204 protein-coding genes, 2 tRNA genes, 1 pseudogene and 2 riboswitches (1 of these 209 only partly in view) are annotated in these 202,043 nt (G+C 69.9%); of the genes and pseudogenes, 127 read left to right on the plus strand and 80 right to left on the minus strand.

Going from position 1 to position 202,043, the window contains the following annotated elements; translation table 11 throughout:
* The 11 genes from ABZX22_RS15815 to ABZX22_RS15865 form a co-directional block, all read left to right on the plus strand.
* Positions 1 to 330 carry the final stretch of a hypothetical protein gene (locus tag ABZX22_RS15815; protein WP_354909078.1) on the plus strand. It extends 3,729 nt beyond the left edge of the window, so 330 of the gene's 4,059 nt are visible here — the last part of the coding sequence; the start codon falls outside the window, past its left edge; the stop codon is at positions 328 to 330.
* 292 nt (positions 331 to 622) lie between these two features.
* Positions 623 to 889: a hypothetical protein gene (locus ABZX22_RS15820; protein WP_354909080.1), complete on the plus strand. Its 267-nt coding sequence runs from the start codon at positions 623 to 625 to the stop codon at positions 887 to 889.
* Positions 890 to 892: 3 nt separating this feature from the next.
* Complete coding sequence (locus tag ABZX22_RS15825; protein ID WP_354909083.1) at positions 893 to 1,324, plus strand: hypothetical protein; 432 nt, start codon at positions 893 to 895, stop codon at positions 1,322 to 1,324.
* A gap of 80 nt (positions 1,325 to 1,404) precedes the next feature.
* Positions 1,405 to 3,273 carry a hypothetical protein gene (locus ABZX22_RS15830; RefSeq protein ID WP_354909086.1) on the plus strand — a complete coding sequence of 623 codons (1,869 nt, stop codon included), beginning with the start codon at positions 1,405 to 1,407 and terminating at the stop codon, positions 3,271 to 3,273.
* Positions 3,274 to 3,319: 46 nt separating this feature from the next.
* The gene (locus ABZX22_RS15835; protein ID WP_354909088.1) at positions 3,320 to 5,155 is read left to right on the plus strand and encodes a hypothetical protein; all 1,836 of its coding nucleotides are present in this window, start codon (positions 3,320 to 3,322) and stop codon (positions 5,153 to 5,155) included.
* Positions 5,155 to 5,565, plus strand: coding sequence for a hypothetical protein (locus tag ABZX22_RS15840; protein ID WP_354909091.1), 411 nt, complete (start codon positions 5,155 to 5,157; stop codon positions 5,563 to 5,565). Before ABZX22_RS15835 ends, ABZX22_RS15840 begins: the two co-directional genes overlap by 1 nt.
* A 106-nt stretch (positions 5,566 to 5,671) precedes the next feature.
* Positions 5,672 to 5,992 (plus strand): hypothetical protein, encoded by a 321-nt coding sequence (locus ABZX22_RS15845; protein ID WP_354909094.1) that lies wholly within the window; start codon positions 5,672 to 5,674, stop codon positions 5,990 to 5,992.
* Positions 5,993 to 6,633: 641 nt separating this feature from the next.
* Positions 6,634 to 6,771 (plus strand): hypothetical protein, encoded by a 138-nt coding sequence (locus ABZX22_RS15850; protein WP_354909097.1) that lies wholly within the window; start codon positions 6,634 to 6,636, stop codon positions 6,769 to 6,771.
* Complete coding sequence (locus ABZX22_RS15855; protein WP_354909099.1) at positions 6,752 to 7,492, plus strand: CHAP domain-containing protein; 741 nt, start codon at positions 6,752 to 6,754, stop codon at positions 7,490 to 7,492. The genes ABZX22_RS15850 and ABZX22_RS15855 overlap by 20 nt, the downstream gene beginning before the upstream one ends.
* Positions 7,493 to 7,649: 157 nt before the next feature.
* Positions 7,650 to 8,033: a hypothetical protein gene (locus ABZX22_RS15860; protein WP_354909101.1), complete on the plus strand. Its 384-nt coding sequence runs from the start codon at positions 7,650 to 7,652 to the stop codon at positions 8,031 to 8,033.
* Between the two features lie 10 nt (positions 8,034 to 8,043).
* Entirely contained in the window at positions 8,044 to 8,238 is a 195-nt protein-coding gene (locus ABZX22_RS15865; protein ID WP_354909102.1) for a hypothetical protein, read from the plus strand.
* A gap of 171 nt (positions 8,239 to 8,409) precedes the next feature.
* Here ABZX22_RS15865 and ABZX22_RS15870 read toward each other — a convergent pair whose 3' ends face one another.
* Complete coding sequence (locus tag ABZX22_RS15870) at positions 8,410 to 8,688, minus strand: hypothetical protein (RefSeq protein WP_354909104.1); 279 nt, start codon at positions 8,686 to 8,688, stop codon at positions 8,410 to 8,412.
* Between the two features lie 149 nt (positions 8,689 to 8,837).
* On the opposite strand from ABZX22_RS15870, the gene ABZX22_RS15875 reads away from it, so the two are divergent.
* Positions 8,838 to 9,113: a hypothetical protein gene (locus tag ABZX22_RS15875; RefSeq protein ID WP_354909106.1), complete on the plus strand. Its 276-nt coding sequence runs from the start codon at positions 8,838 to 8,840 to the stop codon at positions 9,111 to 9,113.
* Between the two features lie 53 nt (positions 9,114 to 9,166).
* Here the strand turns inward: ABZX22_RS15875 and ABZX22_RS15880 are convergent, their stop codons facing one another.
* The 4 genes from ABZX22_RS15880 to ABZX22_RS15895 all read right to left on the minus strand — a co-directional run bounded on the left by ABZX22_RS15880 (position 9,167) and on the right by ABZX22_RS15895 (position 13,325).
* On the minus strand, positions 9,167 to 9,991 hold the full coding sequence (locus tag ABZX22_RS15880) for an aminoglycoside phosphotransferase family protein (RefSeq protein ID WP_354909108.1): 825 nt from the start codon (positions 9,989 to 9,991) through the stop codon (positions 9,167 to 9,169).
* Between the two features lie 85 nt (positions 9,992 to 10,076).
* A complete protein-coding gene (locus ABZX22_RS15885; protein ID WP_354909110.1) occupies positions 10,077 to 11,417 on the minus strand; it encodes a hypothetical protein in 1,341 nt (446 codons plus the stop codon).
* Positions 11,418 to 11,426: 9 nt separating this feature from the next.
* Entirely contained in the window at positions 11,427 to 12,203 is a 777-nt protein-coding gene (locus ABZX22_RS15890) for a hypothetical protein (protein ID WP_354909113.1), read from the minus strand.
* Between the two features lie 78 nt (positions 12,204 to 12,281).
* Positions 12,282 to 13,325: an NAD-dependent epimerase/dehydratase family protein gene (locus ABZX22_RS15895; RefSeq protein WP_354909116.1), complete on the minus strand. Its 1,044-nt coding sequence runs from the start codon at positions 13,323 to 13,325 to the stop codon at positions 12,282 to 12,284.
* A 222-nt stretch (positions 13,326 to 13,547) separates the two neighbouring features.
* On the opposite strand from ABZX22_RS15895, the gene ABZX22_RS15900 reads away from it, so the two are divergent.
* Positions 13,548 to 14,936, plus strand: coding sequence for a hypothetical protein (locus tag ABZX22_RS15900; protein ID WP_354909119.1), 1,389 nt, complete (start codon positions 13,548 to 13,550; stop codon positions 14,934 to 14,936).
* An 81-nt stretch (positions 14,937 to 15,017) separates the two neighbouring features.
* Here ABZX22_RS15900 and ABZX22_RS15905 read toward each other — a convergent pair whose 3' ends face one another.
* The 11 genes from ABZX22_RS15905 to ABZX22_RS15955 all read right to left on the minus strand — a co-directional run bounded on the left by ABZX22_RS15905 (position 15,018) and on the right by ABZX22_RS15955 (position 23,096).
* On the minus strand, positions 15,018 to 15,182 hold the full coding sequence (locus tag ABZX22_RS15905) for a hypothetical protein (RefSeq protein WP_354909120.1): 165 nt from the start codon (positions 15,180 to 15,182) through the stop codon (positions 15,018 to 15,020).
* Positions 15,183 to 15,516: 334 nt separating this feature from the next.
* The gene (locus ABZX22_RS15910; protein ID WP_354909121.1) at positions 15,517 to 15,750 is read right to left on the minus strand and encodes a hypothetical protein; all 234 of its coding nucleotides are present in this window, start codon (positions 15,748 to 15,750) and stop codon (positions 15,517 to 15,519) included.
* Positions 15,751 to 15,766: 16 nt separating this feature from the next.
* Entirely contained in the window at positions 15,767 to 16,018 is a 252-nt protein-coding gene (locus tag ABZX22_RS15915; RefSeq protein ID WP_354909515.1) for a WhiB family transcriptional regulator, read from the minus strand.
* The gene (locus tag ABZX22_RS15920) at positions 16,015 to 16,566 is read right to left on the minus strand and encodes a hypothetical protein (protein ID WP_354909123.1); all 552 of its coding nucleotides are present in this window, start codon (positions 16,564 to 16,566) and stop codon (positions 16,015 to 16,017) included. The genes ABZX22_RS15915 and ABZX22_RS15920 overlap by 4 nt, the downstream gene beginning before the upstream one ends.
* Before the next feature lie 147 nt (positions 16,567 to 16,713).
* On the minus strand, positions 16,714 to 18,897 hold the full coding sequence (locus ABZX22_RS15925; protein WP_354909124.1) for a hypothetical protein: 2,184 nt from the start codon (positions 18,895 to 18,897) through the stop codon (positions 16,714 to 16,716).
* A 31-nt stretch (positions 18,898 to 18,928) separates the two neighbouring features.
* Positions 18,929 to 19,315 carry a hypothetical protein gene (locus tag ABZX22_RS15930; RefSeq protein ID WP_354909127.1) on the minus strand — a complete coding sequence of 129 codons (387 nt, stop codon included), beginning with the start codon at positions 19,313 to 19,315 and terminating at the stop codon, positions 18,929 to 18,931.
* 569 nt (positions 19,316 to 19,884) lie between these two features.
* Positions 19,885 to 20,157: a hypothetical protein gene (locus ABZX22_RS15935; protein ID WP_354909129.1), complete on the minus strand. Its 273-nt coding sequence runs from the start codon at positions 20,155 to 20,157 to the stop codon at positions 19,885 to 19,887.
* Complete coding sequence (locus tag ABZX22_RS15940; protein WP_354909130.1) at positions 20,154 to 20,345, minus strand: hypothetical protein; 192 nt, start codon at positions 20,343 to 20,345, stop codon at positions 20,154 to 20,156. Before ABZX22_RS15940 ends, ABZX22_RS15935 begins: the two co-directional genes overlap by 4 nt.
* Positions 20,342 to 21,883: a hypothetical protein gene (locus tag ABZX22_RS15945; RefSeq protein ID WP_354909131.1), complete on the minus strand. Its 1,542-nt coding sequence runs from the start codon at positions 21,881 to 21,883 to the stop codon at positions 20,342 to 20,344. Before ABZX22_RS15945 ends, ABZX22_RS15940 begins: the two co-directional genes overlap by 4 nt.
* A gap of 140 nt (positions 21,884 to 22,023) precedes the next feature.
* Positions 22,024 to 22,254 carry a hypothetical protein gene (locus ABZX22_RS15950; RefSeq protein ID WP_354909134.1) on the minus strand — a complete coding sequence of 77 codons (231 nt, stop codon included), beginning with the start codon at positions 22,252 to 22,254 and terminating at the stop codon, positions 22,024 to 22,026.
* Positions 22,255 to 22,496: 242 nt separating this feature from the next.
* On the minus strand, positions 22,497 to 23,096 hold the full coding sequence (locus ABZX22_RS15955) for a hypothetical protein (RefSeq protein WP_354909136.1): 600 nt from the start codon (positions 23,094 to 23,096) through the stop codon (positions 22,497 to 22,499).
* A 439-nt stretch (positions 23,097 to 23,535) separates the two neighbouring features.
* Here ABZX22_RS15955 and ABZX22_RS15960 point away from each other — a divergent pair, with 439 nt between their 5' ends.
* The 3 genes from ABZX22_RS15960 to ABZX22_RS15970 all read left to right on the plus strand — a co-directional run bounded on the left by ABZX22_RS15960 (position 23,536) and on the right by ABZX22_RS15970 (position 24,667).
* A complete protein-coding gene (locus ABZX22_RS15960; protein WP_354909138.1) occupies positions 23,536 to 24,015 on the plus strand; it encodes a GntR family transcriptional regulator in 480 nt (159 codons plus the stop codon).
* A 167-nt stretch (positions 24,016 to 24,182) separates the two neighbouring features.
* Complete coding sequence (locus ABZX22_RS15965) at positions 24,183 to 24,401, plus strand: type II toxin-antitoxin system HicA family toxin (protein ID WP_354909140.1); 219 nt, start codon at positions 24,183 to 24,185, stop codon at positions 24,399 to 24,401.
* Positions 24,398 to 24,667: a type II toxin-antitoxin system HicB family antitoxin gene (locus ABZX22_RS15970; RefSeq protein ID WP_354909143.1), complete on the plus strand. Its 270-nt coding sequence runs from the start codon at positions 24,398 to 24,400 to the stop codon at positions 24,665 to 24,667. The genes ABZX22_RS15965 and ABZX22_RS15970 overlap by 4 nt, the downstream gene beginning before the upstream one ends.
* 70 nt (positions 24,668 to 24,737) lie before the next feature.
* Here the strand turns inward: ABZX22_RS15970 and ABZX22_RS15975 are convergent, their stop codons facing one another.
* Positions 24,738 to 25,436 carry a thermonuclease family protein gene (locus tag ABZX22_RS15975; RefSeq protein WP_354909145.1) on the minus strand — a complete coding sequence of 233 codons (699 nt, stop codon included), beginning with the start codon at positions 25,434 to 25,436 and terminating at the stop codon, positions 24,738 to 24,740.
* A 254-nt stretch (positions 25,437 to 25,690) separates the two neighbouring features.
* Between ABZX22_RS15975 and ABZX22_RS15980 the strand changes: the two genes are divergently transcribed.
* From ABZX22_RS15980 to ABZX22_RS15990, 3 genes are all read left to right on the plus strand, one after another.
* Complete coding sequence (locus ABZX22_RS15980; RefSeq protein WP_354909517.1) at positions 25,691 to 26,356, plus strand: site-specific integrase; 666 nt, start codon at positions 25,691 to 25,693, stop codon at positions 26,354 to 26,356.
* A 197-nt stretch (positions 26,357 to 26,553) separates the two neighbouring features.
* Positions 26,554 to 26,796: a GntR family transcriptional regulator gene (locus ABZX22_RS15985; RefSeq protein WP_354909147.1), complete on the plus strand. Its 243-nt coding sequence runs from the start codon at positions 26,554 to 26,556 to the stop codon at positions 26,794 to 26,796.
* 466 nt (positions 26,797 to 27,262) lie between these two features.
* Positions 27,263 to 27,817 carry a hypothetical protein gene (locus ABZX22_RS15990; protein WP_354909150.1) on the plus strand — a complete coding sequence of 185 codons (555 nt, stop codon included), beginning with the start codon at positions 27,263 to 27,265 and terminating at the stop codon, positions 27,815 to 27,817.
* Between the two features lie 256 nt (positions 27,818 to 28,073).
* On the opposite strand, the gene ABZX22_RS15995 is transcribed toward ABZX22_RS15990, so the two are convergent.
* From ABZX22_RS15995 to ABZX22_RS16005, 3 genes are all read right to left on the minus strand, one after another.
* A complete protein-coding gene (locus ABZX22_RS15995; protein ID WP_354909152.1) occupies positions 28,074 to 29,105 on the minus strand; it encodes a hypothetical protein in 1,032 nt (343 codons plus the stop codon).
* Between the two features lie 174 nt (positions 29,106 to 29,279).
* Positions 29,280 to 29,741, minus strand: coding sequence for a DUF1801 domain-containing protein (locus ABZX22_RS16000; RefSeq protein ID WP_354909154.1), 462 nt, complete (start codon positions 29,739 to 29,741; stop codon positions 29,280 to 29,282).
* Positions 29,742 to 29,986: 245 nt separating this feature from the next.
* A complete protein-coding gene (locus tag ABZX22_RS16005; RefSeq protein ID WP_354909156.1) occupies positions 29,987 to 30,442 on the minus strand; it encodes a carboxymuconolactone decarboxylase family protein in 456 nt (151 codons plus the stop codon).
* A 178-nt stretch (positions 30,443 to 30,620) separates the two neighbouring features.
* Here ABZX22_RS16005 and ABZX22_RS16010 point away from each other — a divergent pair, with 178 nt between their 5' ends.
* Complete coding sequence (locus ABZX22_RS16010) at positions 30,621 to 33,107, plus strand: tetratricopeptide repeat protein (RefSeq protein WP_354909159.1); 2,487 nt, start codon at positions 30,621 to 30,623, stop codon at positions 33,105 to 33,107.
* Here the strand turns inward: ABZX22_RS16010 and ABZX22_RS16015 are convergent.
* On the minus strand, positions 33,101 to 33,655 hold the full coding sequence (locus ABZX22_RS16015; protein WP_354909161.1) for a hypothetical protein: 555 nt from the start codon (positions 33,653 to 33,655) through the stop codon (positions 33,101 to 33,103). The genes ABZX22_RS16010 and ABZX22_RS16015 overlap by 7 nt on opposite strands.
* A 258-nt stretch (positions 33,656 to 33,913) precedes the next feature.
* Between ABZX22_RS16015 and ABZX22_RS16020 the strand changes: the two genes are divergently transcribed.
* Both ABZX22_RS16020 and ABZX22_RS16025 read left to right on the plus strand, forming a co-directional pair.
* A complete protein-coding gene (locus tag ABZX22_RS16020) occupies positions 33,914 to 35,173 on the plus strand; it encodes a sensor histidine kinase (RefSeq protein ID WP_354909164.1) in 1,260 nt (419 codons plus the stop codon).
* Positions 35,158 to 35,805 carry a response regulator transcription factor gene (locus ABZX22_RS16025; RefSeq protein WP_354909165.1) on the plus strand — a complete coding sequence of 216 codons (648 nt, stop codon included), beginning with the start codon at positions 35,158 to 35,160 and terminating at the stop codon, positions 35,803 to 35,805. Before ABZX22_RS16020 ends, ABZX22_RS16025 begins: the two co-directional genes overlap by 16 nt.
* Positions 35,806 to 36,210: 405 nt before the next feature.
* Here ABZX22_RS16025 and ABZX22_RS16030 read toward each other — a convergent pair whose 3' ends face one another.
* Entirely contained in the window at positions 36,211 to 36,870 is a 660-nt protein-coding gene (locus tag ABZX22_RS16030) for a response regulator transcription factor (RefSeq protein ID WP_354909166.1), read from the minus strand.
* A gap of 152 nt (positions 36,871 to 37,022) precedes the next feature.
* On the minus strand, positions 37,023 to 38,474 hold the full coding sequence (locus ABZX22_RS16035) for a sensor histidine kinase (RefSeq protein WP_354909169.1): 1,452 nt from the start codon (positions 38,472 to 38,474) through the stop codon (positions 37,023 to 37,025).
* A 134-nt stretch (positions 38,475 to 38,608) separates the two neighbouring features.
* Between ABZX22_RS16035 and ABZX22_RS16040 the strand changes: the two genes are divergently transcribed.
* Genes ABZX22_RS16040 through ABZX22_RS16050 form a run of 3 tightly spaced genes read left to right on the plus strand, consistent with a single transcriptional unit; the run spans position 38,609 to position 41,813 of the window.
* Positions 38,609 to 39,529, plus strand: coding sequence for an ATP-binding cassette domain-containing protein (locus tag ABZX22_RS16040; protein WP_354909171.1), 921 nt, complete (start codon positions 38,609 to 38,611; stop codon positions 39,527 to 39,529).
* Complete coding sequence (locus ABZX22_RS16045) at positions 39,526 to 41,040, plus strand: ABC transporter permease subunit (protein ID WP_354909174.1); 1,515 nt, start codon at positions 39,526 to 39,528, stop codon at positions 41,038 to 41,040. The genes ABZX22_RS16040 and ABZX22_RS16045 overlap by 4 nt, the downstream gene beginning before the upstream one ends.
* Positions 41,037 to 41,813, plus strand: a complete 777-nt coding sequence (locus ABZX22_RS16050; protein WP_354909175.1) for an ABC transporter permease — start codon at positions 41,037 to 41,039, stop codon at positions 41,811 to 41,813. Before ABZX22_RS16045 ends, ABZX22_RS16050 begins: the two co-directional genes overlap by 4 nt.
* 125 nt (positions 41,814 to 41,938) lie before the next feature.
* On the opposite strand, the gene ABZX22_RS16055 is transcribed toward ABZX22_RS16050, so the two are convergent.
* From ABZX22_RS16055 to ABZX22_RS16070, 4 genes are all read right to left on the minus strand, one after another.
* Positions 41,939 to 42,562, minus strand: coding sequence for a protein-L-isoaspartate(D-aspartate) O-methyltransferase (locus ABZX22_RS16055; protein WP_354909177.1), 624 nt, complete (start codon positions 42,560 to 42,562; stop codon positions 41,939 to 41,941).
* The gene (locus ABZX22_RS16060) at positions 42,559 to 43,002 is read right to left on the minus strand and encodes a YbhB/YbcL family Raf kinase inhibitor-like protein (protein WP_354909179.1); all 444 of its coding nucleotides are present in this window, start codon (positions 43,000 to 43,002) and stop codon (positions 42,559 to 42,561) included. The genes ABZX22_RS16055 and ABZX22_RS16060 overlap by 4 nt, the downstream gene beginning before the upstream one ends.
* 415 nt (positions 43,003 to 43,417) lie before the next feature.
* Positions 43,418 to 44,068, minus strand: coding sequence for an HAD family phosphatase (locus ABZX22_RS16065; RefSeq protein WP_354909181.1), 651 nt, complete (start codon positions 44,066 to 44,068; stop codon positions 43,418 to 43,420).
* Positions 44,058 to 44,804 (minus strand): metallophosphoesterase, encoded by a 747-nt coding sequence (locus ABZX22_RS16070; protein ID WP_354909519.1) that lies wholly within the window; start codon positions 44,802 to 44,804, stop codon positions 44,058 to 44,060. The genes ABZX22_RS16065 and ABZX22_RS16070 overlap by 11 nt, the downstream gene beginning before the upstream one ends.
* Positions 44,805 to 44,923: 119 nt before the next feature.
* On the opposite strand from ABZX22_RS16070, the gene ABZX22_RS16075 reads away from it, so the two are divergent.
* Positions 44,924 to 46,327 (plus strand): PLP-dependent aminotransferase family protein, encoded by a 1,404-nt coding sequence (locus ABZX22_RS16075; protein WP_354909184.1) that lies wholly within the window; start codon positions 44,924 to 44,926, stop codon positions 46,325 to 46,327.
* Between the two features lie 62 nt (positions 46,328 to 46,389).
* On the opposite strand, the gene ABZX22_RS16080 is transcribed toward ABZX22_RS16075, so the two are convergent.
* The 6 genes from ABZX22_RS16080 to ABZX22_RS16105 form a co-directional block, all read right to left on the minus strand.
* Positions 46,390 to 46,830, minus strand: coding sequence for a CBS domain-containing protein (locus ABZX22_RS16080; protein ID WP_354909186.1), 441 nt, complete (start codon positions 46,828 to 46,830; stop codon positions 46,390 to 46,392).
* 51 nt (positions 46,831 to 46,881) lie between these two features.
* A complete protein-coding gene (locus tag ABZX22_RS16085) occupies positions 46,882 to 48,162 on the minus strand; it encodes an ArsB/NhaD family transporter (protein WP_354909188.1) in 1,281 nt (426 codons plus the stop codon).
* Between the two features lie 311 nt (positions 48,163 to 48,473).
* On the minus strand, positions 48,474 to 49,940 hold the full coding sequence (locus ABZX22_RS16090; RefSeq protein ID WP_354909190.1) for an alpha/beta hydrolase: 1,467 nt from the start codon (positions 49,938 to 49,940) through the stop codon (positions 48,474 to 48,476).
* Positions 49,941 to 50,192: 252 nt separating this feature from the next.
* The gene (locus tag ABZX22_RS16095) at positions 50,193 to 50,603 is read right to left on the minus strand and encodes a hypothetical protein (RefSeq protein WP_354909193.1); all 411 of its coding nucleotides are present in this window, start codon (positions 50,601 to 50,603) and stop codon (positions 50,193 to 50,195) included.
* A 289-nt stretch (positions 50,604 to 50,892) separates the two neighbouring features.
* Positions 50,893 to 52,284 (minus strand): MDR family MFS transporter, encoded by a 1,392-nt coding sequence (locus tag ABZX22_RS16100; protein WP_354909194.1) that lies wholly within the window; start codon positions 52,282 to 52,284, stop codon positions 50,893 to 50,895.
* Between the two features lie 372 nt (positions 52,285 to 52,656).
* Positions 52,657 to 53,643 (minus strand): polysaccharide deacetylase family protein, encoded by a 987-nt coding sequence (locus ABZX22_RS16105; protein WP_354909196.1) that lies wholly within the window; start codon positions 53,641 to 53,643, stop codon positions 52,657 to 52,659.
* A 199-nt stretch (positions 53,644 to 53,842) separates the two neighbouring features.
* On the opposite strand from ABZX22_RS16105, the gene ABZX22_RS16110 reads away from it, so the two are divergent.
* Positions 53,843 to 54,535: a CAP domain-containing protein gene (locus ABZX22_RS16110; RefSeq protein WP_354909199.1), complete on the plus strand. Its 693-nt coding sequence runs from the start codon at positions 53,843 to 53,845 to the stop codon at positions 54,533 to 54,535.
* Between the two features lie 648 nt (positions 54,536 to 55,183).
* Here ABZX22_RS16110 and ABZX22_RS16115 read toward each other — a convergent pair.
* Together ABZX22_RS16115 and ABZX22_RS16120 are read right to left on the minus strand one after the other, a co-directional pair.
* A complete protein-coding gene (locus ABZX22_RS16115; RefSeq protein ID WP_354909200.1) occupies positions 55,184 to 55,954 on the minus strand; it encodes a very short patch repair endonuclease in 771 nt (256 codons plus the stop codon).
* Positions 55,951 to 57,228, minus strand: a complete 1,278-nt coding sequence (locus ABZX22_RS16120) for a DNA cytosine methyltransferase (protein ID WP_354909202.1) — start codon at positions 57,226 to 57,228, stop codon at positions 55,951 to 55,953. The genes ABZX22_RS16115 and ABZX22_RS16120 overlap by 4 nt, the downstream gene beginning before the upstream one ends.
* A gap of 224 nt (positions 57,229 to 57,452) precedes the next feature.
* Here ABZX22_RS16120 and ABZX22_RS16125 point away from each other — a divergent pair, with 224 nt between their 5' ends.
* The 4 genes from ABZX22_RS16125 (at position 57,453) to ABZX22_RS16140 (ending at position 60,375) form a co-directional block, all read left to right on the plus strand.
* A complete protein-coding gene (locus tag ABZX22_RS16125) occupies positions 57,453 to 58,307 on the plus strand; it encodes a hypothetical protein (RefSeq protein WP_354909205.1) in 855 nt (284 codons plus the stop codon).
* A gap of 110 nt (positions 58,308 to 58,417) precedes the next feature.
* Entirely contained in the window at positions 58,418 to 58,591 is a 174-nt protein-coding gene (locus tag ABZX22_RS16130; protein ID WP_354909206.1) for a transposase, read from the plus strand.
* Positions 58,592 to 58,994: 403 nt separating this feature from the next.
* The gene (locus tag ABZX22_RS16135) at positions 58,995 to 59,594 is read left to right on the plus strand and encodes a hypothetical protein (RefSeq protein ID WP_354909209.1); all 600 of its coding nucleotides are present in this window, start codon (positions 58,995 to 58,997) and stop codon (positions 59,592 to 59,594) included.
* 217 nt (positions 59,595 to 59,811) lie between these two features.
* A complete protein-coding gene (locus ABZX22_RS16140; RefSeq protein WP_354909212.1) occupies positions 59,812 to 60,375 on the plus strand; it encodes an NUDIX hydrolase in 564 nt (187 codons plus the stop codon).
* Here ABZX22_RS16140 and ABZX22_RS16145 read toward each other — a convergent pair.
* A complete protein-coding gene (locus ABZX22_RS16145; RefSeq protein WP_354909215.1) occupies positions 60,353 to 61,576 on the minus strand; it encodes a helix-turn-helix transcriptional regulator in 1,224 nt (407 codons plus the stop codon). The two genes, ABZX22_RS16140 and ABZX22_RS16145, sit on opposite strands and share 23 nt — an antisense overlap.
* A 122-nt stretch (positions 61,577 to 61,698) precedes the next feature.
* Between ABZX22_RS16145 and ABZX22_RS16150 the strand changes: the two genes are divergently transcribed.
* The 9 genes and pseudogenes from ABZX22_RS16150 to ABZX22_RS16190 all read left to right on the plus strand — a co-directional run.
* Entirely contained in the window at positions 61,699 to 62,103 is a 405-nt protein-coding gene (locus ABZX22_RS16150) for a hypothetical protein (protein ID WP_354909217.1), read from the plus strand.
* Entirely contained in the window at positions 62,100 to 62,432 is a 333-nt protein-coding gene (locus tag ABZX22_RS16155; RefSeq protein ID WP_354909220.1) for a hypothetical protein, read from the plus strand. The genes ABZX22_RS16150 and ABZX22_RS16155 overlap by 4 nt, the downstream gene beginning before the upstream one ends.
* 362 nt (positions 62,433 to 62,794) lie before the next feature.
* Positions 62,795 to 63,511 (plus strand): GntR family transcriptional regulator, encoded by a 717-nt coding sequence (locus ABZX22_RS16160; RefSeq protein WP_354909223.1) that lies wholly within the window; start codon positions 62,795 to 62,797, stop codon positions 63,509 to 63,511.
* A 115-nt stretch (positions 63,512 to 63,626) separates the two neighbouring features.
* Complete coding sequence (locus tag ABZX22_RS16165) at positions 63,627 to 64,055, plus strand: plasmid replication, integration and excision activator (protein WP_354909224.1); 429 nt, start codon at positions 63,627 to 63,629, stop codon at positions 64,053 to 64,055.
* The gene (locus ABZX22_RS16170) at positions 64,055 to 64,318 is read left to right on the plus strand and encodes a hypothetical protein (protein ID WP_354909226.1); all 264 of its coding nucleotides are present in this window, start codon (positions 64,055 to 64,057) and stop codon (positions 64,316 to 64,318) included. Before ABZX22_RS16165 ends, ABZX22_RS16170 begins: the two co-directional genes overlap by 1 nt.
* Positions 64,315 to 64,632, plus strand: coding sequence for a hypothetical protein (locus tag ABZX22_RS16175; protein ID WP_354909227.1), 318 nt, complete (start codon positions 64,315 to 64,317; stop codon positions 64,630 to 64,632). Before ABZX22_RS16170 ends, ABZX22_RS16175 begins: the two co-directional genes overlap by 4 nt.
* 86 nt (positions 64,633 to 64,718) lie before the next feature.
* Positions 64,719 to 66,134, plus strand: coding sequence for an FtsK/SpoIIIE domain-containing protein (locus ABZX22_RS16180; RefSeq protein WP_354909228.1), 1,416 nt, complete (start codon positions 64,719 to 64,721; stop codon positions 66,132 to 66,134).
* A gap of 183 nt (positions 66,135 to 66,317) precedes the next feature.
* Positions 66,318 to 67,880, plus strand: coding sequence for a replication initiator (locus tag ABZX22_RS16185; protein WP_354909522.1), 1,563 nt, complete (start codon positions 66,318 to 66,320; stop codon positions 67,878 to 67,880).
* 142 nt (positions 67,881 to 68,022) lie between these two features.
* Positions 68,023 to 69,102, plus strand: a pseudogene (locus ABZX22_RS16190) (recombinase family protein); the annotation flags it as partial.
* Positions 69,103 to 69,679: 577 nt separating this feature from the next.
* Here ABZX22_RS16190 and ABZX22_RS16195 read toward each other — a convergent pair.
* Positions 69,680 to 69,765, minus strand: a tRNA-Leu gene (locus ABZX22_RS16195).
* A gap of 108 nt (positions 69,766 to 69,873) precedes the next feature.
* Between ABZX22_RS16195 and ABZX22_RS16200 the strand changes: the two genes are divergently transcribed.
* From ABZX22_RS16200 to ABZX22_RS16210, 3 genes are all read left to right on the plus strand, one after another.
* Positions 69,874 to 71,151 (plus strand): M20/M25/M40 family metallo-hydrolase, encoded by a 1,278-nt coding sequence (locus tag ABZX22_RS16200; protein WP_354909229.1) that lies wholly within the window; start codon positions 69,874 to 69,876, stop codon positions 71,149 to 71,151.
* A 187-nt stretch (positions 71,152 to 71,338) separates the two neighbouring features.
* The gene (locus ABZX22_RS16205) at positions 71,339 to 71,902 is read left to right on the plus strand and encodes a hypothetical protein (protein WP_354909231.1); all 564 of its coding nucleotides are present in this window, start codon (positions 71,339 to 71,341) and stop codon (positions 71,900 to 71,902) included.
* 182 nt (positions 71,903 to 72,084) lie between these two features.
* On the plus strand, positions 72,085 to 74,070 hold the full coding sequence (locus ABZX22_RS16210; protein ID WP_354909232.1) for a chaplin family protein: 1,986 nt from the start codon (positions 72,085 to 72,087) through the stop codon (positions 74,068 to 74,070).
* A gap of 192 nt (positions 74,071 to 74,262) precedes the next feature.
* On the opposite strand, the gene ABZX22_RS16215 is transcribed toward ABZX22_RS16210, so the two are convergent.
* Positions 74,263 to 74,448: a DUF5703 family protein gene (locus tag ABZX22_RS16215; protein ID WP_354909235.1), complete on the minus strand. Its 186-nt coding sequence runs from the start codon at positions 74,446 to 74,448 to the stop codon at positions 74,263 to 74,265.
* A gap of 177 nt (positions 74,449 to 74,625) precedes the next feature.
* Between ABZX22_RS16215 and topA the strand changes: the two genes are divergently transcribed.
* The 6 genes from topA to ABZX22_RS16245 all read left to right on the plus strand — a co-directional run bounded on the left by topA (position 74,626) and on the right by ABZX22_RS16245 (position 83,441).
* Positions 74,626 to 77,289, plus strand: coding sequence for a type I DNA topoisomerase (topA, locus tag ABZX22_RS16220; RefSeq protein ID WP_354909237.1), 2,664 nt, complete (start codon positions 74,626 to 74,628; stop codon positions 77,287 to 77,289).
* 318 nt (positions 77,290 to 77,607) lie between these two features.
* Positions 77,608 to 79,491, plus strand: coding sequence for a dTMP kinase (gene tmk, locus ABZX22_RS16225; RefSeq protein WP_354909239.1), 1,884 nt, complete (start codon positions 77,608 to 77,610; stop codon positions 79,489 to 79,491).
* Between the two features lie 10 nt (positions 79,492 to 79,501).
* A complete protein-coding gene (locus tag ABZX22_RS16230) occupies positions 79,502 to 80,677 on the plus strand; it encodes a DNA polymerase III subunit delta' (protein WP_354909241.1) in 1,176 nt (391 codons plus the stop codon).
* 235 nt (positions 80,678 to 80,912) lie between these two features.
* Positions 80,913 to 81,737: a regulatory iron-sulfur-containing complex subunit RicT gene (ricT, locus tag ABZX22_RS16235; protein ID WP_354909524.1), complete on the plus strand. Its 825-nt coding sequence runs from the start codon at positions 80,913 to 80,915 to the stop codon at positions 81,735 to 81,737.
* A gap of 103 nt (positions 81,738 to 81,840) precedes the next feature.
* A complete protein-coding gene (locus ABZX22_RS16240) occupies positions 81,841 to 83,307 on the plus strand; it encodes an alpha/beta hydrolase (RefSeq protein WP_354909243.1) in 1,467 nt (488 codons plus the stop codon).
* 57 nt (positions 83,308 to 83,364) lie between these two features.
* Positions 83,365 to 83,441 (plus strand) — tRNA-Thr (locus ABZX22_RS16245).
* 372 nt (positions 83,442 to 83,813) lie between these two features.
* On the opposite strand, the gene ABZX22_RS16250 is transcribed toward ABZX22_RS16245, so the two are convergent.
* A complete protein-coding gene (locus tag ABZX22_RS16250) occupies positions 83,814 to 84,413 on the minus strand; it encodes a dihydrofolate reductase family protein (protein ID WP_354909245.1) in 600 nt (199 codons plus the stop codon).
* The gene (locus ABZX22_RS16255) at positions 84,410 to 85,285 is read right to left on the minus strand and encodes a metalloregulator ArsR/SmtB family transcription factor (protein ID WP_354909247.1); all 876 of its coding nucleotides are present in this window, start codon (positions 85,283 to 85,285) and stop codon (positions 84,410 to 84,412) included. Before ABZX22_RS16255 ends, ABZX22_RS16250 begins: the two co-directional genes overlap by 4 nt.
* Before the next feature lie 565 nt (positions 85,286 to 85,850).
* Between ABZX22_RS16255 and ABZX22_RS16260 the strand changes: the two genes are divergently transcribed.
* Complete coding sequence (locus ABZX22_RS16260; protein WP_354909249.1) at positions 85,851 to 87,032, plus strand: hypothetical protein; 1,182 nt, start codon at positions 85,851 to 85,853, stop codon at positions 87,030 to 87,032.
* A gap of 402 nt (positions 87,033 to 87,434) precedes the next feature.
* Here ABZX22_RS16260 and ABZX22_RS16265 read toward each other — a convergent pair whose 3' ends face one another.
* Positions 87,435 to 87,620, minus strand: coding sequence for a hypothetical protein (locus tag ABZX22_RS16265; protein ID WP_354909252.1), 186 nt, complete (start codon positions 87,618 to 87,620; stop codon positions 87,435 to 87,437).
* A 6-nt stretch (positions 87,621 to 87,626) separates the two neighbouring features.
* Between ABZX22_RS16265 and ABZX22_RS16270 the strand changes: the two genes are divergently transcribed.
* The 3 genes from ABZX22_RS16270 to ABZX22_RS16280 all read left to right on the plus strand — a co-directional run bounded on the left by ABZX22_RS16270 (position 87,627) and on the right by ABZX22_RS16280 (position 90,461).
* Positions 87,627 to 88,028 carry a hypothetical protein gene (locus ABZX22_RS16270; RefSeq protein WP_354909254.1) on the plus strand — a complete coding sequence of 134 codons (402 nt, stop codon included), beginning with the start codon at positions 87,627 to 87,629 and terminating at the stop codon, positions 88,026 to 88,028.
* Positions 88,029 to 88,280: 252 nt separating this feature from the next.
* Entirely contained in the window at positions 88,281 to 88,862 is a 582-nt protein-coding gene (locus ABZX22_RS16275) for an SMI1/KNR4 family protein (RefSeq protein ID WP_354909255.1), read from the plus strand.
* Positions 88,863 to 89,474: 612 nt separating this feature from the next.
* The gene (locus ABZX22_RS16280; protein WP_354909257.1) at positions 89,475 to 90,461 is read left to right on the plus strand and encodes a phosphotransferase; all 987 of its coding nucleotides are present in this window, start codon (positions 89,475 to 89,477) and stop codon (positions 90,459 to 90,461) included.
* Between the two features lie 128 nt (positions 90,462 to 90,589).
* On the opposite strand, the gene ABZX22_RS16285 is transcribed toward ABZX22_RS16280, so the two are convergent.
* On the minus strand, positions 90,590 to 91,435 hold the full coding sequence (locus tag ABZX22_RS16285) for an NAD(P)-dependent oxidoreductase (protein WP_354909260.1): 846 nt from the start codon (positions 91,433 to 91,435) through the stop codon (positions 90,590 to 90,592).
* Positions 91,436 to 91,593: 158 nt separating this feature from the next.
* On the opposite strand from ABZX22_RS16285, the gene ABZX22_RS16290 reads away from it, so the two are divergent.
* The gene (locus tag ABZX22_RS16290) at positions 91,594 to 92,415 is read left to right on the plus strand and encodes a helix-turn-helix transcriptional regulator (RefSeq protein WP_354909262.1); all 822 of its coding nucleotides are present in this window, start codon (positions 91,594 to 91,596) and stop codon (positions 92,413 to 92,415) included.
* A gap of 18 nt (positions 92,416 to 92,433) precedes the next feature.
* Here the strand turns inward: ABZX22_RS16290 and ABZX22_RS16295 are convergent, their stop codons facing one another.
* Both ABZX22_RS16295 and ABZX22_RS16300 read right to left on the minus strand, forming a co-directional pair.
* Complete coding sequence (locus ABZX22_RS16295) at positions 92,434 to 93,105, minus strand: class I SAM-dependent methyltransferase (protein ID WP_354909264.1); 672 nt, start codon at positions 93,103 to 93,105, stop codon at positions 92,434 to 92,436.
* Positions 93,106 to 93,146: 41 nt separating this feature from the next.
* Positions 93,147 to 93,383, minus strand: a complete 237-nt coding sequence (locus tag ABZX22_RS16300) for a hypothetical protein (RefSeq protein ID WP_354909267.1) — start codon at positions 93,381 to 93,383, stop codon at positions 93,147 to 93,149.
* Positions 93,384 to 93,813: 430 nt separating this feature from the next.
* Here ABZX22_RS16300 and ABZX22_RS16305 point away from each other — a divergent pair, with 430 nt between their 5' ends.
* The 3 genes from ABZX22_RS16305 to ABZX22_RS16315 all read left to right on the plus strand — a co-directional run bounded on the left by ABZX22_RS16305 (position 93,814) and on the right by ABZX22_RS16315 (position 96,350).
* Positions 93,814 to 94,791: an NAD(P)/FAD-dependent oxidoreductase gene (locus tag ABZX22_RS16305; protein WP_354909270.1), complete on the plus strand. Its 978-nt coding sequence runs from the start codon at positions 93,814 to 93,816 to the stop codon at positions 94,789 to 94,791.
* Positions 94,792 to 95,001: 210 nt separating this feature from the next.
* Positions 95,002 to 95,838 carry a lytic polysaccharide monooxygenase gene (locus tag ABZX22_RS16310; protein ID WP_354909273.1) on the plus strand — a complete coding sequence of 279 codons (837 nt, stop codon included), beginning with the start codon at positions 95,002 to 95,004 and terminating at the stop codon, positions 95,836 to 95,838.
* Positions 95,823 to 96,350 (plus strand): DUF305 domain-containing protein, encoded by a 528-nt coding sequence (locus ABZX22_RS16315; RefSeq protein ID WP_354909276.1) that lies wholly within the window; start codon positions 95,823 to 95,825, stop codon positions 96,348 to 96,350. Before ABZX22_RS16310 ends, ABZX22_RS16315 begins: the two co-directional genes overlap by 16 nt.
* A gap of 24 nt (positions 96,351 to 96,374) precedes the next feature.
* Here the strand turns inward: ABZX22_RS16315 and ABZX22_RS16320 are convergent, their stop codons facing one another.
* A complete protein-coding gene (locus ABZX22_RS16320) occupies positions 96,375 to 97,475 on the minus strand; it encodes an alpha/beta hydrolase (protein WP_354909279.1) in 1,101 nt (366 codons plus the stop codon).
* Positions 97,476 to 97,513: 38 nt separating this feature from the next.
* Between ABZX22_RS16320 and ABZX22_RS16325 the strand changes: the two genes are divergently transcribed.
* Genes ABZX22_RS16325 through ABZX22_RS16350 form a run of 6 tightly spaced genes read left to right on the plus strand, consistent with a single transcriptional unit; the run spans position 97,514 to position 105,294 of the window.
* The gene (locus ABZX22_RS16325; RefSeq protein ID WP_354909282.1) at positions 97,514 to 98,191 is read left to right on the plus strand and encodes an FCD domain-containing protein; all 678 of its coding nucleotides are present in this window, start codon (positions 97,514 to 97,516) and stop codon (positions 98,189 to 98,191) included.
* Positions 98,192 to 98,206: 15 nt separating this feature from the next.
* On the plus strand, positions 98,207 to 99,436 hold the full coding sequence (locus ABZX22_RS16330; RefSeq protein WP_354909283.1) for an ABC transporter substrate-binding protein: 1,230 nt from the start codon (positions 98,207 to 98,209) through the stop codon (positions 99,434 to 99,436).
* Entirely contained in the window at positions 99,433 to 100,278 is an 846-nt protein-coding gene (locus tag ABZX22_RS16335) for a sugar ABC transporter permease (protein WP_354909286.1), read from the plus strand. Before ABZX22_RS16330 ends, ABZX22_RS16335 begins: the two co-directional genes overlap by 4 nt.
* Complete coding sequence (locus tag ABZX22_RS16340) at positions 100,275 to 101,087, plus strand: carbohydrate ABC transporter permease (RefSeq protein WP_354909288.1); 813 nt, start codon at positions 100,275 to 100,277, stop codon at positions 101,085 to 101,087. The genes ABZX22_RS16335 and ABZX22_RS16340 overlap by 4 nt, the downstream gene beginning before the upstream one ends.
* Positions 101,084 to 104,077, plus strand: a complete 2,994-nt coding sequence (locus ABZX22_RS16345) for a glycoside hydrolase family 38 C-terminal domain-containing protein (protein WP_354909291.1) — start codon at positions 101,084 to 101,086, stop codon at positions 104,075 to 104,077. Before ABZX22_RS16340 ends, ABZX22_RS16345 begins: the two co-directional genes overlap by 4 nt.
* A complete protein-coding gene (locus ABZX22_RS16350) occupies positions 104,074 to 105,294 on the plus strand; it encodes an enolase C-terminal domain-like protein (RefSeq protein ID WP_354909294.1) in 1,221 nt (406 codons plus the stop codon). Before ABZX22_RS16345 ends, ABZX22_RS16350 begins: the two co-directional genes overlap by 4 nt.
* Positions 105,295 to 105,331: 37 nt before the next feature.
* Here ABZX22_RS16350 and ABZX22_RS16355 read toward each other — a convergent pair whose 3' ends face one another.
* Positions 105,332 to 106,126 carry an alpha/beta hydrolase gene (locus tag ABZX22_RS16355; RefSeq protein ID WP_354909296.1) on the minus strand — a complete coding sequence of 265 codons (795 nt, stop codon included), beginning with the start codon at positions 106,124 to 106,126 and terminating at the stop codon, positions 105,332 to 105,334.
* A 56-nt stretch (positions 106,127 to 106,182) separates the two neighbouring features.
* Between ABZX22_RS16355 and ABZX22_RS16360 the strand changes: the two genes are divergently transcribed.
* Positions 106,183 to 106,632 carry a helix-turn-helix domain-containing protein gene (locus ABZX22_RS16360; RefSeq protein ID WP_354909298.1) on the plus strand — a complete coding sequence of 150 codons (450 nt, stop codon included), beginning with the start codon at positions 106,183 to 106,185 and terminating at the stop codon, positions 106,630 to 106,632.
* A 30-nt stretch (positions 106,633 to 106,662) separates the two neighbouring features.
* On the opposite strand, the gene ABZX22_RS16365 is transcribed toward ABZX22_RS16360, so the two are convergent.
* The 4 genes from ABZX22_RS16365 to ABZX22_RS16380 form a co-directional block, all read right to left on the minus strand.
* Complete coding sequence (locus tag ABZX22_RS16365; RefSeq protein ID WP_354909301.1) at positions 106,663 to 107,427, minus strand: SDR family oxidoreductase; 765 nt, start codon at positions 107,425 to 107,427, stop codon at positions 106,663 to 106,665.
* 4 nt (positions 107,428 to 107,431) lie between these two features.
* Positions 107,432 to 107,908: a hypothetical protein gene (locus tag ABZX22_RS16370; protein WP_354909303.1), complete on the minus strand. Its 477-nt coding sequence runs from the start codon at positions 107,906 to 107,908 to the stop codon at positions 107,432 to 107,434.
* Positions 107,905 to 109,008 (minus strand): DUF4185 domain-containing protein, encoded by a 1,104-nt coding sequence (locus ABZX22_RS16375; protein ID WP_354909306.1) that lies wholly within the window; start codon positions 109,006 to 109,008, stop codon positions 107,905 to 107,907. The genes ABZX22_RS16370 and ABZX22_RS16375 overlap by 4 nt, the downstream gene beginning before the upstream one ends.
* 141 nt (positions 109,009 to 109,149) lie before the next feature.
* Complete coding sequence (locus ABZX22_RS16380; RefSeq protein ID WP_354909308.1) at positions 109,150 to 109,800, minus strand: NAD(P)-binding domain-containing protein; 651 nt, start codon at positions 109,798 to 109,800, stop codon at positions 109,150 to 109,152.
* 139 nt (positions 109,801 to 109,939) lie between these two features.
* On the opposite strand from ABZX22_RS16380, the gene ABZX22_RS16385 reads away from it, so the two are divergent.
* From ABZX22_RS16385 to ABZX22_RS16395, 3 genes are all read left to right on the plus strand, one after another.
* Complete coding sequence (locus tag ABZX22_RS16385; RefSeq protein ID WP_354909310.1) at positions 109,940 to 110,341, plus strand: helix-turn-helix domain-containing protein; 402 nt, start codon at positions 109,940 to 109,942, stop codon at positions 110,339 to 110,341.
* A gap of 690 nt (positions 110,342 to 111,031) precedes the next feature.
* A complete protein-coding gene (locus ABZX22_RS16390; RefSeq protein WP_354909312.1) occupies positions 111,032 to 111,244 on the plus strand; it encodes a hypothetical protein in 213 nt (70 codons plus the stop codon).
* Positions 111,237 to 111,683 (plus strand): type II toxin-antitoxin system VapC family toxin, encoded by a 447-nt coding sequence (locus ABZX22_RS16395; RefSeq protein WP_354909315.1) that lies wholly within the window; start codon positions 111,237 to 111,239, stop codon positions 111,681 to 111,683. The genes ABZX22_RS16390 and ABZX22_RS16395 overlap by 8 nt, the downstream gene beginning before the upstream one ends.
* A gap of 390 nt (positions 111,684 to 112,073) precedes the next feature.
* Here the strand turns inward: ABZX22_RS16395 and ABZX22_RS16400 are convergent, their stop codons facing one another.
* The gene (locus ABZX22_RS16400) at positions 112,074 to 112,697 is read right to left on the minus strand and encodes a response regulator transcription factor (RefSeq protein ID WP_354909526.1); all 624 of its coding nucleotides are present in this window, start codon (positions 112,695 to 112,697) and stop codon (positions 112,074 to 112,076) included.
* Complete coding sequence (locus tag ABZX22_RS16405) at positions 112,636 to 113,955, minus strand: histidine kinase (protein WP_354909316.1); 1,320 nt, start codon at positions 113,953 to 113,955, stop codon at positions 112,636 to 112,638. Before ABZX22_RS16405 ends, ABZX22_RS16400 begins: the two co-directional genes overlap by 62 nt.
* A gap of 158 nt (positions 113,956 to 114,113) precedes the next feature.
* Here ABZX22_RS16405 and ABZX22_RS16410 point away from each other — a divergent pair, with 158 nt between their 5' ends.
* The 6 genes from ABZX22_RS16410 to ABZX22_RS16435 all read left to right on the plus strand — a co-directional run bounded on the left by ABZX22_RS16410 (position 114,114) and on the right by ABZX22_RS16435 (position 121,895).
* Positions 114,114 to 115,139, plus strand: a complete 1,026-nt coding sequence (locus tag ABZX22_RS16410; protein ID WP_354909318.1) for a hypothetical protein — start codon at positions 114,114 to 114,116, stop codon at positions 115,137 to 115,139.
* A gap of 285 nt (positions 115,140 to 115,424) precedes the next feature.
* On the plus strand, positions 115,425 to 117,035 hold the full coding sequence (locus tag ABZX22_RS16415) for an ATP-binding cassette domain-containing protein (protein WP_354909321.1): 1,611 nt from the start codon (positions 115,425 to 115,427) through the stop codon (positions 117,033 to 117,035).
* A gap of 74 nt (positions 117,036 to 117,109) precedes the next feature.
* A complete protein-coding gene (locus tag ABZX22_RS16420) occupies positions 117,110 to 117,907 on the plus strand; it encodes a hypothetical protein (RefSeq protein WP_354909323.1) in 798 nt (265 codons plus the stop codon).
* A gap of 401 nt (positions 117,908 to 118,308) precedes the next feature.
* On the plus strand, positions 118,309 to 119,994 hold the full coding sequence (locus ABZX22_RS16425; RefSeq protein WP_354909326.1) for a sigma-70 family RNA polymerase sigma factor: 1,686 nt from the start codon (positions 118,309 to 118,311) through the stop codon (positions 119,992 to 119,994).
* A gap of 5 nt (positions 119,995 to 119,999) precedes the next feature.
* The gene (locus ABZX22_RS16430; RefSeq protein WP_354909328.1) at positions 120,000 to 120,641 is read left to right on the plus strand and encodes a hypothetical protein; all 642 of its coding nucleotides are present in this window, start codon (positions 120,000 to 120,002) and stop codon (positions 120,639 to 120,641) included.
* An 87-nt stretch (positions 120,642 to 120,728) separates the two neighbouring features.
* Complete coding sequence (locus ABZX22_RS16435) at positions 120,729 to 121,895, plus strand: C40 family peptidase (protein WP_354909330.1); 1,167 nt, start codon at positions 120,729 to 120,731, stop codon at positions 121,893 to 121,895.
* 287 nt (positions 121,896 to 122,182) lie between these two features.
* On the opposite strand, the gene ABZX22_RS16440 is transcribed toward ABZX22_RS16435, so the two are convergent.
* Positions 122,183 to 122,680, minus strand: coding sequence for an inorganic diphosphatase (locus tag ABZX22_RS16440; protein WP_354909332.1), 498 nt, complete (start codon positions 122,678 to 122,680; stop codon positions 122,183 to 122,185).
* An 83-nt stretch (positions 122,681 to 122,763) separates the two neighbouring features.
* On the opposite strand from ABZX22_RS16440, the gene dacB reads away from it, so the two are divergent.
* The 11 genes from dacB to ABZX22_RS16495 all read left to right on the plus strand — a co-directional run bounded on the left by dacB (position 122,764) and on the right by ABZX22_RS16495 (position 132,692).
* On the plus strand, positions 122,764 to 124,152 hold the full coding sequence (gene dacB / locus ABZX22_RS16445) for a D-alanyl-D-alanine carboxypeptidase/D-alanyl-D-alanine-endopeptidase (protein ID WP_354909335.1): 1,389 nt from the start codon (positions 122,764 to 122,766) through the stop codon (positions 124,150 to 124,152).
* 100 nt (positions 124,153 to 124,252) lie between these two features.
* On the plus strand, positions 124,253 to 125,359 hold the full coding sequence (locus tag ABZX22_RS16450) for a zinc-dependent metalloprotease (RefSeq protein WP_354909338.1): 1,107 nt from the start codon (positions 124,253 to 124,255) through the stop codon (positions 125,357 to 125,359).
* A gap of 187 nt (positions 125,360 to 125,546) precedes the next feature.
* The gene (tilS, locus tag ABZX22_RS16455; protein ID WP_354909340.1) at positions 125,547 to 126,545 is read left to right on the plus strand and encodes a tRNA lysidine(34) synthetase TilS; all 999 of its coding nucleotides are present in this window, start codon (positions 125,547 to 125,549) and stop codon (positions 126,543 to 126,545) included.
* Between the two features lie 10 nt (positions 126,546 to 126,555).
* Positions 126,556 to 127,110 carry a hypoxanthine phosphoribosyltransferase gene (gene hpt / locus ABZX22_RS16460; RefSeq protein ID WP_354909343.1) on the plus strand — a complete coding sequence of 185 codons (555 nt, stop codon included), beginning with the start codon at positions 126,556 to 126,558 and terminating at the stop codon, positions 127,108 to 127,110.
* Between the two features lie 232 nt (positions 127,111 to 127,342).
* On the plus strand, positions 127,343 to 129,334 hold the full coding sequence (gene ftsH, locus ABZX22_RS16465) for an ATP-dependent zinc metalloprotease FtsH (protein WP_354909345.1): 1,992 nt from the start codon (positions 127,343 to 127,345) through the stop codon (positions 129,332 to 129,334).
* Complete coding sequence (gene folE / locus ABZX22_RS16470) at positions 129,331 to 129,906, plus strand: GTP cyclohydrolase I FolE (protein WP_354909347.1); 576 nt, start codon at positions 129,331 to 129,333, stop codon at positions 129,904 to 129,906. Before ftsH ends, folE begins: the two co-directional genes overlap by 4 nt.
* Positions 129,907 to 130,090: 184 nt before the next feature.
* The gene (gene folP, locus ABZX22_RS16475; RefSeq protein ID WP_354909349.1) at positions 130,091 to 130,933 is read left to right on the plus strand and encodes a dihydropteroate synthase; all 843 of its coding nucleotides are present in this window, start codon (positions 130,091 to 130,093) and stop codon (positions 130,931 to 130,933) included.
* Complete coding sequence (locus ABZX22_RS16480; RefSeq protein ID WP_354909351.1) at positions 130,930 to 131,379, plus strand: nuclear transport factor 2 family protein; 450 nt, start codon at positions 130,930 to 130,932, stop codon at positions 131,377 to 131,379. The genes folP and ABZX22_RS16480 overlap by 4 nt, the downstream gene beginning before the upstream one ends.
* Positions 131,369 to 131,734 carry a dihydroneopterin aldolase gene (gene folB, locus ABZX22_RS16485; RefSeq protein ID WP_354909352.1) on the plus strand — a complete coding sequence of 122 codons (366 nt, stop codon included), beginning with the start codon at positions 131,369 to 131,371 and terminating at the stop codon, positions 131,732 to 131,734. Before ABZX22_RS16480 ends, folB begins: the two co-directional genes overlap by 11 nt.
* The gene (folK, locus tag ABZX22_RS16490) at positions 131,731 to 132,234 is read left to right on the plus strand and encodes a 2-amino-4-hydroxy-6-hydroxymethyldihydropteridine diphosphokinase (protein WP_354909355.1); all 504 of its coding nucleotides are present in this window, start codon (positions 131,731 to 131,733) and stop codon (positions 132,232 to 132,234) included. The genes folB and folK overlap by 4 nt, the downstream gene beginning before the upstream one ends.
* Entirely contained in the window at positions 132,231 to 132,692 is a 462-nt protein-coding gene (locus ABZX22_RS16495; RefSeq protein WP_354909357.1) for a DUF3180 domain-containing protein, read from the plus strand. Before folK ends, ABZX22_RS16495 begins: the two co-directional genes overlap by 4 nt.
* Before the next feature lie 138 nt (positions 132,693 to 132,830).
* On the opposite strand, the gene ABZX22_RS16500 is transcribed toward ABZX22_RS16495, so the two are convergent.
* Positions 132,831 to 133,913 (minus strand): acyltransferase, encoded by a 1,083-nt coding sequence (locus ABZX22_RS16500; RefSeq protein ID WP_354909360.1) that lies wholly within the window; start codon positions 133,911 to 133,913, stop codon positions 132,831 to 132,833.
* Entirely contained in the window at positions 133,910 to 135,055 is a 1,146-nt protein-coding gene (locus ABZX22_RS16505) for an NADH-quinone oxidoreductase subunit D (protein WP_354909362.1), read from the minus strand. The genes ABZX22_RS16500 and ABZX22_RS16505 overlap by 4 nt, the downstream gene beginning before the upstream one ends.
* 91 nt (positions 135,056 to 135,146) lie before the next feature.
* Here ABZX22_RS16505 and ABZX22_RS16510 point away from each other — a divergent pair, with 91 nt between their 5' ends.
* A complete protein-coding gene (locus ABZX22_RS16510) occupies positions 135,147 to 135,659 on the plus strand; it encodes a DoxX family protein (protein WP_354909365.1) in 513 nt (170 codons plus the stop codon).
* Here the strand turns inward: ABZX22_RS16510 and ABZX22_RS16515 are convergent.
* The gene (locus ABZX22_RS16515) at positions 135,656 to 136,912 is read right to left on the minus strand and encodes an aminotransferase class V-fold PLP-dependent enzyme (RefSeq protein ID WP_354909367.1); all 1,257 of its coding nucleotides are present in this window, start codon (positions 136,910 to 136,912) and stop codon (positions 135,656 to 135,658) included. The genes ABZX22_RS16510 and ABZX22_RS16515 overlap by 4 nt on opposite strands.
* A 47-nt stretch (positions 136,913 to 136,959) precedes the next feature.
* A riboswitch (SAM riboswitch) is annotated at positions 136,960 to 137,075 on the minus strand.
* Positions 137,076 to 137,190: 115 nt separating this feature from the next.
* Here ABZX22_RS16515 and ABZX22_RS16520 point away from each other — a divergent pair.
* Both ABZX22_RS16520 and ABZX22_RS16525 read left to right on the plus strand, forming a co-directional pair.
* Positions 137,191 to 137,910 (plus strand): TerC family protein, encoded by a 720-nt coding sequence (locus tag ABZX22_RS16520; protein WP_354909370.1) that lies wholly within the window; start codon positions 137,191 to 137,193, stop codon positions 137,908 to 137,910.
* A complete protein-coding gene (locus tag ABZX22_RS16525; RefSeq protein WP_354909372.1) occupies positions 137,910 to 139,100 on the plus strand; it encodes a cytochrome P450 in 1,191 nt (396 codons plus the stop codon). The genes ABZX22_RS16520 and ABZX22_RS16525 overlap by 1 nt, the downstream gene beginning before the upstream one ends.
* Before the next feature lie 62 nt (positions 139,101 to 139,162).
* Here ABZX22_RS16525 and ABZX22_RS16530 read toward each other — a convergent pair whose 3' ends face one another.
* From ABZX22_RS16530 to ABZX22_RS16540, 3 genes are read right to left on the minus strand one after another with little or no spacing between them, the layout of a single operon-like run.
* On the minus strand, positions 139,163 to 140,326 hold the full coding sequence (locus ABZX22_RS16530) for a cation:proton antiporter (RefSeq protein WP_354909529.1): 1,164 nt from the start codon (positions 140,324 to 140,326) through the stop codon (positions 139,163 to 139,165).
* Between the two features lie 58 nt (positions 140,327 to 140,384).
* Positions 140,385 to 140,867 carry a cation:proton antiporter regulatory subunit gene (locus ABZX22_RS16535; protein WP_354909374.1) on the minus strand — a complete coding sequence of 161 codons (483 nt, stop codon included), beginning with the start codon at positions 140,865 to 140,867 and terminating at the stop codon, positions 140,385 to 140,387.
* A 4-nt stretch (positions 140,868 to 140,871) separates the two neighbouring features.
* A complete protein-coding gene (locus ABZX22_RS16540) occupies positions 140,872 to 141,834 on the minus strand; it encodes an SAM-dependent methyltransferase (protein ID WP_354909376.1) in 963 nt (320 codons plus the stop codon).
* 192 nt (positions 141,835 to 142,026) lie between these two features.
* On the opposite strand from ABZX22_RS16540, the gene ABZX22_RS16545 reads away from it, so the two are divergent.
* The 6 genes from ABZX22_RS16545 to ABZX22_RS16570 all read left to right on the plus strand — a co-directional run bounded on the left by ABZX22_RS16545 (position 142,027) and on the right by ABZX22_RS16570 (position 148,038).
* Positions 142,027 to 142,257, plus strand: a complete 231-nt coding sequence (locus tag ABZX22_RS16545) for a chaplin (protein WP_354909378.1) — start codon at positions 142,027 to 142,029, stop codon at positions 142,255 to 142,257.
* Positions 142,258 to 142,519: 262 nt separating this feature from the next.
* On the plus strand, positions 142,520 to 143,410 hold the full coding sequence (locus tag ABZX22_RS16550) for a DUF2520 domain-containing protein (protein WP_354909380.1): 891 nt from the start codon (positions 142,520 to 142,522) through the stop codon (positions 143,408 to 143,410).
* Positions 143,411 to 143,458: 48 nt separating this feature from the next.
* Positions 143,459 to 144,280, plus strand: coding sequence for a pantoate--beta-alanine ligase (gene panC, locus ABZX22_RS16555; RefSeq protein WP_354909383.1), 822 nt, complete (start codon positions 143,459 to 143,461; stop codon positions 144,278 to 144,280).
* 9 nt (positions 144,281 to 144,289) lie between these two features.
* Complete coding sequence (gene panD, locus ABZX22_RS16560; RefSeq protein WP_354909386.1) at positions 144,290 to 144,700, plus strand: aspartate 1-decarboxylase; 411 nt, start codon at positions 144,290 to 144,292, stop codon at positions 144,698 to 144,700.
* Positions 144,701 to 144,774: 74 nt separating this feature from the next.
* Positions 144,775 to 147,255, plus strand: a complete 2,481-nt coding sequence (locus ABZX22_RS16565; protein ID WP_354909389.1) for an L-aspartate oxidase — start codon at positions 144,775 to 144,777, stop codon at positions 147,253 to 147,255.
* The gene (locus ABZX22_RS16570; RefSeq protein ID WP_354909390.1) at positions 147,256 to 148,038 is read left to right on the plus strand and encodes a type III pantothenate kinase; all 783 of its coding nucleotides are present in this window, start codon (positions 147,256 to 147,258) and stop codon (positions 148,036 to 148,038) included.
* Positions 148,039 to 148,080: 42 nt separating this feature from the next.
* On the opposite strand, the gene ABZX22_RS16575 is transcribed toward ABZX22_RS16570, so the two are convergent.
* A complete protein-coding gene (locus ABZX22_RS16575; RefSeq protein ID WP_354909393.1) occupies positions 148,081 to 148,569 on the minus strand; it encodes a hypothetical protein in 489 nt (162 codons plus the stop codon).
* 143 nt (positions 148,570 to 148,712) lie between these two features.
* Here ABZX22_RS16575 and lysX point away from each other — a divergent pair, with 143 nt between their 5' ends.
* Positions 148,713 to 150,194, plus strand: a complete 1,482-nt coding sequence (gene lysX / locus ABZX22_RS16580; RefSeq protein WP_354909395.1) for a bifunctional lysylphosphatidylglycerol synthetase/lysine--tRNA ligase LysX — start codon at positions 148,713 to 148,715, stop codon at positions 150,192 to 150,194.
* 105 nt (positions 150,195 to 150,299) lie between these two features.
* Here the strand turns inward: lysX and ABZX22_RS16585 are convergent, their stop codons facing one another.
* Entirely contained in the window at positions 150,300 to 151,229 is a 930-nt protein-coding gene (locus ABZX22_RS16585; protein WP_354909397.1) for an NADP-dependent oxidoreductase, read from the minus strand.
* 78 nt (positions 151,230 to 151,307) lie between these two features.
* On the opposite strand from ABZX22_RS16585, the gene ABZX22_RS16590 reads away from it, so the two are divergent.
* The gene (locus tag ABZX22_RS16590; protein WP_354909399.1) at positions 151,308 to 151,724 is read left to right on the plus strand and encodes a helix-turn-helix domain-containing protein; all 417 of its coding nucleotides are present in this window, start codon (positions 151,308 to 151,310) and stop codon (positions 151,722 to 151,724) included.
* Between the two features lie 225 nt (positions 151,725 to 151,949).
* Entirely contained in the window at positions 151,950 to 152,165 is a 216-nt protein-coding gene (locus tag ABZX22_RS16595) for a LuxR C-terminal-related transcriptional regulator (protein ID WP_354909400.1), read from the plus strand.
* On the opposite strand, the gene ABZX22_RS16600 is transcribed toward ABZX22_RS16595, so the two are convergent.
* Complete coding sequence (locus tag ABZX22_RS16600; RefSeq protein WP_354909402.1) at positions 152,162 to 153,205, minus strand: NlpC/P60 family protein; 1,044 nt, start codon at positions 153,203 to 153,205, stop codon at positions 152,162 to 152,164. The two genes, ABZX22_RS16595 and ABZX22_RS16600, sit on opposite strands and share 4 nt — an antisense overlap.
* A 5-nt stretch (positions 153,206 to 153,210) precedes the next feature.
* Positions 153,211 to 153,361: riboswitch (cyclic di-AMP (ydaO/yuaA leader) on the minus strand.
* Between the two features lie 276 nt (positions 153,362 to 153,637).
* On the opposite strand from ABZX22_RS16600, the gene ABZX22_RS16605 reads away from it, so the two are divergent.
* From ABZX22_RS16605 to ABZX22_RS16630, 6 genes are all read left to right on the plus strand, one after another.
* Positions 153,638 to 154,207: an amino-acid N-acetyltransferase gene (locus tag ABZX22_RS16605; RefSeq protein WP_354909405.1), complete on the plus strand. Its 570-nt coding sequence runs from the start codon at positions 153,638 to 153,640 to the stop codon at positions 154,205 to 154,207.
* Between the two features lie 86 nt (positions 154,208 to 154,293).
* The gene (locus ABZX22_RS16610) at positions 154,294 to 155,769 is read left to right on the plus strand and encodes an RDD family protein (RefSeq protein WP_354909407.1); all 1,476 of its coding nucleotides are present in this window, start codon (positions 154,294 to 154,296) and stop codon (positions 155,767 to 155,769) included.
* Between the two features lie 97 nt (positions 155,770 to 155,866).
* Positions 155,867 to 156,364: an RDD family protein gene (locus ABZX22_RS16615; protein ID WP_354909408.1), complete on the plus strand. Its 498-nt coding sequence runs from the start codon at positions 155,867 to 155,869 to the stop codon at positions 156,362 to 156,364.
* Between the two features lie 386 nt (positions 156,365 to 156,750).
* Complete coding sequence (locus ABZX22_RS16620; RefSeq protein WP_354909410.1) at positions 156,751 to 157,083, plus strand: Lsr2 family protein; 333 nt, start codon at positions 156,751 to 156,753, stop codon at positions 157,081 to 157,083.
* Between the two features lie 300 nt (positions 157,084 to 157,383).
* Positions 157,384 to 159,885 carry an ATP-dependent Clp protease ATP-binding subunit gene (locus tag ABZX22_RS16625; RefSeq protein ID WP_354909412.1) on the plus strand — a complete coding sequence of 834 codons (2,502 nt, stop codon included), beginning with the start codon at positions 157,384 to 157,386 and terminating at the stop codon, positions 159,883 to 159,885.
* A gap of 1,101 nt (positions 159,886 to 160,986) precedes the next feature.
* Positions 160,987 to 161,916 carry a TIM barrel protein gene (locus ABZX22_RS16630; protein WP_354909415.1) on the plus strand — a complete coding sequence of 310 codons (930 nt, stop codon included), beginning with the start codon at positions 160,987 to 160,989 and terminating at the stop codon, positions 161,914 to 161,916.
* A gap of 267 nt (positions 161,917 to 162,183) precedes the next feature.
* On the opposite strand, the gene ABZX22_RS16635 is transcribed toward ABZX22_RS16630, so the two are convergent.
* A complete protein-coding gene (locus ABZX22_RS16635; protein ID WP_354909417.1) occupies positions 162,184 to 163,050 on the minus strand; it encodes an A/G-specific adenine glycosylase in 867 nt (288 codons plus the stop codon).
* A 68-nt stretch (positions 163,051 to 163,118) separates the two neighbouring features.
* On the opposite strand from ABZX22_RS16635, the gene ABZX22_RS16640 reads away from it, so the two are divergent.
* A complete protein-coding gene (locus ABZX22_RS16640; protein WP_354909419.1) occupies positions 163,119 to 163,802 on the plus strand; it encodes a hypothetical protein in 684 nt (227 codons plus the stop codon).
* Between the two features lie 6 nt (positions 163,803 to 163,808).
* Here ABZX22_RS16640 and disA read toward each other — a convergent pair whose 3' ends face one another.
* From disA to ABZX22_RS16665, 5 genes are all read right to left on the minus strand, one after another.
* A complete protein-coding gene (disA, locus tag ABZX22_RS16645; protein ID WP_354909421.1) occupies positions 163,809 to 164,894 on the minus strand; it encodes a DNA integrity scanning diadenylate cyclase DisA in 1,086 nt (361 codons plus the stop codon).
* A gap of 425 nt (positions 164,895 to 165,319) precedes the next feature.
* Complete coding sequence (gene radA / locus ABZX22_RS16650) at positions 165,320 to 166,735, minus strand: DNA repair protein RadA (protein WP_354909422.1); 1,416 nt, start codon at positions 166,733 to 166,735, stop codon at positions 165,320 to 165,322.
* Positions 166,736 to 166,879: 144 nt separating this feature from the next.
* Complete coding sequence (gene trxA / locus ABZX22_RS16655) at positions 166,880 to 167,185, minus strand: thioredoxin (protein WP_354909424.1); 306 nt, start codon at positions 167,183 to 167,185, stop codon at positions 166,880 to 166,882.
* Entirely contained in the window at positions 167,182 to 167,556 is a 375-nt protein-coding gene (locus ABZX22_RS16660) for a MerR family transcriptional regulator (protein WP_354909427.1), read from the minus strand. Before ABZX22_RS16660 ends, trxA begins: the two co-directional genes overlap by 4 nt.
* 85 nt (positions 167,557 to 167,641) lie before the next feature.
* Positions 167,642 to 168,340, minus strand: coding sequence for a class I SAM-dependent methyltransferase (locus tag ABZX22_RS16665; RefSeq protein ID WP_354909430.1), 699 nt, complete (start codon positions 168,338 to 168,340; stop codon positions 167,642 to 167,644).
* A 36-nt stretch (positions 168,341 to 168,376) separates the two neighbouring features.
* On the opposite strand from ABZX22_RS16665, the gene ABZX22_RS16670 reads away from it, so the two are divergent.
* From ABZX22_RS16670 to ABZX22_RS16700, 7 genes are all read left to right on the plus strand, one after another.
* Positions 168,377 to 169,186 (plus strand): sugar phosphate isomerase/epimerase, encoded by an 810-nt coding sequence (locus ABZX22_RS16670; protein WP_354909433.1) that lies wholly within the window; start codon positions 168,377 to 168,379, stop codon positions 169,184 to 169,186.
* A 25-nt stretch (positions 169,187 to 169,211) separates the two neighbouring features.
* Complete coding sequence (locus tag ABZX22_RS16675; RefSeq protein WP_354909435.1) at positions 169,212 to 170,123, plus strand: class I SAM-dependent methyltransferase; 912 nt, start codon at positions 169,212 to 169,214, stop codon at positions 170,121 to 170,123.
* Entirely contained in the window at positions 170,120 to 170,701 is a 582-nt protein-coding gene (locus ABZX22_RS16680) for a TetR family transcriptional regulator (RefSeq protein WP_354909437.1), read from the plus strand. The genes ABZX22_RS16675 and ABZX22_RS16680 overlap by 4 nt, the downstream gene beginning before the upstream one ends.
* Positions 170,702 to 170,793: 92 nt before the next feature.
* Positions 170,794 to 172,887, plus strand: a complete 2,094-nt coding sequence (locus ABZX22_RS16685; protein ID WP_354909439.1) for a (Fe-S)-binding protein — start codon at positions 170,794 to 170,796, stop codon at positions 172,885 to 172,887.
* A 140-nt stretch (positions 172,888 to 173,027) separates the two neighbouring features.
* A complete protein-coding gene (locus ABZX22_RS16690; RefSeq protein ID WP_354909441.1) occupies positions 173,028 to 173,858 on the plus strand; it encodes a hypothetical protein in 831 nt (276 codons plus the stop codon).
* Positions 173,855 to 174,916, plus strand: coding sequence for a glycosyltransferase (locus tag ABZX22_RS16695; protein ID WP_354909444.1), 1,062 nt, complete (start codon positions 173,855 to 173,857; stop codon positions 174,914 to 174,916). The genes ABZX22_RS16690 and ABZX22_RS16695 overlap by 4 nt, the downstream gene beginning before the upstream one ends.
* A 17-nt stretch (positions 174,917 to 174,933) precedes the next feature.
* Positions 174,934 to 175,215, plus strand: coding sequence for a metal-sensitive transcriptional regulator (locus ABZX22_RS16700; protein ID WP_183653791.1), 282 nt, complete (start codon positions 174,934 to 174,936; stop codon positions 175,213 to 175,215).
* An 86-nt stretch (positions 175,216 to 175,301) separates the two neighbouring features.
* Here ABZX22_RS16700 and ABZX22_RS16705 read toward each other — a convergent pair whose 3' ends face one another.
* Complete coding sequence (locus tag ABZX22_RS16705) at positions 175,302 to 175,463, minus strand: hypothetical protein (protein WP_354909446.1); 162 nt, start codon at positions 175,461 to 175,463, stop codon at positions 175,302 to 175,304.
* 195 nt (positions 175,464 to 175,658) lie between these two features.
* Complete coding sequence (locus ABZX22_RS16710; protein ID WP_354909449.1) at positions 175,659 to 177,677, minus strand: hypothetical protein; 2,019 nt, start codon at positions 177,675 to 177,677, stop codon at positions 175,659 to 175,661.
* Between the two features lie 45 nt (positions 177,678 to 177,722).
* Between ABZX22_RS16710 and ABZX22_RS16715 the strand changes: the two genes are divergently transcribed.
* Entirely contained in the window at positions 177,723 to 178,613 is an 891-nt protein-coding gene (locus ABZX22_RS16715) for a hypothetical protein (protein WP_354909451.1), read from the plus strand.
* Here ABZX22_RS16715 and ABZX22_RS16720 read toward each other — a convergent pair.
* The gene (locus tag ABZX22_RS16720; protein ID WP_354909453.1) at positions 178,585 to 179,106 is read right to left on the minus strand and encodes a gamma carbonic anhydrase family protein; all 522 of its coding nucleotides are present in this window, start codon (positions 179,104 to 179,106) and stop codon (positions 178,585 to 178,587) included. The genes ABZX22_RS16715 and ABZX22_RS16720 overlap by 29 nt on opposite strands.
* A gap of 211 nt (positions 179,107 to 179,317) precedes the next feature.
* Here ABZX22_RS16720 and ABZX22_RS16725 point away from each other — a divergent pair, with 211 nt between their 5' ends.
* Positions 179,318 to 180,334, plus strand: a complete 1,017-nt coding sequence (locus ABZX22_RS16725; RefSeq protein WP_354909455.1) for a hypothetical protein — start codon at positions 179,318 to 179,320, stop codon at positions 180,332 to 180,334.
* Positions 180,335 to 180,553: 219 nt separating this feature from the next.
* Here ABZX22_RS16725 and ABZX22_RS16730 read toward each other — a convergent pair whose 3' ends face one another.
* The 4 genes from ABZX22_RS16730 to ABZX22_RS16745 all read right to left on the minus strand — a co-directional run bounded on the left by ABZX22_RS16730 (position 180,554) and on the right by ABZX22_RS16745 (position 183,212).
* The gene (locus ABZX22_RS16730; RefSeq protein ID WP_354909456.1) at positions 180,554 to 180,769 is read right to left on the minus strand and encodes a hypothetical protein; all 216 of its coding nucleotides are present in this window, start codon (positions 180,767 to 180,769) and stop codon (positions 180,554 to 180,556) included.
* 117 nt (positions 180,770 to 180,886) lie between these two features.
* On the minus strand, positions 180,887 to 181,639 hold the full coding sequence (locus ABZX22_RS16735) for a GntR family transcriptional regulator (RefSeq protein WP_354909459.1): 753 nt from the start codon (positions 181,637 to 181,639) through the stop codon (positions 180,887 to 180,889).
* Between the two features lie 173 nt (positions 181,640 to 181,812).
* Entirely contained in the window at positions 181,813 to 182,331 is a 519-nt protein-coding gene (locus tag ABZX22_RS16740) for a VanZ family protein (RefSeq protein WP_354909461.1), read from the minus strand.
* Positions 182,332 to 182,453: 122 nt separating this feature from the next.
* Positions 182,454 to 183,212: an IclR family transcriptional regulator gene (locus ABZX22_RS16745; RefSeq protein WP_354909464.1), complete on the minus strand. Its 759-nt coding sequence runs from the start codon at positions 183,210 to 183,212 to the stop codon at positions 182,454 to 182,456.
* Between the two features lie 45 nt (positions 183,213 to 183,257).
* Here ABZX22_RS16745 and ABZX22_RS16750 point away from each other — a divergent pair, with 45 nt between their 5' ends.
* The 10 genes from ABZX22_RS16750 (at position 183,258) to ABZX22_RS16795 (ending at position 191,928) form a co-directional block, all read left to right on the plus strand.
* The gene (locus ABZX22_RS16750) at positions 183,258 to 184,664 is read left to right on the plus strand and encodes an aldehyde dehydrogenase family protein (RefSeq protein ID WP_354909465.1); all 1,407 of its coding nucleotides are present in this window, start codon (positions 183,258 to 183,260) and stop codon (positions 184,662 to 184,664) included.
* Positions 184,661 to 185,455, plus strand: a complete 795-nt coding sequence (locus ABZX22_RS16755; protein ID WP_354909468.1) for a fumarylacetoacetate hydrolase family protein — start codon at positions 184,661 to 184,663, stop codon at positions 185,453 to 185,455. The genes ABZX22_RS16750 and ABZX22_RS16755 overlap by 4 nt, the downstream gene beginning before the upstream one ends.
* Positions 185,452 to 186,423 carry an acetaldehyde dehydrogenase (acetylating) gene (locus tag ABZX22_RS16760; RefSeq protein ID WP_354909470.1) on the plus strand — a complete coding sequence of 324 codons (972 nt, stop codon included), beginning with the start codon at positions 185,452 to 185,454 and terminating at the stop codon, positions 186,421 to 186,423. Before ABZX22_RS16755 ends, ABZX22_RS16760 begins: the two co-directional genes overlap by 4 nt.
* Positions 186,420 to 187,424, plus strand: a complete 1,005-nt coding sequence (gene dmpG / locus ABZX22_RS16765) for a 4-hydroxy-2-oxovalerate aldolase (RefSeq protein ID WP_354909472.1) — start codon at positions 186,420 to 186,422, stop codon at positions 187,422 to 187,424. Before ABZX22_RS16760 ends, dmpG begins: the two co-directional genes overlap by 4 nt.
* Positions 187,421 to 188,131: a fumarylacetoacetate hydrolase family protein gene (locus ABZX22_RS16770; protein ID WP_354909475.1), complete on the plus strand. Its 711-nt coding sequence runs from the start codon at positions 187,421 to 187,423 to the stop codon at positions 188,129 to 188,131. Before dmpG ends, ABZX22_RS16770 begins: the two co-directional genes overlap by 4 nt.
* Entirely contained in the window at positions 188,131 to 188,541 is a 411-nt protein-coding gene (locus tag ABZX22_RS16775; RefSeq protein ID WP_354909478.1) for a RidA family protein, read from the plus strand. Before ABZX22_RS16770 ends, ABZX22_RS16775 begins: the two co-directional genes overlap by 1 nt.
* Positions 188,538 to 189,050: a 3-hydroxyanthranilate 3,4-dioxygenase gene (locus ABZX22_RS16780; RefSeq protein WP_354909480.1), complete on the plus strand. Its 513-nt coding sequence runs from the start codon at positions 188,538 to 188,540 to the stop codon at positions 189,048 to 189,050. Before ABZX22_RS16775 ends, ABZX22_RS16780 begins: the two co-directional genes overlap by 4 nt.
* A 4-nt stretch (positions 189,051 to 189,054) precedes the next feature.
* The gene (locus ABZX22_RS16785; RefSeq protein ID WP_354909482.1) at positions 189,055 to 190,023 is read left to right on the plus strand and encodes an amidohydrolase family protein; all 969 of its coding nucleotides are present in this window, start codon (positions 189,055 to 189,057) and stop codon (positions 190,021 to 190,023) included.
* The gene (locus ABZX22_RS16790; RefSeq protein ID WP_354909484.1) at positions 190,020 to 191,198 is read left to right on the plus strand and encodes an aminotransferase class V-fold PLP-dependent enzyme; all 1,179 of its coding nucleotides are present in this window, start codon (positions 190,020 to 190,022) and stop codon (positions 191,196 to 191,198) included. The genes ABZX22_RS16785 and ABZX22_RS16790 overlap by 4 nt, the downstream gene beginning before the upstream one ends.
* Positions 191,199 to 191,358: 160 nt before the next feature.
* On the plus strand, positions 191,359 to 191,928 hold the full coding sequence (locus tag ABZX22_RS16795; protein WP_354909486.1) for a LysE family translocator: 570 nt from the start codon (positions 191,359 to 191,361) through the stop codon (positions 191,926 to 191,928).
* Here ABZX22_RS16795 and ABZX22_RS16800 read toward each other — a convergent pair.
* Complete coding sequence (locus tag ABZX22_RS16800; protein WP_354909489.1) at positions 191,890 to 192,282, minus strand: MmcQ/YjbR family DNA-binding protein; 393 nt, start codon at positions 192,280 to 192,282, stop codon at positions 191,890 to 191,892. The two genes, ABZX22_RS16795 and ABZX22_RS16800, sit on opposite strands and share 39 nt — an antisense overlap.
* A complete protein-coding gene (locus ABZX22_RS16805; protein WP_354909492.1) occupies positions 192,279 to 193,328 on the minus strand; it encodes a DUF2293 domain-containing protein in 1,050 nt (349 codons plus the stop codon). Before ABZX22_RS16805 ends, ABZX22_RS16800 begins: the two co-directional genes overlap by 4 nt.
* 153 nt (positions 193,329 to 193,481) lie before the next feature.
* On the opposite strand from ABZX22_RS16805, the gene ABZX22_RS16810 reads away from it, so the two are divergent.
* Complete coding sequence (locus tag ABZX22_RS16810; protein ID WP_354909495.1) at positions 193,482 to 194,300, plus strand: FKBP-type peptidyl-prolyl cis-trans isomerase; 819 nt, start codon at positions 193,482 to 193,484, stop codon at positions 194,298 to 194,300.
* Positions 194,301 to 194,349: 49 nt separating this feature from the next.
* On the opposite strand, the gene ABZX22_RS16815 is transcribed toward ABZX22_RS16810, so the two are convergent.
* On the minus strand, positions 194,350 to 195,264 hold the full coding sequence (locus ABZX22_RS16815) for a M23 family metallopeptidase (protein WP_354909497.1): 915 nt from the start codon (positions 195,262 to 195,264) through the stop codon (positions 194,350 to 194,352).
* An 80-nt stretch (positions 195,265 to 195,344) separates the two neighbouring features.
* Here ABZX22_RS16815 and ABZX22_RS16820 point away from each other — a divergent pair, with 80 nt between their 5' ends.
* Positions 195,345 to 198,038 (plus strand): BTAD domain-containing putative transcriptional regulator, encoded by a 2,694-nt coding sequence (locus ABZX22_RS16820; protein ID WP_354909499.1) that lies wholly within the window; start codon positions 195,345 to 195,347, stop codon positions 198,036 to 198,038.
* Here ABZX22_RS16820 and ABZX22_RS16825 read toward each other — a convergent pair.
* Positions 198,007 to 199,329, minus strand: a complete 1,323-nt coding sequence (locus ABZX22_RS16825; protein WP_354909502.1) for an NERD domain-containing protein — start codon at positions 199,327 to 199,329, stop codon at positions 198,007 to 198,009. The genes ABZX22_RS16820 and ABZX22_RS16825 overlap by 32 nt on opposite strands.
* A 60-nt stretch (positions 199,330 to 199,389) precedes the next feature.
* Between ABZX22_RS16825 and ABZX22_RS16830 the strand changes: the two genes are divergently transcribed.
* Positions 199,390 to 199,980: a DJ-1/PfpI family protein gene (locus tag ABZX22_RS16830; RefSeq protein WP_354909505.1), complete on the plus strand. Its 591-nt coding sequence runs from the start codon at positions 199,390 to 199,392 to the stop codon at positions 199,978 to 199,980.
* Positions 199,977 to 200,420, plus strand: a complete 444-nt coding sequence (locus ABZX22_RS16835) for a MarR family transcriptional regulator (protein ID WP_354909508.1) — start codon at positions 199,977 to 199,979, stop codon at positions 200,418 to 200,420. The genes ABZX22_RS16830 and ABZX22_RS16835 overlap by 4 nt, the downstream gene beginning before the upstream one ends.
* Here ABZX22_RS16835 and ABZX22_RS16840 read toward each other — a convergent pair.
* The gene (locus tag ABZX22_RS16840) at positions 200,417 to 201,835 is read right to left on the minus strand and encodes an MDR family MFS transporter (protein ID WP_354909511.1); all 1,419 of its coding nucleotides are present in this window, start codon (positions 201,833 to 201,835) and stop codon (positions 200,417 to 200,419) included. The two genes, ABZX22_RS16835 and ABZX22_RS16840, sit on opposite strands and share 4 nt — an antisense overlap.
* Positions 201,836 to 201,891: 56 nt before the next feature.
* Here ABZX22_RS16840 and ABZX22_RS16845 point away from each other — a divergent pair.
* Positions 201,892 to 202,043, plus strand: a 152-nt coding sequence (locus ABZX22_RS16845) for a PadR family transcriptional regulator (protein ID WP_354909530.1), incomplete at its 3' end; no start/stop codon positions are given.

Below are 202,043 nucleotides of genomic sequence, written 5' to 3' on the forward strand. Positions count from 1 at the left end.
GGCGACAAGATGGGGCCCACTGATGCGGAGATCCGGGCACGCATGGCAGCGCAGGGCGCGCTGGTGCCAGGCGGGTCGCTCAGGGAGGCGTACGGCGGCAGCGTGCCGGTCAACTCCTCCCGCGTGTCGCGTCCTCAGCAGATGCCGGCCTCTCAGAGGGCGTACGCGCCTACGGGCGGCTCGATCGCTGGCGACACGGGCTCGGCGGGTGCTGCTGCTGGCAGGACGGGTCTTGTGACGATCCAGGGTGACCTGGTGGTCCGCGAGCAGGCCGATGCGGATCTGATCGGTGCCGCGCTCTACTCGCGTCTGGGCTCGAAGGGCCCGTGACATCGATCTCTACGAAGGGCGGGTTTCGTATGTCCACGATCCAGCCGTACACGCCGGCTGATCTGGCTCGGCTGCGGTCGATCGCGGCCCGCCCTCAGGGGTGGTCGCACCGGGTGAAGCCGCGGCGGACAGAGTCGCGTGACGGTCGCGGGCGGCCGGTCCGGGTCACGCTCGACGAGCTCGGCAACAAGATCCGGGAGCGGTGGGAGGGCCAGGACGTGAAGATCCTGGCCGTTCCCACGGTGCTTGGCCGGATTGAGAACGGTCGTCTGATCAACATAGGAGAACTGCGATGAGTGCACGACTGGAGGCGATCCAGGCTCGGCGAGCGGCCGAGTTCCTGGACGTATGCGCCGAACTCGAAGACCGGCTGGAGGCCGCCAAGCAGAAGGTTCACCAGGCGCGCGAGGCTGGCGATGAAGCGGCCCTGAAGGCGGCGAAGGCGGATCTGCGGCCTGTCGCCGAGGAGATGCACGAGTTCAGGCGGTGGGCGCGCACCATGGGCAGGCCGCGTGAGGGCATGCCCGGCCGTGACGCTGTGATCAGGGCGGGGGTCTGACCGATGGCATGGACGGCATCCGGCTGGTACGTGGACACGCTTCGACTGGAGTTCGCGGAAGACATCGCGTTCGACTTGGAGCTGCTCACCCACAAGCTGGCCCTGTACACGAACTCGTTGACGCCCGACTTCTCGGCGGCGACGCCGGCCTACTCGGCGACGAACGAGGTGTCAGGCACCGCCTACACCGCCGGCGGGAAGGTGGTGACCGGGACGACACTGGGGGCGGCGTCTGGGTTCGTCACCTGGGACGGCAGTGATGTGTCGTGGGACAGCTCGACGATCACTGGCGTGCGCGGCGGCATCATCTACGCCGATTCGCTGGCTGGTAACAACCTGATTGTCGGGATCAACTTCGGGGCCGATTACGCGACGAATGACGGCACCCTGCTCGTTGCCTGGAGTTCTTCCGGCATCGCCCGCATCTCCGCCTGACCTGACCTCGCTCCTGCAGCCGCCTCCGGGCGGCTTTTTCATGCCCGCTCACCTGGCCTGATCGAGAGAAGGGGGCGGGTATGGCGATCGCGATCCACGACTCCCGGCCGCTGGTCACAGCAAACGGCAACGCCACCACAGCGGCGTTCTCGCCGCCTGCGGATTCGCTGCTGGTGGCGCAGGTGATGGCCTTCTCATCCAGCGCCGCCCCCGCCGTGTCCGGCGGTGGTCTGACGTGGACGCGTCGGGTCCAGTCGACTAACGGCAGCGGCCTCTACGTCGAGATCTGGACGGCGCCGTGTGCTGCCGGCGCCACCAACATCACCGTCACGTGCACGATCAATGAGCCGAATTTCCCATTCGCGGCGTTGAAGATCGACGTCGTCACCGGGGCGAGCTTGACCGCCCCGGCCGGGAACAGCCATACCGGCACGTCCACCACGAACAACGCGAACGTCAACACCTACACCAGTTCCCAGGCGGGATCGCGCGGATTCATCGCCGCGTCTGAAGGGTCCGGCGTCGGGGCACCGACGAGCACCGATGATGAGGTGGCCTGGTTCAACGGCGCCACTGGCTTCGCCGGTCTGCACGCGCGCAAGGCCGCCAACACCGCGACCTCGGGCACGGTCGTACAGTTCAACCTGGACGCCTCAGGCACGGCCGCCGCCGACTGGCGGTGGGCCGCCTTGGAGATCAAGCCCGGCTCGATCGATGCGACGGTCAGCGCGACAACTGTGACCGGCGCGGGCAGCATTCCTGCGCCTGGCCTGCACACGGGCGCGACGGCCAGGCCCAGTGTGGTGACGGGGGCGGGCACCATACCGGCGCCCGACATGCACGCTGGTGCGACAGCCAGACCAGCCACCGTGACTGGCGCCGCGAACATTCCCAGCCCAAATGTGGTGGCCGGCTCGGCTGAGCTGATTGAGCCTGCCACGGTGACGGGCTCGGGGGACGTGCCGGATCCGTCGATCACGGCGGTTCAGAACGCCGCCGCTTCGCCTTCTGTCGTCACAGGCGCTGGGGATATCCCGTCTCCTACGGTCACGGCGACGTTCCAGGCGACCATCACCCCTCAGCCGGTGGACGGTTCCGGTGTGGTGCCGTCGCCGCTGGTGCAGGTGCCGATCCTCCCCGGCAACCTGGTCACGGAGGATGGACAGGTCGAGTGGAACTCGACGGTCCTGTGGGGGCCTGGCACCTCCTACAAGGTCAAGGAGATCACCGGCTGGGAGGCGATGCCTCAAGCCGATGACTTGAGCGTGGAGGAGCCGTCCCGGAATGGGGCGTTCGCGGGGCGGACGCTGCTGCAACGCCGGATCGTCACCGTGAAGCTGCAGGTGGATGCGATCTCGGATCCGACGCAGGTGTCTGGCCTGCTGCGGCAGCTCCGGTATGACACGAGGACGCTGCGGGACAACACGCTGTGGAGTTTCGTCGTCCGGGGCTACACGGAGACGCTGCTGGCGTACGGCAAGGTCATCGATCGGACAGGCGTTATGGACCGGGATTGGTCGGTCGGCGCCCCCGAACCCGTCATCACGATCATGTGCCCGGACAGCCGCCGGTACGGCCTTGAGCAGCACTCGGCGGTGGTGCCAGCCAACGCGTCCAGCGCGACAACGCTGGTCAACGATGGCCAGCTCGACACCAACCCTGTTTTGAGGTTCCAGGGCCCGGCAACCAACCCGATGCTCATCAACGAGACGTTGGACCGGATCCTCGCCTTCGATATCACGCTCGGCTCTGGGGACCTCCTCGTGGTGGATACGCAGCTCGGCACGGTCCGCATCGGCAGCACCGACCACGAGTCCGACCTGTCCGACACGATCAGCGTGCCGGTCAAGGAGTTCTTCCTCGACGTCGGCGAATCCGACATCTCGTATGAGACCGACTCGGGCGGCACTGCTGGCGTTGAGATCCTGTGGCGCGACGCCCACGAATAAGCCTCTGACCTGCCCGCCTCTTCTCTGATCTGATCGGGGGTGGGCTGTGGCAACCCTGCGTTCGGTCTCCTCAGGCCAGTCCGCCAATGCCACCTACACGGTCAGCAAGCCTCCCGGCACTCAGCCCGGCGACTTGCTGCTCGCCTTCCAGACCGCAGCAGATGTCGCCGACACGCAGATGCTGCCGCCGCTAGGTGGCACAACTTGGCAGCTGCTCGGCGCCCGGAATGCGTTGGAGTGGTCGGGCAGCAAGGTTTGGTGGAAGATCGCCGGACCGAGCGAGCCGGCCGCCTACACGTTCAGGCAAGGCGTTGGAGTTCTGCTTGAGGGCGGTATCGGCGCGGTCGTCGCCATCTCCGACCACAACGGCAACACGCCCCTGATCTCGTCGCTCGCAAACGGGGATGACACCTCGGTCGGCTGCCCGAGCCTGTCACCGTCCGCCGCTCCCGGTGTGACGCTGCGGTGGGCCGCGGCACTGTCGTCTATCTCGTCGTCGTGGTCGCCGCCTGCCTCGCACACCGAGCAGGTGGACCGTAAGAGCGGCGCTGTCCTCGCCGGCCTGGCGACGCGTGCCCGGCCTGAGGTGACGTCGACCGGGTCGGCGACGTACACGCTGGTGTCGCCGTTCCCTCCGATCTACTCGCACGGTTTCACGGTCGATGTGGGCGGTGTGGGAGGCCCTCCTCCCGAGCCGCCGCCGGCGATCCCGCCGTCCGCGGACATCCACTACAAGTACGTGTTCAGCGACCTGTTGACGGACGCCTACCGGACGACGCTCGACCTGGATCAGGTGTCGTACTCCCGCATGATCGGCGAGCCTGGCTCCTTCTCGGCGACTGTGGATGTCGTCAACGATGCGATCGCTGACGCTGTCGCCAAGGTCGTGCCCAGGTGGGTGGACGACCCATCCGAGCCGGACAGCCTGTCCACAGGGCCAGGCCGGACGTGTGTGCATGTCTATCGCAACGGCATCATCTGGGGGACATACGTCATCTGGCGTGCCACCATCTCGTCGGATGGGCGCGGCGCCCTCAAGGTGCAGCTGACCGGAGCGTCGCTGGAGTCCTATCTGAACGCGGTGGAGATCCGCTCCACCCTCACCTTCGAGGACACCGACCAGCTCGAGATCGCCCGCGGCCTCATCACCGAGATGCAGGACCTCACCTCCGCCGACATCGGCCTGACCACGCAGGCCGGCACGTCGGGCGTGAACCGTGACCGGACCTACTTGGCCGGCGAAACCGCCACGTTCGGGCAGCGCCTCAAGGAGTTGGCCGACACCGACAACGGGTTCGAGTGGCTGATCGAAACGTCCGACCCTGGAACAGGCACTCGGGTGCGTCTGCTGCGCCTCGGCTACCCGAAGCTCGGCACCCAGACCGACCACGTCTTCTCGCAGCCTGGCAACGTGCTGTCGTGGAGCCAGGAGATCGACGGGCTACGCGGCGCCACCTCCTACCGGGCCCGCGGCGAGAGCGTCTCCACGGACGCCTCCACCACCTCGACGCCTCTCATGTCGACGCCGGCCAACGCTGCCGCACACCTGACCGCGGGATGGCCCCGCATCGACAAGACGATCGACTACAGCTCGGTCAAGGAGACGGCGACGCTCAACGCCTACGCGCAGCGCTGGGCCGCCGAACGGCCGGGAGCTGTCCGCATCCACCAAGTGTCGGTCCGTTTGGACGACACCAAGTGGACGCCGGCCAACCTGGGCGACTACGCCCGCGTGGTCCTCGTCAACGACTGGTGGCCCATCAGGGGCGGCGGGGCGAGCTTCAACCGCAGGTGGCGTGTGATCGGCGTCAGCGTTCGTGCCACCAGCCGCAACAGCCAAGAGGTCGCGACGTTGACCTTCGAGGAAGAAGTGGAGATCTGATGCCCCTTCCACAGCCGGAAGGACTGGAAGACCGCATCCGCGCCCTAGAGCAGGCCGTCCGAGACCTGCAGTCCTCCATCACCAACCGGTCCGGTCTCACCACCGCCTCGGCCGGATGGGTGATCCCCAACCAGGGCACCCCGTCCCCTCCCGGTGATGGCGGCCACCTCACCGCGCTCGGGGATGAGCCGTACTGGACAGAGTCCTCAGGCTCCTCTTACTCGTTGAGGACTCCGCCGTTCCCGAAGGGTGTCGCGGTCAGCAACCCGGTGCTGGTTCTCGGCGACGCGCCCGCCAGCTACAACTCGACGTTCGCTGACACGCAGTCAGCCGCGATCAACGAAGTGCATAACCGACTGATCGACCTGCTGGGCTCGCTGCGCGGTGCCCCCTTGATCAACTCCTTCTGAATCAGACCTGGCCGCCCGTGTGGGCATGGATGCGCGCCCTGAGGGAGCGCGGGCGGCCACCCCAACCACTACCGAGGCGTACGGCCACCAACCAGGAGGGGGACGTGTGCCTGACGAGCCCACACCGTGGGAACTGCACCGGTCCATGGAAGCGCTGCGGAGATCCCTAGAGTCGGGGTTCGCTTCGCTGAACGCCCGCCTGGACCGGGTGGTGCCGACTGATCTGTTCCACGCCTACCAGCAGTCGGTGCAAAGGCAGTTCGACGACCACGAGAGCGAACTGGCGGCATTGAAGGCCGAGCGGGACGCCGAGAAGACGCAGCGTGCCAGCGACCGCAAGCTGATCGTCACGGCGGTCTTCACAGCGTTCGTGTCGCCGCTGGTCATCCTCCTGATCCAACTGTGGTTGACCAGCAAGGGGACGTGAGTCGCGATGGGCCGCCATGAATACGACGGGCTCGACCAGGACGGCACCGTTGAGAAGCCGGCGCGGCATCGTTCATGGTGGCTGCCGCTGGTGGCTGCACTCGCTTTCGCCGGTTTGATGGCCGCGGGGATGGCCGCGATCAGCGATGTTCGCGCCCAGTTGCGGAAGGCCGAGTCGGACGGGCGGGTGCTGGCCGATCAGGTGCGCCAGTTGGGCGGGGTGCCGCAGGTGACGCCGTCTGCCGGCCCGCGCGGGGAGCGCGGACCGGCGGGGGAGACGGTGGTGGGGCCTCCCGGCTCGCCTGGGCCGACCGGACCTCCTGGACGGCCGGGCAGGGATGGCAAGAACGGTGACGACGGTAAGGACGGCGCTGTAGGTCCTGCTGGCGTAGCGGGAAGCCCTGGACCCAAGGGTGAGCCAGGAGAAACCGTCACAGGCCCTCCCGGACCCAAGGGTGAGCCCGGCAAGGACGGCGAGGACGGGAAAGACGGCGCCCCTGGACCACAGGGCGAGCCCGGACCGACTGGGCCGGCAGGGCCGCCGCCAAGCGGCTGGACATTCACCCTCGCTGGCATCACCTACGACTGCACCCCTGTCGAGCCCTCATCCACTACCTACACGTGCAAACCCGGAGGTTGACCGTGACCGAGCCGCTTCCGCCGCAGCCGTACGGCGACGCCGCCCTCACCGAGGACGACGGACCGCAGCGCATCTCTCAGGATCCTGCCGCGGTGTACGTGAGCGAGATCGAGGAGGACGATGATGACCTCGACTCGTGACCGGATGATCGCCGCCTGCCGTAAGCACCTCGGCTACACCGAGCGGCCTGACGGTTGGACTCGCTTCGGGCAGTGGTACGCCGACCGACACGGCGCCCCAGCTTTCGCCCGCGCCCCGTGGTGCGCGATGAGCCTGTCGTACGTGGCCGCCACGCTGGACCTCGGCGCGGTGGTGGGGGAGTTCGCCTACACCCCGTACTGGGCGGAGTGGTTCCGCAAGTCGGGCCGATGGCATCAGACGCCGAAGGCCGGCGACATCGTCTTCTTCGACTGGGCGGGCAGCCGCAACATCCCCGCCATCGACCACGTCGGCATCGTCGAGTCCGTCATGGCTGACGGGCGGGTGGTGACGATCGAGTTCAACACCGCCAACGCGTGCATGCGCCGCGTCCGCTCCCGCTCCACGATCGCAGGGTTCGGGCGTCCCGCCTACCCGGACGTGCCCGCAAAGCCTGCGAAGCCGAAGCCCAAGCCGAACCCCACGGAGGTCCTTGTGAAGCATCTGCCCGCGCTGAAGCAGGGAGACAAGGGCTGGCACGTCAAGACGCTGACCGGCCTGCTGTGGGCTCGTGACTACGCGATCGACACCGAGGTAATCGACGAGACCGTGTTCACCGAGGCCCACACGAACGGCGTCAAGGGCGTCCAGGATGCCGCTGGCCTGAAGGTGACCGGGGTGGTGGACGAGAAGACGTGGGCAGCCCTGCTGCGCGTCCTGTGACCGCTATGGACGAGCCTGAGTTCGACGAGGAGCGTCCCGGCCGGATTCCCGGCCTGCTTGACGAGACCAACTGACCGCCCGCCCGGGCGGGCACCTTGGCGGATCGCCAGATGCGGTCCGCCTTTCGCATTTCCCCATCCCGAGGAGTTACCTCATCATGCGCATCCCCAAGAGCGCGATCCTGTCCACTGCCCTGCTCGTCGGCCTCGCGGTTGGCGGCGCTGCCACTGCTTCGGCTGCCGCGCCGGCCAAGCCCAAGGCCTACGGCGTGTGTGTCAGCACCAAGACCGGCGCCATGCGGCTGCTGGAGCCCAACAGGCTGCGCAAGAGCCAGCACGGGGCTTGCCGTACCGGCGAGCGCAAGGTCTACCTGCCGACGAAGGACGCCATCCCTGCGATCCCGGCCCCTCCCGTGACCGTCGTCTATAAGCGCGGCGCTGCGGTCGAGACGTGCACCAAGACCACGGACGCGGTGCTGACGTACTCCTGCGTGACCGTCCCCGCTCCGAGCCCGTCCCCGACTCCCACCGCTACGTCCTAAGGAGGACGCCATGCTCAAGGTAGGCAGCTACTCCAAGGCCATCGTCGCCGCCGTCTCGGCTGGCACCGGCACTCTCGTCACCGCCATGAGCGACGATGTGATCGTGACCGGTGAGTGGGTGACCGTCGCCCTGGCCGTGATCGGCGCGCTCGGCATCACCTATGCCGTGCCGAACGCCGAGAAGTCCGAGCCGCGCCGGATGTAGCCTGATCGACGACGTCCCATGGGAGCCGTCGCCTGGAACTGAAATCGCCCGCTCTTCCCTTTTCGGGAAGGGCGGGCGTTTTCGTCATGTCTGGGTTACCGTGTGCTTGCAGCACCCGTCGCGAGGATCAGCAGCCCCGCTCTCTTCGGAGAGCGGGGCTGTCTTGCGTTGTTAGACGCGCTTCCACCGCCACTGGCCGTTCGGGTACTCCGAGCACTTGTAGCGCCGGCTGGTGGCTCGGGCGTATCCGTACCGGTTGTGCGCCGCCAGCGGGCAGTAGGCGCCCGGCGTGACGCAACGCCACACGTTGCCGGATCGGCCGTACGTGCAGGCGTGAGCCGCGCTCGCTGAGGAGACGCCAACGGCGGCCGAGGCGGGGAGAGAAGCCGCTACGGGGGCGACCAGAGCCGACCCGATGAGGGCGGCGGAGACGAGCAGACGCTTGAGCAAAGCGAGCTCCGGGGGTCGTTGGAACGAGACACCTGTGAGACGGCTGGAGACCGATTGTGGTTGGCGTTGAGCGGCGTTCTGTTGGGGCTCCTGGTGTCGCCCAGGCGGCTTAGGATCGGTCGCGAACTACCGCACCACGGGGGGACGCTATGGCCGATCTGGACCTACCTGAAGACGTGATCGAGGCGCGGCGGGCCCTCGACGCCGCCCACGCCCGCGTCGAGGAGCTCGCCGCCGCGCTGCCGTCCTCGGTCGACGTCGTCGAGGGCCGGGCGGTATGGGACGAGCAGGCGGTGGCAGATCTGGCCGAGGCTCGCGCCGAGCGGCTGCGGATGCTGGGCGTCCTCCGCGACCTGCCATGGTGGGGCACCGTCCCGTCGAAGCTGGACGCCGAGAGGCAACTCCGGGTCGCCGCACGCGCCTGAGACAACGGTTCGCACGTCCCGGAAGCAACGTTTAGTGCGAACCGACCCGAGTGTCAGCTGAGCAGGTGCAGCACTCTTTCGGCCTGGCGTTCCAAAGTGCCCGCCGGGTTGTGGGGTGTGGCGGGTCCATCTGGCCCGAGCATGAGGAACCACCCCAGCGCGAACAGTCGGCGAAACTCCCGTACGCGCTCAGTTTCCTGCGGAGTCAGGTCGATATAGGACAGCAGCAGTTCGGCGTCCAGGGTGCCGTCGATGCGGGAGATGTGCTCGGCTACCTCGCCGAGCTCGAAGGCGCGATCGCTGCGGCCGGAGTCCTCCCAGTCGATGAGCCGTACCTTGCGCTCGTCCCGATCCCACATGTAGTTGGCGTGGTTTCCGTCTGCCAGGCCGAGGACAGGCGGCAGCGGGTTCGTGGTGAGTTTGTCAGGGGCGGAGGAGGCCAGCCATGCTGCACCCGCTTGGAACGCCTGCCGCACTAGCGGGTCCTCGCCGAGGTCGGGTTGCTTGTCAGCCCAGGCGCGGACCTTGTCCACGGCTATGGCTGGCCGCCACGCGGCCGGCTCGATCGTCTCGACCACGCGCGCCGGGACCTCCTGGTGCAACCGGTTGAGAGCCTCGGCCATCGCGCGGATCTGTTCCTCTGCGGCGTGCTCGCCGCGCAGGACGCGGCCGGGCAACCTGGTCATCACGATCGTGGGGGGACAGGCGTCGAGCTCTGCTCGGACGAGCGTGGGCGCAAGGCCGGGCACGTGTTCGGCGAGGAGTGCCAGAGCCGCCCGTTCCCGATGGGGCTCGCCCCGCTCCCAGGACGTGTATCGCTTGGTCACGATGTCGTCGCCGAGTTGGACGTTGTGCGTGCTGAATCGGTCGTCCGTCACGTGTGTCTTCGCCCTCCTGCCCTTGCCCTGGAGGACAGATCCTCCAAGGCGCTCCCTCCCGCAGGGGGGAGGAAGGCCAAGGAGACTACCGCAGCTCAGGCTGTCGCGGATGCCCTATGGCTCTCCCCGAGTCGTCTCGCCGCATCGCGGTCAGGCTGAGATCGGCCAGGCGTGGGACAGGAGCCACGTGAAGTTCTTCCGTGGGGTGGAGCAGACCTCGCTCGCATGCCTCGGCGACCCATGCCCTACAGGTGGAGCGCGGATACGCCGTGTTGATGCCGATTTCGCCCTTGGGAAGGGTGCCGTTGTAGGGCGTGGGGATGCCCTGCCTGTTCCAGTAGCTCCAGACGGACAGGGCCTTGGCCTCCTCGATGCAGAGGTAGAGCTGAGGGTATCGGTCCATGATCCGCATCTGACGGAAGACGAGGTGACCCAGCAGCCCCGGGGCCGTGGCCGTGAGCTCGTCGAAGCCCATGTTGCTGAGGGCGGCGGAAGAAGCGTCCAGCGACGGGTCGAGAGCGATGCAGGCGAAGAGATGGGACAGACGGCGTTGCGTGTAGCGGGCTACATCCGACGCCAGCTCCGGCTCGATCTGGCCGATGATGTGCAGCAGCTGACCGTGGCGAGGCGCGAAGCGGCCGAGATCGAACAGCTGGCCCATCCCTTGCACAGCGGAGAATGCCAGCCGCTTGTAGAGGCGGTTGTTCATCTCCCCGGCCACGGCGTATGCCTTGGTTTCTGCGGTGACGGAGTGAAGCAGCAGGTACTCAGACAGCACCTCGAAGTAGAGGTAGCCGAGGAAAGGCATGACAGGCACGGTGGCCGCGAGCTGGTCGATGAACTCAGTGTCGGGGGCATGTCTGCCGGCCGCTGCGGCGAGAAGGGCGTCGAGGACGGGGGCAGCTGCGCGCACCTGGTCTTCGACGGCTCGTCGCATGTGGGCGTCCTCTGCGGGAGTCAGGAAATGACGGTGCGCGAGATAGGCCTCCAGGTGGATGGGCCCGGCGCGCAGGTAGTCGACGCCCTTGGGAGGGATCGGCGCGTCGGGAGTGATCTCGAAGACGAGCGTGCGCGTGTGCTTCTTGGTCTCCAGCAGGTACGTGCCGAGGTTGTGGGGTCGCAGGCCCGCAGGCTCGGGGGTCAGCAGGGCGCAGTACAGCGCCGCCATGAGGCAACCCGTGGATGCGTAGAGCTGGCCGCTGCGGCGGATGGCGTCCAGGGCGACGGTCGTGTGCATGAGGTGCACAGGCTGTCCGCTGGTCAGCGCCTGGGTGATGGAGTTGTCGCGCAAGAGCCAGCCGTTGGGTGTTCCGTGTTCGAGGTAGGAACGCCAGTCGGCTTCGCTTTCGGTGAGTCCGCTGGGCGCAGGATGCCGGGCAGCGGCGGTGTAGTCGGTGTGAGCGTAGTCCCACTCGGCGTGAAGCATTGTCGTCCTCTACTGTCCGCAGGTGAGAGTGTCTCGGGCATGGGCGAGCGCATCGTCGTGGGTGGCGCCGTCGAGCCGGGCCTGCTCGCTGGCGAGCATGACGTCGAAAGCGACGGCGTGGAGCCATGAGGGGATGGAGATACGCAGGTGCGATGGGTCGGGCCACCATCGCTGAAGCGGCAGCCGGTACCGGTCCAGGCAGTCGGCAGTCTTGAGCAGGTCGACCAGCAGCGGGGCCCGCCGGTAGGCGTCCTGGTCGGACGGGGTGAACTCGGCGTACGGCGTGTCGTGCAGGGCGATCGCAGCGGCCATCCGCGTCACTGCAACCGGCGGCAGAGGGATGCCGAATGCGGTCTGCACCCTCAGGTGGTTGCGCGCGACCCAGCGCGCGGCCCGCCGCCCGTGCCCGGGGTCGGCCCGGTCGTTGCGCCGCCGGCAGTCGTGGATGGCGGCAGCCGTGCACAGTGCGCTGGTGTCCTGCTCGTCAAGTTGGTGCTCGGCGGCCAGCAGCGCCGCCAGCAAGCTGACGCGAGCGTTGTGCCCGATGCCGTGGATCGAGTTGGCCTGGTGCTCATCGGTGAACCAGCCGACCTCGGGGACCAGCATGGAGGGCAGGCACGGCACGTGGGCCGGGACGGCTGCCACGGGTGGGCGGTTGCTGGCAATCCAGGCGAGGGTGGCCTGGTCCATGACCTGGCGGGCTGGCAGGCATCTCCGCTCGGCGAGATCCCTGAGCGGTGCGGCGGGTGAGGTCACGATGCCCTCCGATATCTCGGTGATCTTCATGACGTGGTCGGCCAGCGGCGCTGCGGAGATGCAGCGCCGCTGAACCGCGTACCGGGGTTAAGGGGACGGTCGTGGCTGTTAGGCGGCGGCGGACGCCTCGGCCCTCATCCACTCGGGGATCACGTGCGGGTTGGCCTGCAACCAGCTGACGTACCGGTCGACGCCCTCGTTCACGGCGATGCGGGGCCGCCAGCCGAGCAGGTCTCGGCTGCGGGTGGTCGCGGCGTAGCCGCCCATCGGGTCGCCGTCAGGGCGCGGGGTGTTGACCAGGCAGGCCGCGGGATAGTGGGCGGCGATGCGCTCGGCGATCTGCCGGACCGACGTCGCTATCCCAGTGCCGACGTTGATGGTTTCACCGGCCGCGGCCTGGGCGACCAGCGCCAGGACGGTGGCTCCGGCAATGTCGTCCACGTGCACCATGTCCCGCACCTGGTACCCGCCGCCGTGCAACTGCATCGGCAGCCCAAGGTGGGCGCGCATGGCCAGGCAGGCGACCATCCAGGAGTGCGAGCCGGGCTTGGGAACCTGCGGGTCGCCGTAGACGGAGAAGTAGCGCAGCACGGTGTACTCGCTGCCGCTGCCCGCGAGCAGGAGCCGGACCTGGTGCTCGCCCCATAGCTTGCTGTTGGCGTACACGGAGATGGGCTGGGTGGGCTGGTCCTCGGAGAACTCGACGGGCCCGCCGGCCTGGTCCGGGCCGTCCCCGTAGACCGATGCTGAGGAGATGAACACCAGCCGCCTCACCGAGGATGCAGCCGCGACCTCCTGCAGCACGGTCTGCGTGCCGGCGACGTTGGCCGCGAACGCGGCCTCCGGCCTTCTGGTACAGGCGGCCACATCGGCGTAGGCGGCGGCGTGGATGACGTAGTCGGCTCCCGCGACCAGGGAGCGGACCGTGGCGGCTTCGCGGACGTCGCCCAGGACGACCTCCGCCCCTTCGAGGCCGAACACGCCGCGGACCGGATGCGGGTAGGCGTCCAGGCGGTCGAGCACCACCGGATCGGCGCCGAGAGCGGTAAGCAGCCGCACGATACGGCTGCCGACGAGCCCTCCACCACCAGTGACGAGCACACGAGCGCCAGCAAGGCAGTTCAGACGATGATCTGACAGGAGATCGTCCACAGCGTGAACCCTTCGAGCGGGGGGACAGGAAGTGGCGGCCGATTGTGCGGCCTCACACCGCAACTGTCCGCTTTCACGCGATCCTGCCGCCAGTGGCGATTGACGCCCTGATCAGGGGCACCTACGGTCCGGGAGGAGGGCACAGCTTGCCCTTGCCGGGCGAGCCCCGGCGGCGGGAGGCTGACACACAGAACGCTGCGGTACGTGCTCGAAGGAGATCGAGTGAGACCTCACGAAACGCACCCTGGCGAGATCCGCGCCCGCGCGGCCGTCGAATTCGGCGAGACAGCGCCCGCGCAGGTCTACAACGACATCGCCCAGCAGATCCACCTCTGCTGCGGCCATAGTCTGCTCAAGAGCCACCGCCTGGCGCGCGGGTGGAACCCCCAAGAGGCCGTTGATCAGCTGATCGAGGTGGCCGAAGCGGAGGGGCTACCCGTACGCGGAGTAGAGGTGCGGTCTCTGCGGCGGTGGGAGAGCGGCGGCCATGCGGATGCCGACTACCAGGACCGGCTGGCGCGGCTGTACGAGACAGGCCCGGTTCAGCTGGGCTTTGCCACCGACTACACGCCAACCTCAGGGGGTGATCGTACGAACCGCCGTGACGCTCTGCGCGGTGCCGCGCGATTGGGCGCCGCAGCGTTGCTCGCTCCGGGGCTGCTGGCCACCACCGCCGAACAGGAAGCGCGGGAGCTGACCCGCCGCAGCGAGGAAACCGACCTCGGGCAAAGCAGCCTCGCGCACCTGCAACGAGTCATCACCGACTACGGCCGGCACTACGCCCGCTACAGCGCTGACGAGTTGTGGGAGGCCTCGCTCGGTGATCGCCGTCACGTCGCTGACCTGCTCCAGCACCGCACGACGCTGAAGCAGCGGCGCGAACTGTACGTCTCCGCTGCCTGGCTGTCGCTGGTGCTGGCGTGGGCGGCAGGCGATCGCGGCCAGGTGCGGGCTGCGCTGGCATACGCCGCGGATGCCCGTCACCACGCGGAAGAGGCTGACCATCCTGAGGCGGTCGCGTGGGCGTGGGACGTCGAGGCCACGACGTGGCTGTACGACGACCAGCCGGACGAGGCGCTCCGTGCCGCGCAGCAGGGAGCCGCGGTGGCGCCGGCCGGGACTGCGGCGCAGACCCGCTTAACGGGGCAGGTAGCTCGGGCACACGCCCGCTTGGGCCACGCGGGTCCGGCGTCGGAGATGTTGAAGGTGCTGCGCGGCCACGCGGAGCGGCACGAGGCGCACGCGACGGGCCTGTTCAGCGCGGACGCGGTGCGAGCGTGGTCGGTGGCCGCGACGTCCTGCCTGTGGCTGGGCGACTCCGGGCAGGCCCACGCTTTCGCGTCGCAGGCGATGGACGTGTACGAGCAGGACCCGAGCATCTCTCCGACCAGGCGGGCGATCACCGCGCTCGACCTCGGCATCGCCTGCGCACGGCTGGGCGATCCGGATCAGGCCGTCGCTCATGGCCTGGACGCGATCGCCACGCCGCGCCACGCTGCGGCGATCGTGTCGCGCAGCGCGAGCCTCCAAGCGACGCTGGAGCGTAGCTACCCTGGCGCCGCGGTGGTCTCTCGCTTCCAACAGGGCCTGGCTGAGTTGCCCACGTCGTAACGCTGTCTACAGCCGCGGACGTTCGCACGCGCCTGAGATGCAAGGAGCATCCTCACCCCCCACGGATGAGGGTGCTGCCTTTCATGCGGGGCCTCGGCGACGCCACTCCTCGAACACCGCGAGTGCCCGCTCTCGTACGGCGTCCGGCCGGGGCTCGTCTACCAGCAGCATGGCCAGCCGCTCCTCGGCGGTGAGGTCGGCCCAATCCTCGGGGCTCAATCCGTGGGGGATGTCGTGAGCGTCCATGCCGCCAGCATCAGCGTTGCGAGGGCGAGCGGTCCCGCGAACGGCGTCTTGCCCTGGCTTGTCCAAGGTCTACCACTTCGACCAGGTCCGAGAGCTCTACGTGCTGCGCGACGGCCTTGGGCGACCAGCAGTAGGCGACGAGATAGCGCCGGCCGCGGACCCAGTGGGAGACGCGTAGGCACTCCCGGCCGCTGAGGATGATGTGCTCTACCTCGTAGCCGCCGGGAGCGCGCCAGAGCACCATGCGCCGAGCCTACGCCGAAACGGACACGGCGGCGTATCCTGGACATGGAGATGCCCCGGCCTCGACCTCATGACCGGGGCATCGTGGTGTCTACTGCAGGCAGTCCGGGAACACCTCCAGCCGCTCGCATGCGGCACGCTGGCGACTGTCGACGGCCACCAGAACGGCGCGGGCCGTGCTGAATGGAGCCACGGTCAGAGTCGTGTCCCCGCGCTCGATGACGAGGCCCCGCGGCCCTGCGGGCGCTGAGTCCGCGGCGGCGATGCCGCAGCCCGTGGCGGCGAGAGTGAGCGCCGCGGCGGCGGCCAGATGGCGTACGTGCATGGTTCCTCCTTGGGGGTTACGCGGCTCTGTGCCGCTTGATGCGTCGGCGGTCTCTCTCCGAGGTGCCGCCCCAGATGCCGAACAGCTCGTTGTGCTCGATCGCGTAGTCGAGGCACTCGGTGCGGACAGAACAGCGCCGGCATATCTGCTTGGCCGGCCTCGCTGGCTGGCCCTTCTCGGGGAAGAACACCTCTGGGTCGGTCTGGGAGCACAGGCCGCCGGCCATCCATGTTTCGGCGGCGGCCAGAGTCTCGAGGTCGTCCATCATGTCGACGAACACGGCACCTCCCCCGTCAGCCATCGGCCGTCGTGGGGCATGACCCGGCCGGCGGCGACGAGCGCATACACCGCGGCGTAGGTTTCGCCCAGCTGGACAGGGCAGGCGGCGAGCTTGGCGATGATGACCGCGAGACGTCGCGGCAGCGGGCCGAGGACCTCCAACGCGGTGGTGCAGTCGGTGATCTCAGCCCGCCAGACAGGTCGTCGGGCGTCCTCCGATTCGGCGTGGAACAGCCACCGGCGCAGTGTGGCGCGGCGGGCGGCGACGCGCGTCACGAGCTGCTCGACGCGGCGGCCTCGGTCGTGCACGGCGACCGACAGCTCGACGAGGTCCTCGGCGAGGTCGCGGTCGAGGCGGTACGGCGTCCACCCCTCACCTCGCAGCGGACGGACGCCGAGCGCGAGGGTCGCGCCGAGCAGGGACCGGATGCTGTTGGGGTCCAACCCTGTCGCTCGGGCTCGGCCGCACATCATCGCGGCGTCGGCGCCGAGGTCGGTCGTGTCCGCCAGCACCTCGGCTCGGGCAGTCCAGCTCACGTGTGCACACCTCCATTCGGTGACGGATTGTGACGGCGGTCGGCGACGGGTAGAAACGTGTCAATGTCCCAGCCGATCCCCGTATATGGCCCCCCGGGGGAGGGGCTGTGGGACATTTCCGGAGAGGGGCTGCTGGGACAATTACGATCACTCTTCGTGTTCGTTGGCGGTATCGATCGCGTCGTCTTCCGCCTGCTCCTCGGCCTGCTCGATGAGCTCCTCGGTGGTCAGCGTCGAGGCCCCGTCTGTGGTGAGCGCGGCGGCCGGCGTGGGCGCGATCAGATGCCAGCTCGCGCCGCGGCCCTTGCCGCGCAGCTCGACGATCCCCTCGAACCGCAGCCGATCCAGGCACCGCCACGCGCCGCTCTTCGACAAGCCGCGCTCGTGCCCGAGCTCCTGCTCCATCGCCCGCTCAATGTCGCGGGTCGAGGCGCCCTCGGGGCGGGCGACCATGCGCAGGATGACCGTGCGCAGCTCGGGGTCAATGACGGTCTGCTCGGCGGCCTGGCGGCGCCGCTCGATGGCGACCGCGCGCCGCTCTCCCGCTGTCAGGCTGGTGTCGAGGCTGCCGGTCTGGGCGAGGGTCGTACGGGCGCGGTCGCGGGCCTCGGCGGCCCGGCCGGCAGCGACGTCTTCGGGCATGCTGCTCTCCAGGGGTGTCGGCGCTGCGCTGCGCTGGGCTGGCTTGGGGGCCTTGGCCAGGCGAGAGGTGGGCGGCTCGATCGACAGCAGTTCGGTCACCACGTCGGCGCCCATCTGCTCGACGATGTAGGCCATCAGGCCCGGCTCGAGCTCGGCAGGTCGGCGGCGGGCGGCCAGGTGGTCGATGTCGGTGAGCTTGTCGAGCTTCCAGCCGCGGCCGCTTGACCACTGGCCGCCGATGTCGGCGACCAGGACCACGCCCGCGTGGCCCTCGCCGTACTCGGCCATGTTCGGCAGGCTGAGGCCGTACTCGCCGGCGGCGTGCTGCATCTCGGACTTGCGATTGACGCGGCCGAGCACGACCTGGTCAACCATGGTGCGTGAGTTGCCGCCGCCGGTGTAGGCGGCGGTGCCGCGGGTGCCGGCCATGATGACGGGCACGCCCTCAGAGCGGCCCTTGCTCATGACGTAGGCGAACTCGGCGCGGGTGGCGAGGCCGATGGGGTCGTTCTTGGCGAGCAGTTCGTCCATCTCGTCGAGGATGATCGGCACGAGCGGCACTTCGCGGGTGGGCTCGATGGTGGCTTCCTCGGCGTCGTCGAGCGATCCGCGGTAGTCGATGACGTGGCGGGCGAACTGGAGGAGACGCAGGGCCTTGATCCGCTCGTTGGGGCCGCACGCCGACGCGCCCAGGGCGCGCCGCCAGCGGCGCAGCTCCTTGGCTTTGGAGACGTTGATCCCGATGGGCCACGCGTTGTCGGCAGCGCTGGCCCGCTCGTAGACGCAGTTGAGGATGACGGTCTTACCCGAGCCGGGCAGCGCCACGATGACGATGCGCTTGGCGCCGTCCTCGTCCCACAGGACGATCTGCAGCGGGCGGCCGGTCTCGGGGTCCATGCCGATGATGAACGGCTCGCGCACGTCGGCCAGCTGTGGGAGGACGATCTCGGGGGTGGGGTCGAGCAGCGGGTGAGGGAGCGGCTGCGCCCACGGGTCCTTGTACCGGATGCTGATCAGCAGCCGCCCGGCGATACCGCCTGGACGGGCCTTCACGCGGGAGGTCTTGAGCATCTCCCGCTCGGCGATGCGCTCCTCCAGGTCGCGGGAGGCCAGCGCGGAGGCGCGGCGGCCGGTGCCGACGGTGTCGAGCTCGAACTGCTCGCCGAGCCGTGTCTCACGCCAAGAGACGAGGTGTGATCCGGCCAGGCCGTACAGGGGGGCGCGGCGGTGCCAGTCCTCGCGTGCCTGCTGCCAGGCGATGGCGGCCACGATGGCCGGGTCCTTGCGGTAGGCCCAGTAGATGAGCCCGGCCGTGACGGCGCCGAGCCACGTCATCGCCCCGGGGATGCCCTCGACGCTCGCGGTGACGCCCCAGGTGGCGGCGGCGGTCATCCAGCTGCCGCCGGCCAGCGTGGCCAGCGCCGCGCGGGCGGGCCCGCGCTGGCCGGGCAGGCTCATCTCGCGTGCGTACATGCCGATCGCGGCCACCGCGGTCAGCGGCAGCCCGACCAGGGCGGGCGCGTCCACCTGGTGTGCGGCCTCGGCCAGGCCGTACGCGCCAGCCATGAGCGCGAGCGGGCCGCGGCGCAGGTGGTCGCGCTGTACCCAGCCGACCGCGCGCCCGAGCAGCCCGCGGCGCGACCGTTCGACCGCTGGCGGGCTGGTGACGTCGTCGGTGTCGAGATCCACGAGGAACCCTTTCGTGCAGCGTGCGAGCGTGTCAGGCGGTCTCGCCGGTGAACCAGCGGCCGTCGAACGGCAGGGTGACGCCGTTGGCGCGCAGCTCCAGCACCTCGCTGTAGACGGTCAAGAACTCCTTGAGCGCCTCGGCGAGCCGCTCGGACACCTCGGAGACGTGCTCCGAACTGGTCGTCAGCCCCTGGACGGCGGCAGGGTCCAAGCCGACGTCGTTGACGCAGTTCTCGCGTGCCTGCTCCAGCGCGTCGGCGTAGGCGAGGACGCCGGCGGTCTCGCCCTGCATGAACGTGATGAGTGCCGTGTCGTCCTCGGGGGCGAAGTTGGCGACGCGGTCGGCGAGCACGCGCCAGTCCTCGGGCGCGGCGACGCCGGATGCGGCCTGCTGGGCGGTCTCGGTGAGTGCGGTCATGGTGGTGCCTCCGGAAGGAGCTGTGCGAGGTGAATGTGCTGGCTGTGCAGGGGCGCTGGATGCCGGGGATTCCTGCTTAGGCCGGGGGGTCGGCGTGGTCTGAGGGACGGGGGCCGATGGTGTGGAGGGCTGGCCGAACAGGAGGCGGGCACGGGCCATGCCGCGCCGTACGGCGTTGCGCTCGTCAGCCTGGCCGCGGGTGGCCCGCCACCGGTCGAGGACCGTCTCAGCTGGGCGGCGGGTCTGCCGCTCAGCCCACCGGGCTTCCCACCTGCCTCGCCTGACCTCATGCTTGGCCGACATCCGCTGCTCAGCGGCCTTGCTGGCGCGGCGGATGGCCCGCCAGCCGCGGGAAGCCCCGCGGCCAGCGAGCTCGGCGCTGGCACCCTTCAGATCAGACGACTTGACGGGCGCGGCGCCCGTGCTGTTGTAGAAGCCGACGAGCCAGGACCGGGGGCCTCTCGGCCCGCCCGGTTTGCCGCCGCTGACCGTCTTCCGGCTGCCGTGTTTCTTCGTGACTACCACGAGGCCAGCACCAGCAGCAGCAACGATGACCAGCTCAAGCCCTGTCATGTCTCAAGCTCGTCATCGGTTGGCTGCGGCTCCTCGTCGGCGTCGGGGTCGTCGGGGATGCCGTTCGCGTCCGCGTACGCATCACAGGCGGCCAGGATCGCAGTGCCGGCCGTGCAGGTGCCGATGATGATGCCGATGCACGCGGCGGTGGGCAGGTCCGTGATGATGCCCAGAAAGAGGACGCCAGTGACCATCGCGAGGACGCCAATCCAGGTGGGTCGGAACGCCCACCAGCGCATGAGGAAGGGCTTGAAATTCGGGAGTCTCATGAGAAGAACGCCTCCCAAAGGGTGCCCAGGCTGACGTCGCTCCACGACCGGGCGCCGGCGGCGAGGGCTCCTGTCATGAGTCCGAAACCGCCGAGGATGAGCAGCTCGAACCACTTGGTGATCTTCGACCAGACGCCGAACCCGATCATCCCGAGGAGGACGAGCCAGATGCCCATGAGCCAGTTCATTCCGCACCTCCGTCGGTCGCTTCTGACCCGTTGGCGGAGACCGCGGTCGCGACCACATCGGGCGGAGGAGTCGGTGTGCCTCTCTCGTCGAAGATCCAGCCCTGCGCGGTGAGGAGCCGGCGCCCTTCCTGCATGCAGCTGAGGGCCCATGTTTCGGAGAATCCGGACCAGTCGGCGAGCTCTCGCTTGGACGGAGGGTTGAGCTTCCTGACGCGACCGGTGTAGTACCGGACTGTTCGGCGTCGGTCCTGCTCGTTGGGCCTTTCACGGTCGGCGACCGGTCGCGAATCGGTCGCGACCGACTCCTGTTCGGCGACCGGATCCGCGTCCGAATCGGCGACCATGAGCGGGGGCAGCAGGCCCTCGCTGAGCGGTCGCGGCTGCGGTCGCGACCACAGCTCGAACGGCACCAGATGCCCGACCGGTCGCGCGTCGCCCGGGTCGATCACGAGGCGGGTCCGCGGGGCGGGGATCACGAGCGCTCGGGTGGTCGCGGGAGTGGTCGCGTCCTGGTCGTCGGAGTGGTCGCCGGCCGCGACCAGTTCGCGACCACGCAGCTTGAGTTCGGCCCACTCGGCGAGGTTCGCGCTGATCTCGTCGGCGCCTTCCGGCATGCCGCCCGCGGGCGTGTTCGCGGGGTGGTCCAGCGTCTGCCAGACGGGCCGCGGCTGGACCTTGGTGAGGGTGGTGGCGCCTGCCCAGGTGGCAGCCTGGTCGAGCAGGCGCATCTGTAGCGCCTCGTCGCCGATCAGGTCGGTGTACTCCATGAGCGCGTCCATGGCCTTGTCGAACGCGGCCTGTGCGCGGTTGAGCTTCCTACCCTCGACGCCCGCCTCCTGGAGTACGCGCAGGCGCTTGGCGGCCTTGGAGACGCGGGTGATTCGCCGGTGGGCGTCCACCTCGGCGGCGGTGCGGTCGCGAGCTTCGGCCAGGCCGAGCCGGACCATGACTCGATCCGGGGTGAACCGCCAGGCGATGCGGCCTGTGCCGCGGATGCGGTGCCGTTCGATGGCCATGCCGCGCTCCCACAGCCACGCGGCGACGAGGGGAGCGGCCAGCCGGAACACGGCCTCGGCCAGGCTGCGGGCGTCCATGCTGGACAAGACAGCGGTGAGCACGGTGAGCGCCCACACGGCGATGCCGTCGATCCCGGCGGAGAAGTTCTCGCGCATGTTGCGGCGGGCGCGCACGGCGGAGGTGACGATCGCCACCTCGATGAAGGCGAACAGCAGCAGCCTGAGCGGCCCGTCCAAGCCGAGGACGTCGCCGGAGAAGCGCCACATGCCCTGCGCGGACACGCCCGTGGCGATGGAGGCGGCCACGATCGTCAGGACGTCCTCGACGGATCGGGCGGCCAGGTAGGGGAGGGCAGCGCGGCCAGCCTTGCCGATGAGACGCAGGCTGGCGCGCCCGAAGAGCCAGGTGGCGACGACGGCGCACAGCGCGCCGACGATCCACCACACCCACACGGGCGGCAGGATCGGCGCGATGCGCGCGGTGAGCCACGCCCACCAGTCGGAGGGCGTGGAACTGGACAAATGATCAACGGGGGTACCGTTGACCTGCATGGCAGCACTAATGTGCCTCATGGGCTGCAGACCTTCGGTTCGAGTCGGGCGGTCTGTGGTCAAGTCCTCCGGGTCAGGTGTTGGCGCACCTGACCCGGGGGCATTGGGGGTTATTCAGTTGTGGGGTCGCCCTCGATCGGGCGCTTCAACCTTTTCGAGATTGCCTGCTGGGACACCTTGAGCAGTTTGGCGATCCGCTCTTGGGACCAGTTGCGCCGCATCAACTCGTGGATGAGGCGGCGCTGCTCTCGTTGGGCTTCGATTCCGTCTTGGACTCGCGGGACGGTGGCGATGAGCCGCTCGATGAGCACCTGTTCGCTCACCTCTCTTTCGTCGGCCATCACTCCTCAGGTATACGCCTCATCGGTCGCTGACACAACCGGGGTTGTGAAATTGGTTGCGGGTTTCCCTCGTCCGGCCCCGGGAAACCCGGGGCTCATGTCCCGGCGCGGATGTGCCGGGCTTGACTGGCGGCCCCGCCCGATGCCCCCTCCAGCGCAAAGAGCGGGACCGCCTACCCCGGCCCTTGCCCGCCGGGGCTTCCGGTTCTTGCACGCCGGTGATACATGCAAGAGCCGGACGTCTAAGGGCTGACCCTGAGGTCTACGAACGCCACCACGAGCTGCTTGGCCAGTGCAGAACCCAGCACTTGGAACTGCTCTAGCTGGACCAGGGCGTCACGAGCGATAAGCTCCGCTGACTGGTCAGGGCGCGGCTGGTACACGTCTGCATGGACGGCGTACGGCTCGACGCCGGCGACCGTGCATGAGACTGCTTCCTCGCGCAGGTGCGGACAGTGGGCGAGCGATATCGGGATGCACGTCTGGCATGTGGGCGCGATGTGCGAGTAGTACTCGCCGAGCGCGTTCGTGAACAGGTACCGCTCCGGCGTAGGGAACAGCCACCAGATGCGGCCGTTCTCCGGGTCGACCGCGGAGTGCTTGCACACCTGGCAGAGGCTCTGCAGCATGCAGCGCCGTTGGCGTGCGGTGTGCACCGTCCGGTACTCGGGCCGGCCGGTGCTGACCATGCCCTGCCGCGTCCACAGCACCCCGTACATCCAGTCCTGGGGGACCGGGTCCTTGTAGGAGAGGCGCAGTCCGCGGTGCTCGTCACTCCACTGGAATTCGAGCGGGTGACGGACGTGCTCGTCAGCCCGGACGTTGATGTATGGGATAGGCACTCGCGGGCTCATCGCTTGTCCTGCACCTCGTGCGGATCTTTGGTGGGGTGAGGCCCCGGCTTCCGCACCGGGATACGCGGCAACGCGGGCGTGTCGGCGGGCTTCTTCTCGGAACCTGTGGGGCTTTCCGAGGCGCTCATGCCGCCGCCTGGCTGTAGCTCGCTGAGCAACGCAGGATGACGGCTCGGATCTCGAGCTCAGCGATGGTGGTAGCGGTCGCTGTCTCGCCGGTCCCGCGGTGGGTGAGCTCGTATGTCCCGTGCTCTCCGCGTGTGACGGAGCACTCCGGGACCTCGGGGAGGGTCATGCCATGAAAGGTACTCCTGGACAAGCTATCTGGTCTATAGGTAGATATATCTTGGCTAGGAAATCATGAGATCTCGACAAGTGAGCCGTAGTGGTCGAATAGGGCACCAGATGGCTCATCTACCGTGCCCACGTGCTCAATCGTGAGGGGCCCGTGCCGCTCTACCAGCAGGTCGCAACCGAGATCAGACGCCGCATCGACAGCGGCGCGATCCCGCCTGGCCATTCCGTCCCCAGCGAGCAGGAGATCGAGGACGAGTTCAACGTCTCTCGCATCACCGCAACAAAAGCACTGCGTCTGCTTAGGGAGCAGGGGCTCGTCTATTTGGTGCCAGGACGTGGCACGTTCGTGGGCCCGGAAGATGCACCGCGGGTGTCGAGAGCGGCCAAGCCGTACGAGAAGATCGCCGCCGAGATCGCTGATCGGATCAGGGCGGGGGAGCTGCGTCCAGATCTCCCGATCCCGAGTGAGACGACGCTCAGGCAGCAATACGAGGTAGCCAAGGGGACCGTACGTCGAGCAGTGGCGCTACTGCGAGAGCAGGGCTGGGTGTTCACGGTCGAGAAGCGCGGAAGCTACGTCTCATCTCCGGAGAACTGGCCGACGAGCTGAGCGTAGGGGAGAGGTAGAGGTCCTCCCCGCCGACAAGGTGGAGATCCGCGGTCCCGCGTCCTGACGCGAACGCGAGTACTTCTCATTCCTCGACGACTGATCAAGGCGGCGCCCTAGCCTTCGCGGTGGGTGTGGTCACACGTCGATCGAGGTAAAGGAGTCCCCGTATGGGGAAGGACGACGCCCTTCCACGTGCTCTCAACCAACGCAACGCAAAGAAGTTGTTGGAAGAGCATGGGTGGGTGGAGACCCTCGGGGGAAAACATTCGGTGAAGATGGAGAAGCAAGGATGCAGGCCGATCACGCTGCCGATGCACAGTGGTAAGGACTATTCACCCTCGCTGAGAGATGCCATACTCCGGCAGGCAGGACTGAAGGGACGGTGAAGCGCTACATGGCCCCTGACATGGACGAACGCACCGGGACCTACACGGTTAAGGTTCACACCGAAGAAGATGGCACGGTGTGGGCTGAGGTCGATGAACTGCCGGGTTGCTTCGCCTCGGGCGAGAGCATCGAGGAGCTGTGGACGAATCTTGCGGAGGCGATCGGCCTGTACCTGTCGTCGGATGAGGTGTCCGTCAAGGTCGAGATGAGGGAGTCTGATCCCATCACCGTCCACACCAAGGAAAAGCTCTTCGCTGTCTGCTGAGCATCCACCGGGAACGTCTACGGCCCCGTCTCCCTCTGGGAGGCGGGGCCGTTTCGTGTCTAGGGCTGGCCTATCGCTCGCAGACGACGCCGTCACCGTCGCGGTCCTCGTACCAGTAGTACTCGGGATCAACGCCTCTGCGGTACGGCCCGTAGCCGGCGGCGTTGGCGGCGGCACACGTCCGGAACTGCGGATCGTTCCCGCTCGATGGCGGGTCGCTCTTCGTCGGGGTGGGGGTCGGGGTGGGCTGCGGGGTCGGTGTGGTGCCGCCCTTGTCGCACTTGCCGGACCAGATGCGGAGCTGCTCCTGCTGAGCCTTCGCCTGCTCGGCGCGCATCACCTTGATGTAGGCGTCGTTCGGCTTGTACAGGACTGCCTTGGCGTAGCCGTAGCGGACGAGGTTGCGGTTGACGTGCACGCCCGAACTGTTGAACGCGTAGAACAGGTGCCGGCCGTACCGGTCCTTCGGGTCCTTGTCCGCTAGCAGGTAGACCGACTTCCCGACCGGGAGCAACTGCGCGGTGCGGGCTGTGGCGGTCTTGAACCAGCATTCTCCCCGCTCGGGGGTGTCAACCTCGAGGAGCCGGACGCGGTACGTCTTGCCTCCGCGGACGATGTCGATCGTGTCGCCGTCCACGATTTTCGTGACCTTCGCTGCGAGCGTGCCCTTCGGCAGGCCCGGAGGAGCCGCAGCGGCCGGCAGTGCGACGGCAGGGACCAAAGCCGCCGCGGCGGTGACGGTGGCGGCGGCACGTAAACGCATGCGCATGCTGATTCTCCTGAAACGGATGATGTCGACGGGAGTAAGACGAACCAATGAGGCGTGCGGTGCACAGCCATACCGAATTCGTTGCCTTAGGGCAGATGTCGCACTTTCACTTGACGCAGCCCTTGCGCATCGCTCTTTCGGATTTGATACCGCTTTCGCAAGTCCGCCCGTTCATTGGCGCGCGGTGTTAGCGTGAGCGGCAAATGAGTACCGCTTCTATAGAAGAAGCGGTACTCAGGGCTGAAAGGATCTTCATGCCGTCTCCGCCGACCAATGCGGGCCAGACATTCGCTCCCGAACCGCTCACACACGAAGAAACTCAGATACTCATCTCAACCGTCTCGACACGTTCGATTTCAGGCATACGGCTACGAGCACTCATAGCTGTGATGTACGGGACAGGAAGCCGCTTAAACGAGACACTCAAGCTTGAACCGCGCGACGTCGACCTTCAAGCAGGTTCCATACGAATACGCTTTGGGAAGCGCAAACCACGTAAGGACCTCAGTAAGGCGCCCAATCCTTATAGGGTGCGCGTCGTCGGGGTGGATCCCGCCAATCTGGCACATCTGGCCCGATGGATGGACAAGCGCGCCAGTCTGGGTCTGACCGCCAGACATCCTCTCTTCGCCACCTACTCAGAGGGAAACGTGGGCAAACCGCTCGATCCGCGCTACGTCCGCGCCGCGCTGAAGCGCGCAGCCGAGAGGGCCGGGATCGACAAGCGCGTCCACCCGCACGGCCTCCGCCACTCTCTGGCCTTCGACCTCGCCGAGACGGGCGTCGCTCCGCACGTCATCAAGGACCAGCTGGGGCATGAGTCTCTCGCCACCACCGACCGCTACGTCAGCCATCTCAATCCGCGCCAGGTCATCCAGGCCATACAGAACAGGCGTCCACCCGAAGAGCCCGGCCGCTAGGCCTGCGCGCCATCCGCGGCCGGGCTCGGCTCGCGTGCGACGGCGCGGGCCCGACAGATCCGGCAAGGGAAATGTATCCGCGCCGTCGCTTGTGTCCCTTCTACCCCAACTTCGTATGGGTACACATGGGTGCGCCTGGGTGCGCCTGGGCGGTTCCCGGCGTGCTGGGCACCGCCTGGGGTCACTACCGTTTTTCCATGATCAAATGGGATCTCGAGCGACCTCGCTGGCTACAGCTGATGGAGATTCTGCGCGGGCGTATCCAGGACGGCACCTATCGCGGCAAGATTCCCAGCTTTAAGCAACTCGTGCAAGAGTTCGAGCTTGGAATCAACACGGTGAAGCATGCGGTTGACGCGCTAGCCGAGCAGGGGTACGTCCGGAAAGTGGAGTCGCTCGGGACCTTTGTACGCCCGCCGCAGGACTGGCCCGAGCGGTAGCCGCTCCAGGGCCGATAGAGTCGCCGCGAGCGGAGTCTCCAGAGGTAGATCATTTGTAACCATCTGATTTGGCTATTTCTCGCTTCGCAGCGCAGCTCTGCTAGCTGGGTTTCCGCAGGTGGACCACAGCGCTAGCGACACCACGACTACGGATCAGAAGGTTAGGGGTTCGAGTCCTCTCGGCCGCGCTTCACGAAGAAGGTCCCTGAGCAGGCATTACGCCTCCAGGGGCCTTCTCGTTTTCCCGGCTCACCCGGTCTCTTCTCCCCCCTTGGGAGCCGCCCGCGCTTCCAAGGGCTCCCAACCGGGGCCGATCATGCGATCGTGTCCCGTTCCGCCGACGTGCCACCGGCCGGGCGAGTTCCCGCGTAAGGGGGAGTGGGATCACCCTCGGGTGGGAGGGGCGGGGGCATCCCGATCGCGAGCCTGGTGGTGTTACGAACAGCTGAGATCAAAGGGATTCTCGATGACCATCACACGACTGGCCCGCCGGAGCCGTGTCGCCCTCGCCGGGCTCGCCGCCGGGCTCGCCGTACTCACAGTGACCGCGCCGGCCGCACAGGCCGACCCCGGACCGAAGCCCGCCGCGCTGCCGGACTTCCTCCTGTCCGGGACCGGTGAGGGCACTCTCGACATCCTCGGGGCCGGGTGGAAGGGGCACAAGGTCCGGTTCGCCATCGAAGCCAAGGGCTTCGCCACGGAGTCCCAGGGCACCTTCCGGGTCCAGCACTGGTACCCCGACGGGAAGGTCTTCGCGGACTTCCAGGGGAAGATCGACTGCCTCAACGTCGGCGGAGACGTCGCGGTGGTGACCGGAGTCATCGAGAAGGTCAGCGCGTCCCCTGCGGAGATCGAGATCCCGACCGGCAAGCGGGTCGGGTTCACCGTCGACGACGAAGGCAAGCGGGACCGGCTCGGCTGGAGCTGGGCCGTCCTCGGGTTCGAGCAGGAAGTGCCGATCTGCATGGGCACGGCGCCGATCCTGCCCCTGAGCAAGGGCGGCTACACCGTTCGCGACTGAGCGCATGGCAGAGGCCTTCGCCTCAGCTGACGGCAAGTTTCGCTTCAGTGGGACGATCGGATCCAATCTTGCTAACGCTGGTGCTGACAACGACGCCGGACGCGGGTGAACGGGCACGGAAGGCGACCATGTCGAATCCGCTTCTGAGCTGGGTGGAGCACTCCGGTGTACGGCACTGGACGATCATGTGGAATCGCGTAATGAAGTGCTCCCGGCGTAGATCCCACTCCGGACCGGGGGATCTGTCGTTGTACTCCTACCGCGTCGGTGTGAAGGACGAGACGATCAACCAGATGCCTGCGACCGCGATCACAGTGGCGACGGCGAGTTCTTTCACCCGGCCGGCGGCCACATCTTTCGACTGTCCGCGCATCATGCTTCGCGCCAGGCGGACGGTCGTGACCCAGGAGGTCCGCCCGGCGGGGCTCCAAGTGGCCGACGCGACGAGGACAGCCGAGACAAGCAGCGGCCACCGTACCGAATCGGCGAAAGACATCTCGTAGTCGCCGCTGTACTGGCTGGCGTACGTCGCGACGTCGAGCAGCGGGAAGAGGAGAAGGGCGACCGCGGCCGCGGTGCTTACCCACCGTCCCCATCGGATGGAAGTGGCGACTCTCGTGGCCGCCGCCAATGCGACGAGTGCCACCGGTAATCCGATCGCGTCGGCCTTACCGGACCACCAGGCGGGGCCGTCCCAGATGGACTCCGGGGTCTTCAGATAGACGACGCCAACCAAGAACGTGTCGTATGTGATCGTCCAGCGGTGGAACATCGCCGCCCATGCCGCCGCGCCGACGGCGCCCGCCCACAGGATGACCCCGTACGGCCTCCGAGGCAGGGGTGACCGGGCCACCAGGAGCAGTGCCCCTGCGGCCACCGGATAACAGGCGATCAAAGGCCAGGGCGGCATGACCGCGCGTTCCTGCCCGGTGCATGGGTCGGGACCCGGTAGAGAAAACGCCGTGACCAGCCCGAACGCGAGCACTGTGCTGACTGCGGCGACGGCGGTGAGCGCGGACCGACGTGACCCGCGCAGGAGAAGGCCGACCACGGCGACCGGCAGCAGGAGAACGCCCCAGAACAGCAGCTCTCCTGGCACGTACTCCAGCGCGTATGGGCCTTCACCCGAAGAGGAAGCGGAACCCATCCCGGAACAGAACCAGCCGACGCTCTGCCTGCCGACCCCGAAGGCCGTCAGGACCACCGGTCCAGCCGCGGCCAGAACCGCACCGAAGCGCAGCGCTGCCGAAACGGGAGATGACGCATCTGCCGCGGGTTCCTGCATCACGGCGCCCTCTCCCGGAAATGATCAATCCGAGTCAGGGTAGCGGATGACCGTCGACTGAGCGGGTCCGCTTTCTGGCGGCGGTGTCATGCGGGCTGGGTGGTCGCGATTCGCCGGCCAGACTCCCATCAGCCGCGTTGTACGGCGTGGCGCTCCGGTTTCAGCTCACCGCTCGCTTCACGAGCTCGCCGCTCGCTTCACGAGCTCGCCGATCATCGCCTCGTCGGCGGCGGTGAGCTCCTTCAGGGCGTAGGAGGTCGCCCACATGGCGCCTTCGTCGAGGTTCGCCTGGTCGCTGAAGCCGAACGTCGCGTACCTCGCGTTGAACTTCTGGGCGCTCTGGAAGAAGCAGACGACCTTGCCGTCCCTGGCGTACGAGGGCATGCCGTACCAGAGCTTCGGCGCGAGGCTCGGCGCGCTTTCCTTGACGATCGCGTGGATCCGCTCGGCCAGGACCCGGTCGGCGTCCAGCATCTCGGCGATCTTCGCGAGCACGGCGGCTTCGTCCTCGGCGGCCTTGTCGGCGCGCGATCCGCGGCGCGCGGCCGCCTTCAGCTCCTTGGCGTGCTCCTTCATCGCGGCGCGTTCATCCTCGGTGAATCCGACGAACGTCTTGTCGGCCTGCTTCGTGTCCTTCATTGGGAGCTTCCTTCCGGTATGCGGCTTTGATGGTCAAGGGTGTCATGGACGCCGCTGCGGCGGCTTCTCCGAAACTGACGTTCGACGCGACGTGTTTCCGGCGGGCGAGCGCGCTCCGGCTTTCCAGGGAGGGCGAGCGCGCTCTGGCTTTCCGGCCGGCGCTCCGGCCTTCCGGTGGGCGAGCGCGCTCCGGCCTTCCGGCGGGCGAGCGCGCTCCGGCCTTCCGGCGGGCGGGCGCGGGACCGTCAGCCCCAGGCGCCGGCCAGCTGGCGGGTCGTGGCGTTGAGCCGGTTGAACAGGTTGGTGACGCCGATCATCAGGATGATCGCGGCCAGCTGCTTCTCGTCGAAGTAGGTGGCGGCCGCGTCCCAGATCTCGTCGTTCACCGCGTCGGGACGGTCGGCCAGCCGCGTCGCGGCCTCGGCCAGCGCGAGCGCCGCCCGCTCCTCGTCGGTGAAGTACGGGGTCTCCCGCCAGGCGACGACCGTGGCCAGCTTCTCGTCGCTCACTCCGGCCTTGCGGCTCGTCTTGACGCCGCCGTCGACGCAGGCGCTGCAGCCGTTGATCTGGCTGACCCGCAGGTGCACCAGCTCCAGGATCTGCCCGTCCACCCCGCCGGAGTGCACGCTCTTGAAGAGCTCCTGGATGGGCTGCATCGCACCGGACAGGACGACGGCGGGGTTCTGCATACGGGACTGCATGTCGGTGTTCTCCTCTTCAGGTTCGGCGCCCGTCCTTGCGGGGCGTGGGTCCATCACAGCCCAGCTGGTTTGCCAGGACGAGGGAGATGGGACACGCTGGGACAGCTGAAACGGCCTTGATCAGCGCAGATCCGGCCCGGAAAGTCAGTGCCGGAGCGGGACAGAGAGGCGGAGAACCGTGGGTGTGCAGCAGCGGACGACGACGGCCGATCCCCAGGATGAGCTGGCCGCCCGGCTGCGGATGCTCCAGGAGCTGTCCGGGCTCGGCGTGCGGGCCCTCGCGCGGGACACGGGTCTCAGCTCGTCCTCGCTGTCGCGCTACCTCAGTGGCCAGACGGCACCGCCCTGGCCCGCGGTGATCGCGCTCTGCCGCCTCGTCAAGCGTGACCCCCGCCCGCTGCGTCCGCTGTGGGAACGCGCCTCGAGCCCGCTGCCGGCGCCCCCGAAGAGCAGCCGCCAGGTGCAGCCGCCGTCCCCGCCCGCCGGGGCCCCGCGCCCGCCACGCAACGATCTGCCGCGCGACGTGCCCGACTTCACCGGACGCCAGGCCCAGCTCGCCGCCGTGCTCGCCGCGGTGGACAGCGGCCGGGTGGTCGCCGTCGACGGCATGGCGGGCGTCGGCAAGACCTGCCTGGCGGTGCACGCCGCCCACCTGCTGGCCGCCGATTACCCGGACGCCCAGCTCTATCTGGACCTGCACGGCTTCACCGAGGGACGTCAGCCCCTCGATCACGACGCCGCGCTGCGGACCCTGCTCGCCGCGCTCGACGTCCCCTCCGAGAAGATCCCGCAGGAGGGCGGCATCGAACCGCTGGCCGCCTGCTGGCGGTCGGAACTGGCGAGCCGGCGGGCCGTCGTGGTCCTCGACAACGCCGCCGACGCCGACCAGGTCCGCCCGCTGCTGCCCGGCGCCGGCGCCTCCGTCGCCCTGATCACCAGCCGTAATCGGCTGCTGGGCCTGGACGAGGTGCCCCCGGTCTCGCTGGACGTGCTGACCCCCGAGGAGAGCGCGGAGCTGCTGGCCCGCGCCAGCGGTGACCCCAGCGGCTCGGACGGCCGGCTGTCCCGCGAACCGGAGTCCGCGGCCGAGGTGCTGCGGCTGTGCGGCCACCTGCCGCTGGCCTTGCGGCTGGCCGCGGCCAGGCTGCGGCACCGGCCGGGCTGGACCGTGGGCATCCTCGTCGAGCGGATGCGGGAGGGCGCGGACGAGTTCGACACCGCGTTCGCGATGTCGGTGCGGCAGCTGGACCGGGGCCAGCGCCGCCTGTTCCGCCTGCTGGGCCTGCTGCTCGGGTCCTCCTTCGACGAGTACGTGGCGGCGGCGCTGGCGGACGTGCCGTTGCGCAGCGCCCGGGCGATGTTGGAGGACCTGCTCGACGCGCACCTCGTCCAGCAGCCGGCGGCCGGCCGGTACCGGCTGCACGACCTGGTGCACCAGCACGCGCGCCGGGCCGTTGAGGAGCAGGACTCAGCGGAGGAGCGGGAGCAGGCGCTCGGCCGGGTGCTCGACTACTACGTGCACGCGGCAGCGGCCGCCGACGCCGCGATGCCGCTGCTTTCGGGCAGCCGGGCGGCCTCCGCTGGCCGGCCTCCCGCCGAGCTGCCGCGGTTCACCGACAAGAAGGCGGCCCTCTTCTGGTTCGTCACGGAGTACTCGAACCTGATGGCCGCCTTCGAGGTGGCGGTCGCCACCGGAGCCGACGCCCATGCGTGCGAGCTGCCGCGCTTCATGCGCACCTTCTTCGCACGGCGCTGCGGCACCACGCACCTCAATGTCCTGTTCGAGCGGTCGCTGGTGGCCGCGCAGCGTCTGGGCGATCCGCTGCAGCTGGCCGAGGCGCACAGCGACCTGGGCTTCGCCCGGTACAACGCGGGCCGGATGGCGGAGGCCGAGGCCGCGTACGAGGCGGCGGCACCGCTGGTGTCCCGGACGGGGGACGCCCGGTTCGAGGCCGAGCTGGCCATGCGCCGTGCCTATCTGCGGTGGGACGAGGGGTACGTCGAGGAGCCGCTCGAACTCTTCCGGCTGGCGGGAAGGCTGTACACGGCGGCCGACTGCCCGATGGGCGCGGCCCACGCGACCGCGTGCGAGTCCTGGGCGATGCTGCAGCTGGGACACCGCGAGGAGGCGGCGCGGCTGGCCCGGCAGGCGCTGGACATCCCGCACACCGACCCCGCGTCGGCATCCCCGCTGACGGCCCGGATCACCCTCGGCGTGGCGGTCGCCCCCGAGGAACCCGGCGAAGCGGTGAGGCACCTGCGGGAGGCGCTGACGCTGGCCCGCGAGGACGGGCACAAGCACAACGAGGCCTGGTGCCTCAACTGCCTGGGCGTCGCGCTGCGGCAGATGGGCCGGTACGAGGAGGCGCTGGCCAGCCATCGGGAGGCGTTCGCGCTGCTGGACGAACTCTTCGAGGAACACTGGAAGATCCGCTTCCTCAACGGCTACGCCGAGACCTGCCGGCTGGCGGGCCTGCCCGAGGAGGCCCTGCGGCTGCACCGGCAGGCGCTGGAGCTGGCCCCGAGACTGGGCAACCGGTACGCGGAGGCGCTGGCCCACGAGGGGATCGCGGTCGTGCTCGACGGGACGGATCCGGCCGCGGCCGCCGAGCATCGCGCGGCGGGGCAGGCCGTCCTGAAGGAGCTCAACCCCGGGGCCTACTGATCACGCCACCGGTCGGGACGCCGCGGATCCGCCGGGCCGCGATTGACGCACCGTTCGGCCGACCGGGTGCTGGAGACGGGGCAGGGAGCGTGCGGGAACCGAGGGGGGCAGCGTGTCTTGGGGAAGGCGGCGCACAGCCGGGATCCGTTGACGACGAATGCGGCCGCGGCGACGGGGAGGGCGCAGACGGCCTGCGTCATGACGAACCACGCCGGGAGCATTCCGGGGATCATGTCGATGGCGATGATCGCGATCGGCATGATGACCGTGATGACGCGCATACGGAGATAGGCCCATCGTGCTCCCCGCGCGGCGAGGACGGTCAGCCAGTAGGCCACCGCGGCGCTCGCGAGCACTCCGGCTGACCGGCCCCACATGAACGAGGTCACCGCGTGTCCGGTGGTCGCGAGTACGGCGACCGTGACGAGGACCGCGGCGCTGAGCGCGCCGTAGGCCGCGACGAGGATCCTCGCCGTGGCGAAGGCCCGTCGGGCCTGCGGACGGTCGGGGCGGGCCGTCTCGGCCGTGGTGCGGTTGGTGGTTTCCATATCGCTTTCTCCCCTTGCGTCGGCTCGCGTGGTGCCGACCTTGCGTCGGCTGGCGTGGTGCCGACGTTAGGGAGCGCGACAGGAGGGGCGGTATGCGCCTGGACGTACGGGTTGGTGGGTCCAGCCCCACTTCAGCGCCGATCCGGGGGGTGTCAGACTCCGTGCGGTGCACTGTGCAGACACCAGCCCGCTGCGGGTACCGCGGATGCCGCGGTCCTGGTGCTGGTGAGTCGGGGTGCCGGAGTGAGAAGGGGAATCATGCGACAGCTGGTGTCGTGGGTGGTGAGTGCCTGTGTGGGGTTCGGGCGAGCATGCGTCGTGGCGGCCGTCGCCATGCTGGTCCCGGCCGTGTGGGCCGCTGCCGTGGCGGTGTGGATCTGGTGGTGGGACGGAGACCCGTGGTCGGGGACAGTGCCGTTCCTGTGGGCGTGTATCGGCACGCTCGCCCTGTCCCGCCCGGTCTGCCGGATGTTCCGCTCCCTCGTCGCAAAGTGGACGGGCACTGTCATCCCCGGCGGATACCGGCAGCCCGGGGCCGTGACACAGATGTCGACCGGGTACTGGTGGAACGGGTACTCCTACGAGCGCACCAGCCGGGACGCCCGCATGGACCAGCAATGGCGGACCAGGTGGCGCGATCCCGCCACCTGGCGTGACCTGCGGTTCACGGCGATCGCACCGGTCACCGTGGGCCTGATCTGCGCGATCCCGCCGGCCGGACTCGCGGCGGCGATCCTCGGGCTGTCCCAGCCGGCGTTCTTCGCGCGCCTGATCGGGGTGCTCGGACTGGCCGTGGCGATCGGCGGCGCCTCGTACGCCTGGCGGTCCGCCGAGCCGGTAGCCGTCCGCTTCCTGGGCCCGTCGCCCGCGATGACGATGGCCGAGCGGGTGGATGAGCTGACGGCCCAGCGCGCGGACACCACGGTCGCGCAGGCCGCCGAGATCCGCCGGATCGAGCGGGACCTGCACGACGGAGCGCAGGCCCGCCTGGTCGCGCTCGGTATGTCCCTGGCGACCGCGGAGAAGCTGATGGAGACCGATCCCGACCAGGCCAAGGCGCTGCTGCGACAAGCGCGAGCCGGCGCGACCACGTCCCTCACCGAGCTGCGCGAACTGGTCAGGGGCATCAGCCCGCCGGTGCTGAACGAGCGGGGGCTCGTCGACGCCGTCCGCGCTCTCGCCCTGGACAGCCCGCTCGAGGCGACCGTCAGCGCCGACGTCCGGCTACGCCTGGACCCGCCGATCGAGTCCGCCCTGTACTTCGGCGTGGCCGAACTGCTGACCAACGCGGCCAAGCATGCCCGCGCGACCCGGGCGCGGATCTCCGTCGTCCGCGACGACACCGGCATCGCCGTCGAGGTCGAGGACGACGGCAGGGGCGGGGTGAGCGTGCGAGCCGACGGCGGGCTCGCGGGACTGCGCCGCAGGCTGTCGGTCTTCGACGGCACCGTGGAGATCACCAGTCCGGCGGGCGGTCCGACCCGTGTGAGGATGGTGGTCCCATGCGAATCGTTGTAGCCGAAGACCTCTACCTCCTGCGCGACGGGATCATCCGCCTCCTCGAGGCGTACGGACACCAGGTGGTGGCGACCGCGACCACCGGACCTGAGACGCTCGACGCGTTGCTGACGTGGCGGCCGGACGTTGCCGTCGTCGACGTTCGCATGCCGCCGACCCAGTCGGACGAGGGCCTGCGGGCGGCTCTCGCCGCCCGCCGCGAAGTGCCCGGACTGCCGGTCCTGATCCTTTCCCAGCACGTCGAACAGCTGTATGCCCGCGAACTCCTGGCCGACGGCTCCGGCGGCGTCGGCTATTTCCTCAAGGACAGCGTGTTCGACGCCGACCAGTTCATCGACGCCCTGGAGCGCGTCGCCGGCGGAGGGACCGCCATGGACCCGGCCGTCATCACCAAGCTGCTGTCCAGCGGGTCCTCGGACCGGCGACTCGGAGGGCTCACCGAACGCGAACACGCCGTGCTCGGCCTGATGGCCGAGGGGTTGTCCAATCAGGCCATCGGCCAGCGGCTCTTCCTCAGCGAAAGCGCCATCAGCAAGTACACCACCTCCATGTTCGGCAAACTCGGCATCACCGACGACGACACCAACAACCGCCGGGTCCTCGCCGTCCTCGCCTACCTGAACAACCCCTGACACGGCCGGGCGTGCGGCGGGCTGCCTTCGAGGCGCGTCAAACTGCTTCCTTCGCGCCGGGTGACCTCCCCTCGTGGGCGCGGCCGGCGTTCGAATGGGGGCGGATCTGGCGTACCACCGGCGCCACCGCCCGGGTCGGCGCCTTCACCCACGCCGCCGTCAACGACAGAGGCCCGCTGGCCGGCCGGCCAGGCTGACCACGCTCATCGTCTCGAGATCGGTCAGCTCCAGGCCGTCCGGTGACGGGCCAGGTGAGAGGTCCGATTCACGCCGGCGGACGGCCCGGCATGCCGGGGATGATCCTGGCGTGAGCACGGCGAAGACGTCAGAGGTCCGTTCTCCTGGGATCCGCGCGCCGGATGAGCGGGGTCAGGGCCGGCGGCCGGATGGGCCAGGTCGGCCGGGTCAGGGGCGGCGGCCGGGGACGACCAGGCCGGTCTCGTAGGCGGCCACCACGGCCTGGGTCCTGTCACGCAGGCCGAGCTTGTTCAGCACGCGGCTGACGTGCGTCTTGACCGTCTCCTCCGTCACGGTCAGCCGGCCGGCGATCTCCGGGTTGGACAGTCCTTCCGCGATGAGCCGGAGAACCTGCGTCTCGCGAGGGGTCAGCGCGGAGAGCGCGGCGGTCTCGGTCCGGCGGTGCAGCTGGGCGAACTCGCTGATCAGGCGGCGGGTCACGGTGGGGGCGAGCAGGGCCTCGCCGCCGGCGACGACACGCACGGCGTCGAAGAGCCGTTCGGCGGTGACGTCCTTGAGCAGGAACCCGCTGGCGCCGGCACGCAGCGCGTCGTAGACGTACTCGTCCAGGTCGAAGGTCGTCAGGATGAGGACACGCGGCCCGCCGTCGCCGGCCAGCCGCCTGGTGGCGTCGATGCCGTTCGTGCCCGGCATGCGCACGTCCATCAGGACGACGTCGGGGGAGAGCTCGCGGCAGAGCCGTACGGCCTCGGCGCCGTCGCCGGCGGTGCCGACCACGGTGAAGTCGGGTTGGGTGCCGAGCAGCTCGGCGAATCCGGTGCGCACCACCGGATGGTCGTCGGCCACGACGATCCGCACCGTGTTCATGGGCCGGTCGTCCCCTTTCCCGGCATGCTTCGTGCCACGCTCATTGACTGGTCGCCGATCTTCTCCGTCGGCCTTGCTCGCTGCTTGGTGCCGCGCTCACTAGCCGGCCACCGATCTTTTCCGTCCGCACGGCTCGCTGCTCGGTGGCGCGCTCACCGGCCGACCACCGTTCTGCCCGGCAGGCGGGCCTCGACGAGGAAGCCGCCGCCCGGGGCGGGGCCGGTGGACAGTTCGCCGCCGACGGCCGCCGCGCGCTCGCGCATGCCGGACAGCCCGTGGCCGGCGGCCGGCGCGTCCGGTGACGGGCCTGGCCCGTTGTCGCGGACGCGCACGAGCACGCCCTGGCCGGTGTAGCGCAGCTCCACGTCGACGGCGGCGCCCGCCGCGTGTCGCCTGGCGTTGGTGAGGGCCTCCTGGATGATGCGGTAGGCGGCGAGTTCGACGCCGGGATCGAGCTCGACCGGGTCCCCGCGCAGGATGAGGCGGGTGGCCGTCCCTGACGCCTGCCGCGACTCGTCGACCAGCTCGTTGAGCTCGGACAGGCGCAGGCCCGGCTGGGGGTGCCAGTCCGCCGAGGTGGTCTCGGCGTCCTCGCGCAGCACGCCCAGCAGCCGCCGCATCTCGGTCAGCGCGGCTCTGGCGGTGTCGCCGATCGCCGAGAGCCGTTCGGCACCCGCGGCCGGCATGCCGGGGGTGGCCAGCCGCGCGGTCTCCGCCTGCACGGCGACCAGGGAGATGTGGTGGGCGACGACGTCGTGCAGCTCGCGTGCGATCCGCGCGCGCTCGCCGCGCGCCGTGTGCTCCAGCAGGGTGTCGGCGATGGCCTGCCGGGCGGCGCCGCTCTCACGCGCGTCGCCGCGCGCCCGCCAGGCGACGCCGGCCAGGGCCGCCGCCGGGGCCAGACAGGCCAGCAGCAGGACGAGCAGGTACGGGTAGCCGCCGGCGGACATGCCCGCAGCGTCGTGCAGCCCGAACCCGCCGGACACAAGCCCGCCAGACACGAGCCCGTCTGTCCCGAGCCCGCCCGTCCCGCCTGACGTGAGTCCGCCTGTCCCGAGCCCGTCCGTCCCGAGCCCGCCCGTCCCGCCTGACGTGAGTCCGCCTGTCCCGAGCCCGTCCGTCCCGAGCCCGCCTGGCCCGCCTGGCGCGAGTCCGCCCGTCCCGAGTGCGCCCGCCTCAAGCGCGCCCCGCGCGGGTGCGACGTCGCTGACCGCGCCGGTGCCGAGCAGGGCCAGCAGCGGGAACGGCGCGGCCAGCACGAGCGCGAGCCACCGCCGCCCGTCGCCGCGCCCGAGCCGGAAGCCCGCGACCAGCTGCGCGCACGCCCCCGCCACGGTCAGGGTCTCGAAGGCCGTCAGCGACAGCACCGCCGTGCCGGAGACGACGACGGCGGCCACGGCCGGCTGCGCCCGCAGCAGCGTCAGCGGCAGCGTGGTGGCCAGGCCGAGCAGGATGAACACCGGTAACCCGGCCGGCCGGTCGGCGGTCAGGCCGCGGGCACGCAGGATCGACTCGGCCACCCCGACGAGCGTCAGCAGCGCGCCGGCCACGATGAACGCGTGCGGAAACTCCGTGACCCTGCGATGCACCCATGCCCGAACCACACAGGTCATTGTCGCCGCAGGCCGGGTCGATGGCATCCCTCGTGTGAGGGACCCGCTGTCGCTCGGCCCAGCGACGGGGAAGATCGCTCGGCGGCGTGACGACTCGCACCGCCGCCGCTGCCTAATCTCCCAGCATGCGAGCAACGATCGAGGTCGCCGGGCTGCGCAAGCGGTTCGGCCGGACCATGGCGCTGGACGGGATGTCCTTCACCGTACGGCCGGGCCAGGTCACCGGGTTCGTCGGCCCGAACGGCGCGGGGAAGTCCACCACGATGCGGGTGGTCCTCGGCCTGGACGCGGCCGACGAGGGTCACGCGCTGGTCGGCGGCCGGCCGTACCGGAGCCTGCGGCACCCGCTGCGCCACGTGGGCGCGCTGCTGGACGCCGGGGCGCTGCAGCCCAGCCGGACCGCGCGCAACCATCTGCTGTGGCTGGCCCACTCGCAGGGCATGGGCGCGCGTCGGGTCGACGAGGTGCTGGAGCTGGTCGGGCTGGCGTCGGCGGCGCGGCGCAGGGCGGGCGGGTTCTCGCTGGGCATGCGCCAGCGGCTGGGGATCGCCGCGGCGCTGCTGGGCGACCCGCCGGTGCTCATGCTCGACGAGCCGGTCAACGGCCTCGACCCGGAGGGCATCGTGTGGATCCGCGGCCTGCTGCGGTCGCTGGCCGCCGAGGGGCGCGCCGTACTGGTCTCCAGCCATCTGATGAGCGAGCTGGAGGACACCGCCGACCATCTCGTGGTGGTGGGCCGCGGCAGGGTCGTGGCCGACACCGGTACGGCCGAGCTGATCGCGGCCGCCTCCCGTGACCGGGTCACGCTGCGCACCTCGGCACTTTCCGAAGCGATGCGGACGCTGGCCAGGGAGGGCGGCGCCGCGGTGGCCGCCACCGGCCGCGACACGCTCACCGTCTCCGGGCTGGCCGCCGAGCGGGTCGTGGCGCTGCTCGGCCGGGACGGCGTGCCGTTCTCCGAGGTGGCGGCGCACCGAGCGACGCTGGAGGAGGCCTACATGGAGCTGACCAGGGACACCGTGGAGTTCAGGGGGGCGGCGCGATGAGCGTGCTGCGCGCGGAATGGACCAAGTTCCGCACCGTCCGCGGCTGGGTGGTCGGCCTGGTGGTGGCGGCGCTGGTCACCGCGCTGCTGGGGCTGCTGGCGGCGTCGGGCAGCCACACGTCGTGCAGCGCGGGCCCGGTCGAGGTGCCCTGCCCCGAGCCGCCGCTGGGGCCCGAGGGCCAGGCGGTGAACGACAGGTTCTTCTTCGTGCACCGGTCGCTCGCGGGCGACGGCAGCATCACCGCCCGCGTGACCTCGTTGAGCGGCAGGATCCGCCTGCCGGACGTCACGCCGGGGGTCAGGAAGGAGGCCGCCGGACTGACGCCGTGGGCGAAGGCCGGGGTCATCGTCAAGGAGAGCACGCGCCAGGGCTCCACCTACGCGGCGGTGATGGTCACGGCCGAGCACGGCGTCCGGATGCAGCACGACTTCGTGCACGACGTCGCAGGACGTCCTGTCGGCGTCTCGAAGGAGTCGCCGCGCTGGCTGCGGCTCACCAGGACCGGCGACTCCCTCACCGGCTACGAGTCGGCCGACGGACGGCGGTGGACCACGGTCGGCACGGTCACCCTGACCGGGCTGCCGGACACGGTGCGCGTCGGGATCTTCGCCACCTCCCCCGGCGCGGTCACGACGACGCGGGGCGACTTCGGCGGCAGCATCACAGCGGCGCGCTTCTCCGAGGCCACCGCCGTCTTCGACCAGGTCGGCGTGGACGGTACGGCGGGCGGCGCGTGGAGCCACGACGACATCGGCGTCACCGTGGGGCCCGACGGCAAGCCGCACCATCCGGGCAGGGTCGAGCGGTCCGGCGGCACGGTCAGCGTGACCGGCGTCGGCGACATCGGCCCGAGCGACGAGGGCAGGACCATCGAGAGCACCCTGTCCGGCGTGCTGGCCGGGCTGATCGGGGTGGTCGTGGTGGCGGTGCTGTTCGTCACCGGCGAGTACCGCAGGGGGCTGATCCGCACCACGCTGATCGCCGTCCCGCGGCGCGGCGGGGTGCTGGCGGCGAAGGCCGTGGTGATCGCCGTGGCGACGTTCGCGGCCGGGCTGGCCGCCGCCACGGCGACGGTCCTGATCGGCACGCGCGTCCTGCGCGGCAACGGCAACTACGTCCTTCCGGTGCCCGTGCTCACCGAGGTGCGCGTCGTCGCGGGCATCGCGGCGCTGCTCGCCGTCGTCGCCGTCTTCGCGCTCGCCCTGGGCGCGCTGTTCCGGCGCAGCGCCGCGGCGGTCACCGTCGCCCTCGCGGCGATCGTCCTTCCGCACATCCTCGCGACGTCCTCCGTCCTGCCCCTGGGCGCGACGCAGTGGCTGATGCGACTCACTCCGGCCGCCGGCTTCGCGATCCAGCAGAGCCTTCCCGAGTACGCGCACGTGGTCGGCAACATCTCGCCGCAGGCCGGCTACTACCCGCTGCCACCCTGGGCCGGTCTCGCCGTGTCCTGTGGCTACGCCGCGCTCGCGCTCAGCCTGGCCGCAGTCCGGCTGCGCCGGAGGGACGCATGAGGCAGGCACTGCACGCCGAATGGACCAAGCTGCGCACCCTGGCGGGTCCCGCCTGGCTGGTGCTCGCCCTCGTCGCGCTGACCCCGGCGCTGAGCGCGGCGGCGGCGGCCACCGTGTCCTGCCAGGCGACGGGATGCACCGACGACGTCACCAAGCTCAGCCTCATCGGGGTCCAGGCGGGCCAGGCGGTCGTCGCCATCCTGACCGTCCTGACGATCACCGGCGAGTACGGCACCGGCCTGATCCGCGTCACGCTGGCGGCGATGCCGCGCCGGGTCACCGTCTTGGCCGCCAAGGCGGTCGTCCTCACCGGCGTGACGCTGGCCGCCGGTGCCGTCGCCGTCCTGGGCTCCCTGACGGCCGGCCGGCTCATCCTGCCGGGCAACGGCTTCACCCCGGCGAACGGCTTCCCGCCCCTGTCGCTCGCCGACGGCCCGACGTTGCGCGCGGCGGCCGGCTCGGTGCTCTACCTGGCCCTGATCGCCCTGCTCAGCCTGGGCGTCGCGACCGCCGTACGGGACTCGGCGACGGCCATGGGGGTGCTGTTCGGCCTGCTGTACGTGCTGGCGGCCGTCCCCTTCCTGATCAACGACCCGGACTGGCAGCGGCTGCTGTGGCGGATCTCGCCGATGAACGCGGGGCTCGCCGTCCAGGCCACCGTCCACCTCGACAGCCTGCCTCTCAGTCCGTGGGCCGGCCTCGGCGTCCTCGCCGCGTGGGCCGCCGCGGCGCTGCTGACCGGCGGCCTGCTCCTGCGCGGGCGCGACGCGTGAGTGACACGACGGCCCGGCGGGAAGGGGCAACCGGTCGGCTCCTGGCGGGGCCGGCGGCAGGAAGGGGCTCCTGGCGGGGTCGGCGGCGGGGATGGGCTCCTGGCCGGGCCGGCGGCGGGAAGGGACTACCGGTCGGTCCCCGGCTGGACCAGCGGCACGAAGCAGGCGGGCAGCAGCAGGCGTTGCTGTCTCAGGCGGCCGTGCCGCTTGACGAACAGGGTGACCATGTCGGCCTCCCGCGTGCGGATCGGCATGACCAGCCTGCCCCCCTCGGCGACCTGCGCGGCCAGGGCGGCAGGCACCTGGCGCGCCGTCGCGGAGACGACGACGGCGTCGAAGGGCGCGTGCTCCGCCAGGCCCAGACTGCCGTCGCCCACCACGATCTCGGCGTTGCGCACACCCGCCGACCCGAGATTGGCCCTGGCGTGCGCCGCCAGGTCCGCATGACGCTCGACGGAGTACACCTGCCGGGCCAGCCGCGCCAGCAGGGCCGTCTGGTAGCCGTATCCCGTCCCGATCTCCAGGACCCTGTCGGTCTCCGACAGCCGCAGGGCCTCGACCATCCGGGCGATCAGCGTCGGCTGCGAGGTCGGCTGGTCGTGCCCGATCGGGATCGGCTCGTCCCGCTCGGCCCGCGCGGCGAACTCCGGCGGCACGAACCCCTTGCGCGGGGTGGCGCGCACGGCCTCCAGCAGGCGCGGGTCGCGCACCCCTGCCTCCTGGACGGCCCGCACCAGGGTCCTGGTCACCGAGCGTAGGTCCCGACCAGGGTTCCGGCCGCCAGCGTGGTGGCATTGATCCGCCGCTTGAGCTCCTCGAAGTCAAACCCGTCCGCCAGGTTCGTCGGGGCCGACAGGGCGTAGACGCGGAAGAAGTAGCGGTGCCGGCTGCCGCCCGAAGGCGGGTGCGGCCCGCCGTACCCCGGCTCGCCGAAGTCGTTGCGTCCCACGGCGTACTGCTTCAGGTCGGCGCCGGCGTCCAGCCCGGTGGTTCCCGGTGGAATGCCGGCGACCAGCCAGTGGATGAAGGTGCCGCTCGGGGCGTCGGGGTCGTCGCACACCAGCGCCAGCTCGGCCGTGTCGTCCGGCACGCCCGACCACTGGAGCTGGGGGGAGACGTCGCCGGCCGCGCGGGAGTGGTTGCGCGGGATCTCCCCGTGATCCTTGAACGCGGTGCTTTGTATTGTCATCCCAGTCATGCCCACCTGCTGCCCAGGCCGCCCGAAGGCTATCCCGGGCATCCGGCTCCACCCGTCCGTCCTGGCCCGGCGGCCCCGTCCTGGTCGGCGAACCGCGCCTTCCTCTGGGCCCGCGCCTGCGCCCGTGCCTTCCTGGGCCTGTGCCCCCGTCTTCCGCTGGGCCCGCGCCTGCGCGCCCGCGATCGGCGTCCGCATCTTCCTCCGGGCCCGCGCCCGCCCCTTCGCCCGCGGATTCGCCTTCGTCGTGTGTCTCTCTCGGGCTGTGGCAGGACCGGGCCGAGCCCGGCCGCCTCCAGGGAACCGGGCCCGGCCTTCGCGGGCCGTCGCCTCCGGGAGCCGGGTCGGGCCTTCGTGAGCGGTCGCCTCCGGGAGCCGGGTCGGGCCAGGCCGCCCTTCTTGGCAGGTGTCAGAGATGGTCGAGGAGTTCGGGCAGGCGGGAGACCAGCCCGGTCGCCCCGGCGTCGACGAGCCGTTGCGCGGGGGTCAGCGCCGTGTATCCGAGCACGTCCATGCCTGCCGTACGGGCGGCCAGGACCCCGTTGGGGCTGTCCTCGACCACCAGGCAGTCGTCAGGGGCGACGCCGAGCGTCGCCGCCGCGTGCAGGAAGACGTCGGGCGCCGGCTTGCCCACGCCGCCGACGTCCTGGGCGCTGAAGACGGCCTCGGCGGGAAGCAGGTCGCGCAGCCCCGCCCGATCGAGGGTGAGGTCGATCCAGGCGTGGTCCGACGAGGAGGCCAGGCAGTACGGGACGCCGCGCCGGCGCAGTTCCGCGAGCACCTCGGCCGCGCCCGGCACGGCGGCCACGCCCTCCTGGAAGGCGACGAAGACGCGCTCGTGGCAGCGGGCGGTGAAGTCCTCCGGCAGGACTCCTCCGTAGCGGTCGGCGATCACCTGGTGGACGTTGCGCCCGGCGTTGCCCAGGAAGTGGTGCAGGGACTCGTCCACGGTCATCGGGTACCCCAGCTCGGTGAGGTAGGCGGACATCACCCGATGTGCCGTGGGCTCGCTGTCGACCAGCACGCCGTCGTTGTCGAAGATCACCAACTTAGCCGACATTGCGGTAATGGGTGGTCAGTCGCCCCTCGTCGTCGAGGATGTGGAAGGCGAGCGCGGGCGGCTGGTCGAGGTGGACGTGGTCATCGGGACGGGCCCGCCGCTCCCATGGCAGCCGGAGGGTGGACACCACACCCGGTGCCACCAGCAGGGGCCGACCGGCGAAGGTGGTCGCCGCCGCCGTGTGCGCGTGCCCTGAGAGGAAGGCCATGATGTTGTCGTGGCGGTCCGCGAGCGCCGCCAGCCGTTCGGCGCCGAACTGGCGGAGGCCGTCGATGAAGGGGTCGTGCAGCAGGGCCGGCGGGTGGTGGAAGCCGACCAGCACCGGCACCGTCCTCGGTGTGTCGGCGAGCAGGCGCTCCAGCCATGAGAGGGTCTCGTCCTCCAGGAAGCCCTCGTCCTTGCCCGGCACCGAGGAGTCGCAGAGCGCGACGACGGCGTCGCCGACACGGAGCGACTGGTTGATCGGCGCGGTCGACGCGGGCCGCTGGAGCAGGTGCTCGCGGAACGCGGCGCGGTCGTCGTGGTTGCCCGGGCACACCAGGACCGGGTGCCGCGAGGCGAACAGCCGCCGGGCGCGCTCGTACTCGGCGGGCAGGCCGTGGTCGGCGATGTCCCCGGTGATCAGGACGGCGTCCAGGTCGTAGGGAAGGTCTTCGAGGTAGCTCATGACGGCCGCGGCGCGTTCGAGGCTGCGCTCGCCGTCGTCGATGTGCGTGTCGCTGAGGTGCGCGATCACTGTCAAGGCGGGCATCCCTTCGAGGCGGTGTCGTCGCCCGGCACGCTGGTGCCCGCCGCGTCCCGGGCTGTCAGCTCAGAGCCTAGGAAGCAACCGGACTACAGATAAGATCCAGTCCTGTGCCACTTTCTTGGACCAGTTCGGGGATCGACCTGTATCTCCGCGTCGAGACCGGCACCGGACGGCGCGCCGGCCTGGAGTCCGCCCTGCGCTCGGCCATCCGGGAGGGACGGCTGCCCGCGGGCACCCGCATGCCGTCCACCCGGGGGCTGGCCCGTGAACTCGGCCTCTCGCGCGGCACCGTCACCGCCGCCTACGACCAGCTGGTCGAGGAGGGCTTCCTGGTCACCCGCCCCGGGTCCGCCACCACGGTGGCCGAGCTGCCGGCGCGCGCCCCGGCCGCCCCGCGGCCCGCGTCCGCGCCGCCGCCTCCCCGCCACGACCTGCGTCCCGGCCTGCCCGACATCAGCGCCTTCCCCACCCGCGCCTGGCTCGCCTCCACCCGCCGGGTCCTCACCGGCGGCCCGCCTGAGATCTTCGCGTCCGGCGACCCGCAGGGCGACATCGCGCTACGGCGCGCGCTCGCCGACTACCTCGGCCGCACGCGTGGCGTCATCGCCTCCCCCGACCACATCGTCATCACCTCCGGCTACTACCAGAGCGTGACCCTGCTCGGCGCCGTGCTGGCCGCGCGCCACGCCACGACCGCGGCCGTCGAGGACCCCGGCCACAACCACTTCAGGAACGTGGTCCGGCGCGCCGGGCTGGCCACCGTCCCTCTGCCGGTCGACGCGCACGGCGCCCGCGCCGACGCGCTGGTGCCGGACACCGCTGCGGTGTTCCTCACCCCGGCCCACCACTACCCGACCGGCGTCCCGCTGCACTCCAGCCGCCGCCAGGCGCTCTACGCGTGGGCCCGCGACACCGGCGGCCTCCTGATCGAGGACGACTACGACGGAGAGTTCCGCTACGACCGCCAGCCCGTCGGCGCGCTCCAGGGGCTGGCCCCCGACCACACCGTCTACTGCGGCACCGCCTCCAAGACCCTCGCCCCCGCGCTCCGGCTGGCCTGGATGGTGCTGCCGCCCCACCTCCTCCAGGAGGTCGTGCTGGCCAAGCGGGAAGCCGACCAGTACACCGAGACCCTCAACCAGCTCGTCCTCGCCGACCTGATCGCCACCTACGCCTACGACCGCCACATCCGCGCCGCCCGCCTGCGCTACGCCCGCCGCCGCGCGCTCCTGCTCGACCGCGTCGCCGCGATCCCGGGCCTCACCGCCCACGGCGTACCGGCGGGGCTCCACACCCTCGTCACCCTCCCTGACCACGGCCCCACTGAGCGGGAAGTCCTGGACCACTGCGCCGCCCACGGCCTCGCGCTCCGCGGACTCACCGAACTCCACCACGACCCCGCCGGCTCCCCGGCCGGCCTGCTGATCGGCTTCGCGGCGTCGTCCGAACGCGCCTACCCGGCCGCCCTCGAAGCCCTGTCCACGGCCCTGACCTCCGTGCTTCTCCCGTAGCCCGCACACCGCAGGAGGCGGCATCGCGGCGAGGGGCCGGTACTCCCGCGTTGTCTCGGCTGCTAGGCCAGCGTGTGGTCGAGCAGGGCCTGCAGGGTGACGGCACCCAGCAGCCTGCCGTCGTCCACCACCGCGACCAGGGGGCTGCGGGTGCGGGCCATCAGCGCGGCCATCTCCAGCACCGTCGCCTTCCCTTCGGCGATCGGCAGCTCACGCTGCCGTTCGGGTAGGCACGCGCGGACCGTCCGGTCGCCCAGCCGGCGCAGGAACAGGTCGGCATGCGCCTCGTCCACCACGCGAGCCAGCGCCGGGTCGTCCTGGCAGTAGCGCGGTACGGCCAGCAGCAGCACCTGCGTGCCGGGCAGGATGGTGAACGGGCGGCCGCTCTCGTCGAGGACGATCAACCCCGGCAGGTCGCGGTCGGCCAGCAGGCGGGCGGCCTCGATGGCGGGGGTGTCGAGGGTGACCGTGGGGAAGTCGCCGGCAAGGTCGCGCGCTCGCATGCCGTCAGCGTAACGCGCAGCAGGGCCGTGGATCAGGACCGGCCAGGACGGTCACATGAGGTAGCGCAACCACAGGTACGGCGTGGCGAGAACGATCGACACGACCGTGACCACCAGGCCGTAGCGCGTGAACTGCCAGAAACTGATCGGGGTGCCGTTGCGGGCGGCGATGCCCACCACCACGACGTTGGCCGCGGCGCCCACCGCGGTCGCGTTGCCGCCCAGGTCGGCGCCGAGCGCCAGCGCCCACCACAGGACCTGACCGCCCTCGCCGCCGTTGGCGTTGACGAGTTGCTCGACGATCGGGCTCATCGTGGCCACGTAGGGGATGTTGTCCACGATGGCCGACAGCGCCGCCGAGGCCCACAGCAGCACCATCGTCGCCGGCCCGAGCTGTCCCTGGGTGGCCTCGACGGCCAGCCGCGAGATCTGCGCGACGACCCCGGTGTGCACCAGCGCGCCGACCATGACGAACAGCCCGGCGAAGAACACCAGCGTGGGCCACTCGACCTCGTCCAGCGCCTCCGACGTGGTCACCTTGGTGGCGGCCACCAGGACACCCGCGCCGAGAACGGCCACCACCGACGGCTCGTACAGGTGCAGCACGAAGACCACCATCACCACGGCCAGGACGGCGAGCGACTGCCAGAGCAGCCGCCGGTCCCTGATCGCCGCACGCTCGTTCAGGCTCATGATCTCGGCGGCGCGTTCCGGGTCGTAGGAGAAGGACTCGCGGAACAGCAACCGGCACACCCCGACGAACACCACCAGCAGCACCACGATGAACGGCGCCAGGTGGACGAGGAAGTCGTTGAAGGTCAGCCCGCCTCTGCTGGCGATGATGATGTTCGGCGGATCGCCCACCAGCGTCGCCGTACCCCCGATGTTGGACGCCATCGCCTCGACGATCAGGAACGGCGCCACCGGCAGCGCCAGCCGTTCACAGACCAGGAGCGTCACCGGCGCGATCAGCAGCACCGTCGTGACGTTGTCGAGCAGCGCCGAGGCGCCCGCCGTGATCAGGATGAGCAGGACCATGAGCCGGAACGGCCGGCCGCGTGCCCTCTTGGCCGCCCAGATGGCCAGGTACTCGAAGGCCCCAGTCTGCTTCAGCACCCCGACGATGACCATCATGCCGAGCAGCAGGAAGATGACGTTCCAGTCGATCCCGGTCGACTCGGAGAAGAACGCGGCCTCGGCGTCGGTGGCGTGGACCAGCAGCATGATCCCCGCTCCGCCGAGCGCGGCCGCGACGCGGTGGATCTTCTCGGTGGCGATCAGCGCGTAGGCGCCCAGGAAGACCGCCACCGCCAGCCAGGCGGTCACCGCCATGCGCGGCTCGCCCGGCCCGCCGGCGCCGGGCAGGCGGCCGGGAACGTGACAGTGAGATCATCAGCGCGCATGTGTCAGCCCTTCAGCCGCATGACCTGAAAATGCCGACCAGACTTCCCGGCGCACCCGTAGGAAACGTATCAAGACCCGTCAGGATCCCGCACCCCCGCCCGTTACCCGTCAGGCTGCACCCCCGCCCGTAGCCCGTCATGAACCCGCGCCCCGCCCGTACGCCACTCTTCGGCCCGGGAGCGCGGGCGGGCGTCGCGGCATGTTCGCGGGCGGGCCCGCACCCACGATCGGGGAGATTCCTAGCAGTCCTTGTCGCGGTCCGGCAGCACCCCGGTGGTCAGGAACCCGGTCACGGCCTGGTCGCCGCAGGCGTTGCCGTTGGCGAGGTAGACGCCGTGGCCGCCGGAGTCGACGCTGACCATGCGGGCGCGCTGCCCGAGCGCCTGGCGCATCTTCAGCGCACCGCTGTACGGCGTCGACGGGTCACGCAGGTTCTGGATGAGCAGCACGTTGGCCGGTCCGCGCGAGCTGACCCGCACGGGCCGCTCGGCGGGCTTGACGGGCCAGTACGCGCACGGCCCCATGTTGACCGGCATGCCCGCGGTCAGCGGGTGGGCGGCCCGGTCGCGCGACACCTGACGCTCGTGCTGGGCCACCGAGTCCGGCCACTCGACGTCGTTGCACATGGTCGCGCCGGCGTGGGCGGCGGTGTTCTGCAGGGCCTCGGGGGACGGCGTGTTCGGCGGGGGCAGCTCGTCCGGGGTGGTCAGAGCGGCGCGCATGAGTCCGGCCAGCATGGGGAAGTTCGCGTCGGAGTAGAGCGCGTTGAGCATGATCTCCCGCAGCAGGTTGCCGTTCAGCTGCCCGGGGTTGGCGCCTGGCCACGCCAAGGGGCTGCGGTCCAGCTTCGCCGCGAGGTCGAGGAAGGTGCGGCGAACCGCGGCGGCGTCAGTGCCGAGGCCGTAGTCGCCGTCATGGGCCGCGGCCCAGGAGGCGAAGTCGGGGAAGCGGTCCTCCACGCCGACGGCGTAGTTGGCCAGCCACTGCCGCGCCACCCGGCGCGGATCGGGATCGTCGTTGCTGTCCAGGACGACCCGGTCAGTGCGGTCGGGGAACATGGTGGCGTACACGGCGCCCACGTAGGTGCCGTAGGAGACGCCCCAGGCGGAGATCTTCCTCTCGCCCAGCGCCGTACGGATCCTGTCGATGTCCCTGGCCTCGTTGCGGGTGCTGATGTGCCGGACGAGCGGCCCGCCGTTGCGGGCGCAGGCCTCGGCGATCCTGCGTGACCAGGCGACGTTCTCCGCGATGCCGCCGTCGGCGTCGGGGTACGGCTTGAGCCTGGTGAGCGAGAGATCGCTGGACTCGAGCCCGCACGAGACCGGCGAGCTCCTGCCCACGCCGCGAGGATCGAACCCGACGATGTCGAAGCGGTCGAGCACCTCCTGGGGCAGCCGCTTGACCAGCACGCTCGGCCGGTTCAGGCCTGGGCTGCCCGGCCCGCCCGGGATGATCAACAGGGCGCCATGGCGCAGACCGGGCTTGGCGGTCCTGATCCGCGACACCGCCAGCGAGATCGTCGGCCCGCCGGGCGCCTGGTAGTCCATCGGAACCTGGAGGGTGGCGCACTCCTGCCGCGCGTCGACCCCGCGCTCGGCCGGACAGGGCGCCCACGAGGTGGCGGCCGCCTGCGCGGGCGTCACCAGGCCCGCGGCAAGCACGGCGGCGGATGCTCCGACAGCGGCCAGTCTCGCAAGATTTCGCATGGTGGGTCCTCTTCAGTGATCGTTCGGCCTGTGTCGTCGACTCTGCCGAACCGCCGATCTCCGTCCCAGAGACGGCGTCACCGATCACCCATGACCTCGTCATGAAACGGACAGGAGGCTTCGAACCGACCACGGGAGCTCCGGGCGATCAGCGCGCGGGCCGCGCGGATCCGCCTGCCCATGCCGGCACGACGCCCATGACCAGGCCGGTTCGACGCGCTGCGGCTCACACCGCGTTCGACGAGCTGCGGCTCACACCGCGTTCGACGAGAACAGAGCCTCGATGGGCGCCGTCGTCACCAGCCCCTGCACGGCCTGAGCGAGCTCCGCATCGAGCGTGACGAACGCGTCGGCCTGGAGCTGGGTCAGGGCTATGTACTCGGCGGCGTACGTGTCGGACCACCCGAGCCGGTCGGCGACCTTCCACGCCGTGCTCTGCAGGACGCGGTCGCCGAGCAGCCGGATCCGTAGCCCTCGTACGTGGTCGAGCTGCCGAGCGGCGTCCTTCTTGGTCGTCTCGCCGCAGCGGACCGCCTGGTAGAGGAGCGACAGCAGCTGTGAGCGAAGCAGCGTCGGAGCCAGGATCTGGTGCTCATCGGGAATCACGGCCTCGTCGCGGGCCAGTCGAAGGGCCACGTCCGGCCCGATCACGTACCTGGTCAACGTGACCATCTCCTTCGCGACATGGGGACGAGCAAGGAACCTGGTACGGCAGGCACCGTCCTGCGCGGCCTGGAGGTGCCGTCCCCGCACGAACGCCCCACGCCATGATCGGCGATGGGGCGTTCATCGAGGCGGAGCCTGTCCCGTTCGGGATCAGCTCGGTCAGCTCGGTCAAGGCGATGCCGGGCGATCTCGCCTTGCTCCGGCACCACGATCGACAAGCTTCGGGGGAAGGGCCGCTGGTGGTCCGCCCGCCTGGGCGTTCCGCTCCACCGCCGGCACGCCGGCGTCAGTGACCGGCTCCGACGAGTTCGCCGGAGTTGTTCGCCCGGGCCGGCAGGAGCAGGGCGGTGACGACCACGGCCACGGACAGCACCGCGCCGATGATGAAGGCCAGCCGCATGCCGTCGAGGGTCGCCAGAGCCTCCGGGGCTCCCGCGGACCTCAGGGCATCGGCTCGCGCGCTCATCACGGTGATCACGAGCGCGGTGCCGAAGGCCGCGGCGACCTGCTGCAGCGTGCTCAGGATCGAGCTGCCGTGGGAGTAGAGGTGCGGGGGAACCGCGCCGAGCCCGAGCGTGAACACCGGGGTGAAGGTCGCGGCCAGACACACCATCAGCAGCGCGTGCAGACCGAGCAGCTGCCAGTACGGCATGGTCATCGTGACCTGGGTGAAGCCGGCGAGCGCGACCATGATCCCGATCGCGCCGGGGATGACCAGGACCCGGCCGCCGAACCGGTCGAACAGGCGGCCGACGGTCGGACCGAGCAGCCCCATCGCGAGGCCGCCCGGCATCACCAGGAGTCCGGTCTGCAGGGCGCTGAGTCCGCGGATGTTCTGCAGGTACAGCGGCAGCAGGATCATCGAGCCGAGCATCGACATGAACGCCACCGACATCATGATCAGTGCGACCGTGTAGGTGCGGTGGCGCAGGGTACGCAGGTCCAGCAGCGGCACACCGCGCTTCTGCAACTTCAGCTGGCGGACGACGAAGACGGCGATGAGGAGCAGGCCGAAGGCCACGATCGCGGCGGCGAGGCGGACGTCACCGCCCTCGAACCGGCTGAGCCCGTAGACCAGGCTGCCGAAGCCCGCGGCCGCGGTCACCACGCTCAACCAGTCGACGGTGCTGAACCGGGGCTCTCCGACGTTCTGGAGCTGCCTCAGCCCGCCCCAAGCGATCACTGCGGCGATGGGGAGCACCACGGCGAACAGCAGCCGCCAGGACCCGAACTGGAGGATCACCCCCGAGACCGCCGGCCCCATCGCGGGCGCGACCGAGATGGCCAGGGTGACGTTGCCCATCACCCGGCCCCGGTCCGCCTCGGGCACCACCTGCATCAGCGTGGTCATCAGCAGCGGCATCATCACGGCCGTCCCGGACGCCTGGACGATGCGGGCGCCCAGCAGCACCTCGAACGTCGGCGCGACCGCGGCCAACGCCGTGCCGAGCAGGAACAGACCCATCGCCGTGGTGTACGCGCGACGGGTGGACACTCGCTGCAGGAACCACCCGGTGACCGGGATGACCGCGGCCATGGTCAGCATGAAGGCGGTCGAGAGCCACTGCGCGGTCTGCTCGGTGATGTGCAACGCGCCCATCAGCTTCGGGATCGCGTTGATCATGATCGTCTCGTTGAGGATGACCACGAAGGTGGCGAGCACCAGCAGCCGGATCACGGGCGGAGTGCGGCCCGCAACGGCGGGCGCGGATGTGGCGGGTGAGTCGAGCTGTGGGCTGGACACGGATACCTCGATCGGGGTCGTCGGACATGATGGTCATGGCTGGGGCCCAGCCTCGGGTCGCACTAGCAGTCGTGGTCATACAAAGACTGACCGACACCACCGACAAAACTCATCGACCGCGCTCCACCTTGCGGCAAGTGACGCGAAATGTCACCCGGTTTTCACCTGTGGTCACCCTCGCGTCAGTGAACCTCTCAGGCTGGCCTTCCCCTGGTCAGGCGGCTGTCCCGGGGGTCTGGCCGGTGAGATACCGCAGTCGCTTCGCGCGGGCCGCTCCCACGTGATCGTTGCTTGGAAACGGGGCGTTCATGAGCGGGTTCTCCCTGCGGCGTCCCGATCGCTGCCCGAAGCGGCTTCGCTCGTTTCCCGCACTTCTGGGGCAGAAGGCCCGCGACGGGACCAGGCCTCCTGGATCACCCGGTAGTCGATGACGGTGATGTTCTGCTGGCGGAAGAGATCGCGGGTGGCGGGCGAGGTGAGGAATTCGTGATCGGTTCGGCGTACGCGCCACCCAGGGTCGATCGCCCGGGTCGGTGGGGTACCGAGGCTCGGATGCACCGCCCATTCACTGAGCCCGGCCGGCAGCTCGCACAACAGGCGTGTGTAACGAGCCGTCTTGTCCTCCAGGGGAAGGGAGAAGCTGTCGAGGAAGGGGTTGTCGATGACCGGCAGACCCTGTTCGCGCATCCTGCGCCGCCCCGATTCCAGCCATACCCGAACGGCCAGGCCGTACTCGGCGGCCAGCATCACGGTCATGTCGAGAATGTCGTCACGCCCTCCGTCGGCCAGGCAGTGGAAGTCCAGATGTGTTGGCGCGAGCCCGGCGTCCAGGACGGTGTCGATCTGTGCCCGGAACTCGCGTTCGACCTCGTCGAGACGGGCACGGGCGAGCAGCGCGGCACGCCCGTCGGGTGTGGCGACGAACAGCCGGCCCTGATCGTCGACGAGCGAGCGCGCCATCTCCGGTGCGGTCAACGGTCCCCACCGGTAGGTGGCTGCATCACAGACTAGGGTGAGGTGGATGCCGAAGGGGATCTCCGGTCGCCGGCGGAGCCGGACCATGGCATGCCGCGCGGCCGGGCAGGGGACCATCAGGCTGCAGGAACTGGCGACCCCCTTGTCGATCGAGTCGATCACCGCGACGTTGATGGCCTCGTTCATGCCCAGGTCGTCGCAGTTGACGATGAGCACGCGAGCATCAGGGGGGAAGCCCAGCAGTTCGCTGGAGAGGATCGGCTCCGTGGGATGCCCATGCATGGGCAAAGAATGGCTGTTCGAGATCACCTGGTGCACGCGGATTTCGCGCCTTTGCCAGAAAGGCGTTGACGGGGAGTTCGCCAAGCTGGGATCTCGCACTGCTGCCCGGCAAGGATCGACTGCGATGGGGAAAGGCGCATGTCACCGACCGGCTAGTGTGACCGGCCGATCACGCTCGGCTACCGTCCGCGTCTGAAGGATCACGTAGCGCGACACGTTCGATCGGAGTCCTCTCATGTCCCTCCCCCCGCGGGCACTGCCGGCCGCCGTGGCACTGACACTCCCTCTCGCCCTCGGCGTCACCCCCGCGAGCGCGACACCGCCGCTCTCGGCGTCGACGCAGAGCCAGGCCCACGGCCCGCAACCGCTGCCGCGGGACGCCGTCGCCTCTCTCCACGGGAGCGGCCCCGCTGAATCGGCGAAGGTCCGCTCTTCCTCACGGCAGACCGCGGATGACGCCTACCAGCAGGACTGCCTCAAGGCGCACAACACCTATCGCGCGCGGCACGGGGTACCCGCGATGTGGACTGAGCCGGAGGGCCTGGAAGCGGCCAAGAAATCCGCTGCCTACTACGCCGACAAAGGAGCCATCGACCACAGCTCACCTTTCAAGAACGGCCGCGGGGAGGCGCTGTCCTTCTTCTCGACCGCCAACTCCGGCACGGTGACCTCGTGCGCTGACACCGTGAAGGGCTGGTACGACGGGATCAGGCACTACGACTTCAACAAGCCCGGGTACTCCTTCGACACCGGCTGGTTCACGCAGGTGGTGTGGAAGTCCTCAACCCAGCTGGGCTGCGCGCATGCCACCAGGCAGGCATCCGGCCGGTTCGACACGTACGTCGTGTGCCTCTACAACCCGCCCGGCAACCTCCTCGGGAACGACGGGGCCCACTTCAGGGACAACGTCCCTCGGCCTGTCAGGTAACCCGTCCGGTCCACGAACGGCCCGCCGCTCGCCGCCTGCCGACCGCCTGGGGCCGCTGCGTACGAACGAGAGCACCCCCGTCCATCGGCGAGAGGACGGGGGCGCTGCACTTTCCAGCGCTGATCAGGCCGCGAGGTCGTAGTCCGGCCGTGCTCAAGCGCCGGCTCGCCGAGAGCGACCGGAGCTCAACCAGCACCGCAGCATCGGAAGCCGGCGCGGGACTTGAACTTTCGGGATCAAGGGGGCGGGGACACTCGGCAATCAAACGTGAGGCCGCCGACTGGTTCGCGGCCCTGGTCGCGAGTACGTGATCGTCGTGCTCGGCCCCACAAGTATCAGCGGAGTGTCACGGCTCGTTCCGGAGGCGGAAATGAAGAGGCCCTGAGCCTGTGACTCGCACATTCTCAGGGCCTTCGTGGTGTCCGAGGGGGGACTTGAACCGTTCGCCTACCTTGTTAACCAGGCCAGCTGCTGGATCCCTCTGGACGAGACGGATTGGACGACTTCGAAGGAGCCGATCCGGTGACACCTCTACATTGACTGTCACTGCTCTCGCCTAGAGCCAGGTGACACTCAGTAGCTGCCGCTGGGCGCGTACGGGGGCCTGCCCCACGAGGTGTTGGACAGCACCGCCTTGTGACCGAAGGCCTAGCGGTTCCGCACGGCCTCTTCGATTCGTGAGGCAGCTTCGACCGGGTCCTCGTGCTCCCAGACTCTGATGACGAGCCAGCCGGCCGCTTCGAGCTTGGAGTCTGTGTCGCGGTCACGGGTTCTGTTCTTTTCGATCTTTTCGTTCCAAAACTGGTCATTGCGGCGAGCCGGCCGATAATGCTCTGAGCAGCCGTGCCAATAGCAGCCGTCTGAGAACACCGCCACTTTTACCTTAGGGAATACGACGTCCGCTCGTCTCCGCAGTCCCTCGATCGGGGGCGCGTCCACGCGGTAGCGGAGACCGAGCGCGTGGATCGCCGACCTGAGGGCGAGTTCGGGCTTGGTGTTGCGGCTGCGGTTGGCCTTCATCACCTTCCGGGAAGCCGGAGTACTGGCCCATGAGTCCTCCGCCGGCTCCGGAATGATCAATCGCTCTTGCTCGAACGCAAGGCGCCATGCGGCCGCGAGATTACGGATACGAGTTGTTTCAGTGACCTCGCCAAGATAGGCATTCCCGGTCTTGCCTTTGTCGGACCAGCGAAGGTAGGCCCGGATCCGACGGGTATTCGGAAGTAGTTTGAGCTCAACGGACGCCAACGCCTGCCGACTGTTTCCAAGATCGATGAAACGTCGATCGTGCCCACCAGCCGCGCGATCCTGTTCCGCAGTGCGTTCGGTACGGCTGAGGCCGGGCTTACCCTTCCACGCTCGATCGGGCGGTGGCTTGTCATTCCACCGCATGGACTCGGCGACGGGTGAGTCGGTCACGTCGATGCTTCGGCCTCGTCCAGGACCGTCGCGACCGCGTTCGCGAAGACCCGGCCGAGAAGAACGGGTACGGCATTACCGAGCTGCCGCATCTTCTCTCCACGAGGTCCGGCCAGGGCCCAGTTGTCAGGGAAAGTCATCACCCGAGCGGTCTCGCGGACGGTCATGTACCGGTGCTCGCCGTTATCGAGAAGCATCACCGACTCGCCCCCCGGGACTCCGTGGACGCCAGCCTTTACGGTCTTGGCGGGGCGATCCAATTCGTTTGGTGTGTGTCCGGGATAGATTCGGGCGTCCGGCCAGCCGATGTGATCCGTGAAGCCGCCCAGGTGGTACTCCTTGCGGTCGAGTTTCTCGACCGGGGGCAGGGGCTTTTGTCCGTCGATGCCCTTGATAGCGTCGCGGAGAGTGCGCCATGGTCGAAGGCGTTCTTCGTCGAGCAACGGCAGTGGACGCTGTGGAATCCGCGCCATCACTTGCTCGCGAACCTTCTCGGGAACGTCCGAATGCCGTTCCCAGTACGAGCCGTTTCGCATGTCATCGTGAAGGCTCTTTTCGGAGAACTGCGGTCGCACCAGCTGCTCGAACCGATCCCAGTCCACCCCGAGGTCTCGCCGGAACGCGATCATGATCACACGGTTCCTGATCTGTGGGACGCCGTAGTCCGCCGCGTTTACGGGGTAGTGCCTGACGTCGTACCGTTCATGGTCATCTACCGTAGCGGTCTCGAGGAGGTGGCGCAGAACCTCGTCGTGGTCCTGCCAAGCGCTGTCCTCTGTTCGCTCTTCGAACGGAAGCGCCAACTCGCGCTTGATGTACTCGAAGTAGGGCATGAACGACGGACGGAGGAGCCCCCGCACGTTCTCGCAGATGACCGCCTTAGGCTCCATCTGCCTGATCGCCCTGAACATGTGTGGAAAGCCGTTGCGTTTGTCCTCGTCACCTTTGGCCACGCCCCCGAGGCTGAATGGTTGGCAGGGTGGCCCGCCAGCGAGGACGTCCACCCGGCCCTTGAGGTACTCGAAGTCGACCTCGGCGACGTCCCCCACGAGGAGCGGGGGGTTCTCGCCGAGCTCCGGGATGGGCGGTGTGGTGCCCACGTCGTACGGGTCAGCCTTGTTCGCTTCAAGCGTCTCGCAGGCACGCTTGTTGAACTCGTTGAACAGGAGGGGTCTAAAGCCGGCGCTGGAGACCGCCATAGCTAGGCCACCACCGCCCGCGAAGAGCTCGACGCTCGTACGGTCCCTCGGGGCGTGATTCGACTGTTCAACCATGGCGAAAGCGTACCGCGGAGTTAGTGATCTTGCAGCCCTATCGCTCGGGTTTCTTCGAACGCATGCGCAAATCTCCCCTCCAGGGTCGCGTCTGACATATGTGACCTGGCGCACCTCGCCTGTACCTAGACTTGCGAGAGTTGATCGAGACTTGGCTGAACACGACACCGGGAGTGGCGCATGGGGACGGGCGGCAAGACCACATGCCTCGGAGGGCGTCCCGCATGACTGGCCAGTACAGTGATGGGTTCCGCCTCAGCATCACCAAGGCACTGAGTACGCAACTCTATGCAGCCCTTGAGGCCCTCAAGCCGGCACCTCTGACCTTGGAGAACCTGGATGCTCTCAACGTTCAGGCCGCCAAGCTCGGCTTGGACAGCCTGTCGGGGGTGTATCAGCTCTACCGCCAGAAGCCGACTGGTGGACACGAGCTCACCTACGTCGGCAAGGCTGACCAGCCCCTGCCTAAACGTCTAAGTGAGCATCTCTTCAAGCTGTCCGGCAGGGTGGGCATCTCGATCGAGGAGATCGAGTTCAAGTGCCTCTTCGTGGAAGAAGACCTCTCTGCCGTCTCTCCGGAAAAGATGCTCATCAAAAGGCACCTAGAGACCAGCGCCATCGTCTGGAACAACCGCGGGTTCGGCATCAACGACCCAGGACGCAACCGAGACGGGACCGTCCTAAAGAACACCCATTTCGATCTTGAATATCGCATCGACCTGGATCGCGAGGTCTCCGACCTCCGGGCGGGCACTCAGTCCTTGCGTGATCTACTTCAAACGGTCAAGGCGGGAGTCCCCTACATCTTCCGCTATCAGCGCTCGGCAAGTTTCAAGGACAAGCTGGTCACCGTCCCCAGTGCGAACATGAGCGTGGACGAGATCTTTCGGTTCATCGCCGGGCACTTGGACGAGGCATGGAAGATCAGTGCCCTAGTGGGCTGGACGATCATGTATCCGGACAACAACCGCACTTATCCCAGCGCCTTTCGTTACTACCAGTCCAGCGGCACCGTCACGGACGCTACCCCCCAGACGAAGCAAGCCGAAGAAGGCGACGATGAGAGCATGATGCTCTGACGTGATTCGCGCTTCGCTCAGGCACCAGGAGCCCGCCGAACGTGTTCTAGGCTCTGTTTTTGCGGAGCTTGGTTAGCTGGTGTGGCTTGATGGTGTGATGGTGCGTCGTCATGAGCACTGATGCCGCATGGGCGCGGATCGATCCGCTACCGCTCGCAGGTCCTGGCCGCTGTGGCCGTTGGCATGACCATCGGCAGGCGATCAATGGCATCGTGTGGAAGATCCGCACCGGTGCCGACTGGCTCGTCGTACCCGAACGTTCCTGCCCCTGGCAGACGCTGTAATGGCTCCCTAATGGCCCGAGATCAGCCCACGACCTGGAGTTTGTCACGCACCGCGCGTACCCCGCCCTGCCTGAGATCATCCCGTCTGCCGTCGTCCCGCCCGAAGGGGAAGCGGCCCAGGGCCATGGGGTCAAGGTGGAGCGCCCCACTGGACGAACGACCTTGGCCCCATGGCCCTGGGCCGCTCGGCTTGTCCCGGGTCGATGGTGGGCGGGATGATCAGGCCCCACCTCAGCCACCCACAACCGCTTAGCGACGTGTGCGCCTTAGCGATCATCCCGGAGCCGGAGCGCCCCCGCTGGGGCGTGCTTGACATACGGAAACGCTCGACTCGCCTCTTGTGTCAAGATCGTCTCTTCTCTAAGGTGAGCACTCACTCGATCACGCAAGCTTTCCTTACTCCATGGAGGAAGTGGTGCGCATTTGGGCTCTTTCTGCTGCTCTTATCGCCGTACTGGTTGGCTGCGCTAGCCCTGCTTCCCTACCGACCGCCAGAAGCGTAAGCCCATCCGCTAGCCCCGAGAGTCCTTCTGCAGCGAAGGAGCTTCCTAACCCGAAGGGCGCCGTCCTCGACTTGGAGAAGGACGAATTTCCCTACACGCTGCAAGGAGTCAGCGCCGGAACAAACCCAACGGTCAAGGGGGACCCCGCGTCCCCCGGAAATACCTTCCTCTTGGTGATCCTTAAGCTGGATGGCACCTTAAAGGACAGACCAACGGCGATGGACCCGTTCCTCTGGCTCAGCGCTTACTATCCAGGCTGCAAGGATGTGTGTTCCAGCCCTATGGGTGCGGCCTTTGTCCCTAAGCCCAAGGAGGAGTTCGTCCAAGGAGGCCAGGGTCAGTTAGTATCCTGGGAATACGATACGAACCTTCAGCCTGGGATCTCGTATTACACCCTCGTGTACGCACAAATCCCCGAGGGGGTCGATCTAAAGCAGGTTCAGGTTTGTCCGTACTTCGAACGGAAACCCTGCATCGACGTAAAGGACCTGGTGTCCTAGAACTGTGAGGACACGCAGCGATCGGAGAGCGGCCCGAGTGGCGGGCCGCGCGCGAGAACGGCCCCCAGGCCGCACGCGCAGCGTGCGGCCCGCAAGCTCGGGCCGCGTGGCGGCGCTTGCGCCGCCCTTGATCCATATAAGCGCTATTCGGCAACGATCTATGGTGTAGCCGTGAAGCCCGTGTACGGCAGGCATCGGTGACGGTAGCTTCGCCGATGTGGCTGACGACGCTGAGCTGACGCGCTGGATCGTTCACGGTGAACGCCTGATCTATGACAACCGGTGGATTCGGCTGGGTATGGCCGATGTGGAGATTCCCGGTGGTGAGCGGTTCGAGCATCACGTTGTTCACCTCGACAGGGCGGCCATCGCTGTCGTGGTCGACGAGGAAGACCGCGTGCTGCTGATGTGGCGGCACCGCTTCGTGTTCGACCGTTGGGGCTGGGAGTTGCCCGGTGGCCTGGTGGACGCCGGCGAAGACCCGATGACTACGGCTGCTCGCGAGGTCGAGGAAGAGACCGGGTACCGGCCGCGCAGCGTGGAGCACCTGGTGACCTATCAGCCGATGGCGGGCATGGTCGACTCCGAGCACAGCCTGTACCTGATGCGGGGCGCCGAGAAGGTGGGCAGCCCCGAGGGAGAGGTGGAGGCCGACCGGATCGAATGGGTTCCGATGTCGGAGATCCCGGAGATGATCGCCCGCGGTGACATCTGGACGTCGGGCACGCTGATCGGTCTGCTTCAAGCTCGCGAGAGGCTCAACGGCCAAGCGCACGGTTGACGGCTGCGGCCAGCTGGTTGATCCGCCGTCGCTGCCGGCGGCTCCCGGTCATGGTGGCGAGCTGCTGCGCGCGGTGGACGTGCGGTTGGGCCGCGTCCGCTTGTCCTGCCGCCAGAAGGGCGTGTCCCAGGTCGCACCGTACGCCGGACTCGGCGCGGTTGTAGGTGCCGTCCATGCCGGCGAGTGCCGAGCGGAGATCCTCGACGGTGCCGGGGTCGCCGAACCGGACGAGGCAGTTGCCGCGCCAGCGTGCGAGATGGTGGCTGTTGATCGAGAGGTATGGCATGTCCGGATCCGCATCGCCCTCGGGCAAGTTCCGGGCGGCCTCCTCCAGTGCGCGGCGGCAGGTGATTTCGTCGCCGAGTATGGCGGCGGCTTCCGCTTCGGCCGCTGACAACCAGGTGCGGAGTCGCGATGGAAGGTGTCCACCGTTAACCGCGTGGACGTGCTGGAGAAGTTCGGTCGCCTCTCCGGGCCGGCCGAGCTCCATCAAGACGTACGCCTGCTCACCGGAGACGTACGCCAGCACGGCCGGGTCATCGGCCTGGGCTGCGGCGGCCTTGGCGCGTTCGTAGTGGTTCCAGGCGTCGTTGAGGGCAAGGCTGTTGATCGCCTGCCATCCGGCCAGTGAGGCGGTCTCGGCGAGGAGATGCGCGAGTTGGGCGCGGATGCCCGGCCGTACGGCGTGGCTGTGGGCGCGTTCGATCTGGGACATCTGCGCCCGCATCTTGTCGGCGATGGCGACGCCACCGAGTCGACGGTCCAGCAGACGAAGGTTGTTGGTGTCGGTGCTGAGGATCATGACCATCGTCGGGTCTATGGCCGCTGACGCGTCTAAACGGGCGATCAGCTCGGCTGCTTGCTCCTGGTGCTCGTCGTCGACGTCGCCCGTGGGAGAGGCGATGTCGAGTGGTGCGAGACCCATCAGCATCCGTGCGTGATCGGGCAGGCCAAGTCCGGCGGCGATGCGCTCGAAGACGGTCAGGTCGGTGATCGGTCCTGCCTGTCCTCGCAGGATGGCACTGATTCGAGGTTGGCTGAGGCCGGTCGCCGCGCTGATGCGTACCTGACTGGCTCCGGCGTGCTTGACAGCGAGTTTGAACAGGCCCGAAATATCGCGATTCTTGAGAATTATTCTGCTTTCGTCGCGATCCCATACCGGTGCGGGGATGTGGATCGGATCGAAAGCGTCTCTGTGCATGCGAACCTCCCGGCGGTTGACCCCCGACGTGGTGTGTTGGCGTGCGGATTGCACTCTATATCCATTCGTTGGATATCTCCGTGGGATAGGTAAGAGCCGCAGCGATATTCATGCTGTGCGGCATGACAGAGCCAGTTAGATGCAGCGAATGCAACGGGCGCGGCTGGAAGATCGCGACTCGGCGCGGTCATGTCGCGGCGTCGCGTTTGGGCTTGGCCACCTCTGTTCGCCAGGACTGCCTTTACTGCGAAGGTGCCGGCGTTCCCGCCGAACGCTTCGAGTGGGAGGTCTTCGTCGGCGCGAAGGGCGGCGAGGCGCTGGAGGCCAGCGGCACGAGCCCCTTCCAGGCGACGGCGATGGATGCCCTGCGTACGGCGATGCGCGACCTTCCCGCAAATGCCTGGGGACAGATCAGGCACCAGGTGTACGACGTGGGCGCGGTCGCGGATGACCACTCCTCCCGGATCATCTTCCGCGCCTTCCTCGACGCGGCGGGCTCGGTGCGCTTCGAGCGGGTGACCGCATGAACGCGCCACGTATGTGGCCGGTCCGTCCCCGTGCCAGCGCCGAGATCTTCAGCAGGGCTCTTTCGGGCCATGGCGTAGCGGCGGACGTCCATGACGGGTACGGCCTGGCACTCGTATCGGTTTGGGTCGGCCTCGTCGTCTGGTGCGACGGTTACCGCTACTGGTGGCGAACGGGATGGAACGCCGAACGACGTCGCGTGATCTACGCCTGGCATCCGGCGAATGAGCCGGACAGGGCGGCGCGCAGGGTCCTCCTCCGCTACAACGAACTGCGGGAGCAAGGGCTGTCGGACGCCTTGGCCGAACTCGTTCGGGACGTCCAGCCGTGAGGCGAAAGGGCTGTCCTGCCGTTCACCTGCCGCCGTTGCAGTCCGGCCATCGAACACTCACCTGGTACACGGCCCAGCGTTTCGACACGTTGCGCGTCATCGACTGGACCTGCTGTGAGCATCGCACGATCTTCTACGAGTTGTGCGCGGCCGGCGGCCTGCTTTTCATCCGCCGATCTGTTCCCGGCCAGGAGACGGCATACAGCGACGCCTGGCGTACACGGGAAGGGCAGGAGCGGTGGCGTGAACTCCTGTGCGGCAGTTTGAGATAGCTGTCCGTAGCTTCAAGGCGTCCTGACAGGGCGACGCTCAGCCGCTACTGTACTTATGCAGACAAGTGGAAGTCCGAACAGGCGGTTGAGATGAGCATGGAGTTCGCGCCTCCGAAGTACGCCCAGGTGATGACCGCCATTCAGGAGCGCATCGACAGTGGCGAGTATGCGGCCGGCGAGATGCTTCCCTCGGAGTCTCAGCTTGTCAGGGAGTTCGGCGTCGGCCGTACGACGGTGGTGCGGGCTCTTCAGACGTTGGCGATGCAGGGATGGATCGGACGCGAGCACGGGCGAGGCTCGTTTGTGAAGGGCCGTCCCGATGCTCCGGCTGATCGGGTCCGGCCTGGCCTCGCCTCGATGGAGGAGGCGGAAGAGGCGGACAGCGTCTTGGGCGTCGATCGCGTTCCCGCTCCGCTTCACGTCGCTCGACTCCTGGGCGTCGAGGAGCGAACCCCCGTCATCGCACGCCAGCGTGTGACACGTCAGGGCGACTTGGTGACAGCGGTGGAGACGTTCTGGTTCCCGCTCGAGATCGCACTTGGTACGGATCTCGACAAGCCGCAACCGCTTCGGCGTGGCATCCGGCATCACCTCCAGGCCGTCAAGCACGTCAGGTTCGATCACGTGACCGAGCGGGTCACGGCACGGGTGCCGACGAAGGACGAGGCTCGGGTGCTGGGGTCGACCGACCCCGTTCTTGGCGTGCTGGCTACCGTTCATGACCCTGCAGGGGCGGTGCTTCTCGTGGCGGGCATCGCCCTCCCCGGCACGGTTCACGAGCTTGAGGATGTCTACCAGGTGAGCTAAGTCTTACCGCCGCATCCGAGTCGACCACTTGTGCGGACGAGTTGCTCGACGTACTCTCAACTTAATCGGACAAGTGGACGACTCAACATCGAGTCATCTTGAAGAAGGGCATCACATGGCTCTCCAAGGCCCCATCCCCGTCACCTACTCCATGGTCTTCCCGCATGGCTGCTACATCGTCGGCGACGTCGAGCCAGTCAAGGATTTCGACGCCTCGACCAACGGCAGGTTTGTGCAGGCCCGCGACAAGCTGACCAGTGAGCTGGTCTGGCAGGTCGCGGTCATGGACGGTGACCCGACCGTCAAGGCCGCCCAGAAGACCGTGGCGGTCAAGATCCTCAGCCCTGTGCAGCCGGTGCCGCCCGCGCCGATGCCGGGCCTGCCGTTCACCCCCGTCGAGTTCGACGGGCTGTCGGTCACGCCGTACGTCAACGGCAACGGCCGTCTGGCCTACTCGATCAAGGTCCGCGAGATGCACGCCCCCCGCCACACGGCACCGAACCCTGCCGCCGGCAAGGCCCAGGCCGGAAAGGACGTCGCCTGATGACCCGACGACGTACCCCTCGAACCAGCGTGATCCGCCTGACCACCGGCCAGGCCGCGCGCACCCTGCGCCACCCCTACGCCCTGCACCCGCCCGTCCTGGCGCTCGACTTCGGCGCCACCTCCGTCCTGATCACCACGGCCGGACCGGTCACGGTGGATGACCTGAAGTTCGCCCGCCAGCTCGCCCGCGAGGCCGCTCTGTTCGTCCTGTCGCTGGAGCGCCGCTTCGGGCAGGCCGACAGTCGGGCGGTGGCGGCATGACCAGCCCTCGCCCCTACACCTACGTCACCATGTCGATGCAGCCCGACAGAGCTCCGCGCCTGTCGGTCTCCTTTCACACGGCCGACCTGCGGGTCCGGGCCGGACTGCTGTCCAAGCCCCGGCCGTACCTGGAGTTGTCCACCGCAGAGGCCGACGTGTCCATCTCCACCACCGGCGCCGGGCCGGTCTCTGACGCCGACCTGGCCACTGCCCGCGAGATCTTCAACGCCGCTGCCACATATCTCGCTGACTGCGAGCGCCTGCACACCGAACAGACAGCCCAGGCCAAGGGCGCCACCGACCCGGCGGTCTGACAGCAAGGCGGGGCCGCTGGAAGGTGCAACTTCCGGCGGCCCCTGGGTTCTCCCACGACTTCCACATCACGAGAGGTTCCAAGCTTATGTTCAAGCGGCTTCCTGGCGATGAGGCGCGCACCCTCGTCACCACCACGCCGGACACGGCCGTCGTCTTCCAACCGGCCGTGCTCAAGACCCCCGCCATCCTGACGATCCTGATCTACCTGTGGCGCTTCCTGGTCGCGCTCGTCCGTACCGTCTGGCGGCACCCGGTCGCGGTCGCCATCCCGGCCGGCCTGGGCGCCATCTGGCACCTGTACGGCTGGCCGCTCGCCGCCTCCATCGTCGGGCTCGTCGCCCTGGCGCTAACCGGGTGGGCGTTCGTCGATCGCGGCTCCTTCACCCACCTGATCGGCCGGCGGCTGCTGGCCTGGTGGCGGCTCGTCTGGATCTACCGCCGTCACTGGCAGTCGGTCACCTTCGTCTCCGGGCTGGCCAAGCGCATCAACGGCCGCGATTACCTGCCCTATCTGGTACGCGTACGCTGCGACGGCTGGGCCGACCTGGTCACGGTGCGGATGCTGAAGGGGCAGGCGGTCAAGGACTGGACCGACCGTCTCGACAACCTGGCCCAGGGTTTCGGCGCCACCTCCTGCCGGATGGCGTTGATCAAGGGCGGGCGGCTGCTGCTGACCTTCCCCCGCCACGACCCGCTGGCCGCTCCCATCCCCGCCCTCCCGATCCCCGGCGAACCCACGGTCGGGCCGGTCGAGATCGGCAAGCGTGAGGACGGCCAACCGTTACGGCTGAAGATCCTCGGCACGCATATCCTGATCGCGGGCGCCACCGGGGCGGGCAAGGGCTCGTTCCTGTGGGACACCATCCGCGGGCTGCTGGCGGCCATGCGGGCGGGCCTGGTGGAGATCTGGGCGCTCGACCCGAAGCTGATGGAGCTGTCCTTCGGCCGAGAGCTGTTCACCCGCTACGCCGCCCATCCCGGTGACTGCGCCGACCTGTTAGAGGACGCGGTCGACGTCATGCAGAAACGGGCGGCCCGCTTCGCCGGCCGGCAGCGCAACCACACCCCGACCATCGAGGACCCGTTCGTCCTGGTGCTCGTCGACGAGGTCGCGTTCCTGACCGCCTACCAACCCGACAAGCAGCTCCGGCAGCGCATCTCCGCCGCGCTGGCCACCCTCGCCACCCAGGGCCGATCGGTCGGCGTCGGCGTGATGGCGGCCTTGCAGGACCCGCGCAAGGAGGTCATGAACATCCGCAACCTGTTCCCCGACAAGATCGCACTCCGGCTCGACGAGTCCGAACAGGTGGACATGGTCCTCGGCGACGGCGCCCGCGACAGGGGAGCGTTGGCCGACCACATCTCACCCGTCCCCGAGCTGGGCGCAGGGGTGGCTTATATGCGGCTGGAAACCTCACCCGAACCCGTCCGTGTCCGGGCGGCCTACGTCTCCGATGCCGACATCCGCGCCATGGTCGCCGAGTACGGGGAGGCCGCGTGAAGGGACACCGTTTCCTCCTGGAGGGCCTCCGGTGCGCCTCTTGCGGCGCCGAGACACGCTCTGGCTCGACCTGGCGGCAGGGCTCGCGGAGTGCTCCGAGTGCGGCCAGCGCGCCCACACGCACACCGACGAAGGAGGTGAACTTTGACTGATCGCTCCCTGCCTCGCGCGGTACGGCTGGCCATGCCGCTCGCTCGCGAGGTCGTGGAAGAGGTCGCCAAGCACTACGGCGTGTGCATCCGGCCTGTTGCCCTCAAGCGGCTGGACACCTACACCGGCAAGTGGGAGATCATCGATGTTCCGTGCGGTGCCACCCTCGACAGCAAGTGCCCGCCGTGTGCTACCCGCAACCGCCACCTGCGGATGACTCAGTGCCGCGAAGGTTGGCATCTGGAGGAGGAACCCGCCATCGCTCCGGACCCGGCCAGCGAGGAACAACGCTGGCTGGTGGAGTTCCGCGCCGACATCCAAGCCCAGCGCGACCAGGCCGACCGCCTCGGCGAGGACACCACCGACCTGGACGCGGTCATCGTCGGCCTGGACGAGGAGATCAACGAGGCGGGCATGCGCGGCAACGTCCTCGGCCGCGTCACTCCCAAGCGCTCCCGTTCCACCAGGCGCCGCCAGGACGCCCCAGACCTGCCCAAGCGCACCATGGCCAGTACGACCCTGGGCCGCGTGTTCACGGGCACGGACGGCGCAACCTATCGGCCGTCGTTGTTCGTCACCCTCACCCTCCCGTCCTACGGCAAGATCCGAGACGGCGTTCCCGTCGACCCAGACGCCTACGACTACTCGCGGGCCGCTCGTGACGCGCTGCACTTCTCCAAACTGATCGACCGGTTCGTGCAGAACCTGCGCCGCGTGGCGGGCTACGACGCGCAGTACTTCGCCACCGTGGAACCACAGAAGCGGCTGGCGCCGCACCTGCACATGGCCATCCGGGGCACCCTCTCGCGCGCCGAGATCAAGCAGATTGTCGCCGCCACCTACCACCAGGTGTGGTGGCCCCAGATCGACGAAGTCCGCTTCGACGGCGAACACCTGCCCGTCTGGGACGAGGAAGTCGGCTACCTCGACCCGGCAACCGGTGAGGTGCTGCCCACCTGGGACGAGGCCCTTGACCGGCTCGACATCGATCCGGACGCCCAACCGGCGCACGTGATCCGCTTCGGCGATCAGGTCGACGTCAAGGGGGTGCTCGCCGGCACCCCGGATGCCGACCAGTGCATCCGCTACCTGTCCAAGTACCTCACCAAGAGCCTCGATGAGGCCCTCGACGGCCAGGCCCAGCGCGAGCACGCCGCCCGCTTCATCGACGCCCTCCGCTACGAGCCTTGCTCGCCTGCCTGCCCCAATTGGCTGCGCTACGGCGTCCAGCCCAAGGGCGCCAGAGAAGGGATGACTCCCGGCCGATGCCAGGGCAAGGCCCACAAGCCTGAGCACCTGGGCTACGCCGGTCGCCGCGTCCTGGTCTCCCGCAAGTGGAGCAACAAGACCCTGACCGAACACAAGCAAGACCGTCGCACCTGGGTTCTGGAAGCCCTCGGCCAGACCGACGGGCCCACCGACCCGCACCGCTATGTCTGGCGGCCCGTCCCCGCCGGCGACGTCAACGTGGAGTCCCTGACTGTCCGGCTCCTCAGATCCATCCATGAGCGGCAGCGCTGGCGCGCACACCTGAGCGAGCTGGAAGCCCAAGCCACCGGCCAAGATCTTTCGGCAACTGAGGCGGTGGCCGCGTGAACCGAGACCAGAAGCTAGTGATCGTTCTTCCCCCTGGGCCTCCCGCCCTGAACGCGAGCGCTGCGGCTGAGCTCCTTGCGATCCTGTTGGAGGTCCAACAGGAAGCCCAGGACGTCCGCGCCGATGCCGCCTGAGGAGAGACATGGACACCATTCGTTTCGGCTTCTACGGCCGTGTTTCCACAGAGGACAACCAGGACCCGGCCTCTTCTCGTGCCTGGCAGCTCACCCGCTCTCGTGCGCTCATCGAGCCGCGCGGGGGAGTGGTCGTCGCCGAGTTCTTCGACGTGGACAAGTCACGCTCGATTCCCTGGCAGCGTCGACCCCACGCGGCGAGGCTGCTGGCGGAACTGCGGCATCCTGATCGTGGCTTCGAGGCGGTGGTGATCGGAGAACCGCATCGTGCCTTCTACGGCAACCAGTACGGCCTGACCTTTCCGATCTTCGAGCACTTCGGGGTGCCCTTGTGGGTCCCAGAAGTGGGCGGCCCCATTGACCCGGCCAACGAGGCGCATGACCTCGTGATGAGCGTCTTCGGCGGCATGAGCAAGGGGGAGCGCAACCGGGTCAAGGTCCGCGTGCGAAGCGCCATGGGCGCACAAGCCCAGATGGAGGGCCGGTTCCTTGGCGGGCGACCGCCGTATGGCTACGTCCTGGTGGACGCCGGTCCGCATCCCAACCCGGCGAAAGCTGCGGATGGCCGGCGGCTGCATCGGCTCGAACTCGACCCCATCGCCTCGGTCGTGGTCGCTCGGATCTTCTCCGACTTCCTCGCGGGCTACGGCCTCTTCTCCATCGCCGAGAGGCTGACGCGAGATGGCATCCTGTGTCCGTCCGCTCACGACCCCAAGCGCAACCGCCACCGGTCCGGGGTCGCCTGGTCCAAGGGCGCCGTGCGTGCCATCCTGCTCAACCCTCGTTACACCGGCTACCAGGTTTGGAACAGGCAGCGGAAGGACGAAGTCCTGATCGACGTGGACGACGTCGGCCTTGGGCACATGCCCAAGCTCCGCTGGAACCCCAAGGACAAGTGGATCTGGTCGGACGCACCCGCGCATCCACCGATCGTGAGCCGCGAGGATTTCGAGGCGGCGCAGCAGACGCTCCACAGTCGAGGTGATCGCTACACCGACAAGACCGTCAGGCGGGCTCAGCGCGTGTACCAGCTCCGTGGACGCCTCATCTGCGGACTCTGCGACCGCAGGATGCAAGGCCACTGGGCCAACGAGATGCCCTACTACCGGTGCAGGTTCCCAGAGGAATACGCGCTCGCCAACCGCGTGACCCACCCCCGCAACGTCTACCTGCGCGAGATCGACGTAGCCCCCAAGCTCGACCGCTGGTTGGGGCGCCTGTTCACGCCGTCGAACATCGACCGCACCTTGGACCTCCTGGTCACAGCCCACGACACGCCGTCCCCAGAACTGCACGAGACCGAGGTCATCAAACGGCAGATGGCCGAATGTGACCGGAAGCTGTCCCGCCACCGCGCGGCCCTGGAGGCCGGCGCCGACCCGGTGCTCATCGCGAGTTGGATGAGTGAGGAGCAAGGCCGGAAGACGGAGCTGCAACACAGGCTCACGCGTCTCCCCGTCGCCGGGTCTCGAACCATCGATCGCGACCACCTGGCCGCGTCCCTGGATGAGCTGGGGAGCCTCGTCGAGGTTCTCGGGAGAGCGGACCCCACCCGCAAGGCCAAGATCTATGCCGACCTCGGCCTGAGGCTGGTCTACCACCCCTCACAACACAAAGTCCTGGTCGCTGTCTCCAGCAACCAGGACCATATGGGGTACGGGTCTGTGTCCGAGGGGGGACTTGAACCCCCATGCCCCGCAAAGGGCACTAGCACCTCAAGCTAGCGCGTCTGCCTATTCCGCCACCCGGACTTGGTGCCTGCACGCGGGACCGTCATCCCGCGTCGGCTCAGTAAGGTTAGCAAACTCTGCGGGGTGCGTCATACCGTGTTTCCTCGAGACCTGATCGAAGGAGTTCGCATGACCGCGCGCACCGGCGAGGACGAGGTCGTCGACCTCTGCCGCGACCTGATCCGCATCGATTCGAGGAACGCCGGCGACAACGCCGGTCCGGGTGAGAGGAAGGCCGCGGAGTACGTGGCCGAGAAGCTCGCCGAGGTGGGCCTGGAGGCGCTGATCCTCGAGAGCGACGACCGCAGGGCCAACGTGGTCGCCCGGATCGAGGGGGAGGACCCGGGCAGGGGCGCGCTGCTGCTCCACGGGCATCTGGACGTCGTGCCGTTCGACGCGGGCGACTGGCGGCACCACCCGCTGTCGGGGGAGATCGACGACGGGTGCGTCTGGGGCAGGGGCGCCGTCGACATGAAGAACATGGACGCGATGATCCTGGCCGTGGCCAGGCAGCGGGTGCGGGAGGGGCGCAGGCCGCCGCGTGACGTGGTGCTGATGTTCACCGCCGACGAGGAGGCGGGTGGCGCCTACGGTGCCAACTGGCTGGTGGACAACCATCCGGGGCTGTTCGAGGGCGTCACGGAGGCGATCGGCGAGGTCGGCGGGTTCAGCGTGTCGCTGGGCGACGACCGGCGCCTGTATCTCATCGAGGCCGCCGAGAAGGGCATGGCCTGGATGCGGCTGACGGCCAAGGGCCGCGCGGGTCACGGTTCGATGCTCAACGGCGACAACGCCGTCACCGAGCTCGCCGACGCCGTGGCGCGCATCGGCCGCCACGAGTGGCCGGTACGGCTGACGCCGACCGTGAAGCGGCTGCTGGAGGAGCTGGAGATCGGCCCGGAGGACGTCGACAAGCTGGGCCCGATGGCGCGCATGATCGGCGCGGTGCTCCGTAACACCGCCAACCCGACGATGTTCCAGGGCGGCTACAAGGCCAACGTGATCCCGCAGAGCGCGGAGGCGGTGGTGGACGGGCGGTTCCTGCCCGGGTTCGAGGAGGAGTTCTTCGCCACGATCGACGAGCTGCTGGGGCCGAACGTGTCGAGGGAGTTCGTCCAGCACCAGGTGGCGCTGGAGTTCCCTTTCGAGGGACGACTGGTGTCGGCGATGGCCGAGGCGCTGGTCGCGGAGGACCCGGCCGCGAAGGCCGTGCCGTACGCGCTGTCGGGAGGCACGGACCTGAAGGCCTTCAGCCGGCTCGGCATCTCCGGGTACGGCTTCGCGCCGCTGCGCCTTCCGGCGGACCTGGACTTCTCCGGGATGTTCCATGGGGTGGACGAGCGGGTGCCGGTCGATTCGCTCCGGTTCGGGGTGCGGGTGCTTGACCGATTCCTGGGACTCTGCTGAAAAGCCCTTGCGACCACCTTGGGTGCTGCTACGGTTACGGACCGTTGAGGGGTGAGTCCACGGACCGGCCTCACAGATGAGGTCGGTTTCTGGCTCGGGAGGTCACGTGGCACGCATGCCGGTGCGGCAGTGGAGGGCGTTTGCCCTCCCTGCTCGGCGCGTGCCCGTGACTGTTTCAGAGGAGCGCGTGACCACCGATCGGGCCGCCCGGATGGCGCGGTTCGCGGCCGGCGCCTGCTCGGTCATCGCACGAGCGCTGACGGTGGGCGGCCTGCTGGCCGCCGGTTGGCTGCTCGCCACGCTCTTCGGTCTGCTCACCGCCACTCCGGCAGCCGCGGAGACCACCCCGGCCGCCGCGGATGTCACGTCGGCAGCGCAGATCACTCCGGCTGCCGCGGATACCACCGCGGCGACAGGAGCCGACACCCCTCAGGCCGTCGCCGGATTCCCCACGGCAGGCGGCACCGCCTTGGTGATGGACACCGCCGAGGCCATGGCCGGAGCTGAAGTCGACGGGCTGACCAGCCAGTCGAAGCCCGGCTTCCCCGCACCTTCCACCGCGGGCAAGAGCATGGGCGCCAAGGGTTTGGCCCCCAACAGCGGTGGCAACGGCCCGTTCGGGCCGGGCATGGGGGACCTCGCGCGGTCCTGTGTCGACCCGCGAGAGACGGCTCAGCGCGCCCCGCTGGCGTGCGTGCTGCCCCCGGTCTTCCGCACAGCGGCGGACGACCCTTCGTTCTCACCTGACTGATTCCGCTCGAAGCCGGAGCGTGGGCCGAGTCCCCTCCGCGGAGCGTGTGCTTTCACCGGTCAGATCTGGTTCGCGACCTTCCCGAGGTCTCCGCTGTGCGCGGTCGTCGTCACGACCTCGCTCGGCCTCGGCTGCCCGCGAACTGTCAGGTAATCCCCCCAGAACCACTAGGAGCATTCATCATGCGTACGTGGGCCAAGGCTTCGACTCCCGCGGCTCTGCTCGCGGTGGCGGTCATGTCCTTCGGTGGCGGCACCGCCGCCGCCGACACCTCCGGAGACTCCTCCATCGGTGGTGGCAACCAGGTCAACCTGCCGATCTCGCTTCCCGTCGACATCAGCGGCAACTCGATCGCCGCGGCCGGCGACTCGACCGCGACCTCCCAGGGCGGGGCGTCGGTCGAGAACGTCGGGAACACCGGCATCCCGAACAGGACGTCGGGCAACAGCAGCATCCTCGGCGGCAACCAGGTCAACGCGCCGATCAACGCCCCGATCAACGCCTGTGGCAACGCGCTGTCGCTGTTCGGCAGCTCCCAGGCGGGCTGCAAGGGCGGCGCCTCCGTCAAGAACGTCGGCAAGGGCGGCGCGGGGGGCAACAGGACCTCCGGCGACAACAGCATCCTGGGCGGCAACCAGGTCACCGCGCCGATCAACGCGCCGATCAACGCCTGCGGCAACGCGCTGGCCATCTTCGGCGACGCCACCGCGGGCTGCAAGGGCGGCGCCTCGGTGAAGAACGTCGGCAAGGGCGGCGCGGGGGGCAACACCACCTCGGGCCGGAGTTCCGTGCTCGGCGGCAACCAGGTGATCGCGCCGATCAGCGGCCCGATCAACATCTGCGGCAACGCGGTGGCGGTGTTCGGCCAGGCGTTCGCCGGCTGCAAGGGCGGGTCGAGCGTCACCAACCGCCCGGGCAGGCCGGGCCACGGCTACCACAGGACGCCGGGCCGTCCTGGCTCCTCGGGCAACGACACCGACGGGCGCTTCAGCGCCGGCAGCGGCAACCAGGTGATCGCCCCGATCAGCCTGCCCATCACCGCCTGTGGCAACGCGGTCGGCAACGCCGCCGCTGGTTGCAAGGGCGGCAGCTCGGTCGAGAACACCGCCGCGGGCAGCGGCGCCGGTGGCAACACCACCTCGGGGCGCTCGGGCGTGCTGTCGGGCAACCAGGTGATCGCGCCGATCACCGCTCCGGTCAACGTCTGCGGCAACGCGGTCGCCGTTCTCGGCCAGGCCTTCGCCGGCTGCAAGGGCGGGGTGTCGGTGAAGAACGGCGGCAGGGGCGCGGGTGGCAACACCACCTCCGGGCGCTCGGGCGTGCTGTCGGGCAACCAGGTGATCGCGCCGATCACCGCTCCGATCAACGCCTGCGGCAACGCGGTGGCGGCGCTGGGCCTGTCCGAGGCCCAGTGCAGGGGCGGCGCGTCCGTCTCCCCGCACAACGGCGTCGGCGGGGGCGGCAACACCACGTCCGGCCGGTCCGGCGTCCTGGCGGGCAACCAGGTGATCGCGCCGATCACCGCTCCGGTCAACGTCTGCGGCAACGCGGTCGCCGTCCTGGGTGACGCCGCGGCGGGGTGCCTCGGCGGCGCCAGGGTGGGCCGGCCGGTCGGCGACGGCCCCAGCGCCTTCGGCTGGACGCGCACCAGCGGCAGGATGGCCGGCGCGAAGGCCGGCGGCCTGCTGCCGGCCATGCCCGCCGTACCCGCCATGGCCGGCGTGAAGGATGTGGGCAACCTCACCCAGCAGATGAGCGGCTCGGGTCTGCCCGCCCTGCCAGTGGTCGGTGACCTCACCGGCACGCTCGGCCTGCCCGCGCTGCCCGGTCTGCCCGGCCTGCCGGGGCAGCCCGCCACGCCCGCCATGCCCGCCGTACCCACCGTGCCCGCCCTGCAGCAGGGCCAGGGCGCTCCCGCCGGCACCAACCCCGGCTCGGCTCTCGGTCCGGCCGGCTCGCTGGTCGCCTCCACCCCGGTGGGTGAGGCGGTCGGTTCCGCCGCCAAGTCCCTGCCCGTCGGCGACCTCGGTCTGATGAGCGCCGCTCAGCCGGCCGGCGTCACCGGGATGACCTCCAACGCGCTGCTGGCGCTGGTCATGGGCGCCATGTTCGCCGTCTCCGCCACGCTGTTCGCGACGACCCGCCGTATTCGTTTCGGCAAGAAGTAGCCATCGCACCACCCGCGTCCGGCGGGTGAACACCAAAGGATCGTCTGCCCGCTCCAAACCGGGGGCGGGCACAGGCCCGTCGTCCCCTCGCGGGACCCATGACACTTTGCCCGGCCGTGCCAGCGGGAACGGGCAAAGGCGAGACGCTTTGCCCGTTCTGGGGGGCGCGGCCCCAGGGCGGGCAAAGCCATGTCACAACGTGCTGCGGACCCGGATAACCTTGCGACGGAGCCGCACATGCCGGCTGCCATCGGGATGCAGCCGCACTCTGGCGAGCTCCCACTGTCCGTATTCAGCATGTTCGGTCAGCAGCTGACGTGCGGCTTCACGCGAAGTGTCGCGTGGGATATAGACGTCCATGTAGGAGTAGGCCAGCACAGCGATTAGTCTCCAGGGTGAGTTAGGGAGCGATGGCACTCACTCGGCCTTATTCTGCGTCCTTGAGTGAGACGGTGGCCCCCGGGGAAGGAAAAACCCTCGGCACGGGTTACCTTTCAGATCTGTGCCCGCTCCCGGCAGGGGGATACGCAAGCGAACAGCGAGGTAGGAAGCAGCGTGCCAGCCAACAACGGCAGCGCCGGCGGAAACCGCCTGGTGATCGTCGAGTCGCCGGCCAAGGCGAAGACGATCGCGGGCTACCTGGGGCGCGGATACATCGTCGAATCCAGCATCGGCCATATCCGTGACCTGCCGGAGAAGGCGGACGACATCCCCGAGAAGTTCAAGGGGGAGGCCTGGGCACGCCTCGGCGTCAACGTCGACCACGGTTTCGAGCCGCTGTACGTCGTCAACCCCGACAAGAAGGCTCAGGTCAGCAAGCTCAAGCAGCTCCTGAAGGACGCCGACGAGCTCTACCTCGCCACTGACGAGGACCGCGAGGGCGAGGCCATCGCGTGGCACCTGCGCGAGGTGCTCAAGCCGAAGGTGCCCGTGCACCGCATGGTGTTCCACGAGATCACGCCCCAGGCGATCCGGGAGGCCGTCGCCAATCCGCGCGACCTCAACCTGCGGCTGGTCGACGCCCAGGAGACGCGCCGCATCCTCGACCGCCTCTACGGCTACGAGGTCAGCCCGGTGCTGTGGAAGAAGGTCAAGCCCCGCCTGTCCGCGGGCCGCGTGCAGTCGGTGGCGACACGGCTCGTGGTGGAGCGCGAGCGCGACCGGATGGCGTTCACCGCCGCTCACTACTGGGACCTTTCCGCGCTGTTCGACTCCAACAAGCCGGAGGAGACACCGCGCGACTTCACCGCCACCCTGACCGGCGTCGACGGCAAGCGCGTCGCGCAGGGCCGCGACTTCGGGCCCGACGGGCGGCTCAAGAACGCCAGCGTGCTCCACCTGTCCGAGCAGGCCGCCGCCGAGCTGGCCGGACGGCTGCGCACCGCGTCGTTCGCCGTCGAGTCGGTGGAGCGCAAGCCGTACACCCGCAAGCCGTACGCGCCGTTCCGGACGACCACGCTGCAGCAGGAGGCCAGCAGGAAGCTGGGCTTCTCCGCGAAGTACACGATGCAGGTGGCGCAGCGGCTGTACGAGAACGGCTTCATCACCTACATGCGTACCGACAGCATCACGCTGTCGGAGACGGCGGTCGCGGCCGCCAGGTCGCAGGCCATCAAGCTGTACGGCTCGGCGTACGTGCCCGACAAGCCACGCGTCTACGCCAGCAAGGTGAAGAACGCCCAGGAGGCGCACGAGGCGATCCGCCCGTCCGGTGAGGAGTTCCGCACGCCCGGCGAGACCGGGCTGAGCGGTGACATGTTCCGCCTGTACGAGCTGATCTGGCAGCGGACCGTGGCCTCGCAGATGAAGGACGCGGTCGGCGAGTCGGTCACGGTGAAGGTGGCGGGCGGCGGCGCGGAGTTCACCGCCACGGGCCGGACGATCACCTTCCACGGCTTCCTGAAGGCCTACGTCGAGAGCGCCGACGACCCGTCGACCGACCGTGACGACTCCGAGAAGCGGCTGCCGAACCTGGCGGAGGGCGACGCGCTCGGGCTGACCAGGCTCGACGTGTCGGGTCACTCCACCAAGCCGCCGGCCCGCTACACCGAGGCGTCGCTGGTCAAGGAGCTGGAGGATCGGGAGATCGGCCGTCCTTCGACGTACGCGTCGATCATCGGCACGATCCTCGACCGGGGCTACGTGTTCAAGAAGGGCACCGCGCTGGTGCCCTCCTTCCTGGCCTTCGCCGTGGTGAACCTGCTCGAGCAGCACTTCGGCAACCTCGTCGACTACGACTTCACCGCCGAGATGGAGAAGGTCCTCGACGACATCGCCAACGACCGGGCCGAGCGCGTTCCCGAGCTGCGCCGCTTCTACTTCGGCCACGAGGGCGACGAGGGCCTGAAGGAGATGGTCACCGACCTCGGCGAGATCGACGCCAAGGAGATCAGCTCCTTCCCGATCAAGGGCAGCGACATCGTGATCAGGGTGGGTCGCTACGGCCCCTACCTCGACCGCGAGGGCGTGCGCGTCAACATCCCCGAGGACATGACGCCCGACGAGCTGACCGCCGAGAAGGCCGAGGAGCTGTTCGCCAGGCCGACCGGCGACCGCGAGCTGGGCAGGGACCCGGTGACCGGCAACATGATCGTCGCCAAGGACGGGCGTTTCGGGCCGTACGTGACCGAGGTCCTGCCCGAGGCCAACGACGACGCCAAGAAGCGCACCAGGAAGGCCGACGCGCCCAAGCCGCGCACGAGCTCGCTGTTCAAGTCGATGTCGTTGGACACGGTCACGCTGGAGGACGCGCTCAGGCTGCTGTCGATCCCGCGCGTGGTCGGCGTGATCGACGACGAGGAGGTCACCGCGCAGAACGGCAAGTTCGGTCCCTACATCAAGAAGGGCACCGACTCGCGGTCGATCGGCTCGGAGGAGGAGCTGCTCACGATCACGATCGAGCAGGCCAAGGAGCTGTTCGCGCAGCCCAAGCAGCGCGGCCGCCGTACGGCTGCCGCCGCGCCGCTGCGCGAGCTGGGCGAGGACCCCAACTCCAAGAAGCCGGTCGTGGTCAAGGAGGGGCGTTTCGGGCCCTACGTCACCGACGGGGAGACCAACGCCTCGCTCCGCAAGGGCGACACGGTCGAGGACATCACCATCGAGCGGGCCGCCGAGCTGCTGGCCGAGCGGCGTGAGCGGGCGCCCGCGGCGAAGAAGGCTCCGGCCAAGAAGAAGACGACCACGACGACGACGAGGAAGAAGCCTGCCGCCAAATCGTGACCGGTGAATTGTCGGTCACCGATCGTAAGCTGACGGGGTGATCCGGCAGCCGGTCAGCAGAGCGGGTTCAGCCGGGCATGGCGCGTGCCGTGCCCGGTTCGTGGTTCCGTCGTTCACCGTCAGTGGGCGGGTGCCGCCTGGGCGTGCGGCTGCGCGCGCGAACGGGGTCGCGGGGAGCCGGGGCGCGCGTGGGCCGACACCGCGCGATCTGCCCGGCCGAACTTGCCTGCGCGGGGAGTCCACAGGTATTACCCTCAGGCCACGAACAGCCGGGCATATCAGACTCCCGACCTCAACCCCCCTGGATACCCTGACACCATGACCGTCCGCAGACCGGCGCATGTGCTGGACATCTCATCTTTCCGCAGGCTGTGGATGGCCATGTCCGCGAGCAGCCTGGGCGACTGGCTCACCCTTCTCGCGTTGACCGTGCTGGCCGCGCAGGTCACCGCGGCGAACGGCTACCAGTCGCAGGCGGCGGCCGTCGGCGGGGTGTTCCTCGCCAAGCTGCTGGCCGCGCTGCTGCTCGGCCCGCTGGCGGGCCCGATCGGCGTCCGGCTCGACCGGCGCATGACGATGCTCGTCGCCGACCTGGCCAGGCTCGCGCTGGTGGCGTCGGTGCCGCTGGCCGGCAGCTACACGTGGGTGGTGGCCGCTGCCTTCCTCGTCGAGTGCGCGGCCCTGTTCCGGGGGGCCGCGAGCGACACCACGGTGCCCGCGCTGGTGCCCACGGAGCGGCTGGAGGAGGCGACCAGGCTCGGCGTCCTCGTGACGTACGGCACGGCGCCGGTCGCCGCGCTGCTGTTCACCGTGCTGACCGCGGCGGGGCAGTGGATGGTGGCCGGGAGCGCGCTCGCCTACCTGGTGTCGGCCACGCTGGTGTTCACGCTGCGCGGGGTGCCCAGGCGCGGTGGCGCCGTCGCGACGCCTTCGGTGCTCGAAGGCTGGCGGGCCGTGGGCGCCGACCGGCGTGCGCGCGGTGTGCGCGCGGGGCTGCTGGCCACGGTGGCCGCGGGCGGCGCGCTCGTCGGTGTCAGCGTGCTGGCCGGCGCGGTGGCCTACGGGGTGGTGGTCGGGGCGCTCGGCGTGGGCGTCGCGATCGGACTGTTCTTCGGTTCTCGGGTTCTGACACAGCTGTCGCGGCTGCGCCTGCTGGGGGTCTCGGTCGTCGCGGTGGGTGCGGCGCTGGGGGTGATCGCGCTCGTCGGTGACCGGTCCGTGGTGGTCATGCTCACGGTGGCGCTCGGCCTGTGCGCGGGCGTCGCCTGGCGGGTCGGCCTGGACGTCCTGCGGGGCGCCTTCATGGAGCCGGTCGCCAGGGTGACGCTGCTGCTGGTGGCGGCCGTGGTCGCGCCCGCGGCGGGCCTCACCGGAGGTGCCGTGCTGGCGCTGCTCGCCGTGGGCGGCCTGGTGATGGTCGGCGGCGCCCTGGCGTTGCGGCGGGTGGACGACAGGAAGGGTGTGTCACTCTCGGAGGACCTGCTCGCCGCGCTGCGTGGCGAGCGCTACACACCGGGGGATGTGGAAGAAGTGCCGGGGGTGTTCATCGCCTTCGAGGGCGGAGAGGGTTCGGGCAAGACCACGCAGTCGCGACTGCTGGCGATCTGGCTGCGCGACCAGGGGTACGACGTGGTGCAGACCAGAGAGCCCGGCTCGACCAAGATAGGTATGCGGTTGCGCGCGATCCTGCTGGACGCGGCGGAGAAGGGCCTGTCGCCCAGGGCGGAGGCGCTGCTCTACGCCGCCGACCGCGCCGAACACGTGGAGAAGGTCATCGGTCCCGCGCTGGAGCGAGGCGCGTTGGTGATCACCGACCGTTACGTCGACTCCTCGCTCGCCTACCAGGGGGCGGGCCGGTCGCTCGACCCCGCCGACGTGGCCGACGTCAACGCCTGGGCGACCAAGGGGCTGCTGCCGCGCCTGACGGTGCTGATCGACACCCCGCCGTCGATCGGGCTGACCCGGCTGGGCGGCGCGGCCGACCGCATCGAGTCGGAGCCGCTGGACTTCCACGAGCGGGTGCGCAAGGAGTTCCGCAAGCTCGCCGCGGCGGCGCCCGAACGCTACCTCGTGGTCGACGGCACGCTGCCGCTCGACGAGATCAGCAGGACCGTCCAGGACCGGGTGCGCGACATCCTGCCCGACCCGGTGCCGAGCGAGTCCGAAGACATCACCGGCACGATGCCCGCCATCCGCGACTAACCTTGTCCCGGTGAGCGTCTTCGACGACCTGGTGGGCCAGGAGCAGGCTGCTGCCGTTCTCTCGCGGGCCGCTCTCGCCGCCGCCGAGGTGGTGGGGGGCGGGCGCGGCGCCGGCATGACGCACGCCTGGCTCTTCACCGGGCCGCCCGGGTCCGGCCGCGAAGACGCGGCGCGCGCCTTCGCCGCCGCGCTGCTGTGCCCGTCGGGTGGGTGCGGCCACTGCGAGCAGTGCCATCAGGTGCTGATCGGCTCCCACCCCGACCTCGAGGCGGTCAAGCCCGAGGGTCTGTCCTACAGCGTCAAGCAGACCCGCGAGCTCATCCTGCGGGCCGCCGGCGCCCCGACCCAGGGCCGCTGGCGCGTGATCCTCTTCGAGAACGCCGACAGGGTCACCGAGTCGGCGGCCAACGCGCTGCTCAAGGCCATCGAGGAGCCGCCGCCGCGGACGGTGTGGCTGCTGTGCTCGCCCGCCCCCGACGACATGATCATCACGATCAGGTCCAGGTGCAGGGTCGTCGGCCTGGTCACCCCCTCGGGCGAGGCCGTGGCCCACGTGCTGGCCACCCGCGAGAACGTGCCGTGGGAGATGGCCGCCTTCGCCGCGCGGGCCGCGCAGGGCGACCTGTCCCGTGCGCGGGCGCTCGCCCTCGACGACGGGGTACGGCAGCGCCGCGAGGCCGTGCTGGCGATCCCCCGCTCGCTCAGCGGGGTCGGTGACTGCATCACGGCCGCCGAGCGCCTGGTGAAGACCGCCGAGGAGGAGGCGGCCGCGGCGACCACCGCGCTCAACGAGAGCGAGACCGCCGAGCTCAGGAAGCTCTACGGTGAGGGGTCCTCGGGCAAGGGCCTCAACAGGGGGCTGGTGCGGGGCGGCGCCGGGGCGCTGAAGGAGCTGGAGGACCGGCAGAAGTCGCGGGCCACCAGGGTGAAACGCGACTCCCTGGACGTGGCGCTGCTCGAGCTCGTGTCGTACTACCGTGACGTGCTGGCCGTACAGCTGGGTGCTCCGGTACAGCTGGCCAACGAGGACCTCCGTTTCCACCTCGACGCGCTGGCCAGAGCGTCGACGCCGGAGGAGAGCCTGCGGCGGATCGACGCGATCATGCAGTGCAGGGAACGGCTGGCCGCGAACGTCAACCCGCAGATCGCGGTCGAGGCGATGATGCTGGGGCTGCGCCGCCCCTGACTCGTCTTCCGGCGGCGGGCAGGCGGCCGTGAACGCGCGTTTCCTCCGGCAACCCCTGGGAAGCGCGGCGGGTGACCGAGGCGGCGGCCGAGATCGATGGCGTTGGTGTCGACACTCTTGGGCGTCGACTTCGACGGTTGCCGTGCCCCCTGAGCGGTGCTGCCTCTCGTAGGGTGGGAATGAAGGCCGGTATGGATGTCCGAGGCCGTCAGGAGGCGAGCGCGAGCCCATGGGAATGATCATGGCCGTGAGCTTCACCCGCTACGGGAGGCTCTACTACCTCGATCCGGGTGGGCACAGCCCCAAGGTGGGAGACAAGGTGCTGGTTCCCACCGACGCGGGGCCGGAGGTCGCCGAATGCGTGTGGGCACCGCAGTACTCCAGCGAGGACATCGACGGCCTGCCGGTGTGCCAGGGTCTGGCGGGCGAGGAGCACCTGACGCGCGACGAGACCAACAAACGGCGGCGCGCGGAGGCCCGCAGCGTCTCCAAGCGGCTCATCAAACGCCACGCGCTGCCGATGAAGGTGGTGGGTGTCGACTACCTCGACAAGGAGAACGTCTACACGGTCTACTTCTCGGCCCCGCATCGGGTCGACTTCCGGGCGCTGGTGCGCGACCTGGCCCGCAATCTCCGGGCCAGGGTCGAGCTGCGGCAGATCGGGCCGCGTGACGAGGCGAGGCTGCAGGGCGGGATCGGCCCCTGCGGGCGCGACCTGTGCTGCGCGACGTTCCTGAAGGACTTCGAGCCGGTGTCGGTGCGGATGGCCAAGGACCAGGACCTGCCGGTCAACCCGCTCCGCATCGCCGGGGCGTGCGGCCGGTTGATGTGCTGCCTGAAGTACGAGCATCCCTTGTACCAGGAGTTCCGGGCGTCCACGCCGCGGGTCGGGGCGGCTGTGGACACCCCCGAGGGGCCGGGGACCGTGGTGGGGCACAACGTGCCGTCCGACTCGGTGGTGGTGCGGCTGAACGACGGCGGGCGGCGGTGCTCGTGCTCGAAGGCCAGCGTGTGCGGTCCGCGCAAGGCGTACGACTCGACGTACGGCGAGGGCGACTGACGGTTGCCGGCGCGGGCTCTGGAGATTGACGGCACGGGCTCGTTCCTGGAGGGCGGCCTCGGGTGGCGTTCGTGCCGGAGTCGGATCGCGGAGGTGACGTGGGGTGGGGCGGCGCGGGTTCGTCATCGGTCTCGTGGTGAGCCTGCTGGTCGCCGCGTGCGGCGCGCCCACCACCCCGTCTCCCGACCTCTACCGGCAGAAGCTTGCCTGGAGCGACTGCGGTGACGGGTTCCAGTGCGCCGAGCTCGCCGTACCGCTCGACTACGCCCGCCCGGGCGCCGACCGGCTGTCCATCAGCGTGATCAGGCTACCCGCCACCGGTGACCGCCTCGGCTCCCTCGTCATCAACCCCGGCGGCCCGGGAGGGTCGGGCATCGAGTACGGCAGAGCCGCCCGGCTGGTCGTCAGCCCCGAGGTGCGGGCCAGGTTCGACGTGGTCGGCTTCGACCCGCGCGGCGTCGGCGAGTCGTCGCCGGTCGACTGCCTGAGCGACGAACGGCTGGACGCCTTCCTCGCCCTCGACGCCACCCCCGACACCACCGCCGAGGTGGCCGCGCTCGAGAAGGGCTCCCGGGAGTTCGCCCGCGGTTGCCAGGCCGCCTCGGCCCGCCTGCTCCCGCACCTCGGCACCACGAACGCCGCCCGCGACCTCGACATCCTGCGCGCCGCGCTCGGCGACGACCGGCTGACCTATCTCGGCAAGTCGTACGGGACGTCCTTAGGGGCCCACTACGCCGACCTGTTCCCCCGTCGCGTGCGGGCGCTCGTGCTCGACGGAGGCATCGACCCCGCCCTCACCCGGGTGCGGCTGAACGAAGGGCAGGCCAAGGGCTTCTCCGACGCCTTCAGGGCCTACGCCGAAGACTGCGTCGCCGCTCCCGACTGCCTTCTGCGGAGCCGTACGGTCGACGGTGCCGTCGCCGAGCTCGCGGAGGTGCTTCGCCGTACGGACCGCAGGCCCCTGCGAGGCGGCGGGCGCCAGGTCACGGAGGCGCTGGCCACGCTCGGCGCGCTGACCCCGCTGTATGACCGGCGGTCGTGGCCGCTGCTGTCCGACGCGCTCCACGCGGCGGCCAACGGCGACGGCGACCTGCTGCTGCGGAGCGCCGACCGACTCGTCGGACGCGCGGAGGACGGCACGTACACCAACCAGACCGAGGCCAACATGGCCGTCAACTGCGTCGACAGCCCCTACCCCCGCACGACCGCCGGGTTCGCGAAGGCGGCGGAGGAGACGGAGCGGAAGGTGCCGGGCTTCGGGGCGTTCATCATGTGGAGTTCGCTGCCCTGCGCCTTCTGGCCGGCTCCGCCGACCACGCCGGCCCGGCCGCTGCGGGCGTCGGGCGCGCCGCCGATCCTCGTGGTGGGCACCACCCGCGACCCCGCCACGCCGTACGGCTGGGCCAGGGCGCTGGCCGGGCAGCTCGAGTCCGGCGTGCTGGTGAGCTTCGACGGCGACGGGCACACCGCCTACCTGAACGGGTCGACGTGTGTGGACGGGCTGGTCGACGCCTACCTGCTGACCGGCCGGGCGCCGCGCGAGGACACGAGATGCCCCGCGATCGAGTGAAAAGGAAGGCGCGAGGACTCCGCGGGCTCCTGTAGACTTCATGACGTTGTATGGCACGCCGCCTTAGCTCAGTCGGCCAGAGCACTTCACTCGTAATGAAGGGGTCTCGGGTTCGAATCCCGAAGGCGGCTCCAGCGCAGAAGCCCTCCGCAGGATCGCGGAGGGCTTCTGCGTTTCTGTACGAGTCCCTGTACCTTCCACCGGTCGTCTGCTGCTTCCTGCTCAGCCTTCTGCACCTCGAGTGCGTTCACGCGGTGCTGGAGAGTGCCGGCGTGCGCCGGGACGTCGGGGTCTTGGTGCCTCCGCCGGCGCGGACCGAACGCCATACGGCCACGTGTGGTGGCGCGGCGGGCCTGCGCAACCCTACGGTTCTCACGCGACGCCGGCTTTGACAGGAAGAGCCGTGATCCGCAGACAGGCGGGCAGCAGGGTGAGTCTTGGCCCCGCCGCTGCACCACGTCACGGCGGGCCGGGCGCCGCCCGACGATTTTCAGGTTGTGCCCGGTTCAGCGGACTCGGTCGTAGACCATGGCCATCTCGCCCAGCTCGCCGGTCTCCTGGTGGGTGAGCGTCCACTTGGTGGCCGGCAGGCCGTCGTCGAACAGTCGCTGCCCGCCTCCGGCGATCTCGGGGAAGATCATGAGGTAGAGCCGGTCGAGCAGGTCAGCCGACAGCAGCGGCTTGATGATGCTCGCGCTGCTGTTGACGAGGATGTCGCCATCACCGGTGGTCTTGAGGTCGGCGACGACGTCGGCGGCGGGTGCGTTCACGACGCGGGTGCGGTCCCACGGTGCTTGGGCCAGGGTGGTCGACAAGACCACCTTTTCGGTGCCGACCAGCCATGTGGCGTATCCGCGATCACGCGGGTCGGCGTTGTCGTCTTGGGCGACCGACGGCCAGTAGCCCATGAATCCCTCGGCGTTGAGTCGGCCGAGCAGCGCCGTCGTGGCGTCCTCCCAGATGCGGGTCATGTGGTCGCGCGCGACGTCGGTGGTCACATACGGGGCGAACGGCCCGAAGTCGTTGGGCCCGCCGGGGCCGTTGTAACGACCGTCAAGGGTGAGGCTCAGGTTCGCGGTTACCTTGCGGCCAGTCGAGCTGGTCATTTCGGGCTCCTCATGGTGATGTCATTTCCGGCGTCGCCGCTTGTGTCGGTGTCGCTGGAATCCGCGGCGAGGGTCGCCATGAGCTTGTCGAGGCTCTGGCCGAAGCCGATCTCGATGCCTGCGATGAAGTCCGCGGACTCGATGGTGCTGTCGGTGATGCCGAAGCGGACGTCGAGGTCCGTACCGGTACCGGTGGGCCGGAGGTCGAGGTCGAGGTGTGCGGTGAAGGCCGGGCTGCCGTCGGGAAGCAGCGGGGAGAGCCGGTAGGCGAGGTGCTCCCCGGGGCGTACGTCCTCGACGACTCCGTGTGCGCGTCCGGCGACCACGTCGGAGCCGTCGGCGTCGTCGGCGTCGCGGTACTCATGGATGATCCGCCCGCCCGGTCGCGCCTCGAAGACGAGCTCGGAGACGCGCAGGTCGTCCGGTGTCCACCAGTGGGCGAGCAGGGAGGCCTCGGTCAGGTGGCGCCAGACCTCCTGCGGGCGCCCGTCCAGCGGCCGGTGGAAGGTGAACGAGCGGCCGTCGGCCCACCCCGGTTCCTTGGCGGCGAGCCGCTCTGTGTGGAGGCCGAGACCGTAGCGGTCGTAGGTCTCGCGCGGGCCGCCGGCCTGGTCCGCGGTGTCGGCCAGTCGGGTGAGCGCAGCCGCCAGTTCCCGTAGGGGCTCGGTTCGGAGCGCGTAGATGCGGCGCTGGCCGGAGCGCTGGGAGGTGACGACGCCGACACGCTCCAGAGCCTGTAGGTGCTTGGTCGTCTGCGGCTGGCGTGCCTCGGCGAGCTGGGCGAGGATCCCGACCGGCCGGGGCCGCTCGGCCAGCAGGCTCACGAGCCGCCAGCGGGCCGGGTCGGCCAGAGCGGCGAGGAGTGCGTCCATGCCGAGAAGTATTCTCCATGGAGAATATTCGTGTCAAGGAATATTTCTGGGGTGGGCTCGGAAGCGTAGGTGAAGGGCAGGTCTGTGTCGAAGGCGAGTGCTCTCATGGATCTGCTCAGGGGCGCGCGCGATTCGCCGGCGGCCGGCTCATGGCCCCATCGGCACGCGGATGCCTTCCGCTCTCGCGCGCCCCTCTGGGTGTGCTGCACGCGCGGGAGCCGGCTGCAGGACCTCGGGCGCACTGTCCGCATGCAGCACGTTTGCCCCGGACAGTCTGCAGCGCAACGAGGCGCGGTTTGCTACTTCCCGTGGTGCAGTGACGGATGGTCCGAATGCGTGTCAAGGCGCTGAAGATGTTGCTGACTAGTCCTGTTGTGGCGTCCTTGAGTGCTCTTGTCGCGCTCCAATGCCGGCGTTTGGATCTAAGGGTGGTCTTCTGCGGTGCGTCACAAGCGCCGGACTTCGGATGTATCACCCGTATCGCTGCCCGTCCTGTCCAGCCCGGTCCTATCTCGGCGCGCCGGTCATCAGGCTGCGCCGTCCTCCCAGAGAAGGAGTCGCGACCTTGACCATGCTGACCTACACCGTGCTCACCGACCCGGCGCCCCTGGCGGCGTCAGAGGCCGGGCGGCAGTCCAAGTCCACGGGGACGGTGTACCTGCTCGTCACGAACACCGGGCAGACGGCGTACTCCAAGATCACGCTGACGGTTCCCGTCGGCACCGGCGCCGGCGACCTCACACTTTCCCAGGACTTCGCCGCGATCACGCACAAAGCCGAGTACACCGACATCAAGTCAGGTAGCCCCCGTTCGGTGACCGTCCAGACGCAAGGCTCCGCATTCCAGGTCACCGACAAGGGCGGTAAAGCAATCAACTTCGGCCCCGGTGACTACATGGTGCTGACGCTGGAGAACGTCACCGTCGCCCCCACACCCGGGCTGGCCGTGCTGACGGTGACCGAGAACGCCGGCAGAAGCAAGGGCGGGAGCCCGCGCAACAGTTACACGGCGGTGGCGCTGGTGAAGACCGCGCCACAGGAGATACCGGCGCCGCACAGCTTCCTCGCGGACAACGCCGTCGTGGACGCCGGAACAAAGGTCACGCTGAGCTGGGAGGGGTCCGACGACTTCACCTACGAGATCCTGTTTCCGGGGGGCCGGAAGCCCGTTCCCAGGGTCAAGCACGCCGGGTCGCATGGCCCGTACTCCTTGGTGCTGGACGCCGCCGACGCCCCGAAGCGCGACACCACCTACACCCTCGTCGCCACATTCGGCACCCAGCGGCACGTCTTCACCACGACCGTTCAGGTACGCAATCCCATCCTGGATGCCCTCACCGCCATCAATGGCGTCACCACCCCGTGGGTACAGGGGTCGACCAAGGGCGACGGAACCTTCACCTTCTCCAAGGGCGCGATGCACGTGTGGCGCGAATTCGGCTCCAACGACTCGGGCGCCTTGTACGCCGGCGAGGCCACCGTCAGCGGCGTCGCCACCGAGTATGTGAAGGGGCTTAAGGACGGTGACGGAGACATCACCTTCCTCCCGGGTGGGGTGAAAGTCTGGCGCACGCGCGGCTCCAACGACCCGGGCACCCTGTACGCCGACTCCATACGCGCGAAAGATGCCCCCTACGGGCAGGGCGGCGGGTGGATCAACCTCCACGACGAAGGGATAACCGTTTATCTGTCAAAGGACGGGAGTAATGGGCTTGGGAGCGTGACGGCTCGCTCCTACAACCGCTGACTTCACCACCGTTCAAGGAACAATCCCCGCACACGACATGGGCCCGGAGGATGCTCCGGCCCATGTCGTGTGCTGTGCTCGGGGAGTAGTAGGAGAGAAGGGGCAGTGATCGCGGCCCGTGCCGACCAGGCCGGGCTGGACGAGGCTCCGCGCGCACGTTCATCGGTTCGACGCCGGGTGGACCTGACCGCCACCGGCCAGCCTGCTCAATGCTCAGACTGAGGTCTCGGCGGCCGTCCGGGCGTTGCTGATCTTGGACGTGCTGTGCCTGTGCACGCCGGGGTGCTGACGGCGGCGATCCGCCTCTCTGAGACGGTGGCGATCCGCCTCTCTGTGATGGCCCGCGAGATCACCGGAGCCCTCGACCCAGCTGACCCCGCCTGTGTCGTGTCAGCGGCCGCGTCAGGACGGGAACAGCCCGGTATCAGAGCGGTCGGCGATGGTGAATGCCATGAACGGTTCAGCGAGTGCGGCCGCAAGGCCGGGCGAGATCTCCTCGGGCGACCCGGCCTGAGCAATCTCGACACCCCCGGCACCAACAGGCCCGCATTCCATCAATTGAATTTCGTAACAGATCTGAAGGAGCACACCACCATGTCCATCACCCTTAACGACCAGGACACGTTCACCCTGCGGACCGCCGCGTGGGGCGCCGTCTCGCTGATGGCCGCCGCTGGTGCCGCCGGCTCGCCCCACAGGATCGCCACCGAAGGCTCCATCGCCCTGACCTCGGCGACCGGCCTGGTCGGGCACGTGCTCACCAAGGCGCCCAAGGGCCTGAACAGCAAGTCCACGGCCGCACTCGCCGACCACGTGCTGCCGGCCCTGACGGCGGCCATGAGCCTGCTCAAGAAGCAGGCTCCGGCGGAGGCCGACAACTTCCGCCGCACCGTCATCGTCGCCATCGAAGCTTCCGCCCGGCCCGGGAAGGGCGAGCCCAGCCCCGCCATGGCCGAGATGGCTCGCAAGATCACCGAGGCTCTCGACGCCGCTTGATGGATGTCGGCCTGCGCGGCCACCGCTCGTCACGGGGTCCTGTCCGGACCCCTGTGACGCGGCGGCGTGGCAGGTCAGTGAAGGCCGGGCCCCACGATGCCCGGCCGGCTGCATCCCGCGTGTCAGCTGCGGCGTCAGCCGTATTCCACGTCTGTCCGTTCGCTTGGATTTCGGGGACGGCGCTGCCGTACATGGGCGGGTTCTCCACCCTCCGAGGCCGAAGTGTCGGAGCGGCCCCGTATCTTCCGGCCCATGAGCACCCCCTCCTACGCCTGGCTTGATCTTCTGCGCACCGGTAGCGAGAAGATCCTTGAGTGGAACTATCGCGATCACGCCGAGCAGCGTAAGTACGAGACCCGGAATCCCCAACGGCTGGGCTCGACCGGTGCCAGCGAGGAAGAGATCGCCCGCGCTGAGGAACGTCTGGGGATCATCCTTCCACCCAGCTACCGGCAATGTCTCCAGGCCGCCAACGGCTGGGACATCGTGGGCTACGGAGAGGGTCACCTTGCGTCGGTCACGGAAATCGGCTGGCTCCGAGACGTAGATTCAGACATCGCGCTCGGGTGGTCTGACGAGGACCTTCCTCCCGTATCTGACGAGGAGTACTTCACGTACGGCGAGGGGCAGGACTGCTGCCTGCACTTTCGGACCGAGTACATCCCGGACACCCTCTGGATCGGCGAGCACGACGAAGGGGCCTTCCTGCTCAACCCACACATCAAGACCCCCGATGGTGAGTGGGAAGCCTGGTTCATGGCCTCATGGCTGCCCGGAGCCACGCGCTTCCGATCGTTCTGGGACCTGATGCGGGACCAGTACAGCGGCTATTGACCGCCCCCGCTCCTGGCCGGCGCACCTTCCACGGCTCGGACGGCGGCCGTGCACGGCGTTGACGCGGTGATCGAGCGGGAGGCGAGGTGCCCGGGGTCGTGGCGTGAACGGATTTCGGCGAGTTCCATCCTTGTTCGACGGCCCGCCGGATGCATCCTTTGACGAGGACGGGACGGATGACGATCGTTCGTACTCCTGACCAGTTGTCCGGCCGGGCGCAGGACGCCTCCAGGGTTCTCGGCTCGTTCGACGGCGAAGGTCAGCGGGCTCAGTCGTTCCCCTGGCTGTAGGTCGGCTTGTGGCGGACACGCCAGCGGTAGACGGTGTCGTCCACGGCGATGAGCCGCGAGCCCTTCTTGGGTATTGCCATGGCGGCCTCCACGCTCCGCTCGAGTTCCGTCGCTGTTCCGCGGGGAGCACTGGAATCATGAGACGCCCGGAAGCGTAACGCTGCCCAGCAGCATGATCGAGTTGTCTTGGCGGGTGGTCACCGAGGCTGCGATGTCGCCGGCCGAGGTGTCCAGGTCATAGCCGGTGGACGGACGCTCCCGCTTCCTCGTCGACGGCCCCGGCGCCGTTACAGTTCTGATCATGGGGCTTGCGGGTGGTCGGGTGTTTCTGGAGCGTGGGGACGTCAGTGACCTGGCGCGGAGCGTCTTCGGGGCGAGCCGTCGGGTGGGCGGCGTGGAGCGGATCAGAGGGGGCAGCAAGAAGGGCGTCTACCGGCTCGTGTTCGACGACGGGTTCGCCGCGATCCTGTACCTCTGGTCCGACGACGAGAACTACTGGCCTGCCGCGGTGGAGGATGAGGGGCCCTTCTCGCACGCCTCGGGTCTGCGCCTCTTCTCGGCCGCCCACGGGCTGCTGGAGGAGGTGGGCGTCCGGGTGCCGCGGCTGTACGTCGCCGACGATTCCCAGTCGCGCTTTCCCGCCGATCTCGCTCTCGTCGAGGACGTGCGCGGCGGGACGCTGGAGAGGCGGCTGGACGACGACCCGCAGGGCGGAACGGCGATCCTCGGGAAGCTCGCCCGCTCCTTGGAGCGGATGCGGCAGCGCACGAGCCCGCGCATCGGGAAGATCGCTGAGGTGGCCGACGGTTCGGTCGCGCAGCCGGACTCCTGCGTGGCGGCGGTACTCGACCGCGCGCTCCGGGATCTGGACGAGGCCGCCGCCCGTGTCGGGAGGATCGGGGAGGCGAGGGCGGAGTGCGTCGCCGTTCTCGAGGAGCTGGCCGCCGCCATCGAGCCTCGGTCGAGCCACGGACTGATCCACGGCGAGCTGGGCCCGGACCACGTCCTGGTCGACGACCAGGACGAGCCGGTGCTCGTCGACATCGAGGGGACGATGTTCTTCGACGTCGAGTGGGAGCACGTCTTCCTGCGGATCCGGTTCCACGAGCACTACGCGCACCTGCACGTCGACGGGCTGCACGAGCGCCGGATGGAGCTCTACCGGCTCGCGCAGCACCTGTCGCTGGTCGCCGGCCCGCTGCGGCTGCTGGAAGGCGACTTTCCCGACCGGGACTTCATGGAGGGGCTCGTGAGGCATCACACCGCCGCGACGCTTGCGCTTGTCCCGGCGGAACGGCCCCGCCCCTGACGGCCGGAGCGCGGCCGGCCACCCGCTGAGGATGGTGGCGAAGCGCGGTCGGCCACCCGTTGAGGATCGTGGTGGAGCGCAGCCGGTCACCGGTTCGGGATGGTGGCGGAGCGCGGCCGGTCACCCGTTCAGGATCGTGGCCGGTTGACGACGCTCCAGTCCTCCGCGCCGTGGCCCTCGGTCACGGCCTGGGTGAAGACCGCCAGGGTGGCGTCAAGGAGGGGGTAGTCGGTCGGCCCGGCCAGGCGGGAGGCGTAGTCCAGGTCCTTGCGTGCCCACTCGGCGGAGAAGTTGATCGGCTCGGGCGGGGTGACCAGGTTGTCGTGCGCCATCGTGGTGATGACCCCGCCCGGCCGCTCCAGCAGCGCCGCCCCCACCTGGCCGAGGTCCAGGCCCGCCACCCCGGCGAGCCGCATCGCCTCGCCGAACGCGGCCATGTGGACGGCTTGGAGCGCGTTGAGCACCAGCTTGAAGCGAGTGCCGGCGCCGACGGGGCCGAAGTGCCGGACCTCCCGGGAGACGGCGGTCAGCACCGGGTCGAGTTCGGCCAGCCGTGCCGGATCGCCGCCGACCAGCATGGTGAGGTTGCCGGTCCTGGCACCTGCCGCGCCGCCGGTCAGCGGCATGTCGTAGAAGGTGAGGTCCCGCTCCGCGCAGACGGCCGCGAGCCGGGTGATCCAGTCGACCGACAGGGTGGCCGAGGAGATCAGAATCGTGCCGGGGCGGGCGCCGGCCAGGATGCCTTCGGGGCCCAGCCAGACCGTGCGCGAGGACTCGTCGTTGGCGGTCACCTCGAAGACCACGTCGGCCTGGCGAGCCGCCTCGGCCGGGGTGGGGGCGACCAGCGCGGTGTCCGAGATCGACCGGTGCAGCGGGCTGCGGTTCCACAGGACCACGTCGTGCCCGTGGCGAGCGAGGTTGGCGGCCATGCCCTGGCCCATGATGCCCACTCCGACGATTGCCACAACGGCCATCGTTCTTCTCCTTGGTCAGCGGTTGGTGGTTCGGCGTGCGGAACCAGCGTGCCTGCCTCGGGGCGCGGTGCGGCAGGCCCGCCCAAGGGGTGCCCTGGCAGGGCCCCCCTTGGGTATCGACGGAGCGACATACTGTGGGAATGCCAGCGAAGAGTGATTTGGGAGAGTTTCTCCGGGCTCGGCGGTCCAGGATCCCGCCCCAGGAGGTGGGGCTGCCCGCCACCACCGGGCGCCGCCGTACGCCCGGGTTGCGCCGCGAAGAGGTGGCGATGCTGGCCGGGGTGAGCATCGAGTACTACACCCGCCTGGAGCAGGGCAAGCAGGGCAATCCCAGCCCTCCGGTGCTGGAGGCGATCGCCGGGGTGCTGCGGCTGACCGATGACGAGCGAGGGCACCTGTTCGAGCTGGCCAACGCTCCCGCGGCCAGGCCGACCGCGGTCCGGCCGCCCCAGCAGGTCAGGGCCGAGGTGCGGCGGTTGCTGGAGATCGTCCGTCCTTGCCCGGCCTACGTGTTGAGCCGGGCCAACGACCTGCTGGCCGCCAACGAGGCGGGGATGAGGCTGCTGCCGGGGATCGAGGAGTGGCCGGCCGCGTTGCGGAACACCGCCCGCTACACCTTCCTGCACCCGCAGGGCAAACGCGTCTACGGCAACTGGGATGAGGTGGCCGCGGCCACGGTGGCTCACCTGCGTGCCGTCGCCGGGACCTATCCCAACGCGCCCGACGTGGTCGGCCTGGTGGGAGAACTGGTCGTCAAGAGCCAGGAGTTCGCGGCCCTGTGGGACAGGTACGACGTGCGCAGGCGCACCAACGGCCGCAAGTGCTTCCGGCATCCCGCCGTCGGCCCCATGGCGCTGAGCTACGAGGTGCTGACCGTCGCACGCAGCGAAGGGCATCGGCTGGTGGTCTACCAGGCGGAACCCGGGACGCCCGACCACGACGCGATGCTGCTCCTCGAAATGGCGCAGGTGAGTGGCTGAGCCGGTGGTCGTGTCCGCTCACCGGTGAGGACGAGGAGCCTGGGCGATCACGACGTACCTCTCGTCGCTGATCGGACGGCCCCACAGCGCCGGGTCGGTGAGGTGCTCGGTGTGGACGATGCGGGCGTGCGGCTCCAGCGCCGCGATCAGCCGTACGGCGGGCACCCCGCCCAGCCACGGCAGCGGAGGAGATCCAGGGGCGTAGGAACCGCCTGCGTCGGAACCGCCCCATCGGCCTTCGACGAGGATGAGGCGACCGTCCGGCCTGAGCAGGTCGAGCCAGCGACGGAGCGCCTCATCGGGGGCGGGGAGGGTCCAGACGAGGTGGCGGACGACGATCGCGTCGAACGCATGGCGGCCCACCCCCGGCGGATCGCCGGCATCGCCGACGATCAGCGGTACGGCGAAGCCCGCCTCGGACAGCTTGCGCTCCGCCTGGGCGATCATGCGGGGCGACAGGTCGATCGCGGTGGGATGGTGTCCGAGCTGGGCGAGGAGCAGGGTCAGCGACCCCGTCCCGCACCCGAGGTCGAGGACCTCGGCTGACGGCCCGGGCAGCCATCCGGCCAGCCGCCGGGCCCAGGCGGCGCGGACATGCGGGTCACGGAGGCCGTGGTCGGGCTCGTCGTCGAAGGTGTCCGCCGAGGAGTCCCAGAAGGCGGCGATGGGGGTGAGACCTGAGGTCGGCATGGCCCGACTCTCGCAGGCGGCACCGACAAACCCGGCGCTCGTCACTCGGTCCTGCCCCAGCTCCTCGGACGCGTCTCCGAATAGCAGCCCGACTCGTACTTCAGGATGAGATACGCCTGCTCGTCATAGGCGTCCCGGATGTCCAGGTAGAACACGTGGCTGCTGCCGTCCGCCGTCGTCACCTCGAGGTGCCCTCCGGAGTATCCCCGCTGCAGGTGGGCGTCGGTGATGTCGTCGAGGTCGAACTCGACACCGCGGATCGAGAACTTCTTTCCCATCGGGACCACTCCGTGCCGGTCGGGTGCGCCTTCACCGAAGCAGCATGGCGTGCCCGCCCCCGCGGATCAACGCCCGCGACGGGGGGCCTGGAGCGTCCCGGGTCGGCGGGTGGGCGTGAGCACGAGCGGCCGTCGTCCCGGGCCGACTGGTGGTGGGGCCACGAACGGCCGGTGCCCCGGGTTGGCGGGTGGGTGGGGCGCGAGCGGCGCCGGCGCCCTGGGACGGCGGGTGGGTCGGAGCATGAGCGGCCGTCGTCCCGGGCCGACTGGTGGTGGGGCCATGAACGGCCGGTGCCCGGGTCGGCGGTGAGGCCAGGAACGGCCGGTGTCCGGGCGTGGCGTGTGGCGCAGGCGAAGGTGTCCCGGAAATGGCAACAGATTTTGCGGCTTCGGCGCCCGCGGTCGCACTCTGGGTACGGAGGTGATCGCCATGATCCACATGACGAACGTGGCCGAGTACGACGTGATCGTGATCGGCGCCGGCGCGGCAGGGCTGAACGCCGCGCTGGTGCTGTCCAGGGCCCGTCGGCGGGTGGCCGTGGTGGACGCGGGGGAGCCCCGCAACGCCCCGGCCGCGCACATGCAGGGCTTCCTGTCCAGGGACGGCATGTCCCCCGCGGCCCTGCTCGCGGTGGGCAGGGACGAGGTGACCGGGTACGGCGCGCGGTGGGTCGAGGGCCGCGTCGATCAGGTCAATCAGCTCGACCAGGTCGACCAGGTCGAGCCGGGCTTCGCCGTCCAGCTGGCCGGCGGGGCGACGCTGACGGCCCGCAGGGTGCTGGTGGCCACCGGGTTGCGCGACGAGCTGCCGGACATCCCCGGGGTGCGCGAGCGGTGGGGCAAAGATCTGCTGCACTGCCCGTACTGCCATGGGTACGAGGTGCGTGACGAGCCGATCGGTGTTCTCGGCACGAACCCGGGCGCGCTGCACCATGCGCTGCTGCTGCGCCAGTGGTCGGGCGACGTCGTGCTCTTCTCGCACACGCTCGAGCTGACCGACGAGGACCGGGTACGGCTGGCCGCCCGCGGGGTGCCCGTCGTCGAGGGCGTGATCAAGCGGCTGGTGGTGGACGGTGACCGGCTGCGCGGGGTCGAGCTGGCCGACGGGCGGGTCGTGCCGAGGAGCGCGGCGTTCGTCGTCCCGCGCATGACGCCGCACGACGCGCTGCTGGCCGGCCTGGGCTGCGAGAAGGACGCGCACGGCTGGCTGGTCACCGACGGCTCGGGCCGTACCAGCATGCCCGGTGTCTGGGCGGTCGGGAACGTCGCCGACCGGCGGGCGCAGGTGATCACGGCGGCGGGCATGGGCTCGGCGGCGGCCATCGCCATCAACACCGACCTGGTGGAGGAGGAGGTCGACCGGGCCGTCGAGGACCACCGGGCGGCGGAGGCGGCCGCGGCGCGGTAGCTCGCGACACGGAAGGCCGAGCGAGGGCGCGGGGATCCGTCCTCCCCGCGCCGTTCGCGACGGCGGCGCGGGCCGTCGAACTCTGGAACGCTCGAAGTGGCGACGGGACCGCCAGAACGGAAAAGTTGCTGACAGGGGCCCTTGCGCGGGGGGTCGTTCAAAGTTAATCCTTAGGAAGGTTTCCTGTTAGTTAACACCCCGGGAGCTCCCGTGAACAAGAGAACCGCCGCCTTAGCCGCAGGAACAGCCGCTCTCGTCCTCCTCCCCGCCGGCGCCGCCAACGCACACGGCACGATGTCCAACCCGCCGAGCCGCGTCTACGTCTGTAAGAACGAAGGCCCGGAGGCGCCCAGGTCGGACGCCTGCAAGGCCGCTGTCGCCGCCGGCGGGACCCAGGCGTTCTACGACTGGAACGAGGTCTCCCTCCTCGAAGCGGGCGGGCGGCATCGCGAGCTCATCCCCGACGGGAAGCTCTGCAGCGCGGGACGCGAGAAGTACCGGGGCCTCGACCTGCAGCGCGCCGACTGGCCCGCCACGTCGGTGCGATCGGGCAGCTTCACGCTCACCTACCACGCCACCGCACCCCACTCCAACAGCAACTTCGAGTTCTACATCACCCGTGACGGGTGGAACCCGACCATGCCCCTGAAGTGGTCGGACCTCGTGCACATCCGCACGTTCACCAACCAGAACCCCACGACGTTCACGAACTGGACGATCAACCTGCCGCAGCGCAGCGGCCGCCACATCCTCTACTCGATCTGGCAGCGCGTCGTCGGCAGCAATGAGGCCTTCTACACCTGCTCCGACGTCGACTTCGGCGGAGGCGGCGGCACGCCCACCCCGACCCCCACCCCCACCCCGACGCCCACGCCCACGCCTACGCCGACCTCGACAGTGCCTGCGGGGACGTGGCAGGCTGGCAAGGCCTACAAGGGGGGTGACCGCGTGACGTACGCCGGTCTGTCCTACGAGTGCCTGCAGGCCCACACGGCCATCGCCGGATGGGAGCCGCCCAACGTGCCGGCGCTGTGGAAGCGCGTCTGATCGCCGCCCTCGCCGCGGCCCTGCTCCTCGGGGCGGGCTGCGGCGAGCAGCCGCAGGAGCAGGTCAACGCCGACGACGTAATGTTCCTGCAGATGATGATCCCGCACCACAAGCAGGGCATCGAGATCGTACGGCTGGCGGGCGGCAAGGCCACCACCCTCGGGATGAAGACGCTGGCCGCAGCGATCGAGCGCACCCAGGCGGCCGAGGTCACCACGATGACCAGGTGGCTGTCGGCATGGGACCAGCCGTTGACCGCCCCGTCCGACGCCCACGCCGGGCACGGCGGGCTCCCAGAGACCGACCGGGCGCGGATCGCCGCGGTGAAGAACGAGCGGGACCTGATCAACCTGCTGATCGCCCACCAGGACGACGCGATCCAGATGGCGCGGGTCGAGGTCTACAACGGGACGAACCCGCGGGTGAAGGAGTGGGCCGGGCAGGTGGAGCGGTCGCGGCAGGCGCAGATCGAGCAGATGCTGACCTTCCTCGACCAGGGCGCCAGGCCCTGACGAGAGCGCGAGAGCGGGGGCCCCTCAGGGGAGCGGGGTGACGAAGTCGGTCAGGGCCTTCTCGTAGGCGGTGGGGGAGACGTTCCAGGAGCCCGTGTGCCCAGCGCCCGATGTCCTGAAAAGTCGAACAATGTCCGGGCGGAGGCGAGCGAACTCCATCGCGGGCCCCACCGGCACCGTCTGGTCGTCGTCGTCCACGAACAGCAGCACCGGCACCGAGAAGTCCGCCGCGTGCGCCACCTGGTCCAGTTCGGCGAACGACAACCCGGTCCGCCGCTCGACCACGGACATCCCCACCGAGGCCAGCCACAGCGGCACCCCCCGCTGCCTGGCTCCCAGCTCGATCGGCGCCCGCCAGTCCATGACGGGGCTGTCGAGGATGAGCCCCTTGATCGGCGCGTCCGGCAGCATGCGCGCCGCCATCGGCACGATCGCGCCGCCCATCGACCAGCCGTACAGGTAGACGCCGGTGGCGCCGGACGCGCGCGCGTAGGAGATCGCGGCGGCCACCTCCTTCCACTCGGAGGCGCCGAGGTGGTGCTTGCCGTCGGGACCGGCGGGCACTCCCTCGTCGTTGCGGTAGGTGATGCTCAGCACCGGCATCCCCAGCCTGTGGAAAACCGGGATGACGCGGGACGCCTCGGCCGGGTTCGCGTTGCGCCCGTGGACGGCGATCACCCACGTCGTGCCGTCCCCCTCGGTCCGCCAGGCAGGGAAGTGGCCCAGCTCGGACCTGATCCGCACCTCCTGGTACGGCACGCCCACCGCCGAGCGCGGGTCCTCGTGGCCCCACATCCACCTGTCCAGGTAGGCCCGGACGCCGGGTCGGAGCGTGCCCCGCCGTACCGTGTCGACCTTGCGGGTGACGGTGCCGGGGCCGCGCGCCACCACGTCGCCGAGGATGGCGTTGCCGGCGGCCCAGGTCAGGCCGAACGAGCCGGGGGCGTCGGTGTCGGCGCCCCCGCGCAGGGTCACCCGGGTGCCGTCGTAGGAGACGACCTCCAGCGGATACGAATCGCCGTGGGAGGGGTCGATGACCAGGCCGGAGTAGTACCAGCCGGCGCCGGCGACCCCGAGGAGGGCGAGCACCGCCAGAACGCCCGCTACCCCGGCAATTCTCTTCATGAGGTGAAAATACAGGAGATAAGTGATCTAATCATTAGATGATGGTTGTCCGGCCTTCCCTCTCCGGCGTCCTCACCGAGCAGGTTCTCGGCCTGATCACTGAGAGCGGGCTGCAGCCGGGCGACCGGCTGCCCACCACGCGCGAGCTGGCGCAGCGGTTCGCCGTGACCACGCCCACGCTGCGCGAGGCGCTGCGCCGTCTGGAGGCGACCGGCGCGATCGAGATGCGGCACGGTTCCGGCCTCTATGTCGGCGCGGACATCGAGCGGGTCGTGCTGCCCAACCCCAACATGCGCGCGATGCCGGGCGGGCAGCTGCTCGACCTGCTCGACGCGCGCATCCTCATCGAGCCGCCGCTGGCAGGGCTGGCGGCGGGCCGTCCGGGCGCGCAGGAGCTGCGGGAGGTGCTCGGCCAGGCGGCCATGCACCTGCGCGGCGACGACGCCGAGCTGCACGAGGCCAACATGACCTTCCACCGGGTGGCGGCCAGGCTGGCGGGCAACAGCGTGCTCGGCGAGGTCGTCGACTCCCTGCTGCGCGTGCACGCCTCCGAGCAGCGGGAGATCCTGCGGCTGTTCGACGACCGGCGTCGTGACCACGACGAGCACCTGGCGATCCTCGAGGCGATCGAGGCAGGCGACGCCGCGGCCGCGGAGGAGCTCATGCGTTCCCACCTGATCGACGTGAAAACGGTGATCGAGCACAGGCTCATGTAGAACAGGAGGCCGGTCATGATCCGGCGAACCCCCATCCTGATGACCGCTTTCCTTCTCCTGGCCGCATGCGGGAGCACCCCCGCCCGCCAGGCCAAGACGGAGCTGACCCTCTACAACGACAAGGGCGCGTGGAGTCCCTACTTCACCGAGATGGGCGCCCTGTCCAAGCAGCAGATCGGCCTGGCGATGAAACCGGTCGGCTACACCGACGAGCCGACCTACCAGGCCTTCATCAAGGCCGCGTTCCGCACCGACGCCAAGCCCGACCTGTTCACCTGGCAGACCGGGGGGCTGCTGAAGGAGATCGTCAGGCAGAAGCAGGTGGCCGACACCACCGCCGTCTGGCAGGAAGCGATCAGGAACGGCGACCTGTCGCAGGACCTCGCCACCTACTACACCGTCGACGGCAGGCAGTACTGCGTGCCGCTGAACGTCGCCTACTGGGGGATGTTCTACAACAAGAAGATCTTCGACGCGCACGGCCTGAAACCGCCCACCACCTGGGACGAGCTCATCACGGTGGCCGAGACGCTCAAGAAGGCCGACATCAAGGCCATCTACCACACCTCCGTCCTGTTCTCCTTCGTCTGGTTCGAGCAACTCCTGGCCGGGACCGATCCCGACCTCTACGACCGCCTCTCGACGGGGAAGGCGAAGTACACCGACCCCGGCGTGGTCCAGGTGATGGAGAAGTGGAAGTCGCTCATCGACGCCGGGTACTTCAGCCACCCGGGTGACAGGACCGACCCCGCCGACGCGCTGAAGAACGAGAAGGTGTCGATGGTGTCGTTCGGCACCTGGTTCAACACCAGCATGACCCAGCGCAACCTGGACGCCGGGTTCTTCGTCATCCCGAACGTCAATCCGGCCCTGCCCAAGACCTCGATGATCTTCGAGAGCGGGCCGCTCTGCTCGCTCGCCAAGGCGCCGGATCCCGAGGCGAGCATGAAGTACCTCAAGTGGTGGACCACCGCGCAGGCGCAGGAGAAGTGGGCAACCGCCCGCGGCGACGTCAGCGCCAACCCGAGGGTGACCATCAAGAGCGAGGCGTTGGGGCAGGTCACCAAGGACGCGGGCAGCGGCGGGTACCGCCTGGTCAACCGCTACTTCGAGGCCACGCCACCGCCGATCCTGGCCGCGGCGCTCGACGGTTTCGGGCTGTTCGTGGCCAAGCCGGAGACCTACCGGCAGGTGCTGGAGGACATCCAGAAGAAGGCCGACGAGTACTGGAGCACGCACCAGTGACAGGGAGGACGGCCCCGCTGCTCGGCAGGTTCCGCGCGGGATACGTCTCCCCGGCGGTCCTGCTGGTGGCGGGCCTGCTGTACGCGCCCTTCGTCTGGACGGCCTACCTGAGCCTCACGCGCTACGACGGGCTGGCCCCGCCGGAGTTCGTGGGGCCGGCGAACTTCGTCAAGCTCTTCGACGATCCCGCGCTGCTCACCGCGACCCGCAACACGCTGATCTGGGTCGTGGGCACGATGGTGCTGCCGGTCGGCCTCGGACTGCTGGTGGCGGTGCTGTCGTACGACATCAGGGGCGGCGCGTGGTTCCGCGTGCCGTTCATGCTGCCCTACGCGCTGAGCGGGGCGGGGCTCGGCCTGGTGTGGAGCCCGATCCTGTCGCACGACGGCATCGCCAACCGGCTGCTCGGCGTCGACACCGCCTTCCTGCAGGACGCGCCGCTGAACACGATCGCCATGCTGCTGGTCTGGACGTGGCAGCAGCTCGGCGTCAACACGCTGCTGTTCGCGGTCGGGCTGCAGTCGATACCCAAGGAGCCGATCGAGGCCGCCCGGCTCGACGGGGCCTCGGGGTGGCGGCTGTTCCGGCATGTCATCTGGCCGCTGCTGGCGCCGCTGACCGCCGTGGTCGTCGGGCTCGCGCTGGTGGCCAGCCTGAAGAGCTTCGACATCGTGTGGGTGATGACACAGGGCGGTCCGGGGCGCAACTCCGAGACGCTTGCCGTCACGATGTACCGCGACACGTTCGTGGCCGGCGAATACGGGTACGGCTCTGCGGTCGCCGTCCTGCTGACGGTGGTCACGGGCCTCGCCTCGTACCTGTATCTGCGGAGGCGCGCATGATCAGGAGGTTCGTCCTCGTCGTGCTGGGGCTGATCTGGCTCGGCCCCACGTACCTGCTGGTCGTCAACGCCGCGCGGCCCGCCGACACCTACGACCCCTCGCGGGCGTGGATCCCCTCGCCCGACGTCGCCCTGATCCAGAACTTCCTCCAGGCGTGGAACCGGGCGGACCTCGGCCAGAGCCTGGCCAGTACCGCCCTCTACAGCGTCGTCTCCCCGGCGCTCGGGGTGCTGATCGGCGCGATGGCGGGGTACACGATCGTCGTGCTGCGGCTGCGCCACGGCTTCCTCTGGTTCATGGTCATCTTCGGTGGCACGATCTTCCCGTCGCAGATGCTGCTCGTCCCGCTCTTCGTCGGCTACAGCGACGCGGGGCTCTACGACACCCGGCTCGGGATGATCATCGTCTACACGGCGATCAGCGTGCCGCTGTCGGCCTTCGTGCTGCGCAACTTCTTCTCCGGCGTGGCCTTCTCGATCTTCGAGGCGGCCAGGATGGACGGCGCGTCCACCCTGCGTGTCTTCTTCCGCGTCTACCTGCCGCTGGCCGCCAGCGCGCTCGCCGCGGTGTTCATCCTCAACTTCACCTTCATCTGGAACGACCTGCTGTTCGGGCTGACGCTGTCGCAGACCGCCGAGGTGCGGCCGGTGATGACCGCGCTGGCGGGCCTGCTGACCGACGTCTACGCGGGCACGCCGGTGCCTGTCGGCCTGGCGGCGGGGCTGGTCGTGTCACTGCCCACGGTGGTGCTGTTCGTGGTCACCCAGCGGATGTTCGCCCGTGGACTCGCCCTAGGAGGTCTGTCATGACGAGCCGGCTGCTGCAGCCGAGCCTTGGTTCCCCTGACTATGACGGCATACGGCAGGCGTTGCGCGAGGACACCTCGACACCGGTGATCTCCGTGCGGGGCCTGGAGGCACGGGTCTCGGTGCTGCCGCTGATCACCCACGACGGCCGCCAGGCGGTCAGGGTGTCGGTGACCGGCCTGGTGCCCGCCCACCTGGAACACGTCCTGACCGACCCGGACAGCGCGGACGACCGCACGGGGGACGGGGCGGCGGACAGCGTGGTGGACAGGGCCGAGGGCGCCGACGTGACGCTGCTCGTGCCCGAGGTGACCCGGCCGCGCGACCTCACCCTGGAGCTGCGCGACGGCGAGGGCGTGATCGGCCAGGCGCTGGTCACCGTCACGCCGCAGCGCCACTGGGACGTCTTCGTCGTCCACCACTCGCATCTCGACATCGGCTACACCGATCCGCAGGGCACCGTGCTGCGCCACCACCTCGACTATCTGGACGCGGCGCTGCGGCTGACCGAGGAGAGCGCGGACTGGCCCGACGACGCGAGGTTCCGATGGACGGTGGAATCGTCGATGCCCGCGCTGCGCTGGCTCGCCGCCCGCCCCCGCGACCTGGTGGCGGCCTTCAAGGAGCGGATGCGTGACGGGCTGATCGAGGTGACCGCCCTGCCGTTCCAGCTGCACACCGAGGCGTGCTCGACCGAGGAGCTGTACCGGCAGCTGCGCTTCACCGAGGAGCTGCCCGCCCGCTCGGCGATGCACACCGACGTGCCGGGCGCGGTCGTCGGGCTCATCGACGCGCTGAACTCGGTGGGCGTGCGCTACCTGGCGGCCGCCCACAACTGGGCCGGGCGGTCGGTGCCGTACCTGCACGGCGGCGACAAGCTGACGCGGCCGTTCCGGTGGCGGGCGCCCAGCGGCAACGAGCTGCTGGTCTGGTTCACCGACACGCCGCACGGCATGGCCTACATGGAGGGCAACACGGTCGGCCTCGCCGACTCCTTCGAGCTGGCCGACGACCTGCTGCCGCGCTACCTGTGCGCGCTGGCCGGGCGGGGCTACCCGTACGGCCCCGGCACGTTCGGCTGGCAGGGACCGGACGCGGAGCGGGAGCCGTACGCGCTGGACGCCCTGCACCTGAGGGTGCAGGGGGCGCACGCGGACAACGCGGGCCCCTCGATCGTGCCCGCCTCGATCGTGCGCGAGTGGAACACCAGATGGGCCTACCCCCACCTGCGCTCGGCCGTCAACAGCGACTTCTTCGCACACGTCGAGGAGCGCTATCACGACCGGCTGGCCGTCCACGAGGGCGACTGGACCGACTGGTGGGCCGACGGGCTGGGCTCCGGCGCGCGCCCGCTCGGCTACGTACGCAGGGCGCAGAGCGCGCTGCGCGCCGCCGAGACGCTGCACACCCTGGCGGGCGCGGACGCGACCGAGCAGGTCGATCTGGCCTACGACAAGGTGGCGCTGTTCAACGAGCACACCTGGGGCGCGGCCAACCCGTGGGAGGACGCCGAGGAGGCGGGCGACTCGGGCGGGCTGCAGTGGACGCGCAAGTCCGCCGGCGCCTACGACGCGCAGGACGACTCCGCCGACCTGCTGCAGGCGGGCATGCGCAGGTTCGGCAGGACCTTCGGCGGCAGGGGGTTCGTCGTCGTGAACCCCGGCACGCAGCGCCGCACGGACGTGGTGCGGGCCTTCCTGCCGCGCGACGTGGTGCCGCTGGACGAGCCGATCGCGCTGGTGGACGAGCGGACCGGCGAGCGGGTCCCGCACCACGAGGAGGTCGTCCACCCCGTCGACTGGCCGACCCGGCCGATCGGCCGGCACGTCAGCGCGGTCGTCGGCGACCTTCCCGGGTACGGCTACGCGTTCCTGTCGATCAGGCCGGGCGAGGCCGTCACGACCAGGGAGACCGGCGAGACGATCGAGAACGAGTTCTACCGAGTCGGCTACGACATCAAGGAAGCGTACATCCGCTCGATCTTCGACAAGCGGGCCGGCAGGGACCTGGTCAACGCCGACGCCGCCGCCGGGTTCGGGCAGTACGTCTACGACCGCTACGCCACCGCCCCCCACTTCAACCACATGTCCGGGCATGTCGGCGCGCACGACAGGACGCTGCTCGGCGACCGGGCGATCGGCCGTCACGCCGCCGTCGTCAAGGCCGAGCGCACCGCGATCGGCGAGAAGCTGGTCGTCGAGCTGCAGGCCAAGGGCGTCGACTGGGTGCGCACGACGATCGAGCTCTACGACGGGGTGCCGCGGGTCGATCTGACCTACCGGCTGGCCAAGCAGGGCACTCCGGCCAAGGAGGCGGTCTTCCTCGCCTTCCCGTTCGCCTGCGCCGGACCGCCAGCGGCCTGGGAGCTGACCGGGGGTGTCGGCGGCGGTCCGAGCGTGCCGGGCTCGGCCGCCTACATGCTGCCGATCAGGCACTGGATGGCCTTCGACGACCCGGAGCTGTCGGTGGCGTGGGCGACGCTCGAGGCGCCGCTGGTGCAGCTCGGCACCATCCACATGCCCTACGCGCCCTTCCCCGCCACGCTCGCCGAGGAGCCGGGCACGATCTACTCCTGGGCGCTCAACAACATCTGGGACACGAACTTCCCCACCCAGCAGCAGGGGGAGACGACCTTCCGTTACGCGGTCACCTCCTCCTCGACCATGACGAGCAGGGTGCTCGGCCCGCTGGCCGCCGCCGGGCTCACCGACCCGTTCCTCGGCATCCTCGCCACGGGGACGGCGCGGCCCGGCGCGGAGGGCGTCTTCGCGACCGTGGACCATCCGGAGGTCCACATCACCTCGCTCGGCCGTACCGCCGAGGGGGTCGTCATGCGGCTCCAGTCGCTGGCCGCGACCGAGGTCGAGGCCACCGTGGGGCTGCGCGGCCTGCGCGCGGCCACGGTCGGCGGGACGCCGCTGCAGGTCCACGACGAGCAGGTCAAGGTACGGCTGCCCGCCTGCGGGGTGGCCGCCGTTCGGGGGATGCTGTGAAGATCGTTGACATCAGGGCCACCACGGTGGCCGTCCCGCTCGAAGCGCCGCTGCGGCACAGCAACGGCGCCCACTGGGGCAGGTTCGTCAGGACCATCGTCGAGGTCGAGGCCGACAACGGGCTGATCGGGCTGGGCGAGATGGGCGGCGGGGGAGAGGGCGCCGCCGCCGCCTTCCGCGGCCTGCTCGACTACCTGTCCGGCCACGACCCCTTCCAGCTCGAGGCGCTCCGCTTCAAGATCGCCAATCCGACGGCCTCGCTGTACAACAACCGCACCCAGCTGCTGGCCGCGCTGGAGTTCGCCTGCCTCGACCTGATCGGCCAGCAGCTCGGCGTGCCCGTCCACGACCTGCTCGGCGGGAGGCTCAGGGAGTCGGTGCCGTTCGCCTCCTACCTGTTCTTCCGCTACCAGGGCGACGCGGCGCCCGAGGTGCGCACGCCCGACCAGCTCGTCGAGCACGCCAGGGCGCTGAAGCGGGCGCACGGCTTCACCGTCCACAAGCTCAAGGGCGGGGTGTTCCCGCCCGACTACGAGCTGGAGTGCTACCGGGCGCTGGCCGCCGCCTTCCCCGGCGACCGGCTGCGCTACGACCCGAACGCGGTGCTGTCCATGGCGGAGGGGCTGCGCTTCGGCAGGGCGATCGAGGACCTCGACAACGACTACCTGGAGGACCCGGTCCTCGGGCTGGAAGGGTTGCGGCTGATCCGCGAGCGGGTCTCCGTGCCCCTCGCGACGAACACCGTCGTGGTGAACTTCGAGCAACTGGCCGCCAACGTGCTGCGGCGGGGCGCCGACGTCGTGCTGCTCGACACCACCTTCTGGGGCGGCGTCAGGCCGTGCGTGAAGGCGGCGGCGGTGTGCGAGACGTTCCAGCTCGGCGTGGCCGTGCACTCCTCGGGCGAGCTGGGCATCCAGCTGGCGACCATGCTGCACCTGGGCGCCGTGCTGCCCAACCTCACCTACGCGGCCGACGCGCACTACCACCACCTCGTCGACGACGTCATCGCCGGAGGGAAGCTGGCCTACCGGGACGGGCGCATCGCCGTACCGGACGGGCCAGGGCTGGGGGTGCGGCTGGACAGGGAACGGCTGGCCCGCTACGCCGAGCTCTATGCCGAGCTGGGCGGCTACCCCTACGACCGCGACCCCGGCAGGCCCGGGTGGTACGCCCAGGTGCCGAACGAGCGCTTCGCCGACCCGGCCGCGGGGCCGTGACCTCATCGACCTCAGCGACCTCAGAACCTCGGCTACCTCAGCCCAGCAGCCGCCTGATCCCGTCCGCGTACGCGCGCGGATGGGTCAGGTTGCCGTTGTGGCCGCCGGGCAGCACCTCCAGCTCGGCGCCCACGAGCGCGGCCAGCTCCTCGGCGCACCGGTAGTCGAACACCCCCCGCGGCGTCGTACGGCCGGCGACGGGGACGATCCGCGCGGGTGAGCGGCGCAGCGCCTCGGGGTCGAGCCGGTCCTCCCTGATCGCGGTGAGGTCGTGGCGCAGGAAGTGCGTGAAGTTGGCGACCCGCTGCGGCGTCATGGGGAACGGCGTGAGGTCCGGCTCCCTGTCGTCGCTGCCGGGGTCGATGCCGAGCACCTCGGCCACCAGCTTGACGGCGGGCACGAGCCCCTCGCGCTCGAAGACCTCCTGGACCTCGGCCAGCTCCCGCACGTGACGTTCCATGAGGTCGCCGGGCAGCAGCCACGGCGCGACGGGCTCGTGCGCGATGAGGGTGTGGATCTGCTCGGGATGCCTGGCGGCCAGGTGGAGCCCGAGCGCGGCGCCGAAGCTGCAGCCGAGCATGGCCGCCGGCTGGTCGGTCACCTCCGCGAGGATCCGGTGGACGTCCTCGGCGTGCTCGGCCATGGAGATCGTGACGGCGGGGTCGTCGAGCGCGCTGCGCGAGAGCCCCCTGCGGTCGTAGGTGACGACGGTGAAGTCGCCGACCAGCCGGTCGACCAGGTCCTTGCCCCTGTCGGCGTCGCCCTCGCCGCTCTGCGACAGCAGCAGCACCGGGCCGTCGCCCCTGACCTCGACGTGGATGTGGTTCGTCATGGCTCTCACCATAAAGCATCAAATTTGATGCATCAAGTCTGATGTAGTCTGGGGACATGAACGGAGTGGAGCTGTTCCTGCTGGGCCGTACGCTGATGAAGATCGGCGAGGAGTCCATGCCGACCGAGGGGATCGGTCCGCAGACCACGAGCGTGCGCACGGTGCTGATCGTGGTCAGCGACCTGCGCGCGCACCCCGAGACCACGGTCGGGGAGGTCGCCGCCCGCACCGGGCTGCCGCAGAGCGCGGTGTCGGCCGCCGTCGCCCGGCTGAAGGAGGCGGGCGCCGTCGTCACCGCCCCCGACCCCGCCGACCGCAGGCGTCAGGTGATCACACCCGCGCCGGCCCTGTCGGACAGGGTGACGCGGGTGCGGTCCACGCCGATCGACGGCCCGCTCGCCGCGGCACTCGGCACCACGGACCCCGGCGAGATCGGCGAGGTGATCGCGTTGCTCGAACAGCTCGCCCGCCGGCTGACGCCCGGCGCGGTGACCAGGCTGCGGTGAGTCGAACCCTGGCGGGCACGGTCATCACTGTCAGTCGGGCAGCGCGGCTGGATTGCGGGCGAGCAGGCCGCCGTCGACCCGGTGCTCGGCGCCGGTGATGAACGACGAGCGCGGCCCGGCGAGGAAGGCGACCAGTTCGGCCACCTCCTCCGGCCGCGCCACCCTGCCCAGCGGATGGGCCCGGCCCCACGCCGCGACCTGCTCCTCCTGCGACAGCGGCCCGCGCCACAGATCGGCCGCCCAGCGCAGCATCGGGGTGTCGACCGAGCCGGGGCACACGACGTTCACCCTGATCCCGTCGGCGGCGTGATCGAGGGCCATCGCCCTGGTCAGGCCGTTCAGCGCGGCCTTGCTCGCGGTGTAGGCGGCCACGTGCGCCTGGGAGGCGAAGGCCTGCACCGACGACATGACGACGATCGACCCGCCGCCCCGCCTGCGCAGCGCCGGAACGGCCGCCTTGCAGGTCAGGAAGACACCCTTGAGGTTGATGTCGAGCACCTCGTCCCAGACCTCGACCGGCGTGTCCTCCACGGTGCCGTACCGCTGCACGCCCGCGCAGGTCGCCACGATGTCCAGCCCGCCGTACCTGGACTCGGCCAGCTCGACCAGCTCGCGCATCCGCTCCCCGTCGCGCACGTCCGCGACGACCCCGGTGACCCGCTCGCCCCCGAACGGCGCCTCCGTCCCGCAGTAGACGACCGCCGCGCCCGCCCCTCCCAGCCGCTCGACGACCGCCTTCCCGATGCCCATCGACCCGCCCGTGACCAGGGCCACCTTGCCGTCGAACTCGCTCACGTCATCACCTCCGCACGCACCCATGAGGTCCTGGACTCGCCGGGCCCGAGGAGCATCGCGGTCCCGTTGTCCACAGCCGTGGCCAGGCCGTCCGTCGGCATGCCGGAGAACGGCTCCAGCCCCACCACGTACGCCCTGCCCCACCACGGCCAGTCCTTCGTGGCACCGGCATCACCGTCACCCCCTCGGGCACCCTGACGCGCGCGCCCGGTCGCAGGAACGGCCGGCCGTAGACCAGGTGGTGGCCCCACATCGCGTGCAGTGCCACACCCGCCTCGTTCGTGACCCGTCCTTGGATCTCCAGCGCCGCCGTCCCCGAGGCGATCCTGAACACCTTCTCCACCCGGTACGGCAGGCGCCGCGTGCGCACCGCCAGCCGTACCGCGACCTCCTCGGGCGAGTCGGACAGCACCTCCACCGACCGCGGCAGCCCCGCGACCTCGCCGTGCTGCCGCAGCCGGGCGGCCCAGTTGCGCGTCACTCGAACGCCAGGTCCAGGAAGCGCGGGCGGTAGATCGTCACGTCGCGGTAGTGATCGGTGTTGACGAAGCTGTTGACGTTGTAGGAGACCACGAGCCCGGGTCCGGCGATCTCCGGGTGCGCGTGGGCGTTGTAGGTGAAGATGTTCCCGCCGGTCTCGGGCGTGGTGTAGACGGTGGTCTTGTTCCCGAACGGCCCGTACGGCGTGCAGCCGGTGTAGGCGACGATCCTGGAGCTCAGCACCTCCGTGGTGTCGTGCGTGATCAGCACGTAGCCGTCGCCGACCCGGCTGACGGAGTACTCGTTGGCCACGCCCTCCATCAGGCGGGCCGAGTCGGCCTGGTTCCTCGACCAGGTGCCGTCCGCCTTCAGGTACTCCCACGTGCCGAGCAGGCTGGCGCCCCTCACCCTGGCCAGGTGCATGTACTTGGGCGAGCCCAGGTCCTCCACGCCGTAGACGTAGGTGTGGCGGCCGTCCCTGTGGACGGCGGACGCCCACGCCACCTTGTGCCCCGACGGCAGGTCGTGCACGCTGATCGGCCGGTCGAGGCGCCCGGGGGCGAAGCGGGCGACCACGTTGCGGTGCCAGCGCCAGTCCCACGGGCCGGTGCCGAACCGCTCGTACTCCTGGTAGGTGACCTCCAGGACGCCACCGGCGAGCGTGGCGTCGCCGGCCCAGTACCAGTGGTCCTTGTCGCGGGGCGGCATCACGGCCTTGGGGTCCTCGGGGGTGCCGCCGTAGATCGTGGACAGCCGGCCGTCGCGCTCCACCGCGAAGGAGTTGTTGAGGAAGACGGTCGTGCCGCCCTCCTCTCTGACCGGCGGGCGGGAGCCGTCCGGGTTGACCTGGCCGAGGAAGGTGTCGGAGAACACCCACAGCTCCTTGCCGTCGGGAAGCCTGACGGAGTAGGTGCCGTCGGCGCCCGTCCAGTCGTCCAGGCGGCTGTTGTCGTTGCCGTACGCGGTGAACAGGGAGGTCAGCCTGGCGTCGGTGCCGGCGCCGCGGAAGGTGGGCAGGTCGCAGGCGGCGGCCAGGGCGGTCGCGGGGGCGCCGGCGATCGTGGTGAGGACGAGAACGAGAGACAGCAGGAGTCGCCGCATCACGGGCCCCTATCAGATGGGGGATGTCCTCGTAGTTCTAGTCATTAGATGACTTATTGTCTAGTAGTACTTGCCGTCCTGCTGTACTTCTCGCCCTGAGCGCCCCCACGCCGCGGCGTCGACGCCGGCGAACGGCAGGCTCTAGGAGTTCGGCGAGGCCTGTGCCGGTGTCGGGAAGGCGAACCGCGGCTCCGTTCCTGACCACCACGCCCCGATGGCGAACGCCGCCGTCGCCTCGATGTAGACCGCGCGGGCCAGCCCCCCGCAGGGCATGGGCGTGCAGCCCATCGACGTGATCAGTGCGGTGACCTGGTCGAGGCTGCCCGGATCGTCCCCGCAGAACGGCACGGCCAGCGGGGCGCCCTCGAACGCCGGGCGTGGCAGCGTCCAGATGCTCTCGTGGCACAGGTTGAACGCCTTGACCACGTGGGCCCCCGGCGCGGCCTCCGCCATCCGCCGGGCCACCGACGTCGTGCCGCCTGTCGTCAGCATCAGCCCGCCGTCGGCCGGCGCGATGGGGTTCGTGCAGTCGACGACCGTCCGCCCGCTGAGAGCGTCGGCGAGCCCCTCCACCACCTTCGGCGCCACGTCCGCGGGGACCGCCACGAGGACGAGGTCGCCGTGGACCGCCCCGTCCGTGAGAGTTCCGTACCCCGCGGCGCCGATACGGGCCGCCGTCGCGGCGGCCGCGGCCCGGTCGCGTCCGCCGACCAGCACGTCGTGCCCCGCGCGGACCCACGCGCCGCCCAGTGTCGTGGCCATCATGCCCGTGCCGAGGATGCCGATACGCATGGTGTGACTCCTGACTCCTGACTCCGGATCGTCGGCGACCCGGCAGTGCCGAGGTGACATCGCAGGTGATGCCGGTCCCCGACGGTAGGTGGCCCGATGCGCACCACGTGGTGTCCGTCGGAGCAGGCAGGATGGGGGCGTGGAGAATCTCCCCGACCTGCCGGAGCTCGCGTACACCTCCGACTGCCGGGCGCGCATGGCGTTCGAGGTGCTCGCGAACCGCTGGGACAGCGTCGTCGTGTACACGCTCGGCCAGAGCGGTCCGATGCGGCCACGTGAACTGGTCGCCCGGATCGGCGGGATCCGCCCCAAGGTCCTCACCGAGGCGCTGCGGCGCCTGGAGTACAACGGCCTGGTCGACCGCCGGGCGTACGCGGAGGCACCACCGCGCGTGGACTACGCGCTGACAGAGGCCGGTGTCGCGCTGCTCGGCCCGATGCGGGCGATGGGCGTGTGGGCCGCACGGTACGGCGACGCCGTCCTGGACGCGCAGGACCGGTTCGAGGAGCGTAACCAGGCGCACCGCCGTACCGGCAGCTAGCCCCCGCCCACCAGGTTGACGCCGAGAGGCGCATCTGCCACGCGGTTGAGGGAGTCGTGAAGACCGAACTGTTGCGCGGTGTGGCCGACGCACGCGCTGAAAATCGGATGCCCGCCTGCGAAACCGCCATGCAGCCTGCGCGAGCCACCGATGGAGGAATCGCCGTGGGTCACGGGGAGTTCGGATACGTCACGTGCAAGCCATGACCCTGTCTAGTGTCAGCGACCCCTGCGCTTGTCGGTCTGTTTGGGGTGTCCGGTGCCCGCCCTCGTGATCCATAGTGTGCGGTTGTCGTCATCGATGGCGTACCAGATGCGGCCACTCCGAAGTCGCCTCGTACTGCCACTGCTCCAGGAATTCTCCGCCTACCTTCACCGCGCCCAGCGCGCCTTTGAGAGGGTGCTGGCGGTTGTCCACGTGACACCCGCGCCCGGTCCAGGTTTTCCCGGGCCTGGGAGAGCAGGTGGTTCCACCCTTCAGCGGCACGACGGCTTCTCCGCGGTGTGGCCGGCCGTTCGCGCTGAAAACAGGATGCCCGCCCGCGAAACGTCCATGTAGCCTGCGCGAGGACCTCTGAAAGGGAATCGCCATGGGACACGGTGGGGCACTTCACGTGCAAGCCATGACACCTATGGTCGCGCTAACGGCGAGGCGCTGCCGTCGATCATGCCTGAATCGTAGACTCCGTATATGAGCGCGATGCGTGACGAGCTCCACTCGCTGGTCGACCAGTTGCCCGAGGACCAGGTGCCGCCGGTGCTGGCACTCGTCCGTGAGAACATCGCAGCGACACGCCGCCGTGAGGGAGCAGCGCTGACCCTGGAACGGATCCGGGAGCGGATGCGTGGAGTGACGGGCGTGGACGAAGAGCTCCATCGCCTTCGGGACGAGTCGCGTGACTGACGCCTACGTCGTCGATACGGGCGTGTTCCTGAGGTGGTTTGTCGATCAACCTGGCTTCGAGCATGCTCGCGAAATTCAAGAGGCCTTCCTGCACGATCAGGTCGGGCTGGAGACAGCCGATTTCGCGCGCATCGAAGTCGCGGGAGTCTTGCGGAAGAAGGGGCTTCTCGCCGGTCGCCTGACGGCTGAAGAGTTCGTCGCGGCCGTCCGGGTCATTGATGAGTTCGGGGTTCGCGTCCACCAGGTCGACGCAGACAGGCTCGAGAGAGCCGCCACTCTGGCGGTGCGGCTCACCCTCCGCATGTATGACGCGATCTTCGCCCAACTGGCGCTCGACAGAGCTATTCCGTTGCTCACAACTGATGCCAAGCTCTGCCACGCGGTCGAGGGAGTCGTGAAGACCGAACTTCTCCGGGGTGTGGTCGATCGCACGAGCTGAAAATAGGATGCCCGCCCGCGAAACGCCCATGTAGCCTGCGCGAGGACCTCTGAAAGGGAATCGCCATGGGACACGTCGAGGTGGGGCACCTCACGTGCAACCCGTGACCCCCATGCCTCGCCGCGAGATTGCCGTCTTCTTCTGGCCTGATTACTGGCCCCGCATTCCTTGATACACGTACACGCACGTGCTCCCGGACATCGAACGAGCGACCGTCGAGGCGGTCGCCAAGAAGCAGTTCGGGTGATCAAAGAACGCACGAGTGGCCGGATTCCTGGCGAGGTCCGGCCTCTTGGCTGTCAAAGTGGCTGTCATCGCCCTTTTGGAAAAGATCGATAATCGCCGTTTTGGCTGGTAGGGCGCCTGGGACTCGAACCCGGGATCTGTCGATCAAGAAGCGCGGACAAGGCGGTTCTCGTAGGCGAAGATCACGGCCTGGATTCTGTCACGGAGCTTGAGCTTGGCCAGGATGCGGCCCACATGGGTCTTCACTGTGCCCTCGGACAGGAGCAGCCGACCGGCGATCTCGGCGTTGGACCGGCCGAGCGCGATCTGTTGGAGGATCTCGCGTTCCCGCGGGGTCAGCGCGGCCAGTGGGTCAGGACCGTCATCGGGCACCGGGAGGTCGGCGGCGATGTGGTCGATGAGCCGACGGGTGGTGGACGGTGCGATGACCGCGTCGCCACGGTGCACGGTGCGGATCGCGGCCAACAGGTCCTCCGGCGGCGCGTCCTTGACCAGGAAACCGCTGGCTCCGGCCCGCAGCGCGGCGAAGGCGTACTTGTCGAGGTCGAACGTGGTGAGCACGACCACCCGGGGCGCAGGTCCGGGACGAGCGAGCAGGCGGTGGGTCGCCTCGACCCCGCCCATACGTGGCATCCGGACGTCCATCAGGACCACGTCGGCGGTCGTGACGGCCAGTTTCTCCAGCGCTTCGGCGCCGTCGCCGGCCTCACCGGCGACCATCATGTCGGGCTGAGCCTCGACCACCATCACGAAGCCGGCCCGGACCATCACCTGGTCGTCGACGAAGAACACTCTGATCGTCACGTCTGCCCCTTCGCTCCGGTCCGCAGGGGTACGGCAGGCGGGCGGACACGTGGAACCCACCGGCCGTTGCCGGTCCGGCGGTAACCGTACCGCCGAAGGCAAGGAATCGCTCGCGCATGCCGACCAGGCCGAGCCTTGCGCCGTCGCCGGGCCCGCCGGGATCCCCGGGGCCGTCGTCCTGGACCCGCACCGCAAGCTCGGCCGTCTCCCAGCTCAGCACCACCAGGGCCCGGCGGCCGGCGCCCGCGTGCTTGAGCGTGTTCGTCAGCGACTCCTGGACCAGCCGGTAGACCGCCAGTTCGGCGGCGGGGCTGAGCCGCCGCTCGGTGCCGTCCTGCCGGAACGTCACCTCCAGCCCGGCGGCCCTGGTCCCCTCCAGCAGCCGGGGCAGCTCGGCCAGCGTCGGCGCGGAGTCTCCGGACTCGGGCTCCAGCGGCGTGTCGGCGCGCAGCACGCCCAGCAGGCCGCGCATGTCCGCCAGCGCGTGGCGTCCGGCGTCGGCGATCGTGGCGAGGATTTCCGCAGCCCGGCCAGGGTCGGCGCCTACCGCATAGGTGCCGCCCTGCGCCTGGCTGATCACCACTGACAGCGAGTGCGAGACCACGTCGTGGATCTCTCTGGCGATCCGGGCTCGCTCGTCGCTCACGGCCCGTCGGGCGCGTTCCTCCCGATCGGCTTCCGCTCTGCGCGCCCGATCCTCCAGCGAGGCCAGGTACGCCCGCTGCGTCCGGCGCCACATGCCGAGGCTCCACGCCACCATGGTGACGGCGAGCAGGAAGAGGAAGACGTACGCCGGGGGCAGGCCGGCCGCCTGGCGCGGGTTGAGCCAGAACCGTGCGCCGACGGCTGCGGATCCGAGCACGGCCGCGGCCGGCCCCCAGCCCAGAGCACGCCGCGATCCGTAGGCGCACACCGAGTAGAGCGACCACGGAAACACCAGCATCGACGGTGGCAGCAGCAGGACCCCGGTGCCAGCCAGCATCGCCGCGCATCCCACCGAGACCGCGCCGAAGGACGCCAGCGGCATTGTGCGCCGCAAGCCCATCGCGGTGTGCGCCAGCAGTGCACCCGCGAACGCGAGCGGCGCGGGGCCAGGAGTCGCGGTCAGCACGAGCCAGGTCCAGCCCAGCAGCGGCAGGCCAACCAGCGTGGCCAGGGCGGCGTCGGCGAGCGGCGGCCGTGCCCTGGCCTGCGAGAGCAGCCGTCCCATCGCCTGTGACATGGCCCTGAGTCTACGAACGGGCAAGGGCGCGCCGCGTCTGCCCGGGGGCGGAGCCGCGTATGCCTGAGGTCGTATCTTTCCTGGCCGCCGGGCAGACGCGGGAGCGGCGTCCGCGGAGGGAGTGTGAGATCACCGAACGAACATTGGACGGAGACCTCATGAGACAACGATCACCGGTCGCGGGTTATCTCGCCGCCGGCTGGGCGGCGGCGTACGCGGGATTGCGCGCCTACTGGACGATGGGCGGTGAGTGGCTCGCCGTGCGCTGCAGCGCCACCGAGGCCGCCACGGCCACCGCCGCGGATCCGTGCGCCAGCCGGCCGCTGCCCGAGTTGGACGGCCTGTCCGGGTGGGGGAGTGTGCTCGCGCTGGCCGCGATGGCCGTGCTGGCGCTGGCCACGGTGCGGCCCTTCGGGCGGCGGATCCCGCGCACGGGCCTGCTTGCGGCGACCTGGATCGGCGCGCTGGCGCTGCTGTGCTTCGGCGGCCAGATCCTGCTGCTCAACCTGCTGCGGGTGCTCTTGTGGGTCACCGGGTTGCCCGGCTGGGCGGCCGAGCCGTACTGGACGCTGTTCGTCGACCAGCTCATCGTGCTCGTCGGCGTCGGGGCGCTCGCCGTCGCCGCCTGGTCCTACCAGCGTCGCACGCGCCCCGAGTCGGTGGACGTGCGAGCTGTCGGCCGCCGGCTGCGCCGGTTCGGCTGGGCCGCGACGCTGGCGCCGCTGCCCTACGCGACCCTCAAGGCGGTGTGGGCCCTGGGCTACCCGGTGGGCGGCTACCGTGAATCGGGGCTGGTGGGTGCGCACCACTGGTACAGCCCGTTGGCCGATTTCAGCGTCACCATTCCGGTGTTCGGCGCGCTGTGCGCGGTCGCGCTGATCCAGGGCTGGGCCCGGTGGGTGCCCCGCCGGCTGGTGCTGGGCGCCGGCTGGATCGGCGGCGTCGGCCTGCTGTCCATGGGGCTGCCGGCGGCGGTGACCACGATCGGTGAGTTCGTCGGCCTCGCCGAGTTCCCGACCGCGCCCGGCAGCGCGAACCTGTGGGTGATCGGCCTGACCTACGGCGGGTTCCTGTTCTGGGGCGCGGCCCTGGTCGGTCTGATCACCTGCTATCAGGCGCTCACCCAGCATCCAGCGCCCGCCCGATTCCTCGGTCCGGCCGTACAGGAAGCAAGCATTCGATGAGGAAAGTTCTGACGTGCGCCTTGCGACCCTTGCGCTTGTCGGTCTGTTTGGGGTGCCCGGTGCCCGCCCTCGTGATCCACAGCGTGCGGTTGTCGTCATCGATGGCATACCAGATGCGGCCACCGGAAGTCGCTTCGTACTGCCCGATTTCGCGCGCATCGAAGTCGAGGGAGTCGTGAAGACCGAACTTCTCCGTGGTGCGGCCGGCCGTGCGCGCTGAAAATAGGATGCCCGCCCGCGAAACGCCCATGTAGCCTGCGCGAGGACCTCTGAAAGGGAATCGCCATGGGACACGTCGAGGTGGGGCACCTCACCTACGTCCTGCCTGACGGGCGGCCGCTGCTCAACGACGTGTCCTTCCGCATCGGCGAGGGCGTCAAAGCCGCGCTCGTCGGGCCGAACGGCGCCGGCAAGACCACGCTGATGCGCCTGGTGGCCGGCGACATCCAGCCGGTCGAGGGCAGCGTGGCCAGCTCGGGCGGGCTGGGCGTCATGCGCCAGTTCATCGGCAGCATCCGCGACGGCAGCACGGTGCACGACCTGCTGCTCAGCGTCGCCCCACCGGCGGTACGGCAGGCGGCGCACCGCCTCGACCAGGCCGAGCTGGCGATGATGGAGCGCGACGACGAGAAGACCCAGATGCGCTACGCCCAGGCGATCACCGACTACACCGATGCGGGCGGCTACGACATCGAGGTGCTCTGGGACACCTGCACGATCGCGGCGCTCGGCGTGCCGTACGACAGGGTGAAGTACCGCGAGACGTCCACGCTGTCGGGCGGGGAGCAGAAGCGCCTGGTCCTGGAGGCGCTGCTGCGCGGGCCCGACCAGACGCTGCTGCTCGACGAGCCGGACAACTACCTCGACGTGCCCGGCAAGATCTGGCTGGAGCAGCAGCTCAACGAGACTCCGAAGACCGTCATGCTGGTCAGTCACGACCGGCGGCTGCTGGCCAACGCCGCCGACCGCATCGTCACGGTCGAGTCGGGCGGCGTCTGGATCCACGGCGGGGGGTTCGGCACCTACGCCGAGGCCCGCAAGGCCAGGAACGAGCGCCTCGACGAGCTGCGCAGGCGGTGGGACGAGGAGCACGCCAAGCTCAAGGCCCTGGTCAACATGCTCAAGAACAAGGCCAGGTACAACGACGGCATGGCGGCCGCCTACCACGCGTCCCAGACGCGGCTGCGCCGGTTCGAGGAGGCGGGGCCGCCGGAGGTGGCGCCGAGCGACCAGAAGATCAGCATGCGGCTGCGCGGCGGCCGTACGGGCAAGCGCGCGGTGATCAGCGAGAGCCTGGAGCTGACGGGCCTGATGAAGCCGTTCGACCTGGAGATCTGGTACGGCGAGCGCGTCGCCGTCCTCGGCTCGAACGGGTCGGGCAAGTCCCACTTCCTGCGCCTGCTGGCCGGGGAGCCGGTCGCGCACACGGGAGTGGCCAGGCTGGGCGCGCGCGTCGTGCCGGGACACTTCGCCCAGACGCACGCCCGCCCCGAGCTCCACGGCCGCACACCGTGCGAGATCGTCATGACCGAGCACGCCAAGCTCAAGAACGAGGCGATGAAGGTCCTGGCCCGCTACGAGCTCGCCGGGCTCATCGCCGACCAGCGCTTCGAGACGCTGTCGGGAGGGCAGCAGGCGCGGCTGCAGATCCTGCTGCTCGAACTGTCGGGCGCGACCCTGCTGCTGCTCGACGAGCCGACCGACAACCTCGACCTGGCAAGCGCCGAGGCGCTGCAGGATGGGCTGAACGCCTTCGACGGCACGGTGGTCGCGGTCACGCACGACCGCTGGTTCGCCGACGACTTCGACAGGTTTCTGGTGTTCGGGGCGGATGGAAATGTGTACGAATCCGCCGAACCGGTGTGGGACGAAACACGCGTGGCCCGCCAACGCTGAACATTGACTAAAGAGTTGGTACGGCAGGCGCGTGTTCATGCCTGCCGTACCCGGAAACCGGTTATCACGGCAACGTGATTCCGCGTATCCGTACCATCGCCGCCTTCGCCCTCGTCCTCGTGGCGGGTTGTGCCGCGGCGGAGAAGCCACCTGTCCAGATGAAGCCGCTCGTACTCAAAGAGCAGGCTTCGTCGGTCGCCAAGAGCGCCGACGGGTACGTCGTGAACTGGGCGGGCGTGCTGGTCAACAGCAACCCCTGGCACTTCGGCGAGCACGTCGTCGCCACGATCGTGGGGCGCGACGCCAAGGGCGCCGAGGTGGCCCGCACGGACCAGCCGCTCGACGCTGTCCCGCCGGGGGGCGACCTGCCCTTCACCGGGCAGATGCCGGCTTCAGGAAAGCCGGCGAAGGTGACGATCGAGTACCGCTCGACGCAGTGGCGGCAGGCGGCGCGCGTCCCGTCGTCGCTGCTGCCGTTCCCGATCACCAGGTCGCAGACCGTCAAGCAGAAGAACGGCAGTTACCTGGTCACCGGCGAGGTCGACAACCCCTACGTGCTGCCCGCCGGCAGCCTGGTCGTGACCGCGCTGCTGCGTGACCAGGCGGGCAAGCTGGTGGCCGGCGCCAGCACGTTCGTCGACGACGTGCGGGCGGGGAAGCCGCCGCGGTTCATCCTGACGGTCGAAGGGCCGCCCGCGACGGCGAAGGTGGCCATGACGGACGTGGTGGCCAGGACCTGGGGCTCGACCGGACGTCCTTACGAGGAGCTGGCGCTGGGCGGGGCGCAGCCGGTGCACACGGTCAAGCCGACGACCGCGCCGTTCGCGTACGACAAGGGACGGCAGATGCCGCCGGGCGAGAGCAAGCCCTGACGGCACCCTGATCCACGCCCCTGACAACCCGACGAGGGCCCGCGCTTTCCCGCGGGCCCTCTTTGTGCGCTGTCATTCGTGACATTTCCGGACGGGCTTTCTTTGGCGATCCGCTCGTCAATAAGACGATAAATCGGTCAGGGCTACGGGTTTTTCTTGGCGGACCCCAATGAACCGGTAGAACGGCAAGTTACCGATCCATTACCTTCGGTCACGTCGGCGCAGCGGCGGCGAGGCCGCGGCTCGCCTTCTCGGTCCCATCTGGCTGAAGGGAGGCCGGTCAGCGTGCCCGCAGTCCGCGTCAGGTGCTCGGCCGGCCCGCCCGGACATCACCCCTGCCGCAAGAGCGTGGAAAGGAGGGTGGCGCTGCTCCGAGCCATGGGTTCCGCGCCACACAACAGATGAACGACCGCGTCCTGGTCGAGGCTCTCCGCGCCCGCGACCCGGGTGCCCTCGCGGCGCTCTACGACACGCACGCCGAGGGCATCCACCACTACTGCTGGACCCTCCTCAGCAATCCCGACAGCGCCCAGGTCGCCCTGCGCGACACCCTCATCGCCGCCGAGGCTCACATCGGCGCCCTGGCCGAGCCCGACAGGTTGCGCGGCTGGCTCTACGCGCTGGCCAGGCAGGAGTGCCTGCGCCGGCGCACCGGCGGTGGCGGCGACGAGACCGAGGTGATGGTCGCGCTCCCTGCCCTGGCCGATCCCGCCGACGCCGACCTGCGCGTCATGGCGTGGAACGCCGTCCGCAGCCTGACGGCGGCCGACGCCGAGCTGCTCGAGCTGACCACCAGGCACGGCCTGTCCACGTTCGATGTCGCGGCGGTTCTCGGGGTCACGCCGCGCCAGATCGAGATCACCCACGAGGCGGCCGCCGAACGGCTCGGCGACGCGATCACCGCCGAGGTCCTCGCCCGGAAGGGTCCCTACGACTGCCCGCAGCGGGCCGCCATCCTCACCGGCTTCTCCGGCGAGCTGACCGCCGAGATGCGCGGGGAGGTGGTCGCCCACCTGGACAGGTGCGAGACCTGCGCGCCGCACCGGGCCGGACAGGTGTCGATCGCGAAGGTCTTCGAGCTGATGCCCGCCGCGGCGCTGCCGGAGACGCTCAGGGTCAGGGTGATGAGCTGCTTCGTCGACCCCGAGCTGCTGCCGTACCGGAGGTATGTGGCGCGGCGGTCGGCCGCGCTGGACGCGGCCGGGTTTCCCCACGCGGGAGACGGGAGGGCACGGCGCTGGTCGCAGGCGCTGGCGGGCGCGCTGGCGGCGGTCGCCACCCTCGCGGCCATCGGCATGATCTTCACCTACTTCGGTAAGGAGGGTGACGGGATCACGGGCATCGCCTCGGGGGCGTTTCCCGCGACCGGGGAGCCGCCGGGGATCAGGTTGCCCTGGCTGCCGAACCCTCACGACACGCCGATCACGGTGGAGCCCATCCTCAACAGCTCGGCGACCTATCCCGTCGGGGCGCACCGGTCGACGGCGCCGGTGACCGCGACGACGCCGGACCCCGTGCCGGCGCCGCCGCGTGTCCCGTGGGTGCCCCAGCCGACCCGCACGGGCCCGGCACCGACGCCGCCGACGCTGACGCCGGGGGAGCCGCCGGGGACGAGCCCGCCCCGTGACCACCACGGCAGTCCGACGAAGACGCCGTGCCCCACGAGGACGCCCACCCCCCGGCCCACCCTTACGGCGACGCCCACCGCCACCTCGACCCCCACCCCGACCCCCACCCCCACGGCCACGCAGCCGGCGACGTCCCCGCCGCCCACTCCGGAGCCGACGGCCACGCGGCTGCCGACGGAGCCGCCCAAGCCGGAGCCCACCCCCACTCCCGCGCCGACCGTCCCACCGACGAAGGATCCGCAGCAGGGTTCAGGCGGTTCCGGGTCCACGGGTTCCGGGTCCTCGGGTTCCGGGTCCACGGGTGCCGAAGGGTCGGGGGCCGGGGGCGCGGCGTCCGGGGGCGCGGCGTCCGGGGGCGGCGCGCCTGAGCGGGCAAGCGGCGGGACACCGGTGGTCACGGCCGCCGAGGAGCCCCCACAGGTCCTGACCGAGGCGCCGGCCAGGCAGGAGAACGCGTAAGCCCGGTGGAGCGCTTCACCGTCAAGGGGCACCGGGTCTGCCCGCTCCCCGTTCCTGGGGAACTGGCCGACCTGGTGCCCCGCATCCATGAGATCGACTGGCCGACCTGGCTCGACCCCGGCCCCCGCATGCTCAGGGACGTGCTCGACCTGTCCCGCCTGCTCACCGCGCGCTCCCTCGCCACGCTCTCGTGGCTGGCCCGCGGCGACCCTCCCGCCGACCTCGACTGGCTGTGGACCAGGTGCAGGCTCGCCGGCCCCCGCCAGGAGCGCATGTACGGCGCGGCCGCCGCCGTGCCCGACCCCGTGCTGGCCCTCGTCGTCGCCGACTGGACCTGGGTGCTCGGCACCGCCTACGGCGGCAGGGTCACCGCCCCCTACCTGGCGGGCGCCGCCTATCCACGCGTCGGGCACCAGGCCGCCCACGCCACCATGACCCTTTACCAGACCTTCGAACGCCATCCCGAGGCGCGCCCGGCCATCGCCGCCGCGTGGGCCGCCGCCCGCGTCACCGCCGACTGGTGCAAGGCCGCCGAACTTCACGCTGCGTATGGGAGCGAGACGCCGGTCTTCGCCTACCCGAAGGGGGCGATACCGCCCTCGACGGGACTCCGGCCGTGGATAGAACGCCTACTCCGCCTGCGGTGATTACGTTACGTAAGTTTCATGTGTGCGCTGTGTGACTAATGGGAATCGTGTGCATAGAGTGACGACGCATGCGCAGGGGGGAATCGTATGCATACCGTCAGAACACGCCTGTTCGTCGCCTGTTGCATGGTGGCGACGTTGTGTCCACCGGCCGCCGCCGAGCCCGCGCCATCCGCGGGTGAGGTCGCCAGGGCGCGCGCCACCGTGAAGCAGCGGGCCAAGGCGCTCGGGGTGGCAAGCGTACGGCTGGCCGCGGCCAACACGCGGCTGGACGAGCTGGCCGTCAACGCCGGGCGGATGGTCGAGGCGTACAACGGCCAGATCGTCCAGCTGGACGGGGCGCGGGAGCGGCACTCCATGGCCATGGAGCGGCTGAAAGCGGCCGAGGACAGGGTGGCGGCGACGAAGGCCGCCGTCTCGATGCTGGCCACGCAGTCGTACGCGGGCATGGATCTCAGCAATCCCATGGTCAGCCTGTTCAGCGACGGCGGCGGGCTCGAGGGCTACCTGCACCGGACGAGCACGCTCGAATCCATCGGCCAGGAGCAGACCGAGAAGCTGAAACAGGTGCGCGACACCCAACAGGTGGCGACCGTGCTCCGCGCGCAGGCCGAGGACGCCTACACCGAGCAACAACGGGCCGCCGCGCAGGCCGAGGAGGCCAAGGCGGCGGCCGAGGCGGCGGTCGACACGCAGCAACGCGAGACCGAGGCCATCGAGGCGGAGAAGGTCACGCTGGAGAAACGCGTGGACGCGGCGCGCACCGAGGCCGAACAACTGGCCAGGCAGCGGGCCACCGCGATGGAACAGGCCCGGCTGGAGCGACAACAGCGGCTGGCGAAGGCCAGCGGGGCCGGATCGGCCGCCAGATGGATGACACCAGGCCAGACGACGGGTGACGTCGTGGCCAACTGGGCGCTGACGCAGCTCGGCAAGCCGTACGTGTGGGCGGCCGCCGGCCCGTCGGGCTTTGACTGCTCCGGGCTCTCCATGCGGGCCTGGGAGAAGGTCGGGGTGCGGCTCGACCACTGGACGGGCACGCAGTGGAACGCGGGCCCGCACGTCCCTCTGAACCAGTTGCAGAGGGGTGACCTGCTGTTCTTCGGCAAGGTCACGAACAATCCCGGAGACATCCACCACGTGGGGATCTTCGTCGGGCGCGGCATGATGGTGCACGCGCCGCAGACGGGAGACGTGGTCCGCATCGCCTCCATGTGGCGCAGGGACCTGGTCGGCGCGACCCGTCCCCGCTAGGCCGCCCGGTCCGGCCGTACGCCGAGGGAATCCTCCAGCGACATCGCTTCCGCGAGACGTGAGCGTCCGGAAGCGCCGAGATCCGGCGGTGCGCACTATCCACCGCACGCCGGAGGACAACGGTCGCCGAGCGAGTGTCCACAAGACGCGAGGTTCCACAAGGCGCGAGGTTCCAGAATGCGCGAGATTCGACGAGTCGCGGGTCCGCTGAGACGGACACACCCGCGAGACGGGAGGTCCCGTGAGACGTGAGCCACCACGAAACCCCGCGCCCCGCGGGGAAACCGTCAGTGGGCGGTGTAGCCCTGCTCCTTCGCGCGCTGGAACGAGCGCTCGATCTCGGCCTCGGCCTCGACGCGGCCCACCCAGTTGGCGCCCTCGACCGACTTGCCGGGCTCCAGGTCCTTATACACCTCGAAGAAGTGCTGGATCTCCAGCCGGTCGAACTCCGCCACGTGGTGGATGTCGCGGATGTGCTCCATCCGCGGGTCGGTGGCGGGCACGCACAGGACCTTGTCGTCGCCGCCCTTCTCGTCGGTCATGCGGAACATGCCGACCGCGCGGCAGGTGATGTAGCAGCCGGGGAAGGTCGGCTCCTGCAGCAGCACGAGGGCGTCGAGCGGGTCGCCGTCCTCGCCGAGGGTGTGCTCGATGAAGCCGTAGTCGGCGGGGTACTGCGTGGAGGTGAACAGGAGCCGGTCAAGCCTGATCTTGCCGGTCTCGTGGTCCACTTCGTACTTGTTCCGTTGCCCCTTCGGAATTTCAACGACAACGTCGAACTCCACCGCGGTTCCTCCGCTCGAGCCCCCCGGGCACCCCCGGTTGGGCGTTAATGTCTCGTAGGCGAACTGAGAGAGAGGTCGGCGACGTGGTGCGGCGCGAGCGGTGGGTGGCGTTGACCACACTCGCCATGCTCCAGGCGGTGACGATCGTCGCCGGCGCGTACGCGCTGACGAACGATCTCAGCCTGGGCGCGCTGACGAGGCCTGAACCACTGCCGACCGAGCGTGCTGAGCCTTCGCCCGTCCCTGTGGTCACCGCGGGGCCGGTGCTGGCCTCGGGTGGAGACGGACCTCTCCCCCCTAAGGGTACTTTGGCCGCACAGCTCGCCGACGCCCTGGGTGACGAAGCGCTCGGTGCCAGGGTGGGCGCCGTCGTCATCGACGCCGGGACGGGGGAGCAGATCTTCGCCGCCGACGCCGCCACCGGGATCACCCCGGCCTCCACCACCAAGGTGGTGACCTGCGCCGCCGCGCTCGCCTCCCTCGGTCCCGACGCCCGCCTGAAGACCTCCGTCGTCCAGGGCTCGAACCGCAACTCGATCGTGCTGGTCGGCGGCGGCGATCCGACGCTGGCCGGGCCGTCGGCCAAGCCGGGCGCCTATCCCAAGCAGGCGTCGATGGTCCAGCTCGCCTCCCGCACCGCGGCCGCGCTCAAGTCGTCGGGCGTCACCAAGGTCACGCTCTCCTACGACGCCTCCCTCTTCACCGGCAGCGGGTCCGCGCCCGGCTGGAAGCCCAACTACATCCCGGACGGCGAGGCCGCTCCCGTCCACGCGCTGGCGATCGACGAGGGCCGCCAGAACCCGGCCTCCTCGACGCCGCGCGTCGCCGACCCGGCCGCCTACGCGGCCACCGCGTTCGCCAGGACCCTCGGCAAGTACGGCATCAGCGTCGGCACGTCGATCCGCCCGGCCAAGGCGGCCCGCGGGGCGGCCACGCTCGCCGCGGTGGAGTCCGCGCCCGTCTACGCGCTCGTCGAACGCACGCTCACGAAGAGCGACAACGACCTGGCCGAGGCGCTGGCCAGGCACGTGGCCATCAAGGAGGGCAGGCCCGCCTCCTTCGAGGGCGGCTCCCAGGCGGTGCTGGCGGTGCTCAAGCGGCTGGGCATCGACAAGGGTGTGACGGTCTCCGACGGGTCGGGGCTGTCCATCAGGAACCGGATCAGCGCGGATGGCCTGGCCCGTGTGCTGGCCGTGGCGGCCAAGGACCCCGCGCTGCGTCCGCTGCTCGCTGGCATGCCGATCGCGGGGTTCACCGGGACGCTCGGCCACCGCTTCACCGGCGGCGACAGCAAGGGGCAGGTCGGCCTGGTCCGCGCCAAGACCGGCACGCTCAACCACGTCAACACGCTGGCCGGGTTCGCCACCACGCGCTCGGGGCGGCTGGTCACCTTCGCCTTCCTGGCCGACAAGGTCCCCTACACCGCCGAGTCGGTCCTCGACCGTCTGGCCGCCATCGTCGCCCGCTCCTGACCGGCCAGGGCACGCGGCAGCCGGGCGGCGGCGCCGGGCCCGCGCAGGAGGGCGGGCCAGTTCTTCGCAGCGGGCGAGCCGACCACGTACGGTGGACGGTATGCAGGTGATCGACTGGGATCTGGCCGTCTCGACCGGAACGCGCCTGGTGCGCCCCGGACCACAGGTGAGCCGTGAGGAGGCCCGCCACGCCGTCACCGAACTGCGCACCCTCTCCCGTGAAGCGGAGGGGCACGTTCGCGAGTTCACCAAGATAGAGGCGGCCACCCCGCCGCAGCCCGCCACCATCGTCGACCGGCCGGGATGGATCCGGGCGAACGTCGAAGGCTTCCGCGTCGTGCTCGAACCGCTGACCGAGCGGATGGCCAACCGCGACAACCCGCCGCCCGCCATCGTCAGCGCCGTCGGGTCGCGGATCACCGGCGTCGAGGTGGGCGCCGTGCTGGCCTTCCTCGCCTCGCGGGTGCTGGGGCAGTACGAGTTGTTCCTGCCGCCCGACCCGACGGGACGCGAGCCCATCGGCCGCCTCACCCTCGTCGCGCCGAACATCGTCAACGCCGAGCGCGAGATGGGCGTCCACCCGCGCGACTTCCGCCTGTGGGTGTGCCTGCACGAGGAGACGCACCGGGTGCAGTTCACGGGGGTGCCGTGGCTGCGCGAGTACGTCAGGTCGCAGATGACCGACTTCCTGCTCGCCTCCGACCTCGACGTGGCCACCCTGCTCGAACGGCTGCGCGCCGCCGCCGACACCGTGGCTGACGTGGTGCGCGGCACCGGCGACGGCAACCTCATCGACGTGATCCAGACGCCGGAGCAGAAGGAGATCCTCGACCGGATCACCGCGGTGATGACGCTCCTGGAGGGGCACGGCGACTACGTGATGGACGCGGTCGGCCCGAGCGTGGTGCCGTCGGTGGCCGACATCAGGGCGAAGTTCAGCCAGCGCCGCGAGGGGATGTCGCGCCTCGACCGCACGGTGCGCAAGCTGCTGGGCCTCGAGATGAAGATGAAGCAGTACGCCGAGGGGTCGGCCTTCGTCCGGCACGTGGTCGGCAAGGTGGGGATGGACGGGTTCAACCGCGTGTGGACCTCGCCGGAGACGCTGCCGATGTCGGACGAGATCGCCGATCCTGACCGGTGGATCGCGCGCGTCGTCCCGCAGAGCCCGTCCGCCCTCCCGGCCCAGCCGGCCGACCCGGAGGCCTGACCGGCGCGGGCGTCTCGGGGACGATCCCGGCGGTCCGGCCGGACGCGGACGATCCGGAGAGCCGGCCAGGCGCGGGGACGATTCCGGCGGTCTGGCCGGACGCGGGAACGATCCCCGAGGTTGCCAGGCGCGGGCGTCGCGGGGACCGTCCGGCTGAGCGGGGCCCGAGGGGCGGGAGAATGGCGCCATGGGCCCACATCCGGCCGTCGCCGACGTACGGCGAGCCGTCCGCGAGGCGCTGGCCGACCTCGTCCCCGGCGACCTGGTGCTGGCCGCCTGCAGCGGCGGCGCCGACTCGCTCGCGCTGGCCGCCGCCCTGGCTTTCGTTGCGCCCAGGGCGAACATCCGCGCCGGTCTCCTCACCGTCGACCACCAGCTCCAGGACGGCTCGGCCGACCGGGCGGTGAAGGTCGCCGAGACGGCGAGGGGGTGGGGCCTGGACCCGGTCGAGGTCCTCACCGTCAGCGTCGGTACGGCGGGCGGCCCCGAGGCGGCCGCCCGCGACGCCCGCTACCAGGCGCTCGCCGCGGCGGCCGACCGGCTGGGAGCCGTGACGGTCCTGCTCGCCCACACCCGTGACGACCAGGCGGAGACCGTCCTGCTCGGCCTGGCCAGGGGCAGTGGACCGCGGTCGCTGTCGGGGATGGCGGAGCGGGCGGGCCGCTACCGCAGGCCGTTCCTCCGGCTCGGCAGGGACACCACCGAGGCCGCCTGCGCGGCGCTGGGCCTCGACGTGTGGGACGACCCGCACAACACCGACACCCGCTACACCAGGGTGAAGGTGCGTACCAGGGTGCTGCCGGTGCTGGAGGGGGAGCTGGGGCCGGGCGTCGCCCAGGCGCTCGCGCGGACCGCCGATCTGGCGAGGGACGACGCCGACGCCCTCGACGAGTGGGCCGCGAGGGCCTTCGACGATTGCGCTCTAAGCGATATCGGAGGGGTTGTGACGCTTGCCGTACCGGGGCTCGACGGTCTTCCGGCCGCCGTGCGGCGGCGCGTGCTGCGGCGCGCGGCGATCGCCGCGGGCTCGCCCTCGGGAGCGCTGTCGGCGGGCCACGTGATGGCCGTGGAACGGCTGATCACGGCATGGCGAGGGCAAGGAAGGGCCGACCTACCCGGGGGAGTTGGTGTGGTTCGGCGGTATGGCACCCTTGTGTTCGCCCCCGCGCAAGAGAACCAAGCGTAAGGACACCCAGGTGGACGCAGCCGACATGGGCAAGGACCTCGAGAGGGTCCTCATCTCCGAAGACGAGCTCCAGGCCAAGATCGGCGAACTGGCGGCTCGGATCGACGCAGACTACTCAGGCAAGGACCTGCTGCTCGTCGGCGTGCTGAAGGGCGCGGTGATGGTGGTGGCCGACCTGGCCCGGGCCCTGCACCTGCCGGTCCAGACCGACTGGATGGCGGTGTCCTCCTACGGCGCCGGCACCAAGTCGTCGGGTGTGGTGCGGATCCTGAAGGACCTCGACACCGACATCACCAACCGCCACGTGCTGATCGTCGAGGACATCATCGACTCCGGCCTCACGCTGAGCTGGCTGCTCGACAACCTGAAGTCGCGCAACCCCGCCTCGCTGGAGATCTGCGCGGCGCTGCGCAAGCCCGACGCGGTCAAGGTGCCGATCGAGGTCAAGTACATCGGCTTCGACATCCCGAACGAGTTCGTCATCGGCTACGGGCTCGACTACGCGGAGCGTTACCGCAACCTCCCCTTCATCGGGACGCTCGCGCCGCACGTCTACAACAGCTGACAGCCGACGAATGGCGGGGAACATCGAGCGGCCTGACGTACGTTGGTAGGGCAAGGCCGGTGGAGCGGGCAGTGACCCTGCGCCTCCCCCGGTGTACCTTCTGACACCGAGGGGGTGACCCCGTGTCGCCCTCGGGTAGTCAGTAGGAGCGGTGTCGGATGCCGCAGCCCCGGATCGTCGGGGTTCAAGGCCTTGGTCAGGAAGGGACGGGCCCGCAGGGGTTCCGCATCGGATGGATCTCAAGCGATTTACACGTGGGCCACTGCTGTGGATCCTGGGCATCGTCGTGCTGCTCCTGCTTGTCACCACGATGTGGAGCGGTGACGGCAACTTCAAGACAGCCGACACGTCCACGGTGCTCAAGCAGATCCGCGACGGCAACGTTTCCAACGCGAAGGTCGTCGACAAGGACCAGCGTATCGAGCTGACGCTCAACACCCCGGTCAAGATCGGCGACGTGTCCACCAACCGCATCCAGTCGAGCTGGGTGGCGGGGCAGGGTGTGCAGCTCGTCGACGAGCTCGAGAAGCAGGACCAGGCCGGCAAGCTCAAGAACGGCTTCAACGTCGAGGTGCCGCAGGAGAACTTCCTGATCGGCCTGCTCGTGAGCTTCCTGCCGATCGTCATCATCGTGCTCATCTTCCTGTTCATCATGAACCAGATGCAGGGCGGCGGCAGCCGGGTGATGAACTTCGGCAAGTCGAAGGCGAAGCTGATCACCAAGGACACCCCCAAGACGACGTTCGCCGATGTCGCCGGCGCGGACGAGGCCATCGAGGAGCTGCAGGAGATCAAGGAGTTCCTGCAGGCCCCGGCCAAGTTCCAGGCCATCGGCGCCAAGATCCCCAAGGGCGTGCTGCTGTACGGCCCGCCCGGCACCGGCAAGACCCTGCTCGCCCGCGCGGTCGCGGGTGAGGCGGGCGTGCCGTTCTACTCCATCTCCGGCTCCGACTTCGTCGAGATGTTCGTGGGTGTCGGCGCCAGCCGCGTGCGTGACCTGTTCGAGCAGGCCAAGGCCAACGCGCCGGCGATCATCTTCATCGACGAGATCGACGCCGTCGGCCGCCACCGCGGCGCCGGCCTCGGCGGCGGTCACGACGAGCGCGAGCAGACGCTGAACCAGCTGCTCGTCGAGATGGACGGCTTCGACGTCAAGGGCGGCGTGATCCTCATCGCCGCGACCAACCGGCCCGACATCCTCGACCCGGCGCTGCTGCGTCCCGGCCGGTTCGACCGGCAGGTCACCGTCGACCGTCCCGACCTGGAGGGCCGCAAGGGCATCCTCAAGGTCCACGGTCGCGGCAAGCCGTTCGCGCCCGAGGTCGACCTCGACATCATCGCCCGCCGTACGCCCGGCTTCACCGGTGCCGACCTGGCCAACGTGATCAACGAGGCGGCGCTGCTCACCGCGCGCGCCGACCAGAAGCTGATCACCATGGACACCCTCGAGGAGTCCATCGACCGCGTCATGGCCGGCCCCGAGCGCAAGACGCGGGTGATGTCGGACAAGGAGAAGAAGATGATCGCCTACCACGAGGGCGGTCACGCGCTCGTGGCGCACGCGTTGCCCAACAGCGACCCCGTGCACAAGATCACGATCCTCTCCCGTGGCCGCGCGCTCGGCTACACCATGACCCTGCCGATGGAGGACAAGTTCCTCGCCACGCGGTCGGAGATGATGGACCAGCTCGCGATGCTGCTCGGCGGTCGCGCGGCGGAGGAGCTCGTCTTCCACGAGCCCACCACCGGCGCCTCCAACGACATCGAGAAGGCCACCGCCGTCGCCCGCCGCATGGTCACCGAGTACGGCATGAGCGAGCAGCTCGGCGCCCGCAAGTTCGGCACCGGCCAGGCCGAGGTCTTCCTGGGCCGCGAGATGGGCCACGAGCGCGACTACTCCGAGAAGATCGCCTCCACGATCGACGAGGAGGTGCGCCGGATGATCGAGACGGCGCACGACCAGGCGTGGGACATCCTCGTGGAGTACCGCGAGGTCCTCGACAACCTGGTGCTGGAGCTCATGGAGAAGGAGACCCTCTCCCGCGAGCAGGTGCTCCAGATCTTCTCGCCCGTCGTCGTCAAGGAGCACCGCCCGTCCTACGCGGGCTACGGCAAGCGGCTCCCCTCGGACCGCCCGCCGGTGCTGACGCCGAAGGAGCAGTCCGGAAACGGCGCACTGACCGCGCGCGCCGACAACGCCCTCCCCTCTGGTGAGGGTGCGTGAAGCCGCGCGAGGTCGATCACGCTCGGATCGAGAAGGCCGTCCGGGAGATCCTGTACGCCATCGGCGAGGATCCGGACCGTGACGGCCTGCTCGACACCCCCGCCAGGGTGGCCCGCGCGTACGCCGAACAGTTCTCGGGGCTGCACCAGCGCCCCGAGGACGTGCTGAACAAGGTGTTCGACGTCGACCACGACGAGATGGTGCTGGTGCGCGACATCGAGGTGTACTCCACCTGCGAGCACCACCTCGTCCCCTTCTACGGGCTGGCGCACGTCGGCTACATCCCCAACGACAAGGGGCAGGTCACCGGGCTGTCGAAGCTGGCCCGGCTGGTCGACGTCTTCGCCAGGCGCCCGCAGGTGCAGGAGCGCATGACCTCGCAGATCGCCGACGCGCTCATGCGGGTGCTGGAGCCGCGCGGCGTGATCGTGGTGATGGAGTGCGAGCACCTGTGCATGACCATGCGCGGGGTCCGCAAGCCGGGCGCGAAGACCATGACCTCCGCGGTCAGGGGCGACTTCCGCACCAGCGAGAAGACCCGCGCCGAGGCGATGGCCCTCATCCTGCGCTGACCCTTCCTCCGGTACGGCACGCCCGGACAGGCGCCTTCGCGGTCGGCGCCTGTCCATCCAGGACCCGCGGTCGTCACAGGAGCATGTCACGCCATAGCCGTACACGGGGGTGAGACAGATCGTTATCCACAAAGGGGAGACCCGGCGGGGAGACGACACGAGTGATGCACCTAGGCTTGGTGACATGAAGATGGGGCTGCCAGTCGAGGAGCGCTGCCTCGTCATGGGTGTGGTCAACGTGACGCCCGACTCCTTCTCCGACGGCGGCCAGTGGTTCGACGAGCACGCCGCCGTCCGCCACGGCCTCGAGCTGGTCGAGGAGGGCGCCGACCTGGTCGACGTCGGTGGCGAGTCCACCCGGCCCGGTGCGGCGCGGGTGTCGCAGGAGGAGGAGCTGGCCAGGGTCGTCCCCGTGATCCGCGCCCTGACGGGCGAGGGCGTCACGGTGAGCGTCGACACGATGCGGGCCGAGGTGGCGAGAGCGGCGGTCGAGGTTGGTGCCGCGCTCGTCAACGACGTCAGTGGCGGTCTGGCCGACCCCGACATGCCGCGGGTGGTGGCCGCGACGGGCGTGCCGTACGTGGTGATGCACTGGCGGGGCCACAGCCACGACATGGACAGCAGGGCGGTCTACTCCGACGTGGTCGCCGAGGTGCGCGAGGAACTGGAAAAGCGGGTCGCGCTGGTGCTGGCGGAGGGCGTCGCCGAGAGCCAGATCGTGCTGGATCCCGGGCTGGGGTTCGCGAAGACCGCCGAGCACAACTGGGCGCTGCTGGCCGGCATCGGCGAGCTGGCCGAGCTGGGCTTCCCGCTGCTGATCGGGGCGTCGCGCAAGAGGTTCCTCGGCAGGCTGCTGGCCGATCCCGACGGCACTCCCCGCCCGTTCGAGCGCTCCGACGCCGCCACGACCGCGGTCACGGCGCTGGCCGCGCAGGCGGGCGCCTGGTGCGTACGGGTGCACGACGTGGCACCGAACGCCGACGCCGTCCGCGTGGCGGCCGCCTGGACCCGAGGGAGCGGCCGATGAGCGTCGACATCGCCGCGATCGAGACGGTCAACCAGGCCTTCTACACCGCCATCGAGGACGCCGACCTCGACAAGATGACCGAGATCTGGGCCGAGGACACCGCCGACGGTCAGGTGTCGTGCGTGCATCCCGGCTGGTCGATGCTGTCGGGCCGGGCCGAGGTGCTGCGGTCGTGGGCGCTCATCATGGCCAACACGACCTACATCCAGTTCGTGCTCACCGACGTGCAGACGACCGTGCTCGGCGACGTGGCGATCCTGACCTGCGTGGAGAACATCCTGACGGCGGGCGAGGAGGGCGAGGCCAGCTTCGCCGCCGGCAAGGTGGTGGCCAGCAACGTCTACGTCAGGTCGGGCAGGGGCTGGCGGCTGTGGATGCACCACGGCTCGCCGGTGCTGCAGAGCGACGAGGAGGACGAGGAGGAGGAAGCCGAACGTGACCGCTGACCGGATCACCCTCAGAGGGCTGCGCGCGCGGGGCCGCCACGGGGTGTTGCCCGCCGAACGCGAGCTCGGGCAGGAGTTCGTGATCGACGCCACGCTGTTCCTCGACACCGGGCCCGCCGCCGACACCGACGACGTCACGCGCACCGTCCACTACGGCGAGCTGGCCCAGGCGCTGACGAAGATCGTCGAGGGGGAGCCGGTCAACCTGATCGAGACGCTCGCCGCCCGGCTGGCCGAGCACTGCCTGGCCGACGACACCGTGCAGGCGGCCGAGATCACCGTGCACAAGCCTGCGGCCCCGATCCCGCTGCCCTTCGACGACGTGGCCGTCACGATCCTGCGGAGCCGTGCATGAAAGTGGTCCTCGCCCTGGGCAGCAACCTGGGGAGCCGGTTCCAGACGCTTCAGGGCGCGATCGACTCGCTGTTCGACGCGCCGGGGCTGCGCTTCGTCGCGGTCTCACCGGTCTACGAGACCGATCCCGTCGGCGGCCCCGACGACCAGAAGCCCTACCTCAACGCCGTCGTCATCGCCGAGTCCAAGCTCACCCCCGAGACGCTGCTGGACCGGGCGCAGAGCATCGAGAACGCCTTCGGCAGGGTCAGGGCCGAACGCTGGGGCCCGCGCACGCTCGACGTCGACATCATCGCCGCGGGCGACGTGGTCTCCGACGACCCCGAGCTGACGCTGCCGCACCCGCGCGCCCACGAGCGGGCCTTCGTCCTGGTGCCGTGGGTGGAGGCCGACCCCTCGGCGGTGATGCCGGGCCGCGGCCCGGTCGCCGACCTGCTGAAGGGGCTCGACCAGTCAGGCGTACGGCTGCGCCAGGACCTCAAGCTGCAGGGGCCGGATTGAAGCCCACTCGCCCCGCCGTCCTGGTAGGCGTGCTGGTCGTCGTCGCTCTGCTGTCGTGGCTGTTCGTCAGGCAGTTCTACGCCGATCTGCCGCTGGTGCCGTGGACGGCGATCCCGACCGTCCTGCTGCTGGCCGTCGGCGAGTTCTACAGCGGCTGGATGACGCGTGCGCGCATCGCCCGCAAGCCCGACACCAAACCGGTCGAGCCGCTGGCGGTGGCCCGGCTGGCGGCGCTGGGGAAGGCCTCGGCGTACGCGGGCGCGGTCTTCGCGGGCGTCTTCGCCGGGTTCTCGCTGACGACGGTCCAGCTGCTGACCAGGGAGACCCCGCGGGTGGAGTTCTTCGTCGCCACGGGGTCGTTCCTGGCGTTCGTGGTGCTCATCGTCGCGGGCCTCTACCTGGAGAACTCCTGCCGCGTCCCGAAGGATCCGCAGGACGAGCTTCAAAGACCGAGATAGCGCGCGACGGCGTCCTCGACCTCGGCCATCTCGTCGCGGCCGAGGTAAGAGACGGGTGCACCGTGGACACGCTCCGGATCCGGTCGGCGAGGAAGCAGGTCGTCGTGCCGCAGAGCTCGATCCGCGGACGTTGCGCGCTCACGAGGGGGCCGGGGTGCGGTCCGCTCGGCCGCGGCGGGAGAAGAGGTAGATGACCGGGAGCGTGCACAGCAGCGGGCCGATGATGGCGAACGGCCGCTCCAGCCACCACATGAGGTTGGGCCGCGGGTCGGCCGACGGGAAGCCGAACAGCGCCCACCACGCCCCCAGCGCGATGGCCATCCCCGTGGTGTGGAACAGGAACAGCGGCAGCGCGAACCTGTTGATGGTGTCGTTGACCCGCTTCCAGGCGGGCCGCTCCAGCACCCGCTCCATCGTCGGCCGCAACACCTCGACCAGGCCGATCTGGAAGATGAGCAGCGCCACGATGACGAAGGTCGGCGGGGCCATGTTCGACAGCTTGTCGCCCGGCACGCCGACCATGCTGCCGGGGTACAGGCCCGAGTAGACGAGGCCGAACAGGCCGAACAGGCCGGTCCACAGGACGGCGACGTCGTAGCGGCGGGGCAGGGCGACGATCCTGTCGTAGAAGAAGCCCGCCTGGTGGGCCAGGCCCCACACCAGGATCATGTTGAGCCAGCCGACCCACTCGACCTGGTAGCGCAGCCTTACCACGTCGACGACCAGGGCGGCGCCGCCCAGCCAGATGAGGGTGAGCACGTCGTAGCGGCGGTGCAGCCACAGCGCGACGGGCAGCAGCGCGATCAGCATCAGGTAGACGATGAGGAACCACAGCGGGCTGAGCACCAGCAGCACCACCCGCCACATCCACGGCACGTCGAACAGCGCCGTCACGACCGCGCCGACGGCGATCCAGGCGCCGGACAGGGTCAGCGCGGGGATGGCCAGGGCCTTGATGCGCCGCCAGACGAAGGCGCCGATGCCCGTTCCGCGCTCGCAGGCCCGGCGCCACGACAACAGGTGGACGTGGCCGCCGACGTAGAAGAACAGCGGCAGCACCTGGAACAGCCAGGTCAGCATCCACAGCCCCGAGGTGAAGCCGAGCGGGCTGGTGGGTGACGGCCCCTCGGGCGTCCAGACGAGGATGGTGAAGGCCCAGTGCCAGACGACAACGGTGATCAGACTGACCGCGCGGAGCCAGTCGACGTATCTGTCCCTCACTTGTCGATGTCACCCACCACGAAGAACATCGAGCCGAGGATCGCGACCATGTCGGCGACCAGGTGGCCCGGCAGCATCTCGCGCAGCACCTGGATGTTGTTGAAGGAGGCCGAGCGCAGCTTCATCCGCCACGGCGTCTTGTCTCCCTTGGAGACCAGGTAGTAGCCGTTGACGCCGAGCGGGTTCTCCGTCCAGGCGTAGGTGTGGCCCTCCGGCACCTTCAGCACCTTGGGCAGGCGCTGGTTGATCGGCCCCGGCGGCAGCGAGCGCAGCCGCTCGACGCAGGCGTCGGCCAGGTCGAGCGAGACCTTGAGCTGGTCGATGAGGACCTCGAAGCGGGCGTGGCAGTCGCCGGCCGTACGGGTGACGACCTTGACGGGCAGCTCCTCGTAGGCGAGGTACGGCTGGTCGCGCCGCAGGTCGACGTCGACCCCGGAGGCCCTGGCGATGGGGCCGGTCACGCCGTACTGCATGATCGTGTCGCGGTCGAGGACGCCGACGCCCTTGGTGCGGGCCAGGAAGATCTCGTTGCCGAGGATGAGGTTCTCGATGTCGGGCACCTTGGCGCGGGTGGCGGCGACGACCGAGGTGACGCGGTCGAGCCAGCCCGCGGGCAGTTCCTCCTTGAGGCCGCCGACGCGGTTGAACATGTAGTGCATCCGGCCGCCGGAGATCTCCTCCATGACGCCCTGGATGCGCTCGCGCTCGGTGAAGGCGTAGAAGATCGGGGTGATCGCGCCGAGTTCGAGCGGATAGGAGCCGAGGAACATCAGGTGCGACAGGACCCTGTTCAGCTCGGCGAGCAGGGTGCGCGCCCACACGGCGCGGACCGGGACCTCCATGCCGAGCATGCGTTCGGCGGCGATCACCACGCCGAGCTCGTTGGCGAAGCCCGACAGCCAGTCGTGCCGGTTGGCCAGCATGATGATCTGCCGGTAGTCGCGGACCTCGAACAGCTTCTCCGCGCCTCTGTGCATGTAGCCGATGATGGGTTCGGCCGTGGCGATGCGCTCGCCGTCGAGGGTGAGGCGGAGCCGGAGAACACCGTGCGTCGAGGGGTGCTGGGGGCCGATGTTGAGGATCATGTCCTCCGTGGCCAGCTCCTTGGCGCCCGCTCCGATCCCGACCACGCGTTCTTCCATAGAGTCATGCTGCCACTGGCGGTGGTGGTGATCCAGTCAAGGTATGGTCTGTTCGCGCATTTTGCCAGGTGATATGGGGACAAAAGGGCCCATGAAAGGAGTGGGTTTCGACCTGGCCGCGCTGGTCGCCCGCGTGGCGATCGGCGTGATCTTCATCGCCCACGGATGGCAGAAGTGGCAGGGCGGGCTCGGCGCCGTCACGCGGATGTTCGCCCAGCAGGGCGTTCCGCTGCCGACGGCCGCCGCCACCTTCGCCACCGTCGCCGAGCTGGTCGGCGGCACCTGCCTCGTCCTCGGCCTGATGGTGCGCGTGGCGGCGCTCGCCCTGGTCGCCGACATGGCAGGCGCCCTGGTGTTCGTGCACGCCGGCAGGGGCGTCTTCGTGTCGGCGGGCGGATGGGAGCTGGTCGCCGCCCTCGGCTCGGTCTGCCTCCTGCTGGTGGCGCTCGGCGGGGGGCGCGTCGGGATCGACGCCCTGTTCGCCCGCGGCGCCCGGCGCAGAGCCGTGGGGCGCGCCGCCGAGCGCGAGGTCGAGCGCCCCATGGACATCTTCGACGAGCCGGAGAGCGACGACGTGCCACCCGACGCGCCCAACCGGTCCTAGCGGCGGGACACCAGGTCGTGCAGCGCGCCGACCAGGCGGTCGACGTGTTCCTCGGTCGTGCCGATGCCGATCGAGGCCCGTACGGCCGAGGCGGTGTCGTCCTCGCAATCCCCGTCGGTCGCATCCAGCAGGTGCCGTACGAACGGGTGGGCGCAGAACTTCCCGTCACGCACGCCGATGCCGTACTCGGTGGACAGCGCCTCGGCGACCTCCCTGGCCGTGTAACCGTCGACGACGAACGACACGATGCCGACCCGCGGGTGGTCCGGCCCCCACAGCGACAGCTCGCGCACGCCCTCGACCGCGGCCAGGCCCGCGCGCAGCCGGGCGATCAGCCGCTCCTCCTCGCGCACCAGCGGCGTCCAGCCTGTCGCGGTGAGGGCGTCGCACGCCGCGGCCAGCGCGATCGCGCCCAGCACGTTCGGGGTGCCCGCCTCGTGCCTCGGCTCGGCGTCCTCGTGCCACTCGGCGGTTCCCTCGTCGAGGGCGCTCACGGACTTCACCGCGCCGCCCCCCTTGAGGTACGGCTCGGCGTCCGACAGCCAGTCGCGCCGCCCGACCAGCACGCCAGCCCCGAACGGCGCGTAGAGCTTGTGCCCGGAGAAGGCGACGTAGTCGAGGTCGAGCGCGGTCAGGTTGAGCTTGCGGTGGGGGACGAGCTGGGCGGCGTCGACCAGGACGCGGGCGCCGTGCCGGTGGGCGACGTGCGCGAGGGCGGCGATCGGCCACAGCTCGCCCGTCACGTTGGAGGCGGCGGTCACCACCAGCAGCTTGGGGCCGTCGATGGCGGCGAGCGCGTCGTCGGCCTGCCGTACGGCCTCGCCGGGGAAGGCGGGCGGCGCGAGGCGGACGACCCGCTGCCACGGCAGGAGGGAGGCGTGGTGCTCGGTGTCGAAGACCACGACGGTGGTGCCCTCGGGCAGGCACCTGGCCAGCAGGTTGGTGGCGTCGGTGGTGTTGCGGGTGAAGACCACGGCGTCGTCGGTGCGGGCGCCGACGAAGGCGCGCACGGTGTGGCGCGCCTGCTCGTAGCGGGCGGTGGTGAGCTGGGAGGCGTAGCCCGCGCCGCGGTGGACGCTGGAGTAGGCCGGGAGCGCGGCGGTCACCGCCGCGCTGACCGGCTCCAGACACGGCGCGCTGGCGGCGTAGTCCAGGTTGGCGTAGGAGACCAGGCGGCCACCCTTGACGGGCACCTCGAGGTCCTCGCCCAGCACCTTCACCTGAACGGGGTCGACGATCGTCGCGACGGACACGGCACAGCCCTCCTGGGGTCATCGGACCCCTGGCCGTGGCGTGTCGGAGCCCGCGCTTGCCCGCCACACCTCGTGACGGACCAGGTCTTCACCCGGGGCACCCCGCCGCGGACGCGAGGGTTGCCGGCCAGCGAGCCGGGGCTTGGCGCTGGCACTCATGACCTACGCCGGAACTATAACCGACACGGACCCGCATTTCGCAAGCCGCGAACTATTGGGGCGACCGGCTCGTTGGGGATGAGAACAGCGAACCAAGGAGGTATGAGATGTTGGACTGGGTGGCAGACCCACAGATCTGGATCGGGTTCTTCACCCTGGTCGCCCTGGAGATAGTCCTGGGCATCGACAACATCATCTTCATCTCGATCCTGGCCGGGAAGCTGCCGCCCGAGCAGCGCGACAGGGCCAGGGTCCTCGGCCTGGCCGCCGCGCTCGTCTCCCGCCTGCTGCTGCTGCTCGCTCTGTCCTGGGTGGTGAAGCTGACCGAGCCGCTCTTCAGCGTGCTGGGGCAGGAGATCTCGGGAAGGGATCTGATCCTCATCCTCGGCGGTCTGTTCCTGCTGGCCAAGAGCGCGCTGGAGATCGGCCACAGCATGGAGCCGCAGGAGCAGGGCGGCAAGGAGCGGAAGGTCACCTCCTTCACCTCGGTCATCCTGCAGATCATGGTGCTCGACATCGTGTTCTCGCTGGACTCGGTCATCACCGCGGTCGGCATGGTGGACGAGCTGGCCGTCATGGTCGCGGCGGTGATCGTCTCGGTGCTGGTGATGCTGTTCGCCTCCGGGCCCATCAGCAGGTTCGTGGACAAGCACCCGAGCATCAAGATGCTGGCGCTGGCGTTCCTGGTGCTGATCGGCGTCGTGCTTCTCGCCGAGGGCTTCGACCAGCACATCCCGAAGGGTTACATCTACTTCGCGATGGCCTTCTCGGTGATCGTCGAGATGCTCAACATCAGGATGCGGAGCAGGCACGCGAAAGCCGAATCTAATATGCAATAGTGCGATTTGATCCTTGGAATCCGGATTTTGTAGCTTCGCCGTACGCGGCCTACGAGGAGCTGCGGCGTGACGCGCCGGTCAGTTTCTTCGAGCCCACGGGACAGTGGCTGATCGCCAGGCACGCGGACGTCAACGCGCTGCTCAGGGATCGCCGCCTCGGCCGGTCCTACCTGCACCTGGCCACCCACGAGGAGTTCGGCCGCGAGCCCGAACCGGAGTTCCAGGAACCGTTCTGGCGGGTGGTCAGGGCGGGCATGCTCGACGTCGAGCCGCCCGTCCACACCCGCCTGCGCCGTCTGGTCTCCAAGGCGTTCACCCCTCGCATGGTCGAGTCGATGCGGCCCAGGGTCCGCGCGATCGTCGACGGTCTGGTCGACGACTTCGTCGAGAAGGGCGGCGGCGACCTGATCGCCGAGGTGGCCGAGCCGCTGCCGGTCACCGTCATCGCCGAGATGCTCGGCGTCCCCGAGGGTGACCGGCACCTGCTGCGCCCCTGGTCGGCCGACATCTGCGGCATGTACGAGCTGAACCCGTCGCCGGAGGCCCAGCACACGGCGGTCAAGGCGGCGGCGGAGTTCTCCGACTACCTCAAGGACCTGGCCCGCGTCCGCACGGCCGACCCGGGCGATGACCTGGTCAGCGCGCTCGCCCAGATCGAGGAGCTGACCGAGGACGAGCTGGTCGGCACCTGCGTGCTGCTGCTCAACGCGGGCCACGAGGCGACCGTGAACGTCACGGGCAACGGCTGGTGGTCGCTGTTCCGCAACCCGGCCGAGCTGGCCCGGCTGCGCGACGACCTCTCGCTGGTGCCCACGGCGATCGAGGAGCTGATGCGCTACGACACCCCGCTGCAGATGTTCGAGCGCTGGGTGTTGGAGGACATCGAGGTCGGCGGCGTGGCCATCCCGAAGGGCGTCGAGGTGGCCCTGCTGTTCGGCTCGGCCAACCGCGACCCGGAGGTCTTCGCCGACCCCGACCGGCTCGACGTCGGCAGGGTGGACAACCCACACATCTCCTTCGGCGCCGGCATCCACTTCTGCCTGGGCGCGCCGCTGGCCAGGATCGAGCTGGTGGAGTCCTTCGGCGCCCTCCTGAAGAGGGCGCCGAAGATGGAGCTGACGAGCAAGCCCGTCTGGAACCCCGGCTACATCATCCGAGGGCTCCGCTCCGTGGACGTTTCCTGCGGGTGAGCGAGGCGGGACCTTTCGTGGCCGCGACGAATCACGGCCCCGACGAATCACGGCCCGGCGAATCACGGCCCCGACGAAGGCGGCCGGGTGAGAAGCGGCTCGGCCAGCCTGGCGGCCAGCGGGCCGAAGGCCGCGAGGATCAGCACGTAGGTGGCGGCGAGAGGGCCGAGATCGGGATGGACCCCCGCCGCCACCGCCAGGCCCGCGATGACGATGTTGAACTCGCCGTGCGGCACCAGCGCGATGCCCGCCCGCATTCGGCCCGCTCTGGCGATGCCCGCCCGGCGCGCGGCGTAGGCGCCGGTCAGCAGTTTGGTGACGATGCTGACCGCGGCGAGCAGCAGGGCCAGCAGCGCCACCGGCGGGATCTTGGTGGGGTCGGTCTGCAGGCCGAAGAAGACGAAGAACACAGCGGCGAACAGGTCGCGCAGCGGCATCAGCAGCGCTCTGGCCTCGTGCGCCAGCTCGCCCGACAGGGCGATGCCGACGAGGAAGGCGCCGACGGCCGCCGACACCTGCAGCTGCTGGGCGACGCCGGCCACCAGCAGGGCCAGGCCGAGCACCTTCAGCAGCAGCACCTCGTTGTTGGGGCTGGAGACGAACGCCTCGATGAACCTGCCGTAGCGCAGCGCGATCAACAGGACGACGGAGACCGTGGTCAGCGCGATGCCCAGGGAGATCGTCCCCGTCAGCAGCGAGACGCCTGCCAGCATCGCGGTGAGGAGCGGCAGGTAGACGGCCATCGCCAGGTCCTCGAAGACCAGCAGCGACAGCACGACGGGCGTCTCGCGGTTACCGATCCACCCCAGATCGGACAGCACCTTCGCGGTGATGCCCGACGAGGTGGCGTAGGTGACGCCCGCCATGGCGACCGCGGCCACGGGCCCCCACCCCAGCAGCAGCGCGGCTATCGCGCCGGGGGCGGCGTTGAGGACCATGTCGACCAGGCCCGCTCTGGCGTTGCCGCGCAGGCTGGAGACCAGCTCGCTCGCGTTGTACTCCAGTCCGAGCGTGAGCAGCAGAAGCACGACGCCGATCTCGGCGCCGATGGCGATGAACTCCTCGCTGGTGGCCAGCGGCAGGATGCCGCCCTGCCCGAAGGCGAGTCCGGCGAGGAGGTAAAGGGGAATGGCGGAGATGCCGGCCCGCAGCGCCAGGGCGCCGAGGACGCCGAGGGCCAGGATGATCCCACCGAGTTCGAGGAAGACTATGGCGGTGTCGTGCACGTCGACGGCGAGTACCTGCATCAGGGCGTTACCGCCGCCGGGGTGAGGGGCAGGCGCATCAGCCGTCCGTGAGGATGTCGGCGGCGGTGGCGGTCGTCTCGGCGTCGCCGACGATGACCACCACGTCTCCGGCGGTGAACCTGAAGTCGGGGGTGGGGCTCGCGAAGACCTGCGCCCCCCGCACCACGGCCACGACGGAGGCGCCGGTGCGGGTGCGGATGCGAGCGTCGCCCAGTGTCCTGCCGTCGTACGGCGAGCCGGCCACGACCGGCACCTGGAGGCTCATCAGTCCCTCGATCTCGCGATGGAGGGCGTTGAGTCGCTGGACGATGCGCGGCGCGCCGAGCAGCTCGGCGAGCGCGTCGGCCTCCTCGTCGTTGAGCTGGATGGCCTCGCACGCCCGGTCGGGGTCCGACCGGTCGTAGATGATCAGATCGCGCCGCCCCGTCCGGTGTGAGACGACGGCGACGCGGCGGCCCGAATGGGTGCCGAACTCGTGTTTGAGCCCGATGCCTGGAAGGGCGGTCTGTTCGATCTCCACATAGCTAACGTATCTGGCTTAGCCAGCCGAAACCGCCCAAGCCTGCTGGGTCGATCAGCTCGGCCTCCTGGGAGGCGCGGGCCAGCGCCCTCAGGTAGCCCGACGGGTCGGTCCGCGCGAGGTCGAGTGCGGGACGGGTGCCGGTGACTCCCAGAGTGCGCAGAATGTCGCGCTGTGTGGACAAGGTTGTGGATATCGCGCCGGCCTGCCGGCCCGCCTCCGCGCACGCGTCGAGTGCGACATGTGCGGTGATGTCGCAGGTCCCGTCGGGTATGGGCGCCACGACCGAACCGTCCCTGTATCCGGTGAGCGTGCCGCGGGGCGGCCGGTTATCCACAGGGTGTGCATAATCGACGGCGATCGCCTGGCCACCCGCCAACCGGGCGATCACGGCCGCCCACGCCGCGCACCGCGACCTGCCGACCTCGGCCCGCTGGCCCACCCGCCGCAGCGGCCACCACTGCTCGAGCCAGGCCAGATCGTCCTCGCCGGGCGGGTCGCCGAGCCGTTCCTCGCCCGTCCCGGTGTGGACCAGCACCAGGCGCGGGCCGGCGGCGGTCTGCTCCACGACGTCGAAGGGGACGTTGTCCAGCCACTCGTTGGCGATCACCATGCCGGTGATGCCCTGCGGGATCGTGTGGCTCCACCTGATCGCCTCGGGCAGCCCTGCGGGCCGGGAGGACAGGTCGACGGCCGTGACCCTCAGTCTGGCCCGCAGCTCCGGCGGGGCCGCCGCGAGCACGTGCGCCGACAGCGCGCCGTCGCCGGCGCCGATGTCGACGAGATCGAGCGGGTCGGGACGGCCCAGCGCGCCGTCGAGGCGCAGCAGCATCGTCAGCACGGCCCCGGCGAAGACCGGTGAGGCGCCGACCGAGGTGCGGAAGTGCCCGGACGGGCGTTCGCGCAGGTAGAAGCCGCTCTCCCCGTACAGTGCCCGCTCCATCGCCGCTCGCCAGGTGAGCCACATGCCACGGACTATCTCATGACCTTCGACCGACACGCCTGGTGATGTGATGACTACTCCTTGTCGCCGCTTTGCGCTACGGTAACCCGGTGTCATCGAGCGATCACCCGGGCGCTCCCCCCGGTGACCCCGGTTCGATCGCCGATGCGGAGACCGGACCGCGGCCCCGTGCCGCGCAATGAGAGGACATCCCCCATGTTCAAGAAGTCTGCCGTCGTCGCGGGTGTGCTGGCCATGATGGCGCTCGGCGCGCCCGCCGCCCACGCCGACAACATCACCAGCGGCAACAACGGCGTGCTGTCCGGCAACCAGATCTTCGCGCCGATCTCCATTCCGGTGAACGTGTGCGGCAACGCCGTGGGCATCTTCGGCTGGGCCGTGGCCGGGTGCAAGGGTGGCGCCTCGGTCGACGTCCACCAGCACTGATAGGCGCGCGCCCGCCGTGCGATGGAGCACGGCGGGCGCGTCTCACACCAGGGGCCGGCCCGTCGGCGGTGGGTCGGCCCTCCTTGTGGGGAGCGGGCGCCGGTCACCGTGCCCGGCGTCCGCTCCGGCAGGGGTGTCCACTATGTATGCCCTTGCTGGGTTTTGTCCCCTCCCAACATGCGGCAAAAGAGCCATGACCGTGGCCGGTGACGGCCGGCGGTTACCCTGGTCAGCAGTGTCGGATGACAGGGAGCGCGACGTCATGGACGCAGGGGATCGCCCGGGGCGGTTGGCCATCGGCGTGCTGGGCACGGGCAAGGTGGGCTCGGTGCTCGGCGCGGCGCTGGCCCAGGCCGGTCACAGGGTCGTGGCGGCGAGCGGCGTCTCCGACGCCTCGCAGCGCTGGGCGGGCGAGCGGCTCGGCGTGCGCACGGTCAACCCCGAAGAGGTCGTCAGCAAGGCCGAACTGATCCTGCTCACCGTCCCCGACGACGCGCTGCCCGACCTGGTCGCCGGACTCGCGGCCACCGGGGCCGACGTTCGCGGCAAGCTGCTCGTCCACACCAGCGGCGCCTACGGCCTGGCCGTCCTCGACCCCGCCCGGCAGGCGGGCGCGCTGCCGCTGGCCCTGCATCCCGTGATGACCTTCACCGGCAGGGACGACGACCTCAACAGGATCACCGGCATCTCCTTCGGCGTCACCTCGCCCGAGCCGCTGCGCCCGATCGCCGAGGCGCTGGTCATCGAGATGGGCGGCGAGCCGGTCTGGATCGCCGACAGCGACCGCGCCCTCTACCACGCGGCGCTCGCGGGAGCGGCCAACCACATGGTCACACTGATCGCCGAGTCGCAGGAACTGCTGGCGAAGATCGGGGTCGAGCACCCGGGCAGGATGCTCGGCCCGCTGCTCGGGGCCGCGCTCGACAACGTGCTCAGGCTGGGCATCACGGGGCTGACGGGGCCGGTGGTGCGCGGCGACGCCGGCACTGTGCGCAAGCACGTCGACGCGCTGATACTGGCGGCGCCAGAAGCGGCCGACGCATACGTGGCACTCGCTAGGCTCACGGCGGACCGGGCGCTCGCCGCCGGGTTGCTGAAGCCCGAGGCGGCCGAGCGGCTGCTCGACGCGCTCGGGGGAAACATGTGGACCTGATCGGGCCGGGACGTTCCGCCTGGACCTGATCAGTCTAGGAGGACACCGATGGAACTGATCGTCGCGCACGACCGCGCCGGCCTCGAGAAAGCCCGCTCCTCGGGCCGCGTGGCGCTCGTCCCGACCATGGGCGCCCTGCACGAGGGTCACCGCTCGCTGATGCGCGTGGCCCGTACGCTGGCCGACCAGGTCGTGGTCAGCATCTTCGTCAACCCGCTCCAGTTCGGCCCCGCCGAGGACTTCTCCCGTTACCCCCGCACCTTCGACTCCGACCTCGACATCTGCGCGGCCGAGGGGGTGGACGTGGTCTTCGCCCCCTCGGCCGACGACATGTACCGCCCTGACCGTCAGGTGAGCCTCTCCGCGGGCCGGATGGGCGCGATGGTCGAGGGCGCGGTGCGCCCCGGGCACTTCGACGGCGTGCTCACCGTGGTGATGAAGCTGTTCAACCTGGTCGGGCCCCAGGTCGCGGTCTTCGGCCAGAAGGACGCCCAGCAGCTCGCGCTCATCAGGCGCATGGTCGCCGACCTCGACCTGCCCGTGGAGGTCGTGGGCGCGCCGACCGTGCGCGAGCCCGACGGGCTGGCCCTCTCAAGCCGTAACCGGTACCTCACGCCCGACGACCGGCAGCGCGCGCTGGCGCTCTCGCGCGCCCTGCACGCGGGGGCGGCACGGCTCTCGCCCGCCGCCGTCCGCGCCGCCGCCGAGGGGGAGCTGGCCGCGTCCGGGCTCGTGGCCGACTACGTTGTCCTCGTCGACCCCGCGACGTTCGCCGAGATTCCCGACGACTTCCGGGGCGAGGCGGTGTTGGCTGTCGCGGCCAAGGTCGGCACCACCCGCCTGATCGACAACGTCCTTATCGCTTTCTGAAGGAGCGTCGTGCTCAGGACCATGTTGACGTCCAAGATCCATCGAGCCACGGTCACGCAGGCCGACCTGCACTACGTGGGATCGTTGACCATCGATGAGGAGCTGATGGAGGCGGCCGGGTTGTTACCGGGCGAGCAGGTGCACGTGGTCGACATCGACAACGGCGCCCGCCTGGTGACCTACGCCATCACCGGCCCGCGCGGGTCGGGGATCATCGGTATCAACGGCGCCGCGGCCCGGCTGGTCGCGCCGGGCGACCTGGTGATCATCATCGCGTACGGCCAGCTCGACGACGCCGAGGCGCGGGCCTTCACGCCCCGGGTGGTCCACGTCGACCGGGACAACAGGATCGTGGAGCTGGGCGCCGACCCCGCGGCCGCGGTCGAGGGGGCCATGCGCGGCGACGAGCTCCACGTCTAAGGGGAGGGGGCGGGGAAGGAGCACGGATCGCGGGGCGTTATCGTCATAGTGACGAAATCCGAGGAGGCTCCCCCATGAGTGCACCCGCGATCCCCATGAAGCTCACCGCCCCCGCCCCCGGCTGGACGGTCGAGGCGGACGTGATCGTGGTGGGTTCGGGCGTCGCCGGGCTGACCGTGGCCCTGCACCACGCCGAGCTCGACCCCACCGCGAAGGTCCTGGTCGTCACCAAGGACGTGCTGTCGTCCGGCTCCACGAGGTGGGCGCAGGGCGGCATCGCGGCCGTCCTCGACCCCGCCGACTCGCCCGGCGAGCACCTCGACGACACGCTGGTCGCCGGGGTCGGCCTGTGCGACGAGCAGGCCGTCAGGATGCTGGTGACGGAGGGGCCGGGAGCGCTGCGCAACCTGATCGCCAGGGGCGCCAGGTTCGACACCGACGAGAACGGCGAGCTCCAGCTCACCCGCGAAGGCGGGCACCACCGCAACCGCATCGTGCACGCGGGCGGCGACGCGACCGGCGCCGAGGTGCAGCGGGCGCTCATCCAGGCGGTCCTCGCGCACCCTGCGATCGAGGTGATCGAGCACGCCCTCGTGCTCGACCTGGTCAAGGACGCGGGGGGCCGGGCGCGCGGCGTCACCCTGCACGTCATGGGCGAGGGCGCGCGCGACGGTGTGGGAGAGGCGCGGGCCAGGGCCGTGGTGCTGGCCACCGGCGGCATGGGCCAGATCTACGCCGCCACCACCAACCCCGTCGTCTCGACGGGCGACGGCGTCGCGCTGGCGCTGCGCGCGGGCGCCGTCGTCAGGGACCTGGAGTTCGTGCAGTTCCACCCGACCGTGCTGTGGCTGGGTGAGGAGTCCACCGGCCAGCAGCCGCTGATCTCCGAGGCGGTACGCGGCGAGGGCGCCTACCTCGTCGACGCCGGCGGCGAGAGGTTCACCGACGAGCTCGCGCCCCGTGACGTGGTGGCCAAGGCGATCACGCGACAGCCGGGCCAGGTCTACCTCGACGGCCGCCACTTCGGGCTCGACAAGTGGAAGAGCCGCTTCCCGACCATCTACGGCATCTGCCTCGAGCACGGGATCGACCCCGCCACGGACCTGATCCCCGTCATGCCCGCCGCCCACTACGCCAGCGGCGGCGTCCGGACCGACCTGCGCGGCCGTACCTCGATCGAGGGGCTCTACGCCTGCGGCGAGGTCGCCTGCACGGGCGTGCACGGCGCGAACCGGCTGGCCTCCAACTCGCTGCTGGAAGGACTGGTCTTCGCCGAGCGCATCGCCGAGGACATCCACCGGCTACGGCCCGCCCCCGGCGAACCCGCCGCGGCCACCGCGGAGGAGGGCCTGGTCGACCCCCGGGCCCGCACGCGCATCCAGGCCCACATGAGCAGCGGCGCGGGGGTGCTGCGCAGCCGGTCCTCGGTCACGCAGACGGGCGTCGCGCTCAGGGATGCCCGCTGGACCCCCGTGGCGGTCCAGCCCTGCGTGGAGTCGTGGGAGACCACGAACCTGCTCACCGTGGCCTCGGTCCTCGTGGCCGCCGCCTACGCCCGCCTGGAGACCAGGGGCTCGCACTGGCGGGAGGACTTCCCCGACCGCGACGACGAGAACTGGCTGGGACATCTGGACATCACGCTGACTCACGAGGGGCTGACCATGACCTACACGCCGCACGAGACGGCCCCGGGCCTGGCGCGGGAGCTGGAGGCCGCGGGGCTCGACCCGGCGACCGTGGACGAGGTCGTCTCGCGCGCGCTCGCCGAGGACCTGCAGGAGGCCGGCGACGTCACCTCCCTGGCCACGATCCCCGCAGGGCAGCGTGCCACCGCCGACGTGGTGGCACGGGCCGACGGGGTGGTCGCGGGGCTCGCCGTCGCCGAGGCCGTCTTCCGCAGGCTGGGCGCCACCACCGTCGAGCGCAGGGCCAAGGACGGCGAGCGCGTACGGCACGGCGACGTGCTCATGGCCGTCGAGGGCGAGACGCGCGCCCTGCTGACGGCCGAGCGCACCGCGCTCAACCTCCTCACCCACCTGTCGGGGATCGCCACGCTCACCGCCCGCTGGGTCGACGCGGTCGAGGGCACAGGAACCCGGGTGCGTGACAGCCGCAAGACGTTGCCGGGCCTGCGGGCGCTGGAGAAGTACGCGGTCAGGGCCGGCGGCGGGGTCAACCACCGCATGTCGCTGTCGGACGCGGCGCTCATCAAGGACAACCACGTGGTGGCCGCCGGCGGAGTCGCCGAGGCTTTCCGCAAGGTGAGAGACCTGTATCCCGAGCTGCCGATCGAGGTGGAGGTGGACCGCATCGACCAGATCGCCCCCGTCCTGGCCGAAGGCGCCGAGGAGATCCTTCTGGACAACTTCACCGTGGCGGAGCTGGCCAGGGCGGTGCGACTCGTCGACGGCCGGGCCAGGCTCGAGGCAAGTGGCGGGCTGACCTTGGAATCGGCCCGTGATGTAGCCGAAACTGGCGTGGACTACGTTGCTGTGGGAGCGCTCACGCACTCGGCACCTGCGCTTGACATAGCCCTGGATCTACGGGGGAACTAGATGCTGCTCGCGATCGACGTCGGCAACACCCACACGGTGCTCGGCCTCTTCGAAGGCGAGGAGGTCATCGAGCACTGGCGGATCGCCACCGATGCCCGCCGTACCGCTGACGAGATCGCGGTCGTCCTGCAGGGGCTGCTCGCCCAGTCGCCCCTGCTCAAGGACGCGGACGTGAGCGGCATCGCGATCTGCTCGACCGTGCCCTCGGTGCTGAACGAGATGCGCGAGATGTGCCGCCGCTACTACGGCGACGTCACCGCCGTCATCGTGGAGCCCGGCATCCGCACCGGAGTTCCGGTCAGGATGGACAACCCCAAGGAGGTCGGCAGCGACCGGATCGTCAACTCGCTGGCCGCCATCGACCAGTACGGCGGGCCCTGCATCATCGTCGACTTCGGCACCGCCACCTCCTTCGACGCGGTGTCGGCCAAGGGAGAGTACGTCGGCGCGGTCACCGCTCCGGGCATCGAGATCTCCGTCGACGCCCTCGCCGCCGCCGGGGCCCAGCTGCACAAGGTGGAGCTGATCAGGCCGCGCTCCGTGATCGCCAAGAACACCGTCGAGGCGCTGCAGTCGGGCATCATCTACGGCTTCGCCGGCCAGGTCGACGGCATCGTCGAGCGGATGGCGGCCGAGCTCGCCGACGACCCCGACGACGTCACGGTCGTGGCGACCGGCGGTCTCGCCTCGCTGGTGGTCAGGGAGGCGCGCTCGATCGACGTGCACGAGCCGTGGCTCACGCTCATCGGGCTCAGGCTCATCTACAACCGCAACGCGACATGACGAAGGGCCCCACCCGCGGGAGGGGCCCTTCGATCCGGTTTCTCACACCTCTTCGGCGTCGTAGAGGTCCCACCACTTGCCGCACTTGCTGACGCGGTGGGTGGACGGGTCGTACTGGCAGACCTTGACGCGCATCGCGTAGACGTCGTCCTCGTGGAACTGGAAGGACTTGTAGCCCGGGTAGCCGCAGTAGTAGCGCGAGTAGACCTGGTACCAGTCGTACTCGTCGTCGGCCGCCTGGAACTTCACGTACGCGCACTTGCCGCCCTGGTTGTAGGTCCTGTTGTCGAGGTCGTAGAGCCGTCCCTTGACGTGAACGGAGTTGCCGTCCTCGTAGTCGCCCTCGACGCCGATCCAGCCGCCGGCCTTGGCCAGGCCGTACTTGGCGTAGTAGGAGCCCCAGTAGTCGTCGTAGTCGGAGGCGCCGGTGGTGGAGGAGGTCGTCGAGGCGTTGGCGGTGGCGGGGAGCGACAGGGCGAGTGTGCCGGTGGCGGCCACTGCGAGGAAGCCTGTCGCGAGCTTCTTCATCATGATCTCTCCTTGAGCCCCGCGGTTCCGGCTCCCTGCCGGATCCCCCTGGGCTCCTGGGTCATTGGTAACCCCGCCTCCTTGCACTCCCTTTGCAAAGAGCTGACGAACTCTTGTATTGCGCCATATCGGTACCCTTTGGTGTTGTGAGCGACGAACTTCCCGAGCAGATGCGCATCCGGAGGGAGAAGCTCGACCGCCTTCGTGACGAGGGCGTCGATCCTTATCCGGTGACCTTCCCCCGTACGGCGACCAACGCCGAGATCAGGGAGAAGTACCAGGGTCTCGACCCTGACACCGCGACCGGCGACAAAGTCGGCGTCGCGGGGCGCGTGATGCTCAACCGCATCGGCGGGAAGCTCTGTTTCGCCACGCTGCGTGACGGCGGCGGCGACCTGCAGGTCATGATCTCCCTCGACAAGGTGGGAGAGGAGTCGCTGGCGGCCTGGAAGCGCGACGTCGACCTCGGCGACCACGTCGGCATCGAGGGAGAGGTCATCACCTCCCGGCGCGGCGAGCTGTCCATCCTCGCCGACCGCTGGCAGATCACCTCCAAGTGCCTGCGCCCGCTGCCGGAGAAGCACGTCGGCCTCACCGACCCCGAGGCCCGGGTACGGCAGCGCTACGTCGACCTCATCGTCAACGACGAGGCGCGCTCGATGGCCCGCGTCCGCAGCGCCACGGTCCGCGCGGTGCGCGACTTCTGGCACGAGGAGGGCTACCTCGAGGTCGAGACGCCCATGCTGCAGCCGATCCACGGCGGCGCGGCGGCACGGCCGTTCAAGACCCACATCAACGCCTACGACATGGAGCTCTACCTCCGCATCGCGATCGAGCTCTACCTGAAGCGGCTCGTGGTCGGCGGCATCGAGAAGGTCTTCGAGATCAACCGCAACTTCCGCAACGAGGGCGCGGACTCCACGCACAACCCCGAGTTCACGATGCTCGAGGCGTACGGCACCTACCTCGACTACAACGACATGGCCGAGCTCACGCAGCGGATGTACCAGCGGGCGGTCGTGGCCGCGCTGGACACCACCGTGGTCGTGCACGACGGCGTCGAGATCGACCTCGGCCTCGCGCGCTGGCCGAGGGTCAGGCTGTACGACGCGGTCTCCGCGGCGCTGGGCGAGGAGATCACCACCGACACCCCGCTCGAGCAGGTCAGGAAGTACGCCGACGAGCGTCACGTCCACTGGGACGCGAAGTGGGGCCAGGGCAAGCTCGTCCAGGAGCTCTTCGAGGAGCTGGTCGAGCACACGCTGGTCCAGCCGACGTTCGTCATGGACTACCCGCTGGAGACCTCGCCCCTCACCCGGCAGCACCGCGACAACCCGCTGCTCACCGAGAAGTGGGACCTGATCGGGTTCGGCACCGAGCTCGGCACCGCCTACTCCGAGCTGGTCGACCCGATCGAGCAGCGCCGCAGGCTCACCGAGCAGTCGCTGCTGGCGGCCGGCGGCGACCCCGAGGCGATGCAGCTCGACGAGGACTTCCTGCAGGCGCTGGAGTACGCGATGCCGCCGACGGGTGGCGTCGGGGTCGGGATCGACCGGATGATCATGGCCTTCACCGGCAAGAACATCCGGGAGACGATCCTGTTCCCGCTGGTGAAGCCCACCGGCTGACCCGCGTCCACGCCGGTCGTCACCGCCGGGCAGGCTCGCCGGTGACGATCGGGGCGGTCGCGTCCTGAGGCGGCTCGGCGGGCCGTACCCGGTCGGGTGGCGGTGTCAGAGGGTGAGGACCAGGCGACCGCGCAGGCCGCCCTTGGCGAGGCGGGCGTAGGCGTCGCCGGCCTGCTCCAGCGGGTAGGTCCCGGCGACCCTCGCGGTCAGCCGGCCGAGCCCGGCCAGCCGGGCGATCTCGGCGAGCTGGAACGGCTCCTCGCGGAAGAACACGGTGGCCACGTCAGTCCCCCGCAGCGCGACCGGTGCCACGCCGGCCGTCAGGGTGACGAACGTCCCCCCGTCGCGGAGAGCGTTCAGTCCCGCCAGGCCGGTCACGGCGGCGTCGATCACGGCGTCCACCCCGCCTGGCACCCGCTTCCTGACCGCCTCGCCCAGATCCTCCCCGCGCGGGACGAACCACTCGGCGCCGAACCCCCGGACCAGTTCCTCGTCGTCGCCTCCCGCCGCGGCCACCACCCGCAGGCCGCGGGCCGCCGCCAGCTCCACCGCGAACCCGCCGACGGCGCCCGCGGCCCCCGTGACCAGGACGGTCCGGCCCTGGCTCAGGTTCGCCCGGTCGAGCGCCTGCCACGCGGTCAGCGTGTTGAGCGGCAGGGTGGCGGCCTCGACCGGGGACAACCCCGCCGGAGCGGGTGCGACCGCCGAAGCGTCGACCACCACGTGGTCCGCCTGGGCCTTGGTCGGCAGTTCGAGCCGGCCGACCAGGGCGATCACCTCTTGCCCGGGGGCGATGGCGACGCCTTCACCCACCTGGTCGACGGCGCCCGCGGCGTCGAAGCCGAGGCCGTAGGAGTCGAGCTCGCGGGCGACGCCGTAGTCGCTGAGCGAACCTGAGGCGACCGCGAGGTCGAACGGGTTCAGGCCGGCGGCGGCGACCTTGATCCGGACCTGGCCCCGGCCCGCCTGGGGAGTCGGGGCCTCGATGAGCTCGGGAGAGCCGGAACCGCCGATGAGCGCACGCATGGTTGTCATGCGGACGACCCTAGGGAGAGAAGCTCTCTTCTGGTAAGAAGGTACCTGGAAGTGCGTAAGCCACCCGGAGGAGCTCGCATGGCGACCACGACGGCGGCCGCGCGCCGTGCCGCGGCCAAGCAGGAGTACGACGCGTACGTCGCGCAGTGCCCCTCGAGGAAGCTGCTGGACACCCTCAGCGACAAATGGGTCAGCCTGATACTCACCGCCCTGGCCGGCGGCTCGATGCGATACAGCGACCTGGCCAGGACGGTCGCGGGCGTGAGCCAGAAGATGCTGACGCAGACGCTTCGCGGGCTGGAAAGGGACGGGCTCGTCTTCAGAACGGTGACCGCCTCGGTGCCGGTGCGCGTGGATTATGAGCTCACGCCACTCGGAACGAGCCTGCTCCCACTCATGGCCGCGATCAAGGAATGGGCGGAGTGTCACATCGAGGATGTCGAGCTTGCCCGCGAACGCTATGACGCCGGGCAGGCCGCTGAAAAATCGGCGTGAAATTCAGGATAAGAGCGCATTGCGGTCGGCCGGTTGTGGCCTGATCTTCGCGCCGTATGCCGCGCGAGTTCTTCATATAGAAACGATCAAGTCAATAGTCGCCGTCAAGCGCTTCGTGGAATCAACCTTGACGACCTTTCGAGTATGCGTTTACCGTCTGCGGGATGAGCAGCGGTGCTCGAGCCGAGACGTCGCCGAGTTGTGCTGTTGGGGGGAGGGCTCCCGATGGATGTGCTCACCGACGACGGAGTCGTGTTGAGCCAGGACGACCTGGATCTCCTCGCGGAGTTGGCCAAGGGTGTCACGGTCGACCGCGTGGGCAGAACGCTGGAGATCAGCGGCCGCACGGTCCGCCGCCGCCTGCGCGTCATCTGCGACAGGATCGGCGTCGCCACGGCCATCGAGGCCGTGGCCTGGGCCGCGCGCCGACGACTGATCTAGTCGGCGATCCGTACGGCTCCCGCGAACGGCCTGTTGGCGATCGCGGCGACCCGGACGACGTCACCCGTGCGGGGCGCGTGCACCATCATCCCGCCGCCGATGTAGATGCCCACATGGTGCAGGTCGTTGTAGAAGAAGACCAGGTCGCCGGGGCGTAGCTGCTCGCGCGAGATGTGGGTGCCGGCCGTCCACTGGTCGCCGGTGTAGTGCGGCAGGCTGATGCCCACCTGCTGGTAGGCGGCCATGACCAGGCCCGAGCAGTCGAAGGAGCTCGGCCCCTCGGCGCCCCACACGTACGGCTTGAGCTGCTGGGTCAGCGCCCAGCGGGCGGCCTGCGCGGCCTTGCCGCTGCCGATGATGGGCAGGTTGACCCTGCTGGCGCGGGTGCCCGGCCGTCCCGCCTCGCCCAGGGCGCGCCGGAACAGGCTGCTCTCGGTCTTGGCGACCATCGAGGTGATCTTGTCGCGCTTGCTGCCGAGGTCGTTGACGAGTTTCTGGACCTCGGCCAGGCGTGTCTTGGCGGTCGACCTCGCCTTCTCGGCGGCGGCGATGGACTCGGCGAGCTCCTTGACCTCCTGGCCCTGCTGCTGGCCGAGGGCGTAGGAGGTGGCGGCGGCGTCGAGGAAGGAGTCGGGGTCGGCCGACGAGGTGAAGGCCAGGCCGTCGGCGAGGCCGCCGTACATGTAGGTGCTCTCGGCCACGAGCGTGGCTCGGGCGCGCTTGGCGGCCAGATCGGCCTCGCTGGTGGCCAGGACCTTCTTGGCGGTCTCGGCGGACTTCTTGACGCCCTTGAGCTTCTCGCGCTGCCCGTTGTACTGCTCGGTGAGCGTCTCGATGTCGTTGTGCATCTTCTCGACGCGCTCGGCGAGCTCCTTGAGCGTCGGCTTGGGGTCGGCGGCGGCCGGGCTCAGCGGCATGGCGAGGGCGAGGACGGCCATCGCGGCGCTCACGACGGCGAACCGCTTCCTGGGGGAGCCCGGTTCGTGGGGGCGGGCGTGCTTGCCCGCGGACTTCCCCTCGTGAGTGCGCCTGCGCTTCACCAACCAGCTCCTCTCGTAGCCGCCGACCGGGTTAGCTGACGGGTTCGGGCCGGAGCAGCCCTACCGAGCACGGACTCGGACTCACCCCTGTGGCGGTCGGTGGTCCGCCGGCGGGTCCCCGGCTCCCCGTGGTGGGGGATTAGGCGCGTCACCCACGCCTGGCTGCGTGGGTGACATCGTCGCTGGACACTAGTGCAAGCCAGGTTCGTGCTCAACCAGAACTACGGATCCAGTAGAGGATGCGCAAACAAAGGATCACGGGCGGGTCACGTAAAAGCCTGATCAACCAGGGCATTGCGTGCCCTTTGCCCGGATTGGCAGAGATTTGTCGGGCATGTCGTGCGCCGATGCGGAGCGTGCTCGCCTCACTACGTGAGGTCATGTGATGGTAGTTAGGGATGGGCCGAAACAAGCTCGGTACGCTGAAGGGCCATGGAGCAGGTCGTCGAGCGCCCAATGCAGGACACCGAGATCGTCGTACGGCGCGCCCGCACGCCGGACGTCAGGTCGATCAAGCGCCTGGTCGACATCTACGCGGGGGCGGGCCGCAAGCTTCTCGAAAAAGCCACGGTCACGCTGTACGAGGACGTCCAGGAGTTCTGGGTCGCCGAGCGCGGCGGCCAGGTGGTCGGCTGTGGCGCGCTCCATGTGCTGTGGGAGGACCTCGCCGAAATTCGCACGGTCGCCGTCGATCCCGCGGCCAAAGGTTCAGGCGTCGGTCACCGTATTGTTACCGCGCTCGTGAGAACGGCTCGCGACCTGGGCCTTCGCCGGGTCTTCTGTCTGACGTTCGAGGTCGACTTCTTCGCCCGACACGGCTTCGTGCCCATCCAGGGAACGCCGGTATCACCCGAGGTCTACGCCGAGCTGCTGGCCTCCTACGACGAGGGTGTGGCCGAGTTTCTGGACCTCGAGCACGTCAAGCCCAACACCCTTGGCAACACCAGGATGCTGCTTCATCTGGACGCAGTTGACTACGGCGTTGACCAAGAGGAAAGGTGATTGTTGATACTCATGTCGATACGTTGGGCAACAGCAAGCATGTGTCCTGACATGTGCCACATGCGCCATCGAAGCGAGGTGACACGGTGAGCACCGGACAGCCGCCGTACCCGGACCAACCTGACGACAATTCCGGATACGGTCAGCAGAACGCAGGACGCCCTGGCGAGCAGCCGGATCCTGACGTGACGATCGTCGGCTATCGCCATGAGGGCGGCGGCTACGGTCAACCGTCACAGGGCCAGCCCGACCAGGCCTATGGCCAGCAGGGCTACGGCCAGCAGCCCGGTTACGGCCAGCAGGGCTACGGTCAGCAGGGCTACGGCCAGCAGCAGCCCGGCTACGGCCAGCCTTCCTCGGGCCAGCAGGGCTACGGCCAGCAGCAGCCCGGCTATGGACAGCAGGGCTACGGCCAGCCCGCGTCCGGCCAGCAGCCCGGCTACGGCCAGCCCTCCTCGGGTCAGCAGGGCTACGGCCAGCAGCCCCCCGCTTCCGGCCAGCAGCCTTATGGTCAGCAGGGCTACGGCCAGCAGTACGGCCAGCCCGGTTACGGCCAGCAGGCCGCCTCGGGCCAGCAGCCCGAGTACGGTCAGCAGGGCTACGGCCAGCAGTACGCCTCGGGCCAGCAGCCCGAGTACGGCCAGCAGGGCTACGGTCAGCAGCAGGCCTCCTCCGGCCAGCAGCCCGAGTACGGGCAGCAGGGCTACGGCCAGCAGCACGGCTCCTCGGGCCAGCAGCCGGAGTACGGCCAGCAGCCGGAGTACGGGCAGCCCGGCTATGGCCAGCAGCAGCCCGGGTACGGCCAGCCGGCGTCCGGCCAGCAGCCTGGCTACGGCCAGCCCTCCTCGGGTCAGCAGCCCGGTTACGGCCAGCAGCCCGGCTACGGTCAGCAGGGCTACGGCCAGCAGGGCCAGTCGCAGCCCGGCTACGGCCAGTCCTCGCCCTACGGCCAGCAGCAGCCCTACCAGCCCGGTTACGGCCAGCAGCAGCCGCCCGCCTACGGCCAGCCCGGCTACGGCCAGCCGTACGGCGCGCCGGCCGGACTGCAGCCGCCCGGCGCACCCGCCCCGCTCGCCGAGTGGTGGCAGCGCCTGGTCGCCCGCATCGTCGACGGCGTGATCTTCGGGGTCTTCTGGGTCATCGTGAGCACGGTCCTGTTCATGGTCGCGGGCCCGAGCTACGACCTCGCCACCGGCACGTTCACCGGCATGAACCCGCTCGTCCTCGCGGCGATCCTCGCTGTCCTCGCGGCGCTGTTCTACGTGGGCTACGAGTTCCTGCTGACCAAGTCCAAGGGGCAGACGGTCGGCAAGATGATCATGGGCATCAAGATCGTCCCGGTCGGCGGCTCGCTGCCCCCCGGCGGTCTGGAGAGCGACTCCGCCATCAAGCGGGCCGGCATCACCTGGGGCGGCGTGATCCTCAACGCCATCCCGATCCTCGGTGGCCTGCTGGCCTTCGCCGCGATCGGCGTCAACGGCGCCTCCCACCTCTGGGACAAGCCGCTGCAGCAGACCTTCGCCGACAAGTTCGCCGGCACCGTGGTCGTGAAGATCAAGTAAGCGGATACCGAAAAAACGGGGACCGGCGTCGCGCCGGCCCCCGTTTTCGCGTCCCTGGCACTGTAATCGCGGCCGGCCGGCGTACAGAATGGGGCTTATGGTCGCGCCGCCGCCAGGAGTGCCGGCCGTACCGGCCGATTGGTGGGAACGGCTCGTCGCGCGAAGCATTGAGGCTCTCGTCGTCGGGGTTCTCTATTACATTCTGTTCATCACGGCCTGGGGTTTGTTGCGGACTGTCGGCCTGCTTGAGGTGTATGGCGACCGGTTGCCGAGGTTGTTGGCCTGGCTGGCCGTGGGGCTGGGTTATGCGGGCTATGACTGCCTGGTCCATTACCGGCGGCGCCGTACCTTCGGGAAGGCGATCATGAAGATAAGGCTGGCGCCTGCCCCGGGGCGGCGGCTGGGGCCGGAGGATCTGGCGAAACGCGCGCTGCTCTATCCCGGGCCGATCGCGCTCGCGGGGATTCCTGGCGCCAATGTCGTTGTCGGAATCCTGGTGTTCGCCGTCGGACTGTCTATCTTGATCGACAAGCCCCTCCAGCAGGGGTTGCACGACCGGTGGGCGGGTTCGTTGGTGATCAAAGACCCTCGCTGAAGTGTGCATCTGCCCCCAGACGCCGATTTTTCAGGATTTTCCGGGCGATCGGGTAAGAACTCTGGAGAGACTGGCATTAGGCTAGGTGGCACACACCCCGCCAGGTGGCGCTCCCTTTGGCGCTATCGTCGGGGCGGAGAGTCGACAACAGCTGTCCCGTCCGTCGCAGGGCGGCACGTGCATAAAGGGCGCGTCTCCCACAAACCCCATGAGGCGGCGTGGGGCGGAATGCAGCCGTCGGGCGCCGTCCAAACAGGACGGGTCCGTCCGGGGACCGAACTGACCCGGGAGTCAGGGAATCCGCGAAGCGCTGAATTGTCTCGTCGCCTTTCCGGGTATATGTTTGGCACGCGAATGAAACAATGCGCCGGGAAAGGATTCCGTAGATGGCCAAGCAGATCCAGGAGATTCTCATCGATGACCTCGATGGGGGCGAGGCCAATGAGACGGTCAGCTTCGCCATTGACGGCGCGTCGTATGAGATTGACCTCAGCGACGTTAACGCCAAGAAGCTGCGGGACGCGCTGTCGCCTTTCGTGACGTCCGCCCGCAAGTCGGGTGCCGTTGCGGCCCGTCGCCGGGTGCGTGGCGGAGCACGTTCCATGAGCCGTGAGAAGAGCTCCGAGATTCGGCAGTGGGCCAAGGCCCACGGCCTCCAGGTCAGCGAGCGCGGCCGCATCTCCTCCGCGATCGTGGAGAAGTACGAACAAGCCCACTGACATCATGCGCTTATGCCGATCGCCTAGAACCCCGGAGATCGCCATAAGCGCATGATCGTGTTTGCCGGTGAAAACCGGGCATGTCGTGCGGCCGGTGGCTCATGCTCTAAACGTCGTTCGCTTGCGGCGTATCGGGAACACAGCACCCCCTGTAGGTAGTTGGATGGAGGGTGAACGCCCTGCTCTCGGGGAACGTCTCTGCTATAGAGCGTGTCAGCGGTTCGCCGAGCCAGGGCTAGCATGCGGGAGGACGGGACCGGATTTACCGGCCTGACTGACCGCTCTGTGAGGAGCGACGAGATGTTCGAGAGGTTCACCGACCGAGCGAGGCGGGTTGTCGTCTTGGCCCAAGAAGAGGCCAGGATGCTCAACCACAACTACATCGGCACTGAGCACATTCTTCTTGGCTTGATCCATGAAGGTGAGGGCGTAGCCGCCAAGGCTCTGGAGAGCCTCGGCATCAGCCTTGAGGGTGTGCGCCAGCAGGTCGAGGAGATCATCGGCCAGGGCCAATCGGCTCCGTCGGGGCACATTCCGTTCACCCCGCGGGCCAAGAAGGTTCTTGAGCTGTCGCTCCGTGAGGCTTTGCAGCTGGGCCACAACTACATCGGCACCGAGCACATCCTGCTCGGGCTCATCCGCGAGGGTGAGGGTGTGGCTGCCCAGGTGCTGGTCAAGCTTGGAGCCGATCTCAACCGTGTGCGGCAGCAGGTCATCCAGCTGCTCCACGGCTACCAGGGCAAGGAGCCGGCCGCCGCGGGTGGCCCGCAGGAGTCCGCGCCGTCCACGTCCCTGGTGCTCGACCAGTTCGGCCGCAACCTGACCCAGGCGGCCCGCGAGGGCAAGCTGGATCCGGTCATCGGCCGTGAGAAGGAGATCGAGCGGGTCATGCAGGTCCTCTCCAGGAGGACCAAGAACAACCCCGTTCTCATCGGCGAGCCCGGCGTCGGCAAGACCGCCGTCGTCGAGGGCCTGTCACAGAAGATCGTCAAGGGTGAGGTGCCCGAGACGCTGAAGGACAAGCAGCTCTACACGCTTGACCTGGGCGCGCTCGTGGCCGGCTCCCGCTACCGCGGTGACTTCGAAGAGCGCCTGAAGAAGGTGCTCAAGGAGATCCGCACCCGAGGCGACATCATCCTGTTCATCGACGAGCTGCACACGCTCGTGGGCGCGGGCGCCGCCGAGGGCGCGATCGACGCCGCCAGCATCCTCAAGCCGATGCTGGCCCGCGGCGAGCTGCAGACCATCGGCGCCACCACGCTCGACGAGTACCGCAAGTACCTCGAGAAGGACGCCGCGCTGGAGCGCCGCTTCCAGCCGATCCAGGTGGCCGAGCCGTCGCTCAGCCACACGATCGAGATCCTGAAGGGTCTGCGCGACCGCTACGAGGCGCACCACCGCGTGTCGATCACCGACGACGCGCTGGTCGCCGCCGCGCAGCTGGCCGACCGCTACATCAGCGACCGCTACCTTCCCGACAAGGCGATCGACCTCATCGACGAGGCCGGTTCCCGGATGCGCATCCGCAGGATGACCGCTCCGCCGGACCTGCGCGAGTACGACGAGAAGATCGCCAACGTCCGCCGCGACAAGGAGTCCGCGATCGACGCGCAGGACTTCGAGAAGGCGGCTGCCCTCCGCGACCAGGAGAAGCAGCTCCAGCTCAAGCGCGAGCGCAGGGAGAAGGAGTGGAAGGCCGGCGACATGGACGTCGTGGCCGAGGTCACCCAGGAGCTCATCGCCGAGGTCCTGGCCACCGCCACCGGCATCCCGGTCTTCAAGCTGACCGAGGAGGAGTCGCAGCGCCTGCTCCGCATGGAGGACGAACTCCACAAGCGGATCATCGGCCAGGACGACGCCATCAAGGGCCTGTCGCGGTCCATCCGGCGTACCCGCGCCGGTCTGAAGGACCCGCGCCGTCCCGGCGGCTCGTTCATCTTCGCCGGCCCCTCGGGCGTCGGTAAGACCGAGCTGTCCAAGGCTCTGGCGGAGTTCCTCTTCGGCGACGAAGACGCTCTGATCATGCTGGACATGTCGGAGTTCATGGAGAAGCACACCGTCTCCAGGCTGTTCGGCTCCCCGCCCGGCTACGTCGGGTACGAAGAGGGCGGCCAGCTGACCGAGAAGGTGCGGCGCAAGCCGTTCTCCGTGGTCCTGTTCGACGAGATCGAGAAGGCCCACCCCGACATCTTCAACTCGCTGCTGCAGATCCTGGAAGACGGTCGCCTGACCGACGCCCAGGGCCGGGTGGTCGACTTCAAGAACACGGTCATCATCATGACCACCAACCTCGGCACCCGCGACATCTCCAAGGGCATCGGGGTCGGGTTCGCGAAGTCCAACGACGCCGAGTCCAACTACGACCGGATGAAGTCGAAGGTCCAGGAGGAGCTCAAGCAGCACTTCCGGCCCGAGTTCCTCAACCGTGTCGACGACATCGTGGTCTTCCACCAGCTCACGCCGAAGGAGATCATCCAGATCGTCGATCTGATGCTCGCCCAGGTGAGCGAGCGGCTGAAGGACCGCGACATGGGGCTCGAGGTCTCGCCCGCCGCCAAGCAGCTGCTGGCCGACCGCGGCTACGACCCGGTGATGGGCGCCCGTCCGCTCCGTCGTACGATCCAGCGCGAGCTGGAGGACTCCCTGTCGGAGAAGATCCTGTACGGCGAGCTGCGTCCCGGCCAGGTGATCAAGGTCGACATCGAGGGCGAGGGCGACAACGCCAAGTTCGTCTTCGTCGGCGAGACCGCCTCGCGCGTTCCCGACTCGGCGGCCGCGATCGCGGAGCCGATCCAGAACTAAGCGCTGGGTTTGCCAGGGCCCGCGTGGGATACCCACGCGGGCCCTGCTGCGTGTTCAGCCGCCGCCGCCCCGGCCTGCCTCTCGGTCGGCGGTCTCTCGGGGCGGTCTCTCGGGCGGCGGGTTCTTGGGCGGCGGTCTTGGGCGGCGGTCTCTCGGGGCGGTCTCTCGGGCGGCGGGTTCTCGTCGGCGGTTTCTTAGGCGGGTTCTCGGGGCGGCCTCCCCGTCGGCGACCTCTCGAGGGCGGTCTCCCGGGCGGCGGTCTCTGGGGGCGCCATTCCTTCCACCCTGCGGACGTTTCTCCCCGAGGTTCTCCGTCGTGCCGACCGTTCGCTCTCCCCGCGCCGGTCCGACGCCTGCGCCCAGCGATGGAGTGCCCGAGCCTGGGGGAATTCCCGGGGTCTGTCTCAAGGGGTTGAGGGTGCCCGACGCCTGCCGCAGCGGTGGGGGGTTCCCGGCGTCTGTCGCAGGGGATTGGGGGTGCCCGACGCCTGCCTAGGGTGGGAGTTTCCGACACCTGCCCCGGCGGCGGGAAGTTTTCCGACGCCTGCCGCAGTGATGGAGTGCCCGAGCCTGGGGTGTGCGGGTTATCACTCCCGTCCGTTGGGGAGGGGAGCGAAGTCCTGCTGGGCGGCGCGCCTGCGACGGGCGGGACCCCGTGACCGCGGGGGCGGCAGACCGGCTTGCCGTACAGGGAGGGAGAGGCTGCGGGGCGGCAGACCGGCTTGCCGTGCCGGGAAGAGGGCGGAGAGTGTGCGGGGCGGTGGGCCGGCTTGTCGAACGGGGGGCGGAGAGGGCGCGCCGGACGGGGGCGGGCGGGGATGGGTCGCGTTACTGGGGTGGGCATCGGTTTGATGTCAGATTGGTGACTCCAGGTTGGGTTCGGCTATACCGCCACGAGAAGTAGTACTACAATCCGTAGAGCAAAGCACGCCAAGTCCCGCACAAGTGACCCACAAGAAGGCGTCCCTAGGTTGGGGCTCATCCCTGAGGCGTAGTCGGAAGTCAACTCAGGGCGGACGCGGAGGCCCCGGTCCGGCGGGCAAGCTCGGCACACGTCCGAGCGACGGACACAACACCCAGTGCAAGCCGTGGAGGAAGCCGATGCGCCTGCGTCACGACGACGGAACGCTCGTTCACTTGGCGTACAACGCCGGCGTGCACCCCGCGGAGGACCTCGAGAACCTCATCGCCCACCTGACCCGCTACGCCGTCCCGGTGCGCAAGCGCCTGGGCGTCGACCGGATGGGCGTCGGGCTGTGGCTGTCGCCCACCGTGGCCGACCATCTGATCGCCGACCGCATCGAGCTGGTACGGCTGCGCCGCTCCCTCGAGGAACGCGGTCTCGAGGTGGTCAGCCTCAACGGCACCGGCGGCCGCAACCAGGACGTGCCGGGTCCCGACTGGGCCAAGCCCGAGCGCTACCGCTACACGATGGCGCTCGCCAAGATCCTCGCCTTCCTCCTGCCGGAGGACGTGCGGTTCGGCAGCATCTCCACCATCCCGATCGGCTGGCGCCGTGACTGGCCCGCCGACCTGCACGCCATCGCGACGCGCCGGCTGGAGCGGCTGGCCCGCGAGCTGCGCGGCATCCACAGCGTCACGGGCAAGACGATCCGCGTGGGGTTCGAGCCGTGGCCGGGATGCGTCCTCGAGACGACCGAGCAGGCCGTCGAGCGGGTGGGCGGCATCGACTCCGAGCATCTCGGCGTCTGCCTCGACGCCTGCCACCTGGCCTGCGGCGGCGGCGAGGAGCCCGGCGCCGCGCTGCGCGGGCTCGCCGAGGTCGGAGCGCCGGTGGTCAAGCTGGGGCACGTGCACAACCACACCGACACGGGCGCGGTTCTGCACGACACGTTGACGGCGATCCTGTCGGGCGCGGTCAACGGCACGGCGCACATCGAGGTTGAGACGCACAACCTGGCGGTGCCGGGACGTGCCAAGGGGCCGGGGGCGCTGGTGTCGATGCTGGCCGAGGAACTCGACTGGGCCCGCACGAACCTCACCTCGCTGGGCCTCCAGCTCGCCGCCTGACCTCTCTCCTTTCCACCGCGCCCTGGAAACGCCGACCCCGGGACGGCGGGCGGCCCAGGAACGCCGACCCCAAGGCGGCGGGCGGCGGCTCGGGAACGCTGACCCCGGGATGGCGGGCGGCCCAGGAACGCCGACCCCAGGGCGGCGGGCGGCCCAGGAACGCTGACCCCGGGATGGCGGGCGGCGGTTTCGGACACCGACCCCAGGACGGCGGGTCCAGGCTTGAACCGGGCCCTGGGCCCGAGGCGGGGGCGTACCCCGGGCGGGTCAGGTGGGCAGGCGGTAGGTTCCGTCGTCCAGGACCTCGGCCAGGCCGTCGGTGATCAGGCCGTCGAGCGCCCGCTCCCGCTGGACCGGCTCGTCCCATACCGCGTCGAGCGCCGCCTTGGGCACCGGCCCGTGCGCCGCGCGCAACACCGCCAGGAGACGGCCTCTGCACTGCCGGTCGGTGCCCTCGTAGGTCTGCCCCTTGCGTGCCTGGCCGGGCGGCTTCCCGGCGAGCCGCCAGGCGCACTGCGTGATGATCGGGCAGCGCTCGCACTGGGGGCCGCGGGCCGTACAGACCAGGGCGCCGAGCTCCATGACCGCCACGCCCCAGACGGGCGCGCCCACGGCGGGGAGGAGGTCCTGGGCGAGGCGGCGTTCGGCGGCGGTGGTGGCGGCCGGCGGGTACTCCTCAGCGCGGACGGCCCTGCCCAGCACGCGGCGGACGTTGGTGTCGAGCACCGGATGGCTGCCGCCGAAGGCGAAGCTCGCCACGGCGGCGGCGGTGTACTCGCCGATGCCGGGCAGCGAGAGCAGCGTCGCGTGGTCGGACGGCACCGATCCGCCGTGCTCCGTGGTGATCGCCCTGGCGCAGGCGTGCAGGCGCAGCGCCCGGCGCGGGTAGCCGAGGCGGCCCCAGTGGCGTACGGCCTCGCCGGGGGGTTCCGCCGCGAGGTCGGCGGGGGTGGGCCAGCGCTCCATCCACTGCTGCCACGCCGGCAGGACGCGCACGACGGGCGTCTGCTGGAGCATGATCTCGCTGACCAGGATGCCCCAGGGGGTGGCGTCCTGGCGGCGCCAGGGGAGATCGCGGGCATTGTCGGCGTACCAGTCGAGAATCGGCTCTCGTAGGAGGTTCGGGTCGGCCACCCGCTCAGACTAGTGGGTTACGGCGTGTCGTCACCCTGCGTGCACGGCGGCTTCAGCATTCTGGGGGTATGGAACCGGATACCCTGCGCGGCGTCCCTGGGGATGTCTACTGGCGGCGGCGCATGACCGTACTCGTCGGGGTGCTGGTCGTGGTGGCCTTCGTGGCGTGGGCGTGTTCGGCCACGGGTGGGCCCGAGCACGCGTCGAACGCCGGGAAGCCCTCGCAGCCCGGGGTGGAGCAGGTTCTGGCGGGATTGCCCTCCGTGACGGCCACGCCGACGCCGCAGCCGTCGAAGACCCGTGTGACGCCCTCCGCCGCACCCTCGCCCAAGCCCACCCCGGCACCGCCGGTGCGCAGGGCGGGCCTGCCGTGCGAGGAGAAGGACCTGGTCCTCAACCTGGAGCAGCGGCAGGAGGTCTATCCGGCGCAGGCTCGTCCCACCTTCATGCTCACCCTGGTGAACACCGGCCCGGTCATGTGCACCGCGGACGTGGGGCCGCGGGCGATGGAGATCCGCATCACGTCGGGCAACGACCGGGTGTGGTCGACGGCCGACTGCGTGAGCGGCGAAGGCGTCGAGGTCCGCAAGCTGGAGCGCGGCATCCCGTACGTCCACAGCCTGGAATGGGACCGGCGCCGCTCGGGCGTCGACTGCTCGGGCACGCGGGCCGGCGCGCTGCCCGGCACGTACGTCGCGGTGGTGCGAAAGGGTGGCCTGCGCAGCCCGAAGGCGGTCTTCCACCTCCGCTAGGGCGGGTCAGACGTAGCGTTCGAGGATGCTGGACTCGGCCAGCCGCGACAGGCCCTCGCGCACGCTCCTGGCCCGCGACTCGCCCACGCCGCCGACCGCCTGCAGGTCGTCGACGCTGGCCGCCAGCAGCTTCTGCAGCCCGCCGAAATGGTCGACCAGCCGGTCGACGACCGTCGCGGGCAGCCGCGGAACCTTCGCCAGCAGCCGGAACCCGCGCGGGCTGACCGGGCTGTCGAGCGTCTCGTTCGCCCCGCGCCCCAGCACCCGCGCCACGGCGGACAGGTCGAGCAGCTCGCTCGCCGACAGCGCGTCGAAACCGTTGAGGACGTCGGTGACCTTGCGCTTGGTCCGCGTCACCGACGCGGGAAGGTAGTCGCGCACGATCAGCTCGCGGTCGGAGTCGACCCCGGCGACCAGCTCGTCCAGCTGCAGGGACAGCAGGCGGCCGTCGGTGCCGAGCTCGACGACGTAGCCCTGGATCTCCTCGGAGATCCGGCGCACCATCTCCAGGCGCTGGGCGACGGAGGCCACGTCGCGGACCGTGACCAGATCCTCGATCTCCAGCGCCGACAGCGTGCCGGACACCTCGTCGAGGCGGTGCTTGTAGCGTTCGAGGGTGGCCAGGGCCTGGTTGGCCTTGGACAGGATGGCCGCCGACTCCTCCAGGACGTAGCGGATGCCGTCGAGGTAGAGGGCGATGATCCGCATCGACTTGCTGATCGCGATGATCGGGAAGCCGGTCTGCCGGGCGACGCGCTGCGCCGTACGGTGCCTGGTGCCTGACTCGTCGGTGGGGATGGCGGGGTCGGGCACGAGGTGCACCGCGGCCCGCACGATCTTGTGATCGTCGCTGCGCAGCACGATCGCGCCGTCCATCTTGGCCAGCTCGCGCAGCCGCGTCGCGGAGAACTCCACGTCGAGCTCGAACCCGCCGCTGCACAGCTCCTCGACCACGCTGTCGTAGCCCAGGACGATGAGCCCGCCCGTCTGGCCGCGCAGAATGCGCTCCAGACCGTCTCTCAGTGGAGTGCCCGGGGCAACCGAGGCGAGGGCTGTGCGACGACGGTCGTCAAGACTCCTGTCGTTTGCCACCTGACCCCCGTGTCCTAGTCAAAATCCAGCTTACCGGCCAACCTGTGTGCCGTACCCGTAGTCTCATGAACCCCATCCTCATCCGGACGTCGTCTCGGATGGACAGGTCGTTCCCGCAGGACGACCCGCCTTCGTCGCCCTGCCGCCGCCGGTCAGGGGGTCCCGGCTCCGGGGCCGTCCCGCTCCTGCCCGTACGGCACGCCGACGACAGGCCACCGTGGTCCGCCGGTCCCGCGCCGTCCATCACGCTACTGCGGGCCCACGGGGCTGGGCGCCGTCACGTCGGATCGTGCAGCCGCCCTTCTCCTGCCCGTGTCGCGCCCTTTCATTTCCTTAACCGACGTCGCGGCACACGACGGTGGCCGCCCCGACCACGTAGTCGTTATGCAACCGTTGCGGGACCGGCGGCCGGCTGGGCGGGGTGGTCAGGTGACGTGGGTGAGGGCGTCCCAGACGTTCTCCGCCTCCATCACCTCGAACCCGGGAGCGAACGCGACCGGCCCCACCGGGACCAGCGCGCGCTGCTCACCCGGACGGGGACGGCTGCCGCCCTCCTCCAGTGAGCCCCGGGGCACCAGTGCCCGCTTGAACCCCAGCCGCGCGGCCTCCGACAGCCGGCGGCGGACGTCGCGCACCGGCCTGAGCTCGCCCGCCAGCCCCACCTCGCCCAGCGCGACGAGCCCTTGCGGAAGCGGCTTGTCGCCCGCCGCGCTGGCCACGGCGAGCATGACCGACAGGTCGACGGCGGGGTCGGCGAGCTTGATGCCGCCGACGGTGGCGGTGAAGACGTCGCAGCCGCCCAGCCTGGCGTTGAGCCTGCGTTCGAGGACGGCCAGGATCATCTGCACCCGGTAGGGGTCGAGGCCGGAGGAGGTGCGGCGCGGCTGCTGCGCCTCGGTGCGCGCGACCAGCGCCTGGACCTCGGCGGGCAGCGGTCGGGTGCCCTCGACGGTGACGGTGACGCAGGTGCCGGGCACCGGCTCGCTGCGGCGCGAGACGAACAGGCCGCTGGGGTCGGTGATGCCCTCGATGCCGCGGTCGTGGAGGTCGAAGCAGCCGACCTCGTCCGTCGGGCCGAACCTGTTCTTGATCGCGCGGACCATGCGCAGCCTGGAGTGGCGGTCTCCCTCGAAGCTGAGCACCACGTCGACCAGGTGCTCGAGGGTGCGGGGGCCGGCGATCGAGCCCTCCTTGGTGACGTGGCCGACCAGGACGGTGGCCATGTTGCGCTCCTTGGCCAGCCGTACGAGATTGGCGGCCACCTCCCGCACCTGCGTCACGCCGCCAGGGACGCCCGTGGCCTGCGCGGAGCCGACCGTCTGCACCGAGTCGACGATCAGGAGCTGCGGCTGGACCTTCTCCACATGGGTCATGAGCGCCGACAGCTCGGTCTCGGCGGCGAGGTAGAGCTTGTCGCGGATCGCCCCGATGCGGTCGGCGCGCAGCCGGACCTGGGCGGCCGACTCCTCGCCCGTGAGATAGAGGACGGTGGTCCACTCGGCGATGCGGGCGGCGGCCTCCAGCAGCAGCGTGGACTTGCCGATGCCCGGCTCGCCCGCCAGCAGCAGGACCGCGCCCGGCACCAGCCCGCCGCCGAGGACGCGGTCGAGCTCGCTCACGCCGGTCGGGCGGGCGGTGGCGATCTCCGCCTTGACGTCACCGATGGGTACGGCGGGGCCGCTGGTGGCGCCGGGCTGCACCACGTGGACCCCCGCTCGGGCGCCCTCCTCGTCGACCGTGCCCCACGCCTGGCACTCGCCGCACCTGCCGACCCACTTGGTGGTGCGCCAGCCGCACTCGGCGCAGCGGTAACCGGGCTTCTGTGCGGTCTTCGGTGCCATGCGGAGCAGGCTAGCCTGCGTGGCCGACAATCGGCCGCAGCCGGGACGCGGCGGCCTCGGGCGCTGTCACGGTGACCAGGCGTTCCGGACGTCCTGCGTGAGAGCCCCTCCCGGGAGAGGCTCGTCGTGGAGAGGGGGCGGGGGTCAGGAGAGGCCGAGCTCGGCTTCCAGCATGCGCTTGGGCTTCGCGCCGACGACCTGCTTCACCGGCTCGCCGTTCTCGAAGAGCAGCAGGGTGGGCAGGCCCATCACGCCGTACCTGGTCATGATCTCGGGGTTCTCGTCGGTGTTGAGCTTGCCGATGGCCAGCCCGTGCTCCGCCTCGATCTGGTCCAGGACGGGCGCCACCATCCGGCAGGGTCCGCACCACTCCGCCCAGAAGTCCACCAGGACCGGCTCGGAGCTCTTGAGCACGAGCTCCTCGAAGTTCTCACTCGTCAGCTTGATCATGCCTTCTCCTTCGCGAAACATCCGGTGCAGGCCTGGGTGAGCTGTCCTGCCACCTCCGCACGCCTTGCCAGCAGGACGCCGATCTCCTCGTCGATCTGGGCCAGCTTGCGCCGGTAGACGGCGACGGACTCCGCGCACGCGCTGCCCGAGGCGTGACCCGCGCGGAGGCAGTCGACGAACGGGCGGGCGTCCTCGAGCGTGAACCCCACCGTGAGCAGCTGGCGGATCTCGCTGACCAGCTTCACGTCCGAGAGGGAGTACTCGCGGTAGCCGTTCGCTCCCCTGCGGGCGCTGAGGAGCCCGTGCTTCTCGTAGTAGCGCAGGGAACGAGCGCTCACACCTGTCCGTTCGGCCAGCTCTCCGATCCGCATGCCACAACGGTAAACGTTGACGCCAGTGTCAGGGTCAAGCGGTCCGAAACGCCGCCATCGGACGACCGGTCGCCCGCCGCGCCGGTCAGAAGTAGCGCCAGCGCAGGACGTTCGGGTAGGCCAGCTCCACTCCGGTCGTCTCCCGGATCGCCTCCTCGGCCACCTCGGGCGCGAACTCGATGCGCAGCACCGCCTCGAGGTCGGCCCGGCGCTCGAAGACCATCCGCAGGTCCAGCTCGTCGCGCTGCCATCCCTGCCGGGACCAGAAGTCCTCCACGGCGCCGGGCGAGTACGTCGGCACCGTGCGCTGGAACCACCTGCCGAAGTCGCCGCGCGTGGCGTCGAGGTCGATCACGAACGCCGCGCCGCCCCGCCGTACGACGCGGGACAGCTCGCGCAGCCCCGGTTCGCAGCCGGGGCCGAAGAAGTAGGCCCACCGGGCGACGGCCACGTCGACGCCGGCGTCGGGCACCGGCAGCGCCTGCGCGGTGGCCGCGTGGACGGACACGTTGGCGAGCCCGTCGCAGCGGCGGCGGGCCAGGTCGACGAGGTCGCCGTGGGGTTCGACGCCGATCACCCTGGCCGCTGTGGCGGCGAAGGACGGCAGGTGGTAGCCGCTGCCGCAGCCGATGTCGAGCACGGTCGCGCCGTCCCAGGGGCGGATCGCCCGCATCGCCGCGTCGGCCGCGCCGTCGGGGTCGACCGCGCGGTTCTCCAGCTCGTAGATCGCGGGGGTGTTCCAGATGTTCGGGCTGGGGATGGCTCCGGTGGCGACGCGCGGCATGCCCCCACGGTACGGCCTCGCGCGTAGGCTGGCAGCGTGGCAGATGTCATCCGCGTGCCCAATGCGAAGATCGCATTGTCCACTGCTTCGGTATATCCGGAACGTACCCCCGACGCCTTCGAGCTGGCCGCCCGCCTCGGCTACGACGGTGTGGAGATCATGGTGGGGGCCGACCCCGTCAGCCAGGACATCGACGTCATCGAGCGGTTGTCGGACCACTACGAGATCCCCGTCCTCGCGATCCACGCGCCCTGCCTGCTGGTGACCCAGCGCGTGTGGGGCCGCGACCCGTGGGCCAAGCTGCTGAAGGCGCAGAAGGCCGCCGAGCGGCTCGGTGCGCGCACGGTCGTGGTCCACCCACCGTTCCGCTGGCAGCGTGACTACGCCCGCGACTTCGAGAACGGCCTGGCGAGGATGCGCGACGAGACCGACGTGGTCTTCGCGGTGGAGAACATGTTCCCCCTCAAGGCGCGAGGCAACGACGTCGTGCCGTACTCCCCCGACTGGAATCCGATCGACTACGCCTTCCCCCAGGTCACCCTCGACCTGTCGCACACGGCGGTCTCGGGCTCCGACGCGATGGAGATGGCGGTGAAGCTCGGCGACCGGCTCGCGCACCTGCACCTGGCCGACGGCGTCGGCGTGCCGAACAAGGACGAGCACCTGGTCCCCGGCAGGGGCGACCAGCCGTGCGCGCAGGTCCTCGAACGGCTGGCCAACACCGGCTTCGACGGGCTGGTGGTGCTGGAGATCAACACGCGCAAGGCGTCCAGCCGTACGGAACGGATCGACGATCTGGCGGAGGCGCTGGCCTTCGCCAGGCTGCACCTCGCGGCGTCTAGATGAGCGGGCCGCGGGGGAAAGTCCTCTCATGAGTGTCACTGGCCCCTCTCGCGCGCTTGGCAGGGTGTTCGACCGGGTCGCCGACGCCTACGACGCGGGCCGTCCCGGCTATCCGGGTGAGCTGTTCGACGCGCTCACGGAGCTGTCCGGCGTCGCGCTGGCGGGTGCGACGGTGGTCGACGTCGGCGCGGGCACCGGCATCTCGGCGCGTGCCCTGCGGGATCACGGTGCCCGTGTGGTGGCCGTCGACCCCGGCCGCGAGATGCTGGCGCGGCTGATGGCGCGCAACCACACGGACAGGCAACACACGGACAGGCAACACACGGCCGGGCACCACGTGGACGGGCACCATCCGGCCGGGAATCACACGGCCGGGAACCACGTGGACGGGCACCACGCGGACGGTGTCCATGCGGACGGTGACGGCGGGCCGGTGGCGCGGGGTGTCGTGGTGGCCGTGCAGGGGGACGGCAACGCCCTGCCCCTCAGGGACGGCGGCGCCGACCTGGTGACCTACGCCCAGTCGTGGCACTGGCTCGACCCCGCCGTCTCGATCGCGGAGGCGCGGCGCGTGCTGCGCCCCGGCGGGAGGGTCGCCGCCTGGTGGAACACCACCGACGCCGCCAGTGCCGACTGGCTGGCCGCCTACGAGGTCCGCCTGGCGGAGGCGTGCGCCGCCTACTGGGGTCCGGCGCGGCCCGAGTGGAACATGCCGAAGATCGCGGAGGCGCTGCCGGTCGAGGAGCGCTGGCTGCGCTGGACGCGCCGGGTCGCCGTCGACGCCTTCCTGCTCGACCTGCGCTCCCACTCCTACATGGCGACGATGCCCGCCGAGGCCGCCGACGAGCTGGTCGCGCTGCAGCGCGCCGAGTTGCTGCGGGTCTTTCCCGACGGCGTGCTCACCGTCCCGATGCGCGTCTACCTGGCGGTCGGCGGATGACGGTCAAGCGCCGGACAGGACGCAGGCCGGGCGCCTCGGACACGCGTGGCGACATCCTCACCGCGGCCAGGCAGGTGTTCGCCGAGAAGGGGTTCGACAAGGCGACGGTCCGCGGCATCGCCCGCGAAGCCGCGGTCGACCCCGCCCTCGTGCACCACTACTTCGCGACCAAGGAGGGCTTGTTCGTCGAGGCCATGCGGCTGCCCATCGATCCCGACGACGTGCTGGGCCGGTTGCTGGACGGCCCGCGCGAGGAGGTGGGCGAGCGGCTGGTCCGGCTGATCCTCACGGTCACGGCCGACGCGCAGGCCAGGGAGCCCGTGCTCGCGCTCATGCGGTCGGCCATGACCAACGAGCAGGTGGCGCTCATGATGCGGGAGTTCATCACCAACGCGCTGCTGTACCGGGTGGCCGATGGTCTGGGCATCTCGCACCTGCGGATGGAGGCCGCGTTCGCCCAGCTCATCGGGGTGGTGCTGGCGCGTCACGTGCTCAGGCTCGAGCCGGTGGCCTCGGCTGATCTCGATGAGCTGGTGGAGCTGGTCGGTCCTGCCGTACAGCGCTATCTGGCCTCGTAGAGCATCGTTCTACTATGGTCGCGGTGCCGTACCGACCAAAAGTTACCCGTCGGTAGGATAGTGGGCAGCCAACGCAGTCTGTGGGAGGACACGTGCTCTGGGTCGCCATCATCGGGCTCGCGATGACCGTGGCAGCGGTCGCCGTCGCGGGCCGCCGGACACTGTTCCTGTTCAAGCTCGCCACGGTGGGCCCACCCGCGCCCGAGCGCGTCCAGTACGCCAAGGACAACGTGGGCACCGAGGTCAAGGCGCAGCTCGTCGAGGTCTTCGGGCAGAAGAAGCTGCTGAAGTGGACGCCTTCGGGAGTCGCGCACTTCTTCGTCATGTGGGCCTTCTTCATCCTGCTGACCGTCTACATCGAGGCCTACGGCGCGATCATCCAGGGCGCGATCACCGGCCGGCCGGACTTCCACATCCCGCTCATCGGGCAGTGGTCGGTGCTGGGCTTCCTGCAGGACTTCATCGCGGTGGCCTGCGTACTCGGCCTGATCGCGTTCGCGGTGATCCGGATCAAGAACTCCCCGAAGACGCTGGGCCGCAAGTCGCGTTTCTCCGGCTCGCACCTCGGTGGCGCGTGGCTCGTCCTGTTCATGATCTTCAACATCATCTGGACGCTGTTCCTCGCCCGCGGCGCGGCGGCGGCCAACGGCAACCTCCCCTACGACGGCGGCGCGTTCGTGTCGCTGGCCCTGGGCGAGGTGCTGCCGGCCAGCTCCCTGCTCGAAGAGATCGCGCTGCTGTTGCACATCGGCTTCATGCTGGTGTTCCTCGTCATCGTGGTGAACTCCAAGCACCTGCACATCTTCACCGCGCCGCTGAACGTGCTGTTCTCGCGCCGGCCCGACGGGCTCGGCGGCGCGCCGGAGCTGCGCGTCGACGGCAAGCCCGTCGACTTCGAGGACGAGGACCTCGACCCCGAACGGCTGGGCCGCGGCAAGATCGGCGACACCACCTGGAAGGGCTTCCTCGACTTCTACTCCTGCACCGAGTGCGGCCGCTGCCAGTCGCAGTGTCCCGCGTGGAACACCGACAAGCCGCTGTCGCCGAAGATGCTCATCCTCGACCAGCGTGACCACGCCTTCAAGGTCGCGCCGTACCTGCTGCAGGGCGACACCAGCCACGCCGACACCGACGTGCTCGCGCTGCTGGAGAAGCCGCTGGTCGGCGAGGAAGGCGTCATCCACCCGGACGTGCTGTGGTCGTGCACCAACTGCGGCGCCTGCGTCGAGCAGTGCCCGGTCGACATCGAGCACATCGACCACATCCTCGACATGCGCCGCTACCAGGTGATGGTCGAGTCGTCGTTCCCGTCCGAGGCGGGCGTGATGGTGAAGAACCTGGAGAACAAGGGCAACCCGTGGGGCATGTCCGAGATGAAGCGGGCCGACTGGATCGCGGAGCTCGACTTCGAGGTCACGCTCATCGACGAGAAGATGCCCGAGGACACCGAGTACCTGTTCTGGGTCGGCTGCGCGGGCGCCCTGGAGGACCGGGCGAAGAAGACCACGAAGGCCGTCGCCGAGCTGCTCCACATCGCGGGCGTGAAGTTCGCGGTGCTCGGCCCCGCCGAGGCGTGCACCGGTGACCCGGCCCGCCGCCTGGGCATGGAGTTCCTGTTCAACATGCTCGCCCAGCAGAACATCGAGACGCTGAACGAGGCGGGCGTCAAGAAGATCGTCGCGACCTGCCCCCACTGCTTCAACACCCTCGCCAACGAATACCCGCAGCTCGGCGGCACCTACGAGGTCGTGCACCACACCCAGTTGCTGGCCAAGCTCGTGGACGAGGGCAAGCTCACCCCGATCACCCCGATCGAGGAGAAGATCACCTACCACGACCCGTGCTTCCTCGGCCGCCACAACAAGGTCTACAGCCAGCCGCGCGACATCATGTCGAAGGTCCCCGGCGTGCAGACCCAGGAGATGCACCGGCACAAGGACAGGGGCTTCTGCTGCGGAGCCGGTGGCGCCCGCATGTGGATGGAGGAGCGCATCGGCAAGCGCATCAACACCGAGCGGGTGGACGAGGCGCTGACCACGAACCCGGACACCGTCTCCACCGCCTGCCCGTTCTGCATGGTGATGCTCGGCGACGCGATCAACGAGAAGAAGAACAACGGCGAGGCCAAGGAGACGCTCGAAGTCGTGGACGTGGCCCAGTTGCTGATCAAGTCAGTCAAGGGCTGAGTCGGAAGTCCGCAACACCCTGTGTTGCGGACTTTCCCATGTCAGACGCGCGACGAAGCCGAAAACCTTTCTCCACATAACGGGAAAATCACGGTAACCTCAACGTCGCATGGCTTCATTCGACGGGGAGGGGGCTGCTGATGCGCGTCGTCGTGACGGACGCGGAAGTCACCCTGGCTGACGTGCTCTCCCTGCGACTCGCCATCGAAGGGCCGCTGGACCCGGGCACCAAGCTGGTGCTGCGCCACCGCGCGACAGGCGTGGAACGGGAGGTCGCGCTCGCCACGACGGCGGTGCGGGCGCGTGACGCCACGCTCGCGGTCTCCCTCGCGCCGCTGACCCTGGGGGCCGGCCGCTGGGACACCTACCTGCGGCAGGAGGATGGCAGGAGCCGCATCAGGAGCGTCGACCCCGGCTTCTCCCTCGACCATCTCGACACCTACGCGCTGTCGAAGCGGACCGTCGCCTACCGGGCCTACCGCACCAGGAACGGCTACCTCGCGCTCAGGGTCTCCGACGCCGAGCCGGCCGCGGAGGTGCGGGCGGTCTGGTTCAGGGAGGGCCGGTTCGAGGTGACGGGCCTGCTGGCCTACACGGGGCTCGACGACGACGACTCCAGGCACGAGGCCAGGATCGCCCTGCGCCGCAGGCAGCCCGTCCCGGTCAAGGACCCTCCCGAGGGCGGGAAGGACGCCGCGACCGTGGCCGCCGCCGCGACCGTGCAGGGGGTGCGCTTCCACGCCGCCGTCTCGCTGGTCGACGTGGTCGCCGCCGACCCCGAGGGCGTGGGGACGTGGGAACCGTCGCTGGAGGTGGAAGGCGTTCCCAGCCCGCTGCGGCTGGCCTCCCGGCTCGACGACGTGGACGGCAAGCGCGGCCGCCTCCACTACCCGGCGATGCGCGTGGACGGCGTGCCCGTCCGGCCCTGCTACACCGCCGACGACGAGCTGCGGATCGAGGTGGGCGTGTGAAGGTCAGCTTCGTGCTCCCCTCCGCGTACGGCATGCGCGGCGACGTCCGCTCCACCCTCAACCTGGCCTCCGACCTGGCCGAGCGGCACGAGGTCGAGGTGATCAGCGTCAGGCGGCAGAAGGAGAAGCCGTTCTTCGCCGTCAGCGGCAAGGTGCGGATGCGTACGCTCGTCGACGCCAGGCCGGGCGCCAGGCATCTGCTGCCGCGCGGTCAGATGCGCACGGAGGTGGCGTTGTGGCGGTTGCTTCGCACGCTCAAGAGTGACGTTCTGGTCACCACCCGGCCACCGATCAGTGTCCAGGCGGCCAGATACGCGCCGAAGGAGACGCTCAAGATCGCGCGGGAGTGGGGGCGGCCTGCCGTACCGGGGCCGGTGCAGCGGTTCTACCCGCGGCTCGACGCGGTGGTGACGGCCACGGACAGCGGGCGGGCGGACTGGGAGCGGCTGCTGGGCGCCGCCCCCGCCGTCCTCACGGTGCCCGACGCGTTGCCCGGAGGGCTGTGGCCGCGGTCCAGGATGGACAACAGGATCGTGGCCACCGGCGGGCGCTGGGTCGCCACCCGCGCCTACGACCGGCTGATCAGGGCGTTCGCGATCGTGGCCGACAAGCGGCCCGACTGGCGGCTGCGGCTGTACGGCGGCGGCCCGGAGGAACGCCGGCTGCGTGACCTGGTGCGCGACCTCGACCTGCACAACCACGTCTACTTCATGGGGACGACGCCCGACCTGGCGGGGGAGTTCGCCAAGGCGTCCATCGTGGCCACCACCTCGCGGGCCGAGACGCTCGGGATGGCGGTCCTGGAGGCGATGGGCTGCGGCGTGCCGGTCGTCGGCTTCGACGGCGCCCGCGGCCCGGCCGAGTACATCATCACCGGCTACAACGGCGTCCTCGTGCCCGACGGCGAGATCGAGATGTACGCCGCGGCGCTGCTCACGCTGATCGACGACGACCGCAGGCGCAGGTCGCTCGCCGCGGGAGCGCTCGACACCGCTTCCCGGCACTCGGCGGACGCGGTCGCGACGCTCTGGGAAGAGCTGATCGCCGAACTGCGCTGACTGGGTACCTTTGATGCATGCATGGGTACAGCGGAGACAAGCAGGCCTATCTGACCCGCCTGCGGCGTATCGAGGGTCAGATCCGGGGCCTGCAGCGCATGGTGGAGGACGACGCCTACTGCATCGACATCCTCACCCAGGTCTCGGCGGCCACGCGGGCGCTTCAGGCGGTGGCGCTCGGGCTGCTGGAGGAGCACATCTCCCATTGCGTGACCGACGCGATCAACACCGGCGGGCCGGAGGCGGAGGCGAAGGTCAAGGAGGCGTCCGCGGCCATCGCGCGGCTCGTTCGTTCGTGACTAGTCATTCCGGGCTTCGGTGAGCCATCCGAAAAACCGTGTCCCGGACCCCGCGGGAGTCCGGGACTAGGTCAATGTGATGGTCTTCAGCGGCTCGCCGAAGTCCGCAATCCGAGCGCGTCGTCGAGCTCATCCAAGGTGAGCCGCCGTTCACTGATGGCTACGGCGGACAGAACCTCGGCGTAGAGCGCAATCTCGTCCAACGCGACACGGTCGTGGACCCGAGAGTCCAGGTCGTCGTGCCCCACCGCGTCGTCCTTCCTTCCGCAGCCCACACCCTCTTCGAGGTTACGGCGGAGGCTCTTCTGGCGACATGGCCCATCGGGGTCATTCCTTGCGGCGCCATCCTGCCCCCACAAGGATCATTTCCCGAAACCGAGATCACAATTCGGCGAATACCGTTCCAAGAGTGATATTTACCGAGTAAGGGTGAAATAGCGAGATTAGTGGTTTAGATGGGGATCGTCGCGCTCATGGATGAGCCTGTGCACGATCGCGGCGGCCCCGGGGAAACCGCGCTCGGGCACCGGCGTACGGGTCAGCCGGCACCACGCCAGCCCCGCCGCGTAGGCGGCGCCCAGCACCGCGGCCGCGCCGTCCCTGGTCGGCGGTACGGCGTCGAGCCAGCGGGGGCCCACCTCGAACCCGTCGGGCTCGGTCTGCTCGCCGCGCGGCGCGGCCAACTGGACGCGGAGCGCGTGGCGCAGGCGGTGATCCAGCCAGGCGACGACGGTCGGCAGGCCCTCGCGGGCGTCGGCGTGGTCGGCGGCGAGCAGGGCGGCGGCCGTCCGGTGCGGATCTGACGAGAAGGCCACGGCCTCCAGGAGGTCGCCGACCGTGTGGCGGAAGTGCTCGCCCGGGTCGGTCTCGGCCAGGACGGCGCGCGCCAGGTGCTCGGGCACCCTGGACAGCCAGGCCCGCCGCAGGGCCTTGTCGGCGGCGGCCCCGTTCCGGATCGCCGCCTCGGCCGCGGCCCCGCCCACGCCGCCCTGAGCGCCGCCCACGCCGCCGGGAGAGGCCCCACTCGGTGTCCGGGAGCCGGCTGCGGGGCCGGTTTCCCGCCAGGGGCCGGTCGCGGCGCCTGCTCCACTCCAGGAGCCGGTGGTGGGGCCGGATCCATGGTCTGCGCCGCCCGTCCCGCTCCAGGAGCCGGTTGTGGGGCCGGTTTCGCGCGAGGGGCCGGTCATGGCGCCCGTTTCGATCCACGCGCCTGTCACGGGGCCGGTCCCGTGCGCTGGGCCGGTCGTCCCGCTCTGGGGGCCGGCTGTGGGGCCGGCTGTGGGGCCGGCTGTGGGGCCGGCGTCCCGCCAGGGGTCCGTTGTGGCGCCCGTTTCGATCCAGGGGCCGGTCGTGGTGTCCGGGTCGCGCCAGGAGCCAGTCCGGCCGCTCGGATCGCCCCAGGAGCCAGGTGCGGCCCCTTCCGTGGTCGTGGGCGGCGGCTGGTGGAGGCCGGAGGGCACGGCGCCCTGGTAGCCGGGCGCGCTCCCGCCCGCGGTGGAGTGCCAGGCGGCCGGGTGCGGGCCGGCCGTGCCATGGCCCGCGGTGTGCGGGAAGCCGCCGGTGGACCCTGCGGGAGGCGGTGGAGGGAAGCCGCCGGTGGACCCTGCGGGAGGCGGTGGGGGGAACGACCCGGTGGCGGGCCCGTACGGCGGGGCGGGGATCGGGCGGGGCAGGGGGCCCGTGGCCGTCTGGTGGTCCAGGGAGGGGTTGCGCAGTGCCGGCTCCAGCATCGCGATGAGCGCCTCGGCCCGGGGACGGAAGCGCGCGTCGGCGCGCAGGATCCCCGCCGTGTCGGCCATGAGGGCGGCCAGGCGCAACGCCGATCGGGGCGCGCCGGCGCGGACGCGCTCGCCGTACAGGGTGACGAGGGACTTCAGCGGCGGGGACGGCAGCCAGCGCACCCACTCGTCGCCCGGCAGCGGGCGGCCCAGGTACTCGCCGAACACCGAGAGGAGCTGCTCGTTGCCGTCGAAGGCGGGCGCGTAGGCGCACCACATGATCGCCGCCCAGATGGCCGCCACGGTGCTCGGCACGTCGCTCGCGAAGACGTCGCGGAAGGAGGTCAGCGGGTAGTCGTCGACCGAGCGCCTGCCGTTCGCCCTGACCAGCGCGCGGATCTCGGCGGTGAGCGCCGGCGGCACGTCGGGGCCGACGAAGGCCTGGCTGGACCAGCGTCCGGCGGCGAAGTCGGGGCCGGTGGGCACCAGGTGCGGCAGCAGGACGCCGGTGTGGCGATCGAGGCGGGCGGGGCTGTTGCGCGGCGGCGCCGACAGGTGCCAGCGGCCGTCGCCTGGGTCCTGGAGGTACCAGCGGGCGTGCGCGCCGAAGATCCACCTGCCGCCGTCGGGTGTGGCCAGGGCTCGGGATGCGATGGCGTTGGCCCTGGTCGGGAGGGGGAGTGTCGCCCAGCGCGGGTCTGAGACCATGGCGCGGACGTCCGCCTCGATGGCCGTGAACCGCATGGCGGCATCGTAGCCCGACGCCGCGACGCGCAAGAATGTCCCATTATGAGAGCCAAGATCGCGGTGTCCCTGCTTGCCGCCTGTGCCCTGGCCGGGTGCGGCACGGCGGCGTCGAGCCGGCCTCCCGCGCCGAAGGCGCTCACCGCGGCCGACGTCCGCGCCCCGGACCCCGGCGGCGAGGTGGGTTCGGCCTCCAGCGAGTTCTCCAGCGCCGCCGAGCTGGCCGTCTGGAGCAGGCTGAGCGACACCCAGGGCGACCCGGACCGGCTCGCCAAGCTCGACGTGAACGGCACCGCGAAGGGCGCCCTCTACCTGGAGCCCACGACCTCCACCTGGTTCGACGCCTTCCGCGGCCCGTTCGTCTACCAGGAGCTGGCCGGCGACATCGTCCTGCACACCAGGCTCAAGGTCGAGGGCAGGAAGGGCGGCACGCCCCGGCGCAAGTTCTCCCTCGGCGGCGCGATGCTGCGCGTGCCGCAGTCCAACGACAAGCCGAACTGGATCTCGGTCACCACCGGCACGGGGGACAAGGCCGAAGGGGTGGAGTTGAAGGAGACCGTGGACGGCGCCTCCAAGCCGAAGGAGGTGCGGGTCGGCGCCGGCTGGACGGAGCTGATCCTCGCCAGGACGGGCGCCGTCGTGTCCGCGCTGTACAAGGAGGAAGGCGGCACGTGGAAGGTCGGGCAGCGGTGGCTGCGGCCCGACCTGCCGAAGGTGCTGGAGTGGGGCGTGACCGGCTACACCGACTGGGACGGCTACGGCGCGCTGAAGAAGGACGCCGCCAAGGCCAACGCCACCAGGACGATCAAGGGCAGGCCTGACCTCAGGATGACCGTCGACTACGTGCGCTTCCTGCGGCCCGCCACGCCGGAGACGGACCTGATGAAGGCCCCTGACGACGTGCTGATCAAACTGCTGAAGCCCGCCGGTGCCTGAGCGCCTTGGCCATGTACCGGTCGGGGGTCTGCGCGAAGCTCGCCCTGTCGTCGTCGGTGAGCTCGCGGACCACCCTGCCGGGCACGCCCGCCACGAGCACGCCTGAGGGGATCTTCTTGCCGGGGCCGACCAGCGCGCCGGCCGCGACCAGGCTGCCCGCCCCGATCCGGGCGCCGCCGAGCACGATCGCGCCGATGCCGATCAGCGCGCCGGTCTCGACATGGGCGCCGTGGACCATGGCCTTGTGGCCGAGGCTCACGCGTGGTTCGAGTACGGCGGGCTCGCCGGGGTCGGCGTGCAGGCAGCACAGGTCCTGAACGTTGCACTCCTCGCCGACCTCGATGCGCTCGTCGTCGCCGCGCAGGACCGAGCCGTACCAGATGTTGGCTCCACGGCTTACTGTGACATTCCCGACGACGACCACGCCCGGCGCGATATATGCGTCTGGGTGAATGTCAGGAATTGCACCGTCATCCAGGGCTGCGATGTACATCTTGACCATCGTAGTGGCCGCGTCCTGAGAGGATCGTGCCTGGCCGGCTCGGCGGCATCTGAGCAGGCGCGCAGCGCGCGTTTCCCATCAGGATTCTCCGGGCAGGTATGGCGTTCGGGTTGCGGACTTGGGCAGATGGCAGGAAAGTCGTCTCCTGACACGTCGTTGTCGGACCCTCACAAACCGCAAGCTCCCCACCTAGGTACTCCTCATGACAAACCAGCACGAGAGCTTTCCCGACCTGATGCAGGAAGACGTCTTCGAAACCGTCATGCGCGGCTACAGCCGCCGTCAGGTGAACGACTATGTGATCCGCTCCCGCAACCAGATCAGGGATCTGGAGGAGCGGCTGGCACGAGCGATCGACCAGGCGGAGCAGGGCCGTGCCGAGCTCGCCGAGGCCAGACGCCGGATGGTCGAGGCGCCGCAGAGCTACGACGACCTCAGCCCGCGGCTCGCCCAGATCCTCAAGCTGGGCGAGGAGGAGGCGGCCGCCAAGCGGGAGGACGCCGAGACCGAGGCCAGAAGGGTGCGCGAGACGGCCACCATGGAAGCCGAGCGGATGGTCTCCTCGGCGCGTGAGACCGCCGACAACATCCTGACCAGCGCGCAGGCCGAGGCCGAGCGCCGGGTGGGCGAGGCGACCGGTGCGGCCGAGCGCATGCTGGCCCAGGCGGGCGCGGACGCGGAGGAGACGTTGACCACCTCGCGGGCCGAGGCGGAAGAGGCGGTGCGCGTGGCCCACGCCGAGGCCGACAGGATGCTCACGGCGGCCAGGGCGGAGGCGGAGCAGACCGTCGAGGGCGCGCGGCAGGAGGCCGAGTCCACGGTGACGGCGGCGCGGGCCGAGGCCGAGGCGACGCTGGCCGCCGCCCAAGGTCAGGCGCAGGCCGCGCTCTCCGCCGCCGAGCAGCGCGTCAACGCGCTCGACGAGCACGCGGGACGGCGGGTCACCTACCTCACCGACACCCACGGCGAGGTGGTCAGGCGCCTCAACGAGATCACCTCGGTGCTCGGCGACCTGATGCGCAGGGAGAACGCGGCGGGGCCGCTGATCCCGATGCTGGAGCCCGCCGTCGAGCCGGTGGTCGAGCCCGCGGCCGAGGAGGTCGACGAGGTGCGGGTGATCGTCGAGGACGAGCCGGCCGACGCGGTGGAGGAACAGCCCCAGGTCGCCCCGGTCTCCGAGGACACCGACGTCAACCTGGGCACGCTGGCGCACAAGTAGCGGCGCGCGCCGGCTCACGTCCCGCTGGGCGGGCGGGGCCGGGAGAGAAAGCCGGGGCGGAAGCCCCCGCCCCCGATAGGGTCGGAGACTTCCGCGCCTGGGGGCCCGGTGCCGGAGCCGCCGAGACGCTGAACCCGGCACCGGGCTGCTCGTGGCCTCGGGACGAGGCCGGGGCGCGTGCCGTGGATCCCCCGCCTAGAACGATCCACAGCACGCGCGCTAAGGGGCGGGCCCTGCCCGCCTCTCCTGATCCCTCAACTGTTCGCGGAGGCCCTCAGGGTCGTCGGCGTCGATGGTCATGGCACACCCCGCGTCGCGCTGCTCCGCGCTCAGCGGGTGGTGCCGGGTGGCCCACCAGCGGCCCGCGTCGCTCCGCCAGATGGTCCAGTGGGGGTACTCCAGGGCGATCTCGGCGAGATGCCGGTCAAAGGACATCTGGTCACCCTTTCCGGGTCCCCACTTCCGCTTCCTCTTAGAAGGTGCGCCACATCTCTAGAGAAATCAATGATCGCAGGGGACAGGTCAACCTATCGCTTGACAAATCAGCTTGACCTACGCGTCGAAGTCGTACTGGAGTACGTAGGACGCGGAGTCAAGGACCATCTCGTTGTATTCGACGGGCAGACCACCTGCGGTGTAGGCGGTCCTGGAGATCACGATCACCGGAGTGCCCGCGGGCAGTTCCAGCAGGCCCGCCTCCCCGGGCTGCGGCATGCGGGCGCGCACCTCCTCGGTGAAGTGCGCGGGTGGCAGGCCGAGGTCGCGCAGCCGGGCGTAGACGCCGCCGGGCCCGGTGTCCGGCAACGTGATGGCGCTGCCCTCCACCAGGTCGGCCGGAAAGTAGGACGTGGCCAGTTGGACGGGCCGGGCGTCGACCGAGTACCGGCGGCGCCTGATCCACACCTCGGTGCTGTCGAGGACGCCGGCGGTCGCCTCGTCGGCGCGCCCGCGGGCCACCTCCACCGCGTCCACGGTGAAGGGGCGGCCGCGGGTGTCGGCGTCCCAGATGGCCCGTCCCTGGCCCCACTGCTCGCGGGACAGGCGTCGTGATCCGTGCCTGCGGATCGGCTTGAACTGTCGGACGTAGACCCCAGAACCTCGCTTCGGCACCGCCAGCCCTTCATTGATCAGCACGGCCAGCGCCTGTCGGGCGGTGGCGCGAGCGATTCCGTGTTCTGCCATGAGCGCGTTCTCGCCCGGTAGTCGCTCCCCGTCACGCAGTTCGCCGGACAGGATCCTGGCGCGCAGGCCGTCGGCGATCCGTCGATAGATCGGGGGCTCCTGAGGTACCGGGGATTCAGACACGTTTGATCACCCTCTGTCACCAACCAGGTTTGGCGTCTCCAGAGAACTTGCCCCGCCTTGTCCACGATCGCACAGATACGCAGGATGGTCCCGAGCTTCTTTTGAGTGGATCGTGCCCGTGTGGTGACCGTCGCGAGTTTTCGCGGGCCGTTACTGTGGAACGGTCCTGGCCGCTATCTGGACCCCCACCAGCGGCGAGTAATCAGCGCGGCAAGAATCGCCCCCACCGTGTTGATCAAGACGTCGTCGATCGAGGAGTAGCGGCCGAGGCGCAGGCCGTACTGCAGCAGCTCGACGGTCGTGGAGGCGCCCGCCGCCACGGCGGCCACGCGGGCCAGGCTCGCGAAGCGGGCCGACCGGACCGGAAGCAGCGCACCCAGGCAGGCGAAGACCAGCAGGTTGCCGCCGACCTGCACGAACACGGTCGCGGGAGGCGCGGAGGCGATCCAGGTCAGGTCGGCGAACGGCACGAGATTGACGCCGCTCCGACCGCCTGCCGGGGTGAGGATCATCCAGATCCAGGGGGCCGTGCCCGCGACGATGCCGACGTCGGCGACGGCGGTGCGGGCCGGAGCGGGGTGCCCGCGCCTGCGGCGCGCCCGGGTGAGCGCCAGCGCCGCCAGGACGGCCAGCGGAACCCCCAACAGCCCCGCGATGATGACATGTCCCCACAAATCCCAGGTTTGGCCCACGAGGCAATAATGCAGGTACGGAAAAGTGTCCGAAAGGGCAGCCAAATATCGGCGGGTGTGGGACAAGTTCCGGGCCCGCCGGCGCCGGAACGCCGGCCACGGTCGGTGACCGGACGCGCCGGCTAGATCCCCCGGGTGAGCGCCCTGGACACACCCAGTGCGGCCGTCTTGACCGCCGGCGCCAGCCGGGTGGGATGGAAGCGGGCCAGCGGCACCGACACCGACAGCGCCGCCACCGCGGCGCCCGCGCGGAAGACCGGCGCCGCGATGCAGGCGCCGCCGAGCTGCGCCTCCTCCCGCTCGTAGGCCAGGCCCGCCGCCTGGATCTGCCCGAGGGCCTCCTCCAGCCGCTTGGGGTCCACGATCGAGTGCGGGGTGAGCCTGCGCAGCGGTCGCCCGAGCACCTCCTCGATGAAGGCGGGGCCCGAGTAGGCCAGCAGCGCCTTGCCGACCCCGGTGCAGGTGAGCGGCAGCCGCCCGCCCACCCGCGAGGGCAGCGAGAACGACTCGTGGCCGCGGATCTTCTCGACGTAGACCACGTCGAAGCCGTCGCGCACGCCCAGGTGGATCGTCTCGCGGGTGGCCTCGTAGAGGTCGTGCATGAACGGCAGGGCGGCGTGGCGCAGGTCGCGTTCGAGAGGGACGATGCTACCGAGCTCGAACAACCGGCGGCCGAGGTAGTAGCCGTCCTCCCTGCGTGCGACGGCGCCGATCTCGGTCAGCTCGGTGAGCAGCCGGAAGGCGGTGGTCTTGGGGAGGTGGCAGTGCTGGGCGACGTCCATCAGCCTGAGCGGGCCGCCGCTCGGCCGGAACGCGTCCAGGACGAGCCACGACTTCTCCAGCATCGACAGCCGGTCGGAGTTCCGTGTCACGGAACGCATTCTTGTCCGAAACCGCCGGGAAGTTCTATACCCCTTGGTGGAGGGATGATGTCATTTGAGCAGGTAGCCCACTTCATCGGCGGATCCTGGGTGGCGGAGGGCGAGCCGTTCCCGTCCTACGATCCCATGACCGGACAGGTGCTTCGTCAGGTCCATGAGGCGGACCAGGCGGTGGTCGACCGGGCCGTGCGCGCCGCCCGCGCGGCCGCGCCGGACTGGGCCGCGCTGCCGATGGCCGAGCGGGCCGCGTGGATGCGCCGCCTGGCCGACGGGATCGAGGCGCGGTTCGACGACCTGGTGGCCGCCGAGATCGCCGACACGGGCAAGCCGCTGGAGCAGACCCGCACGCTCGACATCCCGCGCGGCGCGGCCAACTTCCGCGCCTTCGCCGAGATCGCCGCGCAGCGCCCGGCCGAGGCCTTCCACCTGCCCGACGTCCTCAGCTACACCGTGCGCCGGCCGCTGGGCGTGGTCGCGGTCGTGGTGCCGTGGAACCTGCCGTTTCTGCTGATGACCTGGAAGCTGGGCCCCGCGCTGGTCGCGGGCAACACCGTCGTGGTCAAGCCGTCGGAGAACACCCCCGGCTCGGCCGCCCTCTTCGCCGAGATCTGCGCCTCCGTGGGACTGCCGCCCGGTGTCGTCAACGTGATCCACGGGTACGGCGAGTCGGGCCGGCTCCTCGTCTCGCACGAAGGGGTCGACGGGGTGACCTTCACCGGCTCCACCCGCACCGGAACCGCGATCATGAAGTCGGTCGCGGACCGGGTGAAGCCGATCTCCTTCGAGCTCGGCGGCAAGAACGCCGGCCTGGTCTTCGCCGACGCCGACCTCGGCAAGGCGGTCGAGGGCAGCGTGCGGTCGGTGTTCACCAACGGCGGCCAGGTGTGCCTGTGCACCGAGCGCCTCTACGTCGAGCGGCCCGTCTTCGAGGAGTTCTGCGCCCTGCTGGCCGAGCGGGCCGCCACCGTCACCCCGCAGCCGATGATCTCGGCGCAGCACCGGGAGAAGGTGCTGTCGTACTACGCGCTGGCCCGCGACGAGGGGGCCAAGTTCCTGACCGGTGGCGGCGCCCCCGAAGGCCCCGGGTACTTCGTCGAGCCCACGGTGGTCACCGGACTGCCCGAGTCCTCCCGCTTCAACAGGGAAGAGATCTTCGGGCCGGTCTGCCACGTGGCGCCGTTCGACACCGAGGACGAGGCCGTCGCGCTGGCCAACGACTCCGACTACGGCCTGGCCGCCACCGTGTGGACGACCGGCCTCGACCGGGCGCACCGGGTCGCGCGCCGGCTGGAGGCGGGGCTCGTCTGGGTCAACACGTGGTACCTGCGCGACCTGCGCACCCCGTTCGGCGGCGTCAAGCTGTCGGGCATCGGCCGGGAGGGCGGCACCCAGTCGCTGGACTTCTACTCCGAACCGACCACGATCACGATCAAGCTGGAAGGTGGCGCATGAACGACGAGTGGGCCGAGGCCGTGGACGTTCGCACCCAGGCGGCCGACCGGCTGCTCGAAGCCCAGCGCTCGGGCAAACCGTGCGCTCCGGTCAGGGACCTGGTGAGCACGGCGGAGGAGGCCTACGCCGTCCAGGAGATCAACACGCGCCGGGCGCTCGACGAGGGGCGCAGGCTGGTCGGGCGCAAGATCGGGCTGACCAACCTCGCCGTGCAGAAGCAGCTCGGGGTGGACCAGCCCGACTTCGGCGTGCTGTTCGCCGACATGGCCTACCTCGACGGGCTGCCGGTGCCGTACGAGGGGTTCCTGCAGCCGCGGGCGGAGGCGGAGGTCGCCCTGGTCCTGGCACACGACCTGGTGGGCGGGCCCTTCACGGTGGCCGAGGTGATCAGGGCGGTGGACTTCGCGCTGCCCGCCATCGAGATCGTCGACTCGCGCGTCGCCGACTGGGACATCACCCTGGCCGACACCATCGCCGACAACGCCTCCAGCGGCGCCTTCGTGCTCGGCAACACGCCGGTGGGGCTGCGCGGGCTCGACCTGCGCCTGGCGGGGATGACGATGACCAGGCGCGGGCAGGAGGTGTCGACCGGGGCGGGCGCGGCGTGCCTGGGCCACCCGCTGAACGCGGCGGTCTGGCTCGCCGACACGCTCGGCGGCACCGACTACCCGCTGCGCGCGGGTGACGTCGTGCTGACCGGCGCGCTCGGCCCTGTCGTGCCGGTCGAGGAGGGCGACGTGTTCGAGGCGGTCATCGACGGTCTCGGCTCGGTGCGGGCGGTGTTCGCATGAGGCTGGCGATCATCGGCTCGGGGAACATCGGGACCGACCTGATGTTCAAGGCCCTGCTCTCGAAGAAGGTCGAGGTCGTGGCCATGGCGGGCATCGACCCCGCCTCGGACGGCCTGGCCAGGGCGCGGCGCAGGGGCCTGGAGACGACCTCCGCCGGGGTCGAGGGGCTGGTGTCGCTGCCGTCCTTCGAGTCGGTCGACCTGGTGCTCGACGCCACCTCGGCGGGCGCCCACGCGCACAACGCCGCCGTCGTCCAGTCGTACGGCAAGCGCGTCATCGACCTCACGCCCGCCGCGCTCGGCCCCTACGTGGTGCCCTCGGTCAACCTGGACGCCCACCTGTCGGCGCCCAACCTGAACATGGTGACGTGCGGCGGCCAGGCCACGATTCCGATCGTGGCCGCGGTGTCGAGGGTGGCCAGGGTCGCCTACGCGGAGATCGTGGCCTCGATCGCCTCGAAGTCGGCGGGGCCCGGCACCCGGGCCAACATCGACGAGTTCACGGTGACGACGGCCAGGGCGCTGGAGCAGGTGGGCGGCGCGCGGCGGGGCAAGGCGATCATCGTGCTGAACCCGGCGGAGCCACCGCTGATCATGCGGGACACCGTCTACTGTCTCGTGGACTCCTGCGAGGAGGACGAGGTGGCCGCCTCGGTGGCCGCCATGGTGGCCTCGGTGCAGGAGTACGTGCCCGGGTACCGGCTGAAGCAGGAGGTGCAGTTCACGCCCGTGCCGGCCGACGAGCCGGTGTGGACGCTGGCCAACGGGGCGCGGGGCGGGGTGAAGGTGAGCGTCTTCCTGGAGGTGGAGGGGGCGGCCCACTACCTGCCCGCCTACGCGGGGAACCTCGACATCATGACCGCGGCCGCCCTGCGCACCGCCGAACGGCTCGCGGAGACCGCGGCGGCCGTACCGGTCGCCGCGCCGGCCGGTCACGCGGGGTCGAGCGACGAGGAGGGCTGGGCATGAGCCCGCGCATCTACCTGCAGGACGTGACGTTGCGGGACGGCATGCACGCCATCCGCCACCGCTACACGCTCGACCAGGCCACCGCCATCGCCGCCGCGCTCGACGCGGCCGGCGTGGCGGCGATCGAGGTCGCGCACGGCGACGGCCTGGCGGGCGGCAGCTTCAACTACGGCCCCGGCGCCCACACCGACGAGGAGTGGATCGAGGCCGTCGCGGGTGCCGTCACGAACGCCAGGCTCACCACGCTGCTGCTGCCGGGCATCGGCACCATCGAGGACCTCAGGAAGGCTCACGCGCTGGGCGTCACCTCGGTCAGGATCGCCACGCACTGCACCGAGGCCGACATCTCCGCCCAGCACATCGCCACCGCCCGCGAGCTCGGCATGGACGTCGCGGGGTTCCTGATGATGTCGCACATGGCCCCGCCCGAGGTCCTCGCCGCGCAGGCCAAGCTCATGGAGTCGTACGGCGCGCACTGCGTCTACGTCACCGACTCCGGCGGCGGCCTCACCATGGACGGCGCGAGGGAGCGGATCAGGGCCTACCGCGACGCGCTCAGGCCCGAGACGGAGATCGGCATCCACGCCCACCACAACCTCAGCCTGGGCGTGGCCAACTCGGTGGTCGCGGTGGAGAACGGCTGCACCCGCGTGGACGCCTCGCTGGCCGGGATGGGGGCGGGCGCGGGGAACGCGCCGCTCGAGGTGTTCGTCGCCGTGGCCGACCTCATGGGCTGGCAGCACGGCTGCGACCTCTACGCGCTCATGGACGCCGCAGACGACCTGGTGCGGCCTTTGCAGGACCGCCCCGTGCGGGTCGACAGGGAGACGCTGACGCTCGGTTACGCGGGCGTCTACTCCAGCTTCCTGCGGCACGCGGAGGCGGCCTCGCAACGGTACGGCGTCGACACCCGCGAGATCCTGGCCGAGGCCGGCCGCCGCGGGATGGTCGGCGGCCAGGAGGACATGATCGTCGACATCGCATTGGACCTGACGAAATGAAGCTGGCGCAGGCGCTGCACGAGGCCGCGCGCACCAGGATGCCCATTCCCCAGCCCGGGGACGGGCTCGACGTCGCCACCGCCTACGAGATCCAGGCCGAGGTCGTCGCCCTGCGCGGCGAGCCGCTGTCGGGCGTCAAGCTGGGTTTCACCAGCGAGGGCAAGCGCCGCCAGATGGGGGTCGACGACCTCATCCTCGGCCGGTTGACGCCGTCGATGGCCGAGATCGACCACGGCGCCTACATCCATCCGAGGGTCGAGCCCGAGGTGGTCTACCTGGTCGGGCGCAGGATCGAGAGCGTCGAGGACGCCCGGCGGCCGGGCGCCGTGGCCGCGGTCGCGGCGGGCATCGAGGTGATCGACTCCCGCTACGAGAACTTCAGGTTCTCGCTGGAGAGCGTCATCGCCGACAACACCTCGGCGGCGGGCTACGCGATCGGGCCGTGGCGGCCCTACGACGTCGACGACTGGAACCTCGGTGTGATCTTCGAGATCGACGGGCGGCCGGTGCACGTCGGGTCGACGGCGGCGATCCTCGGCGACCCGCGCAGGGCGATCGTCGAGGCGGCCCGGCTGGCCGCCCGGGTGGGGCTGGTGATCGAGGAGGGCGCCATCCTCCTGGCGGGCGCCGCCACGCCCGCCGAGCCGCTGCGGGCCGGCGCGCACGTGCGGGTGGAGATCCAGCGACTCGGGCAGGTGACGCTGTGATGCTGGTCGAGGGAAAGGCCACGCCGAGGGGGAGGTTCCCGCACGTCAGGCGGGCGGGCGACTTCCTCTACGTGTCGGGGACCAGCTCCAGGCGGCCCGACAACACCTTCGCCGGTGTGGAGGTCGACGAGCTGGGCACCACGGACCTCGACATCCGCGCGCAGACCAGAGCGGTGATCGAGAACATCGGCGACATCCTGCGCGCGGCTGGAGCCGACCTCGCCGACCTGGTACAGATCACCACGTACTTGGTCAACATGAACGACTTCAAGGGCTACAACGAGGTCTACGCCGAGTTCTTCGACGAGACCGGGCCCACGCGCACCACGGTGGCCGTCCATCAGCTGCCGCACCCGCACCTGCTCATCGAGATGCAGGCCGTCGCCTACTCACCCAAGGAGCGCGCATGATCCCGCCCATCGACTTCACCAAGTGGATCGACGAGCACGCCCACCTGCTCAAGCCGCCTGTGGGCAACAAGGTGGTCTTCGAGCAGGCGGACGACTTCATCGTCATGGTCGTCGGCGGCCCCAACCAGCGCACCGACTTCCACGTCGACCCGTACGAGGAGCTGTTCTTCCAGATCAAGGGGAACATGCACCTCAACGTCATGACTCCGGAAGGACCCGACACCGTCCACATCCGCGAAGGCCAGATGTGGCTGCTTCCGGGCAACCTGCCGCACTCCCCGCAGCGCGAGGCCGACTCCGTCGGCCTGGTGATCGAGCGCATCAGGCCGGAGGGCACGCTGGAGAAGTTCAGGTGGTACTGCCAGCAGTGCGCCGCCATGGTCCACGAGGTGGAGCTCCAGGTTCGCGACATCGTCAAGGACCTGCCGCCGGTCTTCGAGGCGTTCTACTCCGACGAGAAGGCGCGCACCTGCGACAACTGCGGCGCCCTGCACCCCGGCAAGGGCTGACCGCGTGATCGTCGACGTCCACACGCACTACGTCGCCAAGGGCTGGCCCGACCTGGGCTGGCCCGGCGCGCCCCGGTTGCGGATCGACTCCGAGCGCGAGGCGATGATCGTCGTCAACGACCGCGACTTCCGCAGGATCCAGGACGACTGCTGGGATCCCGAGGTGCGCCTGGCGACGATGGGCGTGGACCGGCAGGTCGTCTCCCCGACGCCGGTGTTCTTCGCCTACGACCGCCCGGCGCAGCAGGCCGCGAACGTCGCGCGGATCTTCAACGACCTGGCGCTGGAGATCTGCGACGGCGATCGGCTGATCCCGTTCTGCCAGGTGCCGTTGCAGGATCCCGACCTGGCCTGCGAGGAGCTCGACCGGTGTCTGGCGGCCGGTCACCGGGGCGTCGAGATCGGCAACCACGTCGGCGACAGGGACCTCGACGACGAGGGGGTCGTGCAGTTCCTTCAGCACTGCGCGGCCAGGAACGTGCCCGTCTTCGTCCACCCGTGGGACATGCCCACGGGGCCGAGGCTCGACAGGTGGATGGCGCAGTGGCTGGTCGGCATGCCGGCCGAGACACACCTGTCGATCCTGGCGATGATCCTCGGCGGCGTCTTCGACCGCGTGCCGGAGACGCTGCGGATCTGCTTCGCCCACGGAGGCGGCTCGTTCGCCTTCTGGCTGGGCCGCTTCGAGAACGCGTGGCACCGCAGGAGCGATGTCATCGGCACCTCGGAGCATCCCCCTTCGCACTACCTCGACCGCTTCAGCGTCGACTCCGTCGTCTTCGACGAGCGGGCGCTGCGGCTGCTGGTCGACACGCTGGGGGAGGACCGTGTGATGCTCGGCTCCGACTACCCGTATCCGCTCGGCGAGTCCCCCGTGGGGCGGCTGGTCAGCGGCGCGGGCTTCCTCTCCGACCAGGCGCGCGCCAGGATCCTGGGAGGCAATGCCGAGGCTTTTCTTGGAGAAACACCGTGAATCGTGAAGAATGTCGGGCTCTTGACGCGGCCGACCCGCTGCGGGAGTTCAGGGACGAGTTCGTGCTGCCCGAGGGCGTGATCTACCTCGTGGGCAACTCTCTCGGCGCGCTGCCCCGCCGTGCGTCCGAGCGGGTCCGCAGGGCGGTCGAGGAGGAGTGGGGCCGCGAGCTGGTCGGCGGATGGAACAGCGCCGGCTGGTACGCCCAGCCGCTCACCACCGGTGACCGGCTGGCCCCGCTGATCGGCGCAGGCCCTGGAACGGTGGTGGTGGGCAACACCACGTCGATCGCGGTGTACCAGGCGGTGGCCGCCGCGATGCGGCTGCGGCCTTCACGGCCCGTGGTGGTGGCCGACGTGACCAACTTCCCGACCGACAACTACATCCTCGAGGGGCTCGGCTGCCAGGTGCGCGACTTCTCCGAGGGAGTCGGCGACGACGTGGCCGCCGTGCTGCTGTCGGAGGTGAACTACCGCACGGGCGAGCGGTACGACGTGGCCGAGGTGACCGCGCGCGTCCAGGCGGCGGGCGCGCTGATGATCTGGGACGTCTGCCACAGCGTGGGCGCGCTGCGCGTCGACGTCTCGCAGGCCGACTTCGCGCTCGGCTGCACCTACAAGTACCTCAACGGGGGTCCCGGCGCTCCCGCCTTCCTCTACGTCAACCCGCGCCACCACGAGGCCGCCGAGAACGTGCTGTCCGGCTGGTACAGCCACGCCGAGCCGTTCGCCTTCGAGCCGCGCTTCCGCCCCGCCGACGGCATCAGGCGTTTCACCGTCAGCACGCCGCACGTGCTGTCGTTCGCCGCGCTCGAGGCCGCGCTCGACGTGTGGGAGCGCGTCGACATGGACCTGGTCAGGGCCAAGAGCGTGCGGCTGACCTCGCTGTTCATGGACCTGGTCGGCGACGCGCTGGAGCCCGCCTCCCCGCGCGACCCGCGGCACAGGGGAAGCCAGGTCAGCTTCTACCACCCCGACGGCTACCCGGTGATGCGGGCGCTGATCGACAGGGGCGTGCACGGCGACTTCCGGGCGCCCGACATCCTCCGCTTCGGCTTCGCGCCGCTCTACATCCGGCACGTGGACGTCTACGACGCGGCCCAGACGCTGCTGGAGGTGCTGGACAAGGAGCTGTGGCGGGACGAGAAGTACGCCCAGCGGCTCGCCGTCACCTGAGCGACCCATCGGCTTGGGCCGGCCCGCCGCGCCGTACCGGAATTCGGACAAGTAACATCAAGGGCGCCCACAAGGCGCCTCAATGTACGTCCGCGGTTCTGTGCGGCCTGCACACCCGCGGGTCTCCCGGAGCGCGCCCAGCTTCCGGGAGACCCCCGCCATGCTGCTGACCTTCGCGGTCACCGCCCTTGTCATGATCATGATCCCCGGCCCGGACGCCGCGCTGATCATGCGCAGCTCCCTCACCCACGGCCGCGTCGCGGGACTGCTCACCATGGCGGGGGGCCTGCTCGGCCTCACCGTCCACGCCACCGCGGCCTCCCTCGGCCTGTCGGCGCTGCTGGCCGCCTCGCCAGCCGCCTTCACCGCGCTCAGGTGGCTCGGCATCGCCTACCTGCTCTGGCTGGGCGTGCAGTCGTTCCGCGCCAAGCCGCAGGAGGCGCGCGCCGCAGGGCAGCGCCACGTCCGCAACGGCTTCTTCTCCAACCTGCTCAACCCGAAGGTCCTGCTGTTCCAGGTGACGTTCCTGCCGCAGTTCATGACCGGACCCGACGACGCGCTGCTCCTGTCGGCGGTCTTCGCCGGGCTCTACTTCCTGTGGTTCCTCGTCTACGTGCTCGTGATCGACCGGCTGGGCGCGGTGCTGCGCACCCCCCGGGTACGGCGGCGCGTCGAACGGATCACCGGAGTGCTACTGGTCGGCTTCGCCCTGCGCCTGGCCGTCCAGTAGCTTGACCGCCCGCTTGGGAGCGATCGCCCGGTAGCTCTCCTCCACCCAGTCGAGCAGCACCTCGGTGTCGGGCAGGTCGCTCTCGAACGGGACCGTCACCCAGCCCGCCTTGCCCAGCCCGTAGCCGCTGGGCTCGGCGCCCTCGACGGTCAGCGCGTGGCCGTGCGACTCCGAGCGCAGCTTCACGCCGAACGCCGGGTTCCACTTCTCCGTGGGCTCGTCGATGCCGAGGAAGACGAACACCTTCTTGTTGACCTTGATGACGCTCTCGCCCCAGGGGAATGCCTCGTGGGTCTCCGGCAGGCTCAGCGCGAAGTCACGGACCGCCTCTCGGACGGCATGCCAGTCGCTCATCCCTGAGTTCTACCCCTGAACTCCGACAGTTTGGCCTCGATCACCGGCCGGATGCGCTCGCGCGCCTCCATGCGCGGGACACCCTCCATCAGCATCCGGTCGTAGCCGGTGTCCAGGTGGCGGATCGAGGCGACGACGGCGAGCGTGATCGCGTTCTCGTCCATGGCCTTGGCGGCGGCCGTACGGCCAACCCGGCCGCTGCCGCGCTGGGCGGCGTGGGCGGCGATGGACTCGGCCCGCTCGGCCGGGCAGGACGGGAAGAGCCGCACGATCGCGGCGGCCATCCTGGCCTGGTGATCGAGGTCCTGCTCGGCCCTGCGCTCGCGGTCGCGCGCCCGGCGCGCCTCGCGGGCCTCCTCGTCGCCCAGGCACTGCTCCTCCGCCCTGGCCAGCGCCGCCTCCTCCACCAGCACGCCCTGGCGCTGGTAGACCTTGCGTCGCCGGTTGTACTGCACGACCACCGCCGACAGCACGCTCTCCTTCTTGGCCCTGCGGCTCAGCGCGGCGTTGCCCGACGGGAGGAAGACGAGGTGGTCGAGGTCGGCACAGGTCAGGCAGTGCGGCCGGTCGTCCTCCATGATCAGGTAGGGGCCGGTGTCGCCGCACGAGGCGCAGGTCCACGGCTGCTGCGGCGAGACCACGACGAGGTCGGGCGCCTTGCTCTGCCGTTCGGTGAGCTGCTTGACGCGGGCGTCGCTGAGTTCGGGGGACAGCCAGTGCACGCGGAAGCAGTCCTGCTCGCCCGCGGTGGTGAAGCGCAGCTCGCGCCGGTCCCTGCCGCCCGACAGGTACGGCGTCTCCATCGGGCGCAGGCCCTTCGACCGCGCCCACTCGCGCAGCGCCACGGCGGCGTCGAGCAGGCGGGCGTCGTCGACGGCGGCCAGTTCGGCGAGCGTGGCGGCCCTGCCCTGGCGCCAGGTGTCGACATGGCGGCTGTGCAGCCAGCGCAGGCCGGTGACGACGTCGAGGAAGGTGACGTACTTGCGGGTGGTGAGCGCGATCTCGGCCGCGTCCGCGACCCTGCGCGCCAGGTTCGGTCGGCTCACAGCACACCAGTGTGCCGCCCCTCAGGCGCGTCGGCTCCCCTCCCATGGGTGGTGGCCAGGCTCCCCTCGGCGTACGGCCCGCTGTGCGGGGGTTTGCGGGGAGATGGCGGGTGCTCAGGCGTCGCTTGGCACGATCCCGGCTAGGTCATCATCGTGCGCGCCCTCGCCCTCCTCTGCCTGGTGGTGTTCGCCGGCGCCTGCGCCGCCACCACCCCCACGGTGACCGGCGCGTTCGGCGAGCGGCCCGTCATCGAGCTGCCCTCGCGCCGCCCCGCGGACACCCCGGTCGTCAGCGTGCTGTCGGAGGGGTCCGGCCCGTTCACGAAGCGGGGGGACGTGGTGCTGACCGAGGTCGAGATCCGCCGGTGGGACGGCGCCAAGCCGTACGTGACGACCTACGACACCAAGCGGCCCCTCACGGTCGTCCTGGACGGCAGGCACGTCTCGCCGGCGTGGGAGCGGGCGCTGCTCGGCCGTCCGGCCGGCAGCAGGGTCATGCTGGTCGGCCCCGCCCAGCTCGGGTACGGCCCGCCCGAGGCCCTGGGCAGCGCCGCGCCGGACGAGACGCTGGTGCTGGTCTTCGACATCCTCGCCGGATACCCGCCGGACGCGAGGCTGGTCGGGAAGCGGCTGCCGGACCTGCCCGACCCCCTGCGTGAGGGGGTCCTGATCGACGGTTCGGGGCCGCCGGTGACGCGCGGATCCAGGGTGGTCGTGCAGTACGTCGGCGCCCGCTGGCCCAGCGGGAAGGTCTTCGACTCCTCGTCGGCCGGCGGCGGCCCGCGCGCCGTCGTGCTGGAGGACGGCGCGGTGCCGCCCGGCTGGGTGGAGGGCCTGGACGGCAGGCGGGTGGGCAGCAGGGTCGCCATCACCACGCCCGCCGTGCCGGAGAAGGGCGTGACGACGGGCGGGATGACGGTCCCCGCGGGGAGCCGGCTCGTCTACGTGGTCGACGTCATCGACCTGGTGTGACGCGCGACAGAGGCCTCCACCGCGCTGTGGAGGCCCTGGCCGGGGCTGGTCAGCCGCAGTGTTCCAAGGGGCTGTCGTAGGTGGAGGTGCCTGCCTTGCCGCCCCACCTGACGCACTTGCCGGCGGCAGCGGCGCGGACCGGTCCCGCATAGTACGAGAAGTTGCCCGAGTCGGTGATCCGGGCGCTGCCTTGCACTTCCAGGTAGGCGGTCGTGGCCGTGGCGGTGCCGAGGGAGGTGCTCTTCATCGTGGCGACGCAGTTGTAGCCGTTGCCGCTGTTGTAGAGCAGGTAGACCGTGCCGGAGGAGCCGAGGGCGGCCGAGTCGATCACGCTGTAGCCGGCGCCGCACACTTCCTGCGGGGTGTAGGGGTTGGTGGTGTTGCCGCAGTTCCTCGAGGTCAGCGTCTGGATCGGGTAGCCGAAGGTGACGCCGTTGAAGACGGCCTTCTGGATGTTGGACGGGTAGCTGGTGCCGAGCCGTACCTCGTAGTGGAGGTGGGGTGAGATGTAGTTGCCCGGCTTGCTGGTGTTGCCGACCGTGCCGATCTTCTGGCCCTGCGAGACGGCCTGGCCGGCGCTGACGGAGCGGACGTTCAGGTGCGCGTAGTAGGTGGCCCACCCGCCACCGTGGTCGATCTTGACCAGGTTGCCGTACCCGTTGGTGGAGCCCTGGTGGGCGGAGATGACCACGGTTCCGGCGGCGGCGGCGACCACGGGGTCGCCGAGGTCGGCGTCCGGGGTGCTGCCTCTGTTGAAGTCGATCTCCCATGACTGGTGGGCGTCGCTGGCGCTGCTGTTGCCGTTCCACGACTGCCCGCACGGGAAGGGCAGCTGGAAGTTGGTGGCCATGACGCTCACGTCGGCCGTCACCTCGTTGGGTGGGTCGCCGCCGTCGCCCGGGTCGGCGGCGGCGACGCTCAGAAACAGGGCTAAGCCCGCGATGGCGACTGCTCGGAGTTTCACTGGGACCCCTTCCGCACCGATATGTCTTGCCAGGGCCCAGGGTGGGGATAATCCGCACAAAAAACGTACAGAGGGCTGCCATGGTGTCCTTCCATGTGCTCGGTCCGCTGGAGGCGTGGGCCGGAGGGCGGCCACTGCGCATCTCCGGCAGGAAACCGCGCATGCTGCTGGCCACACTGCTTCTCGACGCCAACCATCTCGTCGGTGCGGACCTGCTGGTCGACGTGCTGTGGGACCGCCCGCCCCGCTCGGCCCAGGCGAACCTGCGCACCTACACCAGCTCCCTGCGCTCCTCCCTCGGCGCGCACATCCGGGCTGAAGGGTCCGGTTACCTGATCGAGGTCGCCCCCCAGGACCTCGATCTGCTGCAGTTCGAGCACCTCGTGGCCCGCCGCGACCCCGGCTCGCTGGCCGCCGCGCTCGCGTTGTGGCGCGGCGCCCCGCTGGTGGACCTGCCGGACCACCCGCTGTGGACGCGCAGGCTCGCCGCCCTCCCCGAGGTACGGCTGGCCGCCGCCCGCGAGCTCATCGCCGCCCTCCTCGCGCAGGGCGAGTACGGCGAGGCGGTCGCCCTGCTGCGTCCCCTGTGCGCGGAGCACCCGTTCCGCGAGGACCTGTGGGGGCAGCTCATGCTGGCCCTGCACGGGAGCGGGCGCCAGGCGGAGGCGCTGTCCAGCTACGCCGCGATCAGGCGGCAGCTGGTCGCCGAACTCGGCGTGGAGCCGGGACCGGGGCTGCGCGAGGTGCAGGCCAGGGTGCTGGCGGGGGAACTGCCGAGAGGCTCCTCGGTCTCCGTGCCGCGCCAGCTCCCACCGGACGTGCCCGACTTCGTGGGCCGGGCGCGCGAGTCGGCGGCCCTCGCCGGCGCCTTCTCCCTCGCGGTGATCTCGGGGCCTCCAGGGGCGGGCAAGAGCGCGCTGGCCGTCCGCGCCGCGCACGCGCTCGCCGAGAGGTTCCCCGCCGGGCAGCTGTTCCTCAGCCTCGCCGCCGCGGACCCGGCCGACCTGCTGGCCCAGGCGCTCAGGGCGATGGGGGCCACCTCGATCCCCGACTCGGTGGCCGAACGCTCGGCCCTCTACCGCACGATCCTGGCCGACCGCCCGATGCTCGTGGTCCTGGACGACGCGCCGGACGTCACGCAGGTGCGGCCGCTCCTGCCGGGCCCGGGGTCGGCGGTGATCGTGACCGCCAGGACGAAGCTCACCTCGTTGCCGGGGGCGCTCCAGATCCACCTGGAGTCGCTCGCGCGCGCCGAGGCCGAGGAACTGCTGGGCTGCATCGTGGGCGAGGAGAGAACGGCGCGGGAGCCGGAGGCGGCCACGGCGATCGTGCGGGCCTGCGGGTACGTGCCGCTGGCCGTACGGATCGCCGGGGCCCGGCTGGCCGCGCGCCCCGGCTGGTCGCTCGCGGTGTTCCAGAGCCGGCTCATGGACGAGAACCGCAGGATAGGAGAGCTGCGCATCGGCGACCTCGACGTGCGCACGGGGCTGGACCACAGCTACCGCGGCCTGCCGGGGGAGGCCGCCAGGACCCTGCACACCCTCGGCAGGCTCGGCGGCGCCGCGATCCCCGCCTGGGTGGTCGACGCCGTGCTCGACCGGCACCGCGCGGACGACGTCACGGACGCCCTGGTGGACGCCGACCTGCTCACCCTGGTCGGTACCGACCGGCTCGGCCAGCCCCGCTACCAGCTTCCCGACCTGGTCAGGTGCCACGCGCTGGAGCGGCGGGGCGATCCGGCCGCGCTCGCCAGGGTGGTGGCGGGCTGGACCGCGACCGCCGAGGTGGCCACGGCCAAGCTGCCCACGACCGTCTTCACGCTCAGCTCGGCCACCGCGGCGCGCTGGTGGCTGCCGCGAGGCACCCTCGACATGCTCACCGCCGACCCGCTGGCCTGGTTCGAGCTGGAGCAGGGGGCGCTGGAGGACGCCGTGGGCCTGGCCGTGGCGGCGGGCCTGGCCGAGCAGGCGTGGGGGCTGGCCGCCGCGCTGGTCCCCTACCTCGACCTGCGCTGCCACTTCGACGCCTGGCAGCGCACCCACCGCACCGCGCTGGCCGCCGCCCGCGTCGCCGGCGACAGGTACGGCGAGGCCGCCATGCTCCGCGGCCTCGCCCAGGTCTGCCTCTACCAGGACCGCTACGCCGAGTCGGAGGAGATGTTCGCCCGCGCCCGCCGGATCTTCCGCGAGCTCGGCGACGTCAGGGCGGAGGCCACCTCCGTCTCCGGGCTCGGCGCCGTCGCGCAGTTCCGCGGCAGGCACGTCACGGCGCTGTCCCACTTCCGCAGCGCCCTGGCGATGTTCGGCGCGATCGGCGACCTCAACGGCGAGGCCTACACCCGCCAGGCCATCGGCAGGGTCTGGCTGAAGTCCGGCGACGCGGCCCAGGCTGAGCAGTGGCTGGGGCAGGCGCTGCGCCTGGCCCAGGAGCTCGGGGACGTCCACCGCGAGGGCTGCGTGTCGGTCCAGCTCGGCGGACACCACGTCGAGCGGGCGCTCGAGATCTTCGAAAGCCTCGGTGACCTGCACTGCGGCGCCTACGCCCTGCAGCGGCTGGCGGGGCTCCAGGCCGCCCGCGGCGATCTGGTCCCCGCCTCGACGGGGCTCGAACGCTCGCTGGCGGTCTTCCGGCGGCTCGGCGACCGCAGCGGCCAGGCGTCCTCGGCCGAGCTCCTCGGCGAGCTGTACCGCTCGGCCGGCCGGGCCGAGCTGGCCCGCGACTACCTGAGCGAGGCCGTGGCGCTCAGGGGATCACTCGCCGCAGAAGCCGTCTGATCCGGCCATCCCTGACCGCGACGGCCGTGCCGTCGAGCGCGGCGAGCGCCTCGGCCGCGCTCGGCCGCTTGCCGGCGTCGGGGTGCAGCATCTCCTGGACCAGTCCACCGGCGCCGTCGGGCAGGAGCTGGTGGGCGATCACGCCGGCCGCGTAGACGTCGGACGCGGGGGTCATCAGGTCGGGCCGGTCGTGACACTCCGGTGCGACGTACTGGGCGTCGAGCACGTTGCTCAGCTCGTTGGCCACGGTGTACGCCCTGGGCGCGCCCTTGGCGTAGTCGAACCCGGTGAGCATCGCCTGGCCATCCTCGGTGACCAGCACGGAGGCGGGCGTCAGCGCCCGGTGGACCACCCCGTGGGCGTGCACGTGCGCCAGGCCGGAGAGCATGCCCCGCAGCGCCCCCTTGACCAGGTCGGTCCTGCGCTCCTGGAGTTGGAGGTGGAGCGCTCTGCCGTGCACGTCGTCCAGGACGAGCACGAACCTGCTCTCGTCGTCGATGGCGAAGAAGTCGCGCGACCTGACGACGGCGGGGTGGGCGGGGATCCGCGTCAGCGACTGGTAGGCGTTGGCGATGCGCTGCCGCTCGGCGGCCCGCTGCTCCTGGTCGGCCAGCGGGTCGGCCTGGTAGACGCGCAGCAGGACGGTCTCGCTGCCCGGCACGGTGGCGTTGAAGGCGCGGTACTCGGTCACCCTGCTGTCGCCGCCGAGCCGTTCGGCGACCTCCCAGTTGCCGAACCTGGGCGGGGCGGTGCTGCGCCGTACGGTGGCGTTGAGCGCGTCGAGGATCTGCGGCAGGTACGGCTTGGCGTCGCGGGTGCCGCCGCGCCGTACCCTGCCGGGGTCGGCGAGCGTGGCGACGAGGTCGGGCAGGGACGTGACGTTGCCGGCCTCGCGCCCTCCGGGGTCGACCAGCTCGGCGTCGGGTGAGGAGAGCACGACCAGGCTGTCGACGTAGACGCGTTCGAGCTCGCGGTGCTTGTCGACGAGCAGGCCCTTCAGCGCCCTCGCCGTGCCGCGCAGCTTGGCCACGGGCGAGCCGAACGCCTCCCTGCGGGGCGGGAACCAGCGCTGTCCCGCGACCTCGATGCGGCCCCTGGTGCCCTTGACGTCGATGACCACGAGGGAGTGGCCGGTCAGCACGATGAGGTCGACTTCGAACAGGTCGCCCCTGCGCGGGATCTCGACGTTGTGCAGCAGCAGCCAGTCGTGGGGCGCGTGGTCGCGCAGATGGGCGATCACCCGCCGTTCGGCGTCGTTGACCGGACGTCCGCCCCCGACGATCTCTGCCATAGGGCACATCCTTGCAGATTTTCGATTGACAATATGTTGTCGTAATGACAAGATGTTGTCATGAAGCGCATCGTTCACCTCGCCGTTTACGACACCCTCGCCGACTGGGAGACCGGATACGCCACCGCGCACCTGCGCGGCGAGCAGTACGACATCGTCACCGTGGCCGAGAGCGCCGAGCCGATCGTCACGATGGGCGGCTCGCGCATCCTGCCCGACATCACGATCGACCAGCTCTCTCCGGCGGACAGCGCGATGCTGATCCTGCCCGGCGCGGAGCTCTGGGACGAGGGCGGCAACGTCGTGTTCGCGCGGAAGGCGCGCGAGTTCCTCGACGCGGGCGTGCCCGTCGCGGCGATCTGCGGCGCGGTCGCCGGCCTGGCCGGGGAGGGGCTGCTCGACGACCGCGACCACACCAGCGCGTTCCCCGGCTATGTGCAGCGCGACGGCTACAACGGCGCCGAGCACTACGTCGACGCCGACGCGGTGACCGACCGCGGCCTCGTCACGGCGGGGCCGACCGAGCCGGTGGCCTTCGGCAGGGAGGTCCTGGCCGCGCTCGACGTCTACAAGCCGGAGAAGCTCGACGCGTGGTTCAGGCTGTTCAAGCACAGCGACGCGACGGCGGTCGAGGTGCTGATGGCGCCATGAGCGAGCCGGGAGCGCTGTTGTCCGCGAGCGCGCTGACAGCGTTCCGGCTCAACGGGCAGTTCATGGAGGTGGCGGAGAGGCTGGCCAGGCCGGCCGGCCTCACCGCCGCCTGGTGGCAGGTGCTGGGCGCGGTGCTGAAGGAACCGCTGCCGGTGGCGGGCATCGCCAGGGTGATGGGGATGACCCGCCAGGGCGTGCAGCGCATCGCCGACCTGCTGGTGGAGAAGGGGCTGGCGGAGTACCTGCCCAACCCCGCCCACCGCAGGGCCAAGCTCCTGCGGCCGACTCCCGAGGGCCTGGCGGCCGTCAGGAAGATCGATCCGGGGCACCAGGAACTGGCCGAGCGGATGATGGCCGAGCTGGGCGAGGCCGACTGGAGCGCCGCGCTCCAGGCGCTGCGGCGGCTGTCGGCCGCGCTCGAGGCGATCGAGACCTCCTAGGCGGCGGCCAGCGCCTCGGCGCCGGGGCGCGGGCCGTTCCTCCGCACGATGCCACGGCTGGGCAGGGCGAGCAGCGCGACCAGGGCGATGAGCGCGCCCGACACGCCCAGCCACGGGATCACGGTGGCGTTCGCCGCGGCGTGCGCGGCCCGCAGGCCGTGCAGAGGCGCCTCCGACGTGATGACCGACCCGTAGGCGGTGCCCGCGATCGCCAGCGCCACCGACCCGCCGATCTGCCGGAAGAAGGAGAGGTTGGCCGAGGCCGTGCCGATGTGCTGGGGCGCCACCGTGGACTGCACGGCGACGGTGAGGCCCGAGAGCATCGGGCCCATGCCGAGGCCGAGGAGCACCATCCACGCCGCCAGCGCGAGGCTCGAGGTCCCCAGACCGAGGTTCACGCACAGCAGCGACCCGGCGACCAGCAGGAACGGCGCGGCGACGAGGTACGGCTTGTACCTGCCGGTCCTGGACATCAGTGTGCCCATGACGGCGCTGCCGGCCACCATCGCGAGCATCAGCGGATAGATCCGCAGGCCCGAGTCCGTGGCGCTGGCACCGAGCGCCTGCTGGAAGTAGCGCGGCAGGAAGACCACGCCCGCGTACATGCAGAAGGCCGTGAAGAACGACGTGACCATGACCAGCGTGTAGGTGCGGTCGGCGAACAGGTGCAGCGGCATGATCGGACTCGCGACCCGCCGCTCCACCAGCACGAACGCCACCAGCGCCAGCAGCGCGCCGCCGATCGGCCCCGCGACGGCGGGATCGGTCCAGGTGTTGCCGTCGATGCCCTTCTCCGTCAGGCCGACCAGCAGGGCGCTGATCGCGACGGTGAAGACCGCGATGCCGAGATAGTCGGGCCGCCCCCCGCCCGTGCCCTTCAGGTACGGCAGGCGCCACGCGATGATCGCGACCAGCGCGACGCCGATCGGCAGGTTCACGTAGAACGCCCACCGCCAGCTCGCGTGGTCGGTGAACAACCCGCCGAGGAACGGCCCCGCCAGGTAGCTCAACGCCATCACGCCGCCCACCGCGCCCTGCACGCGGGCACTTCGCTCGGGCGGGAACAGATCGATGATCAACGCGAGCGACAACGGCAGCAACGCGCCGGCGCCCAGGCCCTGCAGCGCCCGGAACGCGATCAGCTGCGGCATGTCCTGCGCCAGGCCGCACAGCGCGGAGCCGGCCAGGAAGACCACCACGCCGATCAGCAGCAGGGGCTTGCGGCCGTGCTGGTCGGACAGCCTGCCGTACAGGGGGACGGTCACGGTGGAGGTCAGGAGGTAGGCGGTCACCACCCAGGTGTAGAGGTCGGTGCCGCCGAGCTCGGCGGTGATCTCGGGAAGCGCGGTGCCCACGATCGTCTGGTCGAGCATCGCCAGGAACATGCCGCCAAGGACGGCCAGGATCAGCAACATGCGTCGAGATTGACATGTAAGTTCTTACATGTCAAAGCTGAGGTATTATCGTGGTCATGTCCCTACGGATCGCGCTGCTCGGCCTGCTGACGGCATCGGGCCCGTCCAGCGGCTACGACCTGGCCAAATCGTTCGAGGCCTCGCTCAACTACGTCTGGCAGGCCAGCCACAGCCAGATCTATCCGGAGCTGGTGAAGATGGCGGCCGA

The organism is Nonomuraea sp. NPDC003804 (assembly GCF_040610675.1).
GTDB lineage: Bacteria > Actinomycetota > Actinomycetes > Streptosporangiales > Streptosporangiaceae > Nonomuraea.

Excerpts from the sequence above, each read along its gene's own strand:
- ABZX22_RS15820 (WP_354909080.1), top strand. The coding sequence starts at position 623 with ATGAGTGCACGACTGGAGGCGATCCAGGCTCGGCGAGCGGCCGAGTTC.
- ABZX22_RS15825 (WP_354909083.1), top strand. The coding sequence starts at position 893 with ATGGCATGGACGGCATCCGGCTGGTACGTGGACACGCTTCGACTGGAG.
- ABZX22_RS15830 (WP_354909086.1), top strand. The coding sequence starts at position 1,405 with ATGGCGATCGCGATCCACGACTCCCGGCCGCTGGTCACAGCAAACGGC.
- ABZX22_RS15840 (WP_354909091.1), top strand. The coding sequence starts at position 5,155 with ATGCCCCTTCCACAGCCGGAAGGACTGGAAGACCGCATCCGCGCCCTA.
- ABZX22_RS15855 (WP_354909099.1), top strand. The coding sequence starts at position 6,752 with ATGATGACCTCGACTCGTGACCGGATGATCGCCGCCTGCCGTAAGCAC.
- ABZX22_RS15860 (WP_354909101.1), top strand. The coding sequence starts at position 7,650 with ATGCGCATCCCCAAGAGCGCGATCCTGTCCACTGCCCTGCTCGTCGGC.
- ABZX22_RS15865 (WP_354909102.1), top strand. The coding sequence starts at position 8,044 with ATGCTCAAGGTAGGCAGCTACTCCAAGGCCATCGTCGCCGCCGTCTCG.
- ABZX22_RS15875 (WP_354909106.1), top strand. The coding sequence starts at position 8,838 with ATGGCCGATCTGGACCTACCTGAAGACGTGATCGAGGCGCGGCGGGCC.
- ABZX22_RS15885 (WP_354909110.1), bottom strand. The coding sequence starts at position 11,417 with ATGCTTCACGCCGAGTGGGACTACGCTCACACCGACTACACCGCCGCT.
- ABZX22_RS15890 (WP_354909113.1), bottom strand. The coding sequence starts at position 12,203 with ATGAAGATCACCGAGATATCGGAGGGCATCGTGACCTCACCCGCCGCA.
- ABZX22_RS15905 (WP_354909120.1), bottom strand. The coding sequence starts at position 15,182 with ATGGACGCTCACGACATCCCCCACGGATTGAGCCCCGAGGATTGGGCC.
- ABZX22_RS15910 (WP_354909121.1), bottom strand. The coding sequence starts at position 15,750 with ATGCACGTACGCCATCTGGCCGCCGCCGCGGCGCTCACTCTCGCCGCC.
- ABZX22_RS15915 (WP_354909515.1), bottom strand. The coding sequence starts at position 16,018 with ATGATGGACGACCTCGAGACTCTGGCCGCCGCCGAAACATGGATGGCC.
- ABZX22_RS15930 (WP_354909127.1), bottom strand. The coding sequence starts at position 19,315 with ATGACCGCACTCACCGAGACCGCCCAGCAGGCCGCATCCGGCGTCGCC.
- ABZX22_RS15935 (WP_354909129.1), bottom strand. The coding sequence starts at position 20,157 with ATGAGACTCCCGAATTTCAAGCCCTTCCTCATGCGCTGGTGGGCGTTC.
- ABZX22_RS15940 (WP_354909130.1), bottom strand. The coding sequence starts at position 20,345 with ATGAACTGGCTCATGGGCATCTGGCTCGTCCTCCTCGGGATGATCGGG.
- ABZX22_RS15950 (WP_354909134.1), bottom strand. The coding sequence starts at position 22,254 with ATGGCCGACGAAAGAGAGGTGAGCGAACAGGTGCTCATCGAGCGGCTC.
- ABZX22_RS15965 (WP_354909140.1), top strand. The coding sequence starts at position 24,183 with ATGGGGAAGGACGACGCCCTTCCACGTGCTCTCAACCAACGCAACGCA.
- ABZX22_RS15975 (WP_354909145.1), bottom strand. The coding sequence starts at position 25,436 with ATGCGCATGCGTTTACGTGCCGCCGCCACCGTCACCGCCGCGGCGGCT.
- ABZX22_RS15980 (WP_354909517.1), top strand. The coding sequence starts at position 25,691 with ATGCCGTCTCCGCCGACCAATGCGGGCCAGACATTCGCTCCCGAACCG.
- ABZX22_RS15985 (WP_354909147.1), top strand. The coding sequence starts at position 26,554 with ATGATCAAATGGGATCTCGAGCGACCTCGCTGGCTACAGCTGATGGAG.
- ABZX22_RS15990 (WP_354909150.1), top strand. The coding sequence starts at position 27,263 with ATGACCATCACACGACTGGCCCGCCGGAGCCGTGTCGCCCTCGCCGGG.
- ABZX22_RS16000 (WP_354909154.1), bottom strand. The coding sequence starts at position 29,741 with ATGAAGGACACGAAGCAGGCCGACAAGACGTTCGTCGGATTCACCGAG.
- ABZX22_RS16005 (WP_354909156.1), bottom strand. The coding sequence starts at position 30,442 with ATGCAGTCCCGTATGCAGAACCCCGCCGTCGTCCTGTCCGGTGCGATG.
- ABZX22_RS16015 (WP_354909161.1), bottom strand. The coding sequence starts at position 33,655 with ATGGAAACCACCAACCGCACCACGGCCGAGACGGCCCGCCCCGACCGT.
- ABZX22_RS16020 (WP_354909164.1), top strand. The coding sequence starts at position 33,914 with ATGCGACAGCTGGTGTCGTGGGTGGTGAGTGCCTGTGTGGGGTTCGGG.
- ABZX22_RS16025 (WP_354909165.1), top strand. The coding sequence starts at position 35,158 with ATGCGAATCGTTGTAGCCGAAGACCTCTACCTCCTGCGCGACGGGATC.
- ABZX22_RS16030 (WP_354909166.1), bottom strand. The coding sequence starts at position 36,870 with ATGAACACGGTGCGGATCGTCGTGGCCGACGACCATCCGGTGGTGCGC.
- ABZX22_RS16040 (WP_354909171.1), top strand. The coding sequence starts at position 38,609 with ATGCGAGCAACGATCGAGGTCGCCGGGCTGCGCAAGCGGTTCGGCCGG.
- ABZX22_RS16045 (WP_354909174.1), top strand. The coding sequence starts at position 39,526 with ATGAGCGTGCTGCGCGCGGAATGGACCAAGTTCCGCACCGTCCGCGGC.
- ABZX22_RS16050 (WP_354909175.1), top strand. The coding sequence starts at position 41,037 with ATGAGGCAGGCACTGCACGCCGAATGGACCAAGCTGCGCACCCTGGCG.
- ABZX22_RS16060 (WP_354909179.1), bottom strand. The coding sequence starts at position 43,002 with ATGACAATACAAAGCACCGCGTTCAAGGATCACGGGGAGATCCCGCGC.
- ABZX22_RS16065 (WP_354909181.1), bottom strand. The coding sequence starts at position 44,068 with ATGTCGGCTAAGTTGGTGATCTTCGACAACGACGGCGTGCTGGTCGAC.
- ABZX22_RS16080 (WP_354909186.1), bottom strand. The coding sequence starts at position 46,830 with ATGCGAGCGCGCGACCTTGCCGGCGACTTCCCCACGGTCACCCTCGAC.
- ABZX22_RS16085 (WP_354909188.1), bottom strand. The coding sequence starts at position 48,162 with ATGGCGGTGACCGCCTGGCTGGCGGTGGCGGTCTTCCTGGGCGCCTAC.
- ABZX22_RS16090 (WP_354909190.1), bottom strand. The coding sequence starts at position 49,940 with ATGCGAAATCTTGCGAGACTGGCCGCTGTCGGAGCATCCGCCGCCGTG.
- ABZX22_RS16110 (WP_354909199.1), top strand. The coding sequence starts at position 53,843 with ATGTCCCTCCCCCCGCGGGCACTGCCGGCCGCCGTGGCACTGACACTC.
- ABZX22_RS16120 (WP_354909202.1), bottom strand. The coding sequence starts at position 57,228 with ATGGTTGAACAGTCGAATCACGCCCCGAGGGACCGTACGAGCGTCGAG.
- ABZX22_RS16125 (WP_354909205.1), top strand. The coding sequence starts at position 57,453 with ATGACTGGCCAGTACAGTGATGGGTTCCGCCTCAGCATCACCAAGGCA.
- ABZX22_RS16130 (WP_354909206.1), top strand. The coding sequence starts at position 58,418 with ATGAGCACTGATGCCGCATGGGCGCGGATCGATCCGCTACCGCTCGCA.
- ABZX22_RS16135 (WP_354909209.1), top strand. The coding sequence starts at position 58,995 with ATGGAGGAAGTGGTGCGCATTTGGGCTCTTTCTGCTGCTCTTATCGCC.
- ABZX22_RS16145 (WP_354909215.1), bottom strand. The coding sequence starts at position 61,576 with ATGCACAGAGACGCTTTCGATCCGATCCACATCCCCGCACCGGTATGG.
- ABZX22_RS16150 (WP_354909217.1), top strand. The coding sequence starts at position 61,699 with ATGACAGAGCCAGTTAGATGCAGCGAATGCAACGGGCGCGGCTGGAAG.
- ABZX22_RS16155 (WP_354909220.1), top strand. The coding sequence starts at position 62,100 with ATGAACGCGCCACGTATGTGGCCGGTCCGTCCCCGTGCCAGCGCCGAG.
- ABZX22_RS16160 (WP_354909223.1), top strand. The coding sequence starts at position 62,795 with ATGAGCATGGAGTTCGCGCCTCCGAAGTACGCCCAGGTGATGACCGCC.
- ABZX22_RS16165 (WP_354909224.1), top strand. The coding sequence starts at position 63,627 with ATGGCTCTCCAAGGCCCCATCCCCGTCACCTACTCCATGGTCTTCCCG.
- ABZX22_RS16170 (WP_354909226.1), top strand. The coding sequence starts at position 64,055 with ATGACCCGACGACGTACCCCTCGAACCAGCGTGATCCGCCTGACCACC.
- ABZX22_RS16175 (WP_354909227.1), top strand. The coding sequence starts at position 64,315 with ATGACCAGCCCTCGCCCCTACACCTACGTCACCATGTCGATGCAGCCC.
- ABZX22_RS16180 (WP_354909228.1), top strand. The coding sequence starts at position 64,719 with ATGTTCAAGCGGCTTCCTGGCGATGAGGCGCGCACCCTCGTCACCACC.
- ABZX22_RS16185 (WP_354909522.1), top strand. The coding sequence starts at position 66,318 with ATGCCGCTCGCTCGCGAGGTCGTGGAAGAGGTCGCCAAGCACTACGGC.
- ABZX22_RS16200 (WP_354909229.1), top strand. The coding sequence starts at position 69,874 with ATGACCGCGCGCACCGGCGAGGACGAGGTCGTCGACCTCTGCCGCGAC.
- ABZX22_RS16210 (WP_354909232.1), top strand. The coding sequence starts at position 72,085 with ATGCGTACGTGGGCCAAGGCTTCGACTCCCGCGGCTCTGCTCGCGGTG.
- tmk (WP_354909239.1), top strand. The coding sequence starts at position 77,608 with ATGACCGTCCGCAGACCGGCGCATGTGCTGGACATCTCATCTTTCCGC.
- ricT (WP_354909524.1), top strand. The coding sequence starts at position 80,913 with ATGATCATGGCCGTGAGCTTCACCCGCTACGGGAGGCTCTACTACCTC.
- ABZX22_RS16250 (WP_354909245.1), bottom strand. The coding sequence starts at position 84,413 with ATGACCAGCTCGACTGGCCGCAAGGTAACCGCGAACCTGAGCCTCACC.
- ABZX22_RS16255 (WP_354909247.1), bottom strand. The coding sequence starts at position 85,285 with ATGGACGCACTCCTCGCCGCTCTGGCCGACCCGGCCCGCTGGCGGCTC.
- ABZX22_RS16270 (WP_354909254.1), top strand. The coding sequence starts at position 87,627 with ATGTCCATCACCCTTAACGACCAGGACACGTTCACCCTGCGGACCGCC.
- ABZX22_RS16275 (WP_354909255.1), top strand. The coding sequence starts at position 88,281 with ATGAGCACCCCCTCCTACGCCTGGCTTGATCTTCTGCGCACCGGTAGC.
- ABZX22_RS16285 (WP_354909260.1), bottom strand. The coding sequence starts at position 91,435 with ATGGCCGTTGTGGCAATCGTCGGAGTGGGCATCATGGGCCAGGGCATG.
- ABZX22_RS16295 (WP_354909264.1), bottom strand. The coding sequence starts at position 93,105 with ATGCCGACCTCAGGTCTCACCCCCATCGCCGCCTTCTGGGACTCCTCG.
- ABZX22_RS16300 (WP_354909267.1), bottom strand. The coding sequence starts at position 93,383 with ATGGGAAAGAAGTTCTCGATCCGCGGTGTCGAGTTCGACCTCGACGAC.
- ABZX22_RS16305 (WP_354909270.1), top strand. The coding sequence starts at position 93,814 with ATGATCCACATGACGAACGTGGCCGAGTACGACGTGATCGTGATCGGC.
- ABZX22_RS16320 (WP_354909279.1), bottom strand. The coding sequence starts at position 97,475 with ATGAAGAGAATTGCCGGGGTAGCGGGCGTTCTGGCGGTGCTCGCCCTC.
- ABZX22_RS16325 (WP_354909282.1), top strand. The coding sequence starts at position 97,514 with ATGATGGTTGTCCGGCCTTCCCTCTCCGGCGTCCTCACCGAGCAGGTT.
- ABZX22_RS16330 (WP_354909283.1), top strand. The coding sequence starts at position 98,207 with ATGATCCGGCGAACCCCCATCCTGATGACCGCTTTCCTTCTCCTGGCC.
- ABZX22_RS16340 (WP_354909288.1), top strand. The coding sequence starts at position 100,275 with ATGATCAGGAGGTTCGTCCTCGTCGTGCTGGGGCTGATCTGGCTCGGC.
- ABZX22_RS16345 (WP_354909291.1), top strand. The coding sequence starts at position 101,084 with ATGACGAGCCGGCTGCTGCAGCCGAGCCTTGGTTCCCCTGACTATGAC.
- ABZX22_RS16355 (WP_354909296.1), bottom strand. The coding sequence starts at position 106,126 with ATGACGAACCACATCCACGTCGAGGTCAGGGGCGACGGCCCGGTGCTG.
- ABZX22_RS16360 (WP_354909298.1), top strand. The coding sequence starts at position 106,183 with ATGAACGGAGTGGAGCTGTTCCTGCTGGGCCGTACGCTGATGAAGATC.
- ABZX22_RS16375 (WP_354909306.1), bottom strand. The coding sequence starts at position 109,008 with ATGCGGCGACTCCTGCTGTCTCTCGTTCTCGTCCTCACCACGATCGCC.
- ABZX22_RS16380 (WP_354909308.1), bottom strand. The coding sequence starts at position 109,800 with ATGCGTATCGGCATCCTCGGCACGGGCATGATGGCCACGACACTGGGC.
- ABZX22_RS16390 (WP_354909312.1), top strand. The coding sequence starts at position 111,032 with ATGAGCGCGATGCGTGACGAGCTCCACTCGCTGGTCGACCAGTTGCCC.
- ABZX22_RS16400 (WP_354909526.1), bottom strand. The coding sequence starts at position 112,697 with ATGGTCCGGGCCGGCTTCGTGATGGTGGTCGAGGCTCAGCCCGACATG.
- ABZX22_RS16405 (WP_354909316.1), bottom strand. The coding sequence starts at position 113,955 with ATGTCACAGGCGATGGGACGGCTGCTCTCGCAGGCCAGGGCACGGCCG.
- ABZX22_RS16410 (WP_354909318.1), top strand. The coding sequence starts at position 114,114 with ATGAGACAACGATCACCGGTCGCGGGTTATCTCGCCGCCGGCTGGGCG.
- ABZX22_RS16415 (WP_354909321.1), top strand. The coding sequence starts at position 115,425 with ATGGGACACGTCGAGGTGGGGCACCTCACCTACGTCCTGCCTGACGGG.
- ABZX22_RS16425 (WP_354909326.1), top strand. The coding sequence starts at position 118,309 with ATGAACGACCGCGTCCTGGTCGAGGCTCTCCGCGCCCGCGACCCGGGT.
- ABZX22_RS16435 (WP_354909330.1), top strand. The coding sequence starts at position 120,729 with ATGCATACCGTCAGAACACGCCTGTTCGTCGCCTGTTGCATGGTGGCG.
- ABZX22_RS16450 (WP_354909338.1), top strand. The coding sequence starts at position 124,253 with ATGCAGGTGATCGACTGGGATCTGGCCGTCTCGACCGGAACGCGCCTG.
- tilS (WP_354909340.1), top strand. The coding sequence starts at position 125,547 with ATGGGCCCACATCCGGCCGTCGCCGACGTACGGCGAGCCGTCCGCGAG.
- ftsH (WP_354909345.1), top strand. The coding sequence starts at position 127,343 with ATGGATCTCAAGCGATTTACACGTGGGCCACTGCTGTGGATCCTGGGC.
- folP (WP_354909349.1), top strand. The coding sequence starts at position 130,091 with ATGAAGATGGGGCTGCCAGTCGAGGAGCGCTGCCTCGTCATGGGTGTG.
- ABZX22_RS16480 (WP_354909351.1), top strand. The coding sequence starts at position 130,930 with ATGAGCGTCGACATCGCCGCGATCGAGACGGTCAACCAGGCCTTCTAC.
- folK (WP_354909355.1), top strand. The coding sequence starts at position 131,731 with ATGAAAGTGGTCCTCGCCCTGGGCAGCAACCTGGGGAGCCGGTTCCAG.
- ABZX22_RS16505 (WP_354909362.1), bottom strand. The coding sequence starts at position 135,055 with ATGGAAGAACGCGTGGTCGGGATCGGAGCGGGCGCCAAGGAGCTGGCC.
- ABZX22_RS16510 (WP_354909365.1), top strand. The coding sequence starts at position 135,147 with ATGAAAGGAGTGGGTTTCGACCTGGCCGCGCTGGTCGCCCGCGTGGCG.
- ABZX22_RS16540 (WP_354909376.1), bottom strand. The coding sequence starts at position 141,834 with ATGTGGCTCACCTGGCGAGCGGCGATGGAGCGGGCACTGTACGGGGAG.
- ABZX22_RS16545 (WP_354909378.1), top strand. The coding sequence starts at position 142,027 with ATGTTCAAGAAGTCTGCCGTCGTCGCGGGTGTGCTGGCCATGATGGCG.
- ABZX22_RS16550 (WP_354909380.1), top strand. The coding sequence starts at position 142,520 with ATGGACGCAGGGGATCGCCCGGGGCGGTTGGCCATCGGCGTGCTGGGC.
- panC (WP_354909383.1), top strand. The coding sequence starts at position 143,459 with ATGGAACTGATCGTCGCGCACGACCGCGCCGGCCTCGAGAAAGCCCGC.
- ABZX22_RS16565 (WP_354909389.1), top strand. The coding sequence starts at position 144,775 with ATGAGTGCACCCGCGATCCCCATGAAGCTCACCGCCCCCGCCCCCGGC.
- ABZX22_RS16570 (WP_354909390.1), top strand. The coding sequence starts at position 147,256 with ATGCTGCTCGCGATCGACGTCGGCAACACCCACACGGTGCTCGGCCTC.
- ABZX22_RS16575 (WP_354909393.1), bottom strand. The coding sequence starts at position 148,569 with ATGATGAAGAAGCTCGCGACAGGCTTCCTCGCAGTGGCCGCCACCGGC.
- ABZX22_RS16585 (WP_354909397.1), bottom strand. The coding sequence starts at position 151,229 with ATGACAACCATGCGTGCGCTCATCGGCGGTTCCGGCTCTCCCGAGCTC.
- ABZX22_RS16590 (WP_354909399.1), top strand. The coding sequence starts at position 151,308 with ATGGCGACCACGACGGCGGCCGCGCGCCGTGCCGCGGCCAAGCAGGAG.
- ABZX22_RS16595 (WP_354909400.1), top strand. The coding sequence starts at position 151,950 with ATGGATGTGCTCACCGACGACGGAGTCGTGTTGAGCCAGGACGACCTG.
- ABZX22_RS16605 (WP_354909405.1), top strand. The coding sequence starts at position 153,638 with ATGGAGCAGGTCGTCGAGCGCCCAATGCAGGACACCGAGATCGTCGTA.
- ABZX22_RS16615 (WP_354909408.1), top strand. The coding sequence starts at position 155,867 with ATGGTCGCGCCGCCGCCAGGAGTGCCGGCCGTACCGGCCGATTGGTGG.
- ABZX22_RS16620 (WP_354909410.1), top strand. The coding sequence starts at position 156,751 with ATGGCCAAGCAGATCCAGGAGATTCTCATCGATGACCTCGATGGGGGC.
- ABZX22_RS16625 (WP_354909412.1), top strand. The coding sequence starts at position 157,384 with ATGTTCGAGAGGTTCACCGACCGAGCGAGGCGGGTTGTCGTCTTGGCC.
- ABZX22_RS16630 (WP_354909415.1), top strand. The coding sequence starts at position 160,987 with ATGCGCCTGCGTCACGACGACGGAACGCTCGTTCACTTGGCGTACAAC.
- ABZX22_RS16640 (WP_354909419.1), top strand. The coding sequence starts at position 163,119 with ATGGAACCGGATACCCTGCGCGGCGTCCCTGGGGATGTCTACTGGCGG.
- radA (WP_354909422.1), bottom strand. The coding sequence starts at position 166,735 with ATGGCACCGAAGACCGCACAGAAGCCCGGTTACCGCTGCGCCGAGTGC.
- trxA (WP_354909424.1), bottom strand. The coding sequence starts at position 167,185 with ATGATCAAGCTGACGAGTGAGAACTTCGAGGAGCTCGTGCTCAAGAGC.
- ABZX22_RS16660 (WP_354909427.1), bottom strand. The coding sequence starts at position 167,556 with ATGCGGATCGGAGAGCTGGCCGAACGGACAGGTGTGAGCGCTCGTTCC.
- ABZX22_RS16665 (WP_354909430.1), bottom strand. The coding sequence starts at position 168,340 with ATGCCGCGCGTCGCCACCGGAGCCATCCCCAGCCCGAACATCTGGAAC.
- ABZX22_RS16675 (WP_354909435.1), top strand. The coding sequence starts at position 169,212 with ATGAGTGTCACTGGCCCCTCTCGCGCGCTTGGCAGGGTGTTCGACCGG.
- ABZX22_RS16680 (WP_354909437.1), top strand. The coding sequence starts at position 170,120 with ATGACGGTCAAGCGCCGGACAGGACGCAGGCCGGGCGCCTCGGACACG.
- ABZX22_RS16690 (WP_354909441.1), top strand. The coding sequence starts at position 173,028 with ATGCGCGTCGTCGTGACGGACGCGGAAGTCACCCTGGCTGACGTGCTC.
- ABZX22_RS16700 (WP_183653791.1), top strand. The coding sequence starts at position 174,934 with ATGCATGGGTACAGCGGAGACAAGCAGGCCTATCTGACCCGCCTGCGG.
- ABZX22_RS16710 (WP_354909449.1), bottom strand. The coding sequence starts at position 177,677 with ATGCGGTTCACGGCCATCGAGGCGGACGTCCGCGCCATGGTCTCAGAC.
- ABZX22_RS16715 (WP_354909451.1), top strand. The coding sequence starts at position 177,723 with ATGAGAGCCAAGATCGCGGTGTCCCTGCTTGCCGCCTGTGCCCTGGCC.
- ABZX22_RS16720 (WP_354909453.1), bottom strand. The coding sequence starts at position 179,106 with ATGTACATCGCAGCCCTGGATGACGGTGCAATTCCTGACATTCACCCA.
- ABZX22_RS16725 (WP_354909455.1), top strand. The coding sequence starts at position 179,318 with ATGACAAACCAGCACGAGAGCTTTCCCGACCTGATGCAGGAAGACGTC.
- ABZX22_RS16730 (WP_354909456.1), bottom strand. The coding sequence starts at position 180,769 with ATGTCCTTTGACCGGCATCTCGCCGAGATCGCCCTGGAGTACCCCCAC.
- ABZX22_RS16745 (WP_354909464.1), bottom strand. The coding sequence starts at position 183,212 with ATGCGTTCCGTGACACGGAACTCCGACCGGCTGTCGATGCTGGAGAAG.
- ABZX22_RS16750 (WP_354909465.1), top strand. The coding sequence starts at position 183,258 with ATGATGTCATTTGAGCAGGTAGCCCACTTCATCGGCGGATCCTGGGTG.
- ABZX22_RS16755 (WP_354909468.1), top strand. The coding sequence starts at position 184,661 with ATGAACGACGAGTGGGCCGAGGCCGTGGACGTTCGCACCCAGGCGGCC.
- ABZX22_RS16760 (WP_354909470.1), top strand. The coding sequence starts at position 185,452 with ATGAGGCTGGCGATCATCGGCTCGGGGAACATCGGGACCGACCTGATG.
- dmpG (WP_354909472.1), top strand. The coding sequence starts at position 186,420 with ATGAGCCCGCGCATCTACCTGCAGGACGTGACGTTGCGGGACGGCATG.
- ABZX22_RS16770 (WP_354909475.1), top strand. The coding sequence starts at position 187,421 with ATGAAGCTGGCGCAGGCGCTGCACGAGGCCGCGCGCACCAGGATGCCC.
- ABZX22_RS16775 (WP_354909478.1), top strand. The coding sequence starts at position 188,131 with ATGCTGGTCGAGGGAAAGGCCACGCCGAGGGGGAGGTTCCCGCACGTC.
- ABZX22_RS16780 (WP_354909480.1), top strand. The coding sequence starts at position 188,538 with ATGATCCCGCCCATCGACTTCACCAAGTGGATCGACGAGCACGCCCAC.
- ABZX22_RS16795 (WP_354909486.1), top strand. The coding sequence starts at position 191,359 with ATGCTGCTGACCTTCGCGGTCACCGCCCTTGTCATGATCATGATCCCC.
- ABZX22_RS16800 (WP_354909489.1), bottom strand. The coding sequence starts at position 192,282 with ATGAGCGACTGGCATGCCGTCCGAGAGGCGGTCCGTGACTTCGCGCTG.
- ABZX22_RS16820 (WP_354909499.1), top strand. The coding sequence starts at position 195,345 with ATGGTGTCCTTCCATGTGCTCGGTCCGCTGGAGGCGTGGGCCGGAGGG.
- ABZX22_RS16825 (WP_354909502.1), bottom strand. The coding sequence starts at position 199,329 with ATGGCAGAGATCGTCGGGGGCGGACGTCCGGTCAACGACGCCGAACGG.
- ABZX22_RS16830 (WP_354909505.1), top strand. The coding sequence starts at position 199,390 with ATGAAGCGCATCGTTCACCTCGCCGTTTACGACACCCTCGCCGACTGG.
- ABZX22_RS16835 (WP_354909508.1), top strand. The coding sequence starts at position 199,977 with ATGAGCGAGCCGGGAGCGCTGTTGTCCGCGAGCGCGCTGACAGCGTTC.
- ABZX22_RS16840 (WP_354909511.1), bottom strand. The coding sequence starts at position 201,835 with ATGTTGCTGATCCTGGCCGTCCTTGGCGGCATGTTCCTGGCGATGCTC.